The sequence below is a fragment of the Bacillus sp. TCT6 genome, from assembly GCF_056033845.1.
This window is the reverse complement of the sequence record NZ_JBVYHX010000001.1, coordinates 535172-765857: the sequence shown is the minus strand read 5'-3', so window position 1 is coordinate 765857 and position 230686 is coordinate 535172. Positions and strand designations below refer to the sequence as shown.

The 230686-nt window shown below is 34.1% G+C and carries 228 protein-coding genes, 13 pseudogenes and 1 riboswitch; of the genes and pseudogenes, 65 read left to right on the top strand and 176 right to left on the bottom strand.

Going from position 1 to position 230686, the window contains the following annotated elements; all coding sequences use genetic code 11:
- Nucleotides 1–60: 60 nt before the first annotated feature.
- From AC0ONG_RS03815 to AC0ONG_RS03795, 5 genes are all read right to left on the bottom strand, one after another.
- Nucleotides 61–207: a hypothetical protein gene (locus tag AC0ONG_RS03815; protein WP_000498641.1), complete on the bottom strand. Its 147-nt coding sequence runs from the start codon at nt 205–207 to the stop codon at nt 61–63.
- 349 nt (nt 208–556) lie between these two features.
- Entirely contained in the window at nt 557–868 is a 312-nt protein-coding gene (locus tag AC0ONG_RS03810) for a YbjQ family protein (protein ID WP_000637513.1), read from the bottom strand.
- A 130-nt stretch (nt 869–998) separates the two neighbouring features.
- Nucleotides 999–1214 carry a DUF4028 family protein gene (locus tag AC0ONG_RS03805; protein WP_003276970.1) on the bottom strand — a complete coding sequence of 72 codons (216 nt, stop codon included), beginning with the start codon at nt 1212–1214 and terminating at the stop codon, nt 999–1001.
- Nucleotides 1215–1381: 167 nt separating this feature from the next.
- Nucleotides 1382–1912 carry a general stress protein gene (locus AC0ONG_RS03800; RefSeq protein ID WP_001100085.1) on the bottom strand — a complete coding sequence of 177 codons (531 nt, stop codon included), beginning with the start codon at nt 1910–1912 and terminating at the stop codon, nt 1382–1384.
- Between the two features lie 36 nt (nt 1913–1948).
- The gene (locus AC0ONG_RS03795) at nt 1949–2089 is read right to left on the bottom strand and encodes a hypothetical protein (RefSeq protein WP_001004568.1); all 141 of its coding nucleotides are present in this window, start codon (nt 2087–2089) and stop codon (nt 1949–1951) included.
- 235 nt (nt 2090–2324) lie between these two features.
- Here AC0ONG_RS03795 and AC0ONG_RS03790 point away from each other — a divergent pair, with 235 nt between their 5' ends.
- From AC0ONG_RS03790 to AC0ONG_RS03780, 3 genes are all read left to right on the top strand, one after another.
- Complete coding sequence (locus tag AC0ONG_RS03790) at nt 2325–2576, top strand: hypothetical protein (RefSeq protein WP_000991351.1); 252 nt, start codon at nt 2325–2327, stop codon at nt 2574–2576.
- Between the two features lie 204 nt (nt 2577–2780).
- Nucleotides 2781–5471, top strand: a complete 2691-nt coding sequence (locus tag AC0ONG_RS03785; RefSeq protein ID WP_136997635.1) for a response regulator — start codon at nt 2781–2783, stop codon at nt 5469–5471.
- A gap of 16 nt (nt 5472–5487) precedes the next feature.
- Entirely contained in the window at nt 5488–6345 is an 858-nt protein-coding gene (locus AC0ONG_RS03780; RefSeq protein WP_000429058.1) for a CheR family methyltransferase, read from the top strand.
- A gap of 39 nt (nt 6346–6384) precedes the next feature.
- On the opposite strand, the gene AC0ONG_RS03775 is transcribed toward AC0ONG_RS03780, so the two are convergent.
- The 5 genes from AC0ONG_RS03775 to rsbV all read right to left on the bottom strand — a co-directional run bounded on the left by AC0ONG_RS03775 (nt 6385) and on the right by rsbV (nt 9776).
- Complete coding sequence (locus tag AC0ONG_RS03775) at nt 6385–7527, bottom strand: fused response regulator/phosphatase (RefSeq protein ID WP_136997637.1); 1143 nt, start codon at nt 7525–7527, stop codon at nt 6385–6387.
- A gap of 172 nt (nt 7528–7699) precedes the next feature.
- The gene (locus AC0ONG_RS03770; protein ID WP_000017755.1) at nt 7700–8140 is read right to left on the bottom strand and encodes a ferritin-like domain-containing protein; all 441 of its coding nucleotides are present in this window, start codon (nt 8138–8140) and stop codon (nt 7700–7702) included.
- A 69-nt stretch (nt 8141–8209) separates the two neighbouring features.
- Nucleotides 8210–8986: an RNA polymerase sigma factor SigB gene (sigB, locus tag AC0ONG_RS03765; RefSeq protein ID WP_016097862.1), complete on the bottom strand. Its 777-nt coding sequence runs from the start codon at nt 8984–8986 to the stop codon at nt 8210–8212.
- Nucleotides 8949–9431, bottom strand: a complete 483-nt coding sequence (gene rsbW, locus AC0ONG_RS03760) for an anti-sigma B factor RsbW (protein WP_000970581.1) — start codon at nt 9429–9431, stop codon at nt 8949–8951. The genes sigB and rsbW overlap by 38 nt, the downstream gene beginning before the upstream one ends.
- 6 nt (nt 9432–9437) lie before the next feature.
- Nucleotides 9438–9776, bottom strand: a complete 339-nt coding sequence (gene rsbV, locus AC0ONG_RS03755) for an anti sigma b factor antagonist RsbV (RefSeq protein WP_016097861.1) — start codon at nt 9774–9776, stop codon at nt 9438–9440.
- 197 nt (nt 9777–9973) lie between these two features.
- Between rsbV and AC0ONG_RS03750 the strand changes: the two genes are divergently transcribed.
- Nucleotides 9974–10174: a hypothetical protein gene (locus AC0ONG_RS03750; protein WP_000390996.1), complete on the top strand. Its 201-nt coding sequence runs from the start codon at nt 9974–9976 to the stop codon at nt 10172–10174.
- 209 nt (nt 10175–10383) lie between these two features.
- Here the strand turns inward: AC0ONG_RS03750 and AC0ONG_RS03745 are convergent, their stop codons facing one another.
- The 3 genes from AC0ONG_RS03745 to AC0ONG_RS03735 all read right to left on the bottom strand — a co-directional run bounded on the left by AC0ONG_RS03745 (nt 10384) and on the right by AC0ONG_RS03735 (nt 11351).
- Nucleotides 10384–10635, bottom strand: coding sequence for a GlsB/YeaQ/YmgE family stress response membrane protein (locus tag AC0ONG_RS03745; RefSeq protein ID WP_000522902.1), 252 nt, complete (start codon nt 10633–10635; stop codon nt 10384–10386).
- Nucleotides 10636–10710: 75 nt separating this feature from the next.
- Complete coding sequence (locus tag AC0ONG_RS03740) at nt 10711–10911, bottom strand: CsbD family protein (RefSeq protein WP_000004259.1); 201 nt, start codon at nt 10909–10911, stop codon at nt 10711–10713.
- A gap of 50 nt (nt 10912–10961) precedes the next feature.
- Complete coding sequence (locus tag AC0ONG_RS03735; RefSeq protein WP_000448818.1) at nt 10962–11351, bottom strand: YflT domain-containing protein; 390 nt, start codon at nt 11349–11351, stop codon at nt 10962–10964.
- Between the two features lie 213 nt (nt 11352–11564).
- On the opposite strand from AC0ONG_RS03735, the gene AC0ONG_RS03730 reads away from it, so the two are divergent.
- On the top strand, nt 11565–12020 hold the full coding sequence (locus tag AC0ONG_RS03730; protein ID WP_000720866.1) for a hypothetical protein: 456 nt from the start codon (nt 11565–11567) through the stop codon (nt 12018–12020).
- Nucleotides 12021–12104: 84 nt separating this feature from the next.
- Here the strand turns inward: AC0ONG_RS03730 and AC0ONG_RS03725 are convergent, their stop codons facing one another.
- Nucleotides 12105–12518: a hypothetical protein gene (locus AC0ONG_RS03725; RefSeq protein ID WP_016097858.1), complete on the bottom strand. Its 414-nt coding sequence runs from the start codon at nt 12516–12518 to the stop codon at nt 12105–12107.
- A 321-nt stretch (nt 12519–12839) separates the two neighbouring features.
- On the opposite strand from AC0ONG_RS03725, the gene AC0ONG_RS03720 reads away from it, so the two are divergent.
- From AC0ONG_RS03720 to AC0ONG_RS03710, 3 genes are all read left to right on the top strand, one after another.
- Nucleotides 12840–12947, top strand: a complete 108-nt coding sequence (locus AC0ONG_RS03720; RefSeq protein ID WP_000505670.1) for a YjcZ family sporulation protein — start codon at nt 12840–12842, stop codon at nt 12945–12947.
- 431 nt (nt 12948–13378) lie between these two features.
- On the top strand, nt 13379–13909 hold the full coding sequence (locus tag AC0ONG_RS03715) for an RNA polymerase sigma factor SigX (protein ID WP_000955505.1): 531 nt from the start codon (nt 13379–13381) through the stop codon (nt 13907–13909).
- 3 nt (nt 13910–13912) lie between these two features.
- Nucleotides 13913–14890 (top strand): DUF4179 domain-containing protein, encoded by a 978-nt coding sequence (locus AC0ONG_RS03710; RefSeq protein WP_000650416.1) that lies wholly within the window; start codon nt 13913–13915, stop codon nt 14888–14890.
- Nucleotides 14891–15425: 535 nt separating this feature from the next.
- Here the strand turns inward: AC0ONG_RS03710 and AC0ONG_RS03705 are convergent.
- The 6 genes from AC0ONG_RS03705 to AC0ONG_RS03680 form a co-directional block, all read right to left on the bottom strand.
- The gene (locus AC0ONG_RS03705; RefSeq protein WP_000583951.1) at nt 15426–15587 is read right to left on the bottom strand and encodes a hypothetical protein; all 162 of its coding nucleotides are present in this window, start codon (nt 15585–15587) and stop codon (nt 15426–15428) included.
- A 133-nt stretch (nt 15588–15720) separates the two neighbouring features.
- Nucleotides 15721–16332, bottom strand: a complete 612-nt coding sequence (locus tag AC0ONG_RS03700; RefSeq protein WP_136997468.1) for a DUF2812 domain-containing protein — start codon at nt 16330–16332, stop codon at nt 15721–15723.
- A 13-nt stretch (nt 16333–16345) separates the two neighbouring features.
- On the bottom strand, nt 16346–16660 hold the full coding sequence (locus tag AC0ONG_RS03695; protein WP_001078063.1) for a PadR family transcriptional regulator: 315 nt from the start codon (nt 16658–16660) through the stop codon (nt 16346–16348).
- A gap of 154 nt (nt 16661–16814) precedes the next feature.
- On the bottom strand, nt 16815–17459 hold the full coding sequence (locus AC0ONG_RS03690) for a hypothetical protein (RefSeq protein ID WP_001035204.1): 645 nt from the start codon (nt 17457–17459) through the stop codon (nt 16815–16817).
- Between the two features lie 126 nt (nt 17460–17585).
- Nucleotides 17586–19319, bottom strand: coding sequence for an S-layer homology domain-containing protein (locus AC0ONG_RS03685; protein WP_000288184.1), 1734 nt, complete (start codon nt 19317–19319; stop codon nt 17586–17588).
- A gap of 1115 nt (nt 19320–20434) precedes the next feature.
- On the bottom strand, nt 20435–20716 hold the full coding sequence (locus AC0ONG_RS03680; RefSeq protein WP_000473837.1) for an LCI fold-containing protein: 282 nt from the start codon (nt 20714–20716) through the stop codon (nt 20435–20437).
- A 415-nt stretch (nt 20717–21131) separates the two neighbouring features.
- On the opposite strand from AC0ONG_RS03680, the gene AC0ONG_RS03675 reads away from it, so the two are divergent.
- Nucleotides 21132–22025, top strand: coding sequence for a helix-turn-helix domain-containing protein (locus tag AC0ONG_RS03675; RefSeq protein ID WP_086398423.1), 894 nt, complete (start codon nt 21132–21134; stop codon nt 22023–22025).
- 661 nt (nt 22026–22686) lie between these two features.
- Here AC0ONG_RS03675 and AC0ONG_RS03670 read toward each other — a convergent pair.
- Nucleotides 22687–23076 (bottom strand): hypothetical protein, encoded by a 390-nt coding sequence (locus AC0ONG_RS03670; RefSeq protein ID WP_000940662.1) that lies wholly within the window; start codon nt 23074–23076, stop codon nt 22687–22689.
- Nucleotides 23077–23367: 291 nt separating this feature from the next.
- On the opposite strand from AC0ONG_RS03670, the gene AC0ONG_RS03665 reads away from it, so the two are divergent.
- Nucleotides 23368–23919, top strand: coding sequence for a DUF4352 domain-containing protein (locus AC0ONG_RS03665; protein ID WP_016078006.1), 552 nt, complete (start codon nt 23368–23370; stop codon nt 23917–23919).
- A 126-nt stretch (nt 23920–24045) separates the two neighbouring features.
- Here AC0ONG_RS03665 and AC0ONG_RS03660 read toward each other — a convergent pair.
- Both AC0ONG_RS03660 and AC0ONG_RS03655 read right to left on the bottom strand, forming a co-directional pair.
- A pseudogene (locus tag AC0ONG_RS03660) lies at nt 24046–24138 on the bottom strand (DAK2 domain-containing protein); the annotation flags it as partial.
- Between the two features lie 232 nt (nt 24139–24370).
- Nucleotides 24371–24877 (bottom strand): RrF2 family transcriptional regulator, encoded by a 507-nt coding sequence (locus tag AC0ONG_RS03655; RefSeq protein WP_001200339.1) that lies wholly within the window; start codon nt 24875–24877, stop codon nt 24371–24373.
- A gap of 209 nt (nt 24878–25086) precedes the next feature.
- On the opposite strand from AC0ONG_RS03655, the gene AC0ONG_RS03650 reads away from it, so the two are divergent.
- Entirely contained in the window at nt 25087–25728 is a 642-nt protein-coding gene (locus tag AC0ONG_RS03650) for an FMN-dependent NADH-azoreductase (RefSeq protein WP_016078007.1), read from the top strand.
- A gap of 74 nt (nt 25729–25802) precedes the next feature.
- Here the strand turns inward: AC0ONG_RS03650 and dhaK are convergent, their stop codons facing one another.
- Complete coding sequence (gene dhaK / locus AC0ONG_RS03645; RefSeq protein WP_000720763.1) at nt 25803–27554, bottom strand: dihydroxyacetone kinase subunit DhaK; 1752 nt, start codon at nt 27552–27554, stop codon at nt 25803–25805.
- A gap of 178 nt (nt 27555–27732) precedes the next feature.
- On the opposite strand from dhaK, the gene dhaS reads away from it, so the two are divergent.
- Complete coding sequence (gene dhaS / locus AC0ONG_RS03640; RefSeq protein ID WP_000204218.1) at nt 27733–28299, top strand: dihydroxyacetone kinase transcriptional activator DhaS; 567 nt, start codon at nt 27733–27735, stop codon at nt 28297–28299.
- Between the two features lie 19 nt (nt 28300–28318).
- Nucleotides 28319–29317, top strand: coding sequence for a DhaKLM operon coactivator DhaQ (gene dhaQ / locus AC0ONG_RS03635; protein ID WP_016078008.1), 999 nt, complete (start codon nt 28319–28321; stop codon nt 29315–29317).
- Nucleotides 29318–29416: 99 nt separating this feature from the next.
- Here dhaQ and AC0ONG_RS03630 read toward each other — a convergent pair whose 3' ends face one another.
- The 4 genes from AC0ONG_RS03630 to AC0ONG_RS03615 form a co-directional block, all read right to left on the bottom strand.
- Complete coding sequence (locus tag AC0ONG_RS03630) at nt 29417–30055, bottom strand: VanZ family protein (RefSeq protein WP_033668904.1); 639 nt, start codon at nt 30053–30055, stop codon at nt 29417–29419.
- A 313-nt stretch (nt 30056–30368) separates the two neighbouring features.
- Entirely contained in the window at nt 30369–30740 is a 372-nt protein-coding gene (locus AC0ONG_RS03625) for an ATP synthase subunit I (RefSeq protein WP_000620605.1), read from the bottom strand.
- 39 nt (nt 30741–30779) lie between these two features.
- The gene (pssA, locus tag AC0ONG_RS03620; RefSeq protein ID WP_136996874.1) at nt 30780–31364 is read right to left on the bottom strand and encodes a CDP-diacylglycerol--serine O-phosphatidyltransferase; all 585 of its coding nucleotides are present in this window, start codon (nt 31362–31364) and stop codon (nt 30780–30782) included.
- On the bottom strand, nt 31357–31815 hold the full coding sequence (locus AC0ONG_RS03615; RefSeq protein WP_000198943.1) for a MarR family winged helix-turn-helix transcriptional regulator: 459 nt from the start codon (nt 31813–31815) through the stop codon (nt 31357–31359). The genes pssA and AC0ONG_RS03615 overlap by 8 nt, the downstream gene beginning before the upstream one ends.
- A gap of 440 nt (nt 31816–32255) precedes the next feature.
- Here AC0ONG_RS03615 and AC0ONG_RS03610 point away from each other — a divergent pair, with 440 nt between their 5' ends.
- The 3 genes from AC0ONG_RS03610 to AC0ONG_RS03600 all read left to right on the top strand — a co-directional run bounded on the left by AC0ONG_RS03610 (nt 32256) and on the right by AC0ONG_RS03600 (nt 35430).
- Nucleotides 32256–32552, top strand: coding sequence for a YmzC family protein (locus AC0ONG_RS03610; protein WP_000400974.1), 297 nt, complete (start codon nt 32256–32258; stop codon nt 32550–32552).
- 396 nt (nt 32553–32948) lie between these two features.
- Entirely contained in the window at nt 32949–33515 is a 567-nt protein-coding gene (locus AC0ONG_RS03605) for a TetR/AcrR family transcriptional regulator (RefSeq protein WP_001072305.1), read from the top strand.
- A 58-nt stretch (nt 33516–33573) separates the two neighbouring features.
- Nucleotides 33574–35430: an alpha/beta fold hydrolase gene (locus AC0ONG_RS03600; protein WP_001261153.1), complete on the top strand. Its 1857-nt coding sequence runs from the start codon at nt 33574–33576 to the stop codon at nt 35428–35430.
- 360 nt (nt 35431–35790) lie between these two features.
- Here the strand turns inward: AC0ONG_RS03600 and AC0ONG_RS03595 are convergent, their stop codons facing one another.
- Together AC0ONG_RS03595 and AC0ONG_RS03590 are read right to left on the bottom strand one after the other, a co-directional pair.
- Nucleotides 35791–36345, bottom strand: a complete 555-nt coding sequence (locus AC0ONG_RS03595; protein WP_016078010.1) for an HPP family protein — start codon at nt 36343–36345, stop codon at nt 35791–35793.
- 116 nt (nt 36346–36461) lie between these two features.
- Nucleotides 36462–37046: a CGNR zinc finger domain-containing protein gene (locus AC0ONG_RS03590; RefSeq protein ID WP_001152933.1), complete on the bottom strand. Its 585-nt coding sequence runs from the start codon at nt 37044–37046 to the stop codon at nt 36462–36464.
- Between the two features lie 426 nt (nt 37047–37472).
- On the opposite strand from AC0ONG_RS03590, the gene AC0ONG_RS03585 reads away from it, so the two are divergent.
- Nucleotides 37473–38882 carry an alpha/beta hydrolase family protein gene (locus AC0ONG_RS03585; protein WP_000889698.1) on the top strand — a complete coding sequence of 470 codons (1410 nt, stop codon included), beginning with the start codon at nt 37473–37475 and terminating at the stop codon, nt 38880–38882.
- Nucleotides 38883–39221: 339 nt separating this feature from the next.
- Here AC0ONG_RS03585 and AC0ONG_RS03580 read toward each other — a convergent pair whose 3' ends face one another.
- Nucleotides 39222–39482, bottom strand: coding sequence for a hypothetical protein (locus tag AC0ONG_RS03580; protein ID WP_000013695.1), 261 nt, complete (start codon nt 39480–39482; stop codon nt 39222–39224).
- Between the two features lie 197 nt (nt 39483–39679).
- Here AC0ONG_RS03580 and AC0ONG_RS03575 point away from each other — a divergent pair, with 197 nt between their 5' ends.
- Entirely contained in the window at nt 39680–39805 is a 126-nt protein-coding gene (locus AC0ONG_RS03575) for a YjcZ family sporulation protein (protein WP_000540377.1), read from the top strand.
- A 483-nt stretch (nt 39806–40288) separates the two neighbouring features.
- Here the strand turns inward: AC0ONG_RS03575 and AC0ONG_RS03570 are convergent, their stop codons facing one another.
- Together AC0ONG_RS03570 and AC0ONG_RS03565 are read right to left on the bottom strand one after the other, a co-directional pair.
- Entirely contained in the window at nt 40289–40990 is a 702-nt protein-coding gene (locus tag AC0ONG_RS03570; RefSeq protein WP_212125218.1) for a DUF1510 family protein, read from the bottom strand.
- Nucleotides 40991–41227: 237 nt separating this feature from the next.
- Nucleotides 41228–41662, bottom strand: a complete 435-nt coding sequence (locus AC0ONG_RS03565) for a hypothetical protein (protein WP_041487967.1) — start codon at nt 41660–41662, stop codon at nt 41228–41230.
- Between the two features lie 603 nt (nt 41663–42265).
- Here AC0ONG_RS03565 and AC0ONG_RS03560 point away from each other — a divergent pair.
- The gene (locus tag AC0ONG_RS03560; RefSeq protein ID WP_000540371.1) at nt 42266–42376 is read left to right on the top strand and encodes a YjcZ family sporulation protein; all 111 of its coding nucleotides are present in this window, start codon (nt 42266–42268) and stop codon (nt 42374–42376) included.
- A gap of 106 nt (nt 42377–42482) precedes the next feature.
- Here the strand turns inward: AC0ONG_RS03560 and AC0ONG_RS03555 are convergent, their stop codons facing one another.
- The 3 genes from AC0ONG_RS03555 to AC0ONG_RS03545 form a co-directional block, all read right to left on the bottom strand.
- Nucleotides 42483–42635, bottom strand: coding sequence for a hypothetical protein (locus AC0ONG_RS03555; protein WP_000734746.1), 153 nt, complete (start codon nt 42633–42635; stop codon nt 42483–42485).
- 496 nt (nt 42636–43131) lie between these two features.
- The gene (locus AC0ONG_RS03550; protein ID WP_474203514.1) at nt 43132–43515 is read right to left on the bottom strand and encodes a DUF1433 domain-containing protein; all 384 of its coding nucleotides are present in this window, start codon (nt 43513–43515) and stop codon (nt 43132–43134) included.
- Between the two features lie 76 nt (nt 43516–43591).
- Nucleotides 43592–43975, bottom strand: coding sequence for a DUF1433 domain-containing protein (locus tag AC0ONG_RS03545; RefSeq protein ID WP_000728326.1), 384 nt, complete (start codon nt 43973–43975; stop codon nt 43592–43594).
- Nucleotides 43976–44033: 58 nt separating this feature from the next.
- Here AC0ONG_RS03545 and AC0ONG_RS03540 point away from each other — a divergent pair, with 58 nt between their 5' ends.
- Both AC0ONG_RS03540 and AC0ONG_RS03535 read left to right on the top strand, forming a co-directional pair.
- Entirely contained in the window at nt 44034–45197 is a 1164-nt protein-coding gene (locus AC0ONG_RS03540) for an alpha/beta hydrolase family protein (protein WP_136997530.1), read from the top strand.
- Nucleotide 45198: 1 nt separating this feature from the next.
- A complete protein-coding gene (locus AC0ONG_RS03535; protein ID WP_000129120.1) occupies nt 45199–45582 on the top strand; it encodes a hypothetical protein in 384 nt (127 codons plus the stop codon).
- A 13-nt stretch (nt 45583–45595) separates the two neighbouring features.
- On the opposite strand, the pseudogene AC0ONG_RS03530 reads toward AC0ONG_RS03535, so the two are convergent.
- The 5 genes and pseudogenes from AC0ONG_RS03530 to AC0ONG_RS03510 form a co-directional block, all read right to left on the bottom strand.
- A pseudogene (locus AC0ONG_RS03530) lies at nt 45596–45973 on the bottom strand (GNAT family N-acetyltransferase); the annotation flags it as partial.
- A gap of 189 nt (nt 45974–46162) precedes the next feature.
- The gene (locus AC0ONG_RS03525) at nt 46163–46825 is read right to left on the bottom strand and encodes a class D sortase (RefSeq protein WP_001036100.1); all 663 of its coding nucleotides are present in this window, start codon (nt 46823–46825) and stop codon (nt 46163–46165) included.
- A 56-nt stretch (nt 46826–46881) separates the two neighbouring features.
- Nucleotides 46882–47454, bottom strand: a complete 573-nt coding sequence (locus AC0ONG_RS03520) for an excalibur calcium-binding domain-containing protein (protein ID WP_000734538.1) — start codon at nt 47452–47454, stop codon at nt 46882–46884.
- 608 nt (nt 47455–48062) lie between these two features.
- Nucleotides 48063–48607, bottom strand: a pseudogene (locus AC0ONG_RS03515) (GNAT family N-acetyltransferase).
- 132 nt (nt 48608–48739) lie between these two features.
- Nucleotides 48740–48847: a YjcZ family sporulation protein gene (locus AC0ONG_RS03510; protein WP_000540375.1), complete on the bottom strand. Its 108-nt coding sequence runs from the start codon at nt 48845–48847 to the stop codon at nt 48740–48742.
- Nucleotides 48848–49061: 214 nt separating this feature from the next.
- Here AC0ONG_RS03510 and AC0ONG_RS03505 point away from each other — a divergent pair, with 214 nt between their 5' ends.
- Nucleotides 49062–49196: a hypothetical protein gene (locus tag AC0ONG_RS03505; RefSeq protein WP_001177693.1), complete on the top strand. Its 135-nt coding sequence runs from the start codon at nt 49062–49064 to the stop codon at nt 49194–49196.
- Between the two features lie 92 nt (nt 49197–49288).
- On the opposite strand, the gene AC0ONG_RS03500 is transcribed toward AC0ONG_RS03505, so the two are convergent.
- The gene (locus AC0ONG_RS03500; protein ID WP_136996706.1) at nt 49289–49849 is read right to left on the bottom strand and encodes a PRK06770 family protein; all 561 of its coding nucleotides are present in this window, start codon (nt 49847–49849) and stop codon (nt 49289–49291) included.
- 186 nt (nt 49850–50035) lie between these two features.
- On the opposite strand from AC0ONG_RS03500, the gene AC0ONG_RS03495 reads away from it, so the two are divergent.
- Nucleotides 50036–50236: a hypothetical protein gene (locus tag AC0ONG_RS03495; protein ID WP_033668908.1), complete on the top strand. Its 201-nt coding sequence runs from the start codon at nt 50036–50038 to the stop codon at nt 50234–50236.
- Nucleotides 50237–50366: 130 nt separating this feature from the next.
- Here AC0ONG_RS03495 and AC0ONG_RS03490 read toward each other — a convergent pair whose 3' ends face one another.
- A complete protein-coding gene (locus AC0ONG_RS03490) occupies nt 50367–51842 on the bottom strand; it encodes an MDR family MFS transporter (protein ID WP_016078016.1) in 1476 nt (491 codons plus the stop codon).
- A 142-nt stretch (nt 51843–51984) separates the two neighbouring features.
- Here AC0ONG_RS03490 and AC0ONG_RS03485 point away from each other — a divergent pair, with 142 nt between their 5' ends.
- Nucleotides 51985–52560 (top strand): TetR/AcrR family transcriptional regulator, encoded by a 576-nt coding sequence (locus tag AC0ONG_RS03485; protein WP_000999304.1) that lies wholly within the window; start codon nt 51985–51987, stop codon nt 52558–52560.
- Between the two features lie 172 nt (nt 52561–52732).
- Here the strand turns inward: AC0ONG_RS03485 and AC0ONG_RS03480 are convergent, their stop codons facing one another.
- Both AC0ONG_RS03480 and AC0ONG_RS03475 read right to left on the bottom strand, forming a co-directional pair.
- Complete coding sequence (locus AC0ONG_RS03480) at nt 52733–52888, bottom strand: hypothetical protein (RefSeq protein WP_016078017.1); 156 nt, start codon at nt 52886–52888, stop codon at nt 52733–52735.
- Nucleotides 52889–53196: 308 nt separating this feature from the next.
- On the bottom strand, nt 53197–53964 hold the full coding sequence (locus AC0ONG_RS03475) for a TSUP family transporter (protein WP_000348433.1): 768 nt from the start codon (nt 53962–53964) through the stop codon (nt 53197–53199).
- Between the two features lie 200 nt (nt 53965–54164).
- Here AC0ONG_RS03475 and AC0ONG_RS03470 point away from each other — a divergent pair, with 200 nt between their 5' ends.
- Nucleotides 54165–54950: a TrmB family transcriptional regulator gene (locus tag AC0ONG_RS03470; protein WP_016078019.1), complete on the top strand. Its 786-nt coding sequence runs from the start codon at nt 54165–54167 to the stop codon at nt 54948–54950.
- Nucleotides 54951–55059: 109 nt separating this feature from the next.
- Here AC0ONG_RS03470 and AC0ONG_RS03465 read toward each other — a convergent pair whose 3' ends face one another.
- The 5 genes from AC0ONG_RS03465 to AC0ONG_RS03445 form a co-directional block, all read right to left on the bottom strand.
- Nucleotides 55060–55404 (bottom strand): DUF4064 domain-containing protein, encoded by a 345-nt coding sequence (locus AC0ONG_RS03465; RefSeq protein ID WP_136996566.1) that lies wholly within the window; start codon nt 55402–55404, stop codon nt 55060–55062.
- A gap of 21 nt (nt 55405–55425) precedes the next feature.
- Nucleotides 55426–55842: a DUF3862 domain-containing protein gene (locus AC0ONG_RS03460; RefSeq protein ID WP_000914238.1), complete on the bottom strand. Its 417-nt coding sequence runs from the start codon at nt 55840–55842 to the stop codon at nt 55426–55428.
- Between the two features lie 123 nt (nt 55843–55965).
- Complete coding sequence (locus AC0ONG_RS03455) at nt 55966–56133, bottom strand: hypothetical protein (RefSeq protein WP_000169782.1); 168 nt, start codon at nt 56131–56133, stop codon at nt 55966–55968.
- A 44-nt stretch (nt 56134–56177) separates the two neighbouring features.
- Entirely contained in the window at nt 56178–57464 is a 1287-nt protein-coding gene (dnaB, locus tag AC0ONG_RS03450; protein WP_136996563.1) for a replicative DNA helicase, read from the bottom strand.
- Nucleotides 57461–58321 carry a DnaD domain-containing protein gene (locus AC0ONG_RS03445; protein WP_000312181.1) on the bottom strand — a complete coding sequence of 287 codons (861 nt, stop codon included), beginning with the start codon at nt 58319–58321 and terminating at the stop codon, nt 57461–57463. The genes dnaB and AC0ONG_RS03445 overlap by 4 nt, the downstream gene beginning before the upstream one ends.
- Before the next feature lie 381 nt (nt 58322–58702).
- Between AC0ONG_RS03445 and AC0ONG_RS03440 the strand changes: the two genes are divergently transcribed.
- Nucleotides 58703–59671 (top strand): ParB/RepB/Spo0J family partition protein, encoded by a 969-nt coding sequence (locus AC0ONG_RS03440; protein ID WP_136996560.1) that lies wholly within the window; start codon nt 58703–58705, stop codon nt 59669–59671.
- A 322-nt stretch (nt 59672–59993) separates the two neighbouring features.
- Here the strand turns inward: AC0ONG_RS03440 and AC0ONG_RS03435 are convergent.
- The 8 genes and pseudogenes from AC0ONG_RS03435 to dcm all read right to left on the bottom strand — a co-directional run bounded on the left by AC0ONG_RS03435 (nt 59994) and on the right by dcm (nt 74659).
- A pseudogene (locus tag AC0ONG_RS03435) lies at nt 59994–60299 on the bottom strand (nucleoside triphosphate pyrophosphohydrolase).
- Nucleotides 60300–60932: 633 nt separating this feature from the next.
- Complete coding sequence (locus AC0ONG_RS03430; RefSeq protein WP_136996557.1) at nt 60933–62201, bottom strand: DGQHR domain-containing protein; 1269 nt, start codon at nt 62199–62201, stop codon at nt 60933–60935.
- A gap of 151 nt (nt 62202–62352) precedes the next feature.
- Entirely contained in the window at nt 62353–62829 is a 477-nt protein-coding gene (locus tag AC0ONG_RS03425; RefSeq protein WP_136996554.1) for an HNH endonuclease signature motif containing protein, read from the bottom strand.
- Between the two features lie 311 nt (nt 62830–63140).
- Nucleotides 63141–63479 carry a magnetosome magnetite crystal formation protein family gene (locus tag AC0ONG_RS03420; RefSeq protein ID WP_136996551.1) on the bottom strand — a complete coding sequence of 113 codons (339 nt, stop codon included), beginning with the start codon at nt 63477–63479 and terminating at the stop codon, nt 63141–63143.
- Between the two features lie 624 nt (nt 63480–64103).
- Entirely contained in the window at nt 64104–69194 is a 5091-nt protein-coding gene (gene dptH / locus AC0ONG_RS03415) for a DNA phosphorothioation-dependent restriction protein DptH (RefSeq protein WP_136996545.1), read from the bottom strand.
- Nucleotides 69175–70563, bottom strand: coding sequence for a DNA phosphorothioation-dependent restriction protein DptG (dptG, locus tag AC0ONG_RS03410; protein ID WP_136996542.1), 1389 nt, complete (start codon nt 70561–70563; stop codon nt 69175–69177). The genes dptH and dptG overlap by 20 nt, the downstream gene beginning before the upstream one ends.
- Nucleotides 70564–70566: 3 nt before the next feature.
- Nucleotides 70567–72939, bottom strand: coding sequence for a DNA phosphorothioation-dependent restriction protein DptF (gene dptF, locus AC0ONG_RS03405; RefSeq protein WP_136996539.1), 2373 nt, complete (start codon nt 72937–72939; stop codon nt 70567–70569).
- A gap of 430 nt (nt 72940–73369) precedes the next feature.
- Complete coding sequence (gene dcm, locus AC0ONG_RS03400) at nt 73370–74659, bottom strand: DNA (cytosine-5-)-methyltransferase (RefSeq protein ID WP_136996536.1); 1290 nt, start codon at nt 74657–74659, stop codon at nt 73370–73372.
- Between the two features lie 342 nt (nt 74660–75001).
- Between dcm and AC0ONG_RS03395 the strand changes: the two genes are divergently transcribed.
- Nucleotides 75002–76390, top strand: coding sequence for a Sau3AI family type II restriction endonuclease (locus tag AC0ONG_RS03395; RefSeq protein WP_474203513.1), 1389 nt, complete (start codon nt 75002–75004; stop codon nt 76388–76390).
- 374 nt (nt 76391–76764) lie between these two features.
- Here AC0ONG_RS03395 and AC0ONG_RS03390 read toward each other — a convergent pair whose 3' ends face one another.
- Nucleotides 76765–77775, bottom strand: a complete 1011-nt coding sequence (locus tag AC0ONG_RS03390) for a DUF3427 domain-containing protein (protein WP_088015533.1) — start codon at nt 77773–77775, stop codon at nt 76765–76767.
- Between the two features lie 458 nt (nt 77776–78233).
- Between AC0ONG_RS03390 and AC0ONG_RS03385 the strand changes: the two genes are divergently transcribed.
- Nucleotides 78234–79718 carry a MutH/Sau3AI family endonuclease gene (locus tag AC0ONG_RS03385; RefSeq protein WP_136996530.1) on the top strand — a complete coding sequence of 495 codons (1485 nt, stop codon included), beginning with the start codon at nt 78234–78236 and terminating at the stop codon, nt 79716–79718.
- A gap of 353 nt (nt 79719–80071) precedes the next feature.
- On the opposite strand, the gene AC0ONG_RS03380 is transcribed toward AC0ONG_RS03385, so the two are convergent.
- The 3 genes from AC0ONG_RS03380 to AC0ONG_RS03370 are packed head-to-tail and all read right to left on the bottom strand — an operon-like array spanning nt 80072 to nt 83323.
- Nucleotides 80072–81040 (bottom strand): tripartite tricarboxylate transporter substrate binding protein, encoded by a 969-nt coding sequence (locus AC0ONG_RS03380; protein ID WP_136996527.1) that lies wholly within the window; start codon nt 81038–81040, stop codon nt 80072–80074.
- Nucleotides 81037–81714: a response regulator gene (locus AC0ONG_RS03375; RefSeq protein ID WP_118414219.1), complete on the bottom strand. Its 678-nt coding sequence runs from the start codon at nt 81712–81714 to the stop codon at nt 81037–81039. Before AC0ONG_RS03375 ends, AC0ONG_RS03380 begins: the two co-directional genes overlap by 4 nt.
- Nucleotides 81715–81733: 19 nt before the next feature.
- Nucleotides 81734–83323, bottom strand: coding sequence for an ATP-binding protein (locus tag AC0ONG_RS03370; RefSeq protein ID WP_136996524.1), 1590 nt, complete (start codon nt 83321–83323; stop codon nt 81734–81736).
- A 225-nt stretch (nt 83324–83548) separates the two neighbouring features.
- On the opposite strand from AC0ONG_RS03370, the gene AC0ONG_RS03365 reads away from it, so the two are divergent.
- Nucleotides 83549–84871, top strand: a complete 1323-nt coding sequence (locus AC0ONG_RS03365; protein WP_000035836.1) for an MFS transporter — start codon at nt 83549–83551, stop codon at nt 84869–84871.
- A gap of 491 nt (nt 84872–85362) precedes the next feature.
- Here AC0ONG_RS03365 and AC0ONG_RS03360 read toward each other — a convergent pair whose 3' ends face one another.
- The 3 genes and pseudogenes from AC0ONG_RS03360 to AC0ONG_RS03350 all read right to left on the bottom strand — a co-directional run.
- Nucleotides 85363–85845: an antitoxin YezG family protein gene (locus AC0ONG_RS03360; RefSeq protein WP_000447112.1), complete on the bottom strand. Its 483-nt coding sequence runs from the start codon at nt 85843–85845 to the stop codon at nt 85363–85365.
- A gap of 2 nt (nt 85846–85847) precedes the next feature.
- Nucleotides 85848–86231: a DNA/RNA non-specific endonuclease gene (locus AC0ONG_RS03355; RefSeq protein WP_225986872.1), complete on the bottom strand. Its 384-nt coding sequence runs from the start codon at nt 86229–86231 to the stop codon at nt 85848–85850.
- 299 nt (nt 86232–86530) lie between these two features.
- A pseudogene (locus AC0ONG_RS03350) lies at nt 86531–87111 on the bottom strand (hypothetical protein); the annotation flags it as partial.
- Nucleotides 87112–87657: 546 nt separating this feature from the next.
- Here AC0ONG_RS03350 and AC0ONG_RS03345 point away from each other — a divergent pair.
- Nucleotides 87658–88452, top strand: a complete 795-nt coding sequence (locus tag AC0ONG_RS03345; RefSeq protein ID WP_000418489.1) for a hypothetical protein — start codon at nt 87658–87660, stop codon at nt 88450–88452.
- A gap of 181 nt (nt 88453–88633) precedes the next feature.
- Here the strand turns inward: AC0ONG_RS03345 and AC0ONG_RS03340 are convergent, their stop codons facing one another.
- From AC0ONG_RS03340 to AC0ONG_RS03195, 30 genes and pseudogenes are all read right to left on the bottom strand, one after another.
- Entirely contained in the window at nt 88634–89014 is a 381-nt protein-coding gene (locus AC0ONG_RS03340) for a BA_1872 family lipoprotein (protein ID WP_000771854.1), read from the bottom strand.
- Between the two features lie 80 nt (nt 89015–89094).
- Nucleotides 89095–89379, bottom strand: coding sequence for a DUF4176 domain-containing protein (locus tag AC0ONG_RS03335; RefSeq protein ID WP_000250499.1), 285 nt, complete (start codon nt 89377–89379; stop codon nt 89095–89097).
- Between the two features lies 1 nt (nt 89380).
- Nucleotides 89381–89590: a hypothetical protein gene (locus tag AC0ONG_RS03330; RefSeq protein WP_001036918.1), complete on the bottom strand. Its 210-nt coding sequence runs from the start codon at nt 89588–89590 to the stop codon at nt 89381–89383.
- Between the two features lie 14 nt (nt 89591–89604).
- A complete protein-coding gene (locus AC0ONG_RS03325) occupies nt 89605–90861 on the bottom strand; it encodes a T7SS effector LXG polymorphic toxin (protein WP_098578210.1) in 1257 nt (418 codons plus the stop codon).
- Complete coding sequence (locus tag AC0ONG_RS03320) at nt 90858–91220, bottom strand: DUF3958 family protein (RefSeq protein ID WP_044783270.1); 363 nt, start codon at nt 91218–91220, stop codon at nt 90858–90860. The genes AC0ONG_RS03325 and AC0ONG_RS03320 overlap by 4 nt, the downstream gene beginning before the upstream one ends.
- A gap of 40 nt (nt 91221–91260) precedes the next feature.
- Nucleotides 91261–91536 carry a TIGR04197 family type VII secretion effector gene (locus AC0ONG_RS03315; protein WP_000529664.1) on the bottom strand — a complete coding sequence of 92 codons (276 nt, stop codon included), beginning with the start codon at nt 91534–91536 and terminating at the stop codon, nt 91261–91263.
- Nucleotides 91537–91694: 158 nt separating this feature from the next.
- Nucleotides 91695–91991: a WXG100 family type VII secretion target gene (locus tag AC0ONG_RS03310; protein WP_000918591.1), complete on the bottom strand. Its 297-nt coding sequence runs from the start codon at nt 91989–91991 to the stop codon at nt 91695–91697.
- 173 nt (nt 91992–92164) lie between these two features.
- A pseudogene (locus tag AC0ONG_RS03305) lies at nt 92165–92370 on the bottom strand (hypothetical protein); the annotation flags it as partial.
- Between the two features lie 45 nt (nt 92371–92415).
- Nucleotides 92416–92619, bottom strand: a pseudogene (locus AC0ONG_RS03300) (DUF4176 domain-containing protein); the annotation flags it as partial.
- 80 nt (nt 92620–92699) lie between these two features.
- Nucleotides 92700–93371 carry a hypothetical protein gene (locus AC0ONG_RS03295; RefSeq protein ID WP_098829699.1) on the bottom strand — a complete coding sequence of 224 codons (672 nt, stop codon included), beginning with the start codon at nt 93369–93371 and terminating at the stop codon, nt 92700–92702.
- 507 nt (nt 93372–93878) lie between these two features.
- The gene (locus tag AC0ONG_RS03290) at nt 93879–94268 is read right to left on the bottom strand and encodes an immunity 50 family protein (RefSeq protein WP_016078029.1); all 390 of its coding nucleotides are present in this window, start codon (nt 94266–94268) and stop codon (nt 93879–93881) included.
- An 11-nt stretch (nt 94269–94279) separates the two neighbouring features.
- Nucleotides 94280–94390, bottom strand: a complete 111-nt coding sequence (locus AC0ONG_RS03285; RefSeq protein WP_223697817.1) for an HNH/endonuclease VII fold putative polymorphic toxin — start codon at nt 94388–94390, stop codon at nt 94280–94282.
- A gap of 311 nt (nt 94391–94701) precedes the next feature.
- Complete coding sequence (locus AC0ONG_RS03280; protein ID WP_136997294.1) at nt 94702–95157, bottom strand: SMI1/KNR4 family protein; 456 nt, start codon at nt 95155–95157, stop codon at nt 94702–94704.
- Nucleotides 95158–95182: 25 nt separating this feature from the next.
- A pseudogene (locus AC0ONG_RS03275) lies at nt 95183–95266 on the bottom strand (HNH endonuclease); the annotation flags it as partial.
- Nucleotides 95262–95783, bottom strand: coding sequence for a SecY-interacting protein Syd (locus AC0ONG_RS03270; protein WP_098578398.1), 522 nt, complete (start codon nt 95781–95783; stop codon nt 95262–95264). The pseudogene AC0ONG_RS03275 and the gene AC0ONG_RS03270, both read right to left, overlap by 5 nt.
- 29 nt (nt 95784–95812) lie before the next feature.
- Nucleotides 95813–95950, bottom strand: a pseudogene (locus tag AC0ONG_RS03265) (hypothetical protein); the annotation flags it as partial.
- 107 nt (nt 95951–96057) lie between these two features.
- Nucleotides 96058–96249 carry a hypothetical protein gene (locus AC0ONG_RS03260; RefSeq protein WP_001147554.1) on the bottom strand — a complete coding sequence of 64 codons (192 nt, stop codon included), beginning with the start codon at nt 96247–96249 and terminating at the stop codon, nt 96058–96060.
- A gap of 11 nt (nt 96250–96260) precedes the next feature.
- A pseudogene (locus AC0ONG_RS03255) lies at nt 96261–96353 on the bottom strand (DUF4176 domain-containing protein); the annotation flags it as partial.
- Between the two features lie 13 nt (nt 96354–96366).
- Complete coding sequence (locus tag AC0ONG_RS03250; protein WP_136997495.1) at nt 96367–97035, bottom strand: hypothetical protein; 669 nt, start codon at nt 97033–97035, stop codon at nt 96367–96369.
- 221 nt (nt 97036–97256) lie between these two features.
- On the bottom strand, nt 97257–97637 hold the full coding sequence (gene cdiI / locus AC0ONG_RS03245) for a ribonuclease toxin immunity protein CdiI (protein ID WP_098578397.1): 381 nt from the start codon (nt 97635–97637) through the stop codon (nt 97257–97259).
- Nucleotides 97638–97664: 27 nt separating this feature from the next.
- Nucleotides 97665–98015, bottom strand: a complete 351-nt coding sequence (locus AC0ONG_RS03240) for a CdiA family toxin C-terminal domain-containing protein (RefSeq protein ID WP_001999206.1) — start codon at nt 98013–98015, stop codon at nt 97665–97667.
- 224 nt (nt 98016–98239) lie between these two features.
- Entirely contained in the window at nt 98240–98686 is a 447-nt protein-coding gene (locus AC0ONG_RS03235) for an SMI1/KNR4 family protein (protein WP_000481679.1), read from the bottom strand.
- A gap of 18 nt (nt 98687–98704) precedes the next feature.
- Nucleotides 98705–99157, bottom strand: coding sequence for a YrhA family protein (locus tag AC0ONG_RS03230; RefSeq protein WP_000265800.1), 453 nt, complete (start codon nt 99155–99157; stop codon nt 98705–98707).
- 140 nt (nt 99158–99297) lie between these two features.
- Nucleotides 99298–99870, bottom strand: coding sequence for an imm11 family protein (locus AC0ONG_RS03225; protein WP_000707085.1), 573 nt, complete (start codon nt 99868–99870; stop codon nt 99298–99300).
- A 34-nt stretch (nt 99871–99904) separates the two neighbouring features.
- The gene (locus AC0ONG_RS03220; RefSeq protein WP_000056147.1) at nt 99905–101530 is read right to left on the bottom strand and encodes an AHH domain-containing protein; all 1626 of its coding nucleotides are present in this window, start codon (nt 101528–101530) and stop codon (nt 99905–99907) included.
- Nucleotides 101527–101889 carry a DUF3958 family protein gene (locus AC0ONG_RS03215; protein ID WP_000076129.1) on the bottom strand — a complete coding sequence of 121 codons (363 nt, stop codon included), beginning with the start codon at nt 101887–101889 and terminating at the stop codon, nt 101527–101529. Before AC0ONG_RS03215 ends, AC0ONG_RS03220 begins: the two co-directional genes overlap by 4 nt.
- A gap of 40 nt (nt 101890–101929) precedes the next feature.
- Entirely contained in the window at nt 101930–102205 is a 276-nt protein-coding gene (locus AC0ONG_RS03210) for a TIGR04197 family type VII secretion effector (RefSeq protein ID WP_000529663.1), read from the bottom strand.
- Between the two features lie 162 nt (nt 102206–102367).
- Nucleotides 102368–102664 carry a WXG100 family type VII secretion target gene (locus tag AC0ONG_RS03205; protein WP_000918588.1) on the bottom strand — a complete coding sequence of 99 codons (297 nt, stop codon included), beginning with the start codon at nt 102662–102664 and terminating at the stop codon, nt 102368–102370.
- Between the two features lie 210 nt (nt 102665–102874).
- Nucleotides 102875–104236 (bottom strand): annotated as a pseudogene (locus tag AC0ONG_RS03200) (IS3 family transposase).
- 77 nt (nt 104237–104313) lie between these two features.
- Nucleotides 104314–104643: a hypothetical protein gene (locus AC0ONG_RS03195; RefSeq protein ID WP_000566275.1), complete on the bottom strand. Its 330-nt coding sequence runs from the start codon at nt 104641–104643 to the stop codon at nt 104314–104316.
- 139 nt (nt 104644–104782) lie between these two features.
- Between AC0ONG_RS03195 and AC0ONG_RS03190 the strand changes: the two are divergent.
- Nucleotides 104783–104899 (top strand): annotated as a pseudogene (locus tag AC0ONG_RS03190) (transposase); the annotation flags it as partial.
- A gap of 481 nt (nt 104900–105380) precedes the next feature.
- A complete protein-coding gene (locus AC0ONG_RS03185; protein WP_000473828.1) occupies nt 105381–105530 on the top strand; it encodes a hypothetical protein in 150 nt (49 codons plus the stop codon).
- 39 nt (nt 105531–105569) lie between these two features.
- On the opposite strand, the pseudogene AC0ONG_RS03180 reads toward AC0ONG_RS03185, so the two are convergent.
- The 6 genes and pseudogenes from AC0ONG_RS03180 to AC0ONG_RS03155 form a co-directional block, all read right to left on the bottom strand.
- A pseudogene (locus tag AC0ONG_RS03180) lies at nt 105570–105903 on the bottom strand (DDE-type integrase/transposase/recombinase); the annotation flags it as partial.
- An 81-nt stretch (nt 105904–105984) separates the two neighbouring features.
- Nucleotides 105985–106218 carry a hypothetical protein gene (locus AC0ONG_RS03175; RefSeq protein WP_001005924.1) on the bottom strand — a complete coding sequence of 78 codons (234 nt, stop codon included), beginning with the start codon at nt 106216–106218 and terminating at the stop codon, nt 105985–105987.
- 280 nt (nt 106219–106498) lie between these two features.
- Nucleotides 106499–106978, bottom strand: a complete 480-nt coding sequence (locus AC0ONG_RS03170) for a DinB family protein (protein ID WP_001033113.1) — start codon at nt 106976–106978, stop codon at nt 106499–106501.
- A gap of 27 nt (nt 106979–107005) precedes the next feature.
- Nucleotides 107006–108238, bottom strand: coding sequence for an MFS transporter (locus tag AC0ONG_RS03165; RefSeq protein ID WP_000937089.1), 1233 nt, complete (start codon nt 108236–108238; stop codon nt 107006–107008).
- Between the two features lie 11 nt (nt 108239–108249).
- Nucleotides 108250–109365, bottom strand: a complete 1116-nt coding sequence (locus AC0ONG_RS03160) for a HesA/MoeB/ThiF family protein (protein WP_000802789.1) — start codon at nt 109363–109365, stop codon at nt 108250–108252.
- 292 nt (nt 109366–109657) lie between these two features.
- Entirely contained in the window at nt 109658–110467 is an 810-nt protein-coding gene (locus AC0ONG_RS03155; protein WP_223838112.1) for an isocitrate lyase/PEP mutase family protein, read from the bottom strand.
- 113 nt (nt 110468–110580) lie between these two features.
- On the opposite strand from AC0ONG_RS03155, the gene AC0ONG_RS03150 reads away from it, so the two are divergent.
- On the top strand, nt 110581–112482 hold the full coding sequence (locus AC0ONG_RS03150) for an FAD/NAD(P)-binding protein (protein ID WP_074791116.1): 1902 nt from the start codon (nt 110581–110583) through the stop codon (nt 112480–112482).
- Between the two features lie 35 nt (nt 112483–112517).
- Here AC0ONG_RS03150 and purB read toward each other — a convergent pair whose 3' ends face one another.
- The 14 genes from purB to AC0ONG_RS03080 form a co-directional block, all read right to left on the bottom strand.
- Nucleotides 112518–113873 (bottom strand): adenylosuccinate lyase, encoded by a 1356-nt coding sequence (purB, locus tag AC0ONG_RS03145; RefSeq protein WP_016078039.1) that lies wholly within the window; start codon nt 113871–113873, stop codon nt 112518–112520.
- A gap of 844 nt (nt 113874–114717) precedes the next feature.
- Nucleotides 114718–120885 carry a non-ribosomal peptide synthetase gene (locus AC0ONG_RS03140; protein ID WP_474203512.1) on the bottom strand — a complete coding sequence of 2056 codons (6168 nt, stop codon included), beginning with the start codon at nt 120883–120885 and terminating at the stop codon, nt 114718–114720.
- Nucleotides 120886–121788: 903 nt separating this feature from the next.
- Entirely contained in the window at nt 121789–122526 is a 738-nt protein-coding gene (locus tag AC0ONG_RS03135) for a TIR domain-containing protein (RefSeq protein WP_136996888.1), read from the bottom strand.
- 956 nt (nt 122527–123482) lie between these two features.
- Entirely contained in the window at nt 123483–124007 is a 525-nt protein-coding gene (locus tag AC0ONG_RS03130) for a nuclear transport factor 2 family protein (RefSeq protein WP_000764218.1), read from the bottom strand.
- A gap of 146 nt (nt 124008–124153) precedes the next feature.
- Nucleotides 124154–124546: a nuclear transport factor 2 family protein gene (locus tag AC0ONG_RS03125; RefSeq protein ID WP_001046367.1), complete on the bottom strand. Its 393-nt coding sequence runs from the start codon at nt 124544–124546 to the stop codon at nt 124154–124156.
- Nucleotides 124547–124550: 4 nt separating this feature from the next.
- Nucleotides 124551–125372 carry an MBL fold metallo-hydrolase gene (locus tag AC0ONG_RS03120; RefSeq protein ID WP_074791156.1) on the bottom strand — a complete coding sequence of 274 codons (822 nt, stop codon included), beginning with the start codon at nt 125370–125372 and terminating at the stop codon, nt 124551–124553.
- A 325-nt stretch (nt 125373–125697) separates the two neighbouring features.
- Nucleotides 125698–126318: a DsbA family protein gene (locus AC0ONG_RS03115; protein ID WP_000448622.1), complete on the bottom strand. Its 621-nt coding sequence runs from the start codon at nt 126316–126318 to the stop codon at nt 125698–125700.
- Nucleotides 126319–126926: 608 nt separating this feature from the next.
- Nucleotides 126927–127898, bottom strand: a complete 972-nt coding sequence (locus tag AC0ONG_RS03110; protein ID WP_000544137.1) for an ABC transporter ATP-binding protein — start codon at nt 127896–127898, stop codon at nt 126927–126929.
- The gene (locus AC0ONG_RS03105; RefSeq protein ID WP_001291171.1) at nt 127891–128883 is read right to left on the bottom strand and encodes an ABC transporter ATP-binding protein; all 993 of its coding nucleotides are present in this window, start codon (nt 128881–128883) and stop codon (nt 127891–127893) included. Before AC0ONG_RS03105 ends, AC0ONG_RS03110 begins: the two co-directional genes overlap by 8 nt.
- A 26-nt stretch (nt 128884–128909) precedes the next feature.
- Nucleotides 128910–129761 carry an ABC transporter permease gene (locus AC0ONG_RS03100; RefSeq protein ID WP_029441726.1) on the bottom strand — a complete coding sequence of 284 codons (852 nt, stop codon included), beginning with the start codon at nt 129759–129761 and terminating at the stop codon, nt 128910–128912.
- A gap of 6 nt (nt 129762–129767) precedes the next feature.
- A complete protein-coding gene (locus tag AC0ONG_RS03095; RefSeq protein ID WP_000278756.1) occupies nt 129768–130718 on the bottom strand; it encodes an ABC transporter permease in 951 nt (316 codons plus the stop codon).
- A 55-nt stretch (nt 130719–130773) separates the two neighbouring features.
- Nucleotides 130774–132363, bottom strand: a complete 1590-nt coding sequence (locus tag AC0ONG_RS03090) for an ABC transporter substrate-binding protein (RefSeq protein ID WP_136997257.1) — start codon at nt 132361–132363, stop codon at nt 130774–130776.
- A gap of 202 nt (nt 132364–132565) precedes the next feature.
- Nucleotides 132566–133543: an ornithine cyclodeaminase family protein gene (locus AC0ONG_RS03085; protein ID WP_000960312.1), complete on the bottom strand. Its 978-nt coding sequence runs from the start codon at nt 133541–133543 to the stop codon at nt 132566–132568.
- Between the two features lie 163 nt (nt 133544–133706).
- The gene (locus AC0ONG_RS03080) at nt 133707–134711 is read right to left on the bottom strand and encodes a proline racemase family protein (RefSeq protein ID WP_086397357.1); all 1005 of its coding nucleotides are present in this window, start codon (nt 134709–134711) and stop codon (nt 133707–133709) included.
- Nucleotides 134712–134919: 208 nt separating this feature from the next.
- Between AC0ONG_RS03080 and AC0ONG_RS03075 the strand changes: the two genes are divergently transcribed.
- Nucleotides 134920–135150: a YflJ family protein gene (locus AC0ONG_RS03075; RefSeq protein WP_074790672.1), complete on the top strand. Its 231-nt coding sequence runs from the start codon at nt 134920–134922 to the stop codon at nt 135148–135150.
- Between the two features lie 105 nt (nt 135151–135255).
- Here AC0ONG_RS03075 and AC0ONG_RS03070 read toward each other — a convergent pair whose 3' ends face one another.
- The 3 genes from AC0ONG_RS03070 to AC0ONG_RS03060 form a co-directional block, all read right to left on the bottom strand.
- Entirely contained in the window at nt 135256–136209 is a 954-nt protein-coding gene (locus tag AC0ONG_RS03070; protein WP_136997259.1) for a TRM11 family SAM-dependent methyltransferase, read from the bottom strand.
- Between the two features lie 150 nt (nt 136210–136359).
- The gene (locus AC0ONG_RS03065) at nt 136360–137967 is read right to left on the bottom strand and encodes an N-acetylmuramoyl-L-alanine amidase (RefSeq protein ID WP_000875337.1); all 1608 of its coding nucleotides are present in this window, start codon (nt 137965–137967) and stop codon (nt 136360–136362) included.
- Between the two features lie 308 nt (nt 137968–138275).
- Entirely contained in the window at nt 138276–139325 is a 1050-nt protein-coding gene (locus AC0ONG_RS03060; RefSeq protein ID WP_098829682.1) for a M42 family metallopeptidase, read from the bottom strand.
- Nucleotides 139326–139451: 126 nt separating this feature from the next.
- Between AC0ONG_RS03060 and AC0ONG_RS03055 the strand changes: the two genes are divergently transcribed.
- A complete protein-coding gene (locus tag AC0ONG_RS03055; RefSeq protein ID WP_136997261.1) occupies nt 139452–139631 on the top strand; it encodes a hypothetical protein in 180 nt (59 codons plus the stop codon).
- Between the two features lie 21 nt (nt 139632–139652).
- Here AC0ONG_RS03055 and AC0ONG_RS03050 read toward each other — a convergent pair whose 3' ends face one another.
- The 3 genes from AC0ONG_RS03050 to AC0ONG_RS03040 all read right to left on the bottom strand — a co-directional run bounded on the left by AC0ONG_RS03050 (nt 139653) and on the right by AC0ONG_RS03040 (nt 141233).
- Nucleotides 139653–139979: a nucleoside triphosphate pyrophosphohydrolase gene (locus tag AC0ONG_RS03050; RefSeq protein ID WP_001277348.1), complete on the bottom strand. Its 327-nt coding sequence runs from the start codon at nt 139977–139979 to the stop codon at nt 139653–139655.
- Between the two features lie 17 nt (nt 139980–139996).
- Nucleotides 139997–140314 (bottom strand): hypothetical protein, encoded by a 318-nt coding sequence (locus tag AC0ONG_RS03045; RefSeq protein ID WP_000827125.1) that lies wholly within the window; start codon nt 140312–140314, stop codon nt 139997–139999.
- Nucleotides 140315–140420: 106 nt separating this feature from the next.
- Nucleotides 140421–141233 carry an enoyl-CoA hydratase gene (locus tag AC0ONG_RS03040; protein WP_003276890.1) on the bottom strand — a complete coding sequence of 271 codons (813 nt, stop codon included), beginning with the start codon at nt 141231–141233 and terminating at the stop codon, nt 140421–140423.
- A gap of 300 nt (nt 141234–141533) precedes the next feature.
- On the opposite strand from AC0ONG_RS03040, the gene AC0ONG_RS03035 reads away from it, so the two are divergent.
- Entirely contained in the window at nt 141534–142928 is a 1395-nt protein-coding gene (locus AC0ONG_RS03035) for an O-antigen ligase family protein (RefSeq protein ID WP_000256697.1), read from the top strand.
- A gap of 46 nt (nt 142929–142974) precedes the next feature.
- Here AC0ONG_RS03035 and AC0ONG_RS03030 read toward each other — a convergent pair whose 3' ends face one another.
- From AC0ONG_RS03030 to AC0ONG_RS03015, 4 genes are all read right to left on the bottom strand, one after another.
- Nucleotides 142975–144837: an S-layer homology domain-containing protein gene (locus AC0ONG_RS03030; protein WP_000847500.1), complete on the bottom strand. Its 1863-nt coding sequence runs from the start codon at nt 144835–144837 to the stop codon at nt 142975–142977.
- A gap of 142 nt (nt 144838–144979) precedes the next feature.
- A complete protein-coding gene (csaB, locus tag AC0ONG_RS03025; protein ID WP_001241600.1) occupies nt 144980–146068 on the bottom strand; it encodes a polysaccharide pyruvyl transferase CsaB in 1089 nt (362 codons plus the stop codon).
- 143 nt (nt 146069–146211) lie between these two features.
- On the bottom strand, nt 146212–147732 hold the full coding sequence (locus AC0ONG_RS03020; RefSeq protein WP_001044005.1) for a putative polysaccharide biosynthesis protein: 1521 nt from the start codon (nt 147730–147732) through the stop codon (nt 146212–146214).
- Between the two features lie 336 nt (nt 147733–148068).
- Nucleotides 148069–149538, bottom strand: a complete 1470-nt coding sequence (locus AC0ONG_RS03015; protein WP_000486648.1) for a SulP family inorganic anion transporter — start codon at nt 149536–149538, stop codon at nt 148069–148071.
- 187 nt (nt 149539–149725) lie between these two features.
- Between AC0ONG_RS03015 and AC0ONG_RS03010 the strand changes: the two genes are divergently transcribed.
- A complete protein-coding gene (locus AC0ONG_RS03010; RefSeq protein WP_000954998.1) occupies nt 149726–150190 on the top strand; it encodes a hypothetical protein in 465 nt (154 codons plus the stop codon).
- A gap of 134 nt (nt 150191–150324) precedes the next feature.
- Nucleotides 150325–150522 carry a hypothetical protein gene (locus tag AC0ONG_RS03005; protein WP_001098258.1) on the top strand — a complete coding sequence of 66 codons (198 nt, stop codon included), beginning with the start codon at nt 150325–150327 and terminating at the stop codon, nt 150520–150522.
- 631 nt (nt 150523–151153) lie between these two features.
- On the opposite strand, the gene AC0ONG_RS03000 is transcribed toward AC0ONG_RS03005, so the two are convergent.
- Together AC0ONG_RS03000 and AC0ONG_RS02995 are read right to left on the bottom strand one after the other, a co-directional pair.
- A complete protein-coding gene (locus AC0ONG_RS03000) occupies nt 151154–152710 on the bottom strand; it encodes a fatty acid--CoA ligase (protein WP_000281976.1) in 1557 nt (518 codons plus the stop codon).
- Nucleotides 152711–152980: 270 nt separating this feature from the next.
- Nucleotides 152981–154468: a coproporphyrinogen III oxidase gene (locus AC0ONG_RS02995; RefSeq protein ID WP_000908777.1), complete on the bottom strand. Its 1488-nt coding sequence runs from the start codon at nt 154466–154468 to the stop codon at nt 152981–152983.
- A gap of 255 nt (nt 154469–154723) precedes the next feature.
- On the opposite strand from AC0ONG_RS02995, the gene AC0ONG_RS02990 reads away from it, so the two are divergent.
- Nucleotides 154724–156427 (top strand): S-layer homology domain-containing protein, encoded by a 1704-nt coding sequence (locus AC0ONG_RS02990; protein WP_014894836.1) that lies wholly within the window; start codon nt 154724–154726, stop codon nt 156425–156427.
- A gap of 94 nt (nt 156428–156521) precedes the next feature.
- Here AC0ONG_RS02990 and AC0ONG_RS02985 read toward each other — a convergent pair whose 3' ends face one another.
- Both AC0ONG_RS02985 and AC0ONG_RS02980 read right to left on the bottom strand, forming a co-directional pair.
- A complete protein-coding gene (locus AC0ONG_RS02985; RefSeq protein WP_474203511.1) occupies nt 156522–160403 on the bottom strand; it encodes a SpaA isopeptide-forming pilin-related protein in 3882 nt (1293 codons plus the stop codon).
- Between the two features lie 394 nt (nt 160404–160797).
- Nucleotides 160798–161670, bottom strand: coding sequence for a Cof-type HAD-IIB family hydrolase (locus tag AC0ONG_RS02980; protein WP_136996638.1), 873 nt, complete (start codon nt 161668–161670; stop codon nt 160798–160800).
- A gap of 134 nt (nt 161671–161804) precedes the next feature.
- Here AC0ONG_RS02980 and AC0ONG_RS02975 point away from each other — a divergent pair, with 134 nt between their 5' ends.
- Nucleotides 161805–162422 (top strand): DNA-3-methyladenine glycosylase, encoded by a 618-nt coding sequence (locus AC0ONG_RS02975; protein WP_016078056.1) that lies wholly within the window; start codon nt 161805–161807, stop codon nt 162420–162422.
- Nucleotides 162423–162443: 21 nt separating this feature from the next.
- Nucleotides 162444–162800: a hypothetical protein gene (locus AC0ONG_RS02970; RefSeq protein ID WP_001214381.1), complete on the top strand. Its 357-nt coding sequence runs from the start codon at nt 162444–162446 to the stop codon at nt 162798–162800.
- Nucleotides 162801–162836: 36 nt separating this feature from the next.
- On the opposite strand, the gene alsD is transcribed toward AC0ONG_RS02970, so the two are convergent.
- A complete protein-coding gene (gene alsD, locus AC0ONG_RS02965) occupies nt 162837–163595 on the bottom strand; it encodes an alpha-acetolactate decarboxylase (protein WP_016097802.1) in 759 nt (252 codons plus the stop codon).
- Between the two features lie 16 nt (nt 163596–163611).
- Nucleotides 163612–165300 (bottom strand): acetolactate synthase AlsS, encoded by a 1689-nt coding sequence (gene alsS / locus AC0ONG_RS02960; RefSeq protein ID WP_016097801.1) that lies wholly within the window; start codon nt 165298–165300, stop codon nt 163612–163614.
- Between the two features lie 435 nt (nt 165301–165735).
- Here alsS and AC0ONG_RS02955 point away from each other — a divergent pair, with 435 nt between their 5' ends.
- Together AC0ONG_RS02955 and AC0ONG_RS02950 are read left to right on the top strand one after the other, a co-directional pair.
- Nucleotides 165736–166296: an HAAS signaling domain-containing protein gene (locus AC0ONG_RS02955; RefSeq protein ID WP_016097800.1), complete on the top strand. Its 561-nt coding sequence runs from the start codon at nt 165736–165738 to the stop codon at nt 166294–166296.
- Between the two features lie 21 nt (nt 166297–166317).
- Nucleotides 166318–166923 carry an NDxxF motif lipoprotein gene (locus AC0ONG_RS02950; RefSeq protein WP_000760978.1) on the top strand — a complete coding sequence of 202 codons (606 nt, stop codon included), beginning with the start codon at nt 166318–166320 and terminating at the stop codon, nt 166921–166923.
- A gap of 126 nt (nt 166924–167049) precedes the next feature.
- Here the strand turns inward: AC0ONG_RS02950 and AC0ONG_RS02945 are convergent, their stop codons facing one another.
- Nucleotides 167050–167406 (bottom strand): YlbF/YmcA family competence regulator, encoded by a 357-nt coding sequence (locus AC0ONG_RS02945; RefSeq protein ID WP_000164612.1) that lies wholly within the window; start codon nt 167404–167406, stop codon nt 167050–167052.
- Nucleotides 167407–167548: 142 nt separating this feature from the next.
- Nucleotides 167549–168685: a DUF445 domain-containing protein gene (locus AC0ONG_RS02940; RefSeq protein ID WP_003281617.1), complete on the bottom strand. Its 1137-nt coding sequence runs from the start codon at nt 168683–168685 to the stop codon at nt 167549–167551.
- Between the two features lie 129 nt (nt 168686–168814).
- Here AC0ONG_RS02940 and AC0ONG_RS02935 point away from each other — a divergent pair, with 129 nt between their 5' ends.
- Nucleotides 168815–169867 carry a YheC/YheD family endospore coat-associated protein gene (locus AC0ONG_RS02935; protein WP_074790659.1) on the top strand — a complete coding sequence of 351 codons (1053 nt, stop codon included), beginning with the start codon at nt 168815–168817 and terminating at the stop codon, nt 169865–169867.
- A gap of 20 nt (nt 169868–169887) precedes the next feature.
- On the top strand, nt 169888–171345 hold the full coding sequence (locus AC0ONG_RS02930) for a YheC/YheD family endospore coat-associated protein (RefSeq protein WP_000658100.1): 1458 nt from the start codon (nt 169888–169890) through the stop codon (nt 171343–171345).
- A gap of 19 nt (nt 171346–171364) precedes the next feature.
- On the opposite strand, the gene AC0ONG_RS02925 is transcribed toward AC0ONG_RS02930, so the two are convergent.
- Nucleotides 171365–171610, bottom strand: coding sequence for a hypothetical protein (locus tag AC0ONG_RS02925; RefSeq protein ID WP_000510474.1), 246 nt, complete (start codon nt 171608–171610; stop codon nt 171365–171367).
- A gap of 450 nt (nt 171611–172060) precedes the next feature.
- Between AC0ONG_RS02925 and sasP the strand changes: the two genes are divergently transcribed.
- Entirely contained in the window at nt 172061–172264 is a 204-nt protein-coding gene (sasP, locus tag AC0ONG_RS02920; RefSeq protein WP_000013338.1) for a small acid-soluble spore protein, SasP family, read from the top strand.
- Between the two features lie 51 nt (nt 172265–172315).
- Here sasP and AC0ONG_RS02915 read toward each other — a convergent pair whose 3' ends face one another.
- The 5 genes from AC0ONG_RS02915 to AC0ONG_RS02895 all read right to left on the bottom strand — a co-directional run bounded on the left by AC0ONG_RS02915 (nt 172316) and on the right by AC0ONG_RS02895 (nt 178613).
- Entirely contained in the window at nt 172316–173050 is a 735-nt protein-coding gene (locus AC0ONG_RS02915; RefSeq protein ID WP_000623613.1) for an amino acid ABC transporter ATP-binding protein, read from the bottom strand.
- A 28-nt stretch (nt 173051–173078) separates the two neighbouring features.
- The gene (locus AC0ONG_RS02910; RefSeq protein WP_000281496.1) at nt 173079–173777 is read right to left on the bottom strand and encodes an amino acid ABC transporter permease; all 699 of its coding nucleotides are present in this window, start codon (nt 173775–173777) and stop codon (nt 173079–173081) included.
- Nucleotides 173764–174561, bottom strand: coding sequence for an amino acid ABC transporter substrate-binding protein (locus tag AC0ONG_RS02905; protein ID WP_000732844.1), 798 nt, complete (start codon nt 174559–174561; stop codon nt 173764–173766). Before AC0ONG_RS02905 ends, AC0ONG_RS02910 begins: the two co-directional genes overlap by 14 nt.
- 294 nt (nt 174562–174855) lie before the next feature.
- Nucleotides 174856–176856, bottom strand: coding sequence for an ABC transporter ATP-binding protein (locus AC0ONG_RS02900; RefSeq protein ID WP_016078062.1), 2001 nt, complete (start codon nt 176854–176856; stop codon nt 174856–174858).
- The gene (locus AC0ONG_RS02895; protein ID WP_086398161.1) at nt 176853–178613 is read right to left on the bottom strand and encodes an ABC transporter ATP-binding protein; all 1761 of its coding nucleotides are present in this window, start codon (nt 178611–178613) and stop codon (nt 176853–176855) included. Before AC0ONG_RS02895 ends, AC0ONG_RS02900 begins: the two co-directional genes overlap by 4 nt.
- Before the next feature lie 596 nt (nt 178614–179209).
- Between AC0ONG_RS02895 and gapN the strand changes: the two genes are divergently transcribed.
- From gapN to AC0ONG_RS02870, 5 genes are all read left to right on the top strand, one after another.
- Nucleotides 179210–180649 (top strand): NADP-dependent glyceraldehyde-3-phosphate dehydrogenase, encoded by a 1440-nt coding sequence (gapN, locus tag AC0ONG_RS02890; protein WP_000213634.1) that lies wholly within the window; start codon nt 179210–179212, stop codon nt 180647–180649.
- Nucleotides 180650–180826: 177 nt separating this feature from the next.
- Nucleotides 180827–181008: riboswitch (Lysine riboswitch) on the top strand.
- A gap of 148 nt (nt 181009–181156) precedes the next feature.
- Nucleotides 181157–182581 carry an amino acid permease gene (locus AC0ONG_RS02885; protein WP_074790664.1) on the top strand — a complete coding sequence of 475 codons (1425 nt, stop codon included), beginning with the start codon at nt 181157–181159 and terminating at the stop codon, nt 182579–182581.
- Between the two features lie 60 nt (nt 182582–182641).
- The gene (locus AC0ONG_RS02880; protein WP_074790666.1) at nt 182642–183841 is read left to right on the top strand and encodes an ABC transporter permease; all 1200 of its coding nucleotides are present in this window, start codon (nt 182642–182644) and stop codon (nt 183839–183841) included.
- 189 nt (nt 183842–184030) lie between these two features.
- On the top strand, nt 184031–186028 hold the full coding sequence (locus AC0ONG_RS02875; protein ID WP_001036539.1) for a catalase: 1998 nt from the start codon (nt 184031–184033) through the stop codon (nt 186026–186028).
- Between the two features lie 23 nt (nt 186029–186051).
- Nucleotides 186052–186567 carry a type 1 glutamine amidotransferase domain-containing protein gene (locus AC0ONG_RS02870; RefSeq protein WP_136996635.1) on the top strand — a complete coding sequence of 172 codons (516 nt, stop codon included), beginning with the start codon at nt 186052–186054 and terminating at the stop codon, nt 186565–186567.
- 95 nt (nt 186568–186662) lie between these two features.
- Here the strand turns inward: AC0ONG_RS02870 and AC0ONG_RS02865 are convergent, their stop codons facing one another.
- The 5 genes from AC0ONG_RS02865 to AC0ONG_RS02845 form a co-directional block, all read right to left on the bottom strand.
- Nucleotides 186663–187865 carry an MFS transporter gene (locus AC0ONG_RS02865; RefSeq protein ID WP_000742945.1) on the bottom strand — a complete coding sequence of 401 codons (1203 nt, stop codon included), beginning with the start codon at nt 187863–187865 and terminating at the stop codon, nt 186663–186665.
- A gap of 213 nt (nt 187866–188078) precedes the next feature.
- Nucleotides 188079–188657 (bottom strand): TetR/AcrR family transcriptional regulator, encoded by a 579-nt coding sequence (locus tag AC0ONG_RS02860; protein ID WP_001996782.1) that lies wholly within the window; start codon nt 188655–188657, stop codon nt 188079–188081.
- Nucleotides 188658–188808: 151 nt separating this feature from the next.
- The gene (locus AC0ONG_RS02855) at nt 188809–189123 is read right to left on the bottom strand and encodes a DMT family transporter (protein ID WP_000539671.1); all 315 of its coding nucleotides are present in this window, start codon (nt 189121–189123) and stop codon (nt 188809–188811) included.
- A 2-nt stretch (nt 189124–189125) separates the two neighbouring features.
- Nucleotides 189126–189470, bottom strand: coding sequence for a DMT family transporter (locus AC0ONG_RS02850; RefSeq protein WP_000796019.1), 345 nt, complete (start codon nt 189468–189470; stop codon nt 189126–189128).
- Between the two features lie 412 nt (nt 189471–189882).
- Nucleotides 189883–190242 carry a MerR family transcriptional regulator gene (locus AC0ONG_RS02845; RefSeq protein WP_000288075.1) on the bottom strand — a complete coding sequence of 120 codons (360 nt, stop codon included), beginning with the start codon at nt 190240–190242 and terminating at the stop codon, nt 189883–189885.
- 134 nt (nt 190243–190376) lie between these two features.
- On the opposite strand from AC0ONG_RS02845, the gene AC0ONG_RS02840 reads away from it, so the two are divergent.
- Nucleotides 190377–191147 (top strand): SDR family NAD(P)-dependent oxidoreductase, encoded by a 771-nt coding sequence (locus AC0ONG_RS02840; RefSeq protein ID WP_000878080.1) that lies wholly within the window; start codon nt 190377–190379, stop codon nt 191145–191147.
- 66 nt (nt 191148–191213) lie between these two features.
- Here the strand turns inward: AC0ONG_RS02840 and AC0ONG_RS02835 are convergent, their stop codons facing one another.
- Nucleotides 191214–191669 (bottom strand): N-acetyltransferase, encoded by a 456-nt coding sequence (locus AC0ONG_RS02835; RefSeq protein WP_000686668.1) that lies wholly within the window; start codon nt 191667–191669, stop codon nt 191214–191216.
- Between the two features lie 129 nt (nt 191670–191798).
- Nucleotides 191799–192293 carry an Lrp/AsnC family transcriptional regulator gene (locus tag AC0ONG_RS02830; protein WP_000446095.1) on the bottom strand — a complete coding sequence of 165 codons (495 nt, stop codon included), beginning with the start codon at nt 192291–192293 and terminating at the stop codon, nt 191799–191801.
- 205 nt (nt 192294–192498) lie between these two features.
- On the opposite strand from AC0ONG_RS02830, the gene AC0ONG_RS02825 reads away from it, so the two are divergent.
- Nucleotides 192499–193410 carry a DMT family transporter gene (locus tag AC0ONG_RS02825; protein ID WP_001146242.1) on the top strand — a complete coding sequence of 304 codons (912 nt, stop codon included), beginning with the start codon at nt 192499–192501 and terminating at the stop codon, nt 193408–193410.
- A gap of 34 nt (nt 193411–193444) precedes the next feature.
- Here AC0ONG_RS02825 and AC0ONG_RS02820 read toward each other — a convergent pair whose 3' ends face one another.
- From AC0ONG_RS02820 to AC0ONG_RS02780, 9 genes are all read right to left on the bottom strand, one after another.
- Nucleotides 193445–193930 (bottom strand): PRK06770 family protein, encoded by a 486-nt coding sequence (locus AC0ONG_RS02820; protein ID WP_000897977.1) that lies wholly within the window; start codon nt 193928–193930, stop codon nt 193445–193447.
- The gene (locus AC0ONG_RS02815; protein WP_001126687.1) at nt 193930–194331 is read right to left on the bottom strand and encodes a nuclear transport factor 2 family protein; all 402 of its coding nucleotides are present in this window, start codon (nt 194329–194331) and stop codon (nt 193930–193932) included. The genes AC0ONG_RS02820 and AC0ONG_RS02815 overlap by 1 nt, the downstream gene beginning before the upstream one ends.
- 153 nt (nt 194332–194484) lie before the next feature.
- On the bottom strand, nt 194485–194889 hold the full coding sequence (locus AC0ONG_RS02810; protein WP_001077752.1) for a DoxX family protein: 405 nt from the start codon (nt 194887–194889) through the stop codon (nt 194485–194487).
- A gap of 160 nt (nt 194890–195049) precedes the next feature.
- Nucleotides 195050–196114, bottom strand: coding sequence for a DUF871 domain-containing protein (locus AC0ONG_RS02805; RefSeq protein ID WP_136996632.1), 1065 nt, complete (start codon nt 196112–196114; stop codon nt 195050–195052).
- Between the two features lie 48 nt (nt 196115–196162).
- Entirely contained in the window at nt 196163–197527 is a 1365-nt protein-coding gene (locus tag AC0ONG_RS02800; RefSeq protein WP_000711295.1) for a PTS transporter subunit EIIC, read from the bottom strand.
- Nucleotides 197528–197551: 24 nt separating this feature from the next.
- Nucleotides 197552–198436 (bottom strand): N-acetylmuramic acid 6-phosphate etherase, encoded by an 885-nt coding sequence (gene murQ, locus AC0ONG_RS02795; RefSeq protein ID WP_000892355.1) that lies wholly within the window; start codon nt 198434–198436, stop codon nt 197552–197554.
- A 155-nt stretch (nt 198437–198591) separates the two neighbouring features.
- Nucleotides 198592–199455: a MurR/RpiR family transcriptional regulator gene (locus tag AC0ONG_RS02790; protein ID WP_000648168.1), complete on the bottom strand. Its 864-nt coding sequence runs from the start codon at nt 199453–199455 to the stop codon at nt 198592–198594.
- Between the two features lie 29 nt (nt 199456–199484).
- On the bottom strand, nt 199485–199799 hold the full coding sequence (locus AC0ONG_RS02785) for a hypothetical protein (RefSeq protein ID WP_000704960.1): 315 nt from the start codon (nt 199797–199799) through the stop codon (nt 199485–199487).
- Between the two features lie 124 nt (nt 199800–199923).
- Nucleotides 199924–201051, bottom strand: a complete 1128-nt coding sequence (locus AC0ONG_RS02780; RefSeq protein ID WP_086398165.1) for a cation:proton antiporter — start codon at nt 201049–201051, stop codon at nt 199924–199926.
- A gap of 201 nt (nt 201052–201252) precedes the next feature.
- Between AC0ONG_RS02780 and AC0ONG_RS02775 the strand changes: the two genes are divergently transcribed.
- The gene (locus AC0ONG_RS02775; protein WP_003276830.1) at nt 201253–202713 is read left to right on the top strand and encodes an amino acid permease; all 1461 of its coding nucleotides are present in this window, start codon (nt 201253–201255) and stop codon (nt 202711–202713) included.
- A 28-nt stretch (nt 202714–202741) separates the two neighbouring features.
- Here the strand turns inward: AC0ONG_RS02775 and AC0ONG_RS02770 are convergent, their stop codons facing one another.
- From AC0ONG_RS02770 to AC0ONG_RS02755, 4 genes are all read right to left on the bottom strand, one after another.
- Nucleotides 202742–202912: a hypothetical protein gene (locus AC0ONG_RS02770; RefSeq protein ID WP_001174833.1), complete on the bottom strand. Its 171-nt coding sequence runs from the start codon at nt 202910–202912 to the stop codon at nt 202742–202744.
- Nucleotides 202913–202924: 12 nt separating this feature from the next.
- A complete protein-coding gene (locus AC0ONG_RS02765) occupies nt 202925–203128 on the bottom strand; it encodes a hypothetical protein (protein ID WP_000435797.1) in 204 nt (67 codons plus the stop codon).
- A gap of 79 nt (nt 203129–203207) precedes the next feature.
- The gene (locus tag AC0ONG_RS02760) at nt 203208–205670 is read right to left on the bottom strand and encodes a LamG-like jellyroll fold domain-containing protein (protein WP_016078086.1); all 2463 of its coding nucleotides are present in this window, start codon (nt 205668–205670) and stop codon (nt 203208–203210) included.
- A 261-nt stretch (nt 205671–205931) separates the two neighbouring features.
- Nucleotides 205932–206180 (bottom strand): hypothetical protein, encoded by a 249-nt coding sequence (locus tag AC0ONG_RS02755; RefSeq protein ID WP_003276823.1) that lies wholly within the window; start codon nt 206178–206180, stop codon nt 205932–205934.
- On the opposite strand from AC0ONG_RS02755, the gene AC0ONG_RS02750 reads away from it, so the two are divergent.
- Nucleotides 206065–206448, top strand: coding sequence for an S-Ena type endospore appendage (locus tag AC0ONG_RS02750; RefSeq protein WP_223697876.1), 384 nt, complete (start codon nt 206065–206067; stop codon nt 206446–206448). The two genes, AC0ONG_RS02755 and AC0ONG_RS02750, sit on opposite strands and share 116 nt — an antisense overlap.
- A 54-nt stretch (nt 206449–206502) precedes the next feature.
- On the opposite strand, the gene AC0ONG_RS02745 is transcribed toward AC0ONG_RS02750, so the two are convergent.
- The 4 genes from AC0ONG_RS02745 to AC0ONG_RS02730 form a co-directional block, all read right to left on the bottom strand.
- Complete coding sequence (locus AC0ONG_RS02745; RefSeq protein ID WP_000525819.1) at nt 206503–206847, bottom strand: DUF3992 domain-containing protein; 345 nt, start codon at nt 206845–206847, stop codon at nt 206503–206505.
- 20 nt (nt 206848–206867) lie between these two features.
- Nucleotides 206868–207236, bottom strand: a complete 369-nt coding sequence (locus AC0ONG_RS02740) for a DUF3992 domain-containing protein (RefSeq protein ID WP_001277542.1) — start codon at nt 207234–207236, stop codon at nt 206868–206870.
- Nucleotides 207237–207334: 98 nt separating this feature from the next.
- A complete protein-coding gene (locus AC0ONG_RS02735; protein ID WP_000435017.1) occupies nt 207335–207940 on the bottom strand; it encodes a DedA family protein in 606 nt (201 codons plus the stop codon).
- Nucleotides 207941–207951: 11 nt separating this feature from the next.
- Complete coding sequence (locus AC0ONG_RS02730; protein WP_000733844.1) at nt 207952–208233, bottom strand: YkvA family protein; 282 nt, start codon at nt 208231–208233, stop codon at nt 207952–207954.
- Nucleotides 208234–208584: 351 nt separating this feature from the next.
- On the opposite strand from AC0ONG_RS02730, the gene ku reads away from it, so the two are divergent.
- Complete coding sequence (gene ku, locus AC0ONG_RS02725; RefSeq protein WP_136996630.1) at nt 208585–209397, top strand: non-homologous end joining protein Ku; 813 nt, start codon at nt 208585–208587, stop codon at nt 209395–209397.
- 18 nt (nt 209398–209415) lie between these two features.
- On the opposite strand, the gene AC0ONG_RS02720 is transcribed toward ku, so the two are convergent.
- The gene (locus AC0ONG_RS02720) at nt 209416–210195 is read right to left on the bottom strand and encodes a DUF2935 domain-containing protein (RefSeq protein WP_000440984.1); all 780 of its coding nucleotides are present in this window, start codon (nt 210193–210195) and stop codon (nt 209416–209418) included.
- 14 nt (nt 210196–210209) lie between these two features.
- Nucleotides 210210–210578, bottom strand: a complete 369-nt coding sequence (locus AC0ONG_RS02715; protein WP_003276813.1) for a VOC family protein — start codon at nt 210576–210578, stop codon at nt 210210–210212.
- A gap of 93 nt (nt 210579–210671) precedes the next feature.
- Between AC0ONG_RS02715 and AC0ONG_RS02710 the strand changes: the two genes are divergently transcribed.
- From AC0ONG_RS02710 to brnQ2, 4 genes are all read left to right on the top strand, one after another.
- A complete protein-coding gene (locus AC0ONG_RS02710; protein WP_001046257.1) occupies nt 210672–210887 on the top strand; it encodes a spore coat associated protein CotJA in 216 nt (71 codons plus the stop codon).
- An 8-nt stretch (nt 210888–210895) separates the two neighbouring features.
- Entirely contained in the window at nt 210896–211159 is a 264-nt protein-coding gene (locus AC0ONG_RS02705; RefSeq protein ID WP_000194492.1) for a spore coat protein CotJB, read from the top strand.
- A gap of 12 nt (nt 211160–211171) precedes the next feature.
- Nucleotides 211172–211741, top strand: a complete 570-nt coding sequence (gene cotJC / locus AC0ONG_RS02700) for a spore coat protein CotJC (protein WP_000265275.1) — start codon at nt 211172–211174, stop codon at nt 211739–211741.
- A 218-nt stretch (nt 211742–211959) separates the two neighbouring features.
- On the top strand, nt 211960–213276 hold the full coding sequence (gene brnQ2 / locus AC0ONG_RS02695) for a branched-chain amino acid transport system II carrier protein BrnQ2 (protein ID WP_001260941.1): 1317 nt from the start codon (nt 211960–211962) through the stop codon (nt 213274–213276).
- Between the two features lie 44 nt (nt 213277–213320).
- Here brnQ2 and AC0ONG_RS02690 read toward each other — a convergent pair whose 3' ends face one another.
- The 3 genes from AC0ONG_RS02690 to AC0ONG_RS02680 form a co-directional block, all read right to left on the bottom strand.
- On the bottom strand, nt 213321–214325 hold the full coding sequence (locus tag AC0ONG_RS02690) for an ABC transporter permease (RefSeq protein WP_000266973.1): 1005 nt from the start codon (nt 214323–214325) through the stop codon (nt 213321–213323).
- A gap of 1 nt (nt 214326) precedes the next feature.
- Nucleotides 214327–215193 carry an ABC transporter permease subunit gene (locus tag AC0ONG_RS02685; protein ID WP_000239689.1) on the bottom strand — a complete coding sequence of 289 codons (867 nt, stop codon included), beginning with the start codon at nt 215191–215193 and terminating at the stop codon, nt 214327–214329.
- 90 nt (nt 215194–215283) lie between these two features.
- Entirely contained in the window at nt 215284–216018 is a 735-nt protein-coding gene (locus AC0ONG_RS02680) for a YwaF family protein (RefSeq protein WP_000388716.1), read from the bottom strand.
- 211 nt (nt 216019–216229) lie between these two features.
- Here AC0ONG_RS02680 and AC0ONG_RS02675 point away from each other — a divergent pair, with 211 nt between their 5' ends.
- The 4 genes from AC0ONG_RS02675 to entC all read left to right on the top strand — a co-directional run bounded on the left by AC0ONG_RS02675 (nt 216230) and on the right by entC (nt 221016).
- Nucleotides 216230–217336 (top strand): efflux RND transporter periplasmic adaptor subunit, encoded by a 1107-nt coding sequence (locus tag AC0ONG_RS02675; RefSeq protein ID WP_000728803.1) that lies wholly within the window; start codon nt 216230–216232, stop codon nt 217334–217336.
- Nucleotides 217333–218007, top strand: a complete 675-nt coding sequence (locus AC0ONG_RS02670) for an ABC transporter ATP-binding protein (protein WP_000609101.1) — start codon at nt 217333–217335, stop codon at nt 218005–218007. The genes AC0ONG_RS02675 and AC0ONG_RS02670 overlap by 4 nt, the downstream gene beginning before the upstream one ends.
- A 26-nt stretch (nt 218008–218033) precedes the next feature.
- Nucleotides 218034–219185, top strand: a complete 1152-nt coding sequence (locus tag AC0ONG_RS02665) for an ABC transporter permease (RefSeq protein ID WP_003309116.1) — start codon at nt 218034–218036, stop codon at nt 219183–219185.
- A gap of 457 nt (nt 219186–219642) precedes the next feature.
- Nucleotides 219643–221016: a cell wall-binding protein EntC gene (entC, locus tag AC0ONG_RS02660; RefSeq protein ID WP_000421984.1), complete on the top strand. Its 1374-nt coding sequence runs from the start codon at nt 219643–219645 to the stop codon at nt 221014–221016.
- Nucleotides 221017–221067: 51 nt separating this feature from the next.
- On the opposite strand, the gene AC0ONG_RS02655 is transcribed toward entC, so the two are convergent.
- From AC0ONG_RS02655 to AC0ONG_RS02620, 8 genes are all read right to left on the bottom strand, one after another.
- Complete coding sequence (locus AC0ONG_RS02655; protein ID WP_016078087.1) at nt 221068–221991, bottom strand: HEAT repeat domain-containing protein; 924 nt, start codon at nt 221989–221991, stop codon at nt 221068–221070.
- Between the two features lie 108 nt (nt 221992–222099).
- Complete coding sequence (locus AC0ONG_RS02650; RefSeq protein ID WP_000400345.1) at nt 222100–223185, bottom strand: DUF871 domain-containing protein; 1086 nt, start codon at nt 223183–223185, stop codon at nt 222100–222102.
- Complete coding sequence (locus AC0ONG_RS02645; protein ID WP_000900039.1) at nt 223175–223453, bottom strand: hypothetical protein; 279 nt, start codon at nt 223451–223453, stop codon at nt 223175–223177. Before AC0ONG_RS02645 ends, AC0ONG_RS02650 begins: the two co-directional genes overlap by 11 nt.
- Entirely contained in the window at nt 223429–224739 is a 1311-nt protein-coding gene (locus AC0ONG_RS02640) for a PTS sugar transporter subunit IIC (protein WP_001013060.1), read from the bottom strand. The genes AC0ONG_RS02645 and AC0ONG_RS02640 overlap by 25 nt, the downstream gene beginning before the upstream one ends.
- Nucleotides 224740–224822: 83 nt before the next feature.
- The gene (locus tag AC0ONG_RS02635) at nt 224823–225128 is read right to left on the bottom strand and encodes a PTS sugar transporter subunit IIB (RefSeq protein WP_000275645.1); all 306 of its coding nucleotides are present in this window, start codon (nt 225126–225128) and stop codon (nt 224823–224825) included.
- 1 nt (nt 225129) lies between these two features.
- Nucleotides 225130–225450, bottom strand: coding sequence for a PTS lactose/cellobiose transporter subunit IIA (locus tag AC0ONG_RS02630; RefSeq protein ID WP_000774623.1), 321 nt, complete (start codon nt 225448–225450; stop codon nt 225130–225132).
- 110 nt (nt 225451–225560) lie between these two features.
- A complete protein-coding gene (locus AC0ONG_RS02625; protein WP_000170101.1) occupies nt 225561–227501 on the bottom strand; it encodes a BglG family transcription antiterminator in 1941 nt (646 codons plus the stop codon).
- Nucleotides 227502–227577: 76 nt separating this feature from the next.
- Nucleotides 227578–228666: a DUF871 domain-containing protein gene (locus AC0ONG_RS02620; RefSeq protein ID WP_001253355.1), complete on the bottom strand. Its 1089-nt coding sequence runs from the start codon at nt 228664–228666 to the stop codon at nt 227578–227580.
- A 472-nt stretch (nt 228667–229138) separates the two neighbouring features.
- Between AC0ONG_RS02620 and AC0ONG_RS02615 the strand changes: the two genes are divergently transcribed.
- Nucleotides 229139–230341, top strand: coding sequence for an MFS transporter (locus AC0ONG_RS02615; RefSeq protein ID WP_000503241.1), 1203 nt, complete (start codon nt 229139–229141; stop codon nt 230339–230341).
- The last annotated feature ends 345 nt before the right edge of the window (nt 230342–230686 follow it).

Sequence of the window (230686 nt, the reverse complement as noted above, 5' to 3'; positions counted from 1 at the left end):
TATAAAATATGTAACTGTCCTTTATTTTTGCATCAATGTTATCAATTTTTCTTCCACATCCTATACGCCTTTTTTATTGATTTTTCTCCCCTCTTTCTTTCGCATATTCGCTTTTTTGTTTTTCTCGGCTCTATACCCAAAGTAAAGTATCGCACATGTAGTAATAGAACCTACAATGTATCCTAAAAAGCCTCCTAACCAAAACATAATATAAATTGCCCCCAATCCATTATAAATTTTATGTAACAGACATCTGTAAAACGTTCTCGGTACCTCCGTTTTTTATTACAGATTGGAAAATCCCCTTAACCATTCCATCTATGAACACTCTGTCTTCTCTATTTTGATTATTATCTATAAAGTTATTTATACCACTAATTCTTCCATTATCTCAAATAACAATTTTATTATAAAATTCGCACTTACGTTACATATATGTAGCATCACTGTTTCTTTTTTCATCTCGCTCTTACAACTGGAGTTTACTTCTATAACTTAAAAACAAAAAACCCCCTCAAAGCATGAACTTCAAGGGGTGAGCCTGTTTTTTATTTACTTATATACGTACAGCTGTACCACTGACAGCTACCATTAACATTCCATCACGAACAACCTCGTAATCTACGTCAATACCAACGATAGCGTTCGCACCTTTTTGTTTTGCAAGTTCTTTCATTTCGCCCATTGCGATATCACGAGCTTCTTTAAGCTTACTTTCATAAGAACCAGCACGACCACCGACAACATCACGAACAGAAGCGAATAAATCGCGGACAATGTTTGCACCCATAATAGCTTCACCATTTACAATATCAATATACTCAATAATCTCTTTACCTTGAATTCCAGAAGTTGTTGTTACAATCATGACTGACACTCTCCTAATAAGTTGTAGTTTTGATAAGCTTTCTTATGACTTTATTATGACATGGAAAAAGTATCTAATCTATTGAATTACCTTACAGGAATGTGACAGTTTTGTAATAATAAAACGCGCATTATGTTCCATTTGAATAAAGCGCTTTAATATTGGGATACATAAACGATTCTCTATTTTCTTTCCAATCTTTTTCTACTTCTTTAAAAGTTGGTCGTCCTAATTCTTTATTATTTTCATGTTTACTAAACCACTTTTTCACATACTGGTCTCCATTTTTATTTTGAACTGTACAAAGGAAGCTATTACTGCTATCCTTTAATATTTTTACAATCACGAAAAGGCACCTCTTCCCTTTTAAATAACATGATAGAACTTGATCTTTTACTATAAGCCCTTCCTCTCTTATAGTCATACGACTCCTCGGCCGCGCCAAAGTTGTAAGATCAAAAAAACGATATTCACTATGTTTATATTTTGCATAATTGATATGTGAAGTAAATATTATTTAAAGAAATCAGAGTTATAAGCATTATGCTTATCAAATATTTTATAAATTTCTAACTTATCATCTAATGTTGCATCTACTAAAATTAATATATTTCCATCGTAAATATATTCTTCATACTTTTTAGCATGTTCTTCTGGAATTCCTAATCCTATAAATGCTCCTATTAAACTTCCAGCTCCTCCGCCAATACCAGCTCCACCAATAGCTGCTGCGATTGGTCCTGCTGCTACAATTGGACCCATTCCAGAAATGGCAAGTATACCAAGGCCAGTTAATAAACCACCTAGTCCCCCTGCTACTCCTCCTGCTACAAGCCCTGTCGCTGAAAAGATATCTGCTTTATGTGCAGTTTCATTCTTAACTTTTTCACCCGATTTTTCTTCCAGGTGTTCAATTTCCTTTTGATCCTTCGCAATAGCTGAAATGTTATCTGCTGGGTATCCTTTATCATTTAATTCATTAATAACGAGTGCCGCATCATCAATTGTTCTAAAAACACCTACTATTTTTCTATCTACATTCATAACTATTAACCTCCTAAAGTTTTATATAATGTATCTTTATTTTTCTTCATTTCTGTATACACTAACCTTCTTATTAACATAACCATTTACGAAAAATGCGAATAGTAAAAGCACTACAAGTGAACTACTTAACAAGTAAATTAAATCAAATGTAATATCAATCATCATTTCATTCATGTATACCAGGCTCCTTTTTATTTAAAGTAAAAGTATATTTTGATAGACTAATCTACTAAACATAGACATCTTACAATTCATCTTCAGTCAATCTCTTTATAGTATATGTATACCCTTCCTAACTCTTTCTAAACGTAAAAAACTTTAATTATATTTTTCTTATTTATACGTTTAACATCTTCTAAAACGGGTATGTTTATATTGTTATGCTCACTATATGGAAAGGAATATTACGATGAACGCCATTCACTCTACTACTATTTCTTATAATGAAACACCTACAATAACTCAGATTCATCATTTTTATGCTTTAATGACAACATTTCAAGCTAATTTGTTTATAAGTAAACATGGAACAATGACATCAATCAAAAATTTAAGCACTCTAGTATCCTTTTTCCTTACTGTAAAAAAGAAAGATCTTGTATTATTTATTTTTGAAGGAATAGATGCAAAAAAAGCTTTAAGAACACTCTTTCCTTCTTAGAATGTTTGTTATCCTCTATTCCCCCGTTTACTACTTTTCATATATGTTTTTATATTTCAAAATGATTTCCTCTATGAAAAAAGAACCCCCTAATACAGTAGGGGGATTTCTAGTTTGGCCTTATGAAAACTGATATAATATATATTACGTTTTTTATTCTTGAAAATAGAAAACTTTTAATAATCTTGAAGGTAGGAATTTTTGATGAAATCGAAAGCAAAATTTAGTATTCGTTACAAAATTATGGCTGGTTATTTAGTTATCATTTTGTTCTTGCTTATTTCTTTCATTATGTTAAACAATGGGATTTCCAGTTTACAAAAATCTCGTAATTTTATTATTGATCACGATTTTAAAGTTCTTAATTTAACGAATCAAGTGGAGAAAGATTTACTAACAATTGAAAATAAAGCGAAAGGATTTATCACTTCTAATGATGCAAATTACGTTCAATCCCTTAACGCTGCAGAAAAGGATTACGAAAAACATTATCAAGATCTTTTTTCTCTATTAGAGGATAACCCCTCTCAGCAAGAAAAATTAAAACAGATTAACGAAAACATTACTAGTTGGATTAATAAAGAGATTCACCCACTCATTACAAATAATAATAGTAATAATGTACAAACAATCGACACGACTCAAATTCAGTCATTACAGTCGCAGCTAACTAACTTCCGTAGCACTGAGGAGCAACTAACGAAAAAAAGAGCTGCACAATTAGATATTGATAATAATAAATTAGAGATTTGGTTATACAGTTTATTGTTCTTACTTTCTTGTATTTCCATTATCGTTTCACTCTATATTTCGAATTCCATTACAAAAACGATTAAAAATGTAATTCAAGCTATTAAATCCATTTCTTCCAAAGAAAAAATTACGGAAAGAATTCATGTAAATACACATGATGAAATAAAAGATCTTGCTCATACAACAAATCACCTACTAGACGAAATATCGAAAAGAGAGTGGTTACAAACTGAGCTTGCAGAATTAATTTTAATGTATCAAGGTGTATCTTCTATTGAGATGTTAGGTAAAAAAATTCTGAGTGGAATTATACAAAAAACGCAAACTTCTTGCGGTGCATTTTATGTTCGTGAAGAAATTGAAGACACTGTCTACTATGTGAAGAAAGCTTCTTTCGCCGGTCAAGGTCCTGATGTTGGAAAACAGTCTATTAAAATGGGTGAAGGTTTCATTGGACAGTCTGCTTTAGAAAAGAAAAGTTTTATTCTCAGGGACATACCTGAAGAATTCCGTTACGTTACTACTGGATTATTAGAAATACGCCCTAAAAACCTACTAGTCATCCCTATCTTATTTGAGGATGAAGTAATTGCAGTAATGGAGTTAGTAAGTGTAACTGAGATTTCAGACTTGCATCAAGATTTAATTCAACAAACTGTTGATAATCTAGGTTTGACAATCCATAGTATTATGGGACGTATGCGAATTCAAACTCTTTTACATGAATCACAAGCAATGACAGAAGAGCTGCAAGTTCAATCAGAAGAATTACAAACGCAAGCTGAAGAACTACAAATGCAAGCCGAAGAATTACGAACAACGAATGAACAATTAGAGTCTAGAACGGAAGAAGCTGAACAAAAGACAGCCGACTTACAAATTACTAAATTAGAATTAGAAGAAAAAGCAAGCGAGTTGTTACGCAGCTCAAAATACAAATCAGAGTTCCTAGCAAATATGTCACATGAATTACGCACACCATTAAATAGTATTTTACTATTATCTGAAATGTTAAGAGAAAATCATGATAATCATTTATCGGATGATGAAATTGAACTAGCAACTGTCATTCATTCATCAGGGAAAGACTTACTTACTTTAATTAATGACATACTAGATTTATCTAAAGTAGAAGCAGGCAAACTAGACATCATTTTTGAAGCAACGAACATAAGTGACATGGCAGCCAATATGCATCAAAACTTTTTACATATAGCTGCACAAAAAAATGTCGAATTTACTATTGAAGACAGTGATACGATTCCAGATCTGTTTTATACAGATGCAAAACGGATTGAACAAATTATTAAAAACTTACTATCCAATGCATTTAAATTCACAGAAAAAGGATCCGTCTCTTTACATTTCAATCCGATAGAAACAACCAATTTGAGTCATGATATGCAATCTATAAGTAAAGAGTGGATTACAATTTCAGTAAAAGATACTGGTATTGGTATCGCTAAAGAACAGCATCAACTTATTTTCGAAGCCTTTCAACAGGCAGATGGAGCAACAATTCGGAAATATGGTGGTACAGGCTTAGGGTTATCTATTTGTAAAGAGTTTGCTAGATTATTAGGTGGTTGGATTACGTTAGAGAGTAATTTAGGAGAAGGTAGTACTTTCACGTTATATATTCCTAACCTTCCAAATGGATTACATGATATACAGTTATCCAATTTAGAAGTCGCAGCAACGGTAGATGACGTTATTCCTGCTGAAGTTGTCGAGGAAACGATAGTTACTCCCGAAACAAATAACGTCTTCCAAAAGAAAACCATTTTAATTGTCGATGATGATCATCGAAATATATTTGCATTACAAAACGCATTAGAAAAACAACATGCTACCATTATTACTGCACAAAACGGTATAGAATGTTTAGAAATACTAAAAAGCAATACAAATATTGACCTTATTTTAATGGATATTATGATGCCTAATATGGACGGGTATGAAACGATGGAAAATATCCGAATGAACTTAGGGTTACATGAAATACCTATTATCGCATTAACTGCTAAAGCAATGCCAAATGATAAGGAAAAATGTTTATCTGCTGGCGCTTCAGATTATATAAGTAAACCATTAAATTTACATCAACTCTATTCGGTAATGAGTGTATGGTTAATAAAATAAGTGAGGTTTAGTTGGAGTGGAAAATAAGTATTATAATTTTGATCCATCAGTAGATACGGATAAGCGTACGAACTTAGAAATTGAATTACTATTAGAAGCGGTATTTAAACTATCAGGATTTGATTTTCGCCAATATGCTCGCACATCTATTTATAGAAGGATTTGCAATAGAATGCAGCTCTCTAATATCCCTACCATTTCAAAATTAATTGAAAAAGTAATTCATGAAGAAGGGTTTTTAGAACAGTTATTAAATGATTTCTCCATTAATGTAACTGAGATGTTCCGTAATCCTGCTTTTTTTAAAGCGCTAAGAGAGCATGTTATTCCTGAATTGAAAAAACATCCTGAAATTAGAATTTGGCATGCTGGATGCGCAACTGGTGAAGAAGTATTATCAATGTCCATCTTACTTCACGAAGAAGGATTAAGTGAAAAGGCTGTTATTTATGCAACAGATATGAATACAAATGTGTTAGAAAAAGCAAAACAAGGCATACTTTCATTAAATAAAATGCAAACTTACACGAAAAACTATTTACAAGCTGGCGGTACACAAGCATTTTCTAACTATTATTCGACGGATAGTCGTTTTGCTTATTTCAATCCATCACTTTTACAAAACATTATTTTTGCACAGCATAATTTAGTAACCGATCAATCTTTTAACGAGTTTCATATTATACTTTGTCGTAACGTTTTAATTTACTTTACAAGTAAACTTCAAAATCAAGTGCAGCAACTATTTTATGAAAGTTTAAGTCACAATGGATTTCTATGTTTAGGGAATAAAGAAACTCTTCGTTTTTCAGATATAATGCCGCATTATACCCAATTTAATCCTAGCGAACAAATTTATCAAAAAATACAATAAAAAGCGTATGAAATCCTCTGTTTGGATTTCATACGCTTTTTATTTTGCATTCGTTTGTATCATAATTAGGCACATATCATCTGATTGTGCTTTCTTCTGTTCTCCCTTATAAAACCCTTCTATCTCGCCTTCTAAATCTCCCCATTTTCTTTCTGTAAAAGTACGTAATTTCTCTTCAGCCTCAAATTCATCATTTGCAATTGCTTCAAGAACACCATCTGTAAACAATACGATTTGAGCGTTCTTCTCAAAAGGTATAACTGTCTTTTCAACTTTTATTTCATCAAAAAATCCTACCGCACAACTCCCGCGATTTAGTTCCACTACATTCGCTTCATCAACTAAAACGTATCCAGAAGGATGCCCTGCATTTACATATTCAATCGTTCTCTTTTCTGTATCTACTACTAAATATATCGCTGTAAAATAATATGGAATATCGTCATTCTCATTATGTAAAAGAGTCATATATTTATTTAAGTCTTTAATGACAAGTTCTGGATCGATTAAAGATTTAATCGTTTCACGTAATACAGACGAAATAAACATACAAACTAATGAAGCAGATATACCATGTCCCATCACGTCTAATAATATAATACCGTAGCGGTTTTCATCGATTTTATACCAATAATACATATCTCCAGCTAATTTAAATGAAGGTAAGTAACTTGCTTCAATTTCTATATAATCTTCTCTTAATGGGCTACTTAATAAGTTTCTTTGTACTTGCGTAGCTAAATCTAGTTCATTCCGAAGATTTTCTTCTTGTTCTTTATGCCAATTTAATTCCGATTTCAAGCGTAACGCTACACGCATACGTGCTAATAGTTCAACTTTATTTATAGGTTTCGTAATATAATCCATTGCCCCCATATCAAGAGCTTCGGCCAACTTATTTGCATCCTCTAAAGCTGTAACAAAAATAATAGGAATATCTTTAAACTTCTCCTCTTTTTGTAATCGCCTACAAACTTCAAGTCCATCAATTTCAGGCATCATAATATCTAATAGTATTAAGTCAATTTCATTATGCCTGGAAGAATCTTTTCCAAACTGTATGTATTCGAAGAGCTCTTGTGCAGAATTGAGCGATACAAGATCATGATATCCGGCTTGTTTTAAAATTTTCTCAATTACAAATATGTTAACCGGATTATCATCAACAATTAAAATGGACACAAGTTATTTCCCCTTTTCTTATTTAAAATGTAAATCTATTATCATTTTCTATTTTTCTAGTATTACATACTCAGTTACAAAATGAAAATTTCGTACTCAAACATATTTATACAACAAAAGAACAAACCCCTAGAAATAGGAATTTGTTCTTTCACTGTATAAATTTCTACTTTTAATTTAACACCATTGCTTTATCATTTAAAAGACGATCTAATTCTTCCATATGATTTGTTTCATCTGCAATCATATCTTCTAGTTTTACAACTAACTCTGTCATATTTAATTTCGCTGCCTGTTCTTTTCTCGTTTCATAACGCTTAATTGTTTCATATTCTGATTGTCTAGCGGATTCTAACATTTCTCTAACATCTTCTACTTGTTTCACTGGTAAAGGGATCGTAGTAGGTGTACCACCTAACGTCTTAATTTTCTCCGCTAAATATAGGGCATGTCCTTGTTCATCACTAATTTCAGATTCAAAGAAAGGTTTCAATACTTGTCTATATATACCAGAAACTGTAGCTGCATTATGGTTATACATAATAATTGCTGAGTATTCTCCTGCTAAATCTTCATTCAATCCTTCGATTAGTTCTTTCACATCGTGTGACATTTTTATATCTCCTCCTATACTTAATAAGTACCCCTTTCCTCATGTTTTAAACATAATTATTTAAAATTTTTATGTATCTAAAAATGCAGCTTGCTTCAATTTACTTATCGCTTGTCTTTTAATACGAGAAACGTGCATTTGCGAAATACCTAACCGTTCTCCTGTATCTTTTTGATTTAAATTTTCTCCAAATATATAATGAATAACACTCTTTTCCGTATCATTTAATACGTTAAAAATATCCTCTAAAACGAGACGTCTTTCTGTCTGTTCATATCCTTGCTCTACTTCACCTACAGATTCAATTCTCGCTACCGAACTCCCATCAGATGAATTTTCAACTACATCATCTAAGGAAGATACTCGATAATTATTTTTCGCATCCATAATTTCTAGCACTTCCTCTTCGGATAGTCCTAAATGATCTGCAATCTCTATAATCTTCGGTGAACGCTGCAGGTGATCTGTTAACTCCTCTATCGCAAGTTTAATTTTCCCGCCTAAATCTTTAATTCGCCTTGGAACATGAATACCCCAAGTTTTATCACGTAAATACTTCTTTATTTCGCCTACTATCGTAGGTATTGCAAACGGCTCAAAAGCATTCCCTATCGAATAATCATACCTTCTTATTGCGCCTAAGAGCCCTAACATTCCTACTTGTATAATATCTTCATGCATCGGCCCACCTTTTGAATAGCGATATGCAATGGAATATACGAGATTTTTATAATGATCAACTAACCTTTCCTGCGCTTCATTACATTGGTTTTGTTGGAATTCTGCAATTAGCTTAATAACGTCTTCTTTAGTAAGAGTTGTAGGTTGAGATTGGATTTCCATCATTCTCCACCTGCTCTCTTTGTATATATTTTGTCATTAAAACTGTCATGCCCTCATCATGCATGATTTGTATATCATCCATTAACGTATTGATTAAATATAAACCTAAACCATTTTCCGGCAAATGTTCTACTGGTTTATTAATATCATACGGACCGACTTTACTTTTTAAGCTACTGAAATCAAAGCTAACTCCATTATCCGCAGCCATAATTTCTAATCGATCTTCATATAGACCAAAGACAATTGTAATTTCTCCAACGTCTTCTTTATATGCATGTTGTACAATGTTTGTACATGCTTCACTAATAGCAATTTTCATATCTTCTATATCGTCATAAGCAAAGCCCATTCGATTCGCAACACCAGCCATTGTTAAACGAATAATAGCCACATATTCTGCTTTTGCAGGAATTTTCATTTCTATCTTTTCAAATCTCTCCATCATCCCTAGTCACCTTCTTTCTACTTTTTCAAAATCGGAATTCAAATTTAATATTTCTGTTAGCCCTGTAATATCAAATAATCTTTTTAGCCTTTTAGATACACCAATAAACTCTAGCTTCCCATCATTTTTCTTAACTGCTTTTAATAAAGCTATAAAAACTCCTAAGCCTGTACTATCCATATAATCTACGTTATGAAAATCTACTACAATATGAACCTCTTTTTCATTTGCAATAGGCATAATCTTATTTTTTAAATCTGATGCCGTATATGCATCAATCTCACCATTAAGTTGTACCGTATAACCTACATCATTTTGCAAAATATTTATTTCCAAATTCATCATTTCCGCCCCCTCATCTCAAACTTTTACTATTTAATTACCCATAAAAATTAGTTTTAAACATATTTTTTTATTTTCATTATAAATAAATTTTCTACACCTTTCTCAGCTTAACACTAAAAAAAATACTACCGAATGTTTAAACCTTATAAATTTGTGTATGTATAATGTATAAACATTATTTTTAGGGGGATCTATCTATGGAAGAGCACAACTTTAAAAAGGGAGATTTCGTTCAATTTTCTTATCGACACGATCATGCTACAAAGTTAGTTGGTTCCATTATTAATATACTAACGAATACAATTGTAGTTGATATAGGTAATAACGAGGACTTATCTCATATAGAACCAAGGCAGGTCGTAAGGATAAATAATTGTAAAAGAGTAACGATGGTTTAATATGTAATATAAAGTGTAATCTCAATCAGTGGGGCCATCCTCACTGATTATTTATTGAATAAACATGATGATTGCGAGCAACCTTCATACAGATTACATTAAAAAAGCATCCAAATTATTTTAATTGGATGCTTTTTTATGTATATTTATCAGTTCATTAACCCTATCGCTATATATAACAAACTTAAAATTACTATTCATTATCATACTTACGCTTTCCGTAGCATTCTAGAGAAGAATGTGACGATTAAAATAAAGACGATTGCGCCTAATAAAGCTGGAAGAATAAAGATGCCTCCCCATTCAGGACCCCAGTGACCAAATAATGCACTACCAACCCAAGATCCGATTAATCCAGCAATTACATTACCAACTATACCTAAAGGAAAGTCTTTCCCTGTAATCATTCCAGCTAACGCACCAATAAGTCCACCTACAATACACGTAATAATAAGTCCCACAATTAAACCTCCTATATTATTTTTATATTGGATTCATCAAGCTTTGGTATGTAACCAAAGCTTGATGAAAATGTATTATTCTTTATTATCCAACTCATCGCTTATCTTTTGTTTCACTTTTCCGACTTTTTCTTTTATAGTTCCCTTCGTCTTCTCCCACTTCCCTTCATTTTTCAACTCTCTATCTTCTGTAACTTCACCAATTCCTTCTTTTATTTGTCCTTTTTTCTTTTCAACTTTACCCGTAATTTGTTCTTTTAGCCCGCTCTCACTCATATTTCCCATCTCCTTTTCGTAATAGATTTATAGATTTAAAGGATACAAATTTAAATAGAATACATGCATCTTCTTTCTTGTAACCATTCACCGACTCTTTCTAAATCCTTAACGAATAACAAGATTTTCCCTTCATCCAGCTTTTCTTCATAAAAGTTCGCTTCTTCCTCATTAAGCCCTAACTCCTGCATCTTATTTCTTAACTGATCTCCTGTTTTTTGAAAGACGTTAATAATGCTTGTCCCAAGTCCCTCCTCTTTTATCCCAATTGTATTCACGTCTGCATTGTCTGCAATTCTATCTGTCCTATCTTTCTCATGTGTTAATACGTAAATATCTTTTTGTTCTATTCCTTTCTTCACTAGATCATTCGCTGCATTCATGACCTCTTTCTCCGTAATAAATTCATATACAAAAGGTTTACTATACTTCGTTTCCATCTTTAACTTCCTCCTTTAAAATGAATTATTTGTTATATTATATGTAGTACACCTATTTTCGAAATGTTAAACATAAAATTCAAAAAAAGTTATGTGAATTTTGATTTTAATAGAAAATAAACAACATCATTTACCACTTTAAAACATCTTCTACTTACAATAACCTCCTAAATTAACGGAAAATTGTTATAATTGAACGTAAGGAGGGATAATATGAAAAAAATCATATCTATATGCGCTCTAACCGCTCTATCTTTCACTTTAATAGGTTGTACAAGTACCTCGGTTACAGATAAAGCTTCACAAGTTAAGCAAGAACATACACAAAATACCTTTCAATTAAACTCCGCAAATATTACCGACATTGAAATACTGAAAACAACAAATCATACTACGTCCAAATCTCAAACAGATAATGAAGAAATGATAAAATCTATCGTTTCAGCAGTTCAAAATGGAACACCTAAAACTATCACTTTAGATCAAAAAAAGAAACAATCTGTGCATTCTACTATAACCGTTACATATAAAGATGACGAAAAAGAAGAGTTTCTTGTTTGGGTTGACAATAAGGAACAAATTACAATTGCCAAAGATGAGAAGAAAGATAAGGTAGAAAGTGTGATAGTGAATATTAAAGATACTAAAATGATGAAGGATTTCTTTTAAAATTCTAGTTAACATTAAAAAAAGAGTAGGATTACATCCTACTCTTTTGTTTAATCATACCCAATAAATAGACTTTTACAAGATCTATTTAAGGTCTAATTTTGCTAAATCATGTTGTAAAACATTATTTCCTTCTTGTGGGTTAAATACGATTGCACTAAGACCAAAAACATTCGTAACAACATCTCTATCTTTCGGACGAATGATTCTTACTTCATAAGCAAACAGTGCTGGAGGAAGAGCTGCTGAACGAAAAGTAACATATTGATTAGGTGGCAATGTTTGTGTTGAAGGGTCTATTAATGGTAACAATACCGGAGAACCAGATGACCAATCAAACATTTCAACAGTTACTCTACGAGTATCATCTGGATCAACATTCATAGCATCCACAGTAAGAAATAACGTAGCGGAATGTCTACGTAATATACCCGTTGATAAAGTTTCATTATGATGTTCACAGCATTTTTTTGGAGGGTGACCATAGCCATAACTCATACCAATTCCCCCCTTTCATTTACAATTAAGGACAAGTATTCCTTATAATATATAATGTTAGTATTCTTTTAGTGCAAGGTATAAAAGCGGATTTTCATCTGTATTTTTGGATATTTTTTTCATTTATTCGCTTTTAAAGAATAAAGTGAAACTTTAATCAGCCCTCACCAATCGGGGTCTTACTACCCAGCAAATAGCGAGATAAATCTATTTTGAAAAGGACCTGCTCCATTCATTCGTAAAAGCATAAAGTAAATGGAATCCGTTAAAACACATGAGTGACCCCTTGGTTTTCCCTTCCTATTAAAAGGAGGAACTGTTATGGGCTTTGGTGGTAGTTGTGGCGGCTGTGGCTTCGCTGGAGGATTTGCTTTATTAGTTGTATTGTTTATTTTATTAATCATCGTTGGAGCTGCTTGCTTCTGCTAAAAAACTATCGGAAAAGACACTCATGTGAGTGTCTTTTCTTTATATGTAAAAAAAAGCCCGCCTATTTCCGTAGGCGGGCTTTATCTTTATTACACAATACGAAAGTATACTCTCTTTTTCACTAAAATTTTATGTAATTATACATATTCATGAAAATAGAAGACTTAAAATATGCCAAAATAAAGTGAAACTTTAATCAGTGGGGGGGGTTCATCCACCACTGATTATTAACCCCCACCAATCGGACTTTTACGGGCAGCCCGCCCCCCACCTAACTTCTTTGCTTACGCTGAATTTTGAGGTGGGGGTCTTACTGCCCGTTAATGCGGGATAAAAAATATAAAAAAATATCCAGAAAAACTGTCACAAAATCCGTTTTTCTGGTTTCTCTATAATACAGGTATCAAATTGAAAGTGAGGTTTAAACGGACATGTTAACCATAGAAAATGAAGAAAGTCATGCTTCTGATATGACCTTTGAAGATTTATTTAAGCAGTACTATGCTTACGCTGTGAAACAAATCATCTGGATTGTTAAAGATCAATCTATCGCTGAAGAGTTAGCACAAGAAGTATTTTTACAATTATATCGTAGCGATTGGAAAGGAATTGAAAACATACCTGGATGGTTGATTAAATCTTCTACTTATGTAGCTTATAACCATTTTCGATCTGAAAAAAGGCAACAAGCGAAGATTGATAAAGAAATACAATACCATGAAGTACAAAATGTTTCATCATTAGACGATGATTGGATAAGAAAAGAAGAAATTACAAAGGTCCAAACGATACTAAATAAAATGAATGATCGAGAACGAACCCTTTTACTAATGAAATTCTCTGGTTTTCAATATAAAGAAATTGCAGAAGTACTTCAAATTGAAATATCTTCTATTGGAACATTATTGGTCCGAGCAAAAATGAAATTCCGCAAGATTTATAAACAAATGGAGGAGGCATAACAAATGAAATGTTATGATATCGGGTTTATTCAAACATATATTGATGGAGAACTTTCTCATGATATAAGAAAGGAATTCACAAAGCACCTAGATACATGTGAAGCATGCCAAGATTTATTAGTAGAAATCAGTAAATTAAATCAATGGGAAAACGTAATGCTAGATGAAGAATCTGCAAATTCACCACAAGAAATCAAAATTGATATAGAACAAGCATGGAAAACATTTGAAAGCCGTTCCAAGTTAGACAATGTTTCTAATATAAATCACAAAAAGCACCAAAAGAAGGGAATGTTTACAAACATGAGTAAAAAATCAAAACGTTTCATTTATACAGCAGTAGCTGCAGCTGCACTTTTTACAACAGCAATGATTCCACAAGTACAAGTGGCGGCTACAAATGTTGCTTCATATTTTTCTGATGCAATTACAAATGATAAAGTTGTAAATGAAGGAATAGGAGATGAAAATGGTGTCATACAAGATATGATGAAGAATGGTAAATATATTCCTATTGATGAAAAAATTACAGATCAAGGTATTACTGTACATCTCAAAGAAGTATTTATCGCAGATGCACGTATATCAGTTCATTATAGAATGGAAAAAGCTGATGGTAATTTAGTACCATTTGAATTTGATACATCAGGATTAAATCTTGAAAATGATGGTAAAATTAATGGGCAACAAGAGGAAAACCCTGAGATTAAAAATGACGGGAGACTATCATTTATCCATGATTCAGATGATCGTCTTCCTTTTGAACTTATGGCAGCAGGTAAAAAACTAAATGATGTAGGCATTCGTGATAATGATAAACCTGAAGGTGTTGCTACATTTGTTATAGATTCTAAAGGAAAAGACGCTTTTAAACAGCCCCTTACTTTAGATGTAAATATAACTAGAATTGGAAAAGTAATTGGATCTTGGAAAGGTCAAATTCCAATTGATACTTCACATTTGAAAAACAATACGAATTAACATGAAAAAAAGAATAGAACAATATGTATCTAATTCTCAGTTTATATGTTTTCTTGTTTTCGTTATATTTATTTCTTATATAGTTTTTACTCTATCTTTTATTTATGATTTAAGTTTATAACCTTAAATCAATCATTTAAAACCATTACAAAAAAAAGCCCCCTAAAAAAGTAGGCAAATAAATAACCGGTTTCTTAACGTATAAGGAATCGGTTATTTTGTATTTAAAATGCGTCTAGACGTACAATTTTTTTGATATGGTGACCTCTAATAAACCATATCAAAAAAAGAATAGACAGCCTAAGGTGCCTTTCTCCGACTTGAACCATGTTTAATTGTTTTGTTTATTGAGAAATACAATGGTTTATTTATGCTGATCTTCTATATTAGGTCCGTTTGCAGTCCATACAGCAATTAACAAAAGAACAATAGCGATGAAAAAGTTGATGAGCATTTTTACTAAACTACGCATAGGTAGAAAAGCATATATACTTCTCTACCTATCTTAATGTTACTTGATAAGTACTTGTTTTAATTATATATACAAGGAAATTAAACCAGCTATAACAATCAATGGAAGAATTACTGCAAGTTTATTTTGTAGAGGGACACGTTTGTCTGGGACTCCTGGATGGATAACAAAAGCCAGTAAAACAATTGCTCCAATAATACCTAAAAGTATATTAATGATAATCATCCTCCTAAGGAATATTATTAAAATTATATCAAATTTAAACACAAACAAAAGGAATTAATGTTAACAATTACCAAACAACCTATTTATACATAAAAAAACCCCCAAAGTATCTACTTTAAGGGGATCCATCCTATCACCTTCTCTCTTCATACAACCGATTTGCTTTATACGAGCAAACGAAATACATACATGTCACAACGGGGATAAATGTCAAAAAAAGTCCTCTCATTAATGCAAATGGCATTTCAAATAAGAATGACCATAGAAATGATACACCTTGCTTATCCCATAATCCTGGCGTCAAGTATAGTTCTTTCGGATTTACAAAGGCTCCTAAATTCATTGTATTACTATACATAAATAAAAATAATATCGGCAAATAACAGATCGCTAATTCTAAAAATGTTTTAGATAGACGCTTATACTTCCCTGCTCGTGACATTGGATCTGAAAAAATGTCATCTTCACTTTCTTCATCTACCTTTTTAAAATATTGCGTACCTGACCACCTATTACCAGCTATATGCTCCCAGCCACTATCTTCAAATAATGTGCAGTAATTAATAAAATCACTTTTTCTACTAAATACTCTATGGTCTATTTTAATCGTCGCATCTTCCGGTTCTGTATATCTAAATGTATAACCAAATGTATTGCTTTCTAGTTGATAGCCTTTCCAAGCCATCTCCTCTAACCATTTTTCCTCTTTCTCAAAGTCTAAAAAGAATTTCAATCTCCACATCATCGTTTCCCCCTAACTATACGTGTAATAAACTTTTTGTAACCGCAATAATGTGCTGCATTCTCATAAAGTCTAAATGCAATACTTCTTTCCCGCGTTCCGTAATGACATACACTTTTCTTCGTTTATCTTCGCTTTTTACCGATTCTATTAACCCTTGTTTTAATAAATTTTCAACCGCACCATACAATGTACCCGCTGCGATTTTCACTTGATGATTACTCAGTTCCTCCACCTTTTGCATAATTAAATATCCATGAGCTGGCTCTAATAAAGCTAAAAGAACGTAATACGTTGTTTCCGTTAATGGTAAATTTTTATCTCTATTCATAAAGACCTCCAATGTAACGATAAGTATATAGCTAAACTATATAGTTCAACTGAATAGTTTCATTTTATACAGTCAAACTGTATATGTCAAATGTAGGAATAACTTTATAACCCAAAACAAAAACGCTACCTTTTTAAAAGATAGCGTTTTTGTTTTATCCTTGCTTATTCTTCGCCTTCATTTGCTCTTCATAAACAAACTTCGCGGTCATAAAGTCGTTAGAAAAATCTTTCAATGCATTCTTCATTACATTTAATTCTTCTTGTGATTTAATTTCAATACTGTTTAAGAAATCAAATGCTTTTGATTGTTCCTCCGCAACAAAGTTTTGTGTCATATAATCATCTTGGAAGTCTTTCTTCGCCTTTTCTTTTACTTTATTCATTGCCTCTGTTTTGTTTATGCTTTTCATTGGATTTTCGAATGCTCCAGTAGGTTGTTCTGGTTTTGGCTCTTCTTTCTTTTCCGGCTGTTGCGCTGGTGCCGGTTGTTGTGGTTCCTGCTTTGGTTGTTCTTGTTGAACCGGCTGCTGCGCTACTTGTTGCTCTTTTTTCGCTAACTCATCTTTTAACTTCTTCACTTGCTCATCAAGAGATTTTTTTTCAGTTTCTAACACACTCATATCACTTTTCAACTTTTGCGTCTCTTCAAAATGTTCATCTACTAATTTATTATATTCTTTCTCAGAGTACATTTTTTCACTGGTTGATGTCGTTTTCTCTTTCGTAACAACTACATTAATAATTATAAATAAGGCTACAATTCCTATTAACGCAGCGAAAATCTTCTTTTTATTCATGATTAATCCTCCAAAATGTAAAATTTCAAAAATTATCATAACAGACCAATTCGTTTTCACCTGTCATATTTTGTCGAATCAATATAATAAAAAAAAGCATCTGAAACAGATGCTTTTTTCTCATTCTTAATACGTAAACGTAATTGTCACTAAAGAATACCCTTCTTTCGCATTGTAAGGCTCCGCTTTATAAGAAACTCGATTTGCCCCTTGCGGATAATCAATTTCGCCAATTGCCTTTTTCACATCTTGCAGTGCACCATTCATTGATTGCTTGTACAGCACTTCAATTTTCTCTGGTTTTGCACTATAGCGCTGCTGCATTTTATTTTTTAATTCGGTATAGTTATTTGCAATATATTCATTTCCTAAATAGTTTAACTTTGTATCTTTTAATATTTGCTGATATGCAGGCGTTTTCGTACTACCTGCCGCAATTTTGTTTGTCAGTGTACTATAATAATTTGTTGTAGCTTGCGGATAGTCTCCGCGGTTCCACTCATGATTTCTTGCGATTTGTTCATCTGATAAATTGAAATACGAATACGTTACGCGGCCCTGTTCATCTGGAACCGGATCATCGAATGTTGTATCAAGGTGATACCATTTGTTTTCGATTTTCACTAAATTCCAAGCATGAGGTTGTCCGTCCCCAGTTCCTGTCACGAAATGATTTTCAATTCCTGCTTCTTTTAATAATTGATAAGTTAATAGTGCGTAACCTTGGCAAACCGCAGAACGATTTACTAGTGCTTCATATGCTGTGTAAGCTTTATAAGACGTATCATAAGAAACATGTTTTACTACGTAATCATGAATCGCCTTCACTTTTTCGTGATCATCCATTCCAACTTGAGTAATAGAAGAAACGATTGCTTTCGCTTGTTTCATGACATATTCCGTCTGTTCTTTCGTTTCACGATATGTAATCTTAAGTGTAAATGTATAATTTCCAGGTGATCCAGAAAGTCCATATGAAACATTCGATCTATTATTATTTGTATACTCATTTTTACTTGCAACTTCTTTATATGCGTTAAAAAGTGTATTCATCACTTCGTTTGTATTATTGTTTTTCGTTTTATATGGAAGTGTAATATTTGTCTCGTATGTATTAATACGCTTTTGTACTTCCTCTTTAAAAGCTGTTAATAATGCCGCATCTCCTGTGTCTTTCACATCAGCATTTTTATACTTCAAAGTTTTATATAAAAACTGCGCATACTGTTCACGTGTTACTGTGCCATACGGTTCAAAATTCCCGTTCCCTGTGCCATCTGCGATTCCATTTGACTGCACTGCACTAATTGCGTTTTCTGCCCAAAATGGATTTGGAACATCCTTAAAGGTATGTTTTTGTTTTGCCGCAAGATGGAAAGCATTTGTAAGAATTTGTGCCATTTCCGCACGACTCACAGAAGCTTTCGGTCTAAATTGGCCATTTTCATCACCTTTAAAAACTCCTAAATTCGTTAAAGTTAATACCTCTTCTGGAAACATTGTAGAACTTTGATTAATATCACCGTAAGGATTTTTAAACGTAGACCCATCCTTTAATACGTAACGAGTTCCATCATTACTAAACGAACCGCCTTGTTTATTCGGTACTAACACTCGATAAATTAAAGCCGCAACTTGCTCCCTTGTCGCAACATCTCCAAAACCAAATATCCCATTTCCATAACCGGAAATAATATTTTTACTCGCTAAATCTTTAATCGCAGGATATGACCAATGTGATGTCGGCACATCAGAAAAAACACCCACTTCAGCAGCTTTTACATCGCTGCCATTTGTATATAACAACGCACCACCAATAAGTGATAGTGATGTAATTGATTTTAATAGTTTTGTGTACATAATTTCTTCTCCCAATATGTTCTCTATTTTTGTTGGTTTATGTCGAAAAATCTAAAAATATGACAAAATATATTATACAATTAAAAGTTTTTGAGGGATATATCGAATTTTAAAATATGCAAAAATTCATATTGTTATAAGGATTCATAGTGATATTATGTTGTTTTACTTGCGAATATACAAATAAAAAAACGCTCATCTGAGCGTTTCATCTATATACCTAATAATTACTTTTTCTACACTTCGAACTCTTCTTCGGTAATAATCCTTTAATCTAACAACTCTTTATTCTCCAATATTTCTTCAGCCCGATGGCCCTCCATGCGTATATTGTATAACACTTGTTGTATTAACCTTTGATTGGTCTGTTGAAACATTTCATCCATTTAGAAATAGTTCTATTGAATTTTTCACCACTAGCCATAAAAATATCTTATAATCTTTATATAATAAATTATTGTATTAGGAGTAGATAAAATGCCAGTTACACTCGAACTTATTCTTTTCATTCTTATAGCAATTAGTGCTGTTGGCTATTTAATAAAAGAATTTCAAAAAACTAGGAAACGAACACTTGGAATTTCACTAGAATTTTTAATTCTTTTCTGGTCAATATGGAGAATATCAACTATCATAATCTAATTTATAAAACATGAATTCCTTTGAATAAAACTCAATATTATGTCCATAATGTTGATAGGCTGTATGCCAGAATCCATTTAGTCTTCTCTGTATCTCCTTGTATTAAGCAGTTAGCCTTTGCTAGCTGCTTAATACAAGGAAATATTTTTTATTTAAATTAACTATTTTGTTCACTTTTTTGATACATTTACGAAACATTCATATGTTACGTTATATAAGTCCTTTTTTAAATCATATTCATTCTAGAAAAAAGTCCTAGTCCCCCTAGGGCTTTTTTCATTCAAATAAAGAGTTTTATTGTTTCTCAATAACCGCAACTATTTAATGTGGTAAAATAATAATTGGATTGGCATCCAATACCATATTACGATGGATCAAATCGCAAGAAGGCACCTTAGGGTGTCTTTTTTATAGAAAATCAGTTTAAAAACTAAAAATAAAAGAACCTCAATAAATGAGGTTCAAAAAATCTACTATTTTAAATTACCTTCGTAAAAAGCAACTCCATTTTGAACATGTTTTAAATACCACGTAATCGTCCCGCCACAAACATTTTCATTAAAACTATTAGCATATACTCCATTTGAGTAATAAAGAGTTCTTTTGAACTTACCGTTAGAATACTCATAAGGAATTGAGCATGTTGCTTGTTTCGGAGAGCTCACAGCTTTTTGCGTATCAGCTGAAGCTGCCCCAATTCCTCCTGTTAATGCAATACCTGTTGCCAATAGCCCTACTACTAATTTCTTGAACATAATAAATCCCCCTTTAATAGTTTTTATAACTTACAACTTAAATGTATCACTTTTGTAATTTATGTAAATATCTTGAATATGTAGAAATATTTATTTAATTATTGGTAATATTAGGATTTTATTTTATCAAATGGAAAATAGAGGGATTAGGAAGGTTTGTAAAAATCCATACTAAATAAACTAAATATCACGATATATCATTAATGGGCTGATCCAAAATTTTTTCTGATTGGAAAACTATAGTCTCATATATCAATTGCGAGGATACCTTAAGGTATCTTTTTTGTACATATAAAAGTCTCAGCATCTTATTCCTTTAAAACAATAATTGCAACTATATTAATTTTACATTACATTAAGGTTAGGGAATATTCTTATATTAATAAAGTGAAAGTGCTAAATAGTAGGTGGAAGAATGGAATTTAACGATTTGGGTATTACCATTAAAGAACTTAGAATCAAAAAAAATATATCACAATCCGAATTATGTCATGGAATATGTTCACAAAGTCAAATTAGCAAGATTGAAAAAGGTATGATTTATCCATCTAGTATATTGCTATATCAATTATCAGAAAGACTTGGTATTGATCCAAATAATATATTTGCACTAACTCAAAATAAAAGATTAAAATATGTAGAAAATGTAAAATACGTAATAAAAGATTGCTTAAAGCAAAAACAATATAAAGAACTTTATGAAATAGTGAAAAAAGAGAAAAACTTAAATAATTTTCAAACAAAAGAAGAGAAACAATTTCTAATATGGCATGAAGCAATTGCTATATTTATAGTGGATAAATCATTAAAAACTGCTTTAGATTTTTTAAATAATGCATTAAAACTGACTTTAACTAATTCTGATTTTTTATCAGAAAGAGAAATAGATATTATGCAAACAATGGCTATATTTTATGCGGAAAATAAAGAATATGAAAAAAGTATTAATATATTAAAAAGATGTTTAAGTAATTTTAATAAGTTAGATTTTCCTAGAGATAAAGAAATTAAGTTGAAAATCATGTTAAATTTAGCAAAATCTTTGGACTTCACATATCAACATGAAGAGGCAATAAAATACATTGATAAGGGCATCAAATTAGCAATTAATCTAAATACGTTATACCTATTAGGTGAACTCTTCTATTTAAAAGGTCAGTTTTTATTAAAAATTAAACAACATAATGTAGAAGATGTTATTTATAACTGGAAAAAAGCATTATTTATATTTGAACTAACAGAAAAAGAATATTATACAAAAATGCTACCAGATGAACTTATTGAATTACAAAATAAAAAACACTCATAATTTCGTAAAAACTACTTACAAATCCCACAGAAAAAATCCCTATAGCTTTTAAACTTAGAACGATAATATTAAAATAATTTAAGTCGGCAGAATGCTCCTTTTGGTATCTTTTCTTTATTTTTACAAGTACCTACTCAATTAATTCTTAAAAACATAATAGGAAACATTGTTTTATTTATCCCATTTTCATTCATGCTATATATAAAATTCGTTAATAAACCCACCTCAAATACTAGTTCCTTTTATAAGTCGTTTTTTTGATGTAGCTGATATTATTCTCAATACAATAGAATTAATTATTGGAACATATTTAGCAATATATATCAAAAAACAATAATAAGAAGATCCCTTCCACCTTAAGGTAGAAGGGATCTTCTTATTTCTATTTCAAACTACTCGCAATCTCCGTAAAGATAACCCCAAGTGCGTCAACAAGCGTTTTTTCACCAACTACCGCTCCTCTACCGAACGATCTTTCACCGATAGATTGTATGCCTTGAAGTGCTGCTTGCTACATTTCAGCGAACTCTTTCACTGTTAGCTCACGTTTTTCGCCTGCTGCATTTACGGGCAGCCCGTTAATACGGGATAAATGTTAAATCAACTCCTATTTAACATTTCAATTCAGATATACGACCGTAAAGAATACATCATCACGGTGTCAGCAAGCAAAAGTGTATTCTGCATTTCTGAAAACAGTAGATGGCAGATTATGCCCTACTGAATCTGCTAAGAAAGAATATACAAGAACATCCTTAACATCCTCTTTATTTCCACTAATGATGACATCAAGGAAATCTTCTACTTGAAATTCTGGAGTAAACAACACAATCTTAGTTGTTCTGTTTGGTTCTAAAGAAACAAAAGTACGAGAGATTTCAACTAATTCATTTTGAGTTGGGAAAAAAGTGTTTCGGCTTCTCTTAACAGTTACCGTTACATTACTAGTATGGCAGCGTGAATCATTGTTTAACATAATGTTGAGAGCAGTTGGAATAATCCCATTTTCAGAAACTGGAACTCGAAACACCCCAGTAGATTTATGAGCCATATAATCACATCCTTTCAAAATAAAATATATTTACAATATATTAGATGCAAAAAACGTTCATTTTGATATGGACAAATTATATGATTAATATATCTATAATAACCCTCGGTATTACTAAGCTAATGTTTTAAAAGATTAACAAATATCGCGAGAACCAATCGAATGTATATTAAAATTAAAAAGAATAAGATGTCTAACCCACCCCTATTTTGTGCCAATAATGAGACATTATGTTAATCTTATATGTATAGCTGCACAAAATTGAGAAACTTAAGGAGACAGATAAATTTTATGAGAAAATTATCTATATTACTTACTTTCATTCTAGTATTAGTCAGTGTTACGGCTGCTTGCACACAAGATAAAACAGATAGTGCCGTTGAAAATGCTCCAATAGAAGAACCAAGCGCAAAAAATGTAAATGAAGAATTAATAAACTTTGAAGAAAAGGAAGATATGAGCCGCTTGGAACAAGGTATTTTATTAGTTGGCGAGAGTGTTAAGGGAGGCTATTACTTGGTCGCTGTTCAAAGTGCATATTTAAATGCTAGCAACGATTCCGTCATGGTTAATGTCTCTGTAAAAAATGTACGAGGTCAAACGATTGGACTATCAGAATTAAAATATAACTTAAAAGATGAAAAAGACGGAAAGATCTATAAAGGAAAGGTGCTTGATCAAAACCCTTCTGATATACAAGTTAAACCAAATGAAACGGTAGAATTGAAAATAGCTTTTGAAGCACCAGGTACCGTAGATGAATATATGTTTTATATTGAAAGCTCTTTAGACCCTCTACAAACATACTGGAAAATTGATAAGCTGCAATCACAAAAAAACTAAGTCTAAAATACAATTTGATTGAAGAAATCTCTCAAATAAGCAAAAAGTACCGGAAAATTTGATATAGATACAAATGAATAATATATAAAAGTCCCTCCGCCCTAAGGCAGAGGGACTTTCTAATTCCTATTTCAAACTACCCGTAATCTCCGTAAAGATAACCCCAAGTGCAAGTGCAAGTGCACCTGCATCTGGATATCCTAAGCTTCTTTCGTATACTCTGCTCCTTTTTCAAAGGTAATTTTCACTATATTTAAAATATCTGAACACATAAATTCATTTACTTTTTACGAAAATAAAATTGTATTTTTTAGAATTTTAATGTTAATCAATTTGAAACTTTATGAGTTAATTAAATGTGATATTTAAAGAAGGAATTTGTGATGAAGTACTCACATGATGGAATTAATATAAAAAAACAAAAAAACTCTAACTAATTCGTCATGGCGATTTAGTTAGAGTTTTTTTGTTTGAAATATTCACGAGTATCTACCCTTATCTTTTCAGGTAAAGCAATGTCAAGTTCTTTATCTAACCATGCAAGAGTCTTTTTGCGAAGAAACTCACGCATGTGTTCTTCTGCTTCAAGCATTACTAAGTTAATTGTACAAGAAGAATTGCTAGGTTCACAAGAATTACAAGCCTCATCCCGATATAGTACACCATTCTGTACAATATTTTTACATTGAAAAATAGGTTTTGGGCCTTCGACGGCTTCTATTACATCCCAAAAAGAAATATCTTCTGGAGACTTAGCTAACCTATATCCTCCCTTTACACCTGGGACAGAATTCACAATATCAGCTTTAGATAATTTACCGAAAACTTTTGAAAGAAATGTTTCAGAAAGTCCTTGAAACTCTGCCAAATCTTTTATTCCAACACTTTCCTTGGAAGGAGTATTAATTAAATAAACTAGGCAATGCAAGGCATATTCAACCCCAACACTATATTGCATATACAAATCACCTGCTTTTTATTTTAAGGGTTATCAAATTGTATCTTAGGACCATTTAGAATTTTAGTCAAATAAAAAAAGCTCTTTTAGAATAGTATGTATTTCATTTGACAAAAATAATTTCAGAGTTTATATTAAAGACCAAGTTAATCGTCGATTAACTTGGTCTTTAATATAAACGTAAAAACTTTTAAAAAGGGGAAATACAAATGAACAAAACACTTATCATAAACGCACATCCGAAAGTGGATGATCCATCATCAGTCAGCATTAAGGTTCTTAACCACTTTTTAGTATCTTATAAAGAATTAATTCCTAATAATGAAACGATTGAACAGATTAATTTATACGATAATGTAGTACCAATGATAGATAAAACTGTTTTAAGCGCATGGGAAAAGCAAGGAAATGGACAAAAGTTAACTGATGAAGAACAAAAAGTAACAGAGCGTATGTCCGAGATTTTACAACAATTTAAAAGTGCAAATACGTATGTTATCGTATTACCTTTGCACAACTTTAATATTCCATCAAAGTTAAAAGATTACATGGACAATATCATGATTGCACGTGAAACATTTAAATATACTGAAACTGGATCAGTCGGATTACTTAAAGATGGAAGAAGAATGCTTGTTATACAAGCAAGTGGAGGAATTTATACAAATGATGATTGGTATACAGAAGTGGAATACTCTCATAAATATTTAAAAGCAATGTTTAATTTCCTAGGTATTGAAGATTATCAAATCGTTCGTGCACAAGGAACAGCAGTACTAGATCCACATGAAGTATTACAAAATGCGTATAAAGAAGTTGAAGAGGCGGCTTCTAGATTGGCTAACAAATAAATTTTTTCACTGGAAGAATGATGGTTATAATTAAAGATCCCCTCCACCATAAGGCAGAGGGGTTTCTCTAATTTCTATCTCAAACTACCCGCAATCTCCGTAAAGATAACTCCAAGTGCATGTGCACCTGCATCTGGATAGCCTAAGCTTCTTTCACCAACTGTACCGGCGCGGCCCATGCGAGCTACGATTTCTTTCGTATACTCCGCTCCTTTAACTGCTGCTTCTGCTCCTTTTTCAAAAGCAGTTTTCATGTCTTCTTCGTTTGAAGCGCTATCTAACCAAGAATCTACACATGGAGCAAGTGCGTCAACAAGTGTTTTGTCACCAACTACCGCTCCTCTACCAAATGATCTTTCTCCGATAGATTGTATACCTTGAAGTGCTGCTTGCAACATTTCAGCGAATTCTTTCACTGTTAGCTCACGTTTTTCTCCTGCTGCTTTGCTAGCTGCGCGGAATGCACCACCCCAAATTGGACCAGATGCGCCGCCGCAATGTTCCATAATAATCATTGAACAACCGTCAAGGAATGACCCAATCGTTACGTTCTCTTGATCTACAATAGAATGCCACTCACGTTTTAATTGCTTAAATCCTTTTGCCACACTCATTCCGAAGTCGCCGTCACCTGCGTGTGTATCTAACTCACAGAACGGTACTTCGTTTTTAATAATAACGTCGCTCATTTTATCAACGAGATAAATCATGTTGTTTAATGTAATAACATTATCCTTAATAACAGCGTGCTCTTCCGCCGTTTCTATTTCAAAGGAAACTTCCTTCTCTTCTGTCTCTTCAAGCACATTCACGTACTCTACACTTTCAACTGGCCCATCTACTTTAAACGCTGGTGTATTACACTCTTTTGATAGTAATGTTTTTAACTCATCATCTAACTTCATCACTGTTAAAGACATGCCAGCCATATCGATACTTGTCATATAGTTACCGACGAATACTCTATTGATTTTAATGTTTCTAGCAGCTAATTCTCTCGTCACTGCGTTGTTAAATAAGTAAAGTTCTTGCAGTGGTGTTCCGCCAAAACCGTTAACTAGAAGTGCGATTTCCTCGCCATCTTTTACTCCTAAATCTTTTACAAGATCATTTGTCATACGGTTAGCTAGTTCATCTGCTGACAGCATTTTTTCACGCTTAATTCCTGGTTCGCCGTGAATACCTACGCCGTATTCCATTTCATCTTCCGCAAGTGTGAAAGTAGGTGATCCGCTCGCTGGAACTGTACAAGAAGTTAACGCTAAACCGATTGTGCGCACGTTAGCCGCTGCTTTTTCCGCTACAGCTTTCACCGCTCCTAAATCCATACCTTCTTCCGCTGCTGCGCCGGCAATTTTATGAACTAAAATAACTCCCGCAACGCCGCGGCGTCCTACTGTATATAGGCTATCTTCTACCGCAATATCATCATCCACTTTTACGTAGTCGACTTCAATTCCATCTTCCGTCGCTAAATGAGCTCCGTTTTTGAAATTCATAATATCGCCGCTGTAATTTTTAATAATTAATAACGTTCCTTTTTTACTAGCTGTCTCTTTAATCGCTTGATACACCTGAATTTGTGAAGGCGAAGCAAACACATCTCCGCACACCGCCGCATCTAACATCCCTTTTCCGACTAATCCTGCATGTGCCGGCTCATGACCACTACCGCCGCCACTAATTAACGTTACTTTATTTTCATTCATTTCTTTCTTCTTAATCACTTTATATTTTTTCAAAAGTTCAAGCTCTGGATGAGCCATAACCATTCCGTTACACATTTCCATTACTAATGTTTCTGGTTTGTTTATAATCTTTTTCATTGTAGTTCTCCCTCAATTCCTTTAATATATTGTGATATATTTGAAATCTTCTTCTTACTACTCATGTTAAAATGAAAGCGTTTTATAGTAAACGGACAAAATGGACAATCTGTCTAAAGACACCGCTCTCATTTATAGATAGGATTTTTATATTAATAACATTCTAGGGATGATTCAGATGACCTCTTCTATAATTTCTAAAAAGATAATCGCGAACTCATTGAAATATTTAATGGAAACAGAGTCGTTTCATAAAATATCAGTGAGCGATATTATGTTACACTGTCAAATGCGTAGGCAAACTTTTTATTATCATTTTAAAGATAAATTTGAACTATTAAGCTGGATTTATAGAGAAGAAACGAAGGAAAACATTATCGACTTTCTCGACTATGAAACATGGGAAAATATTTTCGATTTATTATTTGATTACTTTTACGAAAATCAAAAATTTTACCGAAATGCTTTTAAAGTCATTGAACAAAACTCGTTTAATCACTATTTATTTGAGCACACGAAAAACTTATATATGAAGATTATTGATGAACTATCCGTGAACTGTGGCTTAACTCTTTCTATTGAAACGAAAAATACGATTGCCTCCTTTTATAGTCACGGCTTCGTTGGAACGATAAAAGATTGGATTGAAAGCAAGTGCGAAGTAAATCCATCCATTATGTCTTCTCTCATGAAAAATATGATAAACAATCAATTACTACTATTACTGGAGCAGTCAGCAAAGTAATTAAAGGGTGGCAAAAGCAATGAAAAAGATTATGAATGATGTACAAAATATTGTTCAAGATATGATGCATGGCTTTTATTTTGAACATAACGACAAAGTAAATTACGACGAAACAAATAACATCATTTATGTAAAAGATATCCAAAAAATGAAGCAAGACGTCGCTATTATAAGCGGCGGTGGTAGCGGACATGAGCCTGCTGATATTGGCTATGTAGGAAAAGGAATGCTTACAGCGGCCGTAAACGGCAGCATTTTCACTCCGCCTACAGTAGAACAAATTATAATGGCAACTCGCCTTATGCCGAAAGATAAAAGTATTTTATTCATCATTAAAAACTTTAAAGATGACGTTGAAAACTTTCTAGCGGCAAAGCAAATTGCTAAAGAAGAAGGAAGAAAAATTGACCACATCATCGTAAATGACGACGTTTCAATTGAAGATGATGTTTCCTTTAATAAAAGAAGACGCGGCGTCGCTGGTACTGTTTTCATTCAAAAAATACTTGGTGCAGCCGCTCTTGAAGGACATTCTTTAGAAGAACTGACTGCACTCGGCCGTTCTATCACTGAAAACTTACACACATTAGGAGTCGCCCTTTCACCTGCCAACGATCCAGTGAAAGGACAAGCTTCATTCACATTAAACGAAGATGAAGTCTTTTACGGCGTCGGTATTCACGGTGAAAAAGGTTACCGCAAAGAATCGCTGTCCTCTTCTGAAATATTAGCGATTGAACTGATGAACAAACTAAAAAGCATTTATCGCTGGAGAAAAGGCGACAACTTCGCCATCCTTATTAACGGACTCGGTGCGACACCATTAATGGAACAATACATTTTCGCAAACGACATTCGCCGTTTGTGTGAACTTGAAGGATTGCAAGTTACATTCGTAAAGGTTGGTACGCTGTTGACTTCTTTAGATATGAAGGGTGTTTCGCTTAGTTTGCTTAAAGTAGAGGACTTGGATTGGGTGAAGTGGTTGAAGGCGGATGTTAGAGTGGGTAATTGGTAAGTAAAAATTATGATGATAAAAGCCTTTAACTATAACGTGTTAAAGGCTTTTTGCAAATTGAAATATCGTACAGGCGTTAACAAGAAATTCTTAATCACCTCACTGAATAATTACAGGTCTTCCAAATAAAGCTGGATAATAAATTAACATCGCACCTACAAATGAACACACTAAACAAAAAACAGCCTCGTATTTTATGACTAGAGAAGAATTCGTATCAAACTTTTTTTCATCTCTTTTACATATCATTTTAAATAAAACGCTATATAATAAATACCCAATAATCGCCCCGAGGGTGTTCGTAAATAAATCATCAATATCTGTAATTCTATTATTTAGTAATTGATTTAACTCAATTGCCAATGAAAAAAAGAATCCCGCGCATACGGTGTTTTTCATTTTTTTAAACTGCGGCCAAATAGTCGGCAATAAAAAACCTAATGGCATAAACAGTACGATGTTCAAAAGATACGTAGTACTACCCGCCGTATCAAATAGAGTCAAATTGATTTGATTTACACGAATCCACGTTTCATATCTACTTATATTCCATACAGTCGCAATCTGCGTCACCTTATACACTAGCGAAAGATAGAATAGAAAAATATATACCCATAGAAAATGCCGAATAGATATGTTTCTTTTCGCTTTAAAATAAAATCCAATTTGAAACATAATACAAAACATAATAGTAAAAAAATAAGTATATAAATAACTCATCAAAACTCCTGTATGCATGTGGAATCCCCTAACTTTACATTTTCATCTATTATTTTAGAACATAGTTCAAGAACTGGTACTTTGTTCATATATTTAATCTTCTACTTTGTCTTCGAATATAGGGAATATATTAAAAATATAAAATCCCCACTTCTTCATTTTCAGTCTCCTCCTTGATGTAACTTGTTTATAGGATAGGAAAAACTTTTAAAATAAAAAGTGGGGTAAATATAAAATTTTTCTTAAATCTTATGTTGGGTTTAATTATTGCTCTTCTTAATAATCCGCTATTCATTGTTAGGCAACAGTATGCTTAAACTTAGTTTTCACTCTATTCCTTCGCATCCCTCATACTGTAATACCCCAAATTAATAATAATCAAGAAATACCCACCCATAATTCCAGCTGCAAATGTCCACATGAATTCATGATGTTCAATTTCATACATAATAATCGCGCCAAGTATGGCCGCTGCGAACCGATTTATCATTCCGAGCATCGGTGCTTTTTCTTTTTTTACAATGCTATCTCCGAACTTTTCAATACGCCTTCCTAAAATCCAGGCGCAGTACATACTCACCAAAAGGCCAATGCTTATCCCGACAAACTGGGCTGAAAAAGGTGTCACGAGCCATCCCAATAACATTACGCCTAGCAAACAATACATTTGTATGTTGAATGATCTTAATGCCATACGAATCATGTTATTCTCCTTTATCTTTCTCATTGTAGTTCCGTATCATCAATCCAATCTTTCAAGCTTCAAGCTTTCAGCTATATCTTTTTTAAAATGAGGGAATTTGATTTTGCTCACCATTAAATAAGCGAGTACGCATGTACCAAACGCCACGGAAACTGGATTCTTTAAAAAACATAAAATAAGGAGACACATTGCCGCGAATGGAATCGGCATTCCGATAAATGTCGGGAGTTTGCTTTGCTGTGTGTTAAATCTCGCAAGCCGAAGCATTCCGCAAATACTATAAGCGAGCGCGCATATCATCCCGATAGACTGCAAATCTTTTAACGAGGCATTATATGCAAGAATAGATGGTGCCACACCAAAAGTAACTAAATCCGCAAATGAGTCCAACTCTCCACCAATTTCTGAAACAGAATCAAGTTTCCGAGCGACCATGCCATCAAACAAATCAAGGACCATACCTGTAATAATGAACATAACTGCACCGTACATATCGTCAACGAAAACAGCATGAATAGCCAAAAGCCCACACACAAAATTTGCTATCGTAATTATATTTGGTATGTAACTCATCACATGCTTCCCCTCCTTTCTACTAATTGCTTCATCTAAGTTCTTACTCATTACAATCAAGATCTTTCTGCTTTTCTTCCAATATTACTTTATTTATTTTCGTTAACGTCTCTGTCATTTGCTCTAGGGCATTTATATCGATTTTAGAAAAGTATTTCTCAATTAATACATCATCTAACTCAGACAACCGCTCTATATACTTACTACCGTTTGGACCAAGTGTAAGAAAATACTCCCTTTTATTATTAGGGTTTACTTGTTTTGAAATCATCTTCTGTTTCTCCAATTTCGATAAAACTTGGCTAACGGCACTTTTGGATACATTAAAGGTAGTCGCAATGTGATTTGCTGTCGTGTTTTCATTTAAATTAATATGAAATAGCATGCTCTCTTGCTGTCCTGTAAGACCGAACTCATCTTTTAACTCCTGAAATAGTAAAATGTAGAATTCATTATAAGCTCGGTTCATTTCATTAATTACTTCTTTATAAGTTCTAGTCATAGCGTTATTCCTCCATGCTTTTATTTCGTTTCGCTTTATAGTTAAGTTTACTTAACTTAACTATAGTATACCGTTATCTTCGTGTAAAGGGAAATATAACTCTACACTTTACTCACAATGATACAAAAAAGAAGACACTCTTCTAAAACAAGTTTAGTCGCTTCTGTCTCACTGCTTTCCTCATCCAAATACTTGGTAAGTCATTCTGAATAATCAAAAAGAAAATCAATAAAATTCCATATAGACCCATTACTGGTTAAAATGTTATAATAGAATTACCCTACATAGTTACTCATAGCCAGACTGAGGAACTAGCGTCTTATTAAGTAATGCGCATAACTAAAATAAAAAAGACACTTTACGGTGTCTTTTTTATTTATATTCATTGCAATTATCTCTTTTATAAACAGACTCTATCAAACAGTAAAGGAAACTAACAGATGGAACATCCTGTTGCAAGAGAACTACGTTTCATACGTGTATACCTCATCATTTTGATTATTGTCATCGCGTTTTGGGATCGTGAGAAAACTGTGGAAATTACTGATCACGGTAGCGATCCTATCTTAAATACCAGCAATATGACCCAAGTTGGTGAGTATACATTTGCATACAAAGACGAATCTAATCAAATTAAAATATTTAAGTTTAATCCAGATACGAATGAAATAAAACTAATAAAAGAGTTTTATGCTAACGAATATGAACTACATACAATAAATAATTCAAATCGATAAAAGGCACTTTAGGGTGTCTTTTCTTTATGGAGTAGGATTATGAAAAGACAGATTTACAATTCTAAGCGACTCGTTGGTACTACCCCATCATCATCAAGCTAATATTTTCATATCCCCCTAAATTAAAATTTTCTTTCTCTACAGATAGTTATTCTGAGAAGCTGCTCATTTTTTCGTTTTGGGGGCATTTCTTTTTCTTAAGTTGATGGGCGTATATGGTGACCCCTATTAGACGATAGTAAATTAACAATTTCGGGGTTCAGTTCAACTTTATTCAAAATAAGATTTTTTTTGCAGTAAAATCAATGTTAGTGGAAATTTTTTAAAAATTAACATAAATACTTGCAATATTTAAATTAGTACTATATAGTTCTAGTTATGACAAAGGTAAAATTAATGAATCAAAAACGTGTGATTGAAGTAGCTGCAACATTATTTTTAGAAAAAGGGTTTGCTTATACAAGTATGGATGAATTAGTACGTGTAAGCAAAGTTTCAAAGTCTAATGTGTATTATCACTTTTCTAATAAGGAACAATTATTAGAAGGGGTCGTTGATTATTGGATTGAAATGTATCAATCTGCAATTGATAACGTACTTTCTCAGAACCAATTTTTAGTTGAAGATCGTATCCAACTGTTTTTAAAGCAATTATCACAAGGAGTTCAGTCGAGAGAGTATAAGGGGAGCTGTCCATTTATTACTCTTTATATTCAAAGTCCTACACAGGCCACGCAAATAAAAGAAAAAATAGGTCTTTTTTTTACAGGATTACAAGAGAAAGTTTCTCTATTACTTAAACAAGGGGTAGAGAATGGAGAATTCAGAAATACGATTCATATTGATGAGGTTGCATCACTTTTTATTACAAATCTTGAGGGAGCGTTATTTATTTCAGAAACATTGAAAGATGCAACTGTAATCACGAAAACAGCAGATCATTTTTTTAAATTGCTTCGATAAAAGAAGCTTTTTTTTTACATCAAATTAGTACTAATTAGTACTACAAAGGGGATTTTATATGAGAACAGTATTTTTAACTGGTGGAACAGGCTTTATTGGAAAGCAATTAGTGAAAGAATTAGCCAAAGAGGATGTTAAAATTCTTCTTTTAGTAAGGTCGAAAAGTAAAGCAATACGCCTTTTTCAAGAAAGAGGCAGCTTAAAAAAGAAAGTTATGCACTTTATTGAAGGTGATTTGACGAAAATAGATTTAGGTCTAAGTGCTGAAGATAAGGAGAGGGTATTGAAAACGGATGTGATTATTCACGCAGGAGGCCCCATGGATATTCAAGCGACAAGTAAAGAGGCAGCTTCCGTATTTTTAAATGGCGCCAAACATATTAGTGAATTAGCTAAAAGTATTCATCAATTGAAGGGCTTGCAACAATTTATTCATGTTGTAGGTTATATGAGTCCCTTTGATGATAAAAATAGCAAGATTGCAATTGATGTGTTTACAGAAGGAAACAATTATTTAAAAATAAAAAATCCATATGAGAGAACAAAATTTTTAGCAGATCTCTATATCCGTCAGCAGGCATCCGCAGTAGGTTATCCGCTTTCTGTAATTAATCCGCCAACTGTAGTCGGTAGTAGTAAAACAGGGAGTACAGAGCAGATAGCAGGATTAGGTTTGCTTGTGATGAGTATGCGAAGAGGGCTCATGCCAATGATTCCTGGAGGTAAGGGATATAGGTTACCACTTATTTCAAACGATGAGCTTGCGAAGTTTATTATGCAGGTTTTCAGATTGGAGCAACCGACTATTCAAACATATACACTTGTTGAAGACAAACAGTACGATCAGAACATTGCTGAATTATTAAATATTATGTCGGAAAGTATGAATATGAGGGCACCAAAAATCTCTGTTCCAATGCCACTTATGAAAGCAATTATGAATAGTGGAGTAAGTAAAATAACAAAAATTCCTTCTGATGGATTGAATTTTATTACAAAACAAAATTTCCCAAATGTTTCAGCGAAAAAAATTATGGGAGGAGATTGGTTTAAGAAGACGAGTGTAATAAAATTTTTGCCTGCCGTAGTAGCTGATCTGGATTATCGAATGATGTATCAAAATGGCCAGCATAATCATTTATTTAAACGAACATTATGCGATAACACTACCCTTTACCAATTACAAGGAGAGGGTAAACCGTTTATTTTATTACATGGTTTATTGAGTGATGGAGAAGATTTATTTCCTTTAGCACAAGAGCTTCATGAAAAAACTGGTCAACCTATATGGATCTTGGATCTTCCAGGTTTGGGACGTTCTCCTTTTAAACGAGAGAAAAATCTTCTAGATATCTATTTGAATGTAGTGAAAAAGTTATTGGAGAAAGCTACGAATGGTGCACATCTAATTGGCCATTCATTCGGTGCGTTTATTCTTCTGGAAGCATTGGTACAAGAGTACATAGATAAGAAGTATGCAATCACTTTACTTCAGCCACCTGTTGCTAAAAAAAATGCTAAATCACTAAATGTTCCTCAATTTATGAACAAATGGACATTAAAATTAGCAACTACTAATTTGATAGAGCGTTATTTATTAAGTAATGGTTTGTTTGAAAGTATGGAGAGCATCCCTGAACATTATATTGAAAAGATAAGTAACAGTTTTACTTCTCCTAGAATTTTAAATACTACGGTTCAGCTTAACAGTTTACTACTGAAAAACGATCAAGGTGATTTCAATGAAGTAACAAAGTATAATCTTCACATTATTTGGGGGGATTATGACAGAGCCTATTCTGCTCCATCGCATCTTGGTAAGGTTGATTTTGTTCCATATGGCCATCATTTTCCTCTTAGCCATCCGAGTGAAACGGCAACATTAGTAATAAAAAATAGTAATACTAGCAGATGAGAGTGTGGGATAAATAAAAAGTATGTAGTAAAATCGTACTGTTTTGGGTCCCACCCTATGCCCATCAACTTCAAGATTTTATAACACCCCAAAACGAAAAAATGAGATTTTTATTGCAAGTAAGCACAATTTTTCGTTCTGAGGGGTAAAATAATATTCGGATGGGAGTCCAATACATATTATTAAAATTAAGATGGTTCAAGTCGGAGGAAGGCGCATTAAGGTGTCTTTTCTCTTTAAATTAAAAAGTTTGAGACATGGAGTCTTTAGTCATAATTACGACTAAAGGCTTTTTTCTATAAAAAAATTAAAACATAGTAAAAACGACATACTTACTTAAATTGTTTTTCGCTTTATAAACTAAATCCAAAAAGTTGGATAGCTTCTTTTACTACTCATATTATTAATGAATAAAGCAATAACTACAATAACAACGGAGCCAATTAAAACTGGTGTTACTAAATAACTCCAACTATTTGCCCCTAAAATAACGATAATCGGATCGGCCCCTGCCGGAGGGTGCGTCGTTCTCGTTAACATCATAACGGCTATTGCCATCCCCACTGCTAAAGCAATTGTCCAATATTCATTCCCAAACAAATGATATATTGATAGACCAATGAAAGTTGAAATCAAATGTCCTCCAATAATATTACGCGGCTGAGATAATGGCGCATTCCAAACTCCAAACGCTAATACACAACTCGCCCCAAATGGAGCCATTAATAATTCTGTAGAGGTTATGCTCGTTAAATATGTTAAGGTAATAATTGTTAAAAATCCCCCTAGTAGTCCTGTTAAAGAGTCCTTTATATTTACTTGTAATGGACTTCCTCCTTTCCCTTTCATTTTTGTAAAATATCGTACACTTATTGGTTGAGGATCTTCCTGCTTAGTTGCTGTTATATTATCCATCATTCTCCTCCTTTATTTACCAACAATTATAACTCGACATAACTAACCTGTAAATATTAATTTTATAGGTTAGTTAAAGAAGAAAAAAAAAGAATCAACTGTTATAAGTTGATTCTCTAGACTTCTTCAAATTTTCGATCCTGAAATTTTGCTACCTTTTTCCGGTTCCCACATATTTTCATAGAACACCATTTTCGTTTCCCACTCTTATCTATAAATAATAAAACACAGTCAGGATTTGAACACCTTTTAAGGAAAATAAGCTTATTTTCTGCTATTAACGTTAAAGCATCAAATGCAATTAACGATGCGAGTACATCCTCGATTTCTCCAACCGGGATAGATACTAGCTGCTGTTCAATGATTTTATATGTAAATGGTGCTTTCTCAATTTGTGTTTCTAAATACGTAACAAAATCATTGGAAATTTCGTGCTGATCAGCAATTACCTCAAACTGTTTTCTCAGTACCTCTCTTACTTCCAATATAATAGATGTCACTTGATTCGTGCGCTCTTGAATCCTTATAAATGTTTTTTCATTCCAAAAAGGAAGACTAACCTTTATTACATGTAGCCATTCTAATACATCTTCATTTGTTATTAATAAATCATAACGTTGTCCACGCCTAACTAGCTCTGTATTTACTAAATCTAATGAGAGATTTCCAGATATAAGCGGGAATTGTTTTTTGTCCTGCATGTACTCATCACCTTCTCTTTAAATAATCATATTCCAAATTAATACAGAAGTGCAACTTTTTTATAAACTACAAAGTATGAAGATCCAAGCCTTTAGCCATAATTACGACTAAAGGCTTTTTGTAGATAAGTAAATGAAAAGGAGCTAATTTTATGGAACATAATAAAAATGGAGTGCTTGCTTTAATCGTTTTGTTTGTAGGACTAGCATTTTTTGTTATCGGTATGGTTTATCATTTATGGGGAACGGTTTAAAAATAAATAATAATTCATTTAAGAAAAAGTACTCGTATGAGTACTTTTTTTAATGTCATATAAAAACATTCTAAACTTACTTACATGCATACAATCATCAATTATAGTTATATAATTGGGAAGGTTGTAAATTATCAATCTATATCTATATTGATTAGGAAAGGAGCTAAAAATGTTAGAAATCATTTTTGTTGCTGTATTACTTTTATCTAGTATCATTCCCATCTTTATCAAACGGGGTTTGACGAAAAAAAATGGAGTCCTTTTACTAATAAATTATGCATTATTATTTGCCACCATCATTGTAATTGGTGCAAACTGGCGTATGATTCCCGCCTATTTCTTATTGTTCGTTTTAACATTACAAGTTTTTTTGAAACCAAAAACTACAGCCGTTTCTAAAAAGTTAGTGATGAAAGTTTTAAAAGGTTTAGGAATTATCGTAACTGCTATCGCAATGTTTACATTACCTTTACTTTTTCCGATCATAACACTCCCAGAGCCTACTGGAAAATATACAGTAGGAACGAAAGCTTTTCATTTAATTGATACAAATCGAAAAGAAACCACTGTACCAAATAATCATGGAAATCGTGAGTTAATGATACAAGTATACTATCCTGCCGCAAAAGGATCAGGGAAGCCTTCTGCCTATTTTGAGAACATAAACGAGCTGGCTGAACAATTGGCAGTAACAAACGGTGCTCCATATATCGTAACGACACATTTAGGGCTGACAAAAACACATTCTTATCAGAATGCTAAGCCACTTCAAGATAAAGAAAAATTCCCCCTCCTTTTATTCGGCCATGGGATGGGATTATATGGTCAACAAAATACATTCCAGTTAGAGGAATTAGCTAGTCAAGGCTATGTAGTAATCGCTCTTAATTTTACAGGATATGCAGCAACAACGATTTTCCCTAATGGAAACCGTGTAGACTCTATACCAATTGAATATACACCTACCGCCTTAAATACCATAGTTCAAAAATGGGAACAGGATACTACTTTTGTTTTAAATGAAGTAATAGAAGGCAATTTCGATAAAAGTTTTAAAACTATTGCAGACTTAATTGACTATGACAAAATTGGAATGTTCGGTCACTCTTTTGGTGGAGCAACTGCCGCACAAATGTTAGTGAAGGATACGCGTATTAAAGCTGCAATTAATATGGATGGTGGATTGTATGGCGATCCAATGCCTAAAGACGGTCCTCAAAAACCATTCATGTTGATGAATGCTGAAGCTACGATTCATTTTATGAAAGAGGCTGAGAATCCAAAGACAACCGGAATCCAAAATGAATTATTGGAAATAGTCTATTTAAGAAATAAAACTATTGAAAAACCGGGCGTGTACACAGTGGTAATTCCAAAAACAAACCATACTAGTTTTACAGATTTAGCAGCATTTTCACCTATTATTAATGAACCTGGCGAAGATGTAGCCACAAACTACAAACTGATTAATAAACTAGTAACTAGCTTTTTCGATCAAACTTTAAAAGGTAAAAGCGAAAATCATTTAGAAGAAATTCAGAAACAACACCCTGAACTTCCTCTCATTAAACACAAATAACTATTTTCCTAGTTATGTAACCCCTCCTTATGTTTGAGGGGTTTCTACTTTAACACAATTATAAAAAGGCCCCATTACTGGGGCTCTTAAAAAATAATAAGAATAAATGAATTAAAACAAATAACAGACAACTAAAATATATATGCTTAACATTATATAATCTATATATTTATGTAAAATTACATAAATATATAGATTATTATACGCTATACTAAAATAGGAGTCGACAATCGTTATTTTCTTCTTATTTTTAAAGCAATATGGATATACCTTCTTAACTCATTTGGATTGGATAAGAAAAGAAGACAGCTTAAATTGATGTCTTCTTTTTTTATAGTTTTATGAATTTTTTTGAGCAGCTGCTCTCCAATCACGAAAAGATGTTGGGCGTCCAGAAAAAGCTCTTTGCTTTGTAACAGATGTTTTTTCTTCAGGAGTCATTGTTTTTTCTTTAAGAGTCGCTGGTTTTTCTTTAAGCGTCACTGATTTTTCTTCAAGAATAGTCACAGCTGTTTGCATTTTTTCTAACTGTTCTTTCAACAATTGTTGTTCAATCTTTAAATCCGTAAGTAAACGTAAAATCATCTCAGAATTAGCCATAAGATCCTCCTTCCCCCAATACACAGAATAAAATACAATATGTAGAAGACGAAATACCGGTGACAAAAATAAGGTCGTCAACTCTTTTTAACTTCCAAAATCCTTTTATTTTTTTAAGGACCTGCTCCATTCATCCTTAAAAACATAAAGTAAATTAAATCCATTAATAAATGGTCTTTATGGAAGGAGGAGTTAATATGGGCTATGGCGGTAGTTGTGGTGGAGGCTGTGGTTTCGGCGGCGGATTTGCCTTACTTGTTGTGCTCTTCATCTTATTAATCATCGTTGGCGCTAGCTGTTGGGGCGGCGGATTCGGCTGCTAAGGAGAGGCACTCTTGAGAGTGTCTTTTTTTTTGATATGCGGCTCGTATACATATTGTTCAAATCTATATATTTTTTAAAAATATATATTTAAAACATATTTCTCAATGAATAAAATAACTTAACATGGTAAAATAATATTTGGATGGGAGTCCAATATATTATTAAAATTAAGATGGTTCAAGTCGAAGGAAGGCACCTTAGGGTGTCTTTTCTTTTTTATAAATAATTATAAATTAAAATTACAAAGGATGCTTACTACTTACAAGGAACATTTTCTTCCGTACAACTATTTATTTGAAACTAATTACTATTATAAATATAAAGAAATTATGGATAAAGTAGTGAGGTAAATAAAACAAAATATAGATTTAATTCATGTTTCTCAACGAGGTACTACCAGCATTTTCAAAAAAATATGCTAAGCAAAAAAATAATCAGCTGTCCATATGGACAGCTGATTTACATCATTACATTTCTATTATTTATCTTACCACTTGTACAGATACTGGTTTCCACCCCTGATTTTCTACCCAATCAATATTAACCTTATATTTTTTATTATTTTGCTTATCTCGTACATTACCGTAGGCTTTATTATTACCATTATTCCCAATAAAATCGAAAATCAATTGGTTCTCTGGAACATCAACAGCATAAGAAATTGCTTTTTTCATCTCACTCCAATCTACTGTTCCTTCTTTAAATTTCATTTCAGGTTTTGCTCCTTGCTCGGTACCAATTGGCTTCCAAGAAGGATTAGTTTGAGAACCCTTTTCTTGAGATGTCGTTTTTTCTTCCTCATTATTTTCAGTTCCGTTCGTTTTTACCGATTTTTCTGTTTTTGATTTCTCTTCTAACTGTGCTGCCTCTTTATCTTCAGTTTTCTTCTCTTCTATCTTTGCTGTTTCTTTATCTTCAGTTTTCTTCTCTTCTATCTTTGCTGTTTCTTTATCTTCAGTTTTCTTCTCTTCTATCTTTGCTGTTTCTTTATCTTCAGTTTTCTTCTCTTCTATCTTTTTTACTTTCTTTTCTTGAGCAATTGCTTTCGTTGATGTATTAGAAGGGGTAAACAATTGGTATGTCACTATACCAACTGTCACTAATACCAAAGTAAATGCAATATTAAAAATTGCCTTTTGACGACGATTCTGTTGTTTTTCTTGAAATCTGCTTACTTGTCCCATTCTTCAAACCTCCGTGTTTACTTTCTCCTCTATTCTTTATGTATTATCCCTAAAATTCTTAATATTTTTATTAAACAATAGAAATAAACTACACTTTCCATACAGGATTTCATATCATAATAAAATTTGTGTTTTTTCAAGTATCTGACATATGTTATTCAAAATAGTTTAATACATTAAAAATTGATAAGCTTCTGCACTTAAGAAACCTTCAATTTTATTCAAAGGTGATTCCAATTATATCCATATTAGATCCCCTGTAGAAAGCTTTTTAACAATTAAACCTCTTCTTCCCTTATTTATAATTTTTAAATTAAATTTCCCTCTATAGTATAATAAAGATGTTTCGTTTTCTAATGGGGTATGTCGTAAAATCAAAAGGGATTTTATCTCTTTTACCTTCTTTTCAGAGTAAATTTCACCACTAGGAAATTCTATTATTCCTAATGTAATCTTTAATTCGCTCTCATCGAAAGGCCACTCCTTATTAAGTTCCCTTATCTTTTGTATAAAGCTTCTTTTGGTTTGTCCTATATATAGCAATGTTACACTCTTAGCACATACTCTAGAGATTGCAAATATCCCCTTCTTAGAAGCTTCTTCCCTATTATAAAAATCATTTATACTATACATTCCATACCATTTAATATGTACTGTTTCTATGAATCTCACCTCATTTTTAGACAATATTATAATTTCTGAATGTTCAAATTATAATGGACACATAGTCCTGATTACTTGAATTATAAATTGTGCTTTTCAATAATACATTTTATTATTACTAATTTCAATAATACAAAAAAAATACAATATTATAGTTTAATTACAAAACTTTATGAAAAAACAAAGTGATGTCGTACCAAATATTATATTTTTTCAATATCAGACTACCATGAACAAAAGTTAGAGAGTTATGGAATAAAATATAATTTGTATGTACATACATTTCTTTAAAAAGAAGTTTTGTAGTTTGCAACTGAATTAAACAAACATAGATTTTTATGACTCTTTTTGGGATATAGCAAAGTGGGATCTTTTATATGCACGTTACTATACCGAACTTTCGGTATAGTATTTTTTTGCAGCTCCTTGATTTTTCACCAAATACGTATAAAAATTAATAGTATGAAAATAAACTGCTGGCTAAAAGTTTACTTTCGATAAAATAAAAAAGGACCTACTCCATTCATTCTTAAAAACATAAAGTAAAGTGAACCCGTTAAAATACATGAATGGCCCTTAGTTTTAATCCTCTTATCTAAAGGAGGAACTATTATGGGCTATGGTGGTAGTTGCGGAGAAGGCTGTGGTTTTGCTGGAGGATTTGCTTTGCTTGTTGTACTCTTTATACTATTAATCATTATCGGATGCAGTTGCTTCTGCTAAAAAACTATTAGAAAGGACACTCTTATATGGGTGTCTTTTCTTTATGAAAAATATCTATAACCTTTTTCTTATGACTTTTAACATCAACAAAGGGTGATACAAACTATTACATATGTTTGTACCACCCTTTATTGATGCGTTTAAACTTCACAAGTGTTGAAGTTTTAGACTTCTCCCTTAGTGCACCCATATTATTAGAACATCCTGTAATCTGTAGACAAAATGTAGCTAATAAAAACAATATTAATAATTTCTTCAATAAATCCTCCTACATACATAAAACACCATATATCACAAAACAAACATAACATCAACTCTTTATAAAAACAATAAAATCCTCGTTCCTTAAGCTATCTCTTAACATAGGAGTACCGCTACAAATCCATTTTTAAAATATCCTCTACTTAAGGAATTTGTAAGTATCAAGTAAGAAAAACGAGAACTTTGCTTCGTATAATCAAAATATAAAGTGAAGGAAGAAAGATTATTTCTGAAGTTTATATGCATGTGGAAAAGGAGAAATCTACGTTTGTTTAGAGTAATAATATAAATGTGTCCAAGTTTTGGAGATTAATTGTAAATATTTTGAGATTTTTGTACCAGAATTCTAATTACCGTACTTGTTTTTTACCAGCACATATTGGAGGTTAAAACATGAATAAAAAAAAGAAAATACAAAAATCAGTACTTACTAAAATGTACCCTATAGAATAGACTTTTTTCAAGTGTCTATTCTATAGGGTACATTTTAAAGACTACTCTTGTTTCTTTTCCTTCTCTTCTTTTTCAATTTCAGATACCGACTTTTCAGGGTCTTTTATAAGTTTTCCAAGTTCTCCAGAACGTGTGAAATCATCTTCGAAATTTTCTGTAGTACTAATATAAGCTATAAAATCCAATTCTTCATTATTATTTATATAACCTTTTAATCTGGGAACACCCATTGGACTTACACTGTGTTCTTTAAATGTAATCGATTTTACATCTTGAATATTGTAATGAATATACTTTTCTACTCGTGCCTCTTGTGCCTTCCAAAACTTTTCTTCTTTTTCTTTTTGATTTAAGTATTCCATAGTAAAATATCCTCCTGCTATGATCACCACAGCAGATACAACCAAAATCATTACTTTCTTCATTGGAAATCTCCTTATAAAAAGCCTACCAATGTATTCTTCTTAAAATGGGATACAGAAAATAAGAGTAGTGCAAAGACTACTCTTGTTTTTTTTCTTTCTCTTCTTTTTCGATTTCAGATACAGATTTTGCAGGTTTTTTTATCATTTCATCTAATTCTCCAGAACGCGTAAATTTATTTTCAAAGTTTTTAGTTGTACTTATACTAGCTATAAAATCTAATTCTTTATTATTGTTTATATAACCTTTTAATTTAGGGACTCCCATAGGACTTACACCCTTTTCTATAAACGTAATAGATTTTACATCTTCAATATTATAATAAATATACTTTTCTACTCGTGCCTCTTGTACTTTCCAAAATTGTTCTTCTTTTTCTTTTTGTTTTAAGTATTCCATAGTAAAATACCCTCCTGCTATAATACAAATAATGGATAAAAAAATCACCAATTTCTTTTTCATTAAAAATCCCCTTGTATTTGAATATAGTTAAAATATACCATGAAATGAGTTGAGACATATGAATGAATTAAAAAAAAATCCAATTGCGACAGATGAAGATTATTTCGAGTTATCAGATAAAGTTTATGATCCCGAAGTTTTAAAAAAGAAAAAAGTAATAACAGGAAGTAACAGGAAAGAATGGAAAGTTATAGAAACATTTGATGCAGATAAAACAAAAGTAAAAAATGGATTACAAGCAATCGCTGTAGTACCTGCAGATAAGTATAAGCCTGGTAAAAAACAGTATGACGATGTAATCATTGCATTCCGTGGTACTGAATTTGATAGATTCGATGGAGATAAAACCACAGATATAGTTCAAATTACACTTGGACAGAAAAAGAACCTTGGTGTAGCAGGCGGAAAAGCTCCGACATCATTTGATAGTGCATTAGAATTTACAGAAAAAATTAAGAAAAAATATAATCCTACATCTATTCACACTACCGGACATAGTAAAGGTGCTGCGGAGGCTCAATATGTAGCAGCAGAAATGAATTGTTATGCAACAACATATGCTGCACCAAATATTTATAGATTACTAAGTGATAAAGCAAAAAAACGAGTAGATGAAGGCGTAATGGAAAATAAAGTAGTAGATTATACTCATAAAGAAGATGCTGTAGGAAATTTCAATCAATTTGGAGCACCTATGATTGGTAAACAATTTACAACGAAAAGTAATGGAACAGATAGTATTCTCGCGGCTGTATTTATGGGACAACATCCAATGTCAACATTTCTAGAAATGTTCCACAATAATGGTAGTGTTCGACTAGAATTAGAACCAGATGATATCATTCGTCATGCAAAAGAGATACAAAAAATAAGCGATATATTATCTGATATTATTAGAAATATAGAAAGATTCCAACAACAAGAAGAAGAGGAAGTTGCGAAATTAAAGAGTCAATTGAAGCATGAGACAGGCCCTGGAGGAAAATATCATCTGTTAGAAGAACATGAAGTAGATGAAGCAATTAGAGAGGTTGCAAAAATATCCCAAAACGGAAGAGACTATTTTCATGATGTACAACTAGCAGAAGAACTAATTCATCTTTTACGGAAAAAACAAAAAGAATTGATTCATTTTGGAGATGACATTGCTTATGCAGCTAATTCATTACGAGATAAAGATAATCAATTAGGAACAAATTTTGAAGGACTGGTGGCGAGATAATATGACGGATTTTATAGGGGAAATTCAAAAAATAGAGAAAGAAATAGAGAAAGCTACAGTTGGTGCAGTTGGAACTATTATAGATGAGTTGCAAGCTGTTAAAAAGCAATTAGAAAAAGAACTGCAGCAATCACTTTTAAAAACTGATGTAGCATTCAAAACAAATAGCATAGTAGCAAGCCAAAAACATGCCATTCAAAAAAACAAAGAAGCATTTCATGATGTATGCAAAAGTTTATCTGAACAAGGAATTGAATTAAACAAAAGTTTTGAAAGCAAAACAGGTAGTGCAATAAAAGAAACATTAAATAAACATCTCAATCAAATTCGAAATGAAATGATTTCTAAACAATATGATTTAATTAATAGTTGTGGAAAAAAATAAAAAATTCCTATTATTATTTTAATCTATATGTATTAGAAAAAGTCCCCTTATGTAGGACTTTTTCTAATACATGAATAGATGCTATATTATCAAGCATCTCTCCTGCTTCCATTCTATGTAGCTTTAATTCCCTAAAAGCAAAATCTACAACAAGTTGAAGAGCCTCTGTTGTATAGCCCTTTGTATTATGCTCCTTATCCAAAGTAAAACCCGTATAACAGCTTTGGAGGTCTCCCCTAACAATTTGAGTTAATGAAATGTCTCCGATAAGTTTATCATTTTCTCTTAAAAAGATTCCAAAAGGATATACTTGCCCTTCAGCTTTCTTTTTTAACGCTTGTTCGAGACGTATTTTTTGATGTTATTTTGTATAAAAAACTTTTGGGAGCAACCTGTTCTGTTGGCTTGATGAGCATGACATGCCGCCAATATTCCGAAAAAAAATCACGCTAAACAAAAAACTATAATAAACTTTCCGTATGAGCAGCTTATTTACATAAAAAAAGACACTCTAAGGTGCCTTTCTCCGACTCTATAACCACTTTAATTTTACTAATGTGTATTGGACTTTCCATCCTCATCAATGAATGGAAAGTAGAGATGCTTCAATTATGTACCGATCTGGAGCGTCTCCTATATAGTCAAAAGGATAACAAGTTGTTAATGTTAATGTCGGCTCACTTTTTTCTACAATAACTGTTCGATCTTCTGAATCTGTTATCCAATGCTTGTTAATTTCATATGTATATGTTTTATTTTCATATTCCACGATAAGTTGGTCATTTTCCTTTAATTGACCAAGCTCGGTAAAAACAGTATCTCTATGTCCACTTAAAACTGTATGACCATTTCCAGATGGTGTAGTAGTTAAGTCACTAACAAACATACCTACACCCTTTTTTAATACTTTATCATCAGCTCCCCAATATATAGAGTATTTCTTTTGTATTTTAGGGATAATTAAATATGCTACTTTATCTCCTAACTGATGGTTTACCTTTGAAGCAGGAATTTGTACAGGTTTTTCTTGTAATGAAGTGTCAGTCTTTATCTCTGTCTCTATTTGATTGATGTTTTGCGTTTCATTTTCTTTAGAAGGTGTGGAGGTCTCATATTGTTTAGCCTCGTTAGTTGTTAACGACTCTGCTGATTGTCTAGCACTATACCATTCTAGAAAATAATAGGAAAAGATAGTAAGTCCAATAACAGTTAAACATAAGCCTATCCATTGTTTTTTATTCACTTTTATCACTCCATTTGAAAACGACAGGATTTCTCCTGCCGTTTTAAGGAACTATTTTATGCGTTTGTCTTTTTACGACGGAACATTAATACAGAACCAGCTAATGCTAATCCTAAGCTTGCTAACATCATTGTAACACCGTTTGATGCTGTATTAGGTAATTTTTCACCTTGTTTTTTCGTTTCTTTTTTCACAACTGTATTAGTATTTTTCTTTGTTTCTTTTGCAGTTGTTTGAGGCTTAGTTTGTTCTTGTTTATTATTTGTTGTTTGGTTATTTTGTTTTGAATTCTCTTGCTTAGTGTTTTCTTGTTTAACAGGTTCTTGTTTAGTATTTTCTTGTTTAGGTTGTTCTTGAGGTTTAGTAGTTTCTTTATTTTCTGTTGTAGTATTTGTGCTCTTTGGATATTTATAATCTTCACATGGAATGCCGTCTTTATCATTATCTAAACGGTGTGGATCATTTCCAACACCATATCCATTTTGATCCCAGAATGCTTGAGCATCTTGTTGACTTTTAAAATGGCCACAGTTTTTTGTATCATTCGGACTCTTAGCTGCAAATGCAGAAGAACTGTACCCCACTGTTAATAGTGTTACCGCTGTTGCTGAAGCTAATAATTTTTTCATAAATTTCTTTATCCCCCTAAATGGTATGTATTTACATTGAAATATTTTACATTTAAAAATCTAAAAATACAATAATAATTTGTAGATAAATGTAAGATTTCTAGATAATAATACCAAACTATTAATTCATATATTGTCATATTATGTCGAAAGAAAATAAAAAAAGAGCCAAAGCTCTCTTTAATAACTAATACTAACCATAGTCACTATTCTCACAGTAATATGAATTTGATTTATCACAACAAATATATGTTGTTTGTTGGATAAATAATGGCCTTGATGAGGCGTTAACTGAAGTGGCATTTAACATCCTCAAATAAGAAAGTCCTTGTATCTCCCTGGTGTTAATCTAATTGTTTGTGGAGTTGTGGATTTAAATGTTCTACTAGTCAATGTGACGAACGCAGCAAATACAAAGCTAAAACTAAAACGAATAAGAGTCTTAGTGTGGTTAGTTGTAAAATTTTCAAATAGAGTAATTGTAGAGTTAGGTGGAATTTCAAGACTTGTAAGGTTAGTTTCTGATCCGAAAATTGTAAAGGTCTCTATAAAACTGTTGGTAGAGTTTGAAGAGTTACATGATTATCTTTATTGGAATCAAAATAAGCTTACACATCCAAACTATTGATAATAGCTAATATTTGATGATCTGTCCATTTGCCATTAATCCTTATATTTTCTTTCGCTATACCTTCTTTTTTAAACCCCACTTTTTCTAATACACGAATAGATGCTATATTATCAAGCATTGCTCCTGCTTCCATTCTATGTAGCTTTAATTTCCTAAAAGCGAAATCTACAACAAGTTGAAGAGCCTCTATTGTATAGCCCTTAGCATTATGCTCCTTATCTAAAGTAAATCCTGTATAACAGCTTTGGAGGTCTCCCCTAACAATTTGAGTTAATGAAATGTCTCCGATCAGTTTATCATTTTCTCTTAAAAAGATTCCAAAAGGATTACTTGCCCTTCAGCTTTCTTTTTTAACACTTGTTCAAGACGTATTTTTTGATGTTCTTCTGTATAAAAAACTTCTGGGAGCAATGGACAAACTCGTTGAAAAAATTCGCGATTTCTAATATGTAAGTTAGCTAACTCGTTGGCATCATCAGTTTTATAAAGCCGAATATAAATGTGCTTCCCTACTAGTTTCATAACATCCCTCCAACATTTTTATATGTCTAATGAGGCAAAAGTATACCGTATACTTTATACAGTTGGCTATTATCAGGAATCATTTTGCACGAAAGAAAAGACACTCTATATGAGTGTCTTTTCCAATAGTTTTTAGCAGAAGCAAGAAGCTCCAACGATGATTAATAAAATGAATAACACAACTAATAAAGCAAAGCCTCCAGAAAAGCCACAACCGCCACAACTACCACCATAACCCATAATAGTTCCTCCTTTAGATAAGAGGGGAAAACTAAGGTTCACTCATGTATTTTAATGGATTCGTTTCATCTTATGTTTTTCCGCATTGATTGAGCAGGTCCTTTCGAAAACTATTCACATATTAACTATATTTTTAAAAATGAATAATTTAACTATAACAATAAATAGATAAATTGATATAATGTATTAATTCTAAAAGAAGGGAGGAATAGCCATGCAATTAGTTTGTTTTAAAATAGTAAGTGGTCAGTATTTCTTGTTTGTAGAAGGTATTCAAATTCCTGTACCAATTCCAGCAGTTGCTGCAGCTTTATTAATTGGTTTAGGAGTAATTCCACTTTGTTCTTAATGTAAGGAATTCGGATCATTCCTAACTTTCAATTGGAAAAGCCTCAAGTATATGAATACTTGAGGCTTTCTTTATATCAAAGAAAAAACACCTTATAGCGCTTGGAGATCTCCTGATTTAACTAATGCGGCCGTTACATCCTCACCGAAAGTATTGAGACAGAATACTTGCTCGTCTACCTTATCCATTACTGTAACTTCACCTATCTTGCCACCTTGAAGTTTAATAAAATAGTTATGTTCTTCTAAAATTTTACTAAAATCTCTATTTGCCCATCTTTCAGTAATTGCTAATAGCTCTTCTTTATTCTTGAAATTGTTTCCGGTTAGAATGTTTCTTACTTTCTCTGCATTCTTTTTGGACATAGGAATTGCTCCCTTTCCTTCACACGCTTTTACTTTTTGATGAGTCATGCTATGCATAGCTGAAATAACTTCTTCTTCAGTAGAAGTTACTGTAATGTGAAGTTGTGCATTTGAACCTTTCACTTCTGCTTCATTCGATAGTATGTCTTCTTTATTAACCTCTGCAAAAACATGGTCCTCACCCTTAAGCGGGACTTCAGCAAACTGTAATATTCCATAAGTTATACCAGTTGCAAGTACTACTCCCCCTATAATAGATGCTAGCCAATACTTTAGCTTCTTATCCATCTTCACTTCCCCCGTCTTCGTTTACATACATTAACTAAAGAATACCATATTTAATTCCTTTTTATTGAAGAGTCTCTAATTTCTACTATTTAAAAATATTCTCATCGTCTAATGTAATACGATATAATCATTTTATAATACAAAAAAACCATATTCTCATTCCCTATTTTTTTGGAGGTGATTGTATTGAATAAAAACATCAATCTACTTCTTCAAATGATAATTGGAATTATAATTATGATCGCACCTATTCTCATAACAGGATCTATATACGATGTCACTAAATCATTTGGTGAACTATTAGTGGCAGAACTTATTATAAGAACACTTTCTCTCATTATTGGACTTTTAGTTATTAGCACAGCTTTGCATCGTTATTCTCAATAATTATTCATGTTCAAAAAATACAAATATTTTACATACCAATTCTTATGTATTAAGACATCAAAAACAAGTGTTACGAAAAAAATATAAAAAAGACATCTTTTTTAGGGAAAGATGTCTTTTTATATAAACCTTAATTCTCGTTCTGTAAAACCCTCGCTGCCGTTACTCCCTGTTTCTCTTCTTTTAAAAACAACGAGACGATAAATGCAACAATGATAAAGACTAACCCTAGTGTAAATGCACCTTGGAATCCGGATGTTAAACCGTTTAACTTCTCCACTGGGTCCAGTGGGTTTGCGGAGCTTTCCATATAGCTAGTTGTTCCTGAAGACATTTTCGAAATAAAGATAGCCGTACCAATTGCGCCAGCTACTTGTTGCAGTGTGCTAAACAGTGCTGTTCCGTGCGGATATAGATCTGGTGTTAATTGATTTAAACCGTATGTTTGTGCTGTCATAACAAACATGAGTCCAACCATTAATACGCTATGCATAACAATAATTTGTACCATTGATGTATCAGGAGTAATACCTTTAAACAAGAACATTGCAATTCCTACTAAGACAATACCGGGAACGATAATAACTTTCGGACTAAATTTATCAAATAGTTTACCTGCGATTGGCCCCATTATGGCGCTAATAACACTTCCCGGAAGCATGATGATTCCTGATTTAAAAGCTGTAACGAGTAAAACTGTTTGCAGGAACATCGGTAATAAAGTCATCGTTGAAAATAACGACATCATCACAATGACGATTAATCCAACTGATAATGTAAACATCGGAACTTTAAATGCGCGTAATTCTAAAATTGGATTCTCAATTTTTAATTGTCGGACGACAAAAATACATAATGAGATAAATCCAACAAGTAAAGCGCCATACACTTTCGTATCAGACCATCCTAAATCACCCGATGCACTAAAGCTATACACAAGTCCGCCAAATCCGAGTGTCGATAAAAGGATTGATGGGTAATCTACTTTTGGTCTTGTTAACTCTGAAACATTTTGAATGTACTTCATCCCAATCATAATGGAAATGATCACGATAGGAATAACAATATAGAATAACCAGCGCCAATTTAATGAATCCACAATTACTCCAGATAATGTAGGGCCAATTGCCGGAGCTGCCATCATCACGAGTGCGATTAATCCCATTGTCGCACCACGTTTTTCAGGTGTACAAATGATTAAAATCGTATTCATTAATAACGGTGTAATTAACCCCGTCGCTACAGCTTGGACGATACGGCCAATTAATAAAACGGAAAATGTCGGTGCGAATCCCGCAATTAATGTACCGACTAAAAACGTTACCATAGCGATCAAAAACATTTGCCTCGTTGTGAGCCATTGTTGAAGTAACGCTGTAATTGGGACTAAAACACCAACTACTAACATGTAAGCTGTAGAAAGCCATTGAATTGTTGAAGCTGTTACACCAAATTCTTTCATTAATACGGTTAACGCATTACCAAGTAACGTTTCGTTTAATAACGCAACCATTGCTCCTAAAAGTAACGCAATTAAAATGGGGGTATGTTTCAAATTAGAAGTATCAACTTTGCCACTTGCTGGGCTCTTAGTTGTCATATTCATTTACAAATTCTCCTCCTGTTTCTTACTTAAAAAACTTTAAATACACCGGAACACATGTAATATAATATACATATGTAGATTAAAAAGGGAGAATCAATTTTCAGCCACTGTATATTTAATCTACAAAAAAGGAGAATTGTAGATGAACGATAATGAAAAACAACTTGATTTACGTATTAGACGTACACATAAATTACTGTGGGATTCCTTATTTGAATTAATGACGCAATCAAAACAGAAATATAGTACGATCACGATTAACCAAATATGTGACCGCGCAATGGTACACCGAACAACCTTTTATAAACACTTCGAAGATAAAGATGCTTTATTAGCATTTGGATTTAAACGATATAGCAAGATGATTGCTGAAATACCAGTTTCAGATCGATTAAGTAAACCATTTCAAGTAATGGAACAATTCCTACACCATGAAGAAATCGGTAAAATATTAGAAACGCAAATGTCTGATGAACAATTCATTAACCGGACACAGTATTTAAGTCACGAAACGAGAAAACAAGAAATAGAAGCGTTACATCAACTGCGCAAAAATCATACGATGCCAAATGATTTAATCATTGAATTTTATTCAGGGGCAATCACCTCATTAAGCGCATGGTGGTTTAAAAATGAAAGAAAAGTTTCTGCTGCTGAAATGGATAGGTATCTTCACCAACTTATTAACCAGGATATTTTTCAGTTTGAAAAAGAATAAGACTACACCTTTTCAATCATGGAATCAAATTGACCATAAAGTAGGAGTATGATATATTTTCGGTAGAATATTATATAAGTGTGACAGCGAATAAATTGGCATATAATAAAAAGAAGAGATGCGCTAACATCTCTTCCCTAACTGCTACCGTATGGGTGGTAGTTATTATAAGCTATTTCTTTTTACGAAACCCACCCTTTTGCTTCCTACGGCGCGGAGTGGTTTTTTTGTTGTCCTTATCCAGAAGTTGCTTCCGCAAAAAATACGCTGAAACTTCACGTACAGTCGCTTTTACAAATTCTTTTACAAGGTCAAACAAAAACTCCATATTATTACCCCCTTTCCTTCCAAATGGAAAGAAGGGATAACCACCCACCCTCACAATATGCAGTTACATATATTTTAGCAAATGATTGTAAAGATATTATGTAAACAAAACAAATGAAATTTTATATAGAAAATATGAGTTTATATTATTTTTATTCTCTTCACTTAAATTTTCTTTTTTAATGAAAATTTTTCAGATGCTATCTTTGAATAAATAGCATCTGAAAAATGTTAAAAGGAATTTCCCCTAGTGTCTTCTTATATTTTATGTAATCTACATATTTGACCTTTTCTACATCCTTTGATTACTTACTGAATATAGTCATACAGATTTTTCGCTAACAATAAACAAGTTACTGTAATGAAAAGAGCACGAACATACCCACTTCCTTTTTTTATAGCGAATTTGGAGCCGACAATTCCTCCAGCAATTTGAGCAATCCCCATTATGAAGCCATACACATAGTTTACTTGCCCTACATACATAAACATCAACAATGCACCAACATTACTTCCTAAATTAAGAAACTTCGCCGTACCTGCTGCTTTTAAAAAATCATACCCAATAAATAAAAGAGCGAACATTAAAAACGAACCTGTGCCAGGCCCTAGAAATCCATCATAAAAACCAATAGCAAAAATAAAAAAGGTAAAAATAATGACGTGTCGACCAGACAATTTTTTATGAGTGGAAATACTTCCCCAATCCTTCTTGAATATCGTATAAATAGCGACCACACCAAGCATGATCAGCATTAATGGCTTCAGTACTTCTGGGTTCATTAAATGAACGGTCCATGCCCCTATTATGGAACCTATGAAAGTGATTGGAAATAATTTAAACGCCGATTTCAAATCAAGATTACCAGAACGATAAAACACAATATTACTAGTTGCACTCCCCATTGTTGATGCTAATTTATTCGTGGCTACTGCACTTGCTGGATTCAGCCCTGTAAATAATAAAGCTGGTAAGGCAATCAATCCACCACCACCTACAACTGAATCAATAAATGCAGCTACAAATCCAAAAACAATCAAAATCATTAATACGGATGGGTCTAAATAAAAATCCATACTAGTAGCCTCCCCTTTAGTCACTATTGTAATAGTAACTACCAATTTGCTAAATGTAAAGAGTTATTGTAACGTTGAACCAATCGGGCTTTTACGGGCAGTTGATTCCCACCTAACTTCTTTGCTTCCGCTGAATTTTGAGGTGGGGGTCTTACTGCCCGTTAAAGCGGGATAAAAGCAAACATCGGAGGACGAAAAAAGTGGACTACATAGTGCAACAGCTTAAAAAAATTGGTTTCAATGAATATGAAGCTAAATCTTATGTATCTCTTGTTAAACAAGGGCCTGTCACAGCCTACCAAGTGAGTAAGGATTCGGGTGTCCCAAGAGCGCGAATTTATGAGATTTTAGGTAACCTTGTAGAAAAAGGAATTGTCATGAAGGAAGAAATAAATGACACCACTCGCTATTCACCTCTACCTGTTGAAATCTTTTTACAGAAAGCTCAATCAGAATGGCATTCTACTTATGAAGGAATCAGTGATTCATTAAAAAAACTCGAAACTTCCGAGGAAAAAACGGATAATCGAGTGATTACTTTAAAAGACAACAAAACAATCATTAGCTATTGTCAGGCATTAATAAAAAAAGCAGAACAACGTATTGTCATTTCAATGTGGGATGAGATGTATGAAGCGTTAAAAGAGGAACTATGTGAGGTAGCTGATAAAGTTTCAGTACAAGGTATTACCTTACATGTTGAAAATCCAATTAAAAATCTAGAAGCTCATCGTATCACACCTTATACAGAAACCCTCTCTACAGAACATTGGTTTATTGTATCGATAGATTCTAAAGAGATGATTTATGGACCATCAATTGAAGAGCGTAATATTGCTTTTTATACAGATGACCCCGTTCATATATACTTACTTGAGGATTATGTATGGCATGACGTTTTAGTGAATCGACTTGTCCGACGTAGCCAAGACGACTTGGAGCAATGGATCACTGCAGAGAGACGATCTTTCTTTATGGGGAAATAAGAAGTATATTGAAGAGCAAATCAAAAAATTTGCGTATTAAACCTAACAACTTCTCCTTATAAAAATAGCCGACTATTATATAATAGTCGGCTATTTTTAACATGTTGATTTATGCAGACACTGCCACTTTCTCTTTACGAAACATTCCCATTAGCCCACCGATTAATAGTAAAACTGCAGGTAAAATATAAATGAAAGAAATACAAATGAATCCTCCAATTGCAGCAATTGTCATCATAGCCCCGCCCACTTTTGCTTTACTTTTTACCATAACTGATCCAACGATACCTTGAATTGATAATGCGACCGCTGCCCAACCTAAACCAATTACATTACTCGCTCCTTCTGCCTCCATAGCAGAAGCGACTCCACCTATAAATAAAGCAATAAATGCACATAAAATACCGAAAATACCACCAATAAGTCCTAATACAAATTCTGTTGTACGTTTCATTTTGAATCCCCTATCCTTCCTTTATTTCATTCCCATTTGTGCTTTACTCGTAGCAAGTTTTTGCCCATCTTTTTCAGTAAATGTAACATTAAAATTCGCTCCAAGGTCACCATTAATATTCTTTGTCCAGCTAGCAATAATCATTTTAATATCCCCAGCTTGAGACTCCGCTTTATTATCCGGCTCTCCAAACTTTGCGACCACATCTTCGTATTTCTCCCCACCCGCACCAGTTAAAGAATCACCTACTTTAATAGCTTCTACGTCAGCTGCTGAAATTTTCTTTTTACTTTCTTTATTTTCTTTATTTTCTTTCTTCGTTTCTTGCTTCGGCTCTTCTTTTTTCTCATTAGAAGCTTCCTTAGTAGCATCATCACATGCCACTAAACTTAATGCTACAGCACTTCCTAAAACCAATACCCCTAGTTTTTTTAACATTTCAAATCCCCCTATTAACTATAATGTAAGATTTCCAAGCCTATCTTAGCAAATAACCTACCCAAAATTTGTAATATTATGTCATGGATAATAAAAAAAGAGCAACACTGAATATCACCCCTTTTAATCGGATAAACGCTTCTCCCATTCTTTCACCTTTTCAATTGTTACATCTAATTTTTCAGCTATTTCTTCTACACTCATTCCTTTAAAGAGCATTCCAGCTGCCGAAAGTGCTTTATCAATTTCTTCTTGCTTCTCCTGTTCATATAAACGACCCACTTTTGTCATCTGTAACCACTCCTTTACTTTTTTATATACCTTCTTCTATTTTATCATCCAACCTCCACAAACCGCCCAAACTCCTTCAAAAATCTCAGCTTAAAACTACCAACAGGCCCATTCCGGTGCTTCGCCACATGAATCTCCGTCATCTCTTTCTGCACCGTTTCCTTATCATAATAATCCTCACGATACATAAGCATAATGACATCCGCATCTTGCTCAATTTGCCCAGTCTCTCTTAAGTCAGATAAAAGAGGTCGCTTATCTTGCCGTGCTTCTACCGAACGAGATAATTGCGACAACGCGACTACACAAACATTTAATTCGCGAGCCAATACCTTAAGCTTACGCGAAATTTCACTAATCTCTTGAAATCGATTGCCCCTATGCTTCGGATCACCCGTAATAAGCTGCAAGTAATCTACAATGACTAAAACCTTCTTATCACCGTTCTTCCTCTTTAACTTACGAGTTTGCATCCAAATATCTTGCACCGAAATGCCTACGTTATCATAAATTTCAAGCGGTAATTCCCCGATTTCCGCAAACGCCTTACTCACCTTTTCCCAGTCCTCTATCGCGAAACGATGCTTCGGATTTTTCAGCCTACCTCCTGACACCTCGCCTACGCAAGACGCCACCCTTTTTAACAATTGCTTACTACTCATCTCTAATGAAAATAATCCTACCGCCGCTCCAGATTTCGCCGCATGCAGTCCAACATTTAGCGCAAACGCAGTCTTCCCCATAGAAGGTCGCGCACCAAGGACAACAAAATCACCATCCTGCAATCCGCACGTCATTTTATTTAGCGATGTATAACCAGTCTCAATACCAGTAATCTCTTTCGCATCTTGATGAAGCTCTTCATATAAATCAACTAGCGCATCCTTCAAATCAAACTCACATACACAGTCCTTTTCCTCTAACTCACAAAGTGCCGTAATCGTCTCACCAATAATTTTCTCATTCTTCTCCGCAATAAGACGCTCCCCCATTTTGTGCCCGAGAACACCCGCCTGATACATTTTCCAGGCACCTCGAACAAGCCCCTCATAATAAGAGAAGTTGGCAGTTGTAGGCACACCATCCATTAACCCTATAAAATACTCCATTCCCCCGATCCCCTCTAAAAACTTCGGATCTACCCTAGAAATGAACGTCACAAGATCAATTGGTTGCCCCTCTTCTTCCATTTTTCGCATTAACTGAAATATAGACTTGTGCACTGACAGAGAAAAATACTGCTCCGTCAAACGGCACTCCTTAATAAGCTCTCCATTAAGTAATAGAGAACCTAACACCGTCTTTTCCGCCTCCACATTTTGAATACTCATGGCCGCCACCCGCGCTCCGCTAAAAAGCGCTGCAACTCTTCCTCAGACGGCGCATTCTTCTCCCACTCCTCACACCTCGCCAAAAACTCCTCCGTCTCCCCCGTACTAACAGACGAATCCTTCTTCCTAAAGCTCGCCGTATCCGCCTCAACCTCACACACTTTCGTAAACCCTTTCCCATGCCACCCCCTCAAAATCCCCTTCACATAAGCAACCGTCCGCTTATTATTCTCAAACGCAATTTGAAGAGCCTTCAGCACAAGCTCCTCTGACAAATCTTCCATCCATGCACTCAGTTCCTCCACAGTATGCGGAGACAAACTACCGAAATGTTGCTCATAGAAGGAAAACACACGACTTCCCGTCTCTTCCTCTATAACCTCTTCTTCCTCTGTCTCCTCACAAACTGGCTCAACATCATCCACAGCCAAATCACTCGGCATACCGAAATGCGCTAAAAGCATCGGAACATTCAGCTCCTCCTCTACGCACTTCTGAAGAAACATATGTACAAACTCCTTATTCTTCACACCCTTCAGCTCACGAAGCACACACTTCTCCACATTCGTATTCGTCACCGGATTATAACGAAGCCAATTTAAAACGAATAACTCTCGTGTATCCGCATCATAAAGAATCTTTCCATAATCAATGAAGCGCTGCACAAGCTTATCAACAGTCTCCCGATTATAACCAGTCTCCATCTCAGCTAACCGCTTTGGAAAAGGAAAAATCCCACACTGCGTCGTCTTCGAACAAGTTAACAAATACACATAAAAATACCGCTCCTCCGGCGTCAAATCCAAAACAAAATCATCCTGCCAAAAATTCACCTGCACAGTACGATACACCGCCATCCAAATTCCTCCCGTCCTAATTCAAAAATGAAAATTTCCTCTTTGTACTATATATAGGAAGGAGGGCCGGGTTTTTGGCGTGTTATTTCAAAATTTTTTTCGACTCCTACTACGGTGTTTGTTGTTATTTTTGTTTTGTTATGTTTTTTCTTAGTGATTTATTACTTGGTAGGGGCTTGTAAGGGGCTTAGGAGGGGCTAGTTGTCTGTTACTTCGATTAGGGAATCTCGTTTTAGAAGATGACTCTGTCTTCTGTTTAGTATATTAAAACCATTTGCTCGCTTTGTAGTACCTATAACAATAAATTTATAAGTTAAGTAATCGTACAAATTACTTATTGAATATTCATTAATAAACCCTAAAACAAGTAGGTGGTTTATATTGAAATTTAAAAGCATCGCTTTAGAACATATTAAACTAGAAGATGAATTCCGAAAGAATTTAGAGGATTTCAATCTTGCTACAAACATTAAAGAACATGGATTAATAGAACCACTTATTGTAGAAGAAAAAAATTTAAATTGTTTTATATTAGTCGAAGGTTATCGTCGTTTTTGGGCTTTAAAACATTTAAATATTCCAGTCGTAACATGCAAAGTGGAAAAACTCACCTCCAAAGACTCTAGAGTTCTAAAACGTCTTCGTGTTGAATTAAAATCCAAGAGAAAAACAGGTTATGAGGTAGAACGAATGATTAGTTTTTTACTTGATAATGGTTATACAGAAGAAGATATCGCTAAGCAATGTAACATACAAAAAAAGACTGTAAAAAAATACATTAATGGAAAAGATGTAAACATTCACTGGAAAATTAGGGCGGAACAATCTGGGGCTGGAAGACATGGATTAACTGAGATTCACCATTTAACTAATATACATCCCGACAATAAAGAATACGTAGCTGATATTTATATTAAACGTAGAATAAATGCTAACAATGTAGAAAGTATAAAAACACTTACCAAGTTAGATGAATTTAATAAATCCTCAAAGGATTTTCAAAGAGATTGTATTAACAATATGATCGACGACGAAAATTTAAATAACGAGGGAATTAAAGATATCGTTTTTACAAGATCATTAAAACAACAATACACTCTCTCGGCACATCAATATGTATTTGATAAAGTTCTTCATCTATTCGATAAATTAATAGATATTTACTGTCATAACTTTGTTAATCACCTTACTCCCATACAAAAGAAAGATCTACAAAGAAAAATAAAAATAATTTCTAATAAAATTGGATTACCTCCTCCTTCATCCACCCCTCCCAAAAAAATATTTTCCACTACTATTAAAAAGCATCAAGAACATACAATATTAATTAAAATCGATAAAAAATCCTAAAACCCTAATCGCTACTGTAATCCATTCTGTGTTTCTGAAGAGTATTGGCATATTATTTAAAGTTTACGAATTAATAGAACAGCAATGCTTAAATAAGCGTTGCTGTTCTTCTTTTAAAATATGTATGAAGACGATATTCATATATTCCCTTCACCTATCCAAATCACCCTTCTTCATCTTTTTTCTTCTATAAAAAACATATCAAAAATGTAAATACTCTTTGTAATATATAGGAAGAAAGATTAGGTTTTTAGCATGGGATTTCAATTTTTTTGACTACAACTACAGTAGTTTTTCTTAGTGGTTTATTACTTGGTAGAAGCTATTTATCGATTACTTCGATTAGAAAGACTCGATTTGAAAAGCCACCTCGTTCTTCTGCTTTCTTTTTACGGATGTTGTTGATTTCTTTTAGTGTTGTGCCTTCGCGTTCGGGTAGGGCATTTATTAGTTCTAGTAGGTCGGATAGTTCTTCGAGTTTGTGTTCTTTAGTATTTGCTTCCAGATATTCGGTTAGTTTTCCCTCTGTTTTTTTGCAGATTTCTTTTATCTATTCGTCTTGGGGTAGGATTTTTGTTGTGGGTGTTTTTCCGTTGGTTTTTATTATTTGTGAGATTTTGTTTCGGATTAGTTTGTTTTAGGTTGGCATGGGATTTTCCTCCGCTGATTTTTCTTCTATTATAGCTTTTTCTACTTTTGGGGATTTTTTCTTTAAATCTTCAATCTCTTTATTTATTGATTTTATATTTCGAAAACTTCGATGATAGTATTGATAATCAATGTATTGTACTTTTTTGAATACCTGATCTAAGGCTACTTTCTTGACTCAATCACTGTCGCTCTCAAATACTCTACTAAATATTTATTTTTTTGTATTATAATCTGTATAGGCGTCTTTTATATTTATTTTTTTACTAAAAAAGGAATTTATGTATCTTTTTTTGATAAGTAAATTAGGGAGAGTTTCCGCCGCAACTCTAATAAGATTGTAAGGAATTATACTTATACTAACGCGGGCATTAATGAAACAAGAAACCAAAAAGAGCCTTTTGGTTCTTTTTCTTTTGATAAAATATCAACACTATCGTTTAACAGAGTCTAATTTTTAATTGCATTAGGCTCTATAACTATTTTTCATTGTTTTGGTTTAGAGGATGACCTATCCCTGGTGCAGGAGCAGCACTCCAGAGAACTTTAGTTCGAGGACCCTTTAGAAAAGATAAAAATCCTGCTACCAGATCAGGATTTTTACCTTAAAGACTTATGATATTTTTTTCTTACTTGGTACTATAGGAGCAACAAAATTTTGACTTGCTATATGTTGTGTTAATGCAGTCGTAATAATACCAATACCTTTACCACTAGAGTAACCTCCAAAACAACCACTTTCCCAATTAATTAGGAACTCCATATTTCCTTCTATATTTAAAGTTTTTCCATTTTTTAAAGTCTTTTTAATTACATTTCGGTAAACTGTTATATTAGGAGTTATTCCTGATACTGAAACTCGACTATGGAGTGTATTGAACAAGCGCATCATAATTTGAAAACCCATAGATTTTACTAAAATGTGATGTTTTGTATCTTCCCAAGCTTCAGGGAATTCAAGACTCCAAGCAGTGAAGTAGTCATTAAGTAAATCAATTTGCCGGCTTTTACTCATATCGGTAGATAGATATGGAATGATCTGGTCTTTAAGTAACTTTAAGAATGTGCTGTTAGTTACGTAAGTTTTTTTCATACTTTCTGGACGTTTACCATCTATATCTTTAATCCGTTGATACAGAATTGACTGTGGATTATCGTTTAACCCTTTTATGATAGTATCAGCAGTTTCGTCAGTTCCTGCAAGAACACCAGCGATAGCTTTCATTGCTAGTGTATGAACTGGACTAGGTTTTTCTTGTTTTTCATTAATGTCAATAAAAATACGAGCCATATCATTATTAGGTAGATCTAAGTATACTGTGACTGTTAATTCAATTTCCATTCGACCAGCTAAGTAAAACCCTTCGGTGCGATGATGTGAATCAATAAGAACTCCTAGAAACAGTAATGCTTCATCTTCAGCGTTTAAATAACCATCTTCATCTGCTGTAATAGCTTTTAATTTTTCTTCATACTTAATTAAATCAATCACATACACGGCTTCTTTGGGTGTAACTAGTGACTGCTCAAACGTAACGATATCTGCTAAATGAGGGCGCTTTCCATCTCTGTTTGTATATAAGTTCATAATAACTGCATTGGGAGAAGAAAATTTTGCAGTATCTAGTGCTTTTTCACAAATTTCTTTGATTTTCACATCTTTAAGTGCACGTTGAATTCCTCCTGGATTATCATAGTCCCGTGGAATTCGACGAACCAAAGCAATCGATTCATTAACAGCAATTGTGCTGGTATACATTTCGTACTCATTTCCTTGTTCTAATTTCACCAATTTAAGTTTTAAAGTATTCCCTACTTTTTTGCGAATTTCTGTCACTAACCTTAATAGTTCTTCTTTTGTCTTTGAGTATGCTTTTTTCATAGTAAATTTATCCTTTCAAATAGTGTAAAGTAAAACTTAAAACCTTCAAAGTCATAGTTAATCATAGGTAGTTATATAAAATATTATGATTGCTCTTTTGTATAACGACCTATGATTAATCTTTTAAAAAAAACTAAATTCATGCTATTTTTTAACAAATAAGTTCTAGGTAATCATATTTCCCCAGTTTCATTAAGTTACAAGGTGAACAAAGATACTGCATATTTTTAATCTCATCCACTCCACCTTTAACCAATGGAATCTTGTGGTCCACCACTATATTCTTATCAGACTGACAATACGAACAAAATTGTTCGTTAGGATTTATTTGCTTAAATAGTTTAGCAAGTGATTTATTACGTCGAGTGTTCGTATTCCCCGTATAATAATTCCAAAGGGCACTAATTTGCTCTTCGTTCGGCATTTTTTTACATTTAATACTTAAATAATCTCTAAAATAGATCCTACCCAAATTACTGGTTTTCCAACTTAATAATTCCTCTTCACTAGGTCGAAGCAAATCTACAATCACTTCTTGTATATATGGGAGAACTTGTAGAAAAAGCTTCTTTCTATCAATTTCGAAATTTTGTAATAACTCAATAGTTCTGTTTAAATCTTTCTGCACTCAATATCACCTTCTATTGATTTAACATCAAATCTCTTAGAGGTTTGATGTTCTTTGTTACTCTTTGATAAAAACTCAAATAGCAAATAATTTGATATAATTGCTTGTACTCCTACTAACAGTTTTATCCACGCTATGATTAAATTATACCTTTTTCTATATTTTTGATATAAGTGCCAATCTCAACATACATAATTTTACAGATGATCAGAGGTTTTTAGAACGAGCTTTACATACAGTAAAGCAACAAACAACACTGCAATCATAACAAAAATTCGCTTCCCCCTTATCTTCACTTCTTGTTTCATTATCTATTCTCCTTTCACTACATACTTATCTTCTTTAAATAAAGGAATTCGAATGAAATAGCGATATGATTCGTCGTGTATTACTTTCCACGCAACAAAGATCACTTGAACTACCTCAAAAGCAAATACGATCCAAAACAAAAAATCACTAATACGCGAACTAATATTAAATAGAAGAAAAATTAACAAATGAAAGTTGAACGCCTTTCGGCAATGATATTTGTACACCTCATTTTTACGTGCCAGTGTGATGTACATGAATAGTGGTGAAAAAATTCCTATTGCGGCTGAGAATAATAGCATGATGATGGTATTTCTTTTTTCTTTTGTGGTGGTTTTCATGAGTGGTTTGGTCCCCCTTTTTGATCTGTCTTCTTTAGGTTAGGGGGTGACGTTGGGGGAGGTGCAAGAAAGAAACTATAATTAGTTCTGAAAAAATAGACACAATGAAACATCTTACATACTCCACTGTGTCTATTTACCTCATTAAAAAATTGATTAGCTATCAAAAAAACATTTGAAATAGATACTGCAGCCAAAATAACATACATGTAATAAATATCCCAAACACTACGTTTTCATTAAACTTCTTAAAAATAACATTCCATTTAACTACAATATATTGATTCACGACACACCAATAGAGGAGAAACAAGATTGAAATACCAGTCAAAGGAATCATAAAATTCACCGCTCTGCCCCCTTTCATTTTTATGATTCACCTATTATATCTCCACTAAATTAAAAGATCAACTATATATACTCTTTAAATACTAAGAATTTATCTAGTCACAAACTCCCCTCATCTTTATCTATATGAAAATCACTTAAGAATTTTAGAAAGCTTGACAAGGTGGACCTCCTACTAGTTCTAGGTTTCAACATGCTTAACAATAGAAAAAACCACCCCAAACAGATATAATGTCCAAGATGGTTTTCTAAAACTTTCATAGCACTATTAAATTATTACTTCAACCTATCCTGCAACGCACTAATATTAATAATTACAGGACTACCTGACTTCAACGTACCATCTTTCTGTAACATTGGTCCCGAAGTGATACATTGACCTTTCTTTAATGTTGCAAGTCGTTTTTCCCATTCTTTACGTACAGCTGAATCTTGAGCAAGGTTTGATGCAATAGCACTAATTTCATTTTCTGGTGGCATGAAATATACTTTTTGACTTGAATTCTGTAGTCTTGAAATTTCATCCGTTGTAAATTGTCCTTTTAATGATTGTGTTGCATACCAACCTGACCAACCAAATTTTCTTCCTTCAGTTAAAATTTTGGCGCTTGGTGATTTTTCTCTATGATCAAGATTTTGTGCTTCATCTAATATAACTGGAAATGGTTTATTTTTATCTCCGTGGTGCAATTGATAGTTCCAAATATCCCACAAGATAAATTCTGTAATCATGAGCTGTACCTCGCGACTAAACCCTGTTAATTGTACAATAAATACCTTACCTTTCTGGTTTAGTATTTCTCCCCAATCACAGATGGCACTATGATTAAATGGATTCTTATCAATAAATGGCTTAATTAGTGATTTTGTAGTTTTAGCAGGGCCAGAAGTATCTTCTTCCAATTCTGCTAATAAGAATTCCAAATTCATATTTTCACCATGTTTATCTAAACCACACATTACCGCTTCATATATAGTGTTTTGTTGCTGACTACCTAATCCTTTATATACAGCTGCAAATACACTTTTGATTCTTTCAGCAATGTCTGTATTATCTTCATCAATATAAATGTCCTCATCCAATTCTTTTTGATTTCGTTTAAATGGATTTATTGGAAATTTGTCTTTTGCTACTAAAAATTGTTCAATATTATCTTGAAGTTTCTCTTTAAATTCCGGTTCTAACTTAGAATTCTTGAATCCATCTGTATAATCAAATATCATACTAGAAATTCCGTTTTGCGCCAGTTCGAGAAGTAAACATTGAATAAAATAGCTCTTACCTTGCCCTGATTTACCCGAAATTAAAATATGTCTATTTGCTAGCTCTGGGTTTCCGAATTCCCAATATATTTCTTGAGTCGACCCCTCTACCGTTCCTAACAAAACGCGGATATCCTTTAATCCTTTTGTTTCTTTTTCTTTGTCTTCTACTACTTCTTGAGAAGGAGGTACAGTTGAAACTACTTTATTGCTAGAATCTTTTAACTCTTGATTGGAGTCATGATTCTTATTCAATAATCTATCTGGATTAATATCAGTTCCACCCGAATGGATTTTCATTTTGAGTGCCTCAATTTCTTCGACTACTCCTTCATATCCATCCTCTTCGGTTAATTCCACTAATAAAATATCTTCTTCAATTTTAATAGATCTCCATGATTGTTCCTTTTTGAATGATAAAATTGCACCTTTTCCAATTTTACTATCCAAATGTCCACTCATCTCGTAATCATCATTTAATAATCTTTTCTTTAGTTCTTCAATTTTCTCATAAGATTTTTCTGGCCAAATGTTGTTTGCAATAAATTTCTCAGCATTCGCTAGCAGTAACTGTACGAAGAAATTCCGGAAAAACTTATGTTTAAATACATGTAAACCATCTTCACTTGTTTTAGAAAGTTGCGTATCAAATAGTTGCTTAGTAGCATTAATTTGCTCTTTTGCTTTTGCAATAGCACTGTCTTGATTTAAGCCGATTTTCACTTCCACTGGATAATAATGCACTGATAATTTATCATCTTGCATTTCTACTCCGATTAACAGTAGATCATCACTATGCGCACCTTTTCCGCCTAGATTTTTCGCAGAAAATACACCTTCACTTTTTGTTAATTTCACCGCTCCAGCAACACGCAATATTTCTTCTAATGAGATAGGAACCCATAAAATATTCTCATGATCTAAAGCACTTAGTATATATTTCACAGCTGAAATAATACTTAACTTTTCTCTTGAGAATTGTCCCTTACTTCCTATAATTCGTAGTAACCACTCACCATTTAAACTATTGAAAGCTCTAATAGCTGTATTAATTTTTTCAGGTGTCGATACAATTTCTTTTTCTGCCAAATACTGTTCAATAACCGCTCGATATTGTCTTGCTTTATCCGTTACTGTAATTGCATCATACTGGCTTGATGAAGAATATTGATCACTATAATGAATAACCAATAAATTACTTGATGAATCTTGGAAGAAATCTAAACCAACATTAGGTTCAATAAATGTTACCCAATAAGAAGATTCATATAAATGTTCCAAAACTTGTTCATCATAGGTAGATGTTCTCGTAACAATTGTTTCGTTCTTACGGTAAGGGTTTGTACCATCGTTATTTAAATTACTTCCTAATTCATTCATTCCTCTAGCAGTTTGAATTAACAAATGTTCATTATTCAATACATTTTTCAATCCAAATCCTGTACGATAATCTACTTCTGTACTAATAGATGATAGAGATGATAACATTCCATTTAAAGATAATCCTGTTTCAATATCTTCCATTGTACTTTTCGCATGCTTCTCATTTGAAATCATTTTATAGAATGAAATGTGAGCGTAACCATATTCTTTCGAACCAATAAGTTTATAATAGAAAACATTTTCTCGAATCAGCCTTAATACGTCTACAGCATCGAGATTCTTTGATGCTAACGATAACTCAAAGAACTCCTCAAATTTTTGAACATCATCATATATAGAAAATTTTTCAAAGGCGCTCAGTGCATCACTCTCATGATATAAGGCAACCTCTACTGGTATAATTTTAGATGGCCCTTTTTTATCTATCTGCTTCTTAATAAACTGTACTAAACCTCTTACAACTTCTTTATCATTATTTATATTAATCACATTGATTCGTATCGGAGATTTAGATTCTTGTAAAAATAAGTATTGGAAATGCTCCACAAATTGTTGAAGCTTTTCTTCAACTACATTAGCTAAAAATGCATTAGATTCCCCAATCGCAACCTTATGAAGTGGTTCATAAACAGTCCATTCAGGTGCTTCATTTTGAGAAACTGGTCGATACAATTCATCATTCTGTCCATATATATATGGCAATAGATTATTAGGATGCAAACGGTTTAAAATATGCATTTCAACTACTTCGTTTTTAATTTCATCATTAATACTTAACTGATAGGCAACATTAAGAGGATGCAACGGTGTTAGTATGACTCTTTGTTCCTCTTCAATAACTCCCAATTTAAACAGATTCTTTTCTTCTTCTTTTAACATTACATTTTCTTGTATATGAGCAACGCTTTCGTTAAAAGCCTTCAAGTATCTTATAGATAGCTCTCTTAATTGATCATCCATAAAACAAAGACTAGGAAGCGTATTATTAAACTTATAGTAATTTAATAATTGTTGATACGTATCTCTCAATGATGGATTAATTGATAATTCAACCTTATTTAAACCTGATACTCCTCTAATCGCAAAAATAATATCATTTTCAATCCATACTCTTTCATCTTGCAAATAATTTCGAAATCCTTCTCGTGCTGAAAATCCACTTGTACCTTGTTTTAATTTATTTGTATCAAAGTTATATTCAAAGCTTTCTTGATGTTCTCTTTTTAATTTCCATACCCTTTCTCCTGATACTGGAACAGTCTTTGCAACTTGTTCTCTAATAAGAATAGGAATTAAAGATGTTTCGATTTGAATAGAAAATGATAAGCTATCGTCATTCCATGCAGGGGAAGATTCAGAAGCTTCAAAACTTCCACCTTGCCAATTTATAATCTGTGCATCTTCTTCAATGAATACTTCTTCTGATTCGCTAGAAATATCTCCAAAAACAATGCTTTCTTCAGCTTTATTTATAACTAGATTTTTTTTATTCACATTGACTTCATAAATTGTTTGAAGAGATTGTAAAAAACCAGCTTCGCATTCTACAACAGCAATATGAAACTCATATTTCGACTTAGACTGCATCTTATGTGTATATACAACTTTATGGAATGAAGTCACATTTTGCTTATGTGCTAAACTAACAGTTAACTTTTTCCCAGATATTTCACAAAAATCCTGTGAATTTTTATGAATGTATTCCTTTTTCAACTTTTCTTCAAATTCAAAGTTCAGGTTGATATCTTCTATCTGTGTAGGATTAAAAACAATAATATGTCGTTTACGTCTCCCAGCCTTTGTATCAGCCTGCGCTTTCTCCCAGTACAACAAACCCTCTTTTGAATATTTCTTTGTGGATTCAATGTATTCTAATGCACGATCTGTTGCCATCAAATTGTCATTAGACTCTTTAACAAAAACATAATCCTCTTGCTGCCAATCTTCTTTCTTTAAACGAGAAACACCTTTCTCATCAAATAATTTTTCTAATTGACTCTCTAAATGCTCATATTCATGCATATGTTGTACTTTCTCAAAGAATGAAGCATTCTCTTCTAATCTTTTTCTCATTTGAGCTGAAGTAAATTGATTTAAATTTTCATCATAGAAAATACCTAAATTAGAATAATCTTCTCTAGTAATCTCTTGTTTTGATAAAAAACCAAGAATTTCTTCATAATCCCAAAGAGATGGTCGCACAATTGTATCATCTAATTTTTTACGTAAATAAAATGATAGTACTTCCTTCTCTTTTTTGTTTAAAGCAGAAGTTTCAATTTCTTCTTTTAATGTTTTCAAAATTGATTTCACATTAAACGGCATGCCCTCTTTTTGTAAATCACTGCTACCACCCTTAATACTGTCCAGTGTCTCATGACATATACTAAGTAAAGCTGTTTTCTCCCAAACATCCTTTTGTTCACCGACTTCATTACGCAGTGTTACTAGAAAGTCCGGAGTAACATTTACCGATGTAGTCGCAACAACTACCTTTATTTCCTCTGAAACCTTAATAGTAATCGTTTCGTATGGAGTTCCCTGCTTATGCTGATAATAAAACGCTTGCGATAAATCGTGTTCTTTTAAAGTATCGTAAAATGCTTGCACTTGTTCATGATTATCAAATTGAAGGTAAAATCGCTCTCCACCTCTAAGGTTTTCCGCTTGTAAATAATTTATTAGTTTATCTGAAAGATAATTATAAAATTGGTTTAACATACTGTGCATCACCGCTATCACTTTTTTTGTCTATTAAATTCAGCTTATCAAATAATTGTACAATTTCTTCTTTCGAATACCGATCAAAGAATAAACCTCTAGCCTCTAAATCTATAAATACTTGCTTCAAAGGTTTTCTTTCCTTTTTCAAGCTCAATGCTGTTAGTAGCAATAACATATCTTGACTAATATTAAGCATATAACCAAGTGACCCTCTAGTTTTTAAGAAGTATTTTTTTCCGATCTCCTCTATTGATAAAAAATACCTATTTCGAGACCCTAACATTGTACTTTTTTCATAAACTTCTTTTATATTACGAAATAGATACTGCACAAGCGTATCATATTCTAATACTAAATCTTCTTCATACACTCTAAGGCCTGAATACTTTCTATGTTCTATAATCCAATCACGAAGCATCCCTAAAAACATTTCCTTATCCTCATTAGATAATTGTTGATACGTAACCTTCAACTCAGGGTAACCAACCGCTTTTTCGACTCCCATCAAGAAATTTAAATGTTCTAAGCAATTAATATGAAGTAGTAAATGTCTACCTGTATCTTTAATCATTTGATAACCATGAGTATAGCCTTTTCTATTCTTACTTGTAGACTCCCAATCAAGTGTAAAATAAACTTCGTTGTTCTCATTAAAGTTCGCTTTTCCAACTTGTGAAAGCTTTAAAGTCAATTGAGTAATATATAAGAAGTAATAATAACTAAGAAATAAGTGGTAATGAGTTCTAAAATAATCTTTATGCTCCGCTAAAAATTTAAAATCTTCCTGGAATAATTTCGAAACAAATGGAAACTGGTTAACATAAGGACGACGTTCTTTTTCGTCGTTCTCCAAATGATTTAATTGTTTTAAGACAAGGCGTGACATTAAATCTGTCGAATCACTTTTTCCAAAAACCTCTTTTACCGATTCTTTTTCGTCTAATAAGACGTCTAAAAGAAACCTAGCAATCTCTTTTTCTCCTTTTTTATCTGCACTTTCACTTAACGGTAAATATTGAAATAAATGCAAATGAAAAATTTTAATTGTATTGTCACTATCCTGCAGAAAGGTACGTAGTATTTGTTCAAATTGCGACTTATCTTGCTTTGATACATCAACAGATTTACTAATCTCTCCAATAAGTTCTTCTAGGTTAACTTCCATCTTTAACTTATTTCCGCTAACAAGACGCGTAAATTCTCCTAATACTCCCTGAAACCCCTTTACAAATTTTGCTCGCTCTGGTTCTCGTGTAGAGAAAGGTAACAGCGGAGCTTTTTTATTTATTATATGTTTTACTCCTAATTTTTCCGTTTTAATACTCAGCGAAATTTTCAAATCCTCTAAATTCTTTCTTACAATCATTTTCTAATCCCTTCTAAACGTAAATTCTTCAAAATCTTCGTCATATGTCAATTTGAACATTCCATTTTCATTAGATTGAACAAACAATAATTCTTTTTCTCTATTTCCTAATTTCATTATCTTATCCACAAATTCAACGAACTGAATACAATCTTCTTTATCCTTTTTATTCGGACGATAACCTTTTGAAAGTTTAACCATCATTTCATATAATGGATAATCAATTTCTAAATATACAGGAGCTACTTTATCTTCATTGGAAAAAGCAAGTAATATATTTAATTTAAATCGATTTAAAACCTCCGGTCCTATCCCTTTCAAATGTCCTACAAACGGCTTGATTTTAAGAGACTGTGCAACCTGAGTAGTATCATTTGAGTAATCCATAAATACATAATCTGACTTCGGACTTCCGTTCCATAAGAAAATTGATTTTCTCGCTAAATTATACATACCTTTTAAATCAGATCGATTTCCTTTATTAAAAGCATATAAATATTCCATATATTTCTTATAATTTTCATCCCCAAATATTTCATTTAAAACCGAAGATAAAAAGAATGACATACGTATTAATGTTTTATTGAATACCTGTCTAGATGAATCACTTAGCTCAAAGAAAGACCCCATCTCTTCTAGCTCTTCTATCCATCCATCAAATCCATGTAAATTCAAATGCTTTTGGAAAGTATTCCTCATATTTACTGAATTGTTTAGCTCAATTAGCATTTGGTCTACACTGTTTGATCGTAAATGAATAGGATCCATTTTAGAAATAACTGCTAGTAAATTTGATTTTTCTTGACCATCAAATAATAAATTCGGTAATAAGGCTTCGGTTTTTTCCATCATACCTGCCCCAAGAAAATCTTCATTCCCATGAGAAGGCACTAAAATATCATAAATAAAATTAAGCATGGAACGTGTCGAAATAATCATCTTATGCTTAACTATTGCTTCAATTAATATACTTAAAACACCATCTCGTATTTGTTGTTGTTGCAATAACTCATAATTCACCATAAAGAATCCATTTATACCACGTTGCTTATCCTTCAAATAAGCTTGATAGAATGGATTTTTTTCTGACTCAACCACAATTCGCTTTAAAATAGATGAAAAATAATCTGATTTTGGCCCTTCACTAGTTAATTCAAAAGGTTGATAATCACTAAAGTTAATCAAGTGAAAATTACCGCTTTGTTGATTAGTAGCAATTTCATTTGCCTCGAATATTCCTGATTCCTCAATAAATTTTGTTAAAATTTGATAGTGCTCTTTTGCATAATCTGATTCAATAAAGTTATGCAGAACTCCTAGGTTAATAGCTAAAATTAGCTTGAATCTAGAACCATCAATCTCACTATCACTATATGGCTTTAATACTTCCGCTAATGTATCAAGGGAACTCTTTTGTGGATCAAAACTTTCCGTAGCATCATTATGCACCGAAAACTCTTCCATCAATTCAGGATATTTATTTTTCACATACGATAATAAATGTGATTTCCCATCTCCGACGCTACCACACAAGAAAATTAATTGACTTGTATTTTGCCCAGCCGCTGCTGTTAGAGCAGACATCATATCGTTCTGTATCGTTCTTTCAACATGTAAATAATCCTTAAATGAACTAAATTCACTAGGATTTTCGATAGCCTCTTGAGATGATTCTTTCAGCTTCGAGAGTTCTGCTAGTAAATAGCTCTCTCCTTCTCCTAAAATAAAATCATCATACACAAAATTGTTATCTGCTTCTGCTTCTTCTTCACTATCCACAGACTGTTTATCTTCAATTTCTAACCCTACCGCAATCTCAGCGTTATTTATTTCTGTTAATTCCTCAGTTTGATTTGATGTATTTTGTTTACTTGCAATCTCAATTAGTACTTTTATCTTTTCTTCTAAACTAGCAGATATCTTTTCTTCTAATTTCTCCACAATATGTACACTACTCTTCGGCTGTGGGTGTTTATATTTCGGGGCAACAAACTCATAACTCCCATATACCTCCATAAACCACACTGCAATTTGAAATAGATTTTTATGCATTTTAAAGGCACTCTCTACTCCACTTTCAATATGTTCGTGTGCTGCTTTATTTCCTAAATAACGAACCGTATCAAATGCGCGTGCAATTTCCTTTGATAAAACACCTTCTTTTTCCAATTCTTGAATCCGATCCACTTGCTTTAAATATTGAATATCATATAATTTATCTTTTTCAGCAATGCGCTTTGATAATAACTCTGAAAATATTCTCCCCTTAATTAAAACCGATTGGGGATCTTGATAAAATATATTTTCAATATCCCTCCCAATTTCCGCTAACTCAGGGAATATCTCTTGTAGAAAATCAAATGTATATTTCTCCAATGATGTAACACCTCTTAATATAAAAATACGTTTCGAATATATTCCATATTATACAATATCTACAGAGGAATTGTTGGTGTTAAGGTGCTATAAAATAATTACAATATTTTCTTAAATTTAATCCTATTTTATAAAAGCAACAAATTCTTTTTTGACTCATCATCTATAAAATCCATAATATGATTTTTATTGGGCACCTTAATTCCAAGTAACCAAAAGAAGCCTAACTCTGTTTCCATTAGACTTCTTTAAAACTTAAACACTAAATAATTTTTTATATCCTCCGCATCATCAAATATCACCAATTCTAAAGTATTTCCTTTTATAGCATCTTCCATAATCTTTTGTTTCTTTTTCCAATAAATTTAAAGCAACCCACTTTCTATATATAAAGTAGGTTGCTTTAATATGAGTTATATTCTTTTATACATTATCCTTTGAGATTCATGCTCAGCTGTACAGAACTTTCCATCTCTTCTTCTGCCATAATCTCCACAATTCTTTCACCCATTCGCTCCACCAAATCAACCACTAAAGCATTTCCCATACAAAAGTATCTGTTTCTTTGTGGCATTCCTGTATTCGTCCAGCCCATCGGGAAACCATTTAACAGTTCACATTCAGCTGGTGTTAAATATCTTAGTCTTTTTGTATAAGGATCTTCAATAACATGGGAACTTCTATTACATGTTCCTTCACTTGTTAACATTGTACGTCCGGGCTTATCTAAATCATCAGGGAAAGCCATCCCTCCCTCAGAGTAGAAATATTTATGCCCTGTCGCCTTCGATACTCTTTCTTCTTTCTTAGGGCCTTTGAGATACTTAAGTTCCTCAAATTCCGTTCTTCCCTTTTTATTAACTTTATCCATTTTCAAATAATAAGATTCATCCGCAGGACCAAAGTTATCATATACTTTCTTAACTATCTCACCTAACGTCTTGGGATTCTCAGTTACCGGCACTACTTCCTCAGTATATACTTGTCCTTTTATCATCACACCAGAATTATAATATTCTGCTTTAAATGTATCAGAAACCTCCACAATATCATTCGGCAACCCAAACTGACCTCTTTTTTTGTTTTCTTTAGGTGCCTCAAGTACTTTAAATACCGGGGCAAAAAATCCATTCTCACACAGCACTTCTAATGGCTCCACCTTACTTTGAATAGTAGCAAAACCAGACCCATCTAGATATGCAAATATAAATACTCTTCGTCTTCTTTGAGAATTTCCATAATCCGCAGCGTTAATAACTCTCCATTCCACTACATATCCTGCATCTCTAAAACTCGCCAGCATAATAGAAAAGTCACGACCTCTTTGTTTTGCTGGTGACTTCAATAATCTATCTACATTCTCCAACAAAACAAATCTTGGCTTGCGAGAATTAACTATTTTCATTATCTCCCAAAAAAGAACACCTTTTTTCCCTTGTATTCCTTTTTCATTGGATAAAGTACGTGCTACAGAATAATCTTGGCAAGGGAATCCACCTACTAATAAATCATGCTCAGGTATTTCCGGCCAAGCTTCTGCTATATCTCTATTTACATGTATTCCTTTATTTTCAAAGCGAGTTGCATAACAATTAAATGCATGTTGTGCTTTAGTTGAGGGCTCCCACTGGTTTCCCCAAAGAACTTCAAAGTTTTTGTTTGCTTCCAGTCCTAATCTAAAACCTCCTACTCCCGCAAAAAGTTCTACTACTTTCACCATAAATACACGAACATCCTTTCGGTATTTTATTTATCTATGCTTCATTATAATAAAAAGTGAGGAAAAGATCAACTATAACATTTCATGAACCATACTTTTTTACAATTCCTTATTTTGGCTTGTAACAATTAAGAAAACAGTTCGCTACTATATCAATATTATAAAGGAAGAAACTTCCCTTGAACAGATCCAATATAGCCGTTATTTAATAAAACAAATCGTCTTTTCCTTCTCATAAATTTTACTTATATAAAATTGAAACAGCTTTTTATTATAGCATAACTTTAATATGTATTGTTTAAAATCATACAACGAAGCACTAGATACAGAAAGGAGATTATTATGGACTACACTACAATAGAAGAACTAATGAAAAAAGCGCATGAAGCTGAAGGAAAAATATTTGGTGAAATTGATACAACTGACCGACTCGCAAATGCGAAATCAAAAGGTGCGCTAGGGCAAGTAATCGAGGAAAGCTTTTTTGGATATGAAGTCAATTCAAACGCAGAAGCTGACTTTAAACACCTTGGTATTGAACTTAAAGTAACTGCATTTAAACAAAATAAAAACGGTTCACTATCCGCCAAAGAGCGGCTAGTCTTAAATATTATCAACTATATGGATGAGGTTCATACACACTTTGAAACATCAAGCTTTTGGAAGAAAAACGAAAAACTACTATTAATGTTCTATAAATGGGTACCTGGTGTAGACCGTAAAGATTTTCACATTACAAAAAGCCTTTTATTCACCTATCCCGAAGCTGATTTAGAAATAATTAGACAAGACTGGGAAACCATCATAAATAAAATTCGTGCCGGCAAAGCACATGAATTATCTGAAGGTGATACAAACTATTTAGGAGCTTGCACTAAGGGTTCCAATAAAAATTCACTTCGCTCACAACCGTATTCTGAAATTCCAGCAATGCAAAGAGCTTTTTCTTTAAAGCCTTCTTATATGACAGCACTAGTTCGCAGATATCACCTAAACGAAGAATTAGTAAGTTTTACAACAACAAATGAACTAAAAGGAAAATCTTTAGAAGAAATCCTTTATTCAAAATTTGAAAATTACATAGGCTTAACTGATCAAGAAATCGCTCAAAAATTATCTATTGATTACAAACCTACAACCAAAAGCTTTGTTCCACTATTAGTAAGCTCTTTACTTGGTATCAAAGGAACTCGAATCGATAAAATTGAAGAATTTGCGAAAGCTAATATAGAATTTAAAACAGTTCGTTTAGAGCCCAACGGTAAACCCGAACAAAGCATGTCATTTGAAACAATCGATTTTCATCAATGGACAAACGAATCCTGGGAAGAAAGCGAAATTAGAGAACGCTTCTATCAAACAAAGTTTTTATTTGTAATTTTTGAATTTAACCAAACAAAAAAAGAAAATCCAAATCGTAACCTCTACTTTAAAGGTATTAAACTTTGGAACATGCCTGCTCCTACAATAGAAAAAGAAATACGTGAACTATGGGAAGAAGTTAATAAAGTAATACATGAGGGTATTCAAATTGAATATAAAAAACGTGGTGACAAAGTCGTCGAAGCAAATAACCTACCAAAAATAAACTTCAACAGTGTCGCGCATATTAGGCCAAAAGCCCGCAACGGTGCCGATAAAGTAACTTTACCTGATGGCCAGCAAATTACAAAGCAGTGTTATTGGTTAAATAATTCGTACATAGCTGATATTATTGCTGATAAAAAATAATACGGAGTCAAATTTCTTGTTAAAGGATTAACCATCCCTATTAAAAAGGCAGATATCACTTCCCCCTAAAGACATCTGCCTTTTATCTATTTGTTACTACTTTACAAATAGTACGTCTAAAGAAAAATAGATACTTCAAAATAGGGGATAAATCATCTTATTAATCATTTTGCCAAGCCAGTTCGTAATTGTTACAAATAATACTATATCCAAATGTATATTTTATTCCATAAAATCACTGTTCAGAGTTATATCTTATTGATGTTCTTGCAACATTATTTTATCAAAACATTAAACTATTAATTGTAATAAGTCCAAATTCACTATTTACATATATCACACCAAACAATATAAAACTCAAGATATGAAACCTTTCAAAACCTCGCTGAATACTGTACTGGTTTCAAATTAAGCCTCTTATTTAAATTACCCTCTATTTTATAAAATTTACCACTATTAGTTGCAACATTGTATTCGTATACCCTAATTAATTGATAAGAATTAGAATGTTCTTCAGCAAAAGCAAGTTCATTGGGAGAAATAAAGAAATCTGAGTTGATGCCCCCAGTTGTAGTTTTAACTTCAAGATAAAGTGGTGAACCATCTTCTTTAAAGGATCGGATATCATATCCTGCACCATCACCTTCTACAACTGATGTATGTATAATCTTCTCTGCTAAATCATGACGTCCAGCATTGATAAATTGTGTATGTATGTAATCTAAAACAAGTAATTCCCCTAGCAAACCCATTTTTTTATTTTTTTTATCACTAACTTCAAAATCATTCTTTTTAGCTCTAAAATTATTTTCCCGTTCTTGGCGCTCCCTTTTTTCCGGTTCACTTGTTTCAAGTAAACTATTTCCCTTTACATCATAAGACGTAGATAATTCTTTTACTAAAGTTAAATCTAACGTAGTGCAATCTTCATTAGTGGCAAATTCAAAATCTAAAAGCTGCCACTTAAACAAAACTGGATGTTCTTTTTCTAAATCATGAGCTAGATAAGCAAGTCTCCCCATATAAGTAAATGGTTCTGTTTTATTTGTTTTGGGATTAATTTTTCGAGTTCGTAAAAACAAGTAAATATTATGCTTTTGATGATCATGGCTAATAAAATCTAAGATTTGAGGATGTTTTAACCCTTGTTTCTTTTGCGATTGCCATGTAAGAACTCCCTTTTCTGTGATACTTTCTTTGAATTCTTGACCTAGTTTATCCTGGCCAAAAGTTACGAAGAAAACATACTCACGTGGACGATCTAGAATTTTCACAATACCATGAATTCCCCAAGTACCAGCACCCGGTGTAAATGGTGTAACACCATCAAAAATATTATATATATCTTCACGGGTATATTGATTAAGTAACTCTAATTTTTTCAACCTTTTATCTCCTTTCCCTATAATAACGACTCTTTACAATATAGAGATAACCCACTATAAAACTATTAAATTAATAATTCCTCTACATACTTCTTTCCTAGGATACACCTTATTCCTCCTATTTTTAGACGTATAAAATTTATTTTCATATTTTATGGCCCACTTAAAAACTTCATATTAAAATAACAAAATTAAATTCTATCAAATAATATTGAAAAGCCAATTTAGTGTCTAATTTTTCATATTAGCTTTTTCAAAACCATTGTTCTGTATATTATTTCCTCTTCTTCATCTAAATACATAATATCCCTTTTATAAAGAATAGTAAATAAACTCCCTTATTCCTTTAAAAGGAATAAATTTGAAGTTATTCATAAAATTTAATTACCAATAAGATGAAACAATGTATTATATATACATAGAATATAATCATAGAATATAAAAAGGAGTATTCTCTCATGGCTTTACATAAATTCACACGAAAAGAATTAGATAAAATTTTTCAAAACGCTGTAGGTAATACACTTGGAGATTGTGATGTTAACAATGTCTTTGCAAAGACTATTAAATCACCTAAAATTACTGGCATTGCTGGAGACGTTGTAGAGCAATCTATCTTAGGTTATCCCCCTGATACAGATAAAAAACCTGATTTAATTGTGGACGGTATTGAAACAGAATTAAAAACAACTGGTATTCGTAGACCTAAGAAGAATAGTAGAACCAAAAAAATATCTAACACTATTTATGAAGCAAAAGAGCCTATGTCAATTACAGCTGTTTCACCTGAAGCAATCACTGATGAAGAATTTGAAACCTCTAGCTTCTGGCATAAACTAGAGCATCTATTATTAGTATATTATCACTACGACTCTCCAGAAACTGTAACAGCTGCTGAATATGCTAAATTTTTCATTGAAGGTTATCATTTTCACACGTTTTCAGATGAAGATAAAGAAATTCTAAAAAACGATTGGCTCATTGTGCGTGATTTTATTCAGCATTTAAAGGATACAAACGAGGACCCTACAGCTGAATATCCTCGAATTTCTTCTGAACTACGAAAAAGTTTAATGCTGATAGACACAGCACCTAAGTGGCCTAACCGCCCTCGTTTCCGTCTAAAACGGACTACCGTATCAACTCTAGTACAAAAACATTTTGGAGATAAATTTGAAAAGCTGGATGATACATATTTAAACTTTAAAGAACTTGATAATAAATTACATAATCTTACTCAAAAATATAAAAATAAAACGATAAGAGAGCTCATGAAAGAATTTGGCATTCTACCAACTACAAACGGATCCGCACCAAAATCTATCTCGAAACAAATTATTGTAAAAATGTTTGGGGGAACAGTGAAAAAACTAAGTAAAATTGAGTTATTTAGTAAGATTGGAATTGTTCCAAAATCTATCGTGCAAACTACCGAAAGTCGCCGTACAGAAGATATGAAATTTTGCCAAATTGACTTTGAAGAATGGACTGATCCAAAAATACAATTTGATGAATCCTTTGTCTATAACTACTTTCATGAAAAACAGTTTTTATTTATTATTTTCGAAGAGCCTTCTATGAAAGCTCCATTACTGGATAATAAATTCCTTGGATTTAAGCGACTTTCTATGAATGATAAAACTATAGAAAATGATATTAAACCTGTATGGGAAAAAGTTCGTTATTTAATTAATAATGACAAACTAGAGGAAACAATTGAGTTAGATAAAAATCATGAACCTATTATCAACAAACGTTCTAATACTGTTAAAACATCAATTAATTTCCCTAAATCAACAGAGCATTCATTTTTCATTCGTGGAACAGGCAGTGACGCATCAAAGAAACCACTTGTCATTAACGGTATCAGCATATATCAACAACAACTATGGCTTCGTGGAGATATTATTGTTTCTATGCTTAAAAATATTGATTTTATTTAAGTAATTTTTAAATTTAATCAATTTATTTATTGATTAAATTTAGTATTTATTTGAACGACTATAAATAATTTAATAAAGATTTTAATTTCACCATCCTTTTTTACATAATGTTATCTAAGGATTTGCATAAAAAATTTTTTAATATTATAGATTGATAGAGCTTAAATTGTTACAAGATTTCTTTCATATCTTATTTATAACATTTTGCCATAAATAGATTGCCAAGTACCACCTTTCATACCTGGCAGTCTATTTAAAATATAAACCCTTTTTCAGCAATATCCGTTAATATTTTGATGCTCTTCATCACTAAATAACTCATTCTTGTCGCCTAGTACTCCATCTTCTTTTAATTAATCACTAAATTTCACCATTCCCCCATACCAACCACTACTCTCCTCCAAAAACCCCCTACTCTCCCCACTATCCTTATAATAAGAATTCCAACCCCGCTCCCTCAAAATCCCCTTCCAACTATCACTCTCAACCATCCTCTTAATCACATCATCCCAATAAGCAACCTCTTCCTCAGTCATATCTTTCGGCCCCATAATTCCTTTCCAATGCTGGAAGACAACGTCAATCCCTTGTTCTTTCCACGTCGGGGTTTCTGGTAATCTGTCTAGCCGTTTTTCTGAGGATACGGCTAGTATTTTTATTTTGCCGGCTTTGTATTGTTTTTCGGCTTCGGATAGGGTCATGGTTGCAGCGTTTATTTGTTTGTTCGTTAGGGCGTTTATGATTTTTTCTTTGTTTTCGTAGACGAAGAATTGTAGTTCGGCAGGGTTTATGCCGAACGCTTTGCTTACTTGTACGAAGGATAGGTGATCGTCGTTCCCTAGGCCGGGGGCAACGCCGATTTTGAAGTTTTTCTTATCTTGTTTTAGTTGTTCCATGAGTTGTTTTGCGTTTTCTATGTTTGATTCTTTTGAGACGACAACGACTTCCCAGTCCGATGCGAGTGTTGCGAGCGGTGTGAAGTCTTTATATGTTAGTTTACTGTGGCCTAGTAGGTTGTTCGTTATGAGTAAGCTTGAGTTGATCGCGAGTACGTGACCACCTTTTTGTTTCGTATATTTCCATCCGACGTCACCGCTGCCACCTACTTTATTTGTGACAGTAATTGGTTTTGTGAAGATTTTTTCTTCTGTCAGTGTTTTTTGCATCGCTCGCGCTGTTAAGTCCCATCCTGCTCCTTGAACGTTTGGTGCAACGATTTCTACTTTGTCGATGTTCACTGTATTCGTATGGGATTTTTCCGAGGAACAACCTGCTATTACTCCTGTCATGATCCATATACATAGTAATAATCGTTTTTTCATAGTCCTCTTCCTATTCGGTACTTTCGTTCTGGTCGTCCGATAATGCCGTATGTGTATTCTACTGTGCATTCGCCGGTCGCTACTAAGTATTCTAAATATCTTCTTGCGGTTGTTCTGGAGGCCCCCATTTGTTCTCCCATTTCTTCTATTGTAATGCCCTCTTCGAATCCTTTTATAATCCCTTTCACTTTTTGCAGTGTTAACGGATCAACACCTGTCGGTAAGTTTTTTATGTCTTGTGTTTGCGAAGTCCCGAAGAAGTTATCGATGAGCGCTTGATTTATTTCATTGTTACTATGTAATAGTTGCTTTTTTCTTTTATAGTCTTCAATTGTGCGAACGAATTTTTCTAACGTGACCGGTTTTATAAGGTAGTTACTTACGCCGTTTCGAATTGCTTTTTCTAACATATGATTTTCATTTGCGGCAGTAACCATAATAACGTCAACGCTTGGAAAGTCGGCATGGATTTGTGGTAATAAGTCGGTTCCGATTCCATCTGGTAAGTAATTATCTAATAGAAGCAAATCGATTTCTTCCTTTTGTAATAGTTCCATCGTTTCTTTCGCGTTCAATGCTTTTCCAATCACTTTTACATCTTTTATTTTTGATAAAAATTCCTCTTGAATTTGTGCGACGCGGAAATCATCTTCTGCAATTGCAACCTTCAACATGTGCCCATCCCCCTGTTTGTCATGTACTTTCTCTCAATGTTTTCGGAAGGTAAATTGTAAAAATCGCTCCCCCATTTTTCTCGTTTTGAATCTCAATTGTTCCCTCTAGTAGATCTACCATTTCTTTCACGTTTGCTAGTCCGTAACCACGATCATTTCCTTTCGTTGAAAATCCTTTTTGAAAAATGGTCGTAATTTTTTCTACCGGTATCCCTGCTCCACTATCTATCACTTCAAACACAATGTCGTGCCCAATATCCGTAACGAAGAAGGAAACTCTCTTTTCCTCTCGTTCACTCACCGCATCAAATGCATTATCGATTATGTTTCCAAGGATCGTAATAAGGTGTGATACTTTTATATGGTCTGGTAACGGATGAAGCGCACTATCTCCTTCAATATGAAAATCAATTTTCTTCTCAGATGCTGTTCCGATTTTCCCTAATAAAATTGCTTGTACTTTTGCATCATGAATTTGATGGAATAAAATATGATTTTGGCTTTGATGAATATTAGATTCTTGCTGGATAAATTCAATCGCTTCTTTGTAATGCCCTAACTGAAGTAATCCTGATAAAACAAAAAGTTTATTTGTAAATTCATGCGTTTGAGCACGTAAGTCCTCTGAATACTTTCTTACCTCAGATATTGTGTTCACTAAGTTTTGCAGTTCTGTTTTATCTCTAAAACTACATACAACGCCTACCGTACTGTTATTTTCGAGTATTGGTGTCCTATTTAAAATAAACACTTTATCTTGAAACGCGATTTCTTGATCTGTTTCTAGCACTCTTTCCATATTAAAATCAGGTAAAACTTTTGAAATATGCTGCTGCATATAATCATCATTTACATGTATCATTTCTTCTGCCGAGGTGTTCATCATCGTGATAAGGCCATTTTGATCAATGGCGATAATTCCTTCTTTTATAGATAGTAGTATTGCGCTTCGTTCCCGGTATAACGCTGCGATTTCATTCGGCTCTAAACCGAGTGTATCTTTACGAATGCTACGTGCTAAAAGAATGCCGCCAACAATTCCGGCTAATAAAACCGCTAAGGAGAAGAGGATAATTTCTTTCGTTCTACTCAATATGTTAGATTCAATACCTTTTATTAAAAACTCTACTGTCACAACACCTACGACTTGATCATAGTCTCCGTTATGAACAATAATAGGTGCCTTCGCCATTAAAGCTGGTCCACTTGCACCATTTCCTTCAAGCGTATAATAACCACCAAAAGTGAGTGCTTCATAGTTATACGGGTTGTTACTCTTTGCACCAATTAACTCCGAATTAGAATGTGAATACATAACCCCATAACGATCTTCTATAATGACATAATCTGCACCAGCTTGCTCACGAACTTGTTCCGCAATGGATTGAATCTTACTTTTATGCTCGTTATTTTGAAAAGCGTCTTTTATAGCTGGCATAAAAGAAAGCGACTTCGCTGTTTGCAGTGCTAGCTGCTCCACTTGGCGCTTCGTATCAACGGACTGAATGTAAACAAATATTCCCGCTAATAGGAGAACGACAAATAAAATTAACGTAATAATTAAGCTTACTATTTTCGTTTGTAATGACACTTTGCGTGATTTCTTCATACTTCATATCCTTTGATAAAATATTCAAAACTATCAATCTCCTTTTTCTATTATTATGACAAAACTAATAATGAAGCAACTATTAAAACTCTCCGTGTACATAAAGTACAAAAAGAATAAAATTGTCATAATATTGAGATTTAATCCCGAAGACAGTACAATTCAACTACAATGAACACGCTTTCATAATTATCATTTTATTTATAAGCAAGAGGAGGAATGATTATGGCTCAAGCAAAATCTAATCGAGTCGCCGGCAATATTTTCAAAGGTTCTGTCGGCAATTTAATTGAATGGTACGACTGGTACGTTTACTCTGCTTTTGCTGTTTATTTTTCAGCAGAGTTCTTTCCTAAAGGTGATCCAACGAGTCAATTACTGAACACAGCAGCTATTTTCGCAGTTGGATTTTTAATGCGCCCTATCGGCAGTTTGCTAATGGGACGATATGCAGATCGGCACGGACGCCGGGCAGCATTAACTCTTTCCATTACGGTTATGGCCGGTGGTTCTTTAATTATCGCCTGTACACCTAGTTACGAAAGCATTGGGATTATGGCGCCGATCATCTTAGTTCTTGCCCGTTTATTACAAGGATTATCACTTGGCGGAGAGTATGGGACTTCCGCAACATATTTATCTGAAATGGCTAGTAGTGGCCGCCGTGGTTTTTATTCAAGTTTTCAATATGTAACGCTCGTTGCTGGACAAATGGTTGCGTTAGGCGTTCAAATTGTTCTTCAACAATTACTAAGCGAACCAGATATGAAAGCTTGGGGATGGCGTATTCCGTTCATTATTGGAGCAATGGGCGCAGTAGCTGTATTATGGCTTCGCCGCACGATGGATGAGTCGGAGCAATTCTCAAACATAAAATCACAAAAACGCGAAAGCGCAGGAACCATTAGCGCTCTTATGAAACATCCGAAAGCTGTATTAACAGTAGTCGGCCTAACATTAGGCGGCACTGTCGCATTTTATACGTACACAACATATTTACAAAAGTTCATGGTAAACACAGTCGGCCTTCCGAAAGAAGTTGTAAGCTGGATTAACTTTGTCGCACTACTTATATTCGTCGTACTTCAACCGATTGCAGGACTACTATCCGATAAAATCGGACGCCGTCCACTATTAATGGCTTTCGGTATTCTCGGAACGTTACTAACAGCACCGATCTTCTTCTTCATGGAAAAAACGACAGAACCAATCGTAGCATTTTTACTCATGATGGTCGGCCTCATTATCGTTACTGGTTACACATCAATTAACGCAATTGTAAAAGCCGAACTCTTCCCAACTGAAATTCGCGCACTTGGCGTAGGTTTACCATATGCACTAACAGTTGCGATATTCGGTGGAACAGCTGAGTTCATCGCATTATGGCTAAAGAGTATCGGAATGGAATCACTATTCTACTTCTACGTAGCTGGATGTATTGCAATCAGCTTTATTACGTATTGGCGTATGGATGAGTCATCGAAGACTTCGCAGATTGAGGCGGAGCTTGGTGGTGGGGATACACTAGCTAGTAATAAATCTAGTTAAAATTATGTATTCTATGTTCTTCGTTTATCTGAACTCGATTTGCTTTATATAAAAAGCATAATTCATTCATATATAATTTAAAAACCTCTACTTATATGTAGAGGTTTTTGTATGACGAAAAAACACGTAGTTCCATTGTTATTTTACAAACCCAAAATTCTCCCTCCTCATTAAAGTGGACAAATTTATTACTTAGAGTGTCTAATAAGTGTATTCCTAATTTGAAAGTAAAAGTTGACTTCCCACCAATTCCCCTAATATCCTCAAAATACACAACAAAAGTATACATTCAAGATATTGAAAATAAAGAGATAAAAGATATGAAGTAAACCCTCAAACGTCATTGTTCCGAACGGGACTATATTCTGTTCCTATCTACTCCTCTCATAATTAAGTATGAGAATTATTCATTTTAACTATTGAATTTAATAAAAAATCCTCTATGAATGATAATTCATAGAGGATAACATAACACACAATTATCAATATTTTTATTTATCTTCTATATTTTTAAGATAATTATCTAAAAACTTTTTATCAATTTCATTATCGGGAGTAATACCAAGATATTTGTATTTCCATATTATCTCCCTTTCTGTAGGATTATGTTCAGGGGATAACACATCTGTATAATCATATTCTATTTTGAATTTTCCTGAATCATGTAGAATTAATGTTAAGTTTGTCCATAATTCTTGTTCATTTTCCTTAAATTCTTCACGTAATTTCTCTAATGCGTCATATAGTTCGAATAATAAGTCATCATAAATCTCCTCATCTACATCATATACTTTTGGAATATTATTCGAATAAATAAAACCATCTTTTTTAGGAGTAGTAAAGAAGAAGTACGCTTCTGTTGAATCCTCTAATAATTCAGCATATAGATAAATTTCGTTCCATTCCCCTGGTATAATTTCATCTATTTTTGTACCTATTTCTTGATAAACTATTTCCATTTTTTCAGTTTCCATACTTATCCTCCAGATTGATTTTTTATCCTAATTTTTTTAATTTCTCCATTAATCTCATAAGCTATTTTAAATTGAGAAGGTCTTATACTATCATCCGAATATATAGGCTCTATTTTTACTTTCACCGTTTTTCCATCCGCTAAAGCTTGCGACCACTTTTGTTCAAGACTATACCATTTACCTCCAGAACGATTTATTTGTGAATTCATTGCCACCAAATTATCAATATCACCAGATCCCTCAAACATACTTGCGATTAAATGACCTCCATCATCATCTTTTAATCTATCATTTCTTCCATTCGGTCCATTTTGTCCAGCTTTTCGTTGTGCATAAGGATTTCTTTTAGCATCTCCTATTTTTAATTCTCCTTCTACACTAGTAATTCGCCTCTCACTATCAGTTTTATATGTATGACCTGATGGTGATTTATACTCTACATCTGGTGCAAGTACTTTTCTGCGTTTAACTCTTTCATAATGAGCTCCATATTATACTTTAGCGGATAAAAGCGTATCCTTTGCTTGATTAAACTCAGGTATATTAAACCTGGATTGTCCACCACTTCCGCCAGCAAAAGCAAATTGGTCTTTCAATGGTATTTGATTCGAAACGGAAGAGATACCTTCTAGACTTTTGCTAGATTCGCGCCTTCACCGAGTGTAGTTATTTTCCCTACTCAGCCTATCCCTTTATCCCCAATCCATCCTATCTCAACTTCCATAAAAATACTTGTTCCCGATTTTGCACGACTTTCTGCATCACCATGCCAAAAATCATTCACAAATGAATTAGAAAAAGTATTATACGCAGTAGATGCTGTCTCTAGGGGATGACCTATAGCATACTTAATATTTTCTTTTGTTACTGTATCATTTAGTGAATTGAATCCTTCTACAATCCCTCCGATAACTTGCCCAGAACCAACGTATATACCGTCCCAAACTTTTCGAAGCATAGATTTTTCAGGGGGGTATCATACATTGTACCTTCTTCGATATTATCATCTGATAAATTGCTATTTACAAAATTGTCCGCTTCGTGTGCCTTAGCTTCTGTCATTTTTTGAATGGAAGTCGTCCAGTCCATATTCAACCCCTGTGTACTAAATGTACCACTTACGGGACTAAACCCTTTCCCACTTTGAACTTCCGCAAGACCTGCAGCAATGCTAGTTGCTAATTGAATTGCTGTACTATAATTATTACTAGAGGTCTGATTGAATTGATACAAATGATCCGGCTTTTCTTGCAGTTTTTGCCTCATAACAATAAAAAGATTTACCATGGCATCCATACCCGGGATTGGCATAGCTTGATTAACAGCTTCCATACTTGTTTTCATTCGGTCAATTTCTCGAATTTGTTCTAATATCTCGTGTTCAATTACATCTCCCTGAGCTACCTGTGATTGAAATTGACTTGGAAAGGCATTGTTTTGTCGGATTAGCTCTTCACATAAGTAAATGATTCCTTGCGCTAAAGGACGAAAGGTTTATACAAAAAATGCTTTTGCACTGCTATATGTTTGCCCTTGTAAAACAACCACTAAGAACTACTAAACATAAAACAAATAAAATTGTATTTTTAAAAATTTTCAACATCATTCTCCTTTCTATTCACAATAAAAAATTCACCACTAAACTTATAAAACAACTATAATAAGGGGTAGCATCAACATAGACTTATATTCTCTATAAAACCTGCTATAATAGGTTTTTACACCCTTAGCATACAATTTTTCACTTTCGGTAATGTGCCCCCTATTTGAAGGGTAATTGAAATATTAAGACCAACTGATAGAGGTGTTTATGTGGAATTATTTGAGTATTATAAAAAGAAAGGGAAGTTTAAATTTTTTATTGGAATTGGTGTTTTTATTTTGGCACTATGTGCTGTATATGAAAAGTGGGGACATATTAATTGGGGACAGGTTATTTTTATTGTTATAGTTTCGTTTGTTTTTTTAGGAATTGGTTTTTTGCAATTAAGAAAAGGGAAGTTATTAGAAAAAAATATTGTTAAAAATAGTATAACACTTTGGGATACTAATACTTTTGTATTATTAGAATTACCAGAAGGTAATAAACATTTTGGATTATATACTCCTGATGGAGCTTATGTAGCAGGAACAAAGCTAATTTCAACTGATATGATGACAGTATCTTCTTTAAAAAATAAACACGTTGTTGGATTGGAAGCAAGTGATGGAGAAATTCTTGCATACTTTCATAGTGAAGTTGAAAATTATGATTGGGCTATTTATGATTCGAATTATAATTGTGTAGGTATGTTTAAAGAAAATATGATACAAGGATTTGGAATGGTACGTGGTTCTTTGATGAATGAAAAAGAGATAAAAATTTCTGAGATAGAAGTGGAATTTGATTTTTTCGAAACGTCTTTTCGTACAATGGATGATCGTATATTAATAAACTGCAAGAGGGGATATATGCCTTTAGAATGGAGTGAAAGATTTGGCTTAAATGTACCTATTATTAAATTAGGTAATAATATTTCTAATACTGAAAAAATATTTGGTTTAGGTATTCTTCTTTATATTTTAGAAACAATTAAAGTAAGAAAAAGTAGGATTTTTAATGATTAGAATTAAATATTTACATTATAAAATTTATTGAATCTTTTATTAGGGATTACATCGCTGAAAGTAAAATATTGTATACTTCTGAATTACTTTACGTTCACTTCTTGAAATTGATGAGCATTTGTTATGCCAGAACCAACTGGAAATGGAAACGGCAAGCGAGTATACTCCGCTTGCCGTTTTTTCATAGCTTCGTATGTATTTGAATTCCTTTCGCTTTCTCTTCTTCACCCTTCACACGTACAATTAAATCATATGATCCGGATTTTGGCGCTTCAAAAGAAAGCAAACCTTCTTTTTGAGAAGTGACTTCTTCTTCATAAATGACCTTATCGTCTTTTGTGACTTGCAATAAAATCGTACCTTCTTCAACTGCTGCCTCATAAGGAATTTCCACATTTCCTTTTTCAGCTTTAAGCGTTTGTACATCGTAATACCCCTGCAAAGAACCAATTGTTAAAGTCGTTTCGCCATTTTTTTGAACCTTTGTGACTTTTGTTGCTGTATTACATGCGCTTAACAATACAACAAGAGTGAAAATGAGAAATGAGCGAAGTAATTTCATAGAGAGTCCCCTTCCTTTAAATATATATGTATTAACATTCATCCATTAACTATTTCAAAAACACTAACAGCTTAAAAGAATCACCGTTTTTCTTCAACTTCTTTTTTAAATAATTTTTGAAACTCTAATTCTGTTTCATTAATAAAACCAAGATGTAAAACACTAGAAATATCTTCATGATTCAAAAAGAAATTATACTCCGAAGAAATATTACCATGAGGAAAATAACAACATACATAATCCCATGTTCTTTTCGTTTCAGAATCCATCTGTTTTCTTCCATAAACCATTAATGGATGTTCCCAATCTTTAAACATTACAACAGAACCTATTGGAAGTAATTCTAACTCTAAATTTTGTACCATCTTAGTTTCCCCTTCTTAAAATAGCCTTTTTTATAATGAAATAAGTGACAGAAAACAACAAACAAGTACCAATTGTACCAAAAACTGCAACCGAAATGTTACCTGCTAATGTTTCATTTGGATCCAATGCATTAGGTAAAATTGTACCAAAAATTGCAATACAAGCTAATATAATCATAAGATATTTAAAATTTTTCACTTTTTTATTCATACTAATTATCTCCTTTATTCCTTAACACTAACTTCTAAACCAAATCCCCATAAACCTACACCAGGACCAAATGGTGCATGGAATTTGAATCCACTTTTTCCAGCTTCAAAAGATCCCCCGAGTGTTCCAAGCGATGCAGATCCCCCAATTTGTAACTTTTTATCCATAAATGGAATAGGAATTTTTATAGCACTCTCATATTTTACTAGAGTAGCTTCAGCTCCTATATGTAAATTTCCATTTTCCACATGAGCACCTAACTCTGCAGAAGCAAGCGCTACTTTAGCTTCAGCTCCAGCTCCAAAAACAATATCCTCTTGTTCTATTCCAGCTTGAGCTACTGTAAACCCAACTTTAGGTCCATAAGTTTGTTCCCTCTTTTCTTTATCTTTTACATTAAATTGATCATAAGTACGAGAACTTACAAATGGCTCTGCTTCAAGTGTAAGACCTTTAATAAATATACCACCATATCCCTTTTCCTCAGTAAATGATTTTTCATACTTTTTACCATTTATTATACTACCAATTCCTTTTACAACTACTCCAGTAACTGTTGCTACTCCATTAGCTGTTTCCTTTACCTCTTTTGAATCCATCAAAAACCAATCATTTTTAACAGCTTCTTTTTCAATTTGAACAGCATGAACTTTATCTTCTGATTTTTTTTGAATAGCTACTGTCCATTCCATATTTAATTCTTTCACACTAAATATCCCTGTTAAAGCATTAAAACCTTTTCCACTTTGGACTTCCGCAAGACCTGCAGCAATACTCGCTGCTAATTGAATTGCTGTACTATAATTATTACTAGAGGTCTGATTGAATTGATACAAATGATCCAGCTTTTCTTGCAGTTTTTTCCTCATAACAATAAAAAGATTTACCATGGCATCCATACCCGGAATTGGCATAGCTTGATTGACAGCTTCCATACTTGTTTTCATTCGGTCAATTTCTCGAATTTGTTCTAACACTTCTTGTTCAATAACATCAGTTGAAGCTACCTGTGATTGAAATTGACTTGGAAAGGCATTATTCTGACGGATTAGTTCTTCACATAAGTAAATAATTCCTTGTGCTAGAGGACGAAAAGTTTGTACAAAAAATGATTTTGCACTGCTATACGTTTGCCCTTGTAACACAGTATCAATTGCAAAAGCATCAATCGACTGAATCGCTTGTTCCATACCTTGAATGGTGGCCGTACATACAGCATTCATACTTTGAGTTTGGTTCTGTACTTCTCCCAAATACATATTTAAACTCATGAATTAGCCTCCTTTACTAATTGTTGTTGCTGATATGAAAGGGCGTTTTCTAAATCACTAAGATCTCGTTTCTCTTTAAACAATGTTTCTTTTTTGTTTTCCAATTCAAATGTGACTTTTCGTTCAATATGTTGTGCATCTTGATACGTATTCATAAAAAACTGGGACATTTCTCTATCACCATGCCAAGTTCCTAAAATTCGTTCAAACAAACGACGATTTCGACTCCTACATTCATAAAAATCTGCTTCCGCTTGTTCCTGAGCTTGAATCGCGAATTGATTTCGGTCCTGTTCTTCAAATACATTTCGTAACTTTAGATTTAACTCTTTAATTTTATTTTCAATATCTCGACCCATCTTTTTCCTCCTACTATTTTACTTTACGTAGGTTGTCACATCAGCGAAAAGTATTGTGAAGTTCGTTATCCATTCTCTCAAATTCTTTAGCTACCGAATGAATATTATCAACCGCTTGCTGGAAGGCAGCGGAAAATTGTTTCGTCAAGTCTAAAACTTGCTGATTCGCTTCTTGTGATTTGAAATTAACAGACAACGTTGTACGCGCCGCCTTTGTTATAGAACGACTGGTTGCACTTTGAATCCTATCAGAGGCTGATCCCATTTTCGTAGCAATTTGCGTTGCTGTTTGTAAATTACTTTGAAATTGTCCCATTCTTTCAAACCCTTTCTATAAGTTTTCCAAACGCATCAAAGAAATCTCATTAAATATATATCCCTATCAATCGCTCGCTAGGCATGCAATTAAATGAGCCATACAATATAAGCTGTATGGCTCATTTGAAATGCTTGTTATATAGAGCATGATAATTTTTATTTCAAACCGAAATTACGTGATAATTCTTCATCATGAGAAGCAACAGCCTCTGCAGTTTTATTAAGCTGCATATTAATTTCTTGTAATAGCTGTGCAAAGTTTTGTACCTTTGGCTTTAATTGATTGAACTGTTGGTCAAAACCTTCAAAAGCACGTCCTTCCCATTCTCCTCTTAATTCATTTTGTAAGTTTTGTAGTTGACTTAAAATGTCCTCAATTTGATTTGCACCTTGTCCATATCGAGCCGCTTTCGATTTAAGCTCCTCTGGTGACATACGAATTTGTCCAGCCATTTTCATTTCCCCTTTAATACATAATGAGCAAAATATATATTGGTTAATTTTACTAAACATATTATAATCTATTATTCTGAACTTTTAAACGTTTTATCTTTCTATTGAATATTAGAATATGAATATTCAATTCTAATCATTAAATATCCTACTTTTTCTTGCTTTACAAGATTTTATAAAAAAATACCATCAAAAGGCAGTCTCTCAAAACTCAATCCCATCCCGCACTCCACTACTTTCTCATACAAATAATTCGCAACGATAATATCTACTACAGCCAAACCAATTGATTTGAAAATAGTAATCTCTTCATCATTTTCGTGACCAGCTTTTCCCTCCTTATAATTCAACCAATTTCGGCGTGGAGATTGCTAGTTTTATCAAAATTTGAAAATCACCTGTTTCTAGATCCTATTCAATTAAGCTATCCTATAAATGCCTCTTCTTCCTCATCTATAAAACCTACAAATATAATTCCTTCAATATCCTCATGATTAAATACACATGTATAATCAGGATCAATATATCCTTCTGGATAAAAACAGCCAATTTAGTCATACATAACAGGTTCTTCAACTATAAGTAGTTGGTTTCTCCCGTAAATTACAACCTTTTTTGTCCCTCCTTTTTTGTCCCTCCTATTTTTTCTATCCTTTAACCAACTATAAGAAGAATGCGATTATATACTTGAAATGCAACAAATCCTCTTTAAAAGCCTATACGTATTTTCCCTCCATCTTCTATATGCTTCCGTAAATAATAATACTTATGGAGTTCTATAATCATATAAAACAAAGCAAACGAAAACACTGTGCATGCAGACATAAATACAAATGCCCCCATTTGTTGTGTTGCAATGCTAAGAATTATATTAGCAATTAACTGCCCCGATCCCGCTGCAATAGCTGCTACTTTTACACCACCAGTTCCTTTCGATGATTTTGATTTTTTTCTTGGTTCCTGAAGTTTTTCAATATGATTTTTATAAAAATGATACAAAGCAAAACCATACAAACCAAATGAAAGAATAAAATAGATTGGAGTTTGTAATTGTAACACTTCATAAGCATATTTTTGAGTTATAACCAATAATCCGACTGAACATATGGCGCCATATACTCCTCGAAATAGAGTGTATTGTAATTGTCGTTTCCGAGGATTGATAGCAATCCATATCGCCCACAAATTTAAAAAAATAACTGGAGGAGTTACTATATATACATAGAGTAATCGAAAAGGATTCGCAAAAGCGGGCAACAGAATAAATATGTCCGCTCCCACAAGAACAAGGGCAATTATTTGGAATCTTATTTCATTTACAGGATAAAGAGCCATATAATGTGCAAAAGCTTTCTTATTAAAATCTAGACTTTTTTTCATGTTAATTAAACCACCCTGCTACTGTTCCAATCGGTAAAAGTTTCATAGCTATTTATTCTCCTTTTTTCTAAATTTATCCATAATATTATGAGCAACTATATTCCATAGTAAAGAAAGTACGGTAACAAAAAGTACAGCTAAAGAAAAATAAATCCTATCCTTCCATGTATCATATGCAATCATGCCCAGTATAATCATTATTAACGCACCAACACATATAAATATTTTTGAAAATTTTCGCATTCTATTATCTCGATTCCTTCTCAAATTTAAATGAAACTCCTGCGGAATCTATAACCATACCCACCTATTACAATCTCACCTTTGGAACTTATATCATAATCACCTAATACAGGTATATAATTAGGTATCTTAATTTTAGTAATTTCCGCTTCATATGTTTGCAATACTATCAACGTTTCAAATGTCCTTTATACATTCCTTATTTAACCCCAAAACATTAAAATATGAATATTATAAAAATTAACTATCTACTTCCCATCAAAATTACGGTAATCCTATTAAGCCTGGGATTACTCCTTCTACCTTCGCCCATTCAAACGAGCACTCAACTAACATTTGATTCTTACACTTAATTCTTAATAAACCTTCTTCTATCGTATTTATTTCAAAATAATCAATTATATTTTCTGTCCCTAAACCTTTTATTGTTAAATTATGAATAGTAAAGAAAGATATCTCTACATAAATTACATCCCACTTATCCCATCTTTTTGGCTTGTTTTCAACATTTTCCTTTGTCATCAATTGAATAACTAAAGTAGGACCATCTCTTTTAAGACGCACATCTAATAACTCTGATTCTTCAAACTTTGGTATTTTCCCAAAAATACTAATTAACGCTTGTGGATTTAAAAATTTAAATTGATCAATCATTTTTATACTTCCTATTTTTTATTTCTCTTCTCAAAATAATAATGATCCTCCATACGATCTACCTGTCCTGTTCGTGTATTGTATTCAGGTCTTACATTATGATGCGGTGACTGATCTCCAATTCCACCTTCTCCAAACTTATGACCCTCTGAATGATCTTGATTGACCTTTTACTTCATATGTAAATTCTCGAGTTATAATAGGCTGTTTATTATCATTTAATATCCTTTTACCATTACTATCTGTTAATGGTACCATTTTTTGACTAATCGGGTGTTGAAATCTAGGTATATTTAATTGTCTTTTAATTTCTTTTAAACTAGCCCCCCTAGATTCATGAGAATTTCCCCCCTCAATCTTCTTAACTTTGAGATAATATTAAAAAGACTTATGCGTAATTCACATAAGTCTTACTTTTGTTACTCATAATTAATTATTCGTCCTCGTCTTCAAACTCATATAAGCTATCAAGTAATTCTGCAAAAGATGAACAAACAGGATAGATTGATTCTTCCATTTCTTCTTCCTCATGGTCCCAAAATACGACTGTTGGTGACTGAGGATTATTTCGGTAATCAAAGCATAGAAGGTTACCAAACAGGTCTCTAGCAAAAGGATATACTTTATCTACCAATCTATCTTTTATACTATTATATGTTTGCAGCATAGAAATTTTTCTCTCAGAGTCTAAGGATAAAAGGTTATTAAGTGAATCTTCATCCCGATTAGGAATATTGAATGTATCTGGAGTAGGATAGCCACCATCATATTTCTTTACACACTCAATAAAATCATTAGGAAATTTAATACCAAAGTACTCTTCTAATTGTTCAATTTGTTCATCTGTAACTTTTTTCTCACTTACATTAATCCATGTAATGTTGTTCATAATTATAAACCGCCCTATCTTTTCCTCAAATTTTATATCCACCTGTATGACCAGTATCGTGATGTATCTGATAATCTACAAGTTGTATTCGACCAGGTTCCTGATTATGAAAGATTTAAAATTAATTCTGCTAAACTATCACAGATTACTTCGAAGCTTCGGCTTTCATAATCTTCTAATTTTACTTGTCCATTTTCATTATCTACAACTACCAAGAGACCATTGAATTCCATACCAATAGGAATATTATTCAGTTGATTATCATGTGCGCCTTGGTACCCTTGTAAAGATACATAAAAATCATGCAGTTCAATTCCTGGTATAACAGAATTTAATTCAAAATCATAACCTAAATAATTACCTCCTAAGTCTAAAAACCAATAAGAATTATAATATTCTTTAATTGAATTATATAATTGTATCCCCAAATCTTTTTCTATATTAGAAAAATCATGAATTATATTTTTTTCTAACGGTTTCCAGAATACGTATCCCTCTATATCTGGTTCTCCTTCATAGATAAAAGCCTCTGCTTCTTCTATCCATAAAGATTTTGGCAATGAATTATTACAATCTTGCCACTCTCTAATTATTTTATCAAAACAATTTTTCATTTCATTTTTCATTTTTTTATTTACCGCCTAATGTATGATGTTCAATAAATTTCTGAAGCATTTCTACATATCCTGCATCTTTTCCCCCATGCTCCAATCGATTTTTCTGCGTTATGAATCCCTCCAAAACCAGGATGTAGTGGCAGCGGAACACCAACAGCTTGACCACCACCAATATGGTGATGGACTAATTTAGTTCCACGTAATCCAGTAAAATCATATTGTAGAAATTCCCCTCTAAATCATTAAGGATTTAGAGGGGAATTTCTTTATCACATAAGTAATATCATTTCTTATTAAATTTACTGTGTATCAGTTCAAAGAATTTATTTGTACCAAGTGAAATTGCGCCAATAATAAGAACACCAATAATAAAATAAATCTTTTTAAATAAGTTGTAAGGAGATAAAATAGCAACTACAAGAAGTATTATAATTGCAACGAATGTGACTAATTTCCCAACTTTAAATGCTTGCATATCAGCTTTCCTCCTTCTGGATAAAAACAGCCAATATAGTCATACATCACAGGTTCTTTAACCATAAGTTTTTGTTTCCTTCCATAAATCACAATACTTAAAATTCAATAAACCTCTTTAAAAGGTTTCATGTGTTCTACCCCCATCTTCTATATGCTTCCTTAAATAATAATACCTATGGAGTTCCATAATGAAATGAAACAACATAAACGAAAGCATGGAATATACACACATTAATACAATTGCTACCATCTTTTGTGTTGCAAAACCAAGACTGATATTAGCAATGAGTTGACCCAATCCTACAAAAACCACTACTCCAAAACTAGAGTTTTTTTTCGATGATTTTGATTTTTTGATTGATTCCTGAAGTTTTTTAATATGATTTTTATAATAATAATGCAAAGCAAAAATATACAAACCAACCGAAAAAATAAAATAGATAGGAGTTTGTAATCCTAACATTCCATATGCAAACTTTTGGGTTATAATTAATAATCCTACTGAACATACGATGCCAAATACCCCACGAAATAGAGTGTATTGTAATTGCCGCTTCCTAGGATTTATAACAATCCATATTGCCCATACATTTAAAAAAGCAACTGGTGGAACTATTATGTACATATATATCGGTTGAACAGGATTCGCAAAAGCAGGTAAAAGCACAAATATATCTGCTATCCCAATCACAAGAGTAATTATAGTCGATCTTATATCATTTACAGCATAAAGAGTCATATAGTATTCAAAAACTTTTTTATTAAAATTTATACTTTTTTTCATGTTAATTAAACCACCCTGCTACTGTTGACCAAGTTTTTTTCATTTCCCCTTTAATACATAATGAGTAAAATATGAATCGGTTAATTTTACTAAACATATTATGAGATTTTGTCGCGAATTTTCAAACATCAAATCTTTCTATTGAATATTAGCATATAATCAATTCTAATCATGAAACATTCTACCTTTTATAATAATTTTGGATAAGTTATAAATAGTCTCTACCTATTAATATTGTATAATTCAATAAATTTGTTAAGACTGTCTTCTAATCTCTTAATTGTGTTTGGATACTTTTTTGAATAATCCTCACACATTTTTTTAAAATAATGATAAAATGTTTGATAATCAATTATTACCTCATCACCACTGTATAATACAAATTCTACCCCTTCAAATGAATCTCCATTGGCAATATCATACTCATCCAAATCTCCTGGAAAAGTACATGCGCCATATTCCTCTCCAAATCCTACTCCTTCACAAACTGAATTGATTACCTTTAAAAATCTTTCATCATCTACCATATTAAACACTGCTTGTATAGGAAAATGGGTTAAATCTAGTAAATCCTCATCTTTTAATCTAAATTCTCTTTGCATACATATCTCTCCTCGTATATCTTTAATTTATTCTGGAAAAAAAGAAGAGATTTCTCCACCTTTATGGTATCCTCTCCAAGTTATTTCTTTACCGTCAACACCCGCCCCTTCTCTCGAAAGAACTCCATCACTGGTTTTTAATTTAGCGTCATTAGCTGCTTCAATTCCACGGTTAATAAATTCCTTATCACTTATAATTTTAGGATCATAAATGTTGTTTGTGAATACTTTATTTCCATACTCTCCTGTAGGGGTGCCATCCATATTTAACTTAGGCATATTGTATTCTACTGTTTTTACACCTAGAATTTTTGAAGGTGATTCACTGACTATTTTTAATATTGTTTTTAAAGAACTCTTCACTGTTGTGTGCTCCATCAATACCTCTCCCTCTCCTTCTTGGAACAGAGGGATCTATATTTTTAATATGATTTTCTAATTTAGGAGTCGCTTTAAACTTTCAAGTGATTTAATGGTGAATGTTTTTGATACTTTTTACCTATTATGGACATTAAAAAAGCTTATGCAGGTTATACATAAGCTTTTTTACTCATGATTAGATATTTTTCAAATGCTACACCTTAATGCAAGTCTTAAAAAGATTAAATATAATAGTCAGGATTTTCATCCATTTTAATTAAAAATTCTTCTAAAGAATCCGCTATTTTCTCATCTTCAGAGTAAGTAGGACATTGACCTAATTCATTTTCCTCTTTAAATTTAATTGTTAAAAAGTTAAGTTCTGTTACTTCAAAAAACACTAATGAATCATCATCTAGGTTTGGATTATATTCATAAATATCTTGCCTTAAACGGAAATCTGCAACTGAAATCGGGTCCATAAATCTGTTGAAAAACGTTCTTGTATCAGACTTAAAAAAACCACAACCTATTTCTTGATAAAAGCGTTTCAGTTCTTTTGGAAGTTCCATTTGTAATAAGCTTTCTGCCTCATCTATCTCATCTTGATATATAGGATAGAAAATAGGTTTTTGTTTAGAACGGACACTTCTGTCTGCTACAACATATTCTTTTAAAAAATTAAACATAATTTTTAATACCCCCTATTAAAGAAGGGTTATTTTTAACGCTTCCTCAAGCATTGTATTAAAATCATTATATGTGTTCATTACCGTACCTGATGGTTTATCAAGTTCTAAATAAGTACCGTCTGATAAGCTCTTACAAAACCACGCAATATTTGAATCGCCAAAGAAAAGATACTCTTTTTGAAATTCATTTTCATACCAAATCTCATTCGTGTCTATAAAACCGCAAATATGTTCATCTTTTTTTGTTTCTAGTAAAGAAGAATCAACTCCGTAAAGTACCAGTCCATCAAAGTCTAAACCATTTACAGTTTTAAGAAACTCTTCGTATTCCCTCGGTAAATCAACATTAAATTTCTCTTTTACATGTTCTCTTAATCTTTGAACTTCAGTATCCGTTGCGGGTATATTCAGCTTATAATTAACACTTTTCAATATATCTCCAATTTCCAAAATCATATTTTTCCACATATAAATTTCACCATTGCTTCAGCTTGAATCAGTTCAAAAATTTCTTTTTCATTTCCCTCATAATTGTTTAACATTCTTAGAATTTTTAAATCCTTTACATCCATGTCACTAACTCCTATCAATTATTTTAGGACTTTCTTTTACATGTTTGCTTCTGAATCCCATACCTCGATAAATTCAAAACCTTTTAAATCACTTTCTAACACTGTATTTCTAAATTCATCTGATACAAAAACGGAAGGAATATGTAATATTTCATTTAAGTAAACTTTAAATATTGTTTGGTTCTTAACCATATTAGGTAAGAATGCGTATTTTTTGAAATCTATTACTAAGCCAGAACGTAGTTTCTTTAGTATAGCTTTCTCATAGTTAATAGCATCTAGTGCATTTAAAACGTTAATTATATAATACACTTCTCCCGTCACATCATGAATTAGGGGAAGAAATTCTACATTATCACCAAGTATAGACTCTAAAAATTTTTTAGCTTTCCCACTAACCATTGGCGTACCAACTTCTCCCCAAAAATGAGGCAAATCACTTTGATTTCCTTCTTCTACACATTTAATACGTATTTCTCCCCATGAATCAGATGCTTTTACTGCCGAGTCAATTTTCCCTTCAAAATACTTTTTAGAATCTTCTTCTAAGTTCAATAGTTGAAAGGATTCATAGTCATCAAATGAACTCTTTAATTCCCAAATTTTCATTTTTACTCTCCTTTGTTATTTTTCTATTATAAGATTACTCTTTCTTCGGTTTATTTAATTTTAATTCACCATTCAATAAACGTTCTCTTATATCATGTAAGGCGTCAACAGCATCTTCTTGAGTACCGCCCCGTTTCTTAACAAGACTTAATACTCTCTCTACTTCAAGTATATACTCTGAACTATGCTTTCCTATGTGTAAGACTTCAGTAGTCACGTATTTATTAACTTTATAAGGTAAAAATACTCCATTAGCCGCCGAATCATGGTCTATCCCAAATTCCTTTAATAATTTTTGTGCCTTTTCTGCCCTACTATCATTCCAAGGTGTTAGATGATGTGCTGCATTAGAATATGGGGGTGGTTCAATCCCTGCATCCTTAAGTTCTTCACGTAATATTTTAGATGCTGTATACGAATCAGGATACTCATTTTTCACTTCAACTCTATCAAGAACTTTATCCGCATAATCTTTTATTACTTCTTGTACACCTTTAACTCTACTTCTTCCACCAGTTTCAGAAAACATAAATGTATCACGGGCTTCTTGTAAAACTTCAAATGTTTTTATCTGATTGCTACCAAAGCCACTAGTACCTGCGAATGCAAATCGTTCTTTCAATGGTAAATGATTCGAAACAGACGAAATACCTTCTGAGAATTTTGTTAGATTTGCAGTAGTTGCTACCTTCGATACTTTACTTAATCCTTTATCACCAATAAGTCCTAATCCAACTTGTGTTAAAGCATAACTTCCCCATTTAGCACGACTTTCAGCATCTCCATTTATTACATCATTAATAAATGAATCTGACAATGCATTATACATCGTACTAAGGGTATCAATAGGGTGCAAAGCAGCGTTCCCCATGTTTTCCCACGTTTCCCAATCTCCTAAAGCTTTTATTCCGTCTATTGTATCGCTAACTGCTTGTCCCGTACCATCTACAATACCGTCCCATATTTTTTCACCAGTAGATTTTTCTGGTAGCTTACCACACATTTCACCTTCTTCAATTGAATTGGCAGCTTGTCGTGCCCTCTCTTCTGTAATCGCTTGAATTGAAGTTGTCCATTCCATATTCAACCCTTGCATACTAAATGTACCACTTGCAGGACTAAACCCTTTCCCACTTTGAACTTCCGCAAGACCTGCAGCAATACTAGCTGCTAATTGAAGTGCTGTACTATAATTATTACTAGAGTTCTGATTGAATTGATACAAATGATCCAGCTTTTCTTGCAGTTTTTGCCTCATAACAATAAAAAGATTTACCATGGCATCCATACCCGGCATTGGCATAGCTTGATTGACAGCTTCCATACTTGTTTTCATTCGGTCAATTTCCCGAATTTGTTCTAATATCTCTTGTTCAATTACATCTGTGGAAGCGACTTGTGATTGAAATTGACTTGGAAAAGCATCATTTTGACGGATTAATTCTTCACACAAATAAATGATTCCTTGTGCCAAAGGTCGAAAGGTTTGTACAAAAAATGCTTTTGCACTACTATATGTTTGCCCTTGTAAAACAGTATCAACTGCAAAAGCGTCAATCGACTGAATGGCTTGTTCCATACCTTGAATAGTAGCGGTACATACAGCATTCATGCTTTGAGTTTGGCTTCGTACCTCTCCCAAATACATATTTAAACTCATGCATTGACCTCCCTTGTTAATTGTTGTTGTTGATAGGAAAGGGCGTTTTCTAAATCATTAAGGTCTCGTCTTTCTTTAAGCAACGTTTCTTTTTTGTTTTCCAATTCAAATGTGACTTTTCGTTCAATATGTTGTGCATCTTGATACGTATTCATAAAAAACTGGGACATTTCTCTATCACCATGCCAAGTTCCTAAAATTCGATCAAACAAACGACGATTTCGACTTCTACATTCATAAAAATCTGCTTCCACTTGTTCTTGAGCTTGAATCGCAGATTGATTTCGGTCTTGTTCTTCAAATACACTTCGTAACTTTTGATTTACTTGATTAATTTGTTTTTCAATATCTTGACTCATCTTTTTCCTCCTACTATTTTACTTTACGTAGGTTGTCACATTAGCGAAAAGTATTGTGAAGTTCGTTATCCATTCTCTCAAATTCATTAGATACCGAATGAATATTATCAACCGCTTGTTGAAAGGCAGCGGAAAATTGTTTCGTCAAGTCTAACATTTGTTGATTCGCTTCTTGTGCTTTGAAGTTAACAGATAATGTTGTACGCGTCGCCTTTGTTATAGAACGAGTTGTTGCACTTTGAATCCTATCAGGGGCTGATCCCATTTTCGTAGCAATTTGCGTTGCTGTTTGTAAATTACTTTGAAATTGTCCCATTCTTTCAAACCCTTTCTATAAGTTTTCCAAACGCATCAAAGAAATCTCATAAAATATATATCCCTATCAATATCACTCGCTCTAGGCATGCAATTAAATGAGCCATACAATATAAGCTGTATGGCTCATTTGAAATGCTTGTTATATAGAGTATGACAATTTTTATTTCAAACCGAAATTACGTGATAATTCTTCATCATGAGAAGCAACAGCTTCTGCAGTTTTATTCAGCTGCATATTAATTTCTTGTAATAGCTGTGCAAAGTTTTGTACTTTTGGCTTTAATTCATTGAACTGTTGATCAAAACCTTCGAAAGCACGACCCTCCCATTCTCCTCTTAATTCATTTTGCAAGTTTTGTAGTTGACTTAAAATGTCCTCAATTTGATTTGCACCTTGTCCATATCGAGCCGCTTTCGATTTAAGCTCCTCTGGTGACATACGAATTTGTCCAGCCATTTTCATTTCCCCTTTAATACATAATGAGCAAAATATATATTGGTTAATTTTACTAAATATATTACAATGTATTAATTTGAACTTTTAAACAATTTATCTTTCTATTGAATATTAGAATATTAATATTCTACTTTTTCTTGCTTTACAAGATTTTATGCAAAAAAGACCACCAAAATGAACTGACCCCATAAAGTTAGACAGGTCGTTTCATTAGGCAGCCTTTAGGGCATGAGTTGGATATTGTACCGGACTCATGCCTTTTAGTTTTTCCTTAATTCTTTTGTGATTATAATAATCGATATATTTTTCAAATTCTTGTTTAAAGTGTTCTATGCTTTCAAAATCTTTTAGATAAAGAAATTCAGATTTCATAATAACAAAGAAACTTTCAATAACCGCATTATCGTAACAGTTCCCTTTACGAGATATACTTTGCGTAATCTTGCGTTCCTTTAGGGCGTGACGATACTTCTTCATTTGATAATGCCAGCCTTGATCAGAGTGAATAAGGAGTTCGTCTTCTTCTGTCAATTGTTGAAAAGACTTCTCCAACATCTTCGATACAAGTGAATAGGTTGGTCTTGAATCAATTGTATAAGCGATTATCTCTCCATTAAATAGATCTAACATCGGTGATAAGTAGAGCTTCTCGCCACATAATTTAAATTCTGTTATGTCTGTAACCCATTTTTCGTTCGGCTTTTCAGCTTTAAAATTACGTTCTAAAATATTTGGCGCAATCTTACCTACTTGTCCTTTATACGAGCGATATTTTTTCATACGAACTAGACTCTTTAAACCTAACTCTTTCATAATTCGTTGAACTTTTTTATGGTTGATTTTGTGTCCTTCGTTCATTAACTCATCGCGAATACGGCGATATCCATAACGACCTTGGTGTTCATCGTAAATGTTTTGAATTAAGGATCTTTAGCTCTTTATCTTTATCTGGTCGATTAGAATTCTGTATCCAGTAATAATATGTACTTCGTGGGAGTTCTGCTAATTTTAAAAGTGCCTGCACCGGAAATGCTTTCCTTAGTTCATAGATTACTTGCGCCTTATCTTGTTTGGTGATTTTTCCTTGTTTTGAACTAAGGCATTCAACTTTTTTAAATAAGCATTCTCCATACGCAAACGCTCCAATTCAGCTTGTAATGTTTCTACTGACTCTTCTGTTTGTGTTTGTTTCTTAATTGATTTTTGATTGTCCTTAGTCATAGATTGACGCCCCTTTTTCTTCGATTTAAGGGCGTCTACTCCTTTTTGATGTAGCTGAATACGCCATTTTCTAATAAGTCCAGGTGAAGAAATATTAAAAATGACTGCCGTTTCGTTTGGAGACGTCCCATTTTCGAACATATAATTTAGTACGTCTAGTTTATACTGTGCAGAATACGTTGTATAGCCTTTTTCAAAGGCCCGGATTCCATGATATTCAAATTGTTTTATCCACATGCGAACCACTTCGTGATTCGCTCCCAATGATTTCGCAATATCTTTTATACTCTCACTTCCATCTTGATAATGTATTACTGCATTCATTTTGTCTTCTGAAGTAAATTTAGTCATAAAAAAACTACACCTCCAATTGTTAGACTGTGTCTAACAATTGGGGTGCAGTTTTTTTATTGTTTCTTGCAAGTGAATTATTTATATTCCTGTCTATATAATTTAAACGAATAAATAGCTCCAATAAAAAATACAAAAGCTTCAAATAATATAAAGATTTGACGGAAATTCTCAATATCTTTACCAACTAAAGAAATAAATATAGCATTCATTAGAATTTGAGTAGTAAACATACGAGAAGTAATTTTTAAATAAATAGCATTTGTGCTTTCATCTGGTTTACCAATTTTTTTGTAAATAATAATAAGTGCAATTACTGAACCCAAAAATAGAAGTGCTGTAATTCCTACAACGATATTGAAATTGCCTGTACTTTCTAACATCCATTTATTTAATAGATCAATCATTATTATCTTCCTTTCCTACATAAGAGAATATTTCGTCCTTCTTTTTCACTATAATAAAAAAAGAAAAAGGAAAACATCGAACTTTCTTACAAACATTCGTGTATTCTTACAGTTTTGTCATTTTGTAAATGTATTCATCGCCTTGCCTTTCACTATTTTCTTTGGAAAACATAGTGAATTACGAGAAAGAGCGCTACAAGATCAACTTCCAAGGAGTAGTGCACTAAAACTCTTAATTAATGCAATTAGTTTGTTTTAAAGTAGTAAGTGGACACAATACTTCTTAGTTGTAGAAAGTATCGAGATCCCTGTGCCAATTCCAGCGTTTGCTGCAGCTCTATTAATTGGTTTAGGAATAATCCCGCTTTGTTCTTAATTTAAGGAACTCCAAACAGCCCTACCTTTCAATTGATAAACCCTCAAGTGTATGAATGCTTGGAGGTTTCTTATAAAAAAAAGACGCCATAAGGCGCCCCCACAATTGGGTAGATAAGACTTTAGTTTTCCAATCTAAAGAAGTTTTGTATCAGCTCTTTGAGAGTATATCATAATATTCGGTTCATTTATTATGTATTTTTACATACCTATAAAAATCCCTCTATTTTCCACTTAATAAAATGAATTACCAATATTAATAAGATTCAAATAAACATTTCTACAAATTCAAAACATTTACAAAATAAGAAAAGTGATATATTTAAGGTGCAAGTTATAAAAAATATTAAGGGGGATTTATTATGTTCAAGAAATTAGTAGTTGGAGCATTAGCAACTGGTATTAGCTTAATTGTTAGTGCATTTGGAACACCGTTTAATAATAGGATGCAGGTGTTAGCCATGTTACATAGTAAATTCGTTGAAGATTCGGTTCTGGTGCAAAAATGTTAGTTGGAAACATAGAATAGCAATTTTCTCTTCATTTCTATCTTATGAAGCTAAGCCAAACCATTTAGGAATAAATTCTTTCTGATTTTGGACAGACTTGTCCGGTAAAACAAGTTGCCCGTTTTTTATCATATGCATAGATTCGACACCACTCAATATAGAGATTGCTGTTTTAAATGACTTGAATCTCTACAGGATAGGCAGGGTTCTTATCTACTGTTATCACACGAGGTTTAGAAACATGCGAAAAAGCCAAGGCTTTCTTGAAAAAGCGCTTGACTGCTGGTTTATCTCTTGATTTACTTAGATAAAAATCAATTGTATTACCCTCTGAATCAACTGCACAATATAACTATATCCATTGACCTTTTACTTTTCTTTCAACTTAGGTCTTATATCTTTCTGTAACGTTTGTGAGGGATTTAAGTGTCAATTCTTTGTACAATAAATTTCAATGTTAAAATCCGCTTTTTTCTTTTTTCTTTTCTTCAGACCCTCTTATTGATTCTTCTAAACACTTCAATAATACTTCTTCACTTTTGCATCGAATAGCTTCATAAATTTTAGGTCCAATGTTCTCAGGCAATTGCCTAACTGCAACATAGAATCCACTAAACAACATTTCTAATTCACTTGCTGTAAACTCATACTTCTTTAACTCGCCTTCCGATTTGCGTACAGATTCATTCACCAGAGCATTCTGTGTTATATCTAACAAACATATTAAATAATCGTATAAACTTGCATTTTCTTATATATATTCAATAACTTGCAAACGTTCATTAGGAAATCTTCTCAACGCTTCCATTTTTATCTGTCTATAACTCGGAGTGTGCTCATGAATATCTGTTAAAAACTCTTCAGTGCTCATAACTCTTCCCCCTACATACTCATGTTATATATTTTAACATGTATAACTCGTCAGAAATAGAAACATTTATTTAGAATGCTAACGGATAACCATTTTTAATTTAATCCCATAGATGAGGTCTTTTTAAACCTAAAGCCCTCATATCTCTTAATAATTGCCCTGTATGTACGGCTTCATGATACGCCATTCTCATTAACATATCTCCAAGGTTTCTAGTATATCCTACATCTGAGCGATCTATTTTTATATTTTCAAGATCTTCCTCATTTAATCCCATTATAAAATCTAAGAAATTTTTTCGATAAGGTTTTGCAAAATCAACCTCATCTTGAATGGTTGTAAAATCGCGTGTATTGAAAGGATTTGGTTCATCATCGCTATAGGGCAAACTTTTTCTAGTCTTTAAAATTTCAAGATATAAATATTCAGCTTCTAAAACATGCCGTACTTGTTCTAATATAGTCATTGAAGATGAATCAACCCTATGAAATAAAACCTCACTGGGAATAGAACTCCATAAATTTAAACTTCTCCGGCGTACTTCATTAGAATTCATAATTATTAGTTCAATTTTGTTCATAAAATAACTCCCTTTACACTTAACTAATTACAATGCTGTATCATTTTGAATCTTATCTAATCTTTTTCTATCAAATAAACCAAGACTTACACCTACGATTGATGATACTATCGCGAAAGCACCTGCAACTAAGAAGATTGACAAAACATTTATTGACTCAGCCAAAAAGCCAGCTATCATAGCACTAAAAGGTAAAGCTAAAAATGCTACCATTCTAGTAGAACTGATAACTCTTCCGAGCAACTTGCTAGGTACAGTCTCTTGTCGCAATGTAAACCAATTAATAGCTAATAAAGTAACTGATCCTTTAATAAAAATTTGACAGAATACTAAAATTACTAAGCTGAATTGAGAGAAGTACAGGAGCATCTGGGCAAGTCCTATAACAATCCCTGAATAAATAATAACATTTCCTCTTGGAATATGTTTAAATTTACTTGCAAAATAAACAGCCAAAATTGGTCCAATTGCCTGTAATGAAAAAATTAATCCAATATTTATAGGACTCAAGCCTAGATAATCTTTCAAGTAATACATAAAAAGAGATTCTACAGCTCCAAATCCTATATTAATACCAAAAATAACTAGAGAACCAACTAAGATAATTTTCGTTCCAAAGACATATCTTAGTCCTTCAACAATAGGTTTTACTAATTCAGGGCGTTTCTTCTCTTCTTCAGCAAAATCTCTAAATTTTAAAAATAAAAATATTGTTCCTGATAAAAAGAAGGCCACACTTGTTATTAATAAAACATTCGAATTCCCAAAAAGCGCTATTGCAATCCCCGCTACGGCAGGTCCCAAGAATGTGATAATCGTTTCGCTTAGTCTAAAGAATGAGTTACCTTGAATAAGATCCTCTTTAGATAAGATTTCAGGAACTGCAGATTCAAAACTAGGATGATGAAAAGCTGCTAAAGCAGATAAGGTAAAAGCGGCAATATATATAACTATTATGCTGTTATAACCACTTAAAAAAAGTATAGGAACTACGAGTACAAAAAGCGCTGAAGCATAGTCTCCTATTATCATTATCTTCTTTTTAGACATTTGGTCTGCTAATGCCCCACCTATTAAACTAAAAATAACTTGGGCTCCAAGCTCTAATGCTAGTACGAAGGCCATTTTACTTGGAGAATGGGTTAAATCATAAACAATTAATGGAATTGCTATAGTGAAGAACCACATTCCTAATTTACTTATTGTCATCCCAGAAAAAAGTATTACATAATTCTTATTTAAAAAAACTTTAGGTAGCATATCAAATCACTTCACTTCACTTTTAACTTCACTTCACTTTTAACTACTTGACCACAGAGAGGACAATCTAACATTTTTTCCCACGAAGAAACAGTATTAGTTTCTAGGGTTAAAAAGTCCACTTCCATAACTTTCCCTAAAGAAATAGGTTGTGCAATCTGCGTTAAAATTTTTAATGCTTCATTAACAATTGTTCCAGCTACAATAGCTACGTTTGGACTTATAGCAGCATTGTTTCTAGTAAACTCCATGTTATTCATAGCTTCTAATTGCTCGTCTTGTTTATCGTTTAATTGTCTTGCATAATTAATGTGACATTGTACACAACCTGTCTTAGAAGGAATCATAGAAAAGAATCTACCACGAGTATTTAATACTCCACCATAAACCATTGGCAGATTACATTTAACCACACCTTCGTTTACCCAGTTTGCAATATGTAATGTTGGCTTATCTGCAACACATATCACAAGCTCAGTTCCTTCAATATGTTCAATCACATCTTGAGGTGACTCTATTTTCTTATTTATAATTTGAAGATCCACATTAGGGTTGAATTGGGATATTCGCTTTTTAGCCATTTCAACCTTACTATTCCCTATATCTGATTCCGAATAAAGCAACTGTCTATTAAAATTACTTAATTCAATATTATCAAAGTCCAGAGCTTTTATATTATGAAATCCTAATGCTGCCAAATGATACAGTACTTGTGTTCCAAGTCCTCCTACACCAAGAAGTGCAATAGGCGTTTCTAAAATCTTTTCTTGAATTTTATATTTATCTTCTCCGAATTTCGTGAATAGTGAAAAATAATTTATATTCGCTTTATATCTTTCTAAGGTGTAATCATTGAGTTCTGGTACAATTGAATTATCTTCTAAATAACCTTCATTTCCTAAAACTTTTATAGCCTCAATAATTTCATTTGAACTAATATCAGGAAATTCTTTTTGTACTTCTTGAACGATGTTTGGAATGTTTCTCTGGCCATCTAATTTATTTATTAGAAATGAGATGCTACCAGTAGGGTCTGGAATTATACCTGCTAAACCTTCTTCTTCACCAATTTGAATTTCTTTATTTAGGAAAAAATAAGGGATAGTTTCTTTAAATTTTGGTTTCATTTTATAACATCTCCTTAATTAATTGATTAATTAAAAAATTAAGAAGAACCGGAAATCCGGTTCTTCTTAATGACTTAACCTGGTACATTAGTAAGTGCATTAGCAGCAACTACTTTTTTAGAAGCTTTTTTTACTTTAACGATCATATGTAATCACCTCCTACATTTGATAAATCTAGCATAACACACAAAAAAGAGAAATTACATAATAGTCTGATAGTTTCAGGTTGAGAAACTTTTTTTTGAAAATTATAGAAATAACTATTTTTAGTAGTTTATTCACCTGTAAAAAATCAATCCATAAGCAAGTTTAAGTCTTGATAGGTTAAGTTTCCATTTGAATGTAATAATTTTCCCTGTTTAAAGGTGCTGCTTATCTTATCAAGGTTTGTTAGAATATTCCTAAAAGCTGAAGATCCAAGACTCACTCTCTCAATTTTTAATGTCTTTATGTTTTGCATGGAATTTAAGTTTTCACTTTGAAGCAAATTTATAGGTAACTCTATATTTTCTCTAAGTACTTTTATTGTCTCAATATCCTTAACTCCAGGAATAAAAATACAATCTGCTCCGGATTTTTTATATTCTTCTGCACGAACGATTACATCCTTAATACGATCTTTTAAATCGCCAATATCTAGCCAAAAACTATCAATTCTTGCATTTATGAAAAGATGAGGCGAATAAGCTTTAATAAAGTCTAAAATGACCTTTTGCTCATTAATTTCTCTTAAATACGTACCTCTCCCATCCTCTATATTTATACCTACCACTTCAAATTTTTCTAACTCGTTTAATATTTTTCGTAAATCAAAAATATTAGCGGCATATCCTCCTTCAATATCAGCTGAAACAGGAAGTTTGGTATTTTTCGAGATATTACTAATGGAATTTAACATTAACTCTAAAGGAATCTTCTCGCCATCTGGATAACCTAAGGTTGCTGCGATACCAGCACTAGTAGTCCCAATCGCTTGAAAATCGTTTCTCTCAAAAATCTTAGCACTTGATGCATCCCATGCATTTGGAAGCATTAATGGATTGTTTTGATCATGTAACGTTCGAAATAACTTAATTTTCTCTTTAAATTCCAATTTAAACACCCTTTAGTAAATTATTTTTTTAGTTTTACACTTGACTTTTTTTGCACCTACTAGTTATGTTGTTTTACATAACGGATTAAATTAGATCTTGCAGAAAGGATAGGTGTGAGTATATGAAAATCGCGATAGTAGGTTTAGGACCAAGAGGTATATCAGTATTTGAAAGAATAGTCTCTAATATTTTATCTGAATTAAAATCAGAATCTTATGAATTTTTTTTGGTTGATCCACATCCTCCAGGAGGAGCTGTATGGAGAACAGACCAGTCACCTCAACTTTTAATGAATACAGTGGCTTCGCAAATAACTTTATTTACTGATGATAGCGTCCAGTGTCGGGGTCCTATCGTTAATGGGCCTAGTCTATTAGAATGGGCAAATGAATTAAGGGATAAAATTGACACTTTAGATATGCCCACCGTTATTACAGAAGAAATTTATTCCTTAGAACCTAACTCTTACCCTACAAGAGCTCTATACGGCTATTATCTTAAAGATTCATTTAATACTATTCTTGAAGAATTACCCTCAAATATTAAGATTAACTTAATTCAAGACACATTAATTAATCTCTATCCGAACAATGAAGATTATACTTTATTTCTTAATAAGTCTTTAACACCAATTAAAGCTGAAAAGGTTATCTTTACAACTGGGCACTCAGATCAGAAATTAACTTCAGCTGAAGAACATTTCTTTGAGTTTGCTAATAGTAACAACCTAAATTACTTCCCACCATCCAATCCAGCAGATGTTAATTTAGATTCAATAGAACCTAAAACTCCCGTAATAATAAGGGGATTAGGCCTTAATTTTTTTGATTACATGTCACTTTTAACAAGTGGGAGAGATGGAAAGTTTGAAGAAATTAATGACAAATTAAATTACATTCCCTCTGGTAAAGAACCTTTATTAATTGCAGGTTCTAGGCGAGGCTTACCTTATCACTCTAGGGGACAAAATCAAAAAGGTTCTTCAGAAAGACATATCCCACTATTTCTAAAAAATGAAGTTATCGAGCAGTTAAAACATAAAAATAACCTAAGCTTTAAAAAAGAGATATGGCCTTTCGTAAAATTGGAAGTTGAAAGTATCTATTATACAACTTTAATTCGCAATCTCTATGGAATAGAAAAATCTTGTCAGTTCCTTTACGAGTTTGTTAATTGTGCCATAGAATACCATAAGGATCTTTTAATCAACTTTGGAGTAAAATCAGAACTATTTTTTGATTGGCACAAAATTAGTTGTCCTTATGGTGATAAAAAATTTAATTCAATAACAGACTTTCATAATTGGTTAGATACTTACTTACATAATGATATTAACGAAGCAAACCTGGGTAATAAAAACAGTCCACTAAAAGCCGCATTAGATGTTTTAAGGGATATCCGAAACGAAATAAGAATACTTGTTGATCATGGAGGAATAAATGCTGAATCTTATAAAGAAGAGTTACGCAATTGGTATACACCTTTAAACGCATTTCTTTCAATTGGCCCTCCTGTTCAAAGAATCAAAGAATTGAGGGCATTAATAAGAGCCGGAATTTTAGTTTTAGTTGGACCTGAAGCAACTGTAGCTACTTCACCTATAAATAAAGATTTTAAAATTAGCTCTAACCGTGTTAAGGATTCGATATTTCATGCAAAGAACCTAATTGATGCTAGACTACCCTCAGTTAATATAAATCAAAGTAAAAATATTTTAATCTCAAATATGTTAAAAGCAGGTCTAGCCTCAGAATTTAAGATTGCAACGAACAATAATTATATTTTTGAAAGTGGAGGTTTAGCAGTGACTCCCCCCCCAAATAGATTAATAGATAAAAACGGTAAAGTTAATCCTAATTTATACTCCTTTGGAATTCCAACAGAAGGCGTTCATTGGGTAACTGCTGCGGGAGCGCGACCAGGGGTTAATTCTGTAACACTCCTTGAATCCGATTCAATTGCAAGAGATGTTCTAGGCTGCAATATTACAATTAATAATGTGTATAAGCAGACCATTAGCTGAGGAATTATTCCTCAGCTAATGGTCTTAAATTGGTTTTATGTATAACTCAACCACTTGTTATAAACATCATCAACAAACTTTTCACTCAACCCTGTGTATGATTCTGGATTAGTAAGGGAATTTATCTCTTCATCGCTAAAATACTTCTTAATTTCATTGTCTTCTAATAAAATATCTTTTAAATCTTTGTCTTCTTCAAAAGCTCTCATTGTTAATTCGTACAATAAATCATGGGCAGTAGTTCTACCAATTATCTTCCCCAATTCTAACATTACGTTCTCAGATACTATTAAACCTTTGGTAAGAAAAAGATTCTTTTTCATTTGTTCTTCATTTACTATTAAGTTTGTTAAGACATTTTTAAGTTGTTCTAATGCGCCGCTTAAAGTTATGCAAATTTCCGAAATATAAGACCATTCAGATTGCCAAAATGTAACATCTCTTTCGTGTTTCTGAATCATACTGTCAATAGCTAAAGTTGATTTTCTATTGACTATTTTAGTTAATCCCACAATATAAGAGCAAGTCATAGGATTTCTTTTATGCGGCATAGTGCTACTTCCTACTTTACCAGAATGGTACCCCTCTTCTACTTCTCTAATCTCTGTTCCTTGAAGGCTTATTATTTCTTCTGCAACTTTAGCTGTAGTTGCTCCAATCATATTTAAAATCATGCTAAATTCTGCAAATCGGTCTCTAGACGTGTGCCAAGATACTAAGGGTTCAATTAGGTTTAAATTTTTCACATACTCTTTTCTAACAGCTAACCCTTGCGCTCCTAATGAAGCTAAAGTACCAACTGCACCTCCCAGTTGCCCCACTAAATATCGGTCTGCACCTTGTTGTAACCTTTCTAAGTGACGACCAAGTTCATCTGACCATATAGATATCTTATATCCAAAAGTAATCGGTAAGGCATGCTGACCTAACGTTCTGCCTGGCATTACTGTTGACTTATATTGCTGGCTTAATCTCAAACATATCTTTAATATTTCTTGAGTTTGATTATAAATAAGTTCATGAGCACCTTTAATTTGCAGGGTAAGTCCCGTGTCAATTATATCTTGTGTTGTTGCTCCCCAATGAATGTACTTACGTGATTCTTCATCACATAAACTCTCGAACTCATGTAGGAATGCTACAAAGGGGTGTCCAGTTTTTTTCATTCCTTCTCTAATCTTATTAAAATCAAGTTTATTTTGGTCAGCTGCATTTGCAATATTAGTCGCTGCATTTTGAGGTATAATACCTAATTTAGCTTCAGCTTTTGCTAAGGAAACTTCTGAATTAAGCCACAATTGTATTAAATTCTCGTCTGAAAAATTTGTTCTCATTTGTTTTGTACCAAACTGGTCCTTAAAGATTTCAGAATCAATTGGTGTCGAATTCATTAGTATCACCTTTCTTTTTCATTAATTTAAGATAAAATATCTACTATTGATATTAGCATATTAATGTAAGTAATTTGTCTTAAAATTGATTTTATATATTTTTGAAACCTAAAATGAAAAGGAATACGGGAACAAAAGAACAAAAAAACACAACAGATAAAAGATTCTTTTCGTAACAAACGAAGGGATCTTTTATCTGTTGTAAGAACCATGGGTTCCCAAGAATCCTTCACCTATCATTTATTCATTTCCTGTTCCCAATTATCAACTTAAATATCCGCTACTCCCTGTTCCAATGCTACACATCTCCTTTTGTTACTGTAGCTTGTTCATATAACGTGTTTAACGATGTTATTCCCCATAAAGAAAAAGATAATCCACTTAAAATTGTAATCTCGATGACAGTTTTCCCCTTACCTTATATAACGTAGAAAGCTGAAAAAGTACTTGTTATATTGTTATTATTCCTTCATACTCGTCTCTACATAGTCTAAATTCAATTCATTAAATTCTTCTAATGTATCTAACGCTCTAACGTATTCTATGGGGGTATTTCTTTCTTTGTTGGATAATAGCTTGTTGTATTTTCCCATCTGTTTGCAATTTTTTGACAGCAATGTCTCATACGATATGAAAAACTCTACTAGGGTGTCTTTTACCCAATATTCAAAAGGTTACATGTGTTTGCTGACTAAAAATTATTTCCTTATAAAGGATAGAATCACAATAATTATGCATATAATTCCGCCTAAAAGCTTGTCCTATTTCAGTGATTTTGTCTAAAAAATTTTGCGTATTTTTTTAACTGTGTTCCTTTAAAATTTCTCATTTCTCATGAGTCTGTTCAGTTTTTTAAAGTGTAACTTTGTTTAAAAAGCTTTGCAACAGAATTACTACCAGTAACACTCGTCATATAATTAATAATTTGTTGTATATATTCAATATTAATAATAGGCCATTGAATACCTAATAATTTTAGTGTTTTTTGAGTTTCAGTCGAATCAAGATTTATTGGTTTATAACAATTATCTTTTGGTTCTTCAAATGTCATGAGGTTTTGAATATCTTCCTGTTTCTTTTTATCTTTAGAAAGTTCTAAAATAAATTGTTGATACTCTGTTTCAGAAATTACTTTAATTGGATATCCCATTGAATTTAGTAATTTTACAAGTACATTTAAATTTAACGTAAGATGATTGTATATATGATTTACGCAATTTTTGCTATTTTCATGTATTTCATTTGAAGTTACAAACCCTGTGATAATTTTGCTGCAATAATCTACAGGTGTAAACTCAACTTCACTTGATAATAATACATCTGTCACGATACCATATTGTAATATAAATTTTAATTTGCTCATAAATGCATTTTCGGTGAAGTTATATTGATGTTGTCCATCAATATATCTATTTGTAAGATTTCCTACTCTATAAATAGTAGCATCTGTTCCCGTTAATATTGCCTTGAATATTTCATATTCCGCCAAAAATTTACTTTTCACATACACATTATCTTTGTAATTTTGTTTTACATAAAAATCGCTTTCTTTAAATATTGTTTCCGTTTCATTTAATACAAATTGTCCGGCTACACCAGTTGTAGATATATGATGTAAATCCTTAGTATCACCAACAAATGCAAGAAGTTCTTTTACCGCCTGGACATTTGCTCTTTCAAATTCACTATACTCGCCAAAATGTTTTGTTAAAGCTGCAGCATGAATAACAGTTGATATTTGTTGATGAAGCTCCTTATATAATTCGTTTTCTAATCCCATATTTTGTTTAGCTAAATCACCTTGTACAATAAAGATACGTTGATTTACTAAAGATTGATAGCTTAAAAATTTATTTTTAAAATAAAATTTTAACATGTGTAATAAACGATTATTTGCCTCTTGTTTATTTTCCCCACGAACTAAACAATATATCTTACATTCTGTAGTATCCAATAGTTGTTCTAGTAGGTGAATACCTAAGAATCCTGTAGCACCTGTTAAAAGTATTTTGCTATTATTACTAAATTCGTGTCTTTTTGTTTTCTTTAGCTTCTTTGGAGGAGTTGTCAATTTAATATCTAATGTATCTGAATGTGAATTTACTTTATATCCATATTGAATTTTTTTAGCTATATTATTAATTGTTTTTAATTCAAAGTAATCTTTAATAGTTACATTCCAACCTTCAGAAAATGTTTTTACTAAAGTACTCATAATTTTTAAAGAGTGCCCACCTAGATCAAAAAAATTATCATTTATCCCAATGACAGAGGAGTCAATCCCTAATACCTCTGACCAAATTTCTACCATTTTTTGCTCTACTCTATTCCGAGGTGCTATATATCCCTCGTTCGTTTGTATAATAGAGGCCCATGCAGGTAAAGCATCTTTATCTACCTTCCCATTAACAGTTAATGGCAATGATTCTATCTTGATAAAATGAGCCGGGACCATATAATTTGGAAGATGTACCCCTACATGTTTTCTCCACTCTTGTGTATCTCCTTCGCCCACAATATAGGCTACTAAGATGTTATCTCCAAATGAATCTTCTTGCGCTACCACAGTAACTTCTTTAATGTCTGGATGATTTCCTAATATTGTTTCAATTTCACCTAACTCAATTCGAAATCCTCTAATCTTAACTTGTTTATCAGCTCTTCCTATATATTCTATATTTCCATCAGGTAAATATTTAACTAAATCACCAGTCCGATATAATCTATCATTAGAGCTATTCTTGAATGGGTGTGGGATAAATGAGGCCTTTGTTAATTCAGGTTGATTCAAATATCCTCGTGCTAATGCGATACCTCCTATATAAAGTTCACCTACTGTCCCAATAGGGACAAGTTTTTTAGCTTCATTTAATACATATACCTCTACATTGGGAATGGACCGACCAATAGGAGGTGCTCCATCTCCTTTGTATATTCCCGCAACGGTATAAACTGTAGTTTCTGTTGGACCATACGCATTAATAAAAAGGTGATTTTGCATCCATCGTTTTGCCACTTGTTCACTACAGGCTGATCCCGCAGAAATAACAACCTGTAAATCTTTAAATACAGATTCATCTAACAAATTAAGTACCGTAGGGGGTAAAAGTGCATGTGTAATTTTATTTTTTTGCAAGAACTGAGTAAGTGGTTCAACTGGCATAATATCGTGTTGACTACATACATATAAAGTTCCACCTGAAACTAGGCTAGTAAATATCTCAAATACTGAAGCATCAAATGATAATGAGGCAAATTGAATATTTCTACTGTCTGAATTCATTTTTGTTAAATTAATACTAGAAATAATAAAGTTACATAAGCTTTTTTGTTCAATTAATACCCCTTTGGGTTTTCCTGTAGATCCAGATGTATAGATTACATATGCCAAATTATCTGGTTTAACTTCAATTGTAGGATTTATATTTTTTTCTCTCGAAATATTCATTTCATGTTCTTTTATATTAATACAGTCTATTTCTTTAGGTATCCACTGTGTTGGATGGTTTTGGGTTAGCAATACTTGTATGTTGGCATCTTTCAAGATATATTCAAGCCTCTTTGTTGGATATGCGGGATCTAGTGGGACATATGCGCCACCAGCTTTTATTATTCCTAATATACTTACAATCATCTCTAAAGAACGTTCTATATAAACCCCTACCATACTTTCAGGGCCTATGTTTCGTTTTTGTAGATAAAAAGCTAACTGATTTACTTTTTCATTTAATTCCTTATAAGTTAACTGTTGATCTTTATATACCAACGCAACAGAATCTGGATTCTGAATTACTTGCTGTTCAAATAACTCTTGAATCACCACATCTTTTTGATAATTGCCCTCTATGTTAGTCCATTCATGTAATAATTGCTTTTCTTCGTTCTTAGTGAGTATTCTTAGATTCTCAATAGGTTCCTCCGGAAATTGTAAAATTTCATCTAGCCAAATTTCAAAAGATTGAGCCATTCTTTTTATTGTAGAAACCTTAAATAAGTCTGTATTATATTCAAAATCCACTTGTAATCCTGTTGGTATCTCTTCCATTGCTATAGTTATATCAAACTTTGCACCATTCATATGTCTAGGGATTTTTTCTACGCTATGATCTAATAATTTTGGTAACTCTTTTAATTGATTGTGAAAAACAAACATTGTCTGAAATAATGGAGAATAACTCATATCACGTTCTGGTTGTATAGCTTCTATAACTTTTTCAAAAGGAACGTCCTGGTTTTCTTGTGCATCTAACATTTTTTTCTTTATTTGTTGGACCAATTCTTTAAATGTTATATTATTTGAGCAATCTGCACGATAGACTACAGTATTTGCAAAGAATCCAATAAGATCTTCAACTCCTGGATAATTCCTATTTGCAATCGGGCTGCCTACTAAAATATCTTTTTGATTGGTATAACGAGAAAGAAACCCTTGATAACTTGCTAATAATGTGGCGAATAATGTAACGCCTTCCTTAGAATTGAATACTTTTATTTTTTCTAACAATTTATTGGGTATGACAATTTGATACGTATCTCCATTATAGCTTTGTATTATTGGACGAGGATAATCCAATGGGAGTTCCAATATAGGAAGTAAACCGCGTAATTCTTTCCCCCAATATGCTATTTGTTTTTGTATAATGTCTTCTGTTAACCAACTTTTTTGCCATTTTGTAAAATCAATATACTGAACAGGTAAAGGGGGAAGCTTTTCAGTTTCGTTTTCTAAAAATGCCTGATAAAAACTCATCCATTCATTGATAAAGGTATCTAATGACCAGCGATCAAAAATAATATGATGGATGGTACAAAGAAGTACTAACTCTTTATTGTCCATTATTATTAAATGAGTACGTAATAAAGGTCCTTGGCTTAAATCAAATGGCTTTTTAGCTTCTATTTTTGATATATTTTCTATTTTAGATGTTTTATCTTCAGGAGAAAGATAACGCAAATCAATTACTGATAAGGGAACTGTTATATCTTGTTGAACAATTTGCACTGGTTTTCCGTCAACTTCATGAAATACTGTCCGTAAAATTTCATGGCGATGTATTATTGCATTATATCCTTTTTTTAACATCTCAATGTTCCATTTTCCTTTTAAACGCCATGCAATTGGGACATTGTAAAGCGCACTATTTGTTACAATTTTATCCATTATCCATAAACGCTGTTGAGCGAAAGATAATGGTTCGTATTGTTCACGTTTAACTGATTGTAATGGTGTAAAAGCATCGATCTCCCCCGTTTTTCCCAATAAAAATGTTAAACGTTTTGAGAAATGTTTAATGGTAGGGTATTCAAATATATCACGTATTTGTACTAGAATTGAAAAATCAACACCTAAACGTGAAGTTATTTTAGTTGCTAGGAGAGAGTGTCCACCTAACTCAAAAAAATTATCGTTTATTCCAATGGCAGAGGAGTCAATCCCTAATACCTCTGACCAAATTTCTACCATTTTTTGCTCTACTCTATTCCGAGGTGCTATATATCCCTCGTTCGTTTGTATAATAGAGGCCCATGCAGGTAAAGCATCTTTATCTACCTTCCCATTAACAGTTAATGGCAATGATTCTATCTTGATAAAATGAGCCGGGACCATATAATTTGGAAGATGTACCCCTACATGTTTTCTCCACTCTTGTGTATCTCCTTCGCCCACAATATAGGCTACTAAGATGTTATCTCCAAATGAATCTTCTTGCGCTACCACAGTAACTTCTTTAATGTCTGGATGATTTCCTAATATTGTTTCAATTTCACCTAACTCAATTCGAAATCCTCTAATCTTAACTTGTTTATCAGCTCTTCCTATATATTCTATATTTCCATCAGGTAAATATTTAACTAAATCACCAGTCCGATATAATCTATCATTAGAGCTATTCTTGAATGGGTGTGGGATAAATGAGGCCTTTGTTAATTCAGGTTGATTCAAATATCCTCGTGCTAATGCGATACCTCCTATATAAAGTTCACCTACTGTCCCAATAGGGACAAGTTTTTTAGCTTCATTTAATACATATACCTCTACATTGGGAATGGACCGACCAATAGGAGGTGCTCCATCTCCTTTGTATATTCCCGCAACGGTATAAACTGTAGTTTCTGTTGGACCATACGCATTAATAAAAAGGTGATTTTGCATCCATCGTTTTGCCACTTGTTCACTACAGGCTGATCCCGCAGAAATAACAACCTGTAAATCTTTAAATACAGATTCATCTAACAAATTAAGTACCGTAGGGGGTAAAAGTGCATGTGTAATTTTATTTTTTTGCAAGAACTGAGTAAGTGGTTCAACTGGCATAATATCGTGTTGACTACATACATATAAAGTTCCACCTGAAACTAGGCTAGTAAATATCTCAAATACTGAAGCATCAAATGATAATGAGGCAAATTGAATATTTCTACTGTCTGAATTCATTTTTGTTAAATTAATACTAGAAATAATAAAGTTACATAAGCTTTTTTGTTCAATTAATACCCCTTTGGGTTTTCCTGTAGATCCAGATGTATAGATTACATATGCCAAATTATCTGGTTTAACTTCAATTGTAGGATTTATATTTTTTTCTCTCGAAATATTCATTTCATGTTCTTTTATATTAATACAGTCTATTTCTTTAGGTATCCACTGTGTTGGATGGTTTTGGGTTAGCAATACTTGTATGTTGGCATCTTTCAAGATATATTCAAGCCTCTTTGTTGGATATGCGGGATCTAGTGGGACATATGCGCCACCAGCTTTTATTATTCCTAATATACTTACAATCATCTCTAAAGAACGTTCTATATAAACCCCTACCATACTTTCAGGGCCTATGTTTCGTTTTTGTAGATAAAAAGCTAACTGATTTACTTTTTCATTTAATTCCTTATAAGTTAACTGTTGATCTTTATATACCAACGCAACAGAATCTGGATTCTGAATTACTTGCTGTTCAAATAATTTTTGAACAGTGTGTTCTGGTCTGTTTGATAATTTAAGATTAGTATTCATTATATCACTCCTTGAATATTATATTTAACAGTACTCATAGCGGTCCCAACAACAAAGCGCGAATTTCATACGCTCAGGAATTATAAAGATTATAGCCTTAGCGTACAGAATCTATGAAATGTTGGTGCTACCCCATAAGGAAAACGTAAACAATCTCATTAGGCATATTAACTTTTAGGGGCAATGCCTTAATAAGTCAATTATATAACAAGTATTAACATTTGAAGATTTAAATTTTAAAAATTTAGTCAATTAAGAAAACAGAATGATTCATTGTATTTGCATCCCTAAAAAAATCCCATCTGTTCATTTTGTACAAAAAACTTTAAATCAACATTGATATTATAATGAATTAGTTAAATTATAAATATAAGTAAATAGAGAAGAATATTGCATTCTTACTGAAAGATATATATATTTATCTAAAAATAATATATGCATTAAATATATACATATAGTTATACGCATCTATTAATAAATCCATCATCATCTTTTCTTTTTAAAGTGTTCCAAATATAAATTAATGTATAATTTATATATAACAAAGAAAAAAGCACCTACTCTTATAGGTACTTTTTTCTATTTTGATTAATTGTGCATCTAGTTACAATTGCGACTTCATTTATATTTGAACAAAGGTTAACTAAAATGAGTGGGTCTATAAAAGATTACTATTTAAATAATATAAAAATAGATTGTTCAAATTAAGAATTCTAAAGATCCTAGATTATGCCTAAACAGATAAGTAGCTAACCATCTCTACACTCGATACCACAGAAAGACTGCCAAATAACTCTTCCGACGTATCTTTAAGGTTGTCACTATAAAAATGCTAACGCGCAATGGCTGAATATATGGTTCTGAAGAAAAGTAGCATTTAAACACCTCATAAATAGTAATAAATTATACAAATAACTTATTTGCATCTAACTCGTAGCCGGCATTTTTTAGCTCTTTAAATAACGCCATGTGCCAACCATTCCCTGAATCATAGTTAACATATACAACTCCTGATATATCATTTGGTTTTTCGATATTATCTTTAACTAATGCACAAACATTGGATCTTCCCAATCTAGCAATTAGATATCCATGTTCAAATACAACATTTTGTCTAGCTCTCATTTGTAGTTCATCATCATTCTTAGCCTTACCTAAATCACAAGGCGTATAAAGTACAATTCCAAATCCTACCTCTGTATTATTTTCTATTTTTTCAATAATTGTTGATCCACCACTAGCTTGTTCATGTAAAATTATTGGTTTCAAATCTAACCTTTCCAGAAACCTAGCGACGGAAATTTTTACACTCTCATCATGTCCATGTACTATAAATACTTTTTTATTATCAATTTCAGTAGATGAAGGACTTACTGATAATTTTAGAGGTTCTCGCATTCTTACTTTAGCTTCTTTTATTATTTCTGTTTTTACATCTTGAGTACATTCATCATCAACAAATGCATCCTCTTTTGTTACAAACCAAGCAATAGTTTCTGGTGTTTGAGCATCTATTATTTCTACTATAGCTTTTATTGGCAATTCTGTAGTTTTTACTTGTATTCTAACTATATTTTGAGCCTTTAAAAAATAACCGTTGAATTGTAGTTCTTCTTTTTGTAGGTTAAGAAAAGAAGACATCGCTTAAGATGTCTTCTTTTACTTGTACACTTGGTGTTAAGAAGGTATTTATTGCTTAAAAACCATAAAAAAATATAACAATCATAGAGTAAACATATTATAGCATCAATAAATAGAATTTTTATATGCATATTTACATATATATAGATTTATTTATGTTTTATCTATATAGTTAAATTGTCTGTTTCTTGTTTTAATTCGTTTGTTTATTTTGAGTGCTCCAGCAATGGAGCCTTTTTTTATGCAATAAAATATTTTCTTATCATTACTTAGTTGATCTATATTAACTTTACCCTCTTAAATTATATCTATATTTTGCCAAAAAATATATAGATAACCAGTTTTTTCTAATAATCTAGTGGATTGATAATTTTAATGTTAGTTATTAATACTTACAGGAAAATTCAGTATGCAATGGAAATTGAGAAATCAAGAATTATAAAAAACTTATAGTATCTTTCGGAAAAATATATTTATAATCCATATATTAATATGTTATAATTTAATTTCTAAAACTACCAAAAAAGGACTGCCAGTAATGGTGGTCTTTTTAAATTGGTGAGATTGTACTAGGTTGAGCAAAAAAATGGAACCGAAAAAGTTATTTCTAATGAGGATAGCCTTCTTATGATGAAGTTTAATTCAGTGGATCTGCAAGCAAACATAAAAGAAGGAAAAAATTACAATTTTACTTTACGTGGATATAGAGTACCTATACTTTCATGGTTTCCAAATTTAGATGGTGCCGAACCACAAAATTAGCACTATTCTTTAATAAAAAATCCTACTCATTTTTTACTGAGTAGGATTTTTTATTAAAGAGCTATTTCGTATTAATTTGTGCCATCATTTAATATGCTATTTTTAAATGATTTCCAAATTTGATAACTAATTATCTAAATTTCTAAATTCTATACAGCACTATCAATTAAACAATTATTAAATATATCTTCTATCTAAAACATCGTATTATCATTAGCTGCTTCACTTGGAATCTCTTGAATTACATCCCAGTGTTCGACAATCTTTCCATCCTTGATACGAAATATATCCACTATAGCAACTCCCTTATCTTGAGAATTAGTACGAGAGTGTACATGAAGAGCAACTGTATCCCCTTCAGCTACTACACGTTTAATCTCTGCAGAGGAATTAGGATTTTTAACAAAATCCTCCTTAAAGAAATCCATGAAGGCTTTTCGTCCATCAGCAACAAAAGGATTATGTTGCTTATAATCTTCGCTAACATATTTAGGGATAATATCGATATTATGTTTGTTAAAAACTTCATTATAGAAATCAACTACCATCTTTTTATTCTTTTCATTTTCTTTCACTTCTTTTGATACAGAAGTAACATTCTCGCTCTTTATTGAGTTCCCTTTGTTATTACCGGTGGAAGCTTGATATACCAAAGTCGAAACTACTCCTAAAATAAATACAGAAATAATTGTTATGATTAAACTTTTCTCTAATTTCATATATACCTACCTCTTCTACTTAAATAAGTTTTCTTCTATAAAAAGTTTGAAGAAGGAGAAACCTTCCCCAAAATGTAATGTCAGGGGTAATGTTAGGAATTTCATTTATCCTCCCCCTATACAAGGCATATTAGAAACGATTAACTCTAACTTAATACCTCATTAACAGTTGCACTGTCCACAATTTGAATAAACTTCTTAACCTTATCGTTCTCATCAAACTTATAAAGATGACAAAAATCTGCTACAAATGACTTCCCTGTAGCTTTATATGTTCCACTATATTTTCCATACACAATAACAGTATTGTTATTAAAAGTATAAATTTCATCTTTAGCGCTATAGTCATCCCATTCCGTGCCAAGACGTTCATGTACGTTTTTCACTACTTCATCTGGACCTATATAAGTACCTGCATATGGAAACCCAGCAGCTTCTGTCCAAGATACATTTTCACTTAAATATGTTTTGAACGCATCCAATTTCCCTTCGCCAGTTAACACATACGTTTCATGTAATAGTTTTTGATATTTATTCATATCATTAACCCCAAGGCATTTCTTTTGTTACAACTTTTGCACTTAATTCTAATACACCTTTATTTGCAAAGTCTGGATATGCTGCTTCAAGTTTTGCCACAAAATCTTTTGAAGTTCCACTTTCCTCAGAAGCTTGAACCGCAGTTCTTAGATAATCCATTGTCGCAGTAAGTGCTTGATTATTTAGGGACTTTTCGATTGATCCATGGCTAGGTACAATTATGTCAGCATGTAATGCTTGTAACACTTTCAAGTTCTCAATCCACGCCTCCATCGCCGCTTTTGAACTAGTATCCGCTAAGAATACATGTATTTCGTTAAATACATCAATACCACCAATTAATACTTTCAGCTCTTTATTAAATAAGCTAGTTCTGTAATGATCTAAGCCTACTAGTTCAAATGTTAACCCCTGAAAATCAATCGCTTTTTCTTTAAACACTTGAGGTAATATCACGTTACTTGGTGCATTTTCTCCAAGGACGTCTTTCCAAACTTTTAATTTCCCTAAGACAGAATGAACGATATGTTCAACAGTAGACTCTGTTGCATACGCTATAGCTTCTGGGTAAACGGCTTTAATGCTCTCTAATCCAAAGTAGTAGTCTGGATCCCCATGAATAATAAAGATTTTATCTAAAGATAAGTCGTTTTTTTTCAGATACTCAACAATTTCTTTCGAATCAGATTGAGTAAATTTTGAGTTTATTAAAAATGCATGTCCTGCTTTCTCAACTAATGTTGCTGTGACCATAAAGCTTTTTTCGTCCGAACTAAACACCGTTAATTTCACATCTTTTTGATTTGTATCGATTGTTTTAAACATAGTATGTTATTCTCCTTTTGTTAAAGTTATTAACTAATTATCATATTTTTATCTTGTTCCGATAAAGTGAAACTTTAATCAGTGGGGGTTTTGTTCATCCCCCACTGATTATTAGTTGAACCAATCGGACTTTTACGGACAGTTGATCCCCCACCTAACTTCTTTGCTTCCACTGAATTTTGAGGTGGGGGTCTTACTGCCCGTTAAAGCGGGATAAAATCTCCCACTCCCATTTATCTGAAAGTGTAATAGTACTGGCGAATATTCCGGAGATGAATGTCAGGTGGCCTAAGATAACATGTTTGCTACTATATCCTAAATTTTCTTAATATAAATTTTTAAAACGCGCTTCAATTTTATCCGGCGTCATTACGCCACCACCAATAGGAATAATTTGATTATCCTTTTGTAAAAGTAAGGAAGGATAGCTATTAACACCAAGCTGTCGAACTTTATTGAAATCATTTTGGACATCTATTATTGTTTCTTGAGCGTTTAAACGTTCTAATACTTGTTCAGGGTCCAAACCATGCTCGATTGCAATTTTGCGATATGTTTCAGGATCACTCAGACTTTGGCCCTCATAATAAAACGCTTTTTGCATAGCCGAAGTGAATTCTAATAAACGGTCTGGCGCTAATGAGCGTAAAGCTGAAAAACCAATTGCAGCATCTTTCGAATTCATTTTAAAAGTCCCTTCCTCCACCAATTTTTGATAGGAAGGACCAAATTCAGCACCTGTAAGTTGATTAATTCTTTTATTTCCCTCTTCTATATATGAGAAGTTTTTCATTGGTAAATTATCTAAAAATAACCCTCCACATAAAACTGTTAATGGCACTTCAGTGTGGTTTTTGTAAAATCCTTTAATACTTTCTGAAAAACCATAGCACCATCCACAATATGCATCCCATACGTAAATAAGGTTATCTTGTTTCGTCTCCATTTAAATCTCCTACCTTTTTTTTATTATCCAGCTCAACTAAATTTTTGGTTTATATAAGTACATCTTTTTATACCTTGTTCTTTTTTAGATACCTTACTATATTTCCCCAAAACTAATATTTCCAAAGAAAGATCCACCAAGGTTTTTAACAAAAGATAACGTTGCACCTTATTGCCCCGTAACAGAAAATACTAAAACTTAGAATATGCATTGATTTGAATGTGTTAGTAACTTTCTACACCGGGTGGCAACGTATGGACCACCATTCTTAATTAAATATATAAATCATATTTTTAGCAGATATTAGTTGTAACTAAATTGATTACATCTCTATGTAACTATTTTAGTTACAACTAATATAGAAGTCAATTCTTTTTTTCGAAAACATTAAATTTCTACATTGAGTTACAACCAATCCCACTCTTTACAAAAATATATCAACGTTTATTCAATTATATCAATCGTAACTCCGAATATATCAACGTTTCGACACAACATATCGATTTACCGACAAATTTCGAGCGCGCTATCTCCTAAACTAACAACCAATCCCACACCACGTCCACCTACAAAGAAAAAAGCACCAGGTCCCCCCTAGTGCTCTCCCTCTAAAACAAATGACAAGCCACCTCATGCCCCTTCTCAATCTCCACCATCTTCGGTACTTCCTGTGCACATTTTTCAGTGGCGAATTTGCAGCGCGTTCTGAATTTGCAGCCGGATGGTGAGTTTAGTGGGCTTGGTACTTCTCCCTCTAGGATGATCCGTTCTTTGCCTGTGTTTGTTGGATCTGGTTCTGGCATAGATGAGAGTAGTGCTTGTGTGTATGGATGTGCCGGTTTTGTGTATAGGTCTTCGCTGTCGGCAATTTCTACTATATTTCCTAAGTACATGACTCCGATTCGGTCTGATATGTGTCTTACCATGGATAGGTCATGTGCGATGAATAAGTATGTGACGCCTGTTTCTTCTTGGATGTCTTGCAGCATGTTTACGACTTGTGCTTGGACTGAGACATCTAGTGCTGAGATTGGTTCGTCGCATAGAATGAAATCTGGTTTTACAGATAGTGCGCGCGCGATGCTGATGCGCTGGCGCTGACCTCCGCTAAATTCGTGCGGGTAGCGATATAAGTGTTCTTCTTTTAAGCCTACCTTTTTCAGAAGGTCTAAAATGATTTCTTTTTGTTCTTCTTTTTCATAAGAGCCGTGAATGTTCATTGGTTCGCTAATAATTTGGAATACGTTCATTGCCGGGTTTAATGATGCGTATGGATCTTGGAAAATGATTTGCATTCTTTTTCGATATTCTTTTAGTTCACTTTCCTTTAAACTTGCGATATCTTTTCCGTCAAACAAAACGTTACCTGAAGTGACATCGTGTAAACGAATAATACTTCTTCCTGTCGTTGATTTTCCGCAGCCAGATTCGCCTACTAATCCGAATGTTTCACCCTTTTTAATTGTGAAGCTTAAGTCGTCGACTGCTTTTAATTGCTCTGTTTTTCTGCCGAATAGTCCCTTTTTAATAGGAAAATACTTTTTTAAGTTCCGAACTTCAATTAAGTTTTCTTCATGCATGTGATTCACCCACTGTCTTATCGTTTAACCAGCACATGGAACGTCTTTCGTTTCCCACTTCAAAATATGGCGGACGTTCTTTTTCACAAATGTCCATCGCATGCGGGCAACGCTCTGCGAATGGGCAACCTTGTGGCGGGTTTAATAAGTTTGGCGTTACACCTTGAATTGGCGCGAGTCTTTCTTTTACGCCGTTCGATATTTTCGGCAGAGAATTTAATAGCCCTTTCGTATATGGATGATTCGGCGATTGGAAAATATCAAGTACAGGTCCTTCTTCCATAATCAGCCCGCCATACATAACGATAACGCGTGTACAGTTTTGCGCTACTATTCCTAAATCATGCGTAATAAGAAGTAACGCCATGTTCGTTTCATTTTTTAAGTTTTTCATTAAATCTAGTATTTGTGCTTGTATCGTTACATCAAGTGCTGTCGTCGGTTCATCCGCAATGAGAAGGTCTGGGTTACAAGACATCGCCATTGCGATCATAACTCGCTGCTTCATACCGCCGCTTAGTTCATGCGGATATTGTTTCACCCTTTCTTCTGGTGAAGAAAGACCGACTTGTTTTAACAAGTTAACTGCGATTTGCTCAGCTTCTTTCTTTTTCACTTTTTGATGCCTTATAATTACTTCCGTCATTTGTTTCCCAATTTTTACGACTGGATTTAGCGCTGACATTGGGTCTTGAGAGATAAGTGAAATTTGATTTCCTCTAATAGAGCGCAATTCTTTTTCAGATTTAGAAAGTATGTTTTCATTATGAAAAAGGATTTCCCCTTCTTTCACTTTTCCTGGTGACGTAACGAGAGACATAACAGACTTCGCCATTACACTCTTTCCGCTTCCAGATTCCCCAACGATACCGACTACTTCTCCTTTATTTAAGCGAAATGTAACGCCGCGAACCGCTTCAACTTCGCCACTTTCTATGAAAAAAGAAGTCTTCAAATTTTTCACTTCTAGTAGTTTTTCAGACACGCTTCTCACTCCTTTCACTTAACACTTTAGTTTTCATGTCCGGCTCCTTTTGGTGCGAAAGCTTTCTTCAATGCTTCACCAATTACGTTAAAACTCAGTACCGTTAAAAGGATAAGGAATCCTGGGAAGAGCGTTAAATACCAAGCTTCACCTATATATCCTTGCGCATTGTTTAGCATGCTGCCCCAAGAAGAATCTGGTTCTCTAATACCTAAACCTAAGAAACTAAGTGATGATTCCATTAAAATCGATGTCGCAATCGTTAATGTCGCGGCGATAATAATGGTTGATAAAATGTTAGGAATGATATGTCTTACAATAATCATAAATGATTTTTGTCCTGATACTTTTGCGTATAAAACGTACTCACGCTCTTTTACAGATAACGTTTCTGCCCTTACAATACGGGCGGTGTCCATCCATGTTAGTAATCCGATAATAAGAACTAACGTCGTAATTCCTGGTTTTAAATACGCATTTAATAGTAGCATTAAAAAGAATGATGGAATTGACATAAGTACTTCAACAACTCGCATTAAAAAGTTGTCTAACTTTCCTCCAAAATATCCGCTAATTGTTCCGACTGCGGTCCCGATTGTAATAGAAACAACCATCGCAAGGAAACCGACCGCAAGTGAAACTCGTCCGCCATATAACGCTCTCGTTAAGTAATCCCTTCCGTAATCATCCGTTCCGAAAGGATGACTCATACTTGGTTCTTGTAAGCGATCTGGAATTGACATTTTACTAGGATCGTACGGCGATACGAATGCGAAAATTGATGCGACCGTTAAAACCGCAAGTATAATAACTCCCATTGCAACAAACTTATTTTTCGTAAAGCTATGTTTTATCGTTTGAAATCTCCTATTATTCATTCCAAATCACCCCCTCATTCGAATGCGCGGATCTACTACGCCATATAAAATATCAGCAATTAAGTTACCGAGAATTAACATGAATGATGATAGTAATGTAATTGCCATGATAATCGGATAATCAAATCTAAAAATAGCATTTACCCCAAGTGAACCAAGTCCTGGCCATGAGAATACTGTTTCCGTAATAAATGCTCCGCCTACTAAACTTGGAATCGATAATCCGAAAATTGTAATGATTGGTATTAATACATTTCGAAGTACGTGATTAAATAACACTGTTTTCTTCGAAGCGCCGTATGCATATTGAATTTGTACATATTCTTCTTCTAATTGCTGAATCGTACTTGAACGAATATATCTCATATAAACAGATACGTTTTGGAACGCAAGCACCATGCAAGGTAAAATGCCGTGTTGCACAATATCCCAGACAGAGTCTTTACCTACGGTGCGCATACCCATACTCGGAAGTAGGTTCAATTTTAAAGAGAATAAGTAGACTAATAGTAGTGCAAACCAGAAAACCGGCATAGAAATACCAACATATGAAATAAAGTTTACAATGCGGTCAAAGAATGAATTCTTTTTCACACCTGTAAACAGTCCAAGTGGTATTGCAATTACGAATGAGACGAGTAAAGATGATCCCATTAATCCAATTGTTGCAGGTAATCTTTCTGTGATAAGTTCCAAAACAGGACGATGATTTTGAAGTGAGTAACCAAAGTTTCCTGTTAAAATGTTTTTTAACCATAAAAAATACTGCACGTAAATTGGTTGATCTAGTCCTAAACTTTCGCGAATACGCTCCACATCAATTGGACTCATATTTGGCGTTACAAAGTTTCGAACCGGATCCCCCGGTGCTAGTTTTATTAATAGAAAAGAAATAATAGAAATAACAAATAAAAGCGGAATTGCATTTAAAAGCCTCTTCGCAATTACTTTATACACAAACTTCCCCCCTCAAGCTAAAGAAGCTGATTTCCACCAGCTTCTTTATTGTTTCTTATTTCACTTCATAAATCTTAGATAGATCTTCAAACATTGTGACAGGAATTGCTTTCGCTTCTTTTAATCCATCAAACTTTTTATCTACTGCAATAACTGCTTTCGGATACGCGATTGGTAGATAAGGTACGTCTTCTCTAGCTGTCTCTTGAATTTTATGGTATAGCTCTGCGCGTTTTGTTTTATCTGTCTCAACTGCAGCTTCTTTCCATAACTTATCGAAATCAGCGTTTTTATATCGTGCATAATTGTATTCAGCATTGCTTAAGAATAAGCTCTTATATGAATCTGGCTCAGGTCCCATTATGTAACCACCAAATGTAATGTCATATTCTTTATTCTCTTTATCTAAGCCTTTTTCACTTGCCGCACTAGCATCTAATGCATTTAGTTCAACTTCTAAGCCAACTTCTTTTAATTTTTGTTGTGTATATAACGCTAAGCTTTCCATAATTTTATTATTCGTTACATACATCACACGTACTTTTTCCTTATCTTTCACGCCAGCTTTTGCTAATAAATCTTTCGCTTCTTTTTTATCATACTTATAGTCTTTAATATCTTTCGCATAATACATAGCGTCTGGCGTTAAGATTGAATTTGCTGGTTCTGCAAATTCACCCGAAACGAATGCTGAGTTAATCATTTCTTTCTTATCTAACGCATGTGCAATTGCTTGGCGCACTTCTTTTTTCTTCATAAGATCAGTATTCATGTTATAAGATAAGTAGAATAATCTACCTTCAGGGAATGTCACCATTGAGAAGTTCCCAGTGCTATCTAGTTTCTTAAAGTCTTGCGGCTCAATCATCTTCATGTTGATTTGACCATTTTGCAGTGAAACATTTGCTGTATTACGGTCTTTTACAACGCGGTATACGATAGAGTCTAATTTAGCTTTCCCACCTACATAATCATCAAATCGATCTAATGCAACGTACTCATCTGATTTATACTCTTTAAACTTAAACGGCCCTGATCCTACAGGCTGTAAGTTTTTCTTACTCTTCGCTAAATCTGCTTCCCCTTCAAATACATGTTTCGGAATTGGGAAGAAATCATTCATCACACCTTCGAAAGATGCGCTTACTTGTGGTAAAACGAATTGAGTTGTTAACTCATCTACCTTTTTCACCTCAAGCGGCTTTCCTTTAAAAATAAAGTTTTCACGACTTGAGCTATTTTGCTTCTCATCCAAAATAGATTGGAATGTAAATGCTATATCGTCTGATGTAATTTTCTTACCATCATGCCATTTCAAATTATCTTTTAATTTCAATGTCCACGTTAATTGATCTTCTGAAGGCGTAAAGCTCTCAGCAAGAACAAACTTTTTCTTACCGTCTTCCATATGATATAGCGGCGCATATAAAGCTTGCTGCACAGTTAATGACACACGATCATTCGCATAAAGCGGATTCATCGTATCTGGATTATCGCTAACACCAATCGTTAACGTTCCTCCATCTTTCGGAGTCCCTGATTTACTAGTGCCCGCTTGCTTCGAAGAATCTTTTTCCCCTGAACAAGCAGCTAATGCAATAAATAATAGTAGGACAAATGGTAATACAAACAACTTCTTCTTCATATTTCGACCCCTCTCGACTATTTACACCTATAAGAAAACTCGGAATTAATACCGAGTTTTCTTATAGGTTTTAAATTACCACTACCTGTATGTAAAGTCAAACTTTTTTGTAAATGTGGAAAGTTTGCAATCTACTAATACATTCTTGCCATAAAATATATTTATAAGGATGATAAAATAAAAAGACCACCAAAAGGCAGTCTCAAAACTCAATCTTACTCCCTACTCCTTGCTCCACCGCTCTCTCATACAAATACTTCGCAACGATAATATCCACTACTGCCAAACCAACTGATTTGAAAATAGTAATCTCTTCATCGCTTTCGCGGCCTGCTTTTTCCTCGCTTATAATTTGACCAAGTTCAGCGTGAATGGCGTTCGCTTTGAATAGACCTTCTTTTATCGGAACTTGGAGATCGCCTGTTTCGTCTAGTGCTGCTTCTTTTGATTCGACTACTACTTTGTTTGCGCTTGTGATGGCGTGAGATGGTAGTTCTTGCATGCTCGGTCTGAATGAGCCGACGGCGTTTACGTGGACGCCTTTTTGTAGTGTTTCTGAGAAGACTGGTGTGGATGCGTTCGTAGTTGTGACGATGATGTCTGCTTCGCTTATTGCTTCATTTGGATCTCTATAAACGTATGCTGGTTTACCTAATTTCTCTTGTATATATTGCGCAAATGCATACGCTTTTTCTTCTGTTCGATTGTATAAAATGACCTTTTCGATATCTCTAACTGCAAATATTGCTTCGGCAATCCCCTTTGCTTGTTCACCCGTGCCGATAATGCATAAAGTTTTTGCGTTATGACGAGCTAAATATTTTGTCGCTACTCCTGATAAGGCACCTGTTCGAATCATCGTTAAGTACGATCCTTCTAAAAGTGCGAGTGGTTCTCCCGTTTGAAAGTCTGATAGCATCACAATCCCATTGATTGTTTTCTTTCCTATCTGTTTATTTTGCGGGACTACCGTTACTATTTTTACTCCAAGTGCCTCAAGCCTTTCCGCTACTGAAGGCATAATTAATGCCGTATTTTTCTCGTTCGCAAATGGTAATGACCCCCTTATTGGTGTAATCGTTCTTTCTGCGGAAAATTCTTTTAAAGCAAGCGCCGCGTATTCAATAACTTCATTCATATTTACTAAGTTTCTTTGTTCGTTCGCGCTTATGACTAGCATATTTGTTCACCTCCTCCTCTTATCCCGTATTAACGGGCAGTAAGACTCCCATCTAAAAATTCGGTTGGACAAAGAAGTTACACGGGAGATCAACTGCCCGTAAAAACCCGATTGGTTCAACTAATAATCAGTGGGGAACCCCTCCACTGATTAAAGTTTCACTTTATCCTAACAAAAATCCTCGGTTCAAATCATCTCTCGGATCTACAACGAACTGATGAAACCCTGTAATAAATGCATTCCCCGTTACTTTCGGAACGACAGCTTTATATGTATCTACTAGGGTTACCGACAATACTTCTCCCTCGAATTTCCCATCAGTAATGCATTCGTGGACGAACATTTCTCCCTTTTGTAAGGCATCTTTTTCAAAAAGAGTTGCGATTCTCGCTGAAGTTCCTGTACCGCAAGGAGAACGGTCTACTTGCCCATCAGCAAAAATCGTCACATTTCGTAGCGTAGCGCCTTTTTCTTTCGGTTCATCTGAAAATATAACGCCGTATATTCCTTTCAAACCTTCTTCAAGTGGATGTTTCACTTCCATTTTACTCTCTATATAATGTTTAATTTTATTGCCCCACGTTTGAATAGCAGGCAAGTCTTTAAAATCAACTTTCAAACCAAATTCTTTACAATCTACAACAGCGTAAAATGCTCCTCCAAACGCAATATCTACTTGAAATTCATAGTTATCTATTTTAATAGGAACGTCTTTTTTGTATACAAATGAAGGAACATTTTCAAATGATACAGATTCTACTTCACTCCCGTTATATTTTGCATACGCAACAACTTCTCCGGCCGGGCTATCAATAATGAACTTTTGTTTTTCACCCTTTACTTCAAACATGCCTGTTTCAATTCCAACTGTAATGACAGCAATAATGCCATGACCACACATCGTACTCCATCCTTCATTGTGCATAAATAACACGCCAAAATCAGCATGAGCACTTGCTGGCGGTGTAATGATACAACCGTACATTCCGTGATGCCCTCTCGGTTCATACATCAGAACTTCACGAAGGTAATCCAAATGTTCCATACAGTATGCGCGTCTTTCCAACTGCGTTTCCCCTTTTATTTCTGGCACTCCGCCCGTAATAATTCGAAGCGGTTCCCCAGCTACGTGTGCATCAATCGTTGTATATATTTTACTAACCTTCATTTCTATCTCTCCCCTATACGTTGATACTATTTCCAACGCAAGTATCATGCCAAATCGTATAGCATTCCTTTTTTCAAATCCCCTGGACAATGTGTATTCTTTTTTCAACAAATTCATATACAACTGTCTACTTTTTTATACACGGCTTGGACGTTACGCTATAAAACACCTCGATAACTTTGCAATTTCACTGGTACACACATGTAGGATTCCTTTTATCATTATTATTTTCAATGTAAAGTTACTTCGCTCCCAAACATATACTGTTCAAAAGCAAAAAGGAAGTGATCCAATGTACTACGGAACAAAAGGCTGGTACGTAGCTGAACTAAAAAAATTAGGCGTACGCTATCATGAAGGACGAAAACTAGAAAGTTACCGCGGGCACATATTACGCAATTTATTAATTGCACAACAAGAGAAATTAAAAGAACAGTAATAGATTCTCCTATCACAATATCAACTTATCGCCGCCTACAAACTGCCAATCAATCACACATTAAACTACACTAAAAAGGTCACCCAAACGGGTGACCTTCCTTTCTTATTCACAAACAAGAATTTGTCTAGTAAATGACCCTTTTCTTGTAATACAGCGATCTGTAATTTCAAATCCTGCTTCATGGATCATGTCATCCATTGTCTCCATCGTTACAACGACTACCTTTTTAGCAATGCGGCGCGCACTTGAAAGAATGGAGAGCTGGTCTTCTGGTGTGGCATGCGTAAATAAGTCATACGGCATATCGATAATTGCAACGTCGTAGTTCTCAGTAATTTCTTCAATTGGTCCTTTTGTTACTGTTCCTTCAAATCCAAAATGTGCGATGTTTTTTCTCGTTCCAAGAACTACAAGTGGATTTATATCTCTACCAACGATATTAATCCCCATAGAAAGTGCTTCTACTACTACTGTTCCAATACCGCAGCACGGGTCAATTGCTCGTACTCCCTCTGGATTTGGTACAGCGATATTTGCAACTGATCTCGCAACACGTGTGCTAAGTGATGTCGAATAGCTATGCGGTTTTTTTATGTGATGATACCAAACTGGTTCGCTTTCTACATAGTGCCCGAAGTACCAGCGTCCTCCAAGAGGAACAATCCCGAATACACGCTCTGGATTACGAACATCCGCTTCTCCTTCAATATGCATGCCAAGGTCTCGTTCAATAAGACGTCTTTCTCCATATTCAATTTTATGTTCTCCAACGAGGTCATTGATTTTAACGAAAATAACTTTAAATGTCGCTCCCGCCAAATCAATTTGTTCCACTTGTTTTAAAATGCTTTCTAAGTCGTCCCCTTCATACATAACCTCAACGCGCTCTTTCATAAACGCACTTCTACTCGGGTCAATTTTGACATCACTTTTTAAAATATTAACGTGGGACTCCATTCCAAAGAACGAGCGCATTTCCAAGTAACATAAAGCACGCTCCTCCTCACGAAATGCATACGTATATATACAGGCAGGTGTTTTACTATGATTATTCAATCTATTATCATCCTCTATCGTTTAAAATTGTTATGATTACAATTACTCAAATACTTTTTTATATATAAAATTAAATGATATCATATGCCGGAAATAAAGAGAAACGTTAATAAATAAAAGAGACTGCCAATGGCAATCTCTTATTATTTATTAACGGAAAGAAGACACGTTGTTACCCATTTCTTCATAGTAATCTAAAATACCTTGATAAATAGCTTCCGCTGCATTTTGTCTTTGCGCTGGTGTAGCTATTTTATCTGCATCACTTTTATTATCTACAAATGCTAATTCTGCTAATACAGCTGGCATTGTATTTTCTCTAATTACGTATAAATCGCCTTTTTTCACACCACGATCTTTTGTTCCCAGTGCATCTACAAGACGCTCTTGAATTTTTTCTGCTAGTAAACGACTTTCTGATACGTTAGGATTTGTTCCTCTTGCTGTCGCTGATTCATAGTAGAACGTTTCTGTACCTTGTCCATTTTTCTCTTCCGTGCCATTACCATGAATGCTTACAAAAATATCCCCATTATTTTTTTGAGCAAATTCTACACGTTTCTTTAAAGAATCAGAAGCACTTGTTCCTGGACGTGTATCATCTGTACGAGTGAATAACACAGTAAATGGTGTCTTTTTCTCAAATATCTTCTGTAATCGCAATGATACATCTAATACAGTTTCACTTTCTTTCTCATAATAACCTGGATTACCTGAATCAACTCCGCCATGACCTGGGTCAATGATAATCGCTTTTCCTTCTAAGAAGTTACCCTGCTTCACTGGATTTAATTGATTTTTATTAACCCATTGGAAACCAGCGCCCATGCGGATACGAATCCAGCTGCCGTTCTCTTCAATAACAGTTACTTGTTGTGCGCTATGTGTTCCCATTACTTTTGAAGAAGAAGAAGCTTCTGCATAAGTAGTGAATCCTTCATTAATAACTTCTGTTTTCTCTACTAAAGGTGTCCATTTATCACCTTTACTTGTTGCAATTTTGATCCATCCATCTCGTTCTTCTTTAATTTCAACCATTTGTGGATTATGCTGATTTGCACTAATCCCAGAACTTAATGATGGTGCGTGATATGTAATGAATTTTCTATCTATGTACATTTTCTTTGTTTCTACTGGACGATCACTATTCTTGCTAAATTTATCTGTTTGCGCAGTAAGCTGAGCTGCTTGTTCACGCGTAATAGAATCATTCGGTTTCCAGCCATTCTCTGTACCTAAAGAAAGTTTTAATTCTACTAAAATATTAACTTCTTCTTTACCCCAATGATTCTCTAAATCAGCGAATTTTGTAGGAACTGGTCCTGTTACTTTGCTCTTCAGATTATATGCTCTTACAAGCATAGCTGCCATTTCAGCACGAGTTACTTTTCCTTCAGGATCAAATACTCCTGGTTCTCGCCCTTTAATAATATTCTCTTTTTCCATGGCTGCAATAAATGAAGCTGCCCAACTATTTTTTGCATCATTATAAGACGGCTTTGCATTTGGATCTACTTTAGCACCAATTGCTGTTGCGATAATCTTTGCTGCCTGGGCACGTGTTAAATTTCCGTATGGCATAAAGTTACCATCTGGCATACCGTTAATTACATTTCTCTCTACTAAATAATAAATTGCGTCTTTCGACCACGCACTATCTGAAACATCAGGAAATTTCTTCGTTTCTGCTAAACTACTAATTGGATGTGCTAGTAAATTTGCTGCTAATAAACCTGCGGCTATTGCTTTGTACTTCATGAAAAATAAATCTCCTCTCAAAACTTCATATTCATACAATTTTTTTAATCAAGCTAACTAAAACATATTAACTATTAATTAATTCCTTTCATAGTGTATAACATTATATATCTATAGTAAACACGTTTCCGGCCGTATAACAAAAATCGCATATATATAACTTATAATGAATGTATATAAAATAAAACTTTAATCAGCCCACAAATAGCGGGCTAAAAAAGCGATTAGAACATGTCTCCTAATCGCTTCGCCAAATAAAAAGCTGATTAAAAATAATATTTTTAATCAGCTCTCTATTATCTATGAAATTATTCTTCAATTAAATTAGACATTACATATGCATACACTAATGATTCTGTATGCGCAATAGAACTTTCATGTGTACGTTCAAATGCGTGAGAAGAATCAATACCCGCTCCAATTAACGCATGTTTCACGTCAAATCCCGCACGAATCGCAGCTGATGCATCAGATCCGTAGTACGGATAAATATCTACTTTATATTCAATATGATTCGTTTTCGCAAGCTCTACTAAATGTTTACGTAAAGCGTAATGGTACGGGCCGCTAGAGTCTTTTGCACAAATAGATACTGTATATTCATCAGATGTTTGTCCATCACCTAACGCTCCCATATCAACTGCTAAGTATTCAACAGTTTCTTCTGGAATGTTAGAATTACCACCGTATCCAATCTCTTCATTATTAGAAATTAAGAAATGTGTCGTATATGGTAATGTTACGTTTTCATCTTGTAATCTTTTAATTAATTTTAATAAAATCGCAACACTTACTTTGTCATCTAAATGACGTGATTTTATGTATCCACTCTCTGTAATTTGAACGCGCGGATCAAATGAAACGAAGTCTCCTACTTCAATTCCTAATTCGCGTACTTCATCAGCTGAAAATACGCGCTCATCAATACGAACTTCAATATTTTTCTCATCGCGTTTTGCTTCACCTGCATCTTTATATACATGTACAGATGTTTGATGCATTAAAATCGTTCCTGTATACGTCTTGCCGCCTGACGTTTCAATTTCACAATATTCTCCTTCTACAGAGTTCCAGCGAAATCCACCAATCATAGAAAGACCCAGGCGACCATCAGACTTAATTTCTTTTACCATCGCACCTAACGTATCAACGTGTGCTGTTAATAAGCGGTGCTGCGCATCATTCTTCCCTTTTACCGTTAAAATAAGAGCTCCCTTATTATTACGTTTCGTTTCTACGTTCCACTCACTGACATAGTTTTCAATGAAATTAATAATTTTTGCTGTATTTCCAGATGGACTTGGAATAGAGACAAGCTCCTTAATAAGTTCCATCGTTTCTCTCGCATGATGTGCCATTGTCGTTTCCTCCTCATTTTCTCTACTATTCAGTATACAAAATTCACCAGAAAACCTCTACTTATATAGCTCAATTTTCTAAATTGTAGTAAAATTCTTTTTAGTATACAAAAGGAGTCCTGAAATATGAATATATCAAAAAAATATATACACATTGCACTCATTTGGTTTTTAGCATCATTATTTTGTTTACAAGTTTCTTATGCCGTTCATACTGCTACTTCTATTACAATCGGCTGGATATTAACAGCTATTTTCTTCATTATTAGCTTCATTGCAACCAAAAAGCATAGCGTTACTCATTAACGCTATGCTTTTCCTATTAAACTATTCTTCTGAAACATCTAATAAATAAATCCCTCTTTCAAATCCACCGCGCTCTACTTCTTTTTTCTTACGAAGGCGTTCCACATCTTCAATTGATGCACCTTCCGCACGTGCTAATGAAATGATTACTTCTAGTGCATCCGCAAGAGAATCTAGCGCATGTTCACGTTCTTTCATAGAAGCAAATTCTCGAATTTCTTCCGTTCCAATTTTCGCTAAAGCTTGTATGTATGCTTGACCTGTTAATTTTTGTGCGGTATACGTTTTTCCAGACATTAAAATCTTCTCTGGAACACGATCTCTTACTAACTTGTTATATGCTGACATCATTCATCCTCCTATATTTAATAACATCCGAGCTCTGCTTTATAGAAAAACCATTTTTTCTTCACGCATGCACTTAACATATCAATTCCTGATTCATGTGCTCTTACATGCGGAAAGAAATAGTGCTCTGAGTTTTCTTCCTTACCATATAGAGTTTGGTACTCATCTGGAATCGCTTCTTTTTTCACATCTTTTTCTTTCGTCACCCCACCAGAAAACGCAACACTTGGATGTCCCTCAAAAAATAACGCAGTCCGAACTGCCAAAGATGGTGTACTATGCAAAGCAGAATATGTAAGCAAAATAATAGTGATAACACCGATCATTCTCTTCATGTATTACTCCTTAAAAAAAAGTGCTAACACAATTATACTAAAATGTGTTAGCACTTTCTCCCCTTTATCCCGAATTAACGAGCTACTCATGAGGAATGGACAAACTTTATTCCCCTTTAAATGCTGGTAAACGTTTCTCTAAAAACGCAGCAATTCCTTCTTTATGATCCGCTGTTTGTCTCATTGCATATTGACCACGCTTTTCTAATTGCAATGTTTGCTCTAAATTAGAGCGATTTACTTCACATAAAATTTGCTTCGTTTGAATCATTGCTTTAATCGGTTTTTGTGACCATTCATTAATTTTTTGCTTCACAGCCGTTTGGAAATCTTCGCCGATTACTTCATCAATTAAGCCGATATCAAGCGCTTCTGTCGCTGATAATTTCTTACCTTCCCAAATAATTTGCTTCGTCATATTTTCACCGACGCGCTTTTGAAGGAAGAAATGACCGCCTCCATCTGGAATTAAAGCGATTCCAATAAAGTTCATTGCAATAACAGATGATATATCCGCCATTACATAATCAGCTGTTAACGCAATACTTAATCCAAGACCTGCAGTTGGTCCATGAATTGCACTAATAACAAGCTTCGGCATCGTATATAATGTCACGACAACTTCAGAAATGGTATTCATAATACCATCGAACTTACTTTCATCATTACTTGAAAGCATCGATTTAATATCCCCACCCGCAGAAAAACCACGGCCGTTCCCGCATAACACAACGATATGCACAGAACTTTCCGCTACTTCTTTCAACTTTTGTAATAACTCTTTTAATGTCGGCTCATCTAACGCATTTAACACCTCTGGACGATTGACCATAACCGTTGCAACGTGGCCTTCATATTTCACAACGACAGATTCTGTTTTACTTGTTATTTCCATTATATATACCCCTCTTTTCTCCATAAAGATTATACTTATATAATTATAGAAAACCACTGAAAAATCCTTCTTTTTTCTTAATTTTCTGTCTAATAATCTCGCAATTTGTACATATATCGTATAAAACATACAATTCCGTTGAAAAATATAGAAATTAAAGTCGGTTTATCCATGCTTTTCATCTATTTACCATTACAATGAAATGGTGTATTCTTAAGTTTGATAAAAAACAAATATTGAAATTCATTCGCCTTACTATGTAAAAAAGGCTTTATACCCATCTTTTGGGTGTTGTAATAAAGGAATGAAGAACTGGAGGAACATATGGTTACTAAGTTGAAACAAACGGATAACTACTTCCCACATTTCCTATTGCTATTCATTGTGTTTCAACCAATTTTAGATTTATTAACATCTTTTTCAATCTATATATTACACATGAACGCAACAGTTGGAGTTGTAGTCCGTTTCGCCTTTATGCTTCTTGCATTAGGATACCTACTTCTTCATCACAAACAACAAGATGCGAAAAAGTACATCCTCTATTTATGTTTACTCGGAATCGCACTCGCAATCGGTCTTGTAAATAATATGATGGTTAAATCTCCAGTTTCATTTGGAGAAGAAGTTAAATTCATCTTAAAGAGCATATATCCAATTGTGCTACTGTTTGGATATATTATCGCCTTTAAAGAGCTAAAAAATAAAGAGTATGTATTTCATAAAATCATTACATATTTCTTATATGCAACTTTAATTTTAAGCATTACAATGATTGTCGCAATGCAAACTGGAACAGATTTCCCAAGCTATCCTCACTCAAAAATCGGTTCAAGAGGTTGGTTCTTCGCTGGAAATGATTTAAGTTCTCTTTTCGCCATTATGTTCCCAATCATTGTCTTATATTCGATACATAAAACAACTTCTTTCTCGAAAATATATTACTGGATTCCAACAATACTTGCGATGTATGCAAGTATTATGGTCGGAACGAAAGTCGGATATGGCGCAATTGTTATTACATTAGGCGTAGCACTTTTCTTCTCATTCATTGAATACATGATAAATCGTAAAAAAGAAGGAAAGGGATTTACACATATTGTAAATACCATTATTGCCGCAGTTATACTAGGAGGTTTAATTGCTCTTACACCGCATACTCCTATCGCAAAAAATATGGGCATTCACATGCAAATATACGAATACAAAAAATCAGTACAAGAAGAGAAAGATCGAAAAGAAGGAAAAGTAATTAAAGAAGATCCAGAAGATGCAAAAAAACATGCAAAAGGTGAACTTACAGATTCTGAAGTGAAAAGTTTAATTTATAGTGATCGCGACAAATTCTTAAAAACATACAAACAATACTATAAAGACGCACCGCTTTCACAAAAACTATTCGGAATGGGTTACGCTGGTAACTACACAGATAAAATTAAATTAATTGAAATGGACTTCCATGACCTATTTTTCGCCTTTGGCATTGTCGGTTTCCTTATTTACTTACTACCACTTCTATACTTTGGTATTAAATTATTCATCAGCATGATCACAAACTTTAAGAAAATCATGAAAGTAAAGTATATGCTATTAGCGAGCACACTCGTTCTATCACTTGGCATTGGTTTTATGTCTGGCCACGTATTAACAGCGCCAGCCGTTAGTATTTTCTTCGTTGTTATACTAGCTTACATCATTGTTGATTTTGAAATTGAATAGAAAGAAGGTGCTACGAAATGTCAGTAGCACCTTCTTTTTTATTTAATTAATGTTTTACGTACTCTAAGCTTTCTTTTGCAATATACGCTTCAGTTACAGTAGGATTATCTGAAATAACTTTAATCCACGCTTTTCCATTTATTATTTCTTCACCAGTAACTGTGACAACTACATTTGTATTCAAACGATACAGTCGCTCATTTGATATACTAGGATTCTTTTTCACTTCTACGTTATTCATCACACGTGCAAGTTTATACTTGTTGTATTCTTTTTTACCTAAATAAGAATCAAAACGGTTCATATGCCCCGCTACTTTTTTACCCCAGTTCGCATCAGATGCATATTTCGCATTTAAACCAGCAGCTTTATCACCTGTATATGTTGCTGTATAACGCCAATGTCCTGGATTTAAATATCCTTCATTCATGTATAATTTTGCTGCATGTTCAATACAATCTTCTTTTGAATTAAATGCTTCCCCGTTACCATATGGACTATCGTCTGTTGCTTTTAAACCAAATAAATTATTTTTATCTTTTGCAAGAGCGCTTGTTCCATAATAACTTTCATGGATTGCTAATGAATATAAGAATAATGCATTTACATTATACTTGCTTTCTACTTCTTTAAATTTCTTTCCTAAACCAATTAATGGAGAGTCTGGCTTAATCGATTTCACATAACTATCTAGTTGTTCAGCTGTATAATTTGTTTTCGAACGTAATGATAAATAATTGAAATATTGATAGAAAGTTTCATCTCCAAATGTTTTTCCATCTACACTATACATTTGCTGTCCTTGCTTCATGAAAGAAGGTGCCACACCATATCTAAATTCTGTATATCCAGGTGAACTTGTATTATATGTATAATATTTATGGTATAAATATCCATCTGATTTCACATAATAAGACGACTGTTTCATTTCATTTGTAGGAATTAAAGTGATTTCATTCTTCTTCACATAACCTGTCAAACCAGAAAGTTGAACTTTCACACGATCTTCGCCAACTTCTAAAACTTTCAATTCTGTTCCATACTGAATATACGTATATACTGTTGACAAATTCTCATCATAAATATTAATGATGTTTTGCCCAGTTATTCTTTTCGCACTTGCAAAACCATCTTTAATCCATAAAAATTCGTTCTCGTATTTTACCGCATTCATACCTTTATTTTGAGCAGCCGTAACTGCTTCTTTATACGTATTATAGCGCTCTACTTCTTGCTCTGTTCCGTTTTCTCTTACATTTGTCACAACATATTTCTTAGTTTCTACAGGATTGCTATTTCCGTTTTTTTCAATCGTCTGAAGCATACGATCCAACATAGCTGAAGCCATCCCTCTTGTAGCTGATAAATGTGGTCTAAATGTATTATCTTCTGGATACCCTTTAATAATTTGAGTAGCCACCATAACTTGTACATGCTCTTTATAGTTAATACTATCTTTATCAGTAAAGGTAAGCGGACTTACAGCTACTTTAATATTTTTATAGTCTAACGCTCGCTTTACCATTATCGACATTTCTTCACGTGTAATCACATCATTTGGTGAGAACGTCTCGTTCGTACGACCATTAATAATTTTCGCTCCATATGCTCTACTTACACCATCATATAAACCGTAAGTCTTCGGCACATCCTCGAAATTCGAATCAGCTTTCGGTAAATTTAAAGACCTTGCTATGAATGTAGCAAACTCTGCTCTTGTTACTAATTTATCAGGCGCATATACATTCTCACCATACCCCATTAAAACTCCTTTAGTAATAAGTGAGCGCATATGCGTCTCAAACATATGTCCTGTAATATCATCATTTGCCGCATAACTTGAAATAGGAGTTAAAAGTAATGATCCCGTTAATGCCACTGCTGTTATACCTTTTGAAAAAGTCTTCAAGGTTATCCTCCTCGTAATCTACGAATTTATTATCACAAATTTGATTATATAATAATCACAATCATTTTAGCATAATAAATAGGAATTAAAATAAAACGTTTTTATAATTATAATTTTCATTAAATTCAAAACAAAAGACACTTTACTTTTTTAATAAAGTGTCTTTTTCCATATGATCAATGAGTTTCTTTGTTGCCTGTTTGCCTTGCAACCGAAGCTCATCTATTATTAATTGTAACTCTTGCTCCACAGTTCCTTGTTGCATTAATTGCTTTTTCGCAATTTCATATAAATACTGCGCACTCCATTCGCCATCCACACTTCCTATAACTGGCTGATTCACTTGACTTAAAAACGAATCAATTTTCGGATCGTACGAAATCCCGACCATTGGAGTTTTGGCTACAGCAGAAAAAACAAGTGCATGAAGACGCATACCAATTAGTAATGAACATTGTGATAAAATGAATATTTTCTCGTCGATATCCATTTTATATGGAAGCATATACGTCTCTTCTCCCATTAAGTCTACTACTTCACGCGAAGCTTTTTGATCAAATGGCTCATGCATTGGAACAAATAGAATTTGGTATCCTTCTTGCTTTAATTTTTTTAATGCCGTAGCTAATTTTTTTACATAATCTTCTTTTGAATTCCAATAACGCACACTAACCGCGATTACTTTTCCATGTATCGAATGCTTTTGCAACCAATCCGATTGTTTTGTCCGTTTCCATGTTAAAACAGGGTCAGGAACAATTTCAATATCGTTTTTTATGCCAAGTTCTTTTAAATATAAAAACGAATCTTCATCTCGAACTGATACATAGGAAGCTTTTGACAAGTTCCATTTTACCAATAGACGATTATATCCTTTTGTAATTGGACCTATTCCTTGTGAATAAATATAATATGGCTTTTTTAATAATCGAGCGAGTCCCATAATACCCGTATAATATAGAATACTCTTCGTACTTGTCTGATCTTGAAGAAGGCTCCCGCCACCGCTAATAACTCCATCACTGTTTTTGATTGCATGATAAACAGCTTTTATATTCCAGCGATCTACCGATTCTACACCATACCTTTCCTTTGTATATTTAGAATCATTTGATAGTACTACTAGTTCTATATCCGGGTTCTCTTTACTTAACGATTCAATAATTGATTGTAGAATCGCCTCGTCTCCAACATTATAAAAACCATAATATCCTGATAAGACTAAACGCACCCTAAATCTCCTCCAAAACTAGGTAACCGTTTATTTCATCTAACATAAACTGGTACCCATTCCTTACCTAAACACTTAATACCCTACATAGTTTCCTCTTTATCAGCTCATATGAATTTTAATAAAAAATTAAATTTCTATATTTATCTTTTCAAAAATGGTATTTTTTTCATTGATATCCATTTTAATTTCAAAGCACATACACCATACAAAATGGTTGTAATACTTAATGCTATACCGCTGAATAATAACGTCATAATTCTTGAAGATGTAACATCTATCACATTACATAGTTCATACAATCCTAGTCCGAAAATACATGCTATTGCTAGCACACCGAAAAAGTTTTTGAAATGAATAGAATAGGCAATATAGCTTCGAATATACAAATGATTTACAATACAAATCAATACGTAAGTAATTAATGTACTATACGCCGCTCCATCTATGCCAAACTTCTGCACTAACATAATGTTTAACACGACTTTCACACAACTCGCGCCAATAACAATCCATGCAGCTTGTGCAGAACGATTAATCCCCTGTAAAACACCTATTGATAATACCATAACCGCAGTAAAATACGAACTGCCAATCATAACTGTTAACATACTACTGCCTTTTACGTCTGTGAACAATCCGACATTTAACGGTACTGTTAATGCCATCAACCATACTGTTAATGGTGCTGTCAAAACATGCGCTAGTCGATTTGTATTTTGAATTGTTATTTTCGCCAAATTTATATCTCTTTTGGCCAATGCGGAAGTTAAGAGTGGTATTAACGGAAATACAATTGCACTTGCAAAAATAACAATTATTTGCGTGAATGCAAAACCGCGACTGTATATTCCAAATTGTTCTTGAATTTCTGTTGATGATCCTTGTAATACATGCGGTATTGTAAGCGAGTCTACTAAATTTAAAAGCGGCATTGATAAAGCTCCGATAGCGATTGGGATCGATACCCGCAATATCTTTTTGCCGTTTTCTCTTAAATCTCGGAGCGAATAGGAATTGCTTTTATTGTAGTATGGACTTCTATTATATTTTATACGCAAATATATAAGCGAACTAATGACTCCAAGAAAAGAGCCAACCATCGCACCACTAGTAATAACAGTATTACTCTTATCCCACGATACTAGTATGTAAGCAATTATTAACATAAAAAACACACGGACAAATTGCTCAATGACTTGTGATACTCCTGTTGGTTTCATATCACCGAAACCTTGGAAATACCCTCTATACACCGCCATGTATGGCGCAATGAGTAATGCTAATGAAGTAATAAGCAACGGCATTCTAGTTTCTTGTCCACCGAGCATATTTGCAATTTCAATAGAAAATAATACAATGACTAAACAGCCGAAAACGCCAAATGCTATCCCTATAATTGACGCTGATTTAAATAATTTCGCAATTTCCTTTTGCTTATTTTTTTCGTTCAACTCTGCAATTAGTTTCGAAATTGCAAGTGGAACTCCGGCTACCGATAATGTAAGAGCAATCATATATACAGGAAAAACAAGGCGGAAAATACCTAGCACTTCATCTCCTGCAATATTTTGTAATGGAATTTGAAAAAAACTACCAAGCAATTTCGACAAAAAAGTTGTAATGGTTAAAATTGCTGCTCCTTTTACAAATGTTTTATTCATATTTTTTCTCTTTTCTTTTATACATATACTCTCAAACATATTGTTTTAAACGATAGGGATTCACTTTATCCCATTGGTTATCATAACAAATTTATTATAGGTTGAATACTTGGTTTTTTTTTCAAAATAGAAAACAGAACCAATTCAAACCTATCTCTTCACAATCTTTTTCTAATTCCTTCCATTATATATATGTACACATTATAACCGTTTCTGTTACGCAAAAAGAGCTCTTCCTCTCTATCACTGCGATACATATTACTAAAAACATTATAAGAATATCCCACAACTCTACATTATAATTTATGTAAAGTTGTGAGATATTCTAATTGCCATCTAAACACTTAAGATTTTCAATTGCTCTTTCTGTTCATCGCTTGCCATTACTACAATTGTTTTTTCAATACTTGGATGTACTTGCTCAAGCTTTACACTTGCCCCTACTTTATTTGATTGCTCAACAAAATTTAATAATGCCATAGCTCCTGATACATCCATATAACGCACATCTTTCATACGTAATACAACTGGTGACTTCACATCTTGTAAAGTAGAGAAAATACGATCTACTGATAGGAAAGAGAGCGGTCCTTGAATTGTATACGTTTCTTCTCTTTCTTTTACGATAGAAGTTTTACGTTCTTTACATTTCACCATATATATGATGAACGAAAGAATAATACCGAATGCAACGGCAATCATTAAATCGAACTTCACCGTTACAATCATCGTTACGAGCATAACAACGACATCACCTTTAGGAGCGACATGCATCTTTTTCATGCTTTCCCAATCGAACATTCCAATACCAGTTAAAATTAAAATACCTGATAATACAGCAAGTGGAATATATTGTACGACCGAACCAAGACCCATAATAAAAATAAATAAGATAACACTATGCATACATGCCGAAAGTGCCGTTTTACCACCACTTCTTATATTCACAATAGATCTTACAGTCGCACCTGCACCTGCTAATCCGCCAAACAATCCGCTCATCATATTACCGATACCTTGTCCAACAAGCTCTTTATTACTTTTATGACGCGTACCAGTCACATTATCCATTACGACCGATGTTAACAACGAGTCAATCGATCCTAATAAAGCAATACTAAGCGCTGGTAAAATAAGTGCTGCTATTCCTGTTCCACTTAAAGATGGAATATGAAGCGTAGGCATCGCTTCTGGAATGGTTCCAATCTTTTCAATTACTTTATTTAGTGAAAGATTTCCGATAATCGGTAACTTTACTGCAAGTCCTTCGAGTAGAGAAGAAAATAAAGGAAGCAAAGCTGTCACACCGACTAGTGCTACTAAACTAGACGGAATCGCCTTAATCCATTTGCCAGAAACAATCATTACAATAATCGTTAACACAACAAGTAGAAAACTATTTTGTACATGCTTTATTTCACCTAAAATAATGATTAATGCAATACCATTCATAAATCCTGAAACGACAGGATACGGAATATATCGAACGTAAGAACCGAGCTTACATACACCGAATAAAATTTGAAATAATCCTGCCATCATAAAGGCAATAAAACTTGCCTCTAACCCGTGCGTCGCAATAACTCCAGTTGCGATAACGGTAATTGGTCCAGTTGGCCCCGTTACTTGCCCAGGTGTCCCGCCAAATAACGCTGCGAATAAACCTGCAAAAATCGCACCATATAATCCAACAAGCGCTCCCTCAGACGTTCCTGTCGCGGCAATACCAAATGCAATCGCAAGTGGTAACGCAACAATCGCAACAGTAAATCCTGCTAAACATTCCTTTGCTATTTTTTGAAACATAAAAAAACCACCTTTGTATAAAGTCCATGTTCCATTGTACACCTAAAAAGATACATTCGTTAGCTCACTTTTTACATTCTCGTGACGTAAACGGATTTAATGAAAAGTTTCCCCCTTATCTTTGGAAACAATTGCAACTATGCTATAATGAACAAATTAAATCTTTTACTATATACTTGGAGGCACTATGCTAACTTTTGAAGAAAAATTATCGATTATTGAATCTTTCCCAGAACTAGAAAGAAAGAACGTATCATTAAAACGTGTAAACTTCCACTTTGAAGAAAGTCGTTTAGATAAAAAGAACGTTGTATTTCATTTACACCCAAATGGAAATGGATTTGTGTATGCAAGCGGTATTAAAGGTTACAAAACGGATGATAAAGGTATGGTTAACATCCGCGAGTTTTCAGCAGAAGAGTTACGTTCAGTAATTGAGAAATCAATTGACCTTCTATCACAAGAAGAAGTAGTAGCACCTGTAGAACCTGCGAAAGAAGAAGAATGGCAGAACGAAGATGGTCATATTCTTACTCTTATTTCAGAGGATGACATGTGGAACGTGTACGCTGGTGTAAACTTAGACGGTACATTCAACTCTTATCCAGAAGCTGCGGAATACCTTGATGAAGAAGGTTTTTCACGCAAATAAAAATAGAAACCTATTTCATTCAACGACTTTTATAGTAATCAAAAAAGACACTTAAGGTGTCTTTTTTTGTTATATAAACTCCTTTCTCACACTATCTCTATTAATTTTCATAAAATGATTCAGAGGAGGTTTATATGAATACAACTGCTAAATTAATAAATTGGAAAGAACATGGCGATATGATTATTCTAGAATGTGAATTAAATGGAAAACGCTTCGAGATATCAACATATAAACAACGAATATATAATGCACACCTTTTATCAGCTGACGTTTATATTCGTTTAGATTCATCTGATAATATAATTGGAATAAATATCTATAAAAAGTAAGAAAAGCCCCCTATTCCGTAAGCGGGCTTTATCTTTATTACAAAATGTTAGAGTATACTCTCTTTTTTTTCATACAGTTTATGTAATTATACATATTCATTAAAAAATACACTAAATGAATATTACATGTAGTAAAATATAACTTGTGGGCACGTTCTATAAAGCAGATTCTTTTAAAAGGCGTAACATATCAATTATTATAGGGGATGTGGCGTCACTTCGATATTGATCTCAAATCTCTTGTCTTTTGTGAACTAACAATCTAGTGTATATAGACGATTCTGCTTTATAGTGTGTGTTTACACTCATAACAAAGGGGTAATGGTAATACGGATAGATTCCGATTCGTATGAAATGAAATGGTTCAAGTCGGAGAGAGGCACCTTAAGGTGTCTTTTCTTTTTGGACATTACATCCATTTTGTTTTTCCACCTTATTTCAAATGCGCTAATTAACCTTCACCAAGAAGAAATGAGAATTAAGTAAATATAAAGTGATTGATATTTACTTAATTCCCAACCTCTACAAAAGAACAGGACATTTAAGAATTAACAAAGATATTGTTTCTTCTGTTTAATCTCTTACAGAAAAAGAGACGAAAACCCCATAGATATGGGGTATCCTTCATTTTCTATTTTTTCGCACCTTTCAGTGACTCCCTCAGCACAAACTTCTGCAACTTCCCGCTCGCATTACGAGGGAGTTCATCTACAAATAAATAATGACGCGGACGCTTATAATCTGCTAATTCGTCACTTTCTTTGCAATACGTTTCTAAATCAGCTTCTGTTATTGTTTCATCTTTCTTCACAATAACTGCCACCACACGCTCTCCCCATAATTCATCTGGCTCACCAAGTACCGCCACATCTAATATACCGTGATGACTATGAAGGAAATCTTCAATTTCACGAGGGTAAATATTTACTCCACCGCTAATTACCATATCATCAACGCGATCTGCAACGAATAAATAACCATCTTTATCGAAGTATCCTAAATCACCAGAATGATACCATCCTTTATACATCGATTTTTTATTTGCCTCTTTGCGATTATGATAGCCAGCCATCATAGTTGGGCCACGTAAAATAATTTCTCCCACCTCATAAGGAGGTAATACATCATCTGGTTCTGCCGGTGCCTCCTCGTTCGGTTTCACAATACGAACTTCGTGGCTAAAGCATGGCGTGCCTGCTGAACCAGCTTTCGTAATTTGATCCTCCTCTACGAGAAACGCAACAACTGGTCCCATTTCTGTCATTCCGTATATTTGAACAAGGTCAATATAAAGACGTTCTTTACATTCCTTCACTAACGCCGGCGCCATTGCCGCTCCGCCATATATACCAATTTTCATTGAAGTTAAATCATACTGAGTTAAATCTTTTTGCAACAACATATTCCACATCGTCGGTGCTGCAAAGAACGTCGTAATCTTTTCTTCTTGAATCGTATGTAATACTGTTTCTGTATCAAAATGATGCAAAATAACATTCTTCCCGCCAACTTGAATGCGTGGTATGATTCCGGCATTTAATTCACCACAGTGATATAAAGGCGCAACAACAAGCCCCACACTATCTCTATTATATTTTAGGAAATACGTACAAATCATACTATGCTCAGCCATTTCACGATGACGATGTAACACACCTTTCGGATGACCTGTCGTACCGCTCGTATAAAGCATAGAACAAAAGTCCATTTCATCAATTTCGATATTTACTTTCTCAGGAGATGCTGCATTCACTTTTTCATGGTAGGAACTTGCATAGGAAGGTTTATCGTTTTCTATAGACCAAAAAGATGTATTTGGAAAATCTCGTTCAATGATAGCAACAGTTGACTCAACTGCTTTTTCAAAGACAACGACTTTCGAGGATGCGTCCTGAAGAATATAAGATACTTCTTTCGCCTTTAAACGAAAGTTAATTGGGTTAAAAATCGCACCAATTTTCGCACAAGCTAAGTAAACGTTTACAAATTCATGGCAGTTATATAAGTAAACAGATACCGTATCTCCCTTTCTTACTCCGTCTTCTAATAAAGCGTGTGCCGTTTTATTTATTTGTTCGTCCCACTGTTTATATGTCCAGCGAATATTTTTTTCAGGTTCCACTAACGCCTCTTTATTCGGATACTTACCAACAGATAAATCAAAAATTCTCCCTATCGTCATGTACATGCCAACAATTTCCCCCTTTTCTCTTTCATAAATCTATCATTTCGTCCATAAGTAGACATTGTCCTTCAATGTTTTGACTAATTTTTCTGATTATTATCGACATAGTTTTACAACACGTGCAAACCTTTGGTACATGAAATTATATTGGCGATTTTTCAAATATATCGACCGCAATTCAATTTATAGCAGCGATTTTTCGAATATATCGCCTTACTGACAAAAGCTGACAATATAAAAAAGAGAGTGTTCCGATTTGGAACACTCTCCTTCTTATACAAATAGCTCTTCTAAAATTTTCAGTTTATCTTCTGTATATTTTACAAAGCCATCGTTATATGATTTTGGATCTTTCGGATTTGCGAAGTGCGTAATTGCCCCCGTCTTCGGATGAACAAATTTACTTGATGCACCGCAACCAAGTCCGATAATTGATTGTACTTCTTCCATAATGACAATGTTGTAAATACTTTCTTGCGTCGGCATTGCATAACCAACGTTCTCTAAGTTACCTAAAATATTCTTTTGACGATATAGGTAATATGGTACGTAATTATGCTTTTGCGTCCATTCTTCTGCTTCGTGCATCATCGCTGTAATTTCTTCGCGACCTGCTACTTTATATTTACGTTTGTTTTGCGTCATTTCAGAAGCACGTTTAAATGATAACGTATGAACTGTTAATGATTCTGGCATTAACTTTTCTGTTTCATCTAACGTATGCTTGAAGATATCTAACCCTTCACCAGGAAGACCAATAATTAAGTCCATATTAATATTGTTCATTCCCATTTCACGAGCTAAATGGTATTTCTCAATTGTTTCTTCTACAGTATGGTGACGTCCAATTGCTTTTAGTGTCTCTTGATGATATGACTGCGGATTAATACTAATACGGTCAATGTTCCATTTATTTAACACTTCTAGCTTTGCTGGCGTGATCGTATCTGGACGACCTGCCTCAACTGTTACTTCACGTACATTTTTCACGTCTGGGAACGCTTCGTACATTTCTTCATACAGCATATCCATCTCTTCTGCTGTAATACTTGTAGGTGTACCGCCGCCATAATAAATCGTCGTAACTTTCACACCTTTTTCTTTTAAAAACTTACCAATTTCACGAACTTCATAATGTAAACCACCTAAGAACGAATCAACAGACCCTTGGCGTCCATTAATCGCATAAGCCGGGAATGTACAGTATGCACATTTCGTTGGGCAGAACGGAATACCGATATAAATACTTACTTCTTCTTTCAAACGGTATAAATCCGGAACAACTGCTAATTGGCAATCAACAATGCGCTGAAGAAGTTCAATTTTCTCTTCATGAATTAAATAACTTTCACGAAGTTCTTGATGCGCTTCTTCCTTTGACATACCATTTTGAAGCATTTTATGAAGAAGTTTCGTCGGACGTACTCCCGTTAAAATACCCCAGCTTTGTTCAAGTCCAGTTAACTGCTGAAGAACAGAAAGATATACATAAGAAACAACGTGCTTCACTTGCTTCATACGCTCTTTTTCATCTGTGAAAGCAGATAAATCTTTCGAGAATGTTTCTTCATACACATTTCCTGTGCTAACATCCGTTAATCGAGCGGATGCTTTCACATTATCCTCAATGTGTATATCAACGATCAGATTCGCTTCCTCTTGTTCAAATCCAATCGTACTATCTTCAAAAAATAAGCCGCCAATATTTTGTAGCGGACGTAAAAAACGATCATCTTGTAACGTTTTAATTGAAATTAACACATTATCACCTTTTCATTTGCAAACTCTCTTTAGTTTACTTGAAGGGCGTTTACAGGTCAATACAGAAGGTTTTACCTGTTTTTCTTACATTTTTTCAAATAATTCTTTTTATATGAATATCGCTCATGTATATAGACATCATGATTTTCTCTTGTTAAAATTTATTAGTGTTAAAATTGATACATAGTGAAAATACAATATAAAAAGGAGGAATGTTAACACTAGATTCCATAATCTAATGTGTTAAAAACAAATATGAAAAAGAAATTTTATAGTGTTTTAACTCTCTCTCTTGCATTACAAACTGTTCTTGCACCTACTTATTCATTTGCAGAGAGTGCTGAAAAATCCGCCGAAGTATATACGGAGGATCAAGTTTTTAAAAGTATTAAAGAGCATGTTAATGAGCATAGTACTCATGAAGAAGATATCGAGGTTACTGGTCAATTCCTACTATACACTTCAAAAAAACATTCATTATATACCGCGAATGATTTAAAAAACAAATCGAATATCGAGATTACAGAACAAGTCGTAACGGCGACAAAGAAAAAAGGAAATGCTTACTACATAACGACGTCAACTGGCGCTGGATGGATAGATAACAATGATAATAGCTTAGAAGTTCAAGAGATTCATAAACTATCTAACCAAAAATTAATCGTAAAAGAAGAAGCTTCCATACATGCACTTCCGTTCCAATCGTTTAACGAAGAAGGGAAACTACAGCCACAAGTCATTACTCCTACTGAACAAGCTGGAAATTGGTTTAAAGTCCAAATAAATGAAACAGCAAAATGGATTTATGCACCTTCTGCTACATTTGAAGGTACAAAAGCTTCATTATTAAAAAACAGTCGTACTGCTAAAAATAGTTTATTGAGAGCTCCGGAAGCTCTACAAACAAACAATATTTATGGCGTTACATTTAAAGAAATGATTGTCCCAAAAGGAAATGACGATATTCGCCCTGGCTACCCGATGGTACCTAAATATATTACGATTCACGAAACGGCTAATACAGCGAAAGGTGCCAATGCTCTAAATCATGCAAAATTCTTAGATAATCAAGCACGCGGAACAGCTGATCGCGCCGCATCTTGGCATTTCACAGTAGATGATAAAGAAATTTATCAACATCTTCCAGTAAATGAAGTTGGATGGCATGCTGGAAATAAAACTGGAAACTATGAATCTATCGGAATTGAAATTGCCGTTAATCAAGATGGAAACTATGAAAAAGCGGTAGAAAATGCCCGTAAATTGGCAGCTTATTTAATGAACGACTTAAATATTTCTCTAGATAAGGTCCAAAAACACCAATTTTGGTCAGGAAAAAACTGCCCTGCGTTTATGATTCAACGCGGACAATGGAATGCTTTCTTAAAAGGAACTGAAACATACTATAAGGAAAACCAAAAAGATCCAGTAACTGATGACATTACAGGTGGATGGTATGAACAAGACATTCGTCAATTAGCAGCTAGAGGCATTATGCAAGGAGAAGGGAACGGCAAGTACTTCCCAGAACGTCTTGTAACGCGTGCTGAATTCGCTACACTAATTACTCGTGCTTTACAATTACCAAGTGGAAATGCTAAGTTCACAGACTTAGAACAAGTACACCCATCTTTAAGAGACGGTATTAATCGTGCAGCAAGTGCAGGCATAATCCGCGGACGTGGTGATAATACATTTGATCCAAACACCACAATTACACGTGAAGAAGCTGTTATTATGATCGATCGTTCTCTAAAACACGCTGGTATTTTTGCAAAACAAGTTGAACTACCATTTGTAGACCAAAACTTAATTTACGCTAAAGAAGAAGTACAAAGAGTGTATGGATTTGGAATTGTAAAAGGTAATGAATTTAATCAATTCGTACCAAAAGGACCATCACAACGCGCTCACGCAGCTGCATTTATAAACAGAATGCTTAGCGTAATTGAAGCTTAAAATATTTATCATTCCATATAGATATTTACATTTTATCTGTATTCACTTAAAAGGCATCAGAGACTATATATCTCTGATGCCTTTTATACATCTGTTAGCTATTTTTAGCCATGAATCTTAATCGTATTCCTAATAACAGAAGCATAAAACCGATGAATGGAACGTAATTCGTATTGTGTCCTGTAGCTGGAAGTTGTTGATTATTAGAAGAACCTTGTCCTTTTTCTGGTAAATTAGGTTTTTCTACTCCCTCACCTGGTTTTTCTGTTCCTTCACCTGGCTTTTCTGTTCCTTCACCTGGTTTTTCTGTTCCTTCACCCGGCTTTTCTGTTCCTTCACCCGGCTTTTCTGTTCCTTCACCCGGCTTTTCTGTTCCTTCACCCGGCTTTTCTGTTCCTTCACCCGGCTTTTCTGTTCCTTCACCTGGTTTTTCTGTTCCTTCACCTGGTTTTTCCGGACCTTTTTCTGTATCTTTTTTATTTGTAATTTGAAGCTTTACAACTTCAATTTTTTCATTAGAAATCGTAAATTTCATTTCCTTATTGGATAAAGTGTATCCTTCTGGCGCTTGGATTTCTTTTAAAGTGTAATCTCCTGGTTCTAACTTCTTAGAAGTCGCTTTACCGCTCTTGTTTGTTGTTAATGTGTCGATTTTTGTTCCGTCTTTCCAAATTTCAAACACTGCGCCTGCTAAAGTTTTATTTGTATTATTGGCATCTACCTTTGTAATTTCTAATTGACCTGTAATTTCTTCTTTCACTTTTTCATTCATAACTTCTTGTTTTACTACTTCGTTCGCTATAACATTTACTTCTACTGTTACTTCTAACGCCTTATAACCTTCTGGCGCTTTTGTTTCCTCTAACGTGTACTTTCCTGGCACTAAGTTTTCGAATTTCACAACACCTTTTTTATTCGTTGTTTTCGCTTCTTCAACTACTTGACCAGCTTCGTTCTTTAATTTAAATTCTGCACCCGCTAGAACTTTTCCACTCTCTGCATCCTTTTTGATTACTTGTAAGCTTCCTAGTTCTTTTGCGTTTTCTACTTGTACTTCTACTACTTTGTTTGCTTCCACAACGACTTCAATTTCTTCTTTTAACAACTTATATCCTAGTGGTGCTTTCGTTTCTTTTAATGTGTACTTTCCTGGTTCTAATTTCTGTGAAACTACTTTACCAGTTTTATCTGTTCGTAACGTATCTACTTTTTTACCATCTTTATACACTTCGAATTCTGCGTCTGATAATACTTTCGTTTTATCTTCCGCATCTACTTTTACAATTTCGAATTGACCAAGACTCTTACTGTTCGTTACTTTTACATCAACAACTTTTTCACCGTCAACTGTTACATGAATTATTTGTTTTGTTAACTCATAACCTTCTGGTGCTTTTGTTTCTTCTAACGTATATTCACCTGGCACAAGTCCGTCTACTTTAACCGTTCCAGACTTATCTGTTGTAATTCCTTCTTTTACAACATTTCCTTTCGCATCTTTCAATGTAAATTCTGCGCCTGCTAAGCGTTTCGTTTGATCTTTATCATCCATTTTAATAATTTGTAGAGAACCTAAGATTTTTTCGTTTTCTGCCTCTACTTTTACTACTTCTTTCTCGTTTTGAATTGTTACTTTCCATTCTTTATTTGAAAGCTTGTAGCCCGCTGGTGCTTTCTTTTCTTTCACTGTGTATTCACCTAGCGGTAATTTCGGTGACATCACTTTTCCACTCTCATCTGTTTTCAGTTCCGCTACCTTTTTACCATCTTTATACACTTCGAATTCTGCACCTGATAACAATTTCGTTTTATCATTCGCATCTACTTTCATGATTTCGAATTGACCCATTACTTTTTCATTCATGACTTCTTGTTTTACTACTTCGTTCGCTACAACGTTCACTTCTACTGTCACTTCTAGCGCTTTATAACCTTCCGGCGTTTTCGTTTCCTCTAACGTGTACTTTCCTGGCACTAAGTTTTCGAATTTCACAACACCGTCTTTATTCGTTGTTTTCGCTTCTCCAACTACTTGACCAGCTTCGTTCTTTAATTTAAATTCTGCACCTGCTAGAACTTTTCCACTCTCTGCATCCTTTTTGATTACTTGTAAGCTTCCTAGTTCTTTCGCATTTTCTATTTGTACCTCTACTACTTTGTCTGCTTCCACAACGACTTCAATTTCTTCTTTTAACAATTTATATCCTTGTGGTGCTTTCGTTTCTTTTAATGTGTATGTTCCTGGTTCTAATTTCTGAGAAAATACTTTACCAGTTTTATCTGTTCGTAACGTATCTACTTTTTTACCATCTTTATACACTTCGAATTCTGCATCTGATAATACTTTCGTTTTATCTTCCGCATCTACTTTCACGATTTCAAATTGACCCGTTACTTTTTCGGAGATCTTTTTATTCACCACATCTACAGTCACTACTTTATTAGCCTCTACATCAACAGAAACTGAACTAGATGATAATTCATATCCTTTCGGTGCTTCTACTTCTTTTAATGTATAGCTTCCAACTGGAAGTTGTTTCGATAAGGCTTCACCTTTATCATCTGTAACAATTGTTTCCACAACTTTCCCATCTTTATCGATAACATCAAATTTTGCACCTGGTAGAAGTTGACCAGATTCACTATCTTTTTTCAATAATTTAAATTGGCCATTCTCTACTTTTCTCGTATTCTTCATAACAAGTTCAATTACGTTTGTATTATCAATTGTTACTTTGACTGGTGTATCAACTTTTATATATCCTTCTGGTGCATTTATTTCTTTTACAAAATAGTCACCAAGTGGTAAATCTTTAACTTCCGCAATACCCTTTTCGTTTGTTGTAACAGTAGCCACAACGTTATTATCTTTGTCTATAACATCAAATTTTGCGTCTTTTAAAACAATGTTTTCATCGTTTTCATCAACTTTTTTAATTTGTAAATGTCCTTTTTCAGTTGCTGGCTTATTCCACTTTGGCCAGTTAAATTTAAAGTTATGAACCTCAAAACCATCTCTTTGGTGTAATCCTCCAACATAGGCTTGTCCATTAATAGAACCACCTTTTGTTTCTACAACTGCATTAGGTGCAAACACACTACCTACTACACCATAACCTTTAGTTGTTATCTTTGTAGCATTAGGAAATACCCAAATTACCTTACTAGCTAACTCAGTAAAAGATGAATTAGGATCGTATGCTTGAGATGTATTAATTAAATCCGTCGCCATCCCAGTATTTCTTGTATCATACAAAATTGCACCGCCACCAAAACTCACTTCTTCTGCATCTGAATAAATAACAATAAAGTCTTTATTCTCTACATTCGGAAGAAAAACGTCTTTTACATCAAATGTTTTCTTTCCAGTTTGGCCTGAAGAGACATAAATATTAGGGTTATTTACATCTTCACCGATGCCAAAGCTCATATTAGGTTTTGACTTATCAGTCTGTAGTTTACTTGCATCCCCGATTACACCATCAACGTCTTTTCTAAATTCTTTAAACTTAGCATCAATCTCCGCTTGCTCTTTATAAGAGATACGGTCATATGATGTTTTCATTGCGCCATCTGGGTCACCGTCTTTTGTCATCGCCACTGTTCCATCTTGAATAATTACTTGTCCTGCTCCCGCTTTCGTAAATTGACCGCCTAGTAATAATGATGGATATCCTTCATCTACCCAAGTTGCTCCAGCTAAGTTATTTGCTCCAGTTGCAGCCGCTACGACTGTATAACTTGATGCGTTCATATTTTTCTGAACAGCCATCGCACCTTCAATATCCGCACTCGTTGCACTATGATCTCCAAAAATGATGGCGTTGTAATAAGATACATCACCTAAACCCTTTAATTCTTTTGTAGCTGCCTCTGCTTTAAATGGTAAGTGGATTAAAAAATTCATACATATTAGTAATACAACTATCAAACTACTACTTAACTTTTTAATTTTTTGATTAAATGATTTCCTCAAGAAATTCATTCCCCCTTTTAAACTTCCTAAAACCACAAAAAGAAATACATATCATATGTACCAAACCTTACTCACATTAACTTAAAATAATCCATTTAAATAAAACAAAGAAACACTACAACTACTTAATAAGATTGCTACAATTCATTTTTGAAATAATACGTGAACTAAACTGTCATGCGGAAATACTTTTACGTATGGGAGCCCAATAAAATTAATCTGAAGAATATTTCATGTGGTGTAACTATTTTGGCAACATCATTCACTTTACATTAGTTTTCTAAAGGATTCAAGTGAATTGTATAGATTTCATACACAATTCATATTTTAAAACGCTTTCACTGTTTTTAATAAGATAAACAAAAAAACGTAGCCAAAAAGCTACGTTTTTCTGTCATCGTTTCGGTGCATTTTTATGATTCTTCAAAAACGGAAGCGGGAATTGCTTACGGAAATGCTCTTTAATCATATACTCTACACCGTTTTCACTATTTGAACGTGTGATCCAATCTGCTGCTTGCTTTAATTCTACAGGCGCGTTCCCCATCGCTACCCCAAGTCCCACGTTTTCAATAACCTCTAAATCTTCCATACTATCTCCAATCGCAACCATTTCATTTAGCGAAATATTTAAATGCTCTCCAAGCAATTGTAATCCACGTAACTTTGATACATTTTGCGGTAAAATTTCTATTCGTTTTGAATCACATTCAACATACTCTACATCTTGGAATGCTTTTCTTAATGTGTTCAGTCCTCTTTCTTTTTCACCTTTACTTTGGAAAAGAACATCAATTTTTGGCGCCGCTACCGGATGGTCCCGAAGCGCATCACCTAACGAATCTACAAATTGAACTGGATAAAATAACGGATCTGCGCTTGATAATACAGTGCGCGCAATTAAGTTTGGTGTATTTCTCTCACGATTTCCTATCGAAAACCGTTCATGAGAAATACGTACGTTACAATCAAAGTGCTCTAACACTTGCACAATGTTAAAAGTCTTCTCTTCAGACAATCTTCTTTGAACGTACGGCTTATCTAACGTTGCTGAAACGAAAGCACCACCATGTGTCACTAATATAGAATCTAATTTTAACGCCTTTGCTACTTTATGAGCGGATTGAAAATTACGACTCGTAAATAACGTAACGTATACATCTTTTCTTTTCACAAATTCAATTGTTTCTCGTAATCCTTTTGCAATTTTTCCATTGTTGTATAGTAGTGTCCCATCTATATTAAGAGCTAGTAAGCGATAAATCATGTCGCACTCCCCCTCTTCGCTGTTGTACTCTATCCATAATTTATGAAATAAACCCGATAAATAGAACGAGTTAGAATTACTACTGAAAATTTGGTTTACTATATACATATACACTTAGCAAAGGAGATAGTACAATGCAGGCACCTCCTTCTTTTTATGAAGGCGATACGTTAGAAGTCGCAAAAAAATTACTCGGACAAAAACTTGTTCATATTGTAGACGGAATAAAGCGAAGCGGAATCATTGTAGAAGTAGAAGCATATAAAGGCCCCGATGATAAGGCCGCACATAGTTACGGAGGCAGACGAACGGACCGCACAGAAGTTATGTTTGGTGCACCAGGGCATGCTTACGTATATTTAATTTACGGTATGTATCATTGTTTTAACGTTATTACAGCACCAGCGGGCACCCCGCAAGGTGTTCTCATTCGAGCCCTTGAGCCGGTAGATGGAATAGAAGAAATAAAACTAGCGCGCTACAACAAAACAGACATTACAAAAGCGCAATATAAAAACTTAACAAGCGGTCCTGGCAAACTATGCCGTGCACTCGGAATTACTTTAAAAGAACGAGGCTTATCATTACAAAGTGACACATTGCATATTGAACTGGTCCCAAAAGATGAACATATATCATCACAATATAAAATAGCAGCAGGACCTCGTATTAATATCGACTATGCAGAAGAAGCTGTACATTATCCGTGGCGTTTTTATTATGACGGGCATCCGTTTGTTTCAAAGAAATAAACATATGTAAAGGGAGAGACTATGAGAGGCAAACCTGAACTAAAAATAGAATCAGAAAAAGTATATAAAACGAAGAAAAATCCAAATGGAATGTTTATAGCAAGAATACTACAAATTCCGAAACAAGAAGATAAACTAGACTTTGTCCTTATTTTACAAAATAAAAAAACGAAAAATATTATTTATAACAAAGTTTTAGTAACAACAGATAACGACTATTATTCTTTCCGACTCGCTCGTGGGAATATTAAATGGTCATCCTTATATACTGTTACAGTATGGGATGGGCTTGGACATCAATTAGTAGAAGTATCAGCCTTAACTGGTAAAGAGAACTATTCTATTTCTGATGAGCATTATTCCGCATATCGGGAGTAACTCAAAATAAAAGAGAAGCCGAATTGGCTTCCCTTTTTACTCTGCACCTTCCGCAGTTGCAATATTATCCTCTAAGTTTTCTCTTGATAATTCAGCCGCCATAAAATCAGCTGTTTCTGGAAGTGCTAAATGCATATGAGCTTTTTGACAAATTTGGATCGTACAGTTTTCTATAACATAGTCGAAAACATGTCCCCCTCCGCTTCTTTCATCATCAATATAATGTAAGTGGAATCCAGCTACACCAATACCTTGCGCATAATCTGGTGTCCAAAATCCAGCAAGCGTACCTTCTGTATTTTCAAATGAAAAGATTGGTTGTGATTTCGTCACTTCAACGAGCGGTGTATACGGTTTTTCTTGTCTTGGAACAGTTCTCGTCCTTACTTCACGGAACGTACCGTCCATTCGAATAGCGTAAAATAAGTTTTTACTTGGCATTAATTCATGTAATAACGCTTCAACTTCTTCACGATTCATCGGACGCTCTACCGTATAACTCATTTCTTTTTCAAAAAACGTTACAGTTGCAAATGGCGTTGTTTCTTCTGGCTCTACTTTTTCCGCTGAACCGTCTGAACGTAAATGATAAAATCCATTATCAAATGCAATCATTTCACCGTCTAATTGATCAAATGTGCCGATGCCGAAATCACCATGTTTTTTCAAATCTTCAAAGCTAATCACACCATCATATATACCATCTAATAGCGCAAGCATTGTAGATGTTTGATATACTTCATTACTCATTTTCGTTTTTTTTGCATCAATATCAATTAATTGCGCAACAGTCATCTCAAATCTGCCTCCATTAGTTTAATTGGTTTGGTAATAATTTTTCGCTTAATTTAATGTTGTCACGATAATCGATTGGAATATCAATAATGACAGGGCCGTCTGCTGCTAATGCTTCTTTTAATACCCCTTCTAATTCATCAGGCGTGTTAACACGAAGACCTAACGCCCCGAAACTTTCCGCATATTTCACAAGATCAACATCGCCAAACTCTGTAGCTGATGTTCTGCCGTATTTCATCATTTGTTGGAATGCAACCATATCATATGTGCCGTCTCTCCAAACAAGATGGACGATTGGAGAATTTAAACGTACCGCCGTTTCTAACTCCATCGCTGAGAATAAGAAACCACCGTCACCTGATACGGAAACTACTTTTTTACCTGGTTCTACTAAAGTAGCTGCGATTGCCCAAGGAAGTGCAACACCTAACGTTTGCATGCCGTTACTAAATAATAATCTACGTGGTTCATAAGAACGGAAACATCTCGCCATCCAAATAGAATGGGAACCGATGTCACATGTAACAGTTGTATCGTCACTAATTAAAGAACGAAGTGTACGAATCACTTGAAGTGGATGCGTAACACCTTCTGCAGGACGATTTGGAACTTCTGCTTGTTCTGATAATTTTGCGCGTAATCGTTCTAATACCGCTTCTGATTTCGTACTTAATACAAGTTTCGGTAATTTCTCCGCGATGCTATTTACCGTTAAGGCAATATCACCAATTAATTCACGCTCTGGTTGGTAATCATGGTCGATATCTGCTTGATGGTCGTCAAGATGAATAATCGTTCTGTCGCCAAGTTTATTCCAGAACTTTGGATCATACTCGATTGGATCATAACCGATAGAAATAACAAGGTCTGCTTCTTCTAGTAAAATATCACCTGGTTGGTTACGAAATAATCCAACGCGGCCGAAGAAATGATCTTCTAACTCACGTGAAATCGCACCAGCTGCTTGATATGTTTCAACGACAGGAAGTTCTGTATCCGCAATTAATTTACGAACAGCTTTCGTCACTTCATTTGTGCTCGCTCTCATACCGAGTAAAATAACTGGTAATTTCGCTGATTTTATTTTTTCTACTACATATGTAATATCATGTGTGGGAGCGATTCCAAGCTGTGGCTTAGAAAGCGCACCGATAGACTCTACAGTTGTTTCCGCAGTCATAACGTCTTGCGGAAGACTTACTAAAGTGGCTCCCGGATTTGTGGAAGTCGCACTTCGAAATGCATTACTAAGTGCTTCTGGCACATTATCAGGATGCTCTACTTCTACGCTATATTTTGTGATTGGTTCGAATAGTGCAGCATTATCCATAGATTGATGCGTACGTTTTAATCGATCCGTACGCGGTACTGCACCAGCTAAAGCAACAACGGGATCACTCTCCGCATTCGCAGTAACAAGACCTGTCGCTAAATTTGATGTCCCTGGCCCTGAAGTTACAAGACATACGCCCGGTTTCCCTGTTAATCTACCAATAGCAGCTGCCATAAATGCTGCATTTTGTTCATGACGACAAACGATTAACTCTGGTCCTCTTTCTTGCAATACATCAAATACAGAGTCAATCTTTGCTCCTGGAATACCGAAAACATGTGTAACACCTTGTTTAATTAAACAATCAACAACAAGATCTGCTCCTTTTGTTTTTGTCTTCACGTCGTTTGCTTTTACACCTGTACTCAAAACTAATCACCCTTTATTTCATAATGTGTGTAATAAAGATTTTAATTTCACCTAGTTAATTAAGCTGGTGAAGTATCTTTATCATTATATTACAAATGCATTATTTTTCCAACAATATGAATTTGAAATTATTTTGACAAGTTTTAAAGAATGCGCTTACAACCTTTTGTTTATCTTAAAATAACATTTTTATATCTCTTCTAAAAATACGCAAAAATATTTTCACCCATTTATAATATTAAACAATCTTATAGTACCTTGCAAAGAACAATAGTAAGTGATATATTTGTAAATAATGTAATACCCATTATTTGGAATGTTATTCGCAATTAGTATATCTCCTTTCAAAAAGTAGATATAGATTGTGTGTGCTGTTTAGAAAAAAGATAGGATTTTCAGCCATAATTCATCATTTTATAAAGGAAAGTGATTGTTATGAACAAAAATGAATTTTTAGAGCAACTTAGTTCTTCCCTACGGAATATGCCTAATTTAGAAAAAGAGGATATTATCTCGGAGTACGAAACTCATTTTATTAGTGGTAAACAAGATGGAATATCTGAAGAGGAAATTTCTAAAAAGCTAGGAAACCCTAAAACTATCGCTAAAGAACTTAATATTTCATATGTAATAAGTAACGCTGACAATAGGCGCAGCCTAAAAAATATTATGACAGCACTGTTTTCTGTTATGAGCTTAAGTATTTTAAACTTTATATGTATCATTATCGCCTTTTTCGTATTACTCTTTCTATTACCGCTTCTTCTAGCACTTATAATTGCTACACCATTATTAATTATTTCACCTATCTTATTAATAGGATTAGGATTCTTTAAAGGGTTTCATCAAATCAGTTATTCCGATGTTTATAATGTATTTATAGCTTTTTGCATCGGCTTACTAATATCCGTCATATCTTATCAATTAATAAAACATATATACTCACTTTTAGTTAAGTATTTAAAATGGAATTTAGCTATTTTACAAAGATACTAATGAATAAAAAAGGAGATTAAAATGAAGAAATATACTTTATATTCACTCATGCTACTTACAGTTTTATTTCTATCAGCTTGTTCAAACAGTGCAGAACCTAAGGAAGAAAACGATGTACAATCTATTAAAGATGTTACGGTTAAAATTCCGGAAACTATATTCACTTCCTCAAAAAAGAATGAAACTATTAATGAAGATGAAATGAGAAAAAATATAAAAGATTATATAGATTATAGCTGGGAGTTATCTGAAAACATCATTCCACTTGCCTCAACAACTCCTGATAAGAATTTCACTGATTCCGATCGAAAAAAATTACAAAAACTAATCGATCTAGCGAAACAAAACGATATGAATTTCCATGAGTTTATTAGTAATAATAATTTACCTACTGATTATAAAAAACCTTCAAAAGAAATCTATGAATTTATGTCATCATCTACGGCTATTTTCGTAGAACTAGATCAAGAATTAAACAAACTCGCCCAAGATGGTAACTTATTCAAAGCCGATTTTTCTTTTACGAAGCACCTTGAGAAAGCTAATGGACGGAAGCAAAAAGAGATTGAAAAGTTTTTAAACGAAAAAAACATTAAAACTTCAATTAACAGCAATAAAAAAAATTAGATGTATTACATACCCCTTTCAAAATAACCAATAAGAAATGGCTATTTTGAAAGGGAGTTTTTGTGGTATAACTATTAAATTCCCTAAACAAAAAAGACGCTCCTAAACTAGGAGCGTCTTCCACTATTACGCTTGTTGTTGCGCGCTATATAATTCTTCAAGTGGCTTCATGATAATTTTGTTAACGTCACCGATTACAACGTTTAGGCGTTGCTCAGTTTCCATTAATTTTGTAATTTTAGCATCTTGTTGAATGCGAGCTACAACTTCTTGTGCTTGTTGGTTGTCTTCTTCAGTGATTTCTTGGCCTTGCATCATTTTTTGTTGTAGGCTAAGTTGCATTGTACGGAACTCATCAAATAAGTTCTTTGAAGCCGCATCGGCTTGAACTGCTGCGTAGCTCTCTTTTAAAGTTTTGAAGTCTTCGTTTTCAGCGATTGCTTTTTGTAATTCATATGCAACATCATGAATGTTCTTTGTCATTTTATTTTTCCTCCTTTAGAAGGCTAGCGCTTTTCATACGCACTGCCTTTTCAGTGCATTTACATACGCACCTCTTCTTACCATATCAAACTATGCAAGAGATGTGAAGAAATTTCACTTTTATTTCTATGTACTCACCTTATTATCTAAGAAACAATAGTAACAATCCTTGTACGAGTCCGATTATTCCACCTAATAATGCTCCTAAATACGTAATCATTTTCAATTCATTTTTCGTAATAGACAGAACTAAGTCTTCTAATCTTTCTGTTGAGAATGTAGACACTTCTTGCTGGACAATTTCCGCAAGATGTAGATTGTTTAGTATACTCTCTACGTTTTCTGTTCCCCACTTCAAGCCTTTCGTTACTGTGCTTGGAACCACTTTTTCAATAATTGTTTCTCGAACTGGCTCACATACTTGCTGAACAGATTGATTTAAAAACTTACTCACTGTTTCCTCTACTTTAACTGCTGACAACACGGAGCTTACAATCATTTCTTTCTCTACAAACGATTCTAATTCTTTTACATCTCTTCCTTTTAACTTTTCCCACTCTTTTTGCAGTACGTCAGTTAAAAGCTGCTTTGTACCATCTTGCCCTAAAAACTTAATAACTTCTGGCTGCACACGATCCACTACACTTACATTTCCTAAAAACATTCCGACTAAGTTAAGTAGCGTTCCGCGAGAAGCAAAGAAATCATCAATCATTTTTGAAAGACGGCCTTTCCCTTCTTCACTTTCAAAAAAGCTAATTCCTCGCTCTAAAATAAACGCCGAGACATTCGGAATCGCATTCTCTACTTTTTCATTTACAGAATGAGGTAAAGCCTGTTCCCATGTATATGTATAATACTCAGCTAAAAATGCCTGTATTTTTTCTGTAATCACATGTTCAATTTTTTGAGTCACTTCTTCTTCTACATGCGCTACATTCCATTTTTCTAACATATGTCGCAGTGATTGTTCATTCTTAATTACTTTATCCACTTCCACTTGCGCCCAGTGGATTAAACCTTTTTGAAACTCTTCATTTGTTAGCTTTTTTCCGATTCCTTCCGGTGTTAACAAATGTTCTACGACCATTTTCCCTAATTGAACAGCAAGTTCATCACGACGTTTCGGAATTAATCCTGGTGTAAATGGAACTTGAAACTTCCCGATATAAATAGGGCGATGAGGACGAAATAACATTTTTATCGCTAAATGATTCGTATATCCCCCAATAATTGCTCCGAGTCCTGTCGTCGTTAACATATTTAACCATATATTCATTACAATCAACCTTTCACTTCTCCAAAACTATAGCATATCATCATACGGACAAAAGTATAATGGTATAAAAACGTATTTGCAATATATAGCTTCGCCTATTATGCAAATAGTAGTAAAGGAGTGATTTCGTTGGTTCTCGGTCTTTTAGCTTCTAAACTTCATTACGAACAAACGTATTACACCGAAATCGCTAAACGCGCTCGGCTTTATCATAATGTCGTTGCCCAGTTTACGCCATTTTGTATTGATCCTAAAACAGACCTTGTTTCTGGTCTTATTTACGATACAGATACAGGAAAATGGAAAGAGCAAACATTCCCTATTCCTTCTTATATATATGATCGTTATTCTTTTCACGAGGAAACAGACTTTGAAAAAGCAAAATCAATTATTCACTCTTTGCACAATCGTCCTTCTACTACCTTTTTAAATAACACACTTATCAATTTAAGTGAACTACATGATTTATTTCTCACTAATAAAAAACTGTCTCCTTATATACCAAAATTTGAAGTGGCAACGATACAAAACATTTTTAAACTGTTGTTAAAAACTAAAGATATTATTATACGCCCCACTAATACACATTCAAAGGATAACTTATATCGAATTGCTTACAAAAATAAAACGTTTCATATCGATACAGTAAATGAAAAATACCATACTTCTCTTCCATTAAAACGGACAGACGAATTTATATCTTGGTGTAAATCTAACATACCTTCATCACGTTACATAGCACACACTATGCTACAACCACCAAATCAATTAACATATCCACTCCACATTCGAACCATTTTGCAAAAAAACAAAGAACAAACTTGGAATGTTATCGGTCAATTTATACAAAAAAGCTCATTTCCTAATCAGCTTTTACCCTCAGCAACAGACGATGATTCATTACATTCATTTTCAAAAATTAAATACGTACTATCTAGTACGGGTGTGCAACTATTGCAAGATGCTTTACACGACATTATAAATGAAGTATTCCAAACACTAGATCAGTCTTATTCTTCGTTATTTGAACTAGAACTTTCCACAATTATGGATCAAAAAGGCGCAATTTGGCTTATGTATGTCAACACGATTCCCCCTTACGAACAATACATTCGTCATAGTGATTCATTAGCTGAAAAGATATTTCACGGACCACTTAAATTCAGTCGCTTTACACCATAATGAAAGGAGGTAAACCTATTTTGAAAGAACATATATATACATTAAACATTTCAGATGAACATCCAAATAGCATTACTTTACCTTACGTTTTTTCTATTACGCCACCTATTACATCCCTCTCCTTCGGTATACGTCACATTGCAAGTGAAGAGGTGAAAATTCATTATTCCTTTACTCGCGAAATTATTATCGGAAAACATATTGCCGAAAAACTTTTACTACCTCAATCCACTACTATTCATGCATTCACACAAAACCAAACAATTATTTTCGGACCATTAATCGGCATTTTTACAACTGGCTTTAACGATGATTCTTCTAACCCTTTAGGAAATCGTTCAATTGCTCTCAGTGAGTTGTTAACACCACCATTCTCATTACGACCGTTCGTATTCGTCTTTGGCGTTCAACATATAAACTGGGAAGAAGAAACGATTGAAGGATATTTCTTTCAAGAGAAACAATGGATAAAGAAAAGGGTCCCTTTACCAAATGTCATTTACGATCGATTACCGAATCGACAAGCTGAAAATTATAAACCAATCGTCAGAGCAAAAAGAAAGTTAGAACAAGACTACTCCATTCCATGGTTTAACCCAGGTTTTTTCAATAAATGGGAAGTTCATCAACTTCTTATGAAAGACGAATCAATTAGACCCTTATTACCAAACACAGAAGCATTTCAGCATTTTGAACAAGTAGAACGGTTTCTTGGCACGTATAAATCTGTGTACATGAAACCAATACACGGGAGCTTTGGTAGAAATATTCATCAAATGTTTTATTCTCAAACAGAGAATTGCTACTACTGTCGTTATCGCGAAAATGAAGAAAATAAACTGAGAAAGTATCAATCATTAGAAACTCTTCTAAACCACGTATTAAAGGGACATGATTTAAAAAAGTTTATCGTACAGCAAGGTATTTCGTTACTTCGCTTCGATGGGCAACCTGTTGATTTCCGCATTCATACAAATAAAAATCATTTCGGTAATTGGATAGTTAGTGCAATCGTCGCCAAAATCGCCGGCAAAGGCAGTTTAACAACGCACGTAAATAGCGGCGGTGATACAAAATTGCTACAAGAGCTTTTTCCAGATTCAACGAAACAAGTTCAAATTGAAAACAAATTAAAACATACTGCCTTACAAATAAGTTACGCGCTCGATGAACAAGTAACCGGAAATATTGGAGAAATCGGTTTTGATATCGGTTTAGACACAAAGGAAAATCCGTGGCTCTTTGAAGCCAACTCTAAACCTGGGCGAACTGTATTCCAAGATGAAAAATTAAAAGAGCAAAGTGAAATGACGCGCCAGTTATTTTACGAATATGCCGTCTACTTAACTGAACATTCTTTACGTGATACAAAAGAAAAAATGTCTCAAATAAAATCAGGGGCTTCATCAAATACCGAACATATCCCTTCCCCTATGATTCACTCACAAATACAAAAACAAAAACTTCCACCTAGATAATAAGGTGGAAGTTTTCTATTTACACAAGTTTTACTACAACCTCTGTTTCCACGTTACATACTCCGCAATAAAAAATATGATTGCAATATTCATTTGAATTATTATGCGTTAAACCATCTACTGCACTTAATAATTCTTGATCCATATAGGCACTATAATCGTCTATGTAATCTACAGACTTCCCATAATCTTGAAGTATACTTTGGCAATTTTGACAAGAATATGTTTGTGATTCTAATGCGTTGCAAAGCGGGCAAATCCCCATCATGATTCCTCCATACGTTATCGTTTAAAGCCTCTCTTTTTTAGATTGAAGAGAGCACCTACCCATGCATAGGAGCGGTCACTCCATCCCTACTTAAAAATAGAACTATGAAGTTGCTACCGATTTCATTTCAATAAATCATAAATAAGAAGCTAATGATTAGCCTACAAGTAGCAGGCTACAATGAGAAAATTATATTTAATATCCTCCTTAGTTTGGCCTGTTTTCTTAAAAATACAACGATTACTCTTATTTCATAATTTACGAAATCAATAAGTTTTTTTGACAAAATTTACAAATTATTATTTTGTATATCTTTCTAGGTAACATCCATACTATGAGTACAAACTTAATTACCGATGGATTAGCGCCAACCGGGGCGATAATCTGGTTCAACTCCAGCTAGTCCAACCAAAAAAACTTTTATAACTCTAAGGAGGATATATTCCTATGGCAAACCAAAATTCTTCAAATCAATTAGTAGTACCAGGTGCAACAGCTGCAATCGATCAAATGAAGTACGAAATCGCTCAAGAATTTGGTGTACAATTAGGAGCAGATTCTACGGCTCGCGCTAACGGTTCAGTTGGTGGAGAAATTACAAAACGTCTAGTTGCAATGGCTGAGCAAAGCCTTGGCGGATTCCACAAATAAATATATATGGCAAAAAGGTCTCAAGGCATATGCCTTGAGACCTTCCTTAATTTATTGCAACATTTGTAAAAACTTCTTCGTACGTTCTTCTTTTGGATTTGTAAATACATCTTCTGGTGTACCTTGTTCAACAACGACACCGCCATCCATGAAAATAACACGGTTCGCAATTTGATGTGCAAAACGCATTTCGTGCGTTACAATGACCATCGTCATACCTTCTTTAGCAAGTTCTTTCATTACTTTCAGAACTTCTTGAACAAGTTCAGGATCAAGTGCTGACGTCGGCTCATCAAATAGTAACACTTCCGGCTCCATCGCAAGCGCGCGCGCAATTCCAACACGCTGTTGTTGTCCGCCTGATAATTGAAATGGATATAAATCCACTTTATCTGCTAAACCAACTTTTTCAAGGAAGTAGTTTGCTTTTTTCTTCGCTTCTTCTTTCCCTACTTTTTTCACTGTAATGAGTCCTTCCATTACGTTTTGAAGTGCTGTCAAATGAGGGAATAAGTTATGGTGCTGGAATACCATACCTGTTTGCGTACGAAGATTTACAATATCTTTCTTCGATACTTTTTGAGCAAAATTAAGCTCTTTATTGCCGATGCGAATGCTACCGGCGTTTGGTGTTTCTAGTACGTTAAGACAACGTAAGAATGTCGTTTTACCAGATCCAGACGGTCCAATAATAACAACAACCTCGCCTTTCTCAACTGTTAAATCTATATGCTTTAGTACGGTATTATCTCCGAAACTTTTTTGTAAGTGCTGAATTGAAATCATAAAAACAAAAACTCCTTTTGTAAAAGGATTATTTTAATGTGTAGCGTTCTGAACGCTTCTCTAACATCTGTTGTACGATTGATAATAAGAAACAAATAACCCAATAAATAAGACCTGCTTCAAAATAAACAATTAAAAACTCGTAGTTCATCGCCGCAATCTCCTGCGCTTTTCGGAACATTTCTGTTACTAAAATTAATGATGCTAATGAAGTATCCTTCACTAAGCTAATAAATGTATTCGAAAGCGGTGGAATTGATACGCGCGTTGCTTGTGGTAAAATAACACGTTTTAATGCTTGTGGATATGTCATCCCAATTGTGTAAGCTGCTTCCCACTGCCCTTTCGGAATGGAAAGGATAGAAGCACGAATAATTTCAGATGCATATGCACCGACATTTAATGAAAATCCAACAACTGCTGCTGTATATGGCTCAACTTCAATATTAAGAGTTGGAAGACCATAGAAAATAATAAATAACTGTACAAGAAGTGGCGTTCCGCGAATGATAGATACATAGATACGAGCAATCCATTGTAAAATACGACTACCAGAAATACGTGCGAGCGCTGTTAACGTTGCCAGTATAATCCCGATAATAAATGTAATAAGCGTTAATGGAATTGTCGTAAAAACAGCTTCCTTCAGCATAGGCATGAAGGAAGACTGCATAATATCTATCCAAGTAGACAATCGATCTGAAACCAATGCACTACTTAGATACATTTTCACCGAACCATTTTTTCGTTATTTTGTCATACGTACCGTCTTTTTTCATATCTTCTAACGCTTTATCTACTTCTTGTACAAGCTTAGTGCTACCTTTACGGAATAAGAATCCACTTTCTGAAGCTTCTTTTTCAGTATCTACAATTTTAATTTTCGCATCTTTTTTCGTTTCTAAGTAGTTTAGTACTGATAACTTATCATTGATTGTGAAGTCAACGCGTCCTGAAGCTAATAATTCTGCTGCTTGGCTAAATCCTTCTACACCAATAATTTCCGCACCATTTTTCTTAGCGATATCTGCATAGTTACTCGTTAAAGATTGTGCTCCTTTTAGTCCTTTTACATCAGCAAATGTAGCAGGCTTATCTTTATCTTTTGCAATAACTAATGCCGCTGAAGATGAAACGTATGGCTTAGAGAAATCGTATTTCTTTTGACGATCTTCACGAATACCAACTTCGTTTGCAACCATATCGAAACGTTTTGCATCAAGACCAGCAAGTAAGCTATCCCATTGTGTTTCTTTAAATACAGGTTTTACACCTAAACGTTTTGCAACTTCTTCTGCTAATTCAACATCGAATCCAGTTAATTTATTGCTTGAATCGTGGAACGTAAATGGTGGGTATGTACCTTCTGTACCAATTACAAGTTCACCGCTTTGTTTAATCTTTTGTAACGCGTCTTGACTAGCTGTATCTTTTTTCTCTTCTTTACCGCAGCCGGCTACAATCCCGATCGCTAATGTAGTTACTGCAAGCACTGAAAATAATTTCTTCATGATTGTAATCCTCCAAGTATTCTGATAGGAATTTAAAAACTATATTGATTGTATGCAATCTTGAACAATTTTTCAATGAAAATGTTCTTATTTAGTTTATCCTTTTTCTTCATAATCAAACAAAAGGGAAAAATAACGCCACATACAAAAAATAAGTAACATTTTTTAATATAGCATTTATAAAGAAAAAGGTAAAACAATACTTCTTATTTAACTGTCGTAATTCGCTAAAGAGTCGACATGTTCATCAATAAAAAAGAACTTGTGAAAATCACAAGTTCTCCTCCATACCTATTAAGCACTCTGATTGCCTTCCATTTGCGTTTTATACATATCATAATAACGCCCACGCTTTTTCATGAGTTCATCATGAGACCCTTTTTCCAAAATCGTCCCTCTATCGAGCACAATAATTTGATCTGCGCTTTTAATTGTTGAAAGGCGGTGAGCGATAATAAACGTCGTTCTTCCTTTTTTCACAACTTCTAGTGCTTGTTGAATCATCGCCTCTGTTTCTGTATCAATACTAGACGTTGCTTCATCTAGTATTAAGATAGCTGGATCAAAAGCAAGCGCCCTAGCAAACGAAATAAGCTGACGTTCTCCAGTGGAAAGCGTACTTCCCTTTTCTGTAATTTCTTCATTTATATTGTTTGCAAATCTTTCAGCACCAACATCACGTAGCGCCTTTACAATGCGCTCTTTTGAAATTTTTTCGTTTTCTAAGCTTACGTTGGAAGCGACCGTCCCGCTAAAAAGAAACGGGTCTTGCAGTACGATTCCCATATGCTCACGAGTTGCTTGTTTCGGCATTTCTCTTACATCATGACCATCAATCGTAAGCTTTCCTTTTTCAAACTCATAAAATTGAAAGAGTACATTCATGATAGAACTTTTTCCTGATCCAGTATGACCGACAAGTGCCACTGTCTCGCCTTGTTTCGCTTCAAAAGAAATATTTTTTAACACTTCATCTTTTCCATTATAAGAAAATGATACATTATCAAATTTTACATTTCCTTTTAAACGAGGCATACGTTCTTCTTCTACCGCTTCTCCTTTTTCCTCTAACAATTCAAAGACACGTTCTGATGCAACGCGCGCTTGCTCTAAGTTTGCAAGCTGGTTCACCATATTCGTAATTGGCGAGAATAATCGTGTTAAATAATCGACGAACGCATACAGTACCCCAAGTGAAATAATACCTGTAGCACTTAATGACGCACCGCCGAAATACCAAATCACTCCTGTGAAAGCGATATTTCTTAATACAGCTACTAAGTTATGCGAAGTTGCTGCATTTAAATTTAAAATTTTATTTTGATACTTAAAATAATCGCCGTTTAATTCTTCAAATTCTTTTTTCGTTTCACGCTCTTGACGGAACGCTTGAATAATTGGCATCCCTTGAATGGATTCATTCACTGTTCCGTTAATATCGGATAAACGTGAACGCATTTTATGATTATATACAGACGCATATTTTCTATAAAGAATCGCCCAAACAATTAAAATTGGGATAATTAATAAACATAATGAAGCGAGCTTCACATCTAATAAAAATAGCGCAGCGAATATCCCAATAATATAAATGATACTAGAAACGAATGTTGCAAGTACAGTTACATATAAATCACGAATGGCCTCTGTATCATTCGTCACACGCGAAACAATTTTCCCTGCCGGTAAATGATCGAAATAACGAATCGGCAACGTTTGAATATGAGAAAACACATCTTCCCTCATAATTTGAATAATTTTGTTCGCTGCCTTCTGCAAGAAGAACTGCTTTCCGTATGCAAATAATGATACGACTACTAATAAAGCGAAATAGCCACCACCAAGTAATAATAGACGGTTTATTTCTGGTTTATAAAATGCAAACACTTCTTCTTTCGTTAATGCCTTCGCTTTATACACTTGCACCGCCTTACCATTTTGAACGGTAATCATATCACCTTTTACAGTACGTGACCCTTCAATACTCACTTTATTCGGTACAAAATAATATTGAAAACCGACTTGCATCACACGTACTTCTTTACCTTTTGTCTCGCCTTGTTCAAAGCGATCACTTCGCTTATAAAAAGCGCCATTATATGAAACAGCTTCTTCACTCTTTTCTGTTTCATACCAAGGTTTCTCTATCCCGACGATATGATCATCAATCATCGTTTTAGCGACGAAAGGACCAGCAAGCTCTGCAATGACGAAAATAAATAACATTAGCATCGCTGCAAAAATCGTCCCCTTCACTTTCATCGCATATTGAAACAATCGTTTTGAAACGCTCATATTTTCACCCCACTATCCGCACTTTCACTTTCACCTTGTTGTCTTTCAAACTGCTCAGCATACCAGCCTCCGCTCTGGATAAGCTGAGCATGTGTACCTTCTTCCATTACTTGCCCCTCATCCATAACGAGAATCCAATCCGCATGTTGCACTGCAGATAAACGGTGCGTCGTAATAATCGTCGTCTTTCCGCTTCTTTCTGTTCTTATATTTTCAATGATCGCTGCTTCCGTACGAGCATCTACAGCTGATAAAGAATCGTCCAAAATTAAAATTTCTGGATTTTGAATAACAGCTCGCGCAATCGAGATCCTTTGTTTTTGCCCTCCTGATAAAGAAACACCTTTCTCTCCAACGAGCGTTTCTAATCCTTCTGGTAAAAACTCTAAGTCTTTTTTAAACGCAGCAATTTCAATTGCTTTCTCAAGTTCTTCTTCCGTCGCTTCCCTATTTCCGAATAAAATATTTTCTCTCGCTGTTTTTGAGAACAAAATATGTTCCTGAGGTACATACCCAATCCATCCGAGTACATTTTCATTCGTTATTTTATCTAATGTCACATCAGAGACCGCAATATCTCCATCTCCAAGCGGATATTGACGAAGAAGCTGACGTACAAGCGTCGTTTTCCCGCTTCCTGTTTTTCCGACAACCCCTAGCGTTTCTCCTTGCTTTAATGTGAAAGAAACCTTTTTTAAATTTTCTTCAGTTGATGAAGGGTATGAGAAAGACACATCATCAAACTGAATATAATCCGGATCTTGCACAAGCTTTGGATGTTTTGGATTCTTTACATCTGGCTCATACGCTAACGTTTCATTCACACGGTCAAGCGAAGCATTTCCTCTTTGCATAACATTGATTAATTCACCAATTGCAAACATCGGCCAAATCATCATCCCTAAATACACGTTAAAAGAAACGAGTTCACCAAGCGTCACCTTTGACTGGAACACAAGGTATGCACCGTACACTAAGCCGATTAAATAACTAAGACCGACAAGCATTTTCACAGTTGGTTGGAATAATGCATCAATTCTTGCTACCTTCATATTTTTTTCGTAGACGTCATCTCCTAAATGATGAAATCTTTCCTCGTCTGCATTCTCTTGTACGTATGCACGAATAACACGCACACCAGCAATCGATTCAAGTACTTTATCATTCATATCTCCGAACGCATCTTGCGCGACTGTAAATCTCTCATGCAATTTCTTTCCATATATGTTCATCGCATACGCCATAATCGGAAGCGGTATAAGCGCCGCAACTGTAAGCTCCCAACTAATTGTAAATCCCATCATAAAGACAATCGTAAGCATATATAAACTCGAATCCACGAGCGTTAATATACCGAAACCAGCTGTCATAGCAATTGCTTTTAAATCATTTGTCGCTCTCGCCATTAAATCACCCGTACGATTTTTATGATAAAACGTCGGTGTCATTTTAAGTAAATGCCCCATAAATTTAGAGCGCATCGTTTTCTCCAGTACGAATGCTCCCCCAAACAGCTGGTGTTGCCAAACGAAAGTAAGACCATATCCAATTACCGTAACCCCTATTAAAATGAGAATAAATTGCATAATCTCCTCATTCGTTAACGTTCCTGTTTTTATATTATCTATCGTAACCCCTAACACTTTCGGGGGAATGACTTCAACTATATTTACAATTAAAAGAGCTCCAATAGCGATACTATATCTCTTCCAATGCTCTTTAAAAAACCATTTTAGCTTTAGTAATACTGATAACAATGTAACCTCTCCCTTCTCGTTCTCGTTTAACTCTCACTTCTTTATCCACTATCCAGACCCATCACATTTACATTTCGTAACCCATACAATCTCATCACATTTTTCCACCTTCCAAAATTTTCATCGTAACCATACAAGGAAAAATAAACAAAAAAAAGCATACCGCCGCTTGACGATATGCACAAAAATGCATAAAAAGCGTACGTTACGATATACGCAACGTACGCTTCTTATAAGACAGAGAATGCCTTATATATCCGCACGGGTTGCGTAATGATATGAATGTTTTCTGCCATTTAACAGAGCTAAGCCCATTACATTTACGATTACAATCATTACGCACACCCCTTTCATTTATTTTCCATTTATAATCTTACAACTTTATTGAGTATTCTGTCAATTATTTTTTTACAAACTGAATAAAAATATACGCTACATCATTTTGAAATAAGAGAATATTCCGTAAGAAAGGGCATACAAAATAAAAAAAGAATAAGAAATCGTTTTCACAAACATTTCATTTGAAAAATGTTATCAAACCCCCTACAATCACCTTATACTCACTCTTACAAGTTGCTATTTTAGGAGGACTAATCATGACAACTAGCAATACGTACAAATTTTATTTAAACGGAGAATGGAGAGAAAGCTCTTCAGGAGAAACAATCGAAATTCCATCTCCATACTTACACGAAGTAATTGGACAAGTACAAGCAATTACTCGCGGAGAAGTAGATGAAGCAATTGCATCTGCAAAAGAAGCTCAAAAATCATGGGCTGAAGCTTCCCTACAAGATCGCGCAAAATACTTATATAAATGGGCTGATGAGCTCGTAAATATGCAGGATGAAATTGCCGATATCATTATGAAAGAAGTCGGTAAAGGCTATAAAGATGCGAAGAAAGAAGTTGTTCGTACAGCTGACTTCATTCGTTACACGATCGAAGAAGCTTTACATATGCACGGAGAAAGCATGATGGGCGATAGCTTCCCTGGCGGAACGAAATCTAAACTTGCGATTATCCAACGCGCACCACTTGGTGTTGTATTAGCAATCGCACCATTTAACTACCCAGTAAACTTATCTGCTGCAAAACTTGCACCAGCATTAATTATGGGTAATGCTGTTATTTTCAAACCAGCAACTCAAGGTGCAATTAGTGGTATTAAAATGGTTGAAGCACTTCATAAAGCTGGCCTTCCAAAAGGTCTTGTAAACGTAGCTACAGGACGCGGTTCTGTCATTGGTGACTACTTAGTAGAACACGAAGGCATCAATATGGTATCGTTCACAGGCGGTACGAACACAGGTAAACATTTAGCGAAAAAAGCTTCAATGATTCCACTTGTATTAGAACTTGGTGGTAAAGATCCTGGTATCGTTCGTGAAGATGCTGACTTACAAGATGCTGCAAACCATATCGTAAGCGGTGCATTCTCTTACTCTGGTCAACGTTGTACAGCTATTAAACGTGTACTTGTACACGAAAACGTAGCCGACGAGCTTGTTAGCTTATTAAAAGCGCAAGTAGCTGAACTATCAGTTGGATCTCCAGAACAAGACAGCACAATCGTTCCATTAATCGACGACAAGTCTGCTGACTTCGTTCAAGGCTTAGTTGACGATGCTGTTGAAAAAGGTGCTACAATCGTTATCGGTAACAAACGTGAGCGTAACTTAATTTACCCAACATTAATCGACCACGTAACAGAAGAAATGAAAGTTGCTTGGGAAGAGCCATTCGGCCCAATCCTTCCAATCATCCGTGTTTCTTCAGATGAGCAAGCAATTGAGATTGCTAACAAATCAGAGTTCGGTCTGCAAGCAAGTGTCTTCACAAAAGACATTAACAAAGCATTTGCAATTGCTAACAAAATCGAAACTGGTTCTGTTCAAATTAACGGACGCACAGAGCGCGGCCCTGACCACTTCCCATTCATTGGTGTAAAAGGTTCAGGTATGGGCGCACAAGGTATTCGTAAGAGCCTTGAGTCTATGACACGTGAAAAAGTAACAGTATTAAACTTAGTTTAATTTTATATGTAGAAGCTGATCTAGTTTAGATCGGCTTCTTTTTATATCAAATAATTATTCATTCCTAATCACAAACTCTTCTCTATAATCTGATTATTACTATATCCATTGACGTATAAAAATTCATTTGTTACTCTTAAAGACGTTAATTTAATATTTAAATCCTCATTCGTATCTCGGTGAGGTAGAGGTTGCAATCATTAAGAGTATCATTTCAGGAGATGTAGTGGCATTGATGAAGGAATGAGAAAGGAATGGTTGCCGAAGTAAGTCGTGTCCACCATGCACGCTTGCTGGGTCTGCATTTAATAAGTGCAGAACTGTCACAAACGTTTCGTTTGTGGAGAGCTATCGAGAGGTATGTCGTGGGTTTCTTATAAGATAGAAAGCATGTAGCGGCAGATTACGTGCTTTTTTTGTTTTGTTTGGGACTTCTCTTCCTGACTCAGGAAGACATACATATCTCCTCGCTTGACTTGGTTATACTAACTTTGGAGGTATTTTTCTATGCAACAAAAAAAATGGGGCTTTTGGGTACTAACAGCTTTCGTTGTCGGTAACATGGTTGGCGCTGGTATTTTCATGGTGCCAAGTACGTTGGCACAAACAGCAAGCCCACTCGGTGTCACTTTAGCTTGGTTAACTACAGGGTTTGGTGTTTTAATGCTAGCTCTTGTTTTCGGTAATTTAGCAATTCGTCGTCCTGATTTAACGACAGGGCCACAAAGTCATGCATATGCTTTATTCTCAACACCAAAAAAGAAAAAAATGGCTGGTTTCAGTATGGTATGGGGATATTGGGTTGCAAACTGGGCAAGTAACGTTGCCATCATTACATCATTTGCGGGATATTTATCACTCTTCTTCCCAATTATGAAAGATACGCGACTACTATTTTCAATCGGCTCGTTTAACGTAGAAGTCGGAAAACTAATTACATTTACGATTTGTTCCATCTTACTTTGGGGAACTCATATTATATTAACAAATGGTGTAAGCGGAGCTGGAAAGCTAAACTTCTTAGCAACAACAACGAAAGTAACTGGATTCCTTTTATTCATCGTCGTTACGTTATTTGCATTCGAAGCTTCTAAGTTTGGACAATGGTACACGCCGATGATTGATAAATCAGGTGTATCACATGGTCTTCTTTCACAAGTAAATTTAGCTGCTCTTACAACGCTTTGGGCGTTTATCGGAATTGAATCAGCCGTTCTTTTATCAAACCGTGCTGTTTCCCCAAAAACGGTAAAACGTGCAACAGTTGCGGGATTACTTATTACAGTTGCGATTTACTTAGGAATTACAATTTTAACAATGGGTGTACTTCATGTTGATAAATTACAAGCTTCGGAACGTCCATTAGCAGATGCACTAAACGCTGCAATGGGTCATGGCGGCGGGAAACTTATGGCATTACTTGCTCTTACTTCCCTGTTCGGTTCTATCTTAGGCTGGATTTTATTAAGCTCAGAAGTACCATATCAAGCAGCAAAAGAAGGTTTCTTCCCTTCCTTCTTCACGAAAACCAATAAAAAAGGAAGTCCAATTTACTCATTACGATTAACAAACATTATGTCGCAAGTTTTCCTATTCTCAACATTATCAGGAACCATTGCGGAAGCTTATACATTCGTTATTACCGTATCAACATTGGCCTACCTCATTCCATATCTCGTTTCACCAATCTTCCAGTTAAAACTAGTCGCAACTGGTGAAACATATAAAAATGAAATGCGGGCAAGAATTACAGATGGTATAGTCGCAATGATCGCACTTTGCTACGCACTATGGGTTATTAAAACCGGCGCATCCGATATAAAAACGTTCCTTCTCGGAATTGGTTTATTCGTAATTGGATTTGCTTTCTATCCATTAATGAATCGTGATCAGAAAAAAAATAACGAAAAGAAAAACGGGCAAGTTGCATAACGCAATTTGCTCGTTTTTTCTTTTGTAAAACATATATAATAGAACAAAGAGGTGAAAAACATGTCAATCGAATCGCTATGGAGCAGTCGCTTCCAACAACATATTCAAAATATCATTACATACTTTGCACGTATGATTAACGGTTTACTATATAGCTTTATCTTTATTTCATGCGTTGGTGCATATTATTATGCTCAGTTTCTAAAAGCATCTCCTTCTAAAGGAATATCTTTAATAATTATAACGATTGTACTTACGTTCATTATAACGAGATGCCCTATCCGTACATTTATTCAAAAACCTGATGCTGTCTATTTGCTTGCATTAGAAGAGAAACTAACATCCTATTTCAAAAAATCTCTTCTATATAATTACATCATTCAGCTTTTCCCATTATTATTTACGTTCCTTATTCTCGTACCACTTGCTATGCAATCATTACAATTAACTGTACCTTTTTTATGTACAATCTTTATCGTGTTAATGATTACGAAAGCCTGGAACATGTACATACATTGGATGTGGCGTGATAGTCACGAAAAAAATATATGGCTGATCATTCGTATTACTTGTAACGCCCTAATCATTTACATGCTGTTTTATTCCGCAAATGTTCTCATATTGGGCGGACTACTCTTACTACTTGCTTTCCTACTTCTATATACGAAAAAACAGCCTACAAAACGAATACCTTGGGATTACATAATCGAGCAAGAAGAAAAAATGAACGTTCGTTTTTATCAATTTGCTAGCATTTTCACAGATGTTCCGCAACTGAATAAACAAGTAAATAAAAGAAAATGGCTTACAAATTGGATTGAACCTTTATTACATAAAAAACGAGCAACTTTCTTCTACTTACATACACTAGCATTTTTACGTGGAAATGATTATTTCGGTATATATATTCGCTTAGGATTGATCGGTGCTTTCGCCTTATATTTCATACCAAATATATACGTAAAAGGTGCTATCACTTACATCGTTCTATATATGATCTCTATCCAGCTTCGTTCACTATGGAAATATTTTTCGGGAAATATTATTGCAGCATTATATCCAATCCATACTGAAGAAAGAATGAAACAATTTCTTAGCTTAATCTTTATATTGCTAAGTATTCAACTCATTGTATTTTCGAGTGTTATACTCATTGCTACAGGTCAATTTTTACATAGCCTTATCATTATGATTGTCGGGTTACTCTGGATCAAATTTATTATTGTACCAAAAACGAAGCAACGCGTTTCTTCGTTTTAACGAAAAGAAATCTCTTAAACGCCAAGGAGAAAATAAATTATCCTTGGCTTTTTTATTTTGCTTCCTCAAACAAGAATCACTGAAACAACCGATATTTTATGATTTTTACATACAAAAACGATAATACATGTTTACGACCTAATAAAAAGGGTATCTATTAATTAACAGAGTAAAGGAGGGGCCTATATTGTGAATAAAAAAACGGAACAATTGAAGCATCACGTTACTGACAATCAATGCAAACATGCTTTAACAACAAATCAAGGGGTAAAAATAGCTGAAGATGAATTTTCTTTAAAGATGGGCTTAAGAGGCCCAACCTTAATGGAGGATTTCCACTTTCGCGAGAAAATGACTCATTTTGATCACGAACGAATTCCCGAAAGGATTGTTCATGCACGCGGGGTTGGCGCTCATGGTTATTTTCAGCTTTATGAATCTTTAGAAACATATACGAAAGCAGATTTTCTTACTAATCCTTCAAAGAAAACACCTGTATTTGTACGGTTCTCAACCGTTCAAGGTTCTAAAGGATCCAACGACACAGTAAGAGATGTACGCGGATTCGCCACAAAATTTTATACAGATGAAGGAAACTATGATTTAGTGGGTAATAATATGCCAGTATTCTTTATCCAAGATGCTATTAAATTTCCTGATTTTGTCCATGCAGTTAAACCAGAACCACATAATGATATTCCTCAAGGAGCTAGCGCTCATGATACCTTTTGGGACTTTGTTGCGCATAATCCTGAGTCCACTCATATGGTCATGTGGCAAATGAGCGACCGAGCTATTCCGCGTAGTTTACGAATGATGGAAGGTTTTGGAGTTCACACATTTCGACTCATTAACGCAGAAGGAAAAGCCCATTTCGTAAAGTTTCACTGGAAACCTACCCTCGGGGTTCATTCATTAGTATGGGATGAAGCTCAAAAGATTGCTGGGAAAAATCCTGATTTTCATCGTCAAGATTTATACGAAGCAATTGAAAAAGGGGATTATCCTGAATGGGAACTTGGATTACAGTTAATTCCAGAAGAAGATGAACATAAATTTGATTTTGATATTTTAGATCCAACGAAATTATGGCCAGAAGAAAAAGTTCCCGTAAAATTAGTTGGTAAAATGACATTGAACAAAAATGTTGATAACTTCTTTGCTGAAACAGAGCAGGTAGCTTTTCACCCTGGTCATGTCGTACCAGGTATTGATTTTTCAAATGACCCTCTTCTGCAAGGAAGATTATTCTCCTATACAGATACACAATTATCTCGTTTAGGGGGCCCTAATTTCCATCAAATCCCTATCAATCAGCCCGTATGTCCTTTTCATAATAATCAACGTGATGGTATGCATCAAATGCAGATTCATCGCGGTCAAACAAGCTATCATCCTAATGGATTAAATAACAATCAACCTGCAACCGTCCAAGCCGAACAAGGAGGATATGAACATTATCAAGAAAAGATTGATGGGCATAAAATTAGAGGTCGCAGTAAAAGCTTTCTTAACTTTTATTCTCAGGCTAAACTTTTCTACAATAGTATGAGCCCTATTGAAAAGCAGCACATAAAAGAAGCTTTTTGCTTTGAAGTTGGGAAGTGTAAATCAGACATGGTGAAGGCAAATGTAATTGCTCTCTTAAACCACGTCGATCGTCAATTAGCACAAGAAGTCGCTAACATTATTGGAGCTCCTTTACCTAAGGAAAATCACGAAGTAAATTCAGATGCAAAATCACCTGCACTAAGTATGTCCAATACTATTTTTAAATCTGATTCCAAAAATGTTGCAATTCTATTAAATGGTGACCCAAGCGTCTCACTTCTGTCCGAATGGATTCAAGCTTTTGTACAACACCGAATTAACTATAGCATCATAGATAATAAAATTTATCAGTTCAATGATTCCATTAAAGTAACTGATACTTATACAACAACAGACTCCTCCCTTTTTGATGCAGTATTAGTGTTTAGTAGTGAGTCTGTCATTCACCCCCCTGTTTTAGAATTTGCAGAAACTACTTTTAAACATTTTAAACCGATAGCTCATGTTCTTAGTAATCCTCATGCTTTGGACCATAGTAAGATTAAACTGGATGGAGCAGGAGTTTACAACTTAACAAACACTTCAATTGAATCATTTATAGAAGGTATTGCCCAAGGAAGATTCTGGAACCGATAATATAATATAAGGAGCGGATTAGAATGAGTAAAAAAATTGCTATTTTAATAACGGATTACTTCGAGGATACAGAATACACAGAGCCAGTAGAAGCTTTTAAACAAAAGGGATATGAATTAACAACTATTGAAATGGAAAATGGGAAAACGGTACACGGTAAGCAAGGGAAAAGTGAAGTCGTGATTGATAAAAGTATTGACGATGTTTCTCCAGAGAACTTTGATGCCCTCTTCATACCGGGTGGATTTTCTCCAGATATACTTCGTGCAGATGAACGTTTTGTTCGCTTTAGTAAAGCATTTATGGATGCGGAAAAACCTGTTTTCGCTATTTGTCACGGACCTCAGCTACTCATCACTGCACAAACACTTGAAGGACGTGATGTAACTGGATATAAATCTATTGAAGTCGATTTAAAAAATGCCGGCGGGAACTTTCATGACAAAGAGATTGTCGTATGTCAAAATCAGCTAGTAACAAGTAGACAGCCAGAGGACATCCCAGCGTTTATTGAAGAATCGTTGCGTATATTAGGATAGTTACTTTGACAAAGTTATGGATACAGCCATCCACATATTAACATGCAAAAAAAGCCCCTTACAAAAAGGGGCTTTCCAATAACTTTTTATTCTTATTACTTCGCAAAACTTTCAGCCAACTGTTTCTCTCTCCACATAAATGTAATGCCGAGACCAACTATTAAAACAACGCCTGAAAATGCATATGGATAATGAATATTCATATCAAATAATATTCCGCCCATCGCTGGTCCTGCGATATTTCCTAAACTCGTATAAGTCGAGTTCATACCAGCAACGAATCCTTGCTCTTTTCCAGCTGCTTTTGATAAAAACGTCGTTAAAGCTGGACGAAGTAAATCAAATGCTAAGAAAATGAAGCAAGTAACGAGAAGTACAATCCAATAATTAAAGACTACAGTCGAGACGAATGCTAATACTGCCCCTACAATTAAACATATTTGGATTAATACTTTCTCACCGAACATGTCTACCAATTTGCCAAACATAAATACCTGTACAACTACCCCAAAGATTGAACTAATTGTAATAATCGCTGCAATATCTTTCGGCGAGAAACCAAATTTATGATCAGAGAACAAGCTAAACACTGTTTCATACGCTGATAATCCGAATGCGAGTACAAATACAATAATAAATGCAATTGCATACATTGGATGTAATGATTTCTTTAAATCACCAATAAAACTTGATTCTTTCGTATTAGAAGAAATCTCTGCAAGTTCTTCTTTCGTTAACGGTTCTTTTAAAATAAAAATCGAAATCACACATGCTATAAAAGCAATTACTGCTGCAACGAAAAACGGCACACGTATACCGTATTCTGCAATAAATCCGCCGATTCCAGGCCCTATAATGAATCCAGTACTAATAGCCGCAGATAAGTATCCCATCGCCTTTGGACGTTCCTGAATAGATGTAATATCCGCAACATATGCCGTAACACCAGGCATAATAAACGCAGCACTAATTCCGCCTAATACCCTTGCTACATAAAGCATCCATACATCTTTTCCTAATCCAAAAAGAAGTTCTGAAACACCAAAAATAAATAATCCAATGATGATCATTTTCTTCCTACCGTAAAGGTCAACCCATCGGCCTGTAATAGGTGAAGTAATGAGCTGGGCCATTGCAAACACTGCAACGAGATAGCCCATCGTCTTCCCTGTTAAACCCATATCATTCATAAAGGACGGCATAACCGGAATGATTAATCCAATCCCTAAAAAAGCGATAAATATATTACTCAAAAGAATGACCAATACCATCTTTTGTTCTTTTATCGGTTTCTTCACTTTTTAACACCTCTTCCCGTAAGTTCCTCTCAAAAAATAATGCCCAAGAAGCTTTTTCTCTATCCTTCTATTTGTGGGCTAGTCATGAGTAGAGATGCCCCCTACTCGTTAGAATTTCACACTATCCTTCCACACATACATACGCATTAGGTGAATGACTATCATTCAGTTTTCCTCAAAAATGAACCTACCTTTTCAGACAGGTTCATCTCACTATTTCTTTATATGTAGTGCATGTGTTAAAAAATCTAGTACTTCTGCCTTTTGTAGCTCGACTTGCTCATCATCTTTATGATCATATAGATACACTTGTTCCGCTGCTGATTCAACTAGAGCTATAAATAACTTCGCTGTTCGCTCTGCGTGAACCGAATCACGAATTTCACCAGCTTCTTTTGCCTCATTTAAAAATTCACTTAGCCACATATAAAGGGGCTCATACACAGCTTCCCATTCTTTTATATGTTCTGTAGATGCAAGACCAGCATACATTAAAGCTTGTATTTCACGATATTCAGCTATAAAGTGAAACACCGCATCTATTACTTGCGTCACTTTACTTGAGAAAGGCGCATCGTTTTGCACTTTTTCTTTCACTGCAAGTATCATCTTTTCAACCATCACTTCTGCTATTGCAGGCATAACAGATAACTTAGAAGGAAAATATAAATAGAAAGTTCCTTGCGCAATGCCAGCTAATTTCACGATATCAGAAATCTTCGTTTTTTCGACGCCCTTTTCCTGAAACACTTCAATAGCTGCATAGACAATTTTCTCTTTTTTATTCATCATCTAAACCCTTTCACACTCATATTGAATGACTGTCACTCATTTTATAAGATAATCGATTGTACTGTCAATGATAGTGAACTCTAAGAGGAAATCATTTTTTTATAATAAAATCTCCTAATAAACAATTAGGAGATAAAAATACAATATACCTTTAAGAAAGTGCCTTTAATCCTGTCACTCCACATACAATAAGAAACACACTAATGATACGCGCTTTACTTTTCGACTCACCAAACAAGAACATGTTTAACAAAACTGCACCTGCTGTTCCGATACCAATCCAAACCGCATACGCGACACTTACTTGTAAAAATAAGAAGGAAGTATACAAAAATGCGAAGGATGTAGCAAACCCACCTATATAAATCGCACCATTGGCTAATGTCTTATCTTTACTATACATTTTAAGTCCTATCACACCGACTATTTCACTAATTGCAGCACAAAATACGAAAAACCAACCCATTTTTAAGCAACTCCTTCCACAGTTTCTTCTTTATTGTCAGCTAACTTTAAACCGATAACGCCGGCTACTACCATAAGAATGAAGAATAGTTTGCCTGCGCTGAAACTTCCACCGAAAAGAAATACATCCATTAAGAAAGTACCTACCGTACCAGCTCCAGCGAAAATAGCATATACAGTTCCTGTTGCAAGATGTTCACACGCTTTAGAAAGGAAGTGAAAATCAACAGCGATAACTCCTAAAATAATAATCCAATGCCACCAAGTATTAGCCGTATTAAAACCAAACACCCAAAAAATTTCAAAGATACATGTTAATATGACATATAACCAAGCTCTATTTTTCATACCTCTCACCTCTTATGACTGACTATCAGTCATTTTTGTTTTAAAAAAATATACTCTTTCATCAATACTATATAAAAACAACTATCATCCTCATTTACCATTGTATTTGTTCCATTTCTAAGCTAAATGCATCCTGTCACATAAAAATGACTGAATGTCATTCATATGTATTGTACATGAACATTTTAAAAATTGTCAATGCCGAAAGTTTATTTAAAATTTCTTTCATCAGATTTGTATATTTCCTAATAATCTGTCAATAATGCTAGTAACATAATATTTTCTCCACTCCCCCTTGGAGAGATCCCTTGAATGGAGCAGTTAGCTTTTGCTAGCTGCTCTTTTTTATTTATCCGTACACTATGATGAAATACTCATAGATCAAATCCATTTTTCATCACATAACAACCATCTATTTATTTTCCAATGAGCCTTTGTATGCACTAATTTTATTCTCGAGCATCTTCTCTGTAACTTCTAAGTTTTCTCTTTGAATCTGAATAGATTTCCTATGATCTTCTAGGAGCTGTAAACGAGCTTCTGTTGTATGCTCCCCTTCTGTATATAATCTAGCGTATTCTCTTATTTTCGCTATTGGCATTTGCGTTTGTTTTAATTTCATTACAAACTGCAACCACTTTATATGTGACTCTTCGTAAAGTCGATTTCCATTTGTATCACGATTTGCAATTAATATACTTTCCTTTTCATAATAGCGTAGTGTATGTGTACTCACTCCTAATAATTTTGCTACCTCGCTAATTGTGTACATACTCAAACTCCCTCCATATGCTTACCCTCATATATCTTATGACCGAATCAAATTTATAAAAAACATTTGACTTAGAGTATACTCTAACAAATACAATCTAACCATAAATGAATTTGAATTTAGGGGGATTTTATATGAAATACACGGTTATTACTGGCGCAAGTTCCGGAATTGGTTATGAAGCAGCTTTAGCATTTGCATCTCGCGGAAAAAATTTAGTACTTGTAGCTCGAAGACAAGAAGAATTAAACGGATTAAAATTGAAAATTAACGAAATGCATCCTGAGTTGGATGTTGTCATTCGAAAAACTGATTTATCTGTGACTGAAGATGTTTATAAACTTTATGAAAGCCTACAAGCTTTTCAAATTGAAACGTGGATTAACAACGCAGGTTTTGGTAATTTCGCCTCAATTGCTGAACAAAATTTAAATAAAATAGAGACGATGTTGCATGTCAATATAGAAGCACTAACAATACTCTCTTCTCTTTTCGTTCGAGATTATTCAATGGTTGATGGAACACAGCTTATTAACGTTTCATCTGGCGGCGGATACACGATTGTTGCTGATGCTGTTACGTATTGCGCTACGAAATTTTATGTAAGTGCCTTTACAGAAGGGCTGTCTCACGAACTGAAAGAACAAGGCGCAAAACTGCAAGCAAAAGTTTTAGCTCCTGCTGCAACTGAAACAGAATTTGCGAAACGTTCATTTGATATTGATGAATTCCAATACGATAATGTTGTACCAAAATTCCACACTGCAAAACAAATGGCACAATTTATGCTCGATCTTTATGATAATGATAAAGTTGTAGGGCTTGTCGATGGTTCTACTTATAACTATGAGCTTAAAAATCCCATTTTTAATTTTGCAGTACGAAAAACGAATTCAAGTTCTTAATTCCCCTAAAATATAGATGCCCACTATTACATAAATAATAGTGGGACTTTTCTCTCTCTGAAACTTTCATCCAACATATCGAATCATCGCCACCTCATCACAATAATCAACCTTTGGACAATGTCTACAATCAACCCATACTTTCTCTGGTAGCGCATCTCTATTCACAAAATCAAATCCACACTTTTGAAAAAATACTGTTTCATATGTTAAGGAAATTACTCTTCTTACATTTATTTTCGTAGCTTCCTCCATTACATGATTTACGAGCATACGCCCTATCCCTTTCCCTGCATATGTATGCGAAACTACTAACGATCGTATTTCTGCAAGATCTTCTCCTAATACATGCAATCCAGCAACTCCAACAATTCTCTCGTCTTCTTTCATAACATATAAACATTGCAAATATTGATAAAGAGACAAAAGAGAACGTGGTAAAACAACTCCCTCTTTTGCATAAACCTCAATAAGACTATAAATTTCTTTCACATCACTCGTCACCGCATTACAGATTTTCATATTACATCCCCTTACCCCTCAATATTAATATTTATAACTTAAAATGAATTTTAATTCATAATTTTATATAATAATACATCTCTCTTTTCTCCTCGTCAATCACTTTATGCAAACAAAAAACCAAGCAATCTAATCGATGCTCGGTTCCTCATCTCGTATCGGCAATACTGTTGAATATTTAATTTCACGAAGTGCTAAACTTGTCTGTATACGTGTAATACCAAGCTTATTCAGCTTTCTAATAAACTGCTCCAGTTCTTTACGATCACGATTTGCAACCTTTAATAAATAATCGTACTCTCCTGTTAAACAGTGACATTCTAACACTTCCGGCATCGATTCTAATTCTTTCTCCAACACTTCCAGCTTGTCAAATTGATGAATATTTGTACTCATAAAAATAAAACATAATAAATCAAATCCAAGCTTTTCTTGATTTAAAATCGCAACTTGCTTATCGATGAAACCTTCCCCATCCAATCTTTTTATTCTTGCATGCATCGCAGCCGGTGATAAATTAACGCGACGTGCCAGCTCTGCATTACTTACTTGTGACTCCTTCTGCAATATATCTAAAATTTGTACATCCAAATCATCCAACACTTTAATAACAGACGACTCCATTACAATTCCCCCTTTTTTCTTACCGATGATTATTCGAAAAAATACCTTATACCTTACACAAAACTGAATATTATTCCGTAAATATCATTCATAACTAAATATTTTATCGAGTTTTAACAATTATACAAAAGAATATATTACACAATAAAGAAAAATGCTAAAATTATTTACAATTCGTATTGATTACAAAAAAGGGGATTTTAGCATGCCTTATTTTTACGTCTTTTTACTATTACTAACGAGCTTATTATGGGGAGGAAATTTTGTCGTTGGAAAATCACTCGTCGATCATGCATCGCCGATGACACTGACAAATTTAAGATGGATGATTGCGATTGTTTGTTTATTACCAATGGTATGGTTTAAAGAAAAGAAAATCCTTCCACCACGTACCGCAATACTTCCGTTAATATTGATGGGAATTTCAGGGGTCGCTCTTTTTAACATCTTTCAATTTTTAGCATTAGAAAAAACATCCGCTACGAATGTAGGTCTTATCTCTACTTTGAATGCAATTTCAATTGCATTATTTTCAGTATTATTTCTAAAAGAAAAAGTAAATACACTCCAAATCCTATCCATGATTCTTTCATTCTTCGGGGTTATCCTCGTCCTATTAAAAGGTGATTTCTCGCTTTTATTTTCACTACATTTTAATAGTGGCGATTTATGGATGATTGCAGCAGTTTGTATTTGGGGAATCTATTCTGTTTGTAGTAAATGGGCAACAAAAACAACTACACCACTTATGGCAACGTTGTACTCTGGTATTTTCGGCGTTATTTTATTACTACCGTTTAACATAGGTAGCTTCACTGTTTCAAATATAAATACTTCTTTCATCACATCACTTTTATATACTGGGCTTATTTCGACAGTTCTTTGTATGGTATTTTGGAATATTGGTGTACAAAAATTAGGCGCAACTACATCAGGTATTTTTCTAAACTTCAATCCAATTTTCACAGCCATTTTAGCATTCATATTCCTCGGAGAAGAATTAACGTGGATACAAATTTTAGGGACAATTGTCGTTGTAACAGGATGTTATTTATTTTCTCATTTTAAAACTGTTGCCGTTCAGCCTGTTAGACCTTTAATGCGAAAACATTCTTAATGAAAAAACATCGTCATCTGGGTTGGCGATGTTTTTATTTTCTCTTCATTTCTTTTATATACTGCTTTTCCTCTTCTGGCGATAAACGTTCCGTCGCCTTGCCAGTATCTCCACCTTGAAGGCTCCATAAAAAGTTATGCTCCTCAACAGTTTGAGAAAAATCTCCTTTTTCCCATCTATTTATAATAGAAAATAACTTCATTTTATATTGAAAACCTGTACTATTTTCAATATCTCTTTTTACATTAGAAATTTCCTTTTTTGTCATCTCTACAAATCCCCATTTTTCAGAGGATTTTACCTTTTGATGCACCATTTTATGCATAGTAGAAATAATTTCACCTTCACTAATTTGCGGAGCTTCTTCTGCAGCTTTTTTCTCTTTTTCGTTTGCCGCTCGCTCGATTTGAATATTTTTATTTTCTTTTTCCACATATGCAAGCAATTTCTTTCCGCCAACTATAGAAGAGAAAATTACTATAATTGTAATGCATATACCTACGATCCATTTAAAAAGCATTATCTCTTCATCGCTTCCCTAACAATATGACTATCTACATATTGCTTAAACTTCACAATTTTTCCGTTCTCAAGTTGCCATACATGAACAAATTCTGCTTCAAATGATTTTCCCGTTTCTTTATAAATTCCTGAATAAACACCTTCAGCAATAATTACATCTTTTCCGTTTACTTCATGATACGTATTTACACTTGCTTTATAATCATCCCATTCTGATCCTAAACGGCTAAATACATTTTCCATTATAGCTTCTACGCCTTTATATGTTCCGCCATACGGGAACCCTTCTGCCTCTGTCCATTCCACTTTTTCAGAGAAGGCTTCTGCTAAATGCTTTGCATTTGAAGAAGCTGATCCTTCATACGTGCTTTTAATAATTTCTAAATTTGATTTAGGCATATTACTTCCTCCCGTTTATTTATTTTTACACAAGACGTAACCAATGTAGTTACATCTTGTGTAAAAAAATATTTAAATTGTTTCATTCGTAATTCATTAGTTGTAATCATTATAGTTACAATATTTCTTCAAGTCAACATTTATAAATAAAATTTACTTCGTTTTCATTACTTTCTCTTTTAAGAAACGATCTACATATCCTTCTGCTTTTACTACGAATAAATACGTACCCATTGATAATAATGCAAGATCTAATTCATATCCTGGATTCTTTCCATCTCCTAATAAACCTGCTGCTCCATTTACCTTTACGATAGCTCCAGCTAAAATAAGAGCGAATAACAATCCTACATATCGTACACCTAAACCGATAATTAATAATATACCACCAACTAATTCAACTGTTGCTACGCCGTATGCAAGGCCACCTGGTAAGCCGATGCTTGTAAACCATCCTGCTACGTTATCGATACCTGATTGAAACTTCGCTAAACCGTGCGCAAAGAACGTTACTCCTAACACGATACGAATAATTAAATTCCCAATATATTGGTTCATTTTGAACTCTCCTTTTCATTTTGTTATAGTGAACTTTTATTTACAAGTCAAAACAATACGGTATTTCAATTCATTCGTCAAATACTTTTTTAAAGATAACAAAAAACATTATCCCTTTTACGGATAATGTTTTCTTACAAAATAGCGCTAATTCAAGCTTTTACTCTATCGCACAAAAAAGTTGAAACATTTTTCCAGCGCCAACATACGGCAATAAAGAAATATCCTCTTCTACAACCATTCCAACAACATTCACTTTCTCATCTACAGGTAAATCATGTGTGGCAACTTGCATCTCTCCTGCATATCTACCGTACAATTCATTATCAATTGTAATGCTACCTTTCTTTCTTACAATTGTATGCATCGGCTGTAACATCACTCTATTTCCTTCCCTTGATTCTACAGATCGAATAGCATCACGAGACGGATCTAGTCTATTTGTATGCACTTGCTCCACCACTTTTAATACTTCTTTATCAGTTATAAATGATTTGTAACGCAATGGAATAATCCCTCTACTTGCACTAGCTACTTCTTGCATACTTTCTAAACTTGCGCTTATATCTCCAATCAATACTTTATCAACACCACAATCTTGAACAAGTTCTAAGTACGCTTCAAGCGGGCGCATATTGCGATGTTTTTCTAACGTTGGTAACCCTTCATATAACGGACCACGTTTTTCACCATCTCCTGGAATAAATGCCATTGTCTTTATTCCGCACTTCTGTAAATATTGATTTTGTTTTTGTAAGAAGGACTTTGCTAGTCCTGTCTCTGGGCGCGGGTAAAAATTATGCCATGCTTCTACATTCTCTACTCTTATATGTTCTGTAAGTAATTCTTTCCAAAATGACTTTGTAATCGTACTCGCATTTAAAGCTACTTTCATCTTATGAGATACGCTTGCAATTTCTTTTGGCGCAATGCCGTAATCCATTCTTAAACCGGTAATACCCCAGTCCAATAGCTCTTCCACATTTTCATATGTTAGCCCTAAATGGTGTAACGATTTTGGAGAAACATCAACCATTAGCTCCATTTCATTTTCAAGAGCCTGCTTCCCAAGTATCTGAATTAACTCTTTATACGTACCAGGATCATCCTCTGGTATATGAAGTGATGTAAAAATAGACAAAAATCCATTTTCCTTCGCCACTTTTAGCCACTCTTCTTGTTTCTCTACTCGTTCTTTTGAAAGATAAATGGAAACTCCGATCATATAAATCTCCCTTTCTATTAATAGAAAAAGAGAAAGGAATCCCTTTCTCTATATGTTTTCTGCCATTTCTTCTTTAAATCCGAAGAAGTACGTAAAGATAAATCCGAAAGTATATGCAATTACTAAACCTAAGAAATATAGTAAATATTTATTGTCAGCAATTAACGGAATTAAAGATAGCCCTGATACGCCAATTCCAAGTGAAGCCGTTTGCATAACTGCTTGGAATGCACCACCGACAGCCGCTCCTAAACAAGCAGTAATAAACGGTTTCCCAAGTGGTAATGTAACCCCGTATAATAACGGCTCACCAATTCCTAAAAAGCCAACTGGCAATCCACCTTTAATTACATTTCGAAGTCGTTTGTTTTTTGTTTTCACATAAATCGCAATTGCTGCGCCCACTTGGCCAGCACCAGCCATTGCGAGTACTGGTAATAAAGGTGTTACGTGTGTTTGATTAATAAATTCCATATGAATTGGTGTTAAACCGTGATGCAATCCGACCATAACGAGAGGTAAAAATGTTCCCGCAAGTACTGCGCCAGCAAATGCTCCGCCAATATTTAAAATAGCATTAATTCCGCTCGTAATACCATCTGATAAGAAACCTGCTAATGGCTGAATGGCTAACATCGTTACGATACTTACAACTAATACAGTAATGAGTGGTGTCACGATAATATCAACTGCATTCGGCACTGCTTTTCGAACTTGTCTTTCCACTACAACCATAAGCCATGCTGCAAAAATAACTGCGAACAATCCGCCACGTCCGGGCACTAATGCTTCACCAAACAATTTTACGTTTGCCATCGCCGGGTTGAAAATTAAAATACCAGCAATTGCCCCAAGAACCGGTGTCCCGCCGAACTCTTTCGCTGTATTCCAGCCGACTAAAATTCCTAAGAATGTAAAGATACCGCCGCCAATGAGTAGTAACATTTGTAACCACGTTGCATTTGGATCAGCACCAGCGTTTTTCGCAAAATTAGCAACCCCGTTTATAATTCCTGACGCAACAAGTCCTGGAATTAACGGAATGAAAATACTTCCTATTTTTCGTAAAAAGTTTTTCACTGGGGTATTATTTTTCTTCTTAATCTCTGACTTCATCTCTTGCCCAATATCTTCAAGGTGATGATCTGCTACCTCACCAATTCGTAGTCCTGTCAAACCTTCCATTTCAGCTGCTACTTTATTTACTGTTCCTGGACCAACGACAACTTGAAGCGTCTCATCTTCTATAACACCCATAACGCCTTCAACTTTTTTCAAAAGGTCCATATTTACTTTACTTTCATCATGAAGCGTTAAACGTAGTCTCGTCATACAATGAGCAATACTACGAATATTTTTTATTCCCCCAAGTTGCTCCGAAATTTCCTTGGCCATTCTCTCTTCTTTCTTCATAATAGAATCCCCCTTCCTATTACTTTATAGTGCTTTCTTCACAAACCCTTTTGCGTATTTTAGTTTCTCCAGTGCTTCCCCATACTCACACTGCAACAACACCATAACAATGGCAGCTTTTACGTTACGTTCTGCCTTTTCATAATACTCTGCCGCTACTTCATAACTAGCGCCTGTTGCTTCCACAATAATTCGTTTTGACCGTTCTACTAACTTTTCATTTGTGGATTGAACATCTACCATTAAGTTTTTATATACTTTTCCTACACCAATCATCGAAGCTGTTGAAATCATATTCAGCACTAATTTTTGTGCTGTACCAGCTTTTAAACGCGTTGATCCTGTTAATATTTCTGCACCTGTCTCTACTTCTACATTTAACTTTGCATATTTACTTATTTCAGCATTTTTATTACAAGAAATACTCGCTGTACTCGCTCCTACGCTCTGTGCGTATTTCAAGCCGCCAATTACGTAAGGAGTTCTGCCACTTGCAGCAATTCCAATCACTGTATCTTTTTCATTTAATCCAATACTTTTTAAATCTTCTTCTGCTAACTCTTCGCGATCTTCGGCACCTTCCACCGCTTTAGTAAACGCTTTCAACCCACCTGCTATATATCCTTGCACCATTTTATCATCCGTGCCAAATGTCGGCGGACATTCCACTGCATCTAGAATACCTAAACGACCACTCGTACCAGCACCAATGTAAATTAAACGTCCCTCTTCTTCAAAAGATTTAATAACAGTCTGTACAACCTTTTCAATTTGTTCTATCTCTTTTTCAACTGCTAACGCAACAGTTCGATCTTCTTCATTCATACTTTGCAACACTTCTTTTATACTCATTTCATCCAGATTCATTGTTTTCTCATTACGATGTTCTGTCGATAAATTTTCTAACATATTGTCACCCTCTTTGAAATTATATTTCACACTTTTATTATAACTTTAAGAAACTAAAAATCAATATCCCTTTCTTATTTTATGAAATAAAATTTCACAACATGACATATTTGTGTCAAAGATAATAAAAAAGATGAGTCTCCTCATCTTTTCTTCTACTTTAACTTCCGTAACCGCAACGCTTCTTCTCGCGTCTCCATAAATTGATCCAATACTTTATTACCAATTCGGTTGAAAGTAATCACATATAAAGCATCAATCATATTCAGTTGCGTCATTCTCGACGCAATACTTGCAATACGATGATCTTGTTCTACATCTGGCATACAAAGACGAATGTCCGCTTCTTTATATAAGGGGGATGATTGATCTAGCTTCGTAATTCCAATAACAGTTGCACCTTGTCTCTTTGCATACTGCGCCATTTCAAGCACATCTCTCGTTCGACCAGATGTTGAAATCGCAACAAATATATCGCCTTCTTTTAAATTCGTCACAAGCGGCAACATCATATGAAAATCAGATAGCATCATCGCTGTAAATCCAAGCCGTGTAAATTTATACGCCCCATCCATTGCTGGCGTAGCTGATCCACCTACGCCGTAAAATATAATTTTGCCCGCATTGACAATACGATCTGCAGCTTTCTCAAGTTCCTTCTTATCTATCGCAGTAACGCTCGCCTCAATTGCAGCTTTATTCACATAAGTGACTTTATTAAACAAATCGTACGGTCCATCTTCCGTATTCATCACTGAAAAATCGTTAATATTATAATCAGCAATCGTTAATTCACGAACGAGTGCTATCTTAAATGCTTTAAAACTTCCGATCCCAATCGACTTACAAAAACGAACGACACTCGCCTCACTTGCGCCTGCATTCGTTGACACTTCTTTCGTCGTTAAGTTCGGAACAATCTCTGCATTCTCCATTATGTACATGGCAACCTTCTTTTCAGCTGGTGAAAATTGATCCATATTACTTTCAATTTTAAATAGTAATGTTGAAGCTTTCACTATTTAACCTCCACTTCTTACGGTTGCGTTCACTTATTTTCTCTTGCTTCAAGAAGGTAAAAACCATCATCGCCAGGAGGATGAAACACATTTACAATGCGATTCCCTTTTTGATAAACAGTTCTTTCTCCTTCTGTCCACTTCTCTTTCCAACCGTTCATCCAAATCGCAACATCAGGTAAAAAAGCAGTATATTTCAGCTTCTGACCGTACTCACCATCTGCTTCTTCCGAAAAAATAGAAACCGGAAAATCTTTCACTTTTGATTCTTTCCATGCAGTAAATGGTATACATACTGCAATAAGTACGATTACACCGATAACCTTCTCCTTCGTAATCTTCACACTTCCCTCTCCTTGTCATATCACATACATAGATTTTACCATAATTACAAACCCTTCATGCTATATGACCATTGCTTTTTGGAATAAAAAAAGAGCTTACCTACATCAGATAAGCCCTTCCTCTCTATACAAAATATTTCTTCAAAAGTGGCGGTGTAATAATCGTCGTCAATATAACCACAATAACAATCGCTGTGAAATTTTCTTTCGCTAATAAATTCGCCGTAAGTCCATTTGCTGCGATGATAAGTGCTACTTCACCACGTGATACCATCCCCGCGCCAATACTAATAGAAGATTGGAGATTAAAACCTGTCAATCTCGCTCCTAAACCTGATCCAATTAACTTTGTGAAAATCGCAATGAGGGTCATAATAATAATGAACCAAAGCTGGCTTCCAATGCCTTGAAATGTAATTTCCATTCCGATACTTACGAAGAATACTGGAACAAATATTGCATAAGCAATCGGTTCAATTTTATGTTCCACTTCATGCTTATACTCTGTTTGAGAAATAGCAATTCCTGCTGCAAATGCTCCAATAATGCCTGCAATTCCCATCATTTCACTGTAATAAGAAAAAGAGAAGCAAATAATAAGAGCCGCGCTAATTAACGCTTCTGTTACACGAAGCGGGACAAGCATTTTCATAATCCAAGGAACGACTTTCCAAGCAATAAAAACAATACTTACAAAGAAAATAATTTTCTTTGCAATGACAAGTGTTATATTTACATCTTGTGTTCCTAAAAAACTCATTACAAATGCCAATAAAATAACGACAATGACATCATCAAATACGGCAGCACCTAAAATTGTTGTACTTTCTCTCGTATTCATTTTTCCTAAATCACGTAGCGTCTGCACCGTAATACTAACCGATGTTGCGCAAAGTAATAATCCTAAAAAAATGGCATGGGACTGCATTAATCCAAACAGCAATCCTGTTACATAACCACCGATGAAAGGAAAAATAATTCCACCAGCCGCTACTGCAAATGACGATTTCAAATTCCGATTTAACTCTTCTAAATCTGTTTCAAGTCCCGCCATAAACATAAGTAACAAAACACCAATCTCACTCAGTTCATCAATTAGTTCAGAACTATTAATAATACCGAGTACAGCTGGACCGATAATAATACCGATAATTAACTTACCAAGTACAGAAGGCTGACCAAGTCTCACGCTAATGTCACCAGCTAATTTCGTACAAAGTAAAATGACGACAAGTTCAAAATAAAATAACATAGCATCTGCTCCTACTTTAACTTTAATCAGTGGGTCGTTAACCCCCGTTCATTTCTGCAAGTAGTTTCCCCTATTGATCCGAATTTTATTTTTCATATTTTTATTTGACAAAATATTCTGAATTATATTAAGATTAATCCAGCAATTTTAAAAAACTACATACCATAACTGTACCTCCATTTCCTTACATACTCTTTTTTAATGGGCTCATACTATAGTCGCAGTTATGGAAATGAAAAAACGGGGGGAGAGTCCAAAGTGAAGTCATTATTACGAAAAAAAGCGCTTAGTACTGAATCACCAAAGCAGCTAGATAGAACATTAACTGCACTCGATTTAACGTTTTTAGGGATCGGCGCCGTAATTGGGACAGGGATCTTTGTATTAACAGGTATTGTTGCAGCAAAACATTCTGGTCCTGGTATTATGCTATCATTCCTTATTGCTGCATTTACTTGTGCTTGTGTAGCCTTTTGTTATGCTGAATTTGCTTCTTCTATTCCTGTCTCAGGAAGTGTGTATACTTACGCATACATGACAGTCGGAGAAGTCGTCGCCTTCATCGTCGGATGGTGTTTAATGCTCGAATATTTACTTGCCGTTGCAGCAGTAGCTGTCGGTTGGTCTGGTTATTTGCAATCATTACTACAAGGGTTCAATATACACCTACCCGCCATAATCGCCTCGGCCCCCGGCGTAGGAAAAGGTGGTCTCATCGATTTACCAGCTGTCTGCATTTTACTTCTTATTACTGGTCTTTTAAGTTTTGGTATACGTGAAAGTGCACGCATTAATAATATTATGGTTCTTATTAAACTAGCTGTTATCATTGCCTTTATCGTAGCAGGCGCAAAATATGTAAAACCTGAAAACTGGACACCGTTCATTCCATTCGGATACGACGGTATTATTACCGGAGCTGCCACTGTATTCTTCGCCTTTTTAGGTTTTGATGCAATCGCAACCGCTGCAGAAGAAACGAAAAAACCGCAGCGTGACTTACCAATTGGTATTATCGGTTCTCTTCTTATTTGTACTGTTTTATATATGATCGTATCTTTCGTTTTAACAGGTATGGTTCCTTATACGCAATTAGACGTTTCTGATCCAGTTGCATTTGCATTGCATTTCGTTGGTGAGGATGCAATTGCAGGACTACTCGCTGTTGGAGCGATGACTGGAATGACAACCGTTCTCTTAGTCGTTATGTATGGACAAGTTCGAGTTTCGTATGCGATGAGCCGTGACGGTCTACTTCCAAAAGCGTTAGCACGTGTAAATAAAAGAGTAAAAATCCCTTTATTAAATACGTGGATTACTGGCGTTATTGCCGCTTTATTAGCAGGACTTTTAGATTTACATTTGCTAGCAAATTTAGTAAACATCGGTACGTTAACAGCCTTTACATTCGTTTGCTGCGCGGTACTTATTTTACGAAAAACACATCCTGATTTAAAACGTGGATTCCGTACACCTTTCGTACCTGTATTACCAGTTGTCGCGATTCTTTGCTGTTTATATTTGATGGCTAATTTATCTAAAACGACATGGATTAGCTTTATAGCTTGGCTTATAGTCGGGTTATGCTTCTATTTCTTCTACTCTAGAAAGCATAGCCATTTAGCTACCGAAAAAACGAATGATGAACAGAAAAAAGCATAACAAGATAGCTCGCCGTTTTAGCGGCGAGCTATCTTTCTGTACAATTATATTTTTTCGTTAACGATTGTAAAATGAAAAATATGCCGATGCAAGCTGTAAACCACGCCCAATTTCCTATTGGTGTAGAGTATTTAAAAACGCCAATACCTACAAGCACTATGAAAATGATTACTTGATATATGAGCTTCCACTTTTGCATATATTCCCTCCTTTACTTCGTTCCCTTCTTTTTATTCTTCCAGGCATTCAAACTATCAAAGAAAAAGTTAATAAATAACGTTCCTAGTCCTGCTAATAAGAAAGTCATTAAAAATAAAACCCAAATACTTTTCTCTTTTAAGAAATAATATCCTACAAGGAGCACAACCGCGATCCATACATATTCAAGAATTCTTTTTAGCTTTTTCTGTTCCAAATTATTCGCTCCTTCTTTCTATGCTACTTTTAGTATAACAAAAAAGAAGCCTATCATGATAAGCTTCTTTTCTTCTCTCTTATTTGTTCATACTTTTTTCAACGAGTGAAATCGCATATTCTAATGTACGATTCATCGTTTCTACCTGTGCATCTTTTACCTTCGCATCTTTTAATACAGCTTCTGCAACTGTAATTTTTTGTTGCAATGATTTCACTGAACCATCTGTTACATTTACAGCTTGCGCTTTCTTCACTACTGCTTTTGCAGATTCAATATTGATCTGTAATTTTTCTTTCGGTGTTTTTGGTTGTTCTTCTGCCACTTTTGATTGTACGAATGTTACATTAGCTGTTTTTAATTCGTTATATGTTTGAATAATTTGTTCCCCAGTACTTCCTACATTTTCAAATGCTTGCTTAGCAGTGTTATAGCTTTTTTCTAGTTCTTGAAATGCTTCCTTTGAATATTGACCTGGCTTACCACCAAACTCATACGTACCATCTAACACTTCCTTTACTTTTCCTAGCTCCTCATATAATGCGTTGACTTGCTCTAACTTCGTACGGTTAGAAAATTCATTGTACGCTGCTAATACTTCTGAAGAACTTAACGCTTTACTATATAATTTTGCAAGCGCGATTTGACCGTTTAATGGAATGCCGCCATTTCCATTGCTATCAGGATCCGCTCCAAATGCAAATGGTACGTTCGGGTTATAAACTTTCCCTTGAGCTAACTGACTATTTACTTTTTTACCATCTACGTAAATTGCCACTTCGCTTCCGTTATATGTTCCTGTTAAATGATACGTTTTGTTCGCTTCCAATTGAACGCCAACACGTTTGTAGCTACCGCCAATGTGAGCCCATAATTCAACATATCCACTTCCTGTAGACTCAAAACCAATTCCGCCGCTCTCTGTATTTTGCAAAATACCTTGTCCGCGAATTTCATTCATTGAAAACACAGTTTCTAACGTAAACGTATTTGCTATTTTCTCTTTTTGTGCTGCTGAAAATGGAATATATCCAAATGTATTAGCTTTTCCATTTAACTTCATAACATTCTTTTTCAATGCTTTATCATATTCAATAGTCACATTACCCTTCAATTCACCTTTTGTACCAAATGGTGAATTGTCTTTAAATGTACCATCTGAGAAATTCACATCAAAAATATCAGCCTTTGGTACTTTCACATTCGGATCAATGTTATCTTTTTTCGTAGTAATTTCTGCCGTTAACGGTTGCACACTTTCATTACCAAATGAATCAATCGCGACTACTTCAAACGTATATGTTCTCCCGCCATCTAATCCTGCAAGTGTAAATGTCAGTTCTTTCGGCACTGGGTCACGATAAAACTCTGAAAATGCTAGTAATTTATTTTTTATTTCTCCAGTTTGCTTATCTCTAGCTTGTACGCGATAAGAATGAACAAGAAGGTTGTCCAATGCTTGCATGAATGTTACTGTTGCTGCATTTTCTGTTACATTCGATACTGATAACTTTGCATCTTTTGCAAAAGATGGCTTTTCTTTATCACGATCTTCTACATGTGTAAAAGTTTCTTTCTTTGATGGCAACTGAATTTTCCATGGCTCGCCTGTCCAAGAATTCGTATGGAAATCGCGTCGATTAATCGTTACTTCTTTATCGTCTACTTCTACTAATAAACCTTGGCTTAATGCACGCGATTCTGAAGGAATATTCCCTTGCACTTTGCCACCCTCTACCTCCATATAGCTTACAGAAGAGGTACCAACAGATGTAAAGTCCTTTTGATGAATCGATCTTGGATCGTCTAATGGATAATGTGAATGACCTGAAAACGTAATGACTTGTGGATATTCTTTTAATACTGCATTAATTTTTGCACTATCCTTTGTTCCCCATTCTTGGCTACCGTACACTGTATCTTTAATATGTTGATGTAAAAATACAAAAATCGGTTTTTCTGGATCATCTTTTTGCGCCTTTGCCATTTCTTCTTTTAACCAATTAATTTGTTTGTCCGAATAATACCCATGTGTCGTTTCATTTTCTGGAGACATTACGATAAAATGATACCCTTTTACCACTTTATGATAATAAATTGATTCCATTCCTGTTTTTTCTAAGAAACGCTTCTGTGCTCCCTCTACTGATAAACCGTTCCAATAATCATGATTACCTAGAGAATTCATTCGTACCGCATCTTTATTTGCATTGTCATTATACACTTGCATGAAACGATCATATTGCTGCACAGACCCTGAATCAGTAAAATCACCTACAATAACAAAAGCATCTTGCTTTGGTGCGATTGAATTAAATTGCTCAATTGCTCGTTTCCAGCGAAACATATCATCTGTTCCACTATTTTTAATATGAACATCACTTACAACGGGGAAAACTATTTTCTTCTCACTTGGTGCCTTTTCTTGCTTTTTCTCTTCCGCTTTGACTGATGTACTCCACGGAAATGATACAAATGCTAATACAAAAACCATCAATAATCCAATAAGACCTTTTACTTTTCGTAAAGCAATTCTTTCCACGTGAATCCTCCTCATAATAATTGATTCATTACAAGGGCTATTTTATCTAATACATGTTAATGTCGTTTAAATAACAAATGAACTTTATTAGATTTTTGTAAATATACAGTTAATTAGAAATTAAGTCCAACATTCCTCGTACTATTGTATACAACCACCTTTTGTCTAAAAGAGTCTGATCATTCTTTTCCTATGACTATTCACATATAATCTTTTCTATAACACTAATGATAAGTTAAGGTTTAAGCCTATTAGACAATCTTAATTTTTAATATTTCCTTCTTTTTTTAACACATCGGCCATGCTTTTACATTTAATAGTAGTAAAAGACCACTTAAAAGGAGGGGTTGTATTGAAGAATAAAAAAAATATCGGCTGTTTCGCTCCTTTATCTATTATTTGTCCAGCCCCTTGTCCACCGCCCCCTCCTCCAAATCCAAATTGCGAGCGAGTAACAAATGAATTTGCAGGGAATTTCCTTATAACTAATAACACCATTCCTTCTACCAAAGATGCATCACAATCAATGATACTGTGGCAAAGTGATGGGATACTACTTATATCAGGTACTGTTTCGGTTTACAATAGTACTAGCAGCACAGAATCAATTACAATTCAAATCGTTGGAGCCGCAACCAATATTTTCACTGTGTTTCCTGGTAATACAATATCGTACACAGGAAAAAACTTACAGTCAGTCAGTATTATCAATATAACAAGTAATCCTTCACTATATTTAGAAGGCAAGTACTGTTGCGAATTTACATGTTGCTTATAGAATACCAATTTCATTACTTTCTCAAAAAAAAGCATACCGTTCACGGTATGCTTTTTATGAGATTGGATAACGTACTGTAATACAAAACTCACCTTGATTAACAGTCGTTCCTGTCGTAGTAATTCGGACAGTAGTAAAATATCGGACAGTGAAAGTACCACTACTTTGTGGTTGTACAGTAATTGTATCAACTACTGTTGCCCCTACTAAAAAATCAACTGTAATCGGGTTGGCTCCCACATCGTATTTCACGTAACCTGAACCATATACTTCTTGCGTGATATTATTTGTATATACAATTTGAGTACCAGCACCTGTAATAGACCAGTCTGTACATACTTGGTCTTGCACAAGTGTTTTATTAGAACAACAAGACAAACTGGAACTTCTCATTCCCATTTTGAACCTCTCCTATTCTGCTATGAAAGTGGATAACGTGTTGTAATACAAAATTCTCCCTGATACGTTCCAGCAGGTGTTGCAGGTAACACAACTTGTATACTATCAAAGCGGCGATACGTAAAAGCAATACTCGTTCCTGGGTTTAATGTTTGTGTATCAATTGTACCCCCAGCAGAATCAAGTACCTCTACAGTAATTGGGCCTGGTCCAACATCATATTTAACAAAACCAGTACCAACTACGTTTTGGTTAATATTATTTGTATAGAGAACATTATCAATTGCTGTTGCAACTACAGTAGCAGACCACGGACTACACACTTTATCTTGCACATAATTTTTATCTGGACAACAAGTTAATGCTGACCCTGAGCACTCACAAGACATAGTTGTTTCCCCTCTCTCTTTTATATTCCCTATATGTGTATGTCCCTCAGAGTCTTTTGCCTGTACTATTCATCTATTTTCAAAAAATATTCAAATGACTAGATAGATTCCGTTTTATTTCTTTTCTTCATATATTTATAGACAAAGATACTAGCAACGATAAGAATAACGCCTCCTAATATCGGTAGCATATATTGCCCAACAACGTCCGCTGCTTTTTCCCAATGAGGACCTAATTTCATTCCAAAATAAACATATAAAGTCGTTAATGGGAACATTGCTACAAATGTATATATACTAAATTTCCATATGTTCATTTTCGCCATACCACACGGAACAGAAATAAGCGTTCGAACTCCTGGCACAAAGCGTCCAACAAATGCTACAACCGGTCCATATTTCTCAAAGAAATCATCTGCTTTTTGAATTTGTTCTTCTTTAATGAAGAAGTATTTCCCATATTTTATTAATAGAGGACGACCGCCGTAATAACCGAGTGCATATAACGTTAAAGGTCCTGTCGTTCCGCCGAGGGTTCCGGCTAGTACAGCAAGCCAAAAATTCATATCTCCCTCGTATACCCAATAACCAACCATGGGCAAAACTACTTCTGCTGGAATAAATTCAAACGTTAATGCTAACACAACTCCAAAATAAGAAAACTGCTTTAAAAACTCGATTATATCTAAAATAATTTGCTCCATATTTTTAACTCCTATCCTACGTTTACGTTATGCTTTTCTTGTAATTGAACTGGCGCCATTTTTACAATTCGGTTCAAAATAAATAACACAATTCCAATATCATCTAAAATACCGATAAACGGTAAGAAGTCTGGAATTAAATCGAGCGGCATCGCAACATAACCAACTAAAAACGCAATAGATAAAATTTTCTTCTTTATTGAAACCTCTTTTGAAGTGAAAAAGTCAAATAGAAATGGAACAAATCGGCGAACATGAAATACAACTCTTAATCTACTAATAAGTTTTTTCATTTTTATATCTCCTCTCTTTGTATACAAAAAGGACCCTACCAAACATGGTAAGGGTCCTAAAAAAGACAATAAGGGGCCTTTACCATTGCTGGTAAAGGTCTCACTAACAACGGAACGTTGCCAATAAAGCCGAGGGTTTCTCCCTGTAATGACGACTTTACTGTAATAAGTTACTCCCCTTTATAGACAATTTTATACACTCACATTAAAATATTTCGAAGGGCTTGTCAATATATTTTATATCTCAGGTTCTCCCGCTTACTCTTCACTAAAAAAGCAAATAAACGTATAGGAAATTTCTTACTATCTCATAATATACATAATCATTTGTAAGGAAAGGAGAGACTTCATTTGCATACCGTATGGAAAGGTGCACTCTCACTTGGATTATTAAATATAGGAATTAAACTATATAGTGCTGTAGAAGAAAACGATATAAAATTTTTAAGTCTCCATAAAGAATGCTTAACACCTATTAAATATAAAAAATTTGCTCCCGATTGCACGGATGAAGAAATCGATGATACAGATATTGTAAAAGCCTATGAATACGCACCTCATAAATACATTATTATAGATGAAAAAGAATTGGCTGAATTACAAAAAGCTCACGAACCACGCTCCATTCGTATTATATCTTTTGTCCAAAATAACGAAATCGATTCTGTTCTTTATGACCGTTCTTATTTTATAGGCCCTACCCCAGGACATGAAAAATCATATTTATTATTAAAAGAGGCTCTTGAACGTACAAATAAAATTGGGCTTATTCATATTTCTATTAGAAAAAAACAACATTTAGCTATTATCCGTAACTTTGAAGATGGGCTTATGTTACAAACTATTCACTATCCTAATGAAATTCGCGATATAACAAATACACCTAACTTACCAAGTAATGAAAATTATCCTATTCAAAAACAAGAACTCACAGCAGCAATTAATTTAATCCACCACCTTACAAATCCTTTTGAACAAGAAATGTATACAGATGAGTATAAAGAAGCACTTACCGAACTAATCGAAAACAAAATTGAACAACAGGAAAAAACCGAAACAATCTCTCCAACTCCAAACATCATCAATATTATGGAGACATTACAGGCAAGTATTGAACAAGCGAAAATAAAAAGAGAAAATAAAACAGAAAAAGAGGCCAAATAAAATTGGCCTCTTTTTTCTTTAAAGCGGATTACATTTTGGTATCTCAAGTCCAGATGATTGCGCTAATTTTAATAAGTAATAACATTCTTCTCTTGCCATATGATCCGCCATTCTAGCAGATAATGTACTTAATATTTCATTCGATAACTCTAGCTCTTCAACTTCATGGAGAAAATGTGAAAATAATTTTAACTCAAGTGAAACATCTTTTGTAAACTTCTTTAATGCAGGAAAATGATGAAGCTCTGTCCGTAAATACCCTGTCATCTCAACTGCCTTTAAGTAAAATTTTTCAAAGTGCTTCGTGAATTCTTCACTTTTCTCTTTTAATCTTTTTTCAACAAGATCTAGTCCACCAGAAATAGATCCTGCATGACCAGCCGCATCTGTTAACCAAACGAGGTGATAATGTAATTCATGAAAAACAGGCGGAACTTCTCCTTTCTTTAAAAATTCTAACACTGTTATATACTCTTCTACTTCGTTTACCATATGATTGATGAAAGTTGGCGTAAAATGAATAGTGATTTTTCCCTCGAGTTGTTTCTGTATAATACTTAATTTAAACATTCTTATTTCCTTTGCGGCTCGTTCTGCCTCTTTTGAAAATGTAATGAGATTCACATTATGTACTTTATTTAAAAGATTCGTAAATGTTTCAAGAAAATAAGCGGCCTTCTTTATATCCTCTTTTTCCTTCGGAGCTAATGCATCAAGTAAAAATTGCGAATGATCAGTAAGCACCTTTAGCCAAAATTGATGCTCAAACAACGCACTTTCTTCATAATTTCTCTCCACTAAATCCCCTCCTTTTATTCGGCCTTCTCTATCACTTGAAGTTTGTATCCATCTGGGTCTTGTACTACAATACTCTTCTCACTTTTGTTTTCCGTATATAAAATTTCATAAAACGCTAGCTTCTTTTTTAACTTCTCTATGTTAGAAATCGAAAATGTTAAACCATCGCATGAATTCGTAACACTCTTCTCTCTTCCTCCTAACATGCGATTCATAACAAAACTAATTCTCGTTGAATCGGCATCATACCAAACACCTGTAATATCTAATTGTGGTCTTTCTGAACTAGGTGTTATTCCTAAAATTCCTTCGTAAAAATACAGAGTTTCCTTTAAGTTCTTTACTTCTAACACAATTAAATTTTTTACATTCTCCACATTCATTCCCCCTGCACTTATTACTTTTTTATATGTGTCATAAAGGCCTATTATGTCTGAATACAATACGTAGTAATGAACATTTAAGGAGGTTTATTCGTGAATAAATATATGAGATCATTCGTGCCCTATCATAGTCCTCTCGATCCTTGTCCTCCTATCGGAAAAAAATATTATTCTACTCCTCCTAATTTATTTTTAGGCTTTCAACCGCCAAACTTACCGCAATTCACGCCAAAAGAAGCACTACAAAAAGGGACTTTATGGCCTGTTTTTTATGACTATTATGAAAATCCTTATAAAAAAGGGCGGTGACTACTGACGTGACTCAATCGCTACCAGAAGAATACTATCAGCTTTTACTGGAGCTTCAAGAACTGGACTTTGTACTAGTTGAACTCACTCTTTATTTAGATACACATCCAGATGACACCGCTGCGATTAATCAATTTAATGATTTTTCCTATAAACGGAGAGTATTAAAACAAAAGATGGAAGAAAAATACGGACCACTCCAACAGTTTGGAAACAGCTATTCTAATGCCCCTTGGGAATGGAGCAAAGGTCCTTGGCCATGGCAAATATAAAGGAGAGAAACTATGTGGATTTATGAAAAGAAATTACAATACCCAGTTAAAGTGGGAACTTGCAATCCAGCACTTGCAAAATTATTAATTGAGCAATACGGCGGTGCAGATGGCGAGTTAGCTGCTGCACTACGTTACTTAAATCAACGTTATACAATTCCTGATAAAGTCATTGGCCTTCTTACTGATATTGGCACAGAAGAATTTGCTCACCTTGAAATGATTGCTACGATGGTTTATAAGCTGACGAAAGATGCGACTCCTGAACAGATGAAGGCAGCTGGTCTTGACCCTCATTACGTCGACCATGACAGCGCTCTTCATTACCATAACGCTGCTGGTGTTCCATTTACTGCAACCTATATACAGGCTAAAGGTGATCCAATTGCCGATCTATACGAGGATATTGCAGCTGAAGAAAAAGCACGCGCAACATATCAATGGCTCATTAACTTATCAGATGATCCAGATATAAATGACAGCCTACGCTTTTTACGCGAACGAGAAATTGTCCATTCACAACGTTTCCGAGAAGCAGTTGAAATTTTAAAAGAAGAACGTGATAAAAAAATATTTTTTTAAAACATGTATCCTAGCGGTATGTGTTTTTTTATGTTAAAAGTTAAATCCTTCCTATTAAACATATAAATAGTATATTTATTCGATTTAATGCATTATTTTTTAATATTTTCAAAATTCCCTATTGCTTTCTAATCATCAGACCTTTAAAATAATAACAGTTACTCGACAAATTATTTGAATTTTCGACAAAAAATACTCATTAGGAGGATTTTCTTTATATGCGTACAACTTTAAAACCAGCGCAAATACTTTCGATTAGTTTATTACTATTCGCAGTTTTCTTCGGTGCTGGTAATATGATTTTCCCGCCCCTTCTTGGTCTTTCTTCCGGAGAAAATATGTGGGTTTCCATTACAGGGTTTATTATTACAGACGTCGGTTTATCTTTACTTGCTATCGTTGCTGTTGCCCTTGCTGGTGGTAGTTTTAACACTTTAGCGAGCCGTGTTCATCCAAAATTCGCAGCAGTATTCGCTATCATTATTTATCTTTCAATCGGCCCACTATTTGTTATTCCACGAACTGGATCTGTATCTTATGAAATTGGGATTGTACCACTTTTCCCAGATCAATGGTATTCTATGTTAGTTTTTAGTGCGATTTTCTTTACAGTCGTTTACTTCTTATCATTAAATCCATCCAAGCTAGTAGATCATATCGGTAAAATATTAACGCCAATTTTACTTGTAATTATTGCAATTATGGCAACAAAAGCGATTCTTTCACCAGGAACGTTTGCAGAACCTATCGGTGACTATAAAGACATCCCGTTTTTCAAAGGATTTCTTGAAGGATTTTTAACGTTAGATGCAATTGGGGCTCTCGTACTATCAACAATTGTTGTAAATGCAATTCGTCAAAATGGTATACAAGAGAAGAAATCTATCGCAAAATATACAATCATTTGCGGAAGTATCGCTGCTCTATTCTTAACAATTGTTTACTTCTTACTCGGTTATATTGGAGCTTCAAACGGAAACTTAGGACAATTCGAAAACGGTGGGCAGCTATTAGCTACTGTTATGTATCAATTCTTTGGGACAAGCGGTAATATTTTATTAAGTATCGCCATTATCTTCGCTTGTTTAACAACGGCAATTGGTGTTGTGAGTGCATTTGCAAATTACTTCACAACAGTGCTAACAAATGTTTCATACAAAAAGCTTGTACTATACGTTTGTATCTTTAGTTTCGTTATTTCAAACTTAGGATTAAGCTTATTAATTAAAATCACATTACCTGTATTAATTATTTTGTACCCAATTACGATCATTTTAGTTTTCGTATCATTTATCGATAAATATACGAAACGTAAACCTTCTGTCTACATTGGAGCGATGATCGCAGCGTTTATTATTAGCTGTATTCATGCACTTGATAATGTGGAAATGATACCAGATTTTATCGCTAATATCGTACACACCATTCCTTTTTATAACTTAGGAATTGGCTGGATCATTCCAGCAATAATCGGTGGTATAATTGGATACTTTATTCCGCAAACAGAAGCTGCAGGTGAAGTTTCTACAAAATAAAAAAAAGAAGCAAGCATGAAATCCATGCTTGCTTCTTTTTCTCTTCACATCGTATGTTTAAAAGTAAATAAATCTTCTTTTGACTGCACAACAGATTGTTCCGCTTCTACTACGTCCTTCTTTATCTCTCCTCCTAATCTTACTTTCAACATCGCCTCTTCTATACTTTTTACAATCATATTTCCTGAAAAAATAGTAAGTCCAAAAAATGTAATCGGAACGAGAGGGATCCACGGATTCACTGTTAATGATCTAAAATAGACTCCAATTAAGCCTGACCATTCATGTGTGTATGATTCTATTTCTTCTATCGGTCCTAAAAACTGAACTGTTCCGCCAAAGAATATTTCTAGTAACCCTAAGTGCAGTAAAATAGTAAGAGTTTGCGTAAACTGCTGAAAAAATACAAGTATAAACGTCATATAGAGATGCGGGAAAATATGCTTTATAACAATATGCCTTCTCGATCCACCTAATATGCACGCAGCTTCAATAAATTCTTCGGTTCTCAACTTACGGACTTCCTTCGCAACATACAGTGCAATAACTGGCATCACAAGCATTACAAGTAATAAAACTTGAAACGAAGCCCTTTCAAAAAAGGTTGTTGTTTCCTCTCCACTCCCAAATGCATTTGCAAAGTGAAGAAAAAAGTACGCAATCATAACTGTTGGAATAACTGTAAAACTATCAAAGAAAGCCTCAATTTTTGAAAACCCTCTTTTTACATATGTTCCAAGCACAACACCAAAAAACACACCTATCACCATTCTAAGTGCCGCAATTAAAATAGATATACCAATCGTCCACTTCGCACCTTCAATGACTAAATGTAACAGGTCGTATCCTTTCCGGTCTGTCCCGAGTAAAAATTGTAATGAAGGTGAAAACGGTGGCACTTGTGGATTTTCATCTGCATCATATTGCAATGTAACTTGCCTAATGTGTCCATCATTCCATAACGTATTTCCGATGCTCAAAAGAACTAATATGAGAAGAAAACCAATACTTATCCAAAATCTTTTATCGCGTTTTATATACATCCACATATTATAATCTCTCCTTCATCGCAGTTGGAATGAAATAATGAAACAGCTTGAATAAAATAAATATCGGGATATATATAAGCAGCATACTAACGATGAAAACCTCAACTCTAATACCCTCATACGATTTCAAAAACATAAAAATACCACCCGTATTAAAAATCCATTCTATAATATATAAATTAGATAACATAAAAAAGATATTCGTTTTCGCAAAGAATAATGTACTAAGCAACACATTTCGTAAAATATGACGATTTAAAATATGAAAACGCCCCAGCCCTTTCGCCTTAGCAAATAGTACATAATCTTTTTCTAGTTCATTTTCAAAACGAATCACTACCATTTTTACAAACATAATCGTAGTCGGGATGCTCAAACACAATATTGGCAACCCTCTAATCGACTCGCCTCCAATTGACGCAATTTGAAAAGGTAAAAAACCTGTTTGTTTAAAAAACCATAAAACTAAGATTTGTGATACTAAAATAAGAAGAATATCTGGAATGGATTCTAGGAAGATAAGAAATGATTTAATTCGATGTTGTATACGCGGTGAACTACTCATAATTACATAAACAATGCAAAATGCTACAAATAATGAAATGAAAAAAGCAGCCAAAAAAATAATAATCGTTTCTTTATAATGGACGAACAACTGTGGAAATAAAAATTTACCTCTCACATATTGCAAATTGGAAATATCCATTAAGTTCACAAACACTTCTTTTAAAGTCTGTATGTACTTTGATACATCCACCTTAAATCCATAAAATAATTTCGGCAAAGCCCCTAAAATAATAATCCCCAAAATCGAAATAAGAAATTGAATCGTCACTTCCATTCCATTTAGAAAAACTTTTTTGACCACATTTTCCCTTCTCTCTATATATAATTTACCCCCTAATTTTATTATTAATTTTCAGAATTGCAAATATTTTAAAGATAAAAAATCACTAGGCTATGATCCTAGTGATTCTTTATGCGCATGCCTCTCTCTTTTCGCAAACGGCATATACAAAGTGTAACATCCAATAAGCGCAGCTATTTCTAATGAAATAATATAGTAAGGATGCGGCCCTAACATATCGAGTAATGAAGCAGTTTCTGGCTTATGAGCTAAAAACATATAATTACCGCCTGTTTTGTAATTTACAAACGAAACAATCAGAATCAATATGTTTAAAAATATCATCGTACGTTTAATAGATTGTAATGTAGGACGATACCCTTCTACCCAAGTCATAAAGAGCGGTGCCCAAATGAGCAATACATGTGCGATGAAATATTCAATGAAACGAAAATGTGGAAAAGTATACTGCAAGTTCGGCGTTAAAATGGCTTGTGATGCACCAATAATTCCTGTAAAAAATACAATCTCATATATGCGGTAACTTTTCGTTACAATCATAATCGACGCTAATAATAAACTAATCGTACATAACTCAAACGGTAATGAAGTAGCTAGCTCAAAAATCCCCGCTTTCCACTCCCACATATAGAGCCCAATTTCACTACCTATAAATAAAAATGCAATCGCATATCGAACCGTTATATTCCACTCACTTTGACGCAATAAATCTTGGTATTGATACAGAAAAAATATCCCCACCAACATAATAAATAATATAAGGACGTGTTGTCTTGAGTATGGAATAAACGATTTTAATGGATGCGCACTAAAATAAGCTTCCATCTTCCTTCCTCCTCTCCTTCATACAATATTATTGTAAGAAAGAAACAACGAGTCAATTCATTTGCTTATACTAGGACAACCTCTACCTTACATTTACATATTCATACCTTACAAAACTGTAAGGTTATTGTAAGCTAAAACGATTTGTCAGATTCTTCACCTCTTCTATACTTAATGTAGATACTAAAACGAACGAAAAGGTGATAAATAGATGAAAAAGAAAAATAAAGTGTTAATTACTAGTGTAGTAGCAATTGGAATTGCAGCTGGATCATACTTTGCATTTGCTGGTGGTGGCGGTTCAGAAGTAGCAATGGCATATAGCGGATATAAAGTAACTGAAAAACAAATCCAAAACGCGCAAAAATTTGGTGGCGAAGTTATTCCAAACGGAATTGAAACTATTTCATTCGATCCAACAAAAGGAACATATGAATTAGCTGTAAAAAAAGGCGATGAAGTGAAAAAAGGTCAGCTTCTGTTTAAATACAATGACCCTACTGCTAAACAAGGTGTAACAGAAGCAGAAATGCAAAAGAAAATCGCACAAAAAGAAGTAACGTTGTTTCAAAAACAAATTGATGCAGCGAAACAAAAATTACAAAAAGATAAAAATGCAGGCCTTCCTTCTGAAGCATTAAAAGCATCAGAAGTTGAAGTTGGGCAATTAGAATCACAACTTGAAATGAAAAAGTTTGAAGTTGAAAAAGCTGATGAAATGATTAAAGCAGCAAAAGAAAAAGTAAACACACTTTCTGTAACAAGTCCTGCTGATGGCGTAATTGATGATATCGTGAAAACTGCTGACGAAAAAACAGGTATGAGCGGAATTACTCTTCGTCACGCTGGTCAATTCAAGGTAAAAGGTCAACTTTCTGAATATGAGCTTGCTAGTATGAAAGTTGGGCAAGAAGTAACTGTTTCCTCAAAAACTGTCGCTGGTAAGACTTGGACAGGAAAAGTAACAGAAATCGGTTCTACACCATTAAAGAGCATGGATGAAAATAAAACTGTTTCTAACTATCAATTCACTGTCACATTAGATAATAGTGACGAACTACAAAACGGCTTCCACGTATACGTAACAAGTAAATCTGGCGAAGCAACTGGTACAATTGTTCCGAAAAGCAGTATCGTGAAAAAAGGTGACAAAAATGTTGTCTTCGTTGTAAAAGACGGTAAAGCGAAAGAACAAGCAGTTACTGTTGAATTCGAGACTGATAGCGAATCAAAAGTTTCTGGAGTGAAAAAAGGAGAGGAAGTTATCTCTAAACCTGAAAAAGACTTAAAAGATGGTATGGAGGTTGTCGCCCAGTGATTAACTTAAAAGGCATCACGAAATCCTTCCAAAATGGTGCAGAATCCGTTCAAATATTACACGGAATTGACGTAACACTGAATCAAGGAGAATTCACTTCTATTATGGGACCTTCTGGTTCTGGTAAATCAACATTAATGAACATTATTGGTTGCTTAGATAAACCGACGACGGGTACGTACGAACTAGCTGGACAAAACATTTCAAACATGTCTGAAACAGAACTTGCACATGTTCGTAATAAAGAAATCGGATTCGTATTCCAAAACTTCATGTTATTACCGAGACTTACAGCACTTCAAAATGTAGAGCTACCTCTTATTTACGCTGGAGTTGATAAAAAAGAAAGACGCGAACGCTCATTAGCCGCTTTAACAAAAGTCGGTTTAGCTGATCGCGCTACTCACTTACCAAACGAATTATCCGGTGGTCAAAAGCAACGTGTCGCCGTTGCCCGCGCAATCGTAAATAACCCAAAATTCATTTTAGCCGATGAACCGACGGGAGCACTTGATACGAAAACAAGTACACAAATTATGGACCTCTTTTACGAATTAAATAAACAAGGCTCAACAATCATTATGATTACCCATGACCGTGAAATCGGGGAAGCTGCAGCACGTCAAATTGTAATTCGTGACGGAAATGTCGTCCAAGATTGGAGAGGTTAATTTTGAATACGAGTGAAAATATACGCATGGCCCTTTCCTCTATCTTTGCTCATAAAATGCGTTCCATCTTAACGATGCTAGGTATTATTATCGGTATTAGTGCCATTATTACTATCATTTCAATGGGTGATGGTACAAACGCAAAGTTTAAAAAAGAATTAGGCCAAGGAAAAGATAACGAAGTAACGATTTACTACAACAATCCTGATTACGGAACAGATAGTGCCAAAATCACACCTGATATGCTAAACCGTCTGCAAACTGTACCAGGCGTTAAAGATGTATATCCAGACGTAAGTATGAAAGTAAAAGCATCTGCTGGTTCAAAAGATGTAAATCTTGATTTAAAAGGTGGAACAGGCGCCTTTATGAAAGATTCGAAAATAAAATTAGTTCACGGTCGTGAATTAAATGACAGTGAACTAAACCAAGCAATCCCTGCTGTTATATTAAATGAAGAAGCTTTCAACAAATTATTTAGTGGTTGGGAATCAAACCAATACACAGATATAAAAGGAAAGCCTTATAAAATAGTCGGTGTATACGAAACGAAAAACGACTTTGGAATGCCTATGCCTGAAGGTTATACATCACTTGAAAATGCACCTGTAATTTCAGGAGTAAATGAGTATGACTCCGTAAGATTAACAATGACCTCTCCGACAGAACGTAAAAGTGTAGAAAAACAAGCCGTTTCTGTCTTAAACGAACTGAAAGCTCCTAAATTTGAGCACAAATTCGAAGCACAAGACTTAGGTGAATTTACGAAACAACTAGACGAATCAATCGGTATGATGAAAATGGTATTCGGTGGTATTGCTGCTATCTCCTTACTTGTTGGTGGTATCGGTGTAATGAACATCATGCTCGTATCTGTAACAGAACGTACACGTGAGATTGGTATTCGTAAAGCTCTTGGTGCAACACGTGGTAAAGTATTAACACAATTCTTAATCGAATCTTGTATTTTAACAGGACTTGGTGGTTTCATCGGATTCATGCTCGGTATTTTCTTCGCTTGGATCGTCTCAATCTTTGCTGGATGGCCACTCGTTGTCTCAAAAGAACTTGGACTTCTTGCAGTAGGTATTTCAATGCTGATCGGTATTGCATTCGGACTACTACCAGCTAACAAAGCTGCAAAACTTGATCCAATTGAATGTTTACGATATGAATAAACAAAAACGTAGGAGTTTACACTCCTGCGTTTTTTATTTACCTATTAAATCGAGTTTCTTCTATTATATAAGTTTCACGTTACAACTATCATTCTATTACTCTTCATTATTTATAGGTACTAAGGCTATTATCTAATCCTATTATTGCAAAAATACTATGTAACAGACGAAAATCAAGGCGTAATTTTTTCCATACATCGACTGATTTTGTAACAATTATATCGATATTTTATTAAATTTCACCTCGTTTATATGTTTTCACACCTAAAAACATTATCATTTCATAACTAATTTTTCATTCAAACAGTAAAATACATCATTCTTGTAACACTATAGACATTCAAGAGAAACATTACTGTAATATTATTAATATTACAGTAATTGAAATGCTACTCATTTTGTGTTTTATATGCCCTGATACGCCAAAAAACAACAAGGAAGCGCTATCAGGATATTTATGGAATTGTTACAGAATATTAATGCTCCGTTACGAAAGCTTTGTAATTATATGTTTTTCACAAATAAGAAAATAATGGTTGCTATAATGAGGACAACGAAAACAAATGCAATGGAGGCTATTATGAAAAAATTTATGGGTATAGCAACAGCAGCGGTTTTTGGTCTTGGGATTTTCACAACATCTGCTAAAGCAGAAACAATCGTAACGACTGACGTACTAAACGTACGAGAAAACCCAACTACTGAATCAAAAGTTGTAGGAAAATTATTAGATGGATATAAAGTAAATGTTTTACATACAGAAAATGGTTGGTCAAAAGTTCAATTGAATAGCGGTAAAGAAGCTTTCATAAGCGCTGACTATACAAAAGACACTTACTACGTAACAGCAAACGTATTAAACGTACGTGCTGGTGCAAACACAGATTCAGAGATTCTTGGTAAGTTGAAAAAAGATGATATAATCGAAACAACACACCAAGTACAAAATGATTGGATTCAATTTGAATATAACGGAAAAACAGCTTATGTTCATGTTCCTTACTTAACAGGTAAAGCTCCAATTAAAGTTCAGCCAGTAGTTAAAGTTGAAAAAACAACTACAGTTCAAGATACAGCTAAAGTTCGTGAAGCAGTTAAAGCTCAAGAAGTAGCTGAAACTCAAGCAAAAGCTAAGGCCGCGGAAGCAACTAAAGCTCGCGAAGCAGCTGAAGCTCAAGCAGAAGTTAAGGCTCAAGAAGCGGCTAAAGCTCGTGAAGCAGCTAAGGCTCAAGAAGCAGCTAAAGCTCAGGCAGATGCTGAAGCTCAAGCAGAAGCTAAAGCTCAAGAGGCGGCTAAAGCTCGTGAAGCAGCTAAAGCTCAAGCAGATGCTGAAGCTCAAGCAGCGGCTAAAGCTCAAGAAGCAGCTGAAGCTCGTGAAGCAGCTAAGGCTCAAGAAGCAGCTGAAGCTCGTGAAGCGGCTAAGGCTCAAGAAGCAGCTAAAGCTCGTGAAGCGGCTAAAGCTCAAAAACCAGCTACACAACAACCTGCTGCAAAAGAAACTGAAACAAGTACACCATCATCTTCTCGTGAGTTACGTGTTGTAGCAACAGCTTACACAGCAGATCCACTTGAAAATGGTTATAAAGCAGGCGACCAAGTAAAATCAGCTATGGGTCATAACTTAACAGCTAATCCAAACATGAAACTAATTGCAGTTGATCCAAGTGTCATTCCATTAGGTTCAAAAGTATGGGTTGAAGGTTACGGAGTAGCAATCGCTGGTGATACTGGTGGGGCTATTAAAGGTAATAAAATCGACGTTTTAATGCCAGATAAAGGCACATCAAGTAGCTGGGGACGTAAAACAGTTACAGTTAAAGTATTAAACTAGTTATAAAAAAGAGTCAGTCTCATCGTTGAGGCTGGCTCTTTTTTATGATTCTTACATGCTTTCTTTCTCTTGAAAGTAAGTAATATTATCTCGAAGCCACTCCCTCTCCGACATAAACAAGTTTCCACGTTTTTTGTACACTTTATCAAATATCTTTAAAACTTCTTCATGATTAGCAAACTTATGTAAGAAACGAAGAGCAATGATAATCTCTGCTTCATCCGTAGGCTCTACTTCATTTTTACGTCTTCTAGCAACAATTTTATTCACACGTTCGCAAATTGCTCTCATTGCCATTTCGTCGCCATACGTATAAATAGCTCGAACAGCTTCATATTTCACCATCACATTTCTATCATGTAAAGCTTCAATATAAACTATTTGTAAGTCCGATCCCCCTATTTTTGCTAAAACCTCAATAACGGTTGAACGAACATAGACACTATTACTATATAAAAGCTTTGTTAACGGCAGAATCGATTGCTTCGTTCCAATCTCAAGCAATGTATAACAAATATGTGTAATCTCATCTTTATTTTCTTCAGTATCCAGCAACTTTAGCAACGCACTTTCCGCTTCTAACGATTTATATAACTTTAAGGAAGCAACTGCCCAATAACGAACACTATCGTTTTTATGATAAATATAAGGAATAATTTTATTTGTACTACTTACTACTGGTAATGTATAAATATTACTAAGCAATTCACTTAACAAAGTCGGACTGTCTTCATATTCCAAACAATCTATAAGATAATCTGCAATACAAATTTCTTTCGTATTAATAGCAAGTTTCGTCATTAAATAATAAATATCTTTCTTCATAGATACCTTTTTTGCTTTGCTTAACTTCCCCTGTAAATAAGGAAAAATTAATAAGTCATTTAACGCTTTTGCTTCATCATACGCACGATGCCATATATCTGTCTCTTCATCAGCTATCCGCCTTAATAAATCATCTATATACCCTTCCATCTCCTTCTCTCCCGTCTAAATTAAATCTATCTCTTTGCATTCTATATACGAGAGATTACTATTTCAACAGAAAAAAGAGGATGTCATAGCATCCTCTCCTTCTCTTCTCTATTCCACACAAGTAAACTGCGTCCAAGCTCCTACATAATTTAGTAAGAATAACTCCTCTTCCGCAATTGTACCGACGATATTTTTCCGTTCATCTATCGGCATTTCTTTTAAAATGATTTGCAGTTCACCTTTATACTTTCCGAATGAGTTATTACCAATTACAACTTGCCCTCTTTCCTGTAGCACACTTTCGCGCACTGGGAAGTCATAGTCTTTATATTTTTTACGCACTTCTGTAGAACGTATCATATACTCTGTTATGTCGCCGCGTCTTACATGTAATTCTTGCAGCGTAGCTCTCTTCTCTACTTCAGTCGCTTCGTCTACAAAGTGCACTTTTAGCTGTAACATGTAGCGATTTAAATTTCCTAGTTTTTCTAACTCCTCTTCACTTGCATAAGCATTTCCGATAATGACATCATCAATTAGCCCTGTTGCCCATAAATGCTTCGCTTGTACTTCAATTGGTAAATTACGATGCTCTTCTAACGTACATAATCCGTCGTTAATATCCCATGGACCGATGTTTGCGGCATGTGATGTAATAAAGGCTGCACTGCGAATACCATGCTTTTTAAAGCGTTCACTACAGCGAATGAAATAATCGTACGGAAGACCAGTGAATTTTTGCGGATAAAAATTATGGCAACCAATTAAAGCTGATTTATTCGCTTGATGCGAAAGAATATTTTCTAAGTACGCAATATCGTTACTTACATTTAACTCGATTTTTAAACCGTACGGATTATTCGTCATTTTCGCTTCCGTCAATCCGTCAAAGCCTACATCTAATCGAATACCATCTGCACCTAACTCTGCGAAAAATGATAGATCACTATAACTAATACCAAGCTGATCAAACACAGCTGGAGCTACATCTAAAATAACTTCCATATTGTTATCTTTCGCATGATTAATAATCTCTTTAAATTCAGCTATAATTTCTTCTTTCGGACGATTCACAGATAACAAACAAGTAAATATTCTTGAAAAACCGTGTCGTGCCGCTGACGAAATATAAGCCATATCTTTTTCTTTCGTTGAATGTTCTGGATAAAGTGAAATCCCTAATTTATGCTCCATGCTTTTGCATCTCCTTCACACGTTGTATTAATGCCATGCTCGTAAATCTATATTTTGCAGATAAACATGTTGCACATAAAATTGTCGGTACAATAATTACGTACGGTGAGTGTAGACCTAACATTACATATGCACCCATTGAACAACCGATAAATAAAACTGATACTAGTAGTAACACTAATAAGGATTTACTTTGTACCCATTTCGAATAATGGGCAATACACTGTCCGATCACAAATGTAATTAAGATGATAATTGCTCCGAGCATTCTGTTTTCTCCTCTCCTGCTAATTGTTGTTTCTCATACATTTTGAAGAATGGATAGTAAATAACGAATGAGATTACAAAGTTAACAAGTACAAGTACACCAGCCATAATTGTCCAGTCCGTACTAATCACCGCTGCAATTGGTGCTAACATCGTAAATGGCAATTTCGCCATCATGAGTGGAATCATACCTGAAACAACTGCGAAATATGATACTGTCGTTGTCACTAACGGTGTAATAACGAACGGAATAATTAAGATTGGGTTCATTACAATTGGTGCCCCGAAAATAATTGGCTCGTTAATATTGAATAAACCTGGTACGAATGATAATCTACCTAACTCTTTTAGGAACTTAGATTTAGAGAACATAAACATAATTACTAAAGCTAACGTTGAGCCAGATCCGCCAATCCATACGAACCATTGAATGAACTGCTCTGTAAATAAGTTTGGTAACTGATGTGCATTTCCTGTAGCCGTGAACACTTCCATATTTTCAAGAATTGCGGAATCCCACATCGGACGAATGATTGGTCCTAAAATTGCCGGTCCATGTATACCAAATGACCAGAAGAACACGATTAAGAATACTGTTAATAAACCACCGAATAAGTTATTTCCTACTAGTACTGATTTTAATGGTGCGATTAAGTATGTAATTGTTGTATTTACATCGAATTTCAAACCGTAGCGAATGCCCCAGAATAAAAGAATAACTACTAATGTTGGAATTAATGCTGCAAACGAATTTGAAACTGCTGGTGGTACACTGTCTGGTAATTTTATTGAGATATTATGCTTAATCATAAAATGATAAATTTCCACTGCAATTAATGCTGTCACAATTGCGCCGAATAAAGACGTTGCACTTAATGTTCCTACTGAAATATATCGACCTGCATCAATAACACCTGGTACAGCTTTCGTAATTTGAATTGGTTCAACTGATGCTAGTAAAAAGGCGAGTACAGATAGTAGCCCTGCACTTAATTGATTGAGCTGATAAAAGTTCGCGAGCGAAGCCCCTACTCCAAACGCTGCGTATAAGGCCATTAGTCCTACTGTAAATCGGAATGGAATATCTAAAATATGGCGAAACGGTGCAATCCATTCCATATATGCATCAATTGGTAAATTTAAAAAGATAACGAAAAATGACCCGACGATCGTTAACGGTAATGTAGAAATAACCCCATTTCGAATTGCCAATAAATGTCGTTGTCCTGCAATCTTTTGCGTTGTTGGCATAATCTTTTGTTCCATAAAACTCATAAACCCATTCATCAATAGCCCTCCTCTTTCTCTCTACTATAAAAGAATGAAATAAACTTTATAACATTATAATGTTTATATTTAAAAAGATATAATTATGCTAAAACTAATTGTTCTGCTTGCCTAAGCACTTTCAAACCATCACACATGCCATAATCTCGTTGGTCTATAATTGCAACTGGTATGTTGTATGAGTTTGCAAGAAACTCTACAGCTGGAAATAAATATTTCACTTGTGGACCGATTAAAACGACATCGGCTTCTTTTATTTCAAGTTTCACAAGTTCTGAATCAACCGCCTTAATTTTATAATTCTTCCCCTGTTTCTTTGCCTCTTCTTGCATTTTTCTTACGACCATACTCGTTGACATGCCTGCTGCACAACATAATAAAATATACATCTTATACTGTCACTTTCTCTTCTACTCGTTTATGAAGAGTAATAAATTCTTCAGCTAGTTCTTTCACTGTAATTGCATTCATTAAATGGTCTTGTGCGTGCACTAACAGTAAACTGATTTCTGCATGATTTCCTCTTGCCTCTTCTTGAATTAAATCCGTTTGAATACGATGTGCTGCTGAAATTTCCTCACTAGCAAGTTTCATCTTTTCACCCGCATTCTCAAAATCTCCTTGTCTTGCAAAAGCGATTGCTTCAAGCGCTGCACTTCTCGCATTGCCACCATGTAAAATTAATGCAAATGGAGTTTGCATATCAGCCATTTTAAATTCCCCCAAGCTATATGTTTTCTATATTTTTATATTATTATGAAAACGCATACAATTAAACATAAAAAACTTCCGTTATGTAACGGAAGTTTTTATATACTTTTTCAAAATGATAATAAAATCTCTTGAAAATCTTCAATTACCTCGGTCTGAGTAAGTTTCTCTATCGTAGTTTGACTAGACATAATATCATATAAAAAATCATAAAGCCTTTGCAAATCTTCATTATTACTGCGCTTTACACTAAATAAAATAATTACTTGTACTTTTTTATCTCCCCAATCAACAGCCTTTTCAAGTGTGCAAAACATCAAAAAAGTTTCCTCACTTAATAACTGCATCGGATGCGGGATTGCAACTGAATTCCCAACCGCTGTCGGAGACGTATTTTCTCTTTCCATAACAGAAGCATAAAAGTTTTCTTGTACATAATGTTTCTCAGCAGCTTTCTCACATAAAAACTGAATAACATCCTCTTTCGTAGAAGCACTATGATTTAAAAAAATTAAATCTTCCTTAATATAAGGCTGCACACTATTATTCACATGCGTAAACAACCGCTGACCAATCGATTTAATCTCTTTATCATCAAATATTGAATTCACTTTTATAACTGGAACAGGCAAGCCACTCGGTATATGAATCGTACTAATAATACAATCTATTTTTTCTTTATAAAGATCTTCTACTTTCAATTGATAATAGCCTGTAATACCTACAATCTCTAATTTATCTCGGAACTGTGATAAAATTTTATATTTTAATAGTTGTGCACTTCCTTGACCAGTCGCACAAACTAATAAGCATCTTTTCTTTTGATTTTGCTCCTGCAAACGGCTCATCGCTCCGCCGAAGTGAATTGCAATATAGCCAATTTCACTTTCAGGGATCGATTCACCCGTATATTCACCAATGATATCTCCAACAAGAACCGCAATTTCAAAAGCATACGGATAATTCTTTTTCACTTCTGCCAAAAGAGGATTTCTCGTATTTAACTTATACTTCAAACGATTTAATAACGTTTTTAAATGAATACCAAATCCAAATAATAATTCTTCATCATAATAAAAAATAAGATTCCGTTCTTCCGCTACTTTAAAAAGAATATGTTGCATAAATGCATATATATCTTTTCCTAATAGCTCTTCTACATTTTCATAGCGATCTCTCGTTGTAACAGCAGTACTTAATAAATGCATCGTCACATATAATACTTCTTCTTCTGGAAATGAAAATTTCAACTCTTTCTCTAAATCTCCTAAAATCTGCTTCGCAATTGTATATTCTTTCTTTATTATAAGTTCTGATTGCTCCGTATGCAGTTCTTTCATATAATGTTGACTTTGACAACGCTTTAATGCGATTGCAATATGAATGACTAAATTATCAATTTCTATATCAGATAAATATATTGTTCCACCTTCAATATACTTTAATATAATTGAACGGATGTGTGATATATAAGGTAGCGATAAATATGTCTCCGTCTGCTCAAATTGCTCATGAAACGGAGTATGGTCATAACGCGGTAAACCATATTGTGATAAACAAGAACGAATATTAAATTCCTCTCCAACAATACGTATACCATAATACGGTCTCTTCTCAATTTGTAATTTATAGCGACCACATATATCTGTAACATCTTTCATAATTAAATTAACCGTTGATTTGCTCACATAAATCTCTTCCGCTAATTCTGAAAGCTTCACATATCCCTCTGCCGTTAAAACACGCTGCAGAATGTACGCTATTCTTTCTTCATAAGAAGTTGGGATCTTTTCCGTCTGTTTTTGAAATAGACTCACACAAAAGTCTTCAAATTTCTTCGTTTGTATAATTTCTAATTCGTACCCAGTCCCTCTTTGCGATTCGATTTTCGCTCCGTTTTCTTCCAATATATCATTTAATAATTTTATATCCTTTTGAATCGTCTTCGTTGATACATGTAAACGGCCCGCTAAAAAAGCTCGATTTAACATCGATTTCTCTTCTAAAAACTCCTCTAAAATAGAAATTAATCGCTGCTGCACCTTTGTCATAGCTCTTCCTCTCGCTCTTTATATATAAAGGGGGAAAAGCTGCTGAAATCAGTAGTTTTTCCCCTTTATATTCTCTCTATTTCTTTAATATGAATCCGAATTTATCCCATGCTTGTAAATAATCTAATAAGAAAATTTCTTCTTCTATAATTCGACCAACTACATTTGTTTTTCCTGTATTCACCATATCTTTTAATGCAATTTGTAATTCGCCCTTATACTGGCCATATTGTTCATTATCAATTAATAAATCTCCACGCTTAATTTCGCGCGTATTATGAGGTTTAAACTCTTCTTTTTTATATTTCACACGACTTTGTGTAGAACGAATCATATATTCAGATACATCTCCGCGATAAAAATGTGGTTCGTCTAATACGATAATTCTTTCTAGTTCTGTCGTTGTATCATATAGTTCTATATCAAATGTTTGTTTCTCTTTATTTAATGCACCTAGTGCTTGTAATTCTTCTTCTGACGCATATGCGTTTGCAATAATAACATCATCAATTAATTCTGTCGCAAATAAATGCTTCGCCTGTGTTGTCATCGATAATTCACGATGCTGCTCTAATGTACATAACCCTTCTGTTACTGGCCAAGGTCCGTATGTTGCATCAAATGATGAAATAAAAGCAGCCGTTCTCATACCGTAATCTTTAAATTGTTTCGAGCATTTAATGAAATGATCGTATGATAACCCTGAATAACGATGCGGATAAAAATTATGACAACCAATTAAATTTTCACGATTTGGTCTATGACTCATAATGTTATCTACATACTTCGTACCATTGCTCATATTAATCTCAATTTTCAAACCATACGGATTATAAGTCATAATTGATTCTTCTAATCCTGAGAAACCAACATCTAAACGAATACCGTACGCACCCAATTCATGGAAGAATGATAAATCATTATACGAAATACCTAATTGTTCAAAAACAGATGGACTAATATCAACTAATACTTGGAACCCTAATGCATTCGCATGTGAGATCGTTTCTTTAAATTCTTCAATAATTTTCTCTTTTTCTCCATCCACAGATAATAAACATGTGAACACACGTGTAAATCCATATTTACTTGCTAATGTTAAATACTCCTTATCTTTCTCTACTGTTGAATGTTCTGGATAAATAGAAATACCTAATCGTCTCATATGTACACGCCTCTTTCTTCATCATATTGTAAACCTTTTCAAATATATGTAGTGAAAAAGTATATCTCCCCTTCTTGTTCACTACTCTTTTGAATCCGCTTTCTTTAAAGAAAAAACAATTTCTATCATTCTTAACACCTACAAGTCTATACATCTATACTTTACATCTTTTTTTCATAGTTGTGTAGCTTTTACACAAATTTGTCAGTTTTTCGCCTTAAAAATTGTTATCCGTTTTCAAGACACCTTCCTTGACTGTTGCATTGGCCAATACATATACTCGAAAGAAAAGAGATAAAGTGAAACTTTAATCAGTGAGGGGGGTGTTCATCCCCCACTGATTATTAGTTGAACCAATCGGGCATTTACGGGCAGTTGATCTCCCACCTAACTTCTTTGCTCCAGTCCGATTTTGAGGTGGGAGTTTTACTGCCCGTTAATAGCGGGAAAATTTTATATAGGGGATGAATATATGGGAGAAGCAATACTCGTAAAACGAGAACCGTTATGGACAAAAGAGTTTGTTGCTTTAATTTTTGCAAACTTATGTATGTTTTTAGGGTTTCAAATGTTAATTCCAACCTTACCTGTTTATGTGAAAGAAATTGGTGGCACAAGTTCCAATATCGGATTTGTTGTCGGTATGTTTACCGTTGCGGCACTTTTTGTTAGACCGCTAACTGGGAACGCCTTGCAAAAATTTAATAAAAAAATCATTTTAATGATCGGTACTGCTATCTGTTTACTCGCTATGGGCAGTTACCTTTTCGCCTCAACTATCTTTCTCTTGCTTGCTGTTCGTATTTTACACGGAGCTGGTTTCGGTATTACAACGACTACATATGGAACTGTCGTTTCTGATTTAATTCCCTCAGCTCGCCGCGGAGAAGGCATGGGATATTTTGGCCTTTCTGGAACAATTGCAATGGCCCTCGGTCCACTTATAGGACTATGGCTCATGCAAACATATAACTTCACAATTCTTTTTTTATGTGCACTATCGTGCACAATTGTTTCATTAATATTAACGAAACTACTTCAAATCCAAAAAACGAAACAGCCGCCACAACAATCATCTAGTACTTTTCTCGATGGATTTATTGAGCGTAAAGCTTTACTTCCTTCATTATTAATATTATGTATTACATTAATGTACGGAGGAATTGGAAGTTTTATCACACTATTTGCTACAGAAGTCGGCATAGCTGATATTAGCCTCTTCTTTTTATGTAATGCACTAGCAATTGCTGTAACTCGTCCATTCTCTGGAAGGCTATATGATGCGAAAGGCCATACATTCGTCATCATTCCGGGAGTTATTATAACGTTTACAGGCATTATTTTATTGTCGTATACGACGACAATTCCGAGCTTAATTATTGCTGCAGCATGTTACGGAAGTGGTTTTGGAGCGATCCAACCTGCACTACAAGCATGGATGATTGACCGCGTAGCACCGCATCGACGCGGCGTAGCAACAGCTACATTCTTCTCCGCATTTGACCTTGGAATCGGCGCTGGAGCGATTATATTTGGATTTATTGCTCATTTTACAAACTATGCAACTGTATATCGTTACTCCTCTCTATTACTTATTGCTTTTCTCTTCATTTACATTACAAGCATAAGAAAACAAAAGTATGGCGATAAAAACACGGAAAAAGCTGCTGGATAATTCAGTGGCTTTTTTATCGTGTTAAAAAAATTGTTTTCTCTCGTTTTGCTGTTATAAAACTACATGCATTTTCCTACATATTTTTTTAACTTTCATCAAAAAATATACGATGAACTCGCAGACGCTTTCCTTGATATTCAACTGAACAATACTATTCTAAAAAGTATGATTTCTTTACAAAATTAAGATTTATACAAGATGAAAACCAATAAAATACAGCTATTTCTTTAAGGTATTGTAAACTTTTCTACCCTTTGTAAATTTAGTGTAAATTTTACTAGCAAACCGTTTACAGTGACTCAAGGTTCAGTTAATAATTACATCGTACATGAAATTTAAGGAGTG

What these genes read in the sequence shown, in the direction of transcription:
- AC0ONG_RS03815 (WP_000498641.1), bottom strand. Translation starts at nt 207, where the DNA reads ATGTTTTGGTTAGGAGGCTTTTTAGGATACATTGTAGGTTCTATTACT.
- AC0ONG_RS03810 (WP_000637513.1), bottom strand. Translation starts at nt 868, where the DNA reads ATGATTGTAACAACAACTTCTGGAATTCAAGGTAAAGAGATTATTGAG.
- AC0ONG_RS03800 (WP_001100085.1), bottom strand. Translation starts at nt 1,912, where the DNA reads ATGAATGTAGATAGAAAAATAGTAGGTGTTTTTAGAACAATTGATGAT.
- AC0ONG_RS03795 (WP_001004568.1), bottom strand. Translation starts at nt 2,089, where the DNA reads ATGAATGAAATGATGATTGATATTACATTTGATTTAATTTACTTGTTA.
- AC0ONG_RS03790 (WP_000991351.1), top strand. Translation starts at nt 2,325, where the DNA reads ATGAACGCCATTCACTCTACTACTATTTCTTATAATGAAACACCTACA.
- AC0ONG_RS03785 (WP_136997635.1), top strand. Translation starts at nt 2,781, where the DNA reads ATGAAATCGAAAGCAAAATTTAGTATTCGTTACAAAATTATGGCTGGT.
- AC0ONG_RS03770 (WP_000017755.1), bottom strand. Translation starts at nt 8,140, where the DNA reads ATGTCACACGATGTGAAAGAACTAATCGAAGGATTGAATGAAGATTTA.
- sigB (WP_016097862.1), bottom strand. Translation starts at nt 8,986, where the DNA reads ATGATGGAAATCCAATCTCAACCTACAACTCTTACTAAAGAAGACGTT.
- rsbW (WP_000970581.1), bottom strand. Translation starts at nt 9,431, where the DNA reads ATGATGGAGAGATTTGAAAAGATAGAAATGAAAATTCCTGCAAAAGCA.
- rsbV (WP_016097861.1), bottom strand. Translation starts at nt 9,776, where the DNA reads ATGATGAATTTGGAAATAAATATTTTGCAAAATGATGTAGGTTATACG.
- AC0ONG_RS03750 (WP_000390996.1), top strand. Translation starts at nt 9,974, where the DNA reads ATGGAAGAGCACAACTTTAAAAAGGGAGATTTCGTTCAATTTTCTTAT.
- AC0ONG_RS03740 (WP_000004259.1), bottom strand. Translation starts at nt 10,911, where the DNA reads ATGAGTGAGAGCGGGCTAAAAGAACAAATTACGGGTAAAGTTGAAAAG.
- AC0ONG_RS03735 (WP_000448818.1), bottom strand. Translation starts at nt 11,351, where the DNA reads ATGGAAACGAAGTATAGTAAACCTTTTGTATATGAATTTATTACGGAG.
- AC0ONG_RS03730 (WP_000720866.1), top strand. Translation starts at nt 11,565, where the DNA reads ATGAAAAAAATCATATCTATATGCGCTCTAACCGCTCTATCTTTCACT.
- AC0ONG_RS03725 (WP_016097858.1), bottom strand. Translation starts at nt 12,518, where the DNA reads ATGAGTTATGGCTATGGTCACCCTCCAAAAAAATGCTGTGAACATCAT.
- AC0ONG_RS03720 (WP_000505670.1), top strand. Translation starts at nt 12,840, where the DNA reads ATGGGCTTTGGTGGTAGTTGTGGCGGCTGTGGCTTCGCTGGAGGATTT.
- AC0ONG_RS03715 (WP_000955505.1), top strand. Translation starts at nt 13,379, where the DNA reads ATGTTAACCATAGAAAATGAAGAAAGTCATGCTTCTGATATGACCTTT.
- AC0ONG_RS03710 (WP_000650416.1), top strand. Translation starts at nt 13,913, where the DNA reads ATGAAATGTTATGATATCGGGTTTATTCAAACATATATTGATGGAGAA.
- AC0ONG_RS03705 (WP_000583951.1), bottom strand. Translation starts at nt 15,587, where the DNA reads ATGATTATCATTAATATACTTTTAGGTATTATTGGAGCAATTGTTTTA.
- AC0ONG_RS03700 (WP_136997468.1), bottom strand. Translation starts at nt 16,332, where the DNA reads ATGATGTGGAGATTGAAATTCTTTTTAGACTTTGAGAAAGAGGAAAAA.
- AC0ONG_RS03695 (WP_001078063.1), bottom strand. Translation starts at nt 16,660, where the DNA reads ATGAATAGAGATAAAAATTTACCATTAACGGAAACAACGTATTACGTT.
- AC0ONG_RS03690 (WP_001035204.1), bottom strand. Translation starts at nt 17,459, where the DNA reads ATGAATAAAAAGAAGATTTTCGCTGCGTTAATAGGAATTGTAGCCTTA.
- AC0ONG_RS03685 (WP_000288184.1), bottom strand. Translation starts at nt 19,319, where the DNA reads ATGTACACAAAACTATTAAAATCAATTACATCACTATCACTTATTGGT.
- AC0ONG_RS03680 (WP_000473837.1), bottom strand. Translation starts at nt 20,716, where the DNA reads ATGTTCAAGAAATTAGTAGTAGGGCTATTGGCAACAGGTATTGCATTA.
- AC0ONG_RS03675 (WP_086398423.1), top strand. Translation starts at nt 21,132, where the DNA reads ATGGAATTTAACGATTTGGGTATTACCATTAAAGAACTTAGAATCAAA.
- AC0ONG_RS03670 (WP_000940662.1), bottom strand. Translation starts at nt 23,076, where the DNA reads ATGGCTCATAAATCTACTGGGGTGTTTCGAGTTCCAGTTTCTGAAAAT.
- AC0ONG_RS03665 (WP_016078006.1), top strand. Translation starts at nt 23,368, where the DNA reads ATGAGAAAATTATCTATATTACTTACTTTCATTCTAGTATTAGTCAGT.
- AC0ONG_RS03655 (WP_001200339.1), bottom strand. Translation starts at nt 24,877, where the DNA reads ATGCAATATAGTGTTGGGGTTGAATATGCCTTGCATTGCCTAGTTTAT.
- AC0ONG_RS03650 (WP_016078007.1), top strand. Translation starts at nt 25,087, where the DNA reads ATGAACAAAACACTTATCATAAACGCACATCCGAAAGTGGATGATCCA.
- dhaK (WP_000720763.1), bottom strand. Translation starts at nt 27,554, where the DNA reads ATGAAAAAGATTATAAACAAACCAGAAACATTAGTAATGGAAATGTGT.
- dhaS (WP_000204218.1), top strand. Translation starts at nt 27,733, where the DNA reads ATGACCTCTTCTATAATTTCTAAAAAGATAATCGCGAACTCATTGAAA.
- dhaQ (WP_016078008.1), top strand. Translation starts at nt 28,319, where the DNA reads ATGAAAAAGATTATGAATGATGTACAAAATATTGTTCAAGATATGATG.
- AC0ONG_RS03630 (WP_033668904.1), bottom strand. Translation starts at nt 30,055, where the DNA reads ATGCATACAGGAGTTTTGATGAGTTATTTATATACTTATTTTTTTACT.
- AC0ONG_RS03625 (WP_000620605.1), bottom strand. Translation starts at nt 30,740, where the DNA reads ATGATTCGTATGGCATTAAGATCATTCAACATACAAATGTATTGTTTG.
- pssA (WP_136996874.1), bottom strand. Translation starts at nt 31,364, where the DNA reads ATGAGTAAGAACTTAGATGAAGCAATTAGTAGAAAGGAGGGGAAGCAT.
- AC0ONG_RS03615 (WP_000198943.1), bottom strand. Translation starts at nt 31,815, where the DNA reads ATGACTAGAACTTATAAAGAAGTAATTAATGAAATGAACCGAGCTTAT.
- AC0ONG_RS03610 (WP_000400974.1), top strand. Translation starts at nt 32,256, where the DNA reads ATGGAACATCCTGTTGCAAGAGAACTACGTTTCATACGTGTATACCTC.
- AC0ONG_RS03605 (WP_001072305.1), top strand. Translation starts at nt 32,949, where the DNA reads ATGAATCAAAAACGTGTGATTGAAGTAGCTGCAACATTATTTTTAGAA.
- AC0ONG_RS03600 (WP_001261153.1), top strand. Translation starts at nt 33,574, where the DNA reads ATGAGAACAGTATTTTTAACTGGTGGAACAGGCTTTATTGGAAAGCAA.
- AC0ONG_RS03595 (WP_016078010.1), bottom strand. Translation starts at nt 36,345, where the DNA reads ATGGATAATATAACAGCAACTAAGCAGGAAGATCCTCAACCAATAAGT.
- AC0ONG_RS03590 (WP_001152933.1), bottom strand. Translation starts at nt 37,046, where the DNA reads ATGCAGGACAAAAAACAATTCCCGCTTATATCTGGAAATCTCTCATTA.
- AC0ONG_RS03585 (WP_000889698.1), top strand. Translation starts at nt 37,473, where the DNA reads ATGTTAGAAATCATTTTTGTTGCTGTATTACTTTTATCTAGTATCATT.
- AC0ONG_RS03580 (WP_000013695.1), bottom strand. Translation starts at nt 39,482, where the DNA reads ATGGCTAATTCTGAGATGATTTTACGTTTACTTACGGATTTAAAGATT.
- AC0ONG_RS03575 (WP_000540377.1), top strand. Translation starts at nt 39,680, where the DNA reads ATGGGCTATGGCGGTAGTTGTGGTGGAGGCTGTGGTTTCGGCGGCGGA.
- AC0ONG_RS03570 (WP_212125218.1), bottom strand. Translation starts at nt 40,990, where the DNA reads ATGGGACAAGTAAGCAGATTTCAAGAAAAACAACAGAATCGTCGTCAA.
- AC0ONG_RS03560 (WP_000540371.1), top strand. Translation starts at nt 42,266, where the DNA reads ATGGGCTATGGTGGTAGTTGCGGAGAAGGCTGTGGTTTTGCTGGAGGA.
- AC0ONG_RS03550 (WP_474203514.1), bottom strand. Translation starts at nt 43,515, where the DNA reads ATGAAGAAAGTAATGATTTTGGTTGTATCTGCTGTGGTGATCATAGCA.
- AC0ONG_RS03545 (WP_000728326.1), bottom strand. Translation starts at nt 43,975, where the DNA reads ATGAAAAAGAAATTGGTGATTTTTTTATCCATTATTTGTATTATAGCA.
- AC0ONG_RS03540 (WP_136997530.1), top strand. Translation starts at nt 44,034, where the DNA reads ATGAATGAATTAAAAAAAAATCCAATTGCGACAGATGAAGATTATTTC.
- AC0ONG_RS03535 (WP_000129120.1), top strand. Translation starts at nt 45,199, where the DNA reads ATGACGGATTTTATAGGGGAAATTCAAAAAATAGAGAAAGAAATAGAG.
- AC0ONG_RS03520 (WP_000734538.1), bottom strand. Translation starts at nt 47,454, where the DNA reads ATGAAAAAATTATTAGCTTCAGCAACAGCGGTAACACTATTAACAGTG.
- AC0ONG_RS03510 (WP_000540375.1), bottom strand. Translation starts at nt 48,847, where the DNA reads ATGGGTTATGGTGGTAGTTGTGGCGGTTGTGGCTTTTCTGGAGGCTTT.
- AC0ONG_RS03505 (WP_001177693.1), top strand. Translation starts at nt 49,062, where the DNA reads ATGCAATTAGTTTGTTTTAAAATAGTAAGTGGTCAGTATTTCTTGTTT.
- AC0ONG_RS03500 (WP_136996706.1), bottom strand. Translation starts at nt 49,849, where the DNA reads ATGGATAAGAAGCTAAAGTATTGGCTAGCATCTATTATAGGGGGAGTA.
- AC0ONG_RS03490 (WP_016078016.1), bottom strand. Translation starts at nt 51,842, where the DNA reads ATGAATATGACAACTAAGAGCCCAGCAAGTGGCAAAGTTGATACTTCT.
- AC0ONG_RS03485 (WP_000999304.1), top strand. Translation starts at nt 51,985, where the DNA reads ATGAACGATAATGAAAAACAACTTGATTTACGTATTAGACGTACACAT.
- AC0ONG_RS03480 (WP_016078017.1), bottom strand. Translation starts at nt 52,888, where the DNA reads ATGGAGTTTTTGTTTGACCTTGTAAAAGAATTTGTAAAAGCGACTGTA.
- AC0ONG_RS03475 (WP_000348433.1), bottom strand. Translation starts at nt 53,964, where the DNA reads ATGGATTTTTATTTAGACCCATCCGTATTAATGATTTTGATTGTTTTT.
- AC0ONG_RS03465 (WP_136996566.1), bottom strand. Translation starts at nt 55,404, where the DNA reads ATGAAACGTACAACAGAATTTGTATTAGGACTTATTGGTGGTATTTTC.
- AC0ONG_RS03460 (WP_000914238.1), bottom strand. Translation starts at nt 55,842, where the DNA reads ATGTTAAAAAAACTAGGGGTATTGGTTTTAGGAAGTGCTGTAGCATTA.
- AC0ONG_RS03455 (WP_000169782.1), bottom strand. Translation starts at nt 56,133, where the DNA reads ATGACAAAAGTGGGTCGTTTATATGAACAGGAGAAGCAAGAAGAAATT.
- dnaB (WP_136996563.1), bottom strand. Translation starts at nt 57,464, where the DNA reads ATGAGTATTCAAAATGTGGAGGCGGAAAAGACGGTGTTAGGTTCTCTA.
- AC0ONG_RS03445 (WP_000312181.1), bottom strand. Translation starts at nt 58,321, where the DNA reads ATGGCGGTGTATCGTACTGTGCAGGTGAATTTTTGGCAGGATGATTTT.
- AC0ONG_RS03430 (WP_136996557.1), bottom strand. Translation starts at nt 62,201, where the DNA reads ATGAAAAAAGCATACTCAAAGACAAAAGAAGAACTATTAAGGTTAGTG.
- AC0ONG_RS03420 (WP_136996551.1), bottom strand. Translation starts at nt 63,479, where the DNA reads ATGAAAACCACCACAAAAGAAAAAAGAAATACCATCATCATGCTATTA.
- dptH (WP_136996545.1), bottom strand. Translation starts at nt 69,194, where the DNA reads ATGTTAAACCAATTTTATAATTATCTTTCAGATAAACTAATAAATTAT.
- dptG (WP_136996542.1), bottom strand. Translation starts at nt 70,563, where the DNA reads ATGATTGTAAGAAAGAATTTAGAGGATTTGAAAATTTCGCTGAGTATT.
- dcm (WP_136996536.1), bottom strand. Translation starts at nt 74,659, where the DNA reads ATGGTGAAAGTAGTAGAACTTTTTGCGGGAGTAGGAGGTTTTAGATTA.
- AC0ONG_RS03395 (WP_474203513.1), top strand. Translation starts at nt 75,002, where the DNA reads ATGGACTACACTACAATAGAAGAACTAATGAAAAAAGCGCATGAAGCT.
- AC0ONG_RS03385 (WP_136996530.1), top strand. Translation starts at nt 78,234, where the DNA reads ATGGCTTTACATAAATTCACACGAAAAGAATTAGATAAAATTTTTCAA.
- AC0ONG_RS03380 (WP_136996527.1), bottom strand. Translation starts at nt 81,040, where the DNA reads ATGAAAAAACGATTATTACTATGTATATGGATCATGACAGGAGTAATA.
- AC0ONG_RS03375 (WP_118414219.1), bottom strand. Translation starts at nt 81,714, where the DNA reads ATGTTGAAGGTTGCAATTGCAGAAGATGATTTCCGCGTCGCACAAATT.
- AC0ONG_RS03370 (WP_136996524.1), bottom strand. Translation starts at nt 83,323, where the DNA reads ATGAAGAAATCACGCAAAGTGTCATTACAAACGAAAATAGTAAGCTTA.
- AC0ONG_RS03365 (WP_000035836.1), top strand. Translation starts at nt 83,549, where the DNA reads ATGGCTCAAGCAAAATCTAATCGAGTCGCCGGCAATATTTTCAAAGGT.
- AC0ONG_RS03360 (WP_000447112.1), bottom strand. Translation starts at nt 85,845, where the DNA reads ATGGAAACTGAAAAAATGGAAATAGTTTATCAAGAAATAGGTACAAAA.
- AC0ONG_RS03340 (WP_000771854.1), bottom strand. Translation starts at nt 89,014, where the DNA reads ATGAAATTACTTCGCTCATTTCTCATTTTCACTCTTGTTGTATTGTTA.
- AC0ONG_RS03335 (WP_000250499.1), bottom strand. Translation starts at nt 89,379, where the DNA reads ATGGTACAAAATTTAGAGTTAGAATTACTTCCAATAGGTTCTGTTGTA.
- AC0ONG_RS03330 (WP_001036918.1), bottom strand. Translation starts at nt 89,590, where the DNA reads ATGAATAAAAAAGTGAAAAATTTTAAATATCTTATGATTATATTAGCT.
- AC0ONG_RS03325 (WP_098578210.1), bottom strand. Translation starts at nt 90,861, where the DNA reads ATGAGTTTAAATATGTATTTGGGAGAAGTACAGAACCAAACTCAAAGT.
- AC0ONG_RS03320 (WP_044783270.1), bottom strand. Translation starts at nt 91,220, where the DNA reads ATGGGTCGAGATATTGAAAATAAAATTAAAGAGTTAAATCTAAAGTTA.
- AC0ONG_RS03315 (WP_000529664.1), bottom strand. Translation starts at nt 91,536, where the DNA reads ATGGGACAATTTCAAAGTAATTTACAAACAGCAACGCAAATTGCTACG.
- AC0ONG_RS03310 (WP_000918591.1), bottom strand. Translation starts at nt 91,991, where the DNA reads ATGGCTGGACAAATTCGTATGTCACCAGAGGAGCTTAAATCGAAAGCG.
- AC0ONG_RS03295 (WP_098829699.1), bottom strand. Translation starts at nt 93,371, where the DNA reads ATGAAAAAAAGTCTAGATTTTAATAAGAAAGCTTTTGCACATTATATG.
- AC0ONG_RS03290 (WP_016078029.1), bottom strand. Translation starts at nt 94,268, where the DNA reads ATGATTGATCAATTTAAATTTTTAAATCCACAAGCGTTAATTAGTATT.
- AC0ONG_RS03280 (WP_136997294.1), bottom strand. Translation starts at nt 95,157, where the DNA reads ATGAACAACATTACATGGATTAATGTAAGTGAGAAAAAAGTTACAGAT.
- AC0ONG_RS03270 (WP_098578398.1), bottom strand. Translation starts at nt 95,783, where the DNA reads ATGAAAAATGAAATGAAAAATTGTTTTGATAAAATAATTAGAGAGTGG.
- AC0ONG_RS03260 (WP_001147554.1), bottom strand. Translation starts at nt 96,249, where the DNA reads ATGCAAGCATTTAAAGTTGGGAAATTAGTCACATTCGTTGCAATTATA.
- AC0ONG_RS03250 (WP_136997495.1), bottom strand. Translation starts at nt 97,035, where the DNA reads ATGAAAAAAAGTATAAATTTTAATAAAAAAGTTTTTGAATACTATATG.
- cdiI (WP_098578397.1), bottom strand. Translation starts at nt 97,637, where the DNA reads ATGCAAAGAGAATTTAGATTAAAAGATGAGGATTTACTAGATTTAACC.
- AC0ONG_RS03240 (WP_001999206.1), bottom strand. Translation starts at nt 98,015, where the DNA reads ATGGAGCACACAACAGTGAAGAGTTCTTTAAAAACAATATTAAAAATA.
- AC0ONG_RS03235 (WP_000481679.1), bottom strand. Translation starts at nt 98,686, where the DNA reads ATGTTTAATTTTTTAAAAGAATATGTTGTAGCAGACAGAAGTGTCCGT.
- AC0ONG_RS03230 (WP_000265800.1), bottom strand. Translation starts at nt 99,157, where the DNA reads ATGTGGAAAAATATGATTTTGGAAATTGGAGATATATTGAAAAGTGTT.
- AC0ONG_RS03225 (WP_000707085.1), bottom strand. Translation starts at nt 99,870, where the DNA reads ATGAAAATTTGGGAATTAAAGAGTTCATTTGATGACTATGAATCCTTT.
- AC0ONG_RS03220 (WP_000056147.1), bottom strand. Translation starts at nt 101,530, where the DNA reads ATGAGTTTAAATATGTATTTGGGAGAGGTACGAAGCCAAACTCAAAGC.
- AC0ONG_RS03215 (WP_000076129.1), bottom strand. Translation starts at nt 101,889, where the DNA reads ATGAGTCAAGATATTGAAAAACAAATTAATCAAGTAAATCAAAAGTTA.
- AC0ONG_RS03210 (WP_000529663.1), bottom strand. Translation starts at nt 102,205, where the DNA reads ATGGGACAATTTCAAAGTAATTTACAAACAGCAACGCAAATTGCTACG.
- AC0ONG_RS03205 (WP_000918588.1), bottom strand. Translation starts at nt 102,664, where the DNA reads ATGGCTGGACAAATTCGTATGTCACCAGAGGAGCTTAAATCGAAAGCG.
- AC0ONG_RS03195 (WP_000566275.1), bottom strand. Translation starts at nt 104,643, where the DNA reads ATGATTGATCTATTAAATAAATGGATGTTAGAAAGTACAGGCAATTTC.
- AC0ONG_RS03185 (WP_000473828.1), top strand. Translation starts at nt 105,381, where the DNA reads ATGTTCAAGAAATTAGTAGTTGGAGCATTAGCAACTGGTATTAGCTTA.
- AC0ONG_RS03170 (WP_001033113.1), bottom strand. Translation starts at nt 106,978, where the DNA reads ATGAACAAAATTGAACTAATAATTATGAATTCTAATGAAGTACGCCGG.
- AC0ONG_RS03165 (WP_000937089.1), bottom strand. Translation starts at nt 108,238, where the DNA reads ATGCTACCTAAAGTTTTTTTAAATAAGAATTATGTAATACTTTTTTCT.
- AC0ONG_RS03160 (WP_000802789.1), bottom strand. Translation starts at nt 109,365, where the DNA reads ATGAAACCAAAATTTAAAGAAACTATCCCTTATTTTTTCCTAAATAAA.
- AC0ONG_RS03150 (WP_074791116.1), top strand. Translation starts at nt 110,581, where the DNA reads ATGAAAATCGCGATAGTAGGTTTAGGACCAAGAGGTATATCAGTATTT.
- purB (WP_016078039.1), bottom strand. Translation starts at nt 113,873, where the DNA reads ATGAATTCGACACCAATTGATTCTGAAATCTTTAAGGACCAGTTTGGT.
- AC0ONG_RS03140 (WP_474203512.1), bottom strand. Translation starts at nt 120,885, where the DNA reads ATGAATACTAATCTTAAATTATCAAACAGACCAGAACACACTGTTCAA.
- AC0ONG_RS03135 (WP_136996888.1), bottom strand. Translation starts at nt 122,526, where the DNA reads ATGTCTTCTTTTCTTAACCTACAAAAAGAAGAACTACAATTCAACGGT.
- AC0ONG_RS03130 (WP_000764218.1), bottom strand. Translation starts at nt 124,007, where the DNA reads ATGAAATTAGAGAAAAGTTTAATCATAACAATTATTTCTGTATTTATT.
- AC0ONG_RS03125 (WP_001046367.1), bottom strand. Translation starts at nt 124,546, where the DNA reads ATGAATAAATATCAAAAACTATTACATGAAACGTATGTGTTAACTGGC.
- AC0ONG_RS03120 (WP_074791156.1), bottom strand. Translation starts at nt 125,372, where the DNA reads ATGTTTAAAACAATCGATACAAATCAAAAAGATGTGAAATTAACGGTG.
- AC0ONG_RS03115 (WP_000448622.1), bottom strand. Translation starts at nt 126,318, where the DNA reads ATGGAGACGAAACAAGATAACCTTATTTACGTATGGGATGCATATTGT.
- AC0ONG_RS03110 (WP_000544137.1), bottom strand. Translation starts at nt 127,898, where the DNA reads ATGCATGAAGAAAACTTAATTGAAGTTCGGAACTTAAAAAAGTATTTT.
- AC0ONG_RS03100 (WP_029441726.1), bottom strand. Translation starts at nt 129,761, where the DNA reads ATGAATAATAGGAGATTTCAAACGATAAAACATAGCTTTACGAAAAAT.
- AC0ONG_RS03090 (WP_136997257.1), bottom strand. Translation starts at nt 132,363, where the DNA reads ATGAAGAAGAAGTTGTTTGTATTACCATTTGTCCTACTATTATTTATT.
- AC0ONG_RS03085 (WP_000960312.1), bottom strand. Translation starts at nt 133,543, where the DNA reads ATGCTAGTCATAAGCGCGAACGAACAAAGAAACTTAGTAAATATGAAT.
- AC0ONG_RS03080 (WP_086397357.1), bottom strand. Translation starts at nt 134,711, where the DNA reads ATGAAGGTTAGTAAAATATATACAACGATTGATGCACACGTAGCTGGG.
- AC0ONG_RS03065 (WP_000875337.1), bottom strand. Translation starts at nt 137,967, where the DNA reads ATGAAGTACAAAGCAATAGCCGCAGGTTTATTAGCAGCAAATTTACTA.
- AC0ONG_RS03060 (WP_098829682.1), bottom strand. Translation starts at nt 139,325, where the DNA reads ATGGCACATCATGCGAGAGAAACGATGGAACTTATTAAGGAGCTTGTC.
- AC0ONG_RS03055 (WP_136997261.1), top strand. Translation starts at nt 139,452, where the DNA reads ATGAATATATCAAAAAAATATATACACATTGCACTCATTTGGTTTTTA.
- AC0ONG_RS03050 (WP_001277348.1), bottom strand. Translation starts at nt 139,979, where the DNA reads ATGTCAGCATATAACAAGTTAGTAAGAGATCGTGTTCCAGAGAAGATT.
- AC0ONG_RS03045 (WP_000827125.1), bottom strand. Translation starts at nt 140,314, where the DNA reads ATGAAGAGAATGATCGGTGTTATCACTATTATTTTGCTTACATATTCT.
- AC0ONG_RS03040 (WP_003276890.1), bottom strand. Translation starts at nt 141,233, where the DNA reads ATGGAGAAAAGAGGGGTATATATAATGGAAATAACAAGTAAAACAGAA.
- AC0ONG_RS03035 (WP_000256697.1), top strand. Translation starts at nt 141,534, where the DNA reads ATGGTTACTAAGTTGAAACAAACGGATAACTACTTCCCACATTTCCTA.
- AC0ONG_RS03020 (WP_001044005.1), bottom strand. Translation starts at nt 147,732, where the DNA reads ATGAATAAAACATTTGTAAAAGGAGCAGCAATTTTAACCATTACAACT.
- AC0ONG_RS03015 (WP_000486648.1), bottom strand. Translation starts at nt 149,538, where the DNA reads ATGTTTCAAAAAATAGCAAAGGAATGTTTAGCAGGATTTACTGTTGCG.
- AC0ONG_RS03010 (WP_000954998.1), top strand. Translation starts at nt 149,726, where the DNA reads ATGCTAACTTTTGAAGAAAAATTATCGATTATTGAATCTTTCCCAGAA.
- AC0ONG_RS03005 (WP_001098258.1), top strand. Translation starts at nt 150,325, where the DNA reads ATGAATACAACTGCTAAATTAATAAATTGGAAAGAACATGGCGATATG.
- AC0ONG_RS03000 (WP_000281976.1), bottom strand. Translation starts at nt 152,710, where the DNA reads ATGTACATGACGATAGGGAGAATTTTTGATTTATCTGTTGGTAAGTAT.
- AC0ONG_RS02990 (WP_014894836.1), top strand. Translation starts at nt 154,724, where the DNA reads ATGAAAAAGAAATTTTATAGTGTTTTAACTCTCTCTCTTGCATTACAA.
- AC0ONG_RS02980 (WP_136996638.1), bottom strand. Translation starts at nt 161,670, where the DNA reads ATGATTTATCGCTTACTAGCTCTTAATATAGATGGGACACTACTATAC.
- AC0ONG_RS02975 (WP_016078056.1), top strand. Translation starts at nt 161,805, where the DNA reads ATGCAGGCACCTCCTTCTTTTTATGAAGGCGATACGTTAGAAGTCGCA.
- AC0ONG_RS02970 (WP_001214381.1), top strand. Translation starts at nt 162,444, where the DNA reads ATGAGAGGCAAACCTGAACTAAAAATAGAATCAGAAAAAGTATATAAA.
- alsD (WP_016097802.1), bottom strand. Translation starts at nt 163,595, where the DNA reads ATGACTGTTGCGCAATTAATTGATATTGATGCAAAAAAAACGAAAATG.
- AC0ONG_RS02955 (WP_016097800.1), top strand. Translation starts at nt 165,736, where the DNA reads ATGAACAAAAATGAATTTTTAGAGCAACTTAGTTCTTCCCTACGGAAT.
- AC0ONG_RS02950 (WP_000760978.1), top strand. Translation starts at nt 166,318, where the DNA reads ATGAAGAAATATACTTTATATTCACTCATGCTACTTACAGTTTTATTT.
- AC0ONG_RS02945 (WP_000164612.1), bottom strand. Translation starts at nt 167,406, where the DNA reads ATGACAAAGAACATTCATGATGTTGCATATGAATTACAAAAAGCAATC.
- AC0ONG_RS02940 (WP_003281617.1), bottom strand. Translation starts at nt 168,685, where the DNA reads ATGAATATATGGTTAAATATGTTAACGACGACAGGACTCGGAGCAATT.
- AC0ONG_RS02925 (WP_000510474.1), bottom strand. Translation starts at nt 171,610, where the DNA reads ATGGGGATTTGCCCGCTTTGCAACGCATTAGAATCACAAACATATTCT.
- sasP (WP_000013338.1), top strand. Translation starts at nt 172,061, where the DNA reads ATGGCAAACCAAAATTCTTCAAATCAATTAGTAGTACCAGGTGCAACA.
- AC0ONG_RS02915 (WP_000623613.1), bottom strand. Translation starts at nt 173,050, where the DNA reads ATGATTTCAATTCAGCACTTACAAAAAAGTTTCGGAGATAATACCGTA.
- AC0ONG_RS02910 (WP_000281496.1), bottom strand. Translation starts at nt 173,777, where the DNA reads ATGTATCTAAGTAGTGCATTGGTTTCAGATCGATTGTCTACTTGGATA.
- AC0ONG_RS02905 (WP_000732844.1), bottom strand. Translation starts at nt 174,561, where the DNA reads ATGAAGAAATTATTTTCAGTGCTTGCAGTAACTACATTAGCGATCGGG.
- AC0ONG_RS02900 (WP_016078062.1), bottom strand. Translation starts at nt 176,856, where the DNA reads ATGAGCGTTTCAAAACGATTGTTTCAATATGCGATGAAAGTGAAGGGG.
- gapN (WP_000213634.1), top strand. Translation starts at nt 179,210, where the DNA reads ATGACAACTAGCAATACGTACAAATTTTATTTAAACGGAGAATGGAGA.
- AC0ONG_RS02885 (WP_074790664.1), top strand. Translation starts at nt 181,157, where the DNA reads ATGCAACAAAAAAAATGGGGCTTTTGGGTACTAACAGCTTTCGTTGTC.
- AC0ONG_RS02880 (WP_074790666.1), top strand. Translation starts at nt 182,642, where the DNA reads ATGTCAATCGAATCGCTATGGAGCAGTCGCTTCCAACAACATATTCAA.
- AC0ONG_RS02870 (WP_136996635.1), top strand. Translation starts at nt 186,052, where the DNA reads ATGAGTAAAAAAATTGCTATTTTAATAACGGATTACTTCGAGGATACA.
- AC0ONG_RS02860 (WP_001996782.1), bottom strand. Translation starts at nt 188,657, where the DNA reads ATGATGAATAAAAAAGAGAAAATTGTCTATGCAGCTATTGAAGTGTTT.
- AC0ONG_RS02855 (WP_000539671.1), bottom strand. Translation starts at nt 189,123, where the DNA reads ATGGGTTGGTTTTTCGTATTTTGTGCTGCAATTAGTGAAATAGTCGGT.
- AC0ONG_RS02850 (WP_000796019.1), bottom strand. Translation starts at nt 189,470, where the DNA reads ATGAAAAATAGAGCTTGGTTATATGTCATATTAACATGTATCTTTGAA.
- AC0ONG_RS02845 (WP_000288075.1), bottom strand. Translation starts at nt 190,242, where the DNA reads ATGTACACAATTAGCGAGGTAGCAAAATTATTAGGAGTGAGTACACAT.
- AC0ONG_RS02840 (WP_000878080.1), top strand. Translation starts at nt 190,377, where the DNA reads ATGAAATACACGGTTATTACTGGCGCAAGTTCCGGAATTGGTTATGAA.
- AC0ONG_RS02835 (WP_000686668.1), bottom strand. Translation starts at nt 191,669, where the DNA reads ATGAAAATCTGTAATGCGGTGACGAGTGATGTGAAAGAAATTTATAGT.
- AC0ONG_RS02830 (WP_000446095.1), bottom strand. Translation starts at nt 192,293, where the DNA reads ATGGAGTCGTCTGTTATTAAAGTGTTGGATGATTTGGATGTACAAATT.
- AC0ONG_RS02825 (WP_001146242.1), top strand. Translation starts at nt 192,499, where the DNA reads ATGCCTTATTTTTACGTCTTTTTACTATTACTAACGAGCTTATTATGG.
- AC0ONG_RS02820 (WP_000897977.1), bottom strand. Translation starts at nt 193,930, where the DNA reads ATGCTTTTTAAATGGATCGTAGGTATATGCATTACAATTATAGTAATT.
- AC0ONG_RS02815 (WP_001126687.1), bottom strand. Translation starts at nt 194,331, where the DNA reads ATGCCTAAATCAAATTTAGAAATTATTAAAAGCACGTATGAAGGATCA.
- AC0ONG_RS02810 (WP_001077752.1), bottom strand. Translation starts at nt 194,889, where the DNA reads ATGAACCAATATATTGGGAATTTAATTATTCGTATCGTGTTAGGAGTA.
- AC0ONG_RS02805 (WP_136996632.1), bottom strand. Translation starts at nt 196,114, where the DNA reads ATGATCGGAGTTTCCATTTATCTTTCAAAAGAACGAGTAGAGAAACAA.
- AC0ONG_RS02800 (WP_000711295.1), bottom strand. Translation starts at nt 197,527, where the DNA reads ATGAAGAAAGAAGAGAGAATGGCCAAGGAAATTTCGGAGCAACTTGGG.
- murQ (WP_000892355.1), bottom strand. Translation starts at nt 198,436, where the DNA reads ATGTTAGAAAATTTATCGACAGAACATCGTAATGAGAAAACAATGAAT.
- AC0ONG_RS02780 (WP_086398165.1), bottom strand. Translation starts at nt 201,051, where the DNA reads ATGTTATTTTATTTTGAACTTGTCGTCATTTTACTTTGTACGAAATTA.
- AC0ONG_RS02775 (WP_003276830.1), top strand. Translation starts at nt 201,253, where the DNA reads ATGGGCTCATACTATAGTCGCAGTTATGGAAATGAAAAAACGGGGGGA.
- AC0ONG_RS02770 (WP_001174833.1), bottom strand. Translation starts at nt 202,912, where the DNA reads ATGCAAAAGTGGAAGCTCATATATCAAGTAATCATTTTCATAGTGCTT.
- AC0ONG_RS02745 (WP_000525819.1), bottom strand. Translation starts at nt 206,847, where the DNA reads ATGGGAATGAGAAGTTCCAGTTTGTCTTGTTGTTCTAATAAAACACTT.
- AC0ONG_RS02740 (WP_001277542.1), bottom strand. Translation starts at nt 207,236, where the DNA reads ATGTCTTGTGAGTGCTCAGGGTCAGCATTAACTTGTTGTCCAGATAAA.
- AC0ONG_RS02735 (WP_000435017.1), bottom strand. Translation starts at nt 207,940, where the DNA reads ATGGAGCAAATTATTTTAGATATAATCGAGTTTTTAAAGCAGTTTTCT.
- AC0ONG_RS02730 (WP_000733844.1), bottom strand. Translation starts at nt 208,233, where the DNA reads ATGAAAAAACTTATTAGTAGATTAAGAGTTGTATTTCATGTTCGCCGA.
- AC0ONG_RS02715 (WP_003276813.1), bottom strand. Translation starts at nt 210,578, where the DNA reads ATGAATGTGGAGAATGTAAAAAATTTAATTGTGTTAGAAGTAAAGAAC.
- cotJC (WP_000265275.1), top strand. Translation starts at nt 211,172, where the DNA reads ATGTGGATTTATGAAAAGAAATTACAATACCCAGTTAAAGTGGGAACT.
- brnQ2 (WP_001260941.1), top strand. Translation starts at nt 211,960, where the DNA reads ATGCGTACAACTTTAAAACCAGCGCAAATACTTTCGATTAGTTTATTA.
- AC0ONG_RS02690 (WP_000266973.1), bottom strand. Translation starts at nt 214,325, where the DNA reads ATGTGGATGTATATAAAACGCGATAAAAGATTTTGGATAAGTATTGGT.
- AC0ONG_RS02680 (WP_000388716.1), bottom strand. Translation starts at nt 216,018, where the DNA reads ATGGAAGCTTATTTTAGTGCGCATCCATTAAAATCGTTTATTCCATAC.
- AC0ONG_RS02675 (WP_000728803.1), top strand. Translation starts at nt 216,230, where the DNA reads ATGAAAAAGAAAAATAAAGTGTTAATTACTAGTGTAGTAGCAATTGGA.
- AC0ONG_RS02665 (WP_003309116.1), top strand. Translation starts at nt 218,034, where the DNA reads ATGGCCCTTTCCTCTATCTTTGCTCATAAAATGCGTTCCATCTTAACG.
- entC (WP_000421984.1), top strand. Translation starts at nt 219,643, where the DNA reads ATGGAATTGTTACAGAATATTAATGCTCCGTTACGAAAGCTTTGTAAT.
- AC0ONG_RS02655 (WP_016078087.1), bottom strand. Translation starts at nt 221,991, where the DNA reads ATGGAAGGGTATATAGATGATTTATTAAGGCGGATAGCTGATGAAGAG.
- AC0ONG_RS02650 (WP_000400345.1), bottom strand. Translation starts at nt 223,185, where the DNA reads ATGGAGCATAAATTAGGGATTTCACTTTATCCAGAACATTCAACGAAA.
- AC0ONG_RS02645 (WP_000900039.1), bottom strand. Translation starts at nt 223,453, where the DNA reads ATGCTCGGAGCAATTATCATCTTAATTACATTTGTGATCGGACAGTGT.
- AC0ONG_RS02640 (WP_001013060.1), bottom strand. Translation starts at nt 224,739, where the DNA reads ATGAATGGGTTTATGAGTTTTATGGAACAAAAGATTATGCCAACAACG.
- AC0ONG_RS02635 (WP_000275645.1), bottom strand. Translation starts at nt 225,128, where the DNA reads ATGTATATTTTATTATGTTGTGCAGCAGGCATGTCAACGAGTATGGTC.
- AC0ONG_RS02630 (WP_000774623.1), bottom strand. Translation starts at nt 225,450, where the DNA reads ATGGCTGATATGCAAACTCCATTTGCATTAATTTTACATGGTGGCAAT.
- AC0ONG_RS02625 (WP_000170101.1), bottom strand. Translation starts at nt 227,501, where the DNA reads ATGACAAAGGTGCAGCAGCGATTAATTTCTATTTTAGAGGAGTTTTTA.
- AC0ONG_RS02620 (WP_001253355.1), bottom strand. Translation starts at nt 228,666, where the DNA reads ATGAGACGATTAGGTATTTCTATTTATCCAGAACATTCAACAGTAGAG.
- AC0ONG_RS02615 (WP_000503241.1), top strand. Translation starts at nt 229,139, where the DNA reads ATGGGAGAAGCAATACTCGTAAAACGAGAACCGTTATGGACAAAAGAG.